Origin of the sequence: Haloarchaeobius lipolyticus, from assembly GCF_051208015.1 — an archaeon.
In the GTDB taxonomy this organism is placed as follows: Archaea; Halobacteriota; Halobacteria; order Halobacteriales; family Natrialbaceae; genus Haloarchaeobius.
Map to the genome: position 1 here is coordinate 386,496 of NZ_JBPKGF010000002.1, position 221,887 is coordinate 608,382.

220 protein-coding genes and 2 tRNA genes (1 of these 222 running past the window's edge) are annotated in these 221,887 nt (G+C 66.1%); 130 read left to right on the forward strand and 92 right to left on the reverse strand.

Translation table 11 applies throughout. From position 1 onward, the window contains the following. The first annotated feature begins 98 nt into the window (after positions 1 to 98). The 4 genes from ACSC1Y_RS05025 (at position 99) to ACSC1Y_RS05040 (ending at position 2,526) form a co-directional block, all read left to right on the forward strand. Positions 99 to 917: a protein phosphatase 2C domain-containing protein gene (locus ACSC1Y_RS05025; protein ID WP_435334643.1), complete on the forward strand. Its 819-nt coding sequence runs from the start codon at positions 99 to 101 to the stop codon at positions 915 to 917. A 107-nt stretch (positions 918 to 1,024) separates the two neighbouring features. Beyond that, entirely contained in the window at positions 1,025 to 1,693 is a 669-nt protein-coding gene (locus ACSC1Y_RS05030) for a DUF7504 family protein (protein ID WP_435333592.1), read from the forward strand. Positions 1,694 to 1,847: 154 nt separating this feature from the next. Continuing rightward, positions 1,848 to 2,162 carry an amphi-Trp domain-containing protein gene (locus tag ACSC1Y_RS05035; RefSeq protein WP_435333593.1) on the forward strand — a complete coding sequence of 105 codons (315 nt, stop codon included), beginning with the start codon at positions 1,848 to 1,850 and terminating at the stop codon, positions 2,160 to 2,162. Positions 2,163 to 2,223: 61 nt separating this feature from the next. Next, on the forward strand, positions 2,224 to 2,526 hold the full coding sequence (locus tag ACSC1Y_RS05040) for an amphi-Trp domain-containing protein (protein WP_435333594.1): 303 nt from the start codon (positions 2,224 to 2,226) through the stop codon (positions 2,524 to 2,526). A gap of 34 nt (positions 2,527 to 2,560) precedes the next feature. Here ACSC1Y_RS05040 and ACSC1Y_RS05045 read toward each other — a convergent pair whose 3' ends face one another. Continuing rightward, complete coding sequence (locus tag ACSC1Y_RS05045) at positions 2,561 to 4,216, reverse strand: ArnT family glycosyltransferase (protein ID WP_435333595.1); 1,656 nt, start codon at positions 4,214 to 4,216, stop codon at positions 2,561 to 2,563. A gap of 82 nt (positions 4,217 to 4,298) precedes the next feature. Further along, positions 4,299 to 5,729 carry an aryl-sulfate sulfotransferase gene (locus ACSC1Y_RS05050; protein ID WP_435333596.1) on the reverse strand — a complete coding sequence of 477 codons (1,431 nt, stop codon included), beginning with the start codon at positions 5,727 to 5,729 and terminating at the stop codon, positions 4,299 to 4,301. 161 nt (positions 5,730 to 5,890) lie between these two features. Between ACSC1Y_RS05050 and ACSC1Y_RS05055 the strand changes: the two genes are divergently transcribed. From ACSC1Y_RS05055 to ACSC1Y_RS05065, 3 genes are read left to right on the forward strand one after another with little or no spacing between them, the layout of a single operon-like run. Beyond that, positions 5,891 to 7,246: a hypothetical protein gene (locus tag ACSC1Y_RS05055; protein ID WP_435333597.1), complete on the forward strand. Its 1,356-nt coding sequence runs from the start codon at positions 5,891 to 5,893 to the stop codon at positions 7,244 to 7,246. A gap of 4 nt (positions 7,247 to 7,250) precedes the next feature. Beyond that, entirely contained in the window at positions 7,251 to 9,086 is a 1,836-nt protein-coding gene (locus ACSC1Y_RS05060; RefSeq protein WP_435333598.1) for an ABC transporter substrate-binding protein, read from the forward strand. Between the two features lie 58 nt (positions 9,087 to 9,144). Next, a complete protein-coding gene (locus tag ACSC1Y_RS05065) occupies positions 9,145 to 9,948 on the forward strand; it encodes a phosphatase PAP2 family protein (RefSeq protein ID WP_435333599.1) in 804 nt (267 codons plus the stop codon). A 272-nt stretch (positions 9,949 to 10,220) separates the two neighbouring features. Here the strand turns inward: ACSC1Y_RS05065 and ilvD are convergent, their stop codons facing one another. Then, positions 10,221 to 11,948 carry a dihydroxy-acid dehydratase gene (ilvD, locus tag ACSC1Y_RS05070; RefSeq protein ID WP_435333600.1) on the reverse strand — a complete coding sequence of 576 codons (1,728 nt, stop codon included), beginning with the start codon at positions 11,946 to 11,948 and terminating at the stop codon, positions 10,221 to 10,223. A 413-nt stretch (positions 11,949 to 12,361) separates the two neighbouring features. Between ilvD and ACSC1Y_RS05075 the strand changes: the two genes are divergently transcribed. From ACSC1Y_RS05075 to ACSC1Y_RS05125, 11 genes are all read left to right on the forward strand, one after another. Next, positions 12,362 to 14,533 carry a glycoside hydrolase family 15 protein gene (locus ACSC1Y_RS05075; protein WP_435333601.1) on the forward strand — a complete coding sequence of 724 codons (2,172 nt, stop codon included), beginning with the start codon at positions 12,362 to 12,364 and terminating at the stop codon, positions 14,531 to 14,533. A gap of 82 nt (positions 14,534 to 14,615) precedes the next feature. Continuing rightward, on the forward strand, positions 14,616 to 15,572 hold the full coding sequence (locus tag ACSC1Y_RS05080; protein ID WP_435333602.1) for a glycosyltransferase: 957 nt from the start codon (positions 14,616 to 14,618) through the stop codon (positions 15,570 to 15,572). 157 nt (positions 15,573 to 15,729) lie between these two features. Beyond that, a complete protein-coding gene (locus tag ACSC1Y_RS05085; protein ID WP_435333603.1) occupies positions 15,730 to 16,722 on the forward strand; it encodes a beta-ribofuranosylaminobenzene 5'-phosphate synthase family protein in 993 nt (330 codons plus the stop codon). Positions 16,723 to 16,930: 208 nt separating this feature from the next. Further along, positions 16,931 to 17,764 carry an RAD55 family ATPase gene (locus tag ACSC1Y_RS05090; RefSeq protein ID WP_435333604.1) on the forward strand — a complete coding sequence of 278 codons (834 nt, stop codon included), beginning with the start codon at positions 16,931 to 16,933 and terminating at the stop codon, positions 17,762 to 17,764. Positions 17,765 to 17,820: 56 nt separating this feature from the next. Further along, a complete protein-coding gene (locus ACSC1Y_RS05095) occupies positions 17,821 to 18,684 on the forward strand; it encodes a hypothetical protein (RefSeq protein ID WP_435333605.1) in 864 nt (287 codons plus the stop codon). Next, on the forward strand, positions 18,681 to 19,181 hold the full coding sequence (locus ACSC1Y_RS05100) for a DUF8135 domain-containing protein (RefSeq protein ID WP_435333606.1): 501 nt from the start codon (positions 18,681 to 18,683) through the stop codon (positions 19,179 to 19,181). The genes ACSC1Y_RS05095 and ACSC1Y_RS05100 overlap by 4 nt, the downstream gene beginning before the upstream one ends. Before the next feature lie 5 nt (positions 19,182 to 19,186). Continuing rightward, positions 19,187 to 19,510: a transcription factor S gene (locus ACSC1Y_RS05105; RefSeq protein WP_435333607.1), complete on the forward strand. Its 324-nt coding sequence runs from the start codon at positions 19,187 to 19,189 to the stop codon at positions 19,508 to 19,510. 105 nt (positions 19,511 to 19,615) lie between these two features. Next, the gene (locus ACSC1Y_RS05110; protein WP_435333608.1) at positions 19,616 to 19,954 is read left to right on the forward strand and encodes a hypothetical protein; all 339 of its coding nucleotides are present in this window, start codon (positions 19,616 to 19,618) and stop codon (positions 19,952 to 19,954) included. A 92-nt stretch (positions 19,955 to 20,046) separates the two neighbouring features. After that, positions 20,047 to 22,791, forward strand: coding sequence for a phosphoenolpyruvate carboxylase (ppc, locus tag ACSC1Y_RS05115; protein WP_435333609.1), 2,745 nt, complete (start codon positions 20,047 to 20,049; stop codon positions 22,789 to 22,791). Positions 22,792 to 22,971: 180 nt separating this feature from the next. Next, positions 22,972 to 25,317: a bacterio-opsin activator domain-containing protein gene (locus tag ACSC1Y_RS05120; RefSeq protein ID WP_435333610.1), complete on the forward strand. Its 2,346-nt coding sequence runs from the start codon at positions 22,972 to 22,974 to the stop codon at positions 25,315 to 25,317. 93 nt (positions 25,318 to 25,410) lie between these two features. Next, on the forward strand, positions 25,411 to 25,599 hold the full coding sequence (locus ACSC1Y_RS05125) for a DUF7576 family protein (protein WP_435333611.1): 189 nt from the start codon (positions 25,411 to 25,413) through the stop codon (positions 25,597 to 25,599). Positions 25,600 to 25,993: 394 nt separating this feature from the next. On the opposite strand, the gene ACSC1Y_RS05130 is transcribed toward ACSC1Y_RS05125, so the two are convergent. Together ACSC1Y_RS05130 and ACSC1Y_RS05135 are read right to left on the reverse strand one after the other, a co-directional pair. Further along, a complete protein-coding gene (locus ACSC1Y_RS05130; protein WP_435333612.1) occupies positions 25,994 to 27,661 on the reverse strand; it encodes a bacterio-opsin activator domain-containing protein in 1,668 nt (555 codons plus the stop codon). A gap of 392 nt (positions 27,662 to 28,053) precedes the next feature. Then, positions 28,054 to 28,659 (reverse strand): response regulator, encoded by a 606-nt coding sequence (locus tag ACSC1Y_RS05135; RefSeq protein WP_435333613.1) that lies wholly within the window; start codon positions 28,657 to 28,659, stop codon positions 28,054 to 28,056. Positions 28,660 to 28,779: 120 nt separating this feature from the next. Between ACSC1Y_RS05135 and ACSC1Y_RS05140 the strand changes: the two genes are divergently transcribed. Together ACSC1Y_RS05140 and ACSC1Y_RS05145 are read left to right on the forward strand one after the other, a co-directional pair. Continuing rightward, the gene (locus tag ACSC1Y_RS05140; protein ID WP_435333614.1) at positions 28,780 to 29,286 is read left to right on the forward strand and encodes a YkgJ family cysteine cluster protein; all 507 of its coding nucleotides are present in this window, start codon (positions 28,780 to 28,782) and stop codon (positions 29,284 to 29,286) included. A 72-nt stretch (positions 29,287 to 29,358) separates the two neighbouring features. After that, positions 29,359 to 29,667: a hypothetical protein gene (locus ACSC1Y_RS05145; protein ID WP_435333615.1), complete on the forward strand. Its 309-nt coding sequence runs from the start codon at positions 29,359 to 29,361 to the stop codon at positions 29,665 to 29,667. Positions 29,668 to 29,672: 5 nt separating this feature from the next. On the opposite strand, the gene ACSC1Y_RS05150 is transcribed toward ACSC1Y_RS05145, so the two are convergent. Together ACSC1Y_RS05150 and ACSC1Y_RS05155 are read right to left on the reverse strand one after the other, a co-directional pair. Further along, the gene (locus ACSC1Y_RS05150; RefSeq protein ID WP_435333616.1) at positions 29,673 to 30,566 is read right to left on the reverse strand and encodes a ZIP family metal transporter; all 894 of its coding nucleotides are present in this window, start codon (positions 30,564 to 30,566) and stop codon (positions 29,673 to 29,675) included. Positions 30,567 to 30,659: 93 nt separating this feature from the next. Continuing rightward, entirely contained in the window at positions 30,660 to 31,358 is a 699-nt protein-coding gene (locus ACSC1Y_RS05155; protein ID WP_435333617.1) for an SDR family NAD(P)-dependent oxidoreductase, read from the reverse strand. A 171-nt stretch (positions 31,359 to 31,529) separates the two neighbouring features. On the opposite strand from ACSC1Y_RS05155, the gene crtID reads away from it, so the two are divergent. From crtID to ACSC1Y_RS05175, 4 genes are all read left to right on the forward strand, one after another. After that, the gene (crtID, locus tag ACSC1Y_RS05160; RefSeq protein WP_435333618.1) at positions 31,530 to 33,017 is read left to right on the forward strand and encodes a bifunctional phytoene desaturase/3,4-desaturase; all 1,488 of its coding nucleotides are present in this window, start codon (positions 31,530 to 31,532) and stop codon (positions 33,015 to 33,017) included. Next, a complete protein-coding gene (locus ACSC1Y_RS05165) occupies positions 33,017 to 33,895 on the forward strand; it encodes a prenyltransferase (protein ID WP_435333619.1) in 879 nt (292 codons plus the stop codon). The genes crtID and ACSC1Y_RS05165 overlap by 1 nt, the downstream gene beginning before the upstream one ends. Continuing rightward, complete coding sequence (gene cruF / locus ACSC1Y_RS05170) at positions 33,888 to 34,775, forward strand: bisanhydrobacterioruberin hydratase (RefSeq protein ID WP_435333620.1); 888 nt, start codon at positions 33,888 to 33,890, stop codon at positions 34,773 to 34,775. Before ACSC1Y_RS05165 ends, cruF begins: the two co-directional genes overlap by 8 nt. Positions 34,776 to 34,884: 109 nt before the next feature. Further along, the gene (locus ACSC1Y_RS05175; RefSeq protein WP_435333621.1) at positions 34,885 to 35,232 is read left to right on the forward strand and encodes a DUF8070 family membrane protein; all 348 of its coding nucleotides are present in this window, start codon (positions 34,885 to 34,887) and stop codon (positions 35,230 to 35,232) included. A 207-nt stretch (positions 35,233 to 35,439) separates the two neighbouring features. On the opposite strand, the gene ACSC1Y_RS05180 is transcribed toward ACSC1Y_RS05175, so the two are convergent. Then, positions 35,440 to 35,961 (reverse strand): hypothetical protein, encoded by a 522-nt coding sequence (locus ACSC1Y_RS05180; RefSeq protein ID WP_435333622.1) that lies wholly within the window; start codon positions 35,959 to 35,961, stop codon positions 35,440 to 35,442. Between the two features lie 151 nt (positions 35,962 to 36,112). On the opposite strand from ACSC1Y_RS05180, the gene ACSC1Y_RS05185 reads away from it, so the two are divergent. Then, positions 36,113 to 36,343, forward strand: a complete 231-nt coding sequence (locus ACSC1Y_RS05185; protein ID WP_435333623.1) for an AbrB/MazE/SpoVT family DNA-binding domain-containing protein — start codon at positions 36,113 to 36,115, stop codon at positions 36,341 to 36,343. Beyond that, positions 36,344 to 36,718 (forward strand): PIN domain-containing protein, encoded by a 375-nt coding sequence (locus ACSC1Y_RS05190; RefSeq protein WP_435333624.1) that lies wholly within the window; start codon positions 36,344 to 36,346, stop codon positions 36,716 to 36,718. 95 nt (positions 36,719 to 36,813) lie between these two features. Here ACSC1Y_RS05190 and ACSC1Y_RS05195 read toward each other — a convergent pair whose 3' ends face one another. From ACSC1Y_RS05195 to ACSC1Y_RS05215, 5 genes are all read right to left on the reverse strand, one after another. After that, positions 36,814 to 37,215, reverse strand: coding sequence for a hypothetical protein (locus tag ACSC1Y_RS05195; protein WP_435333625.1), 402 nt, complete (start codon positions 37,213 to 37,215; stop codon positions 36,814 to 36,816). Between the two features lie 344 nt (positions 37,216 to 37,559). Next, positions 37,560 to 38,102, reverse strand: coding sequence for a DUF4188 domain-containing protein (locus ACSC1Y_RS05200; RefSeq protein WP_435333626.1), 543 nt, complete (start codon positions 38,100 to 38,102; stop codon positions 37,560 to 37,562). Then, positions 38,099 to 38,905 (reverse strand): SDR family NAD(P)-dependent oxidoreductase, encoded by an 807-nt coding sequence (locus ACSC1Y_RS05205; RefSeq protein WP_435333627.1) that lies wholly within the window; start codon positions 38,903 to 38,905, stop codon positions 38,099 to 38,101. The genes ACSC1Y_RS05200 and ACSC1Y_RS05205 overlap by 4 nt, the downstream gene beginning before the upstream one ends. Before the next feature lie 99 nt (positions 38,906 to 39,004). Next, complete coding sequence (locus ACSC1Y_RS05210; protein WP_435333628.1) at positions 39,005 to 39,970, reverse strand: phytoene/squalene synthase family protein; 966 nt, start codon at positions 39,968 to 39,970, stop codon at positions 39,005 to 39,007. Between the two features lie 130 nt (positions 39,971 to 40,100). Next, on the reverse strand, positions 40,101 to 41,435 hold the full coding sequence (locus tag ACSC1Y_RS05215) for a phosphoribosylamine--glycine ligase (RefSeq protein ID WP_435333629.1): 1,335 nt from the start codon (positions 41,433 to 41,435) through the stop codon (positions 40,101 to 40,103). 275 nt (positions 41,436 to 41,710) lie between these two features. On the opposite strand from ACSC1Y_RS05215, the gene ACSC1Y_RS05220 reads away from it, so the two are divergent. Both ACSC1Y_RS05220 and ACSC1Y_RS05225 read left to right on the forward strand, forming a co-directional pair. Next, positions 41,711 to 42,067, forward strand: a complete 357-nt coding sequence (locus ACSC1Y_RS05220; RefSeq protein ID WP_435333630.1) for a hypothetical protein — start codon at positions 41,711 to 41,713, stop codon at positions 42,065 to 42,067. Positions 42,068 to 42,343: 276 nt separating this feature from the next. Beyond that, positions 42,344 to 43,606 carry a carboxypeptidase-like regulatory domain-containing protein gene (locus ACSC1Y_RS05225; protein WP_435333631.1) on the forward strand — a complete coding sequence of 421 codons (1,263 nt, stop codon included), beginning with the start codon at positions 42,344 to 42,346 and terminating at the stop codon, positions 43,604 to 43,606. Positions 43,607 to 43,653: 47 nt separating this feature from the next. Here ACSC1Y_RS05225 and ACSC1Y_RS05230 read toward each other — a convergent pair whose 3' ends face one another. Further along, complete coding sequence (locus tag ACSC1Y_RS05230; protein ID WP_435333632.1) at positions 43,654 to 44,178, reverse strand: gamma carbonic anhydrase family protein; 525 nt, start codon at positions 44,176 to 44,178, stop codon at positions 43,654 to 43,656. 157 nt (positions 44,179 to 44,335) lie between these two features. Between ACSC1Y_RS05230 and ACSC1Y_RS05235 the strand changes: the two genes are divergently transcribed. From ACSC1Y_RS05235 to ACSC1Y_RS05250, 4 genes are all read left to right on the forward strand, one after another. After that, the gene (locus tag ACSC1Y_RS05235; protein ID WP_435333633.1) at positions 44,336 to 46,633 is read left to right on the forward strand and encodes a type II/IV secretion system ATPase subunit; all 2,298 of its coding nucleotides are present in this window, start codon (positions 44,336 to 44,338) and stop codon (positions 46,631 to 46,633) included. Next, a complete protein-coding gene (locus tag ACSC1Y_RS05240) occupies positions 46,630 to 48,729 on the forward strand; it encodes a type II secretion system F family protein (protein WP_435333634.1) in 2,100 nt (699 codons plus the stop codon). Before ACSC1Y_RS05235 ends, ACSC1Y_RS05240 begins: the two co-directional genes overlap by 4 nt. Positions 48,730 to 48,743: 14 nt before the next feature. Continuing rightward, positions 48,744 to 50,381, forward strand: a complete 1,638-nt coding sequence (locus tag ACSC1Y_RS05245; RefSeq protein WP_435333635.1) for an Ig-like domain-containing protein — start codon at positions 48,744 to 48,746, stop codon at positions 50,379 to 50,381. A 120-nt stretch (positions 50,382 to 50,501) separates the two neighbouring features. Continuing rightward, positions 50,502 to 51,698 carry a hypothetical protein gene (locus tag ACSC1Y_RS05250; RefSeq protein WP_435333636.1) on the forward strand — a complete coding sequence of 399 codons (1,197 nt, stop codon included), beginning with the start codon at positions 50,502 to 50,504 and terminating at the stop codon, positions 51,696 to 51,698. A 51-nt stretch (positions 51,699 to 51,749) separates the two neighbouring features. Here ACSC1Y_RS05250 and ACSC1Y_RS05255 read toward each other — a convergent pair whose 3' ends face one another. Further along, the gene (locus ACSC1Y_RS05255; protein WP_435333637.1) at positions 51,750 to 52,781 is read right to left on the reverse strand and encodes an NAD(P)/FAD-dependent oxidoreductase; all 1,032 of its coding nucleotides are present in this window, start codon (positions 52,779 to 52,781) and stop codon (positions 51,750 to 51,752) included. A 93-nt stretch (positions 52,782 to 52,874) separates the two neighbouring features. On the opposite strand from ACSC1Y_RS05255, the gene ACSC1Y_RS05260 reads away from it, so the two are divergent. After that, positions 52,875 to 53,324 (forward strand): dual specificity protein phosphatase family protein, encoded by a 450-nt coding sequence (locus ACSC1Y_RS05260; RefSeq protein WP_435333638.1) that lies wholly within the window; start codon positions 52,875 to 52,877, stop codon positions 53,322 to 53,324. 138 nt (positions 53,325 to 53,462) lie between these two features. Here the strand turns inward: ACSC1Y_RS05260 and ACSC1Y_RS05265 are convergent, their stop codons facing one another. Both ACSC1Y_RS05265 and ACSC1Y_RS05270 read right to left on the reverse strand, forming a co-directional pair. Continuing rightward, positions 53,463 to 54,659 (reverse strand): redox-regulated ATPase YchF, encoded by a 1,197-nt coding sequence (locus ACSC1Y_RS05265; RefSeq protein ID WP_435333639.1) that lies wholly within the window; start codon positions 54,657 to 54,659, stop codon positions 53,463 to 53,465. A 101-nt stretch (positions 54,660 to 54,760) separates the two neighbouring features. Next, positions 54,761 to 56,074, reverse strand: coding sequence for a cytochrome P450 (locus tag ACSC1Y_RS05270; protein WP_435333640.1), 1,314 nt, complete (start codon positions 56,072 to 56,074; stop codon positions 54,761 to 54,763). A gap of 151 nt (positions 56,075 to 56,225) precedes the next feature. Between ACSC1Y_RS05270 and hmgA the strand changes: the two genes are divergently transcribed. The 3 genes from hmgA (at position 56,226) to ACSC1Y_RS05285 (ending at position 58,231) form a co-directional block, all read left to right on the forward strand. Continuing rightward, positions 56,226 to 57,437 (forward strand): hydroxymethylglutaryl-CoA reductase (NADPH), encoded by a 1,212-nt coding sequence (hmgA, locus tag ACSC1Y_RS05275; protein WP_435333641.1) that lies wholly within the window; start codon positions 56,226 to 56,228, stop codon positions 57,435 to 57,437. Positions 57,438 to 57,501: 64 nt separating this feature from the next. After that, positions 57,502 to 57,843 carry a cupin domain-containing protein gene (locus ACSC1Y_RS05280; protein ID WP_435333642.1) on the forward strand — a complete coding sequence of 114 codons (342 nt, stop codon included), beginning with the start codon at positions 57,502 to 57,504 and terminating at the stop codon, positions 57,841 to 57,843. A gap of 49 nt (positions 57,844 to 57,892) precedes the next feature. Beyond that, positions 57,893 to 58,231, forward strand: coding sequence for a hypothetical protein (locus ACSC1Y_RS05285; protein WP_435333643.1), 339 nt, complete (start codon positions 57,893 to 57,895; stop codon positions 58,229 to 58,231). Positions 58,232 to 58,249: 18 nt separating this feature from the next. Here the strand turns inward: ACSC1Y_RS05285 and ACSC1Y_RS05290 are convergent, their stop codons facing one another. The 3 genes from ACSC1Y_RS05290 to icd form a co-directional block, all read right to left on the reverse strand. Further along, entirely contained in the window at positions 58,250 to 58,777 is a 528-nt protein-coding gene (locus tag ACSC1Y_RS05290; protein WP_435333644.1) for a DUF5817 family protein, read from the reverse strand. Positions 58,778 to 58,919: 142 nt separating this feature from the next. Further along, positions 58,920 to 59,204, reverse strand: a complete 285-nt coding sequence (locus ACSC1Y_RS05295) for a translation initiation factor (RefSeq protein WP_435333645.1) — start codon at positions 59,202 to 59,204, stop codon at positions 58,920 to 58,922. A gap of 181 nt (positions 59,205 to 59,385) precedes the next feature. Next, positions 59,386 to 60,648 (reverse strand): isocitrate dehydrogenase (NADP(+)), encoded by a 1,263-nt coding sequence (gene icd, locus ACSC1Y_RS05300; RefSeq protein WP_435333646.1) that lies wholly within the window; start codon positions 60,646 to 60,648, stop codon positions 59,386 to 59,388. A 147-nt stretch (positions 60,649 to 60,795) separates the two neighbouring features. Between icd and ACSC1Y_RS05305 the strand changes: the two genes are divergently transcribed. Beyond that, a complete protein-coding gene (locus ACSC1Y_RS05305) occupies positions 60,796 to 61,698 on the forward strand; it encodes an isoaspartyl peptidase/L-asparaginase (RefSeq protein WP_435333647.1) in 903 nt (300 codons plus the stop codon). A gap of 478 nt (positions 61,699 to 62,176) precedes the next feature. Here ACSC1Y_RS05305 and ACSC1Y_RS05310 read toward each other — a convergent pair whose 3' ends face one another. Then, entirely contained in the window at positions 62,177 to 62,887 is a 711-nt protein-coding gene (locus ACSC1Y_RS05310) for a metallophosphoesterase family protein (RefSeq protein WP_435333648.1), read from the reverse strand. A gap of 136 nt (positions 62,888 to 63,023) precedes the next feature. Between ACSC1Y_RS05310 and map the strand changes: the two genes are divergently transcribed. Then, complete coding sequence (map, locus tag ACSC1Y_RS05315) at positions 63,024 to 63,926, forward strand: type II methionyl aminopeptidase (protein WP_435333649.1); 903 nt, start codon at positions 63,024 to 63,026, stop codon at positions 63,924 to 63,926. A 152-nt stretch (positions 63,927 to 64,078) separates the two neighbouring features. On the opposite strand, the gene ACSC1Y_RS05320 is transcribed toward map, so the two are convergent. Then, positions 64,079 to 64,279 (reverse strand): DUF7835 family putative zinc beta-ribbon protein, encoded by a 201-nt coding sequence (locus ACSC1Y_RS05320; protein WP_435333650.1) that lies wholly within the window; start codon positions 64,277 to 64,279, stop codon positions 64,079 to 64,081. Positions 64,280 to 64,533: 254 nt separating this feature from the next. Here ACSC1Y_RS05320 and ACSC1Y_RS05325 point away from each other — a divergent pair, with 254 nt between their 5' ends. From ACSC1Y_RS05325 to ACSC1Y_RS05340, 4 genes are all read left to right on the forward strand, one after another. Continuing rightward, positions 64,534 to 65,070, forward strand: a complete 537-nt coding sequence (locus ACSC1Y_RS05325) for an HIT family protein (RefSeq protein ID WP_435333651.1) — start codon at positions 64,534 to 64,536, stop codon at positions 65,068 to 65,070. Between the two features lie 145 nt (positions 65,071 to 65,215). Continuing rightward, positions 65,216 to 66,022 carry a ZIP family metal transporter gene (locus ACSC1Y_RS05330; RefSeq protein ID WP_435333652.1) on the forward strand — a complete coding sequence of 269 codons (807 nt, stop codon included), beginning with the start codon at positions 65,216 to 65,218 and terminating at the stop codon, positions 66,020 to 66,022. A 59-nt stretch (positions 66,023 to 66,081) separates the two neighbouring features. After that, complete coding sequence (locus ACSC1Y_RS05335) at positions 66,082 to 67,005, forward strand: cation diffusion facilitator family transporter (protein WP_435333653.1); 924 nt, start codon at positions 66,082 to 66,084, stop codon at positions 67,003 to 67,005. A 206-nt stretch (positions 67,006 to 67,211) separates the two neighbouring features. Further along, positions 67,212 to 67,748 (forward strand): hypothetical protein, encoded by a 537-nt coding sequence (locus ACSC1Y_RS05340; RefSeq protein ID WP_435333654.1) that lies wholly within the window; start codon positions 67,212 to 67,214, stop codon positions 67,746 to 67,748. A gap of 63 nt (positions 67,749 to 67,811) precedes the next feature. On the opposite strand, the gene ACSC1Y_RS05345 is transcribed toward ACSC1Y_RS05340, so the two are convergent. Next, a complete protein-coding gene (locus ACSC1Y_RS05345; protein WP_435333655.1) occupies positions 67,812 to 69,068 on the reverse strand; it encodes a tRNA (N(6)-L-threonylcarbamoyladenosine(37)-C(2))-methylthiotransferase in 1,257 nt (418 codons plus the stop codon). A 274-nt stretch (positions 69,069 to 69,342) separates the two neighbouring features. Here ACSC1Y_RS05345 and ACSC1Y_RS05350 point away from each other — a divergent pair, with 274 nt between their 5' ends. Further along, on the forward strand, positions 69,343 to 71,259 hold the full coding sequence (locus ACSC1Y_RS05350) for a hypothetical protein (RefSeq protein ID WP_435333656.1): 1,917 nt from the start codon (positions 69,343 to 69,345) through the stop codon (positions 71,257 to 71,259). A 214-nt stretch (positions 71,260 to 71,473) separates the two neighbouring features. Continuing rightward, positions 71,474 to 73,393: a hypothetical protein gene (locus ACSC1Y_RS05355; RefSeq protein ID WP_435333657.1), complete on the forward strand. Its 1,920-nt coding sequence runs from the start codon at positions 71,474 to 71,476 to the stop codon at positions 73,391 to 73,393. Positions 73,394 to 73,547: 154 nt separating this feature from the next. Here the strand turns inward: ACSC1Y_RS05355 and deoC are convergent, their stop codons facing one another. Further along, positions 73,548 to 74,192 carry a deoxyribose-phosphate aldolase gene (gene deoC / locus ACSC1Y_RS05360; RefSeq protein WP_435333658.1) on the reverse strand — a complete coding sequence of 215 codons (645 nt, stop codon included), beginning with the start codon at positions 74,190 to 74,192 and terminating at the stop codon, positions 73,548 to 73,550. A gap of 141 nt (positions 74,193 to 74,333) precedes the next feature. Between deoC and ACSC1Y_RS05365 the strand changes: the two genes are divergently transcribed. The 8 genes from ACSC1Y_RS05365 to ACSC1Y_RS05400 all read left to right on the forward strand — a co-directional run bounded on the left by ACSC1Y_RS05365 (position 74,334) and on the right by ACSC1Y_RS05400 (position 83,808). Beyond that, positions 74,334 to 75,299 (forward strand): ribose 1,5-bisphosphate isomerase, encoded by a 966-nt coding sequence (locus tag ACSC1Y_RS05365; protein ID WP_435333659.1) that lies wholly within the window; start codon positions 74,334 to 74,336, stop codon positions 75,297 to 75,299. Positions 75,300 to 75,374: 75 nt separating this feature from the next. Then, a complete protein-coding gene (locus tag ACSC1Y_RS05370) occupies positions 75,375 to 76,274 on the forward strand; it encodes a DUF63 family protein (RefSeq protein ID WP_435333660.1) in 900 nt (299 codons plus the stop codon). Positions 76,275 to 76,277: 3 nt separating this feature from the next. Then, the gene (locus tag ACSC1Y_RS05375) at positions 76,278 to 77,156 is read left to right on the forward strand and encodes an ATP-dependent ribose-1-phosphate kinase (RefSeq protein WP_435333661.1); all 879 of its coding nucleotides are present in this window, start codon (positions 76,278 to 76,280) and stop codon (positions 77,154 to 77,156) included. 73 nt (positions 77,157 to 77,229) lie between these two features. Further along, positions 77,230 to 78,807, forward strand: a complete 1,578-nt coding sequence (locus ACSC1Y_RS05380) for an amidohydrolase (protein WP_435333662.1) — start codon at positions 77,230 to 77,232, stop codon at positions 78,805 to 78,807. Positions 78,808 to 79,014: 207 nt separating this feature from the next. Then, on the forward strand, positions 79,015 to 80,148 hold the full coding sequence (gene nadA / locus ACSC1Y_RS05385; RefSeq protein ID WP_435333663.1) for a quinolinate synthase NadA: 1,134 nt from the start codon (positions 79,015 to 79,017) through the stop codon (positions 80,146 to 80,148). A gap of 4 nt (positions 80,149 to 80,152) precedes the next feature. Then, positions 80,153 to 81,745, forward strand: coding sequence for an L-aspartate oxidase (locus tag ACSC1Y_RS05390; protein ID WP_435333664.1), 1,593 nt, complete (start codon positions 80,153 to 80,155; stop codon positions 81,743 to 81,745). After that, a complete protein-coding gene (nadC, locus tag ACSC1Y_RS05395) occupies positions 81,742 to 82,551 on the forward strand; it encodes a carboxylating nicotinate-nucleotide diphosphorylase (RefSeq protein ID WP_435333665.1) in 810 nt (269 codons plus the stop codon). Before ACSC1Y_RS05390 ends, nadC begins: the two co-directional genes overlap by 4 nt. A gap of 66 nt (positions 82,552 to 82,617) precedes the next feature. Then, positions 82,618 to 83,808, forward strand: coding sequence for an MFS transporter (locus ACSC1Y_RS05400; protein WP_435333666.1), 1,191 nt, complete (start codon positions 82,618 to 82,620; stop codon positions 83,806 to 83,808). 4 nt (positions 83,809 to 83,812) lie between these two features. Here ACSC1Y_RS05400 and gpmI read toward each other — a convergent pair whose 3' ends face one another. Together gpmI and ACSC1Y_RS05410 are read right to left on the reverse strand one after the other, a co-directional pair. After that, the gene (gene gpmI / locus ACSC1Y_RS05405; RefSeq protein ID WP_435333667.1) at positions 83,813 to 85,336 is read right to left on the reverse strand and encodes a 2,3-bisphosphoglycerate-independent phosphoglycerate mutase; all 1,524 of its coding nucleotides are present in this window, start codon (positions 85,334 to 85,336) and stop codon (positions 83,813 to 83,815) included. Between the two features lie 101 nt (positions 85,337 to 85,437). Then, positions 85,438 to 85,692, reverse strand: a complete 255-nt coding sequence (locus ACSC1Y_RS05410) for a hypothetical protein (RefSeq protein WP_435333668.1) — start codon at positions 85,690 to 85,692, stop codon at positions 85,438 to 85,440. A 103-nt stretch (positions 85,693 to 85,795) separates the two neighbouring features. Between ACSC1Y_RS05410 and ACSC1Y_RS05415 the strand changes: the two genes are divergently transcribed. Then, positions 85,796 to 87,052: a DNA double-strand break repair nuclease NurA gene (locus ACSC1Y_RS05415; protein WP_435333669.1), complete on the forward strand. Its 1,257-nt coding sequence runs from the start codon at positions 85,796 to 85,798 to the stop codon at positions 87,050 to 87,052. Positions 87,053 to 87,075: 23 nt separating this feature from the next. Here ACSC1Y_RS05415 and ACSC1Y_RS05420 read toward each other — a convergent pair whose 3' ends face one another. Next, a complete protein-coding gene (locus ACSC1Y_RS05420; RefSeq protein ID WP_435333670.1) occupies positions 87,076 to 87,411 on the reverse strand; it encodes a DUF7113 family protein in 336 nt (111 codons plus the stop codon). A gap of 204 nt (positions 87,412 to 87,615) precedes the next feature. On the opposite strand from ACSC1Y_RS05420, the gene ACSC1Y_RS05425 reads away from it, so the two are divergent. Both ACSC1Y_RS05425 and ACSC1Y_RS05430 read left to right on the forward strand, forming a co-directional pair. Then, positions 87,616 to 89,454: a helicase HerA domain-containing protein gene (locus tag ACSC1Y_RS05425; RefSeq protein WP_435333671.1), complete on the forward strand. Its 1,839-nt coding sequence runs from the start codon at positions 87,616 to 87,618 to the stop codon at positions 89,452 to 89,454. Between the two features lie 132 nt (positions 89,455 to 89,586). After that, entirely contained in the window at positions 89,587 to 90,018 is a 432-nt protein-coding gene (locus ACSC1Y_RS05430) for a universal stress protein (RefSeq protein ID WP_435333672.1), read from the forward strand. 115 nt (positions 90,019 to 90,133) lie between these two features. Here the strand turns inward: ACSC1Y_RS05430 and ACSC1Y_RS05435 are convergent, their stop codons facing one another. Genes ACSC1Y_RS05435 through ACSC1Y_RS05445 form a run of 3 tightly spaced genes read right to left on the reverse strand, consistent with a single transcriptional unit; the run spans position 90,134 to position 92,041 of the window. Then, on the reverse strand, positions 90,134 to 90,496 hold the full coding sequence (locus ACSC1Y_RS05435) for a hypothetical protein (RefSeq protein ID WP_435333673.1): 363 nt from the start codon (positions 90,494 to 90,496) through the stop codon (positions 90,134 to 90,136). Continuing rightward, positions 90,493 to 90,738, reverse strand: a complete 246-nt coding sequence (locus ACSC1Y_RS05440; RefSeq protein ID WP_435333674.1) for an amphi-Trp domain-containing protein — start codon at positions 90,736 to 90,738, stop codon at positions 90,493 to 90,495. The genes ACSC1Y_RS05435 and ACSC1Y_RS05440 overlap by 4 nt, the downstream gene beginning before the upstream one ends. A gap of 46 nt (positions 90,739 to 90,784) precedes the next feature. Then, a complete protein-coding gene (locus tag ACSC1Y_RS05445; protein WP_435333675.1) occupies positions 90,785 to 92,041 on the reverse strand; it encodes a KaiC domain-containing protein in 1,257 nt (418 codons plus the stop codon). 288 nt (positions 92,042 to 92,329) lie between these two features. On the opposite strand from ACSC1Y_RS05445, the gene ACSC1Y_RS05450 reads away from it, so the two are divergent. Both ACSC1Y_RS05450 and mptA read left to right on the forward strand, forming a co-directional pair. Further along, entirely contained in the window at positions 92,330 to 93,154 is an 825-nt protein-coding gene (locus ACSC1Y_RS05450) for an NAD(+)/NADH kinase (RefSeq protein WP_435333676.1), read from the forward strand. A 66-nt stretch (positions 93,155 to 93,220) separates the two neighbouring features. Next, positions 93,221 to 94,153, forward strand: a complete 933-nt coding sequence (gene mptA, locus ACSC1Y_RS05455) for a GTP cyclohydrolase MptA (protein WP_435333677.1) — start codon at positions 93,221 to 93,223, stop codon at positions 94,151 to 94,153. Positions 94,154 to 94,168: 15 nt separating this feature from the next. Here the strand turns inward: mptA and ACSC1Y_RS05460 are convergent, their stop codons facing one another. Both ACSC1Y_RS05460 and ACSC1Y_RS05465 read right to left on the reverse strand, forming a co-directional pair. Then, positions 94,169 to 94,972, reverse strand: a complete 804-nt coding sequence (locus ACSC1Y_RS05460; protein ID WP_435333678.1) for a TrmB family transcriptional regulator — start codon at positions 94,970 to 94,972, stop codon at positions 94,169 to 94,171. A 72-nt stretch (positions 94,973 to 95,044) separates the two neighbouring features. Beyond that, positions 95,045 to 96,697, reverse strand: coding sequence for a DUF255 domain-containing protein (locus ACSC1Y_RS05465; protein ID WP_435333679.1), 1,653 nt, complete (start codon positions 96,695 to 96,697; stop codon positions 95,045 to 95,047). Between the two features lie 79 nt (positions 96,698 to 96,776). On the opposite strand from ACSC1Y_RS05465, the gene ACSC1Y_RS05470 reads away from it, so the two are divergent. From ACSC1Y_RS05470 to ACSC1Y_RS05480, 3 genes are all read left to right on the forward strand, one after another. Further along, complete coding sequence (locus ACSC1Y_RS05470) at positions 96,777 to 97,334, forward strand: FxsA family protein (RefSeq protein WP_435333680.1); 558 nt, start codon at positions 96,777 to 96,779, stop codon at positions 97,332 to 97,334. Positions 97,335 to 97,409: 75 nt separating this feature from the next. Next, a tRNA-Ile gene (locus ACSC1Y_RS05475) sits at positions 97,410 to 97,483 on the forward strand. A 189-nt stretch (positions 97,484 to 97,672) separates the two neighbouring features. Further along, entirely contained in the window at positions 97,673 to 98,290 is a 618-nt protein-coding gene (locus ACSC1Y_RS05480; RefSeq protein WP_435333681.1) for a hypothetical protein, read from the forward strand. Positions 98,291 to 98,307: 17 nt separating this feature from the next. Here ACSC1Y_RS05480 and surE read toward each other — a convergent pair whose 3' ends face one another. Further along, positions 98,308 to 99,093: a 5'/3'-nucleotidase SurE gene (surE, locus tag ACSC1Y_RS05485; RefSeq protein ID WP_435333682.1), complete on the reverse strand. Its 786-nt coding sequence runs from the start codon at positions 99,091 to 99,093 to the stop codon at positions 98,308 to 98,310. Positions 99,094 to 99,471: 378 nt separating this feature from the next. On the opposite strand from surE, the gene ACSC1Y_RS05490 reads away from it, so the two are divergent. The 4 genes from ACSC1Y_RS05490 to ACSC1Y_RS05505 all read left to right on the forward strand — a co-directional run bounded on the left by ACSC1Y_RS05490 (position 99,472) and on the right by ACSC1Y_RS05505 (position 103,675). After that, positions 99,472 to 99,612: a hypothetical protein gene (locus ACSC1Y_RS05490; protein WP_435333683.1), complete on the forward strand. Its 141-nt coding sequence runs from the start codon at positions 99,472 to 99,474 to the stop codon at positions 99,610 to 99,612. A gap of 191 nt (positions 99,613 to 99,803) precedes the next feature. Next, a complete protein-coding gene (locus ACSC1Y_RS05495) occupies positions 99,804 to 102,962 on the forward strand; it encodes an FAD-binding and (Fe-S)-binding domain-containing protein (RefSeq protein WP_435333684.1) in 3,159 nt (1,052 codons plus the stop codon). A 178-nt stretch (positions 102,963 to 103,140) separates the two neighbouring features. Then, positions 103,141 to 103,368 (forward strand): DUF7996 family protein, encoded by a 228-nt coding sequence (locus tag ACSC1Y_RS05500; RefSeq protein WP_435333685.1) that lies wholly within the window; start codon positions 103,141 to 103,143, stop codon positions 103,366 to 103,368. 49 nt (positions 103,369 to 103,417) lie between these two features. After that, the gene (locus tag ACSC1Y_RS05505; RefSeq protein WP_435333686.1) at positions 103,418 to 103,675 is read left to right on the forward strand and encodes a DUF8006 family protein; all 258 of its coding nucleotides are present in this window, start codon (positions 103,418 to 103,420) and stop codon (positions 103,673 to 103,675) included. Between the two features lie 116 nt (positions 103,676 to 103,791). Here ACSC1Y_RS05505 and ahbB (ACSC1Y_RS05510) read toward each other — a convergent pair whose 3' ends face one another. The 3 genes from ahbB (ACSC1Y_RS05510) to ACSC1Y_RS05520 all read right to left on the reverse strand — a co-directional run bounded on the left by ahbB (ACSC1Y_RS05510) (position 103,792) and on the right by ACSC1Y_RS05520 (position 105,930). After that, positions 103,792 to 104,826, reverse strand: a complete 1,035-nt coding sequence (gene ahbB / locus ACSC1Y_RS05510) for a siroheme decarboxylase subunit beta (RefSeq protein WP_435333687.1) — start codon at positions 104,824 to 104,826, stop codon at positions 103,792 to 103,794. Positions 104,827 to 104,893: 67 nt separating this feature from the next. Next, positions 104,894 to 105,433 carry a DsrE family protein gene (locus ACSC1Y_RS05515; protein ID WP_435333688.1) on the reverse strand — a complete coding sequence of 180 codons (540 nt, stop codon included), beginning with the start codon at positions 105,431 to 105,433 and terminating at the stop codon, positions 104,894 to 104,896. A gap of 143 nt (positions 105,434 to 105,576) precedes the next feature. Next, positions 105,577 to 105,930: a hypothetical protein gene (locus ACSC1Y_RS05520; RefSeq protein ID WP_435333689.1), complete on the reverse strand. Its 354-nt coding sequence runs from the start codon at positions 105,928 to 105,930 to the stop codon at positions 105,577 to 105,579. A gap of 145 nt (positions 105,931 to 106,075) precedes the next feature. On the opposite strand from ACSC1Y_RS05520, the gene ACSC1Y_RS05525 reads away from it, so the two are divergent. Beyond that, complete coding sequence (locus ACSC1Y_RS05525; protein WP_435333690.1) at positions 106,076 to 107,140, forward strand: anthranilate phosphoribosyltransferase; 1,065 nt, start codon at positions 106,076 to 106,078, stop codon at positions 107,138 to 107,140. A gap of 196 nt (positions 107,141 to 107,336) precedes the next feature. Further along, complete coding sequence (locus tag ACSC1Y_RS05530) at positions 107,337 to 107,744, forward strand: cytidine/deoxycytidylate deaminase family protein (protein ID WP_435333691.1); 408 nt, start codon at positions 107,337 to 107,339, stop codon at positions 107,742 to 107,744. 36 nt (positions 107,745 to 107,780) lie between these two features. Here ACSC1Y_RS05530 and ACSC1Y_RS05535 read toward each other — a convergent pair whose 3' ends face one another. Then, a complete protein-coding gene (locus tag ACSC1Y_RS05535) occupies positions 107,781 to 108,764 on the reverse strand; it encodes a succinylglutamate desuccinylase/aspartoacylase family protein (RefSeq protein WP_435333692.1) in 984 nt (327 codons plus the stop codon). A 110-nt stretch (positions 108,765 to 108,874) separates the two neighbouring features. Between ACSC1Y_RS05535 and ACSC1Y_RS05540 the strand changes: the two genes are divergently transcribed. From ACSC1Y_RS05540 to ACSC1Y_RS05550, 3 genes are all read left to right on the forward strand, one after another. After that, positions 108,875 to 109,393, forward strand: coding sequence for a peptidylprolyl isomerase (locus tag ACSC1Y_RS05540; RefSeq protein WP_435333693.1), 519 nt, complete (start codon positions 108,875 to 108,877; stop codon positions 109,391 to 109,393). 155 nt (positions 109,394 to 109,548) lie between these two features. Then, positions 109,549 to 109,887 carry a ferredoxin gene (locus tag ACSC1Y_RS05545; protein WP_435333694.1) on the forward strand — a complete coding sequence of 113 codons (339 nt, stop codon included), beginning with the start codon at positions 109,549 to 109,551 and terminating at the stop codon, positions 109,885 to 109,887. A gap of 64 nt (positions 109,888 to 109,951) precedes the next feature. Continuing rightward, positions 109,952 to 110,962, forward strand: a complete 1,011-nt coding sequence (locus ACSC1Y_RS05550; protein ID WP_435333695.1) for a hypothetical protein — start codon at positions 109,952 to 109,954, stop codon at positions 110,960 to 110,962. A gap of 50 nt (positions 110,963 to 111,012) precedes the next feature. On the opposite strand, the gene ACSC1Y_RS05555 is transcribed toward ACSC1Y_RS05550, so the two are convergent. Further along, positions 111,013 to 111,492, reverse strand: coding sequence for a COG4315 family predicted lipoprotein (locus tag ACSC1Y_RS05555; protein ID WP_435333696.1), 480 nt, complete (start codon positions 111,490 to 111,492; stop codon positions 111,013 to 111,015). A gap of 161 nt (positions 111,493 to 111,653) precedes the next feature. Between ACSC1Y_RS05555 and ACSC1Y_RS05560 the strand changes: the two genes are divergently transcribed. Then, positions 111,654 to 111,738 (forward strand) — tRNA-Leu (locus ACSC1Y_RS05560). A gap of 415 nt (positions 111,739 to 112,153) precedes the next feature. On the opposite strand, the gene ACSC1Y_RS05565 is transcribed toward ACSC1Y_RS05560, so the two are convergent. The 3 genes from ACSC1Y_RS05565 to ACSC1Y_RS05575 form a co-directional block, all read right to left on the reverse strand. Beyond that, positions 112,154 to 112,786, reverse strand: a complete 633-nt coding sequence (locus ACSC1Y_RS05565) for a COG4315 family predicted lipoprotein (RefSeq protein ID WP_435333697.1) — start codon at positions 112,784 to 112,786, stop codon at positions 112,154 to 112,156. Positions 112,787 to 112,867: 81 nt separating this feature from the next. Continuing rightward, positions 112,868 to 113,170 carry a DUF8036 family membrane protein gene (locus ACSC1Y_RS05570; protein WP_435333698.1) on the reverse strand — a complete coding sequence of 101 codons (303 nt, stop codon included), beginning with the start codon at positions 113,168 to 113,170 and terminating at the stop codon, positions 112,868 to 112,870. Between the two features lie 61 nt (positions 113,171 to 113,231). Then, positions 113,232 to 113,519, reverse strand: coding sequence for a winged helix-turn-helix domain-containing protein (locus tag ACSC1Y_RS05575; protein ID WP_435333699.1), 288 nt, complete (start codon positions 113,517 to 113,519; stop codon positions 113,232 to 113,234). Positions 113,520 to 113,741: 222 nt separating this feature from the next. Between ACSC1Y_RS05575 and ACSC1Y_RS05580 the strand changes: the two genes are divergently transcribed. Together ACSC1Y_RS05580 and ACSC1Y_RS05585 are read left to right on the forward strand one after the other, a co-directional pair. Continuing rightward, a complete protein-coding gene (locus ACSC1Y_RS05580) occupies positions 113,742 to 114,125 on the forward strand; it encodes a DUF7522 family protein (RefSeq protein ID WP_435333700.1) in 384 nt (127 codons plus the stop codon). Between the two features lie 69 nt (positions 114,126 to 114,194). Continuing rightward, complete coding sequence (locus tag ACSC1Y_RS05585) at positions 114,195 to 114,698, forward strand: DUF5813 family protein (RefSeq protein WP_435333701.1); 504 nt, start codon at positions 114,195 to 114,197, stop codon at positions 114,696 to 114,698. Positions 114,699 to 114,769: 71 nt separating this feature from the next. Here ACSC1Y_RS05585 and ACSC1Y_RS05590 read toward each other — a convergent pair whose 3' ends face one another. Then, entirely contained in the window at positions 114,770 to 115,003 is a 234-nt protein-coding gene (locus tag ACSC1Y_RS05590; RefSeq protein WP_435333702.1) for an Lrp/AsnC family transcriptional regulator, read from the reverse strand. 1 nt (position 115,004) lies between these two features. After that, complete coding sequence (locus tag ACSC1Y_RS05595; protein ID WP_435333703.1) at positions 115,005 to 115,691, reverse strand: potassium channel family protein; 687 nt, start codon at positions 115,689 to 115,691, stop codon at positions 115,005 to 115,007. A gap of 99 nt (positions 115,692 to 115,790) precedes the next feature. Between ACSC1Y_RS05595 and ACSC1Y_RS05600 the strand changes: the two genes are divergently transcribed. Further along, positions 115,791 to 116,021, forward strand: a complete 231-nt coding sequence (locus ACSC1Y_RS05600; protein ID WP_435333704.1) for an Lrp/AsnC family transcriptional regulator — start codon at positions 115,791 to 115,793, stop codon at positions 116,019 to 116,021. A gap of 51 nt (positions 116,022 to 116,072) precedes the next feature. On the opposite strand, the gene ACSC1Y_RS05605 is transcribed toward ACSC1Y_RS05600, so the two are convergent. Beyond that, positions 116,073 to 117,122 (reverse strand): thiamine pyrophosphate-dependent dehydrogenase E1 component subunit alpha, encoded by a 1,050-nt coding sequence (locus ACSC1Y_RS05605; RefSeq protein ID WP_435333705.1) that lies wholly within the window; start codon positions 117,120 to 117,122, stop codon positions 116,073 to 116,075. Positions 117,123 to 117,194: 72 nt separating this feature from the next. On the opposite strand from ACSC1Y_RS05605, the gene ACSC1Y_RS05610 reads away from it, so the two are divergent. Then, complete coding sequence (locus ACSC1Y_RS05610) at positions 117,195 to 117,515, forward strand: DUF7991 family protein (protein WP_435333706.1); 321 nt, start codon at positions 117,195 to 117,197, stop codon at positions 117,513 to 117,515. Positions 117,516 to 117,517: 2 nt separating this feature from the next. Here ACSC1Y_RS05610 and tmk read toward each other — a convergent pair whose 3' ends face one another. Beyond that, entirely contained in the window at positions 117,518 to 118,105 is a 588-nt protein-coding gene (gene tmk / locus ACSC1Y_RS05615) for a dTMP kinase (RefSeq protein ID WP_435333707.1), read from the reverse strand. 115 nt (positions 118,106 to 118,220) lie between these two features. Between tmk and ACSC1Y_RS05620 the strand changes: the two genes are divergently transcribed. The 7 genes from ACSC1Y_RS05620 to ACSC1Y_RS05650 all read left to right on the forward strand — a co-directional run bounded on the left by ACSC1Y_RS05620 (position 118,221) and on the right by ACSC1Y_RS05650 (position 123,932). Beyond that, positions 118,221 to 119,144 (forward strand): complex I NDUFA9 subunit family protein, encoded by a 924-nt coding sequence (locus tag ACSC1Y_RS05620; RefSeq protein WP_435333708.1) that lies wholly within the window; start codon positions 118,221 to 118,223, stop codon positions 119,142 to 119,144. Positions 119,145 to 119,317: 173 nt separating this feature from the next. After that, complete coding sequence (locus ACSC1Y_RS05625; RefSeq protein WP_435333709.1) at positions 119,318 to 120,490, forward strand: tubulin/FtsZ family protein; 1,173 nt, start codon at positions 119,318 to 119,320, stop codon at positions 120,488 to 120,490. After that, positions 120,459 to 121,283, forward strand: a complete 825-nt coding sequence (locus tag ACSC1Y_RS05630) for a hypothetical protein (RefSeq protein ID WP_435333710.1) — start codon at positions 120,459 to 120,461, stop codon at positions 121,281 to 121,283. Before ACSC1Y_RS05625 ends, ACSC1Y_RS05630 begins: the two co-directional genes overlap by 32 nt. Positions 121,284 to 121,324: 41 nt before the next feature. Next, entirely contained in the window at positions 121,325 to 121,951 is a 627-nt protein-coding gene (gene cofC / locus ACSC1Y_RS05635) for a 2-phospho-L-lactate guanylyltransferase (protein WP_435333711.1), read from the forward strand. 144 nt (positions 121,952 to 122,095) lie between these two features. Continuing rightward, entirely contained in the window at positions 122,096 to 123,238 is a 1,143-nt protein-coding gene (cofG, locus tag ACSC1Y_RS05640; RefSeq protein WP_435333712.1) for a 7,8-didemethyl-8-hydroxy-5-deazariboflavin synthase subunit CofG, read from the forward strand. Positions 123,239 to 123,361: 123 nt separating this feature from the next. Beyond that, positions 123,362 to 123,616 carry a hypothetical protein gene (locus ACSC1Y_RS05645; RefSeq protein ID WP_435333713.1) on the forward strand — a complete coding sequence of 85 codons (255 nt, stop codon included), beginning with the start codon at positions 123,362 to 123,364 and terminating at the stop codon, positions 123,614 to 123,616. A 169-nt stretch (positions 123,617 to 123,785) separates the two neighbouring features. After that, positions 123,786 to 123,932: a DUF7557 family protein gene (locus ACSC1Y_RS05650; RefSeq protein WP_435333714.1), complete on the forward strand. Its 147-nt coding sequence runs from the start codon at positions 123,786 to 123,788 to the stop codon at positions 123,930 to 123,932. A 9-nt stretch (positions 123,933 to 123,941) separates the two neighbouring features. Here the strand turns inward: ACSC1Y_RS05650 and ACSC1Y_RS05655 are convergent, their stop codons facing one another. Beyond that, a complete protein-coding gene (locus ACSC1Y_RS05655) occupies positions 123,942 to 124,220 on the reverse strand; it encodes a hypothetical protein (protein ID WP_435333715.1) in 279 nt (92 codons plus the stop codon). 39 nt (positions 124,221 to 124,259) lie between these two features. Further along, entirely contained in the window at positions 124,260 to 125,663 is a 1,404-nt protein-coding gene (cofH, locus tag ACSC1Y_RS05660; RefSeq protein ID WP_435333716.1) for a 7,8-didemethyl-8-hydroxy-5-deazariboflavin synthase subunit CofH, read from the reverse strand. 130 nt (positions 125,664 to 125,793) lie between these two features. Here cofH and ACSC1Y_RS05665 point away from each other — a divergent pair, with 130 nt between their 5' ends. After that, positions 125,794 to 126,699 carry a mechanosensitive ion channel family protein gene (locus tag ACSC1Y_RS05665; protein ID WP_435333717.1) on the forward strand — a complete coding sequence of 302 codons (906 nt, stop codon included), beginning with the start codon at positions 125,794 to 125,796 and terminating at the stop codon, positions 126,697 to 126,699. A 21-nt stretch (positions 126,700 to 126,720) separates the two neighbouring features. On the opposite strand, the gene ACSC1Y_RS05670 is transcribed toward ACSC1Y_RS05665, so the two are convergent. Next, positions 126,721 to 128,232 (reverse strand): TerB family tellurite resistance protein, encoded by a 1,512-nt coding sequence (locus tag ACSC1Y_RS05670; protein WP_435333718.1) that lies wholly within the window; start codon positions 128,230 to 128,232, stop codon positions 126,721 to 126,723. A gap of 156 nt (positions 128,233 to 128,388) precedes the next feature. Here ACSC1Y_RS05670 and ACSC1Y_RS05675 point away from each other — a divergent pair, with 156 nt between their 5' ends. After that, positions 128,389 to 129,408 carry a phosphoribosylaminoimidazolesuccinocarboxamide synthase gene (locus tag ACSC1Y_RS05675; protein ID WP_435333719.1) on the forward strand — a complete coding sequence of 340 codons (1,020 nt, stop codon included), beginning with the start codon at positions 128,389 to 128,391 and terminating at the stop codon, positions 129,406 to 129,408. A 142-nt stretch (positions 129,409 to 129,550) separates the two neighbouring features. Further along, positions 129,551 to 130,282 (forward strand): guanosine phosphorylase, encoded by a 732-nt coding sequence (locus tag ACSC1Y_RS05680; RefSeq protein ID WP_435333720.1) that lies wholly within the window; start codon positions 129,551 to 129,553, stop codon positions 130,280 to 130,282. Positions 130,283 to 130,533: 251 nt separating this feature from the next. Here ACSC1Y_RS05680 and ACSC1Y_RS05685 read toward each other — a convergent pair whose 3' ends face one another. Continuing rightward, positions 130,534 to 131,271, reverse strand: a complete 738-nt coding sequence (locus ACSC1Y_RS05685; RefSeq protein WP_435333721.1) for a DUF547 domain-containing protein — start codon at positions 131,269 to 131,271, stop codon at positions 130,534 to 130,536. Positions 131,272 to 131,414: 143 nt separating this feature from the next. Here ACSC1Y_RS05685 and ACSC1Y_RS05690 point away from each other — a divergent pair, with 143 nt between their 5' ends. Further along, complete coding sequence (locus ACSC1Y_RS05690) at positions 131,415 to 132,917, forward strand: HPP family protein (protein WP_435333722.1); 1,503 nt, start codon at positions 131,415 to 131,417, stop codon at positions 132,915 to 132,917. Between the two features lie 52 nt (positions 132,918 to 132,969). Continuing rightward, the gene (locus tag ACSC1Y_RS05695; RefSeq protein WP_435333723.1) at positions 132,970 to 133,374 is read left to right on the forward strand and encodes a DUF7522 family protein; all 405 of its coding nucleotides are present in this window, start codon (positions 132,970 to 132,972) and stop codon (positions 133,372 to 133,374) included. 46 nt (positions 133,375 to 133,420) lie between these two features. Here the strand turns inward: ACSC1Y_RS05695 and ACSC1Y_RS05700 are convergent, their stop codons facing one another. Beyond that, a complete protein-coding gene (locus tag ACSC1Y_RS05700) occupies positions 133,421 to 134,614 on the reverse strand; it encodes an NAD-binding protein (RefSeq protein ID WP_435333724.1) in 1,194 nt (397 codons plus the stop codon). Between the two features lie 111 nt (positions 134,615 to 134,725). Here ACSC1Y_RS05700 and ACSC1Y_RS05705 point away from each other — a divergent pair, with 111 nt between their 5' ends. The 3 genes from ACSC1Y_RS05705 to ACSC1Y_RS05715 are packed head-to-tail and all read left to right on the forward strand — an operon-like array spanning position 134,726 to position 137,732. After that, entirely contained in the window at positions 134,726 to 136,147 is a 1,422-nt protein-coding gene (locus tag ACSC1Y_RS05705) for a potassium channel family protein (RefSeq protein ID WP_435333725.1), read from the forward strand. A 55-nt stretch (positions 136,148 to 136,202) separates the two neighbouring features. Then, a complete protein-coding gene (locus tag ACSC1Y_RS05710; protein WP_435333726.1) occupies positions 136,203 to 137,429 on the forward strand; it encodes a TrkA C-terminal domain-containing protein in 1,227 nt (408 codons plus the stop codon). A 21-nt stretch (positions 137,430 to 137,450) separates the two neighbouring features. After that, positions 137,451 to 137,732: a ubiquitin-like small modifier protein 1 gene (locus ACSC1Y_RS05715; protein WP_435333727.1), complete on the forward strand. Its 282-nt coding sequence runs from the start codon at positions 137,451 to 137,453 to the stop codon at positions 137,730 to 137,732. A 137-nt stretch (positions 137,733 to 137,869) separates the two neighbouring features. On the opposite strand, the gene ACSC1Y_RS05720 is transcribed toward ACSC1Y_RS05715, so the two are convergent. Both ACSC1Y_RS05720 and gatD read right to left on the reverse strand, forming a co-directional pair. Next, positions 137,870 to 138,826 carry a GNAT family N-acetyltransferase gene (locus ACSC1Y_RS05720; RefSeq protein WP_435333728.1) on the reverse strand — a complete coding sequence of 319 codons (957 nt, stop codon included), beginning with the start codon at positions 138,824 to 138,826 and terminating at the stop codon, positions 137,870 to 137,872. After that, a complete protein-coding gene (gene gatD, locus ACSC1Y_RS05725; protein ID WP_435333729.1) occupies positions 138,827 to 140,083 on the reverse strand; it encodes a Glu-tRNA(Gln) amidotransferase subunit GatD in 1,257 nt (418 codons plus the stop codon). A 493-nt stretch (positions 140,084 to 140,576) separates the two neighbouring features. Here gatD and ACSC1Y_RS05730 point away from each other — a divergent pair, with 493 nt between their 5' ends. Next, positions 140,577 to 141,206, forward strand: coding sequence for a DUF8526 domain-containing protein (locus ACSC1Y_RS05730; protein WP_435333730.1), 630 nt, complete (start codon positions 140,577 to 140,579; stop codon positions 141,204 to 141,206). Between the two features lie 27 nt (positions 141,207 to 141,233). On the opposite strand, the gene ACSC1Y_RS05735 is transcribed toward ACSC1Y_RS05730, so the two are convergent. Together ACSC1Y_RS05735 and ACSC1Y_RS05740 are read right to left on the reverse strand one after the other, a co-directional pair. Beyond that, positions 141,234 to 141,890, reverse strand: coding sequence for an ArsR family transcriptional regulator (locus ACSC1Y_RS05735; RefSeq protein ID WP_435333731.1), 657 nt, complete (start codon positions 141,888 to 141,890; stop codon positions 141,234 to 141,236). A gap of 42 nt (positions 141,891 to 141,932) precedes the next feature. Next, entirely contained in the window at positions 141,933 to 142,763 is an 831-nt protein-coding gene (locus ACSC1Y_RS05740; protein ID WP_435333732.1) for a hypothetical protein, read from the reverse strand. A gap of 215 nt (positions 142,764 to 142,978) precedes the next feature. Between ACSC1Y_RS05740 and ACSC1Y_RS05745 the strand changes: the two genes are divergently transcribed. From ACSC1Y_RS05745 to ACSC1Y_RS05760, 4 genes are all read left to right on the forward strand, one after another. Continuing rightward, positions 142,979 to 143,470, forward strand: coding sequence for a DUF5802 family protein (locus ACSC1Y_RS05745; protein WP_435333733.1), 492 nt, complete (start codon positions 142,979 to 142,981; stop codon positions 143,468 to 143,470). Positions 143,471 to 143,498: 28 nt separating this feature from the next. Next, complete coding sequence (locus ACSC1Y_RS05750; RefSeq protein ID WP_435333734.1) at positions 143,499 to 144,401, forward strand: Vms1/Ankzf1 family peptidyl-tRNA hydrolase; 903 nt, start codon at positions 143,499 to 143,501, stop codon at positions 144,399 to 144,401. 102 nt (positions 144,402 to 144,503) lie between these two features. After that, positions 144,504 to 145,517 (forward strand): N-acetyltransferase DgcN family protein, encoded by a 1,014-nt coding sequence (locus tag ACSC1Y_RS05755; protein WP_435333735.1) that lies wholly within the window; start codon positions 144,504 to 144,506, stop codon positions 145,515 to 145,517. Beyond that, a complete protein-coding gene (locus tag ACSC1Y_RS05760; protein ID WP_435333736.1) occupies positions 145,514 to 146,551 on the forward strand; it encodes a dipeptide epimerase in 1,038 nt (345 codons plus the stop codon). Before ACSC1Y_RS05755 ends, ACSC1Y_RS05760 begins: the two co-directional genes overlap by 4 nt. Positions 146,552 to 146,629: 78 nt before the next feature. Here the strand turns inward: ACSC1Y_RS05760 and ACSC1Y_RS05765 are convergent, their stop codons facing one another. The 5 genes from ACSC1Y_RS05765 to ACSC1Y_RS05785 form a co-directional block, all read right to left on the reverse strand. Then, a complete protein-coding gene (locus tag ACSC1Y_RS05765) occupies positions 146,630 to 148,279 on the reverse strand; it encodes a threonyl-tRNA synthetase editing domain-containing protein (protein WP_435333737.1) in 1,650 nt (549 codons plus the stop codon). Positions 148,280 to 148,407: 128 nt separating this feature from the next. Then, complete coding sequence (locus ACSC1Y_RS05770; RefSeq protein WP_435333738.1) at positions 148,408 to 149,460, reverse strand: DUF7972 family membrane protein; 1,053 nt, start codon at positions 149,458 to 149,460, stop codon at positions 148,408 to 148,410. Between the two features lie 39 nt (positions 149,461 to 149,499). After that, positions 149,500 to 150,951: a two-component system sensor histidine kinase NtrB gene (locus tag ACSC1Y_RS05775; RefSeq protein ID WP_435333739.1), complete on the reverse strand. Its 1,452-nt coding sequence runs from the start codon at positions 150,949 to 150,951 to the stop codon at positions 149,500 to 149,502. Continuing rightward, positions 150,951 to 152,417, reverse strand: a complete 1,467-nt coding sequence (locus ACSC1Y_RS05780; protein WP_435333740.1) for an ATPase domain-containing protein — start codon at positions 152,415 to 152,417, stop codon at positions 150,951 to 150,953. Before ACSC1Y_RS05780 ends, ACSC1Y_RS05775 begins: the two co-directional genes overlap by 1 nt. Positions 152,418 to 152,523: 106 nt before the next feature. After that, positions 152,524 to 153,387 carry a PspA/IM30 family protein gene (locus ACSC1Y_RS05785; protein ID WP_435333741.1) on the reverse strand — a complete coding sequence of 288 codons (864 nt, stop codon included), beginning with the start codon at positions 153,385 to 153,387 and terminating at the stop codon, positions 152,524 to 152,526. Positions 153,388 to 153,441: 54 nt separating this feature from the next. Here ACSC1Y_RS05785 and ACSC1Y_RS05790 point away from each other — a divergent pair, with 54 nt between their 5' ends. Together ACSC1Y_RS05790 and ACSC1Y_RS05795 are read left to right on the forward strand one after the other, a co-directional pair. Further along, the gene (locus ACSC1Y_RS05790; protein ID WP_435333742.1) at positions 153,442 to 154,059 is read left to right on the forward strand and encodes an alpha/beta hydrolase; all 618 of its coding nucleotides are present in this window, start codon (positions 153,442 to 153,444) and stop codon (positions 154,057 to 154,059) included. Between the two features lie 66 nt (positions 154,060 to 154,125). Beyond that, positions 154,126 to 155,061, forward strand: coding sequence for a hypothetical protein (locus ACSC1Y_RS05795; RefSeq protein WP_435333743.1), 936 nt, complete (start codon positions 154,126 to 154,128; stop codon positions 155,059 to 155,061). Here ACSC1Y_RS05795 and ACSC1Y_RS05800 read toward each other — a convergent pair. Together ACSC1Y_RS05800 and ACSC1Y_RS05805 are read right to left on the reverse strand one after the other, a co-directional pair. Next, a complete protein-coding gene (locus ACSC1Y_RS05800) occupies positions 155,019 to 155,807 on the reverse strand; it encodes a M14 family metallopeptidase (RefSeq protein WP_435333744.1) in 789 nt (262 codons plus the stop codon). The genes ACSC1Y_RS05795 and ACSC1Y_RS05800 overlap by 43 nt on opposite strands. 96 nt (positions 155,808 to 155,903) lie before the next feature. Next, entirely contained in the window at positions 155,904 to 156,785 is an 882-nt protein-coding gene (locus ACSC1Y_RS05805) for a M14 family metallopeptidase (RefSeq protein ID WP_435333745.1), read from the reverse strand. A 149-nt stretch (positions 156,786 to 156,934) separates the two neighbouring features. Between ACSC1Y_RS05805 and ACSC1Y_RS05810 the strand changes: the two genes are divergently transcribed. The 5 genes from ACSC1Y_RS05810 to ACSC1Y_RS05830 are packed head-to-tail and all read left to right on the forward strand — an operon-like array spanning position 156,935 to position 162,936. Continuing rightward, positions 156,935 to 158,563, forward strand: coding sequence for an ABC transporter substrate-binding protein (locus ACSC1Y_RS05810; protein ID WP_435333746.1), 1,629 nt, complete (start codon positions 156,935 to 156,937; stop codon positions 158,561 to 158,563). 15 nt (positions 158,564 to 158,578) lie between these two features. Further along, positions 158,579 to 159,577 carry an ABC transporter permease gene (locus ACSC1Y_RS05815; protein ID WP_435333747.1) on the forward strand — a complete coding sequence of 333 codons (999 nt, stop codon included), beginning with the start codon at positions 158,579 to 158,581 and terminating at the stop codon, positions 159,575 to 159,577. A gap of 50 nt (positions 159,578 to 159,627) precedes the next feature. Continuing rightward, positions 159,628 to 160,692: an ABC transporter permease gene (locus tag ACSC1Y_RS05820; RefSeq protein WP_435334644.1), complete on the forward strand. Its 1,065-nt coding sequence runs from the start codon at positions 159,628 to 159,630 to the stop codon at positions 160,690 to 160,692. After that, on the forward strand, positions 160,689 to 161,876 hold the full coding sequence (locus tag ACSC1Y_RS05825; protein ID WP_435333748.1) for an ABC transporter ATP-binding protein: 1,188 nt from the start codon (positions 160,689 to 160,691) through the stop codon (positions 161,874 to 161,876). The genes ACSC1Y_RS05820 and ACSC1Y_RS05825 overlap by 4 nt, the downstream gene beginning before the upstream one ends. Next, complete coding sequence (locus ACSC1Y_RS05830; RefSeq protein WP_435333749.1) at positions 161,869 to 162,936, forward strand: ABC transporter ATP-binding protein; 1,068 nt, start codon at positions 161,869 to 161,871, stop codon at positions 162,934 to 162,936. Before ACSC1Y_RS05825 ends, ACSC1Y_RS05830 begins: the two co-directional genes overlap by 8 nt. Positions 162,937 to 163,215: 279 nt before the next feature. Here ACSC1Y_RS05830 and ACSC1Y_RS05835 read toward each other — a convergent pair whose 3' ends face one another. From ACSC1Y_RS05835 to ACSC1Y_RS05845, 3 genes are read right to left on the reverse strand one after another with little or no spacing between them, the layout of a single operon-like run. Continuing rightward, positions 163,216 to 163,581: a hypothetical protein gene (locus tag ACSC1Y_RS05835; protein ID WP_435333750.1), complete on the reverse strand. Its 366-nt coding sequence runs from the start codon at positions 163,579 to 163,581 to the stop codon at positions 163,216 to 163,218. Positions 163,582 to 163,628: 47 nt separating this feature from the next. Next, on the reverse strand, positions 163,629 to 164,435 hold the full coding sequence (locus tag ACSC1Y_RS05840; RefSeq protein WP_435333751.1) for a hypothetical protein: 807 nt from the start codon (positions 164,433 to 164,435) through the stop codon (positions 163,629 to 163,631). A 10-nt stretch (positions 164,436 to 164,445) separates the two neighbouring features. Next, complete coding sequence (locus ACSC1Y_RS05845; protein WP_435333752.1) at positions 164,446 to 164,946, reverse strand: GNAT family N-acetyltransferase; 501 nt, start codon at positions 164,944 to 164,946, stop codon at positions 164,446 to 164,448. 484 nt (positions 164,947 to 165,430) lie between these two features. On the opposite strand from ACSC1Y_RS05845, the gene pyrG reads away from it, so the two are divergent. From pyrG to ACSC1Y_RS05880, 7 genes are all read left to right on the forward strand, one after another. After that, a complete protein-coding gene (pyrG, locus tag ACSC1Y_RS05850; protein ID WP_435333753.1) occupies positions 165,431 to 167,110 on the forward strand; it encodes a CTP synthase in 1,680 nt (559 codons plus the stop codon). Next, a complete protein-coding gene (gene guaA, locus ACSC1Y_RS05855; protein WP_435333754.1) occupies positions 167,110 to 168,027 on the forward strand; it encodes a glutamine-hydrolyzing GMP synthase in 918 nt (305 codons plus the stop codon). The genes pyrG and guaA overlap by 1 nt, the downstream gene beginning before the upstream one ends. 4 nt (positions 168,028 to 168,031) lie before the next feature. Continuing rightward, positions 168,032 to 168,358: a DUF7126 family protein gene (locus tag ACSC1Y_RS05860; protein ID WP_435333755.1), complete on the forward strand. Its 327-nt coding sequence runs from the start codon at positions 168,032 to 168,034 to the stop codon at positions 168,356 to 168,358. 116 nt (positions 168,359 to 168,474) lie between these two features. Next, positions 168,475 to 169,521, forward strand: coding sequence for a DUF4397 domain-containing protein (locus tag ACSC1Y_RS05865; RefSeq protein ID WP_435333756.1), 1,047 nt, complete (start codon positions 168,475 to 168,477; stop codon positions 169,519 to 169,521). Between the two features lie 103 nt (positions 169,522 to 169,624). Then, entirely contained in the window at positions 169,625 to 170,215 is a 591-nt protein-coding gene (locus ACSC1Y_RS05870) for a YdbT family protein (protein WP_435333757.1), read from the forward strand. A gap of 117 nt (positions 170,216 to 170,332) precedes the next feature. Beyond that, positions 170,333 to 171,340 (forward strand): DUF4397 domain-containing protein, encoded by a 1,008-nt coding sequence (locus ACSC1Y_RS05875; RefSeq protein WP_435333758.1) that lies wholly within the window; start codon positions 170,333 to 170,335, stop codon positions 171,338 to 171,340. Between the two features lie 578 nt (positions 171,341 to 171,918). Continuing rightward, entirely contained in the window at positions 171,919 to 172,236 is a 318-nt protein-coding gene (locus ACSC1Y_RS05880) for a cupin domain-containing protein (protein ID WP_435333759.1), read from the forward strand. Positions 172,237 to 172,320: 84 nt separating this feature from the next. Here the strand turns inward: ACSC1Y_RS05880 and ACSC1Y_RS05885 are convergent, their stop codons facing one another. Continuing rightward, positions 172,321 to 172,917 (reverse strand): MogA/MoaB family molybdenum cofactor biosynthesis protein, encoded by a 597-nt coding sequence (locus ACSC1Y_RS05885; protein WP_435333760.1) that lies wholly within the window; start codon positions 172,915 to 172,917, stop codon positions 172,321 to 172,323. Between the two features lie 114 nt (positions 172,918 to 173,031). On the opposite strand from ACSC1Y_RS05885, the gene ACSC1Y_RS05890 reads away from it, so the two are divergent. Both ACSC1Y_RS05890 and ACSC1Y_RS05895 read left to right on the forward strand, forming a co-directional pair. Next, positions 173,032 to 174,072: a zinc-binding dehydrogenase gene (locus ACSC1Y_RS05890; protein WP_435333761.1), complete on the forward strand. Its 1,041-nt coding sequence runs from the start codon at positions 173,032 to 173,034 to the stop codon at positions 174,070 to 174,072. Continuing rightward, positions 174,062 to 174,319, forward strand: a complete 258-nt coding sequence (locus ACSC1Y_RS05895) for a DUF7977 family protein (protein WP_435333762.1) — start codon at positions 174,062 to 174,064, stop codon at positions 174,317 to 174,319. Before ACSC1Y_RS05890 ends, ACSC1Y_RS05895 begins: the two co-directional genes overlap by 11 nt. Positions 174,320 to 174,341: 22 nt before the next feature. Here the strand turns inward: ACSC1Y_RS05895 and ACSC1Y_RS05900 are convergent, their stop codons facing one another. Both ACSC1Y_RS05900 and ACSC1Y_RS05905 read right to left on the reverse strand, forming a co-directional pair. Further along, positions 174,342 to 174,920, reverse strand: coding sequence for an NUDIX hydrolase (locus ACSC1Y_RS05900; protein ID WP_435333763.1), 579 nt, complete (start codon positions 174,918 to 174,920; stop codon positions 174,342 to 174,344). A gap of 44 nt (positions 174,921 to 174,964) precedes the next feature. Continuing rightward, positions 174,965 to 175,858, reverse strand: a complete 894-nt coding sequence (locus ACSC1Y_RS05905; RefSeq protein ID WP_435333764.1) for a diacylglycerol/lipid kinase family protein — start codon at positions 175,856 to 175,858, stop codon at positions 174,965 to 174,967. 51 nt (positions 175,859 to 175,909) lie between these two features. On the opposite strand from ACSC1Y_RS05905, the gene ACSC1Y_RS05910 reads away from it, so the two are divergent. After that, positions 175,910 to 176,581: a PHP domain-containing protein gene (locus ACSC1Y_RS05910; RefSeq protein WP_435333765.1), complete on the forward strand. Its 672-nt coding sequence runs from the start codon at positions 175,910 to 175,912 to the stop codon at positions 176,579 to 176,581. Between the two features lie 279 nt (positions 176,582 to 176,860). Here ACSC1Y_RS05910 and ACSC1Y_RS05915 read toward each other — a convergent pair whose 3' ends face one another. Both ACSC1Y_RS05915 and ACSC1Y_RS05920 read right to left on the reverse strand, forming a co-directional pair. Next, on the reverse strand, positions 176,861 to 177,127 hold the full coding sequence (locus ACSC1Y_RS05915) for a hypothetical protein (RefSeq protein ID WP_435333766.1): 267 nt from the start codon (positions 177,125 to 177,127) through the stop codon (positions 176,861 to 176,863). Positions 177,128 to 177,416: 289 nt separating this feature from the next. Further along, entirely contained in the window at positions 177,417 to 177,830 is a 414-nt protein-coding gene (locus tag ACSC1Y_RS05920; RefSeq protein WP_435333767.1) for an Lrp/AsnC family transcriptional regulator, read from the reverse strand. Positions 177,831 to 177,932: 102 nt separating this feature from the next. Here ACSC1Y_RS05920 and carA point away from each other — a divergent pair, with 102 nt between their 5' ends. Then, a complete protein-coding gene (carA, locus tag ACSC1Y_RS05925) occupies positions 177,933 to 179,012 on the forward strand; it encodes a glutamine-hydrolyzing carbamoyl-phosphate synthase small subunit (RefSeq protein ID WP_435333768.1) in 1,080 nt (359 codons plus the stop codon). A gap of 44 nt (positions 179,013 to 179,056) precedes the next feature. Here carA and ACSC1Y_RS05930 read toward each other — a convergent pair whose 3' ends face one another. The 9 genes from ACSC1Y_RS05930 to ACSC1Y_RS05970 form a co-directional block, all read right to left on the reverse strand. Further along, the gene (locus ACSC1Y_RS05930) at positions 179,057 to 179,806 is read right to left on the reverse strand and encodes an NAD(P)H-binding protein (protein ID WP_435333769.1); all 750 of its coding nucleotides are present in this window, start codon (positions 179,804 to 179,806) and stop codon (positions 179,057 to 179,059) included. A gap of 93 nt (positions 179,807 to 179,899) precedes the next feature. Beyond that, positions 179,900 to 180,142, reverse strand: coding sequence for a DUF8015 family protein (locus tag ACSC1Y_RS05935; protein ID WP_435333770.1), 243 nt, complete (start codon positions 180,140 to 180,142; stop codon positions 179,900 to 179,902). A gap of 62 nt (positions 180,143 to 180,204) precedes the next feature. Further along, the gene (locus ACSC1Y_RS05940) at positions 180,205 to 181,164 is read right to left on the reverse strand and encodes a PrsW family intramembrane metalloprotease (protein ID WP_435333771.1); all 960 of its coding nucleotides are present in this window, start codon (positions 181,162 to 181,164) and stop codon (positions 180,205 to 180,207) included. Positions 181,165 to 181,270: 106 nt separating this feature from the next. Then, complete coding sequence (gene carB, locus ACSC1Y_RS05945; protein ID WP_435333772.1) at positions 181,271 to 184,432, reverse strand: carbamoyl-phosphate synthase large subunit; 3,162 nt, start codon at positions 184,430 to 184,432, stop codon at positions 181,271 to 181,273. Between the two features lie 281 nt (positions 184,433 to 184,713). After that, positions 184,714 to 184,953, reverse strand: a complete 240-nt coding sequence (locus ACSC1Y_RS05950; RefSeq protein ID WP_435333773.1) for a hypothetical protein — start codon at positions 184,951 to 184,953, stop codon at positions 184,714 to 184,716. A gap of 71 nt (positions 184,954 to 185,024) precedes the next feature. Then, entirely contained in the window at positions 185,025 to 185,555 is a 531-nt protein-coding gene (locus tag ACSC1Y_RS05955; RefSeq protein WP_435333774.1) for a DUF5815 family protein, read from the reverse strand. A 72-nt stretch (positions 185,556 to 185,627) separates the two neighbouring features. Then, a complete protein-coding gene (locus ACSC1Y_RS05960) occupies positions 185,628 to 186,041 on the reverse strand; it encodes a DUF7124 domain-containing protein (protein ID WP_435333775.1) in 414 nt (137 codons plus the stop codon). 77 nt (positions 186,042 to 186,118) lie between these two features. After that, positions 186,119 to 186,349 carry a hypothetical protein gene (locus ACSC1Y_RS05965; RefSeq protein WP_435333776.1) on the reverse strand — a complete coding sequence of 77 codons (231 nt, stop codon included), beginning with the start codon at positions 186,347 to 186,349 and terminating at the stop codon, positions 186,119 to 186,121. 114 nt (positions 186,350 to 186,463) lie between these two features. Next, positions 186,464 to 187,711, reverse strand: coding sequence for an NAD(P)/FAD-dependent oxidoreductase (locus tag ACSC1Y_RS05970; RefSeq protein ID WP_435333777.1), 1,248 nt, complete (start codon positions 187,709 to 187,711; stop codon positions 186,464 to 186,466). 198 nt (positions 187,712 to 187,909) lie between these two features. On the opposite strand from ACSC1Y_RS05970, the gene ACSC1Y_RS05975 reads away from it, so the two are divergent. Beyond that, a complete protein-coding gene (locus ACSC1Y_RS05975; protein ID WP_435333778.1) occupies positions 187,910 to 188,488 on the forward strand; it encodes a DUF6149 family protein in 579 nt (192 codons plus the stop codon). A gap of 633 nt (positions 188,489 to 189,121) precedes the next feature. On the opposite strand, the gene ACSC1Y_RS05980 is transcribed toward ACSC1Y_RS05975, so the two are convergent. Next, entirely contained in the window at positions 189,122 to 190,447 is a 1,326-nt protein-coding gene (locus ACSC1Y_RS05980) for an NAD(P)/FAD-dependent oxidoreductase (protein ID WP_435333779.1), read from the reverse strand. A gap of 89 nt (positions 190,448 to 190,536) precedes the next feature. Between ACSC1Y_RS05980 and ACSC1Y_RS05985 the strand changes: the two genes are divergently transcribed. From ACSC1Y_RS05985 to ACSC1Y_RS06000, 4 genes are all read left to right on the forward strand, one after another. After that, positions 190,537 to 192,273 (forward strand): sensor histidine kinase, encoded by a 1,737-nt coding sequence (locus ACSC1Y_RS05985; protein ID WP_435333780.1) that lies wholly within the window; start codon positions 190,537 to 190,539, stop codon positions 192,271 to 192,273. A 31-nt stretch (positions 192,274 to 192,304) separates the two neighbouring features. Beyond that, positions 192,305 to 193,186, forward strand: coding sequence for a homoserine kinase (locus ACSC1Y_RS05990; protein WP_435333781.1), 882 nt, complete (start codon positions 192,305 to 192,307; stop codon positions 193,184 to 193,186). A 72-nt stretch (positions 193,187 to 193,258) separates the two neighbouring features. Further along, positions 193,259 to 193,600: a hypothetical protein gene (locus tag ACSC1Y_RS05995; RefSeq protein WP_435333782.1), complete on the forward strand. Its 342-nt coding sequence runs from the start codon at positions 193,259 to 193,261 to the stop codon at positions 193,598 to 193,600. Next, on the forward strand, positions 193,575 to 193,943 hold the full coding sequence (locus ACSC1Y_RS06000) for a hypothetical protein (protein ID WP_435333783.1): 369 nt from the start codon (positions 193,575 to 193,577) through the stop codon (positions 193,941 to 193,943). The genes ACSC1Y_RS05995 and ACSC1Y_RS06000 overlap by 26 nt, the downstream gene beginning before the upstream one ends. 355 nt (positions 193,944 to 194,298) lie before the next feature. Here the strand turns inward: ACSC1Y_RS06000 and pdxS are convergent, their stop codons facing one another. Beyond that, positions 194,299 to 195,207 carry a pyridoxal 5'-phosphate synthase lyase subunit PdxS gene (pdxS, locus tag ACSC1Y_RS06005; protein ID WP_435333784.1) on the reverse strand — a complete coding sequence of 303 codons (909 nt, stop codon included), beginning with the start codon at positions 195,205 to 195,207 and terminating at the stop codon, positions 194,299 to 194,301. A gap of 203 nt (positions 195,208 to 195,410) precedes the next feature. Between pdxS and ACSC1Y_RS06010 the strand changes: the two genes are divergently transcribed. Next, positions 195,411 to 196,136, forward strand: coding sequence for a DUF1405 domain-containing protein (locus ACSC1Y_RS06010; protein ID WP_435333785.1), 726 nt, complete (start codon positions 195,411 to 195,413; stop codon positions 196,134 to 196,136). A gap of 30 nt (positions 196,137 to 196,166) precedes the next feature. On the opposite strand, the gene ACSC1Y_RS06015 is transcribed toward ACSC1Y_RS06010, so the two are convergent. The 4 genes from ACSC1Y_RS06015 to ACSC1Y_RS06030 form a co-directional block, all read right to left on the reverse strand. After that, a complete protein-coding gene (locus ACSC1Y_RS06015; RefSeq protein WP_435333786.1) occupies positions 196,167 to 197,051 on the reverse strand; it encodes a mechanosensitive ion channel family protein in 885 nt (294 codons plus the stop codon). A gap of 89 nt (positions 197,052 to 197,140) precedes the next feature. Next, complete coding sequence (locus tag ACSC1Y_RS06020) at positions 197,141 to 199,759, reverse strand: valine--tRNA ligase (RefSeq protein ID WP_435333787.1); 2,619 nt, start codon at positions 199,757 to 199,759, stop codon at positions 197,141 to 197,143. Positions 199,760 to 200,171: 412 nt separating this feature from the next. Beyond that, on the reverse strand, positions 200,172 to 201,062 hold the full coding sequence (locus ACSC1Y_RS06025) for an HFX_2341 family transcriptional regulator (protein ID WP_435333788.1): 891 nt from the start codon (positions 201,060 to 201,062) through the stop codon (positions 200,172 to 200,174). A 55-nt stretch (positions 201,063 to 201,117) separates the two neighbouring features. Beyond that, positions 201,118 to 201,951 carry a CPBP family glutamic-type intramembrane protease gene (locus ACSC1Y_RS06030; protein WP_435333789.1) on the reverse strand — a complete coding sequence of 278 codons (834 nt, stop codon included), beginning with the start codon at positions 201,949 to 201,951 and terminating at the stop codon, positions 201,118 to 201,120. 352 nt (positions 201,952 to 202,303) lie between these two features. Between ACSC1Y_RS06030 and ACSC1Y_RS06035 the strand changes: the two genes are divergently transcribed. After that, positions 202,304 to 203,737, forward strand: coding sequence for an MFS transporter (locus tag ACSC1Y_RS06035; RefSeq protein WP_435333790.1), 1,434 nt, complete (start codon positions 202,304 to 202,306; stop codon positions 203,735 to 203,737). 76 nt (positions 203,738 to 203,813) lie between these two features. Here the strand turns inward: ACSC1Y_RS06035 and ACSC1Y_RS06040 are convergent, their stop codons facing one another. Further along, the gene (locus tag ACSC1Y_RS06040; protein WP_435333791.1) at positions 203,814 to 204,521 is read right to left on the reverse strand and encodes a DUF6517 family protein; all 708 of its coding nucleotides are present in this window, start codon (positions 204,519 to 204,521) and stop codon (positions 203,814 to 203,816) included. Positions 204,522 to 204,767: 246 nt separating this feature from the next. On the opposite strand from ACSC1Y_RS06040, the gene ACSC1Y_RS06045 reads away from it, so the two are divergent. Both ACSC1Y_RS06045 and dnaG read left to right on the forward strand, forming a co-directional pair. Next, positions 204,768 to 205,682, forward strand: a complete 915-nt coding sequence (locus ACSC1Y_RS06045; protein WP_435333792.1) for an ArsR/SmtB family transcription factor — start codon at positions 204,768 to 204,770, stop codon at positions 205,680 to 205,682. 148 nt (positions 205,683 to 205,830) lie between these two features. Beyond that, a complete protein-coding gene (gene dnaG / locus ACSC1Y_RS06050; RefSeq protein WP_435333793.1) occupies positions 205,831 to 207,339 on the forward strand; it encodes a DNA primase DnaG in 1,509 nt (502 codons plus the stop codon). Between the two features lie 24 nt (positions 207,340 to 207,363). Here the strand turns inward: dnaG and ACSC1Y_RS06055 are convergent, their stop codons facing one another. Together ACSC1Y_RS06055 and ACSC1Y_RS06060 are read right to left on the reverse strand one after the other, a co-directional pair. Next, on the reverse strand, positions 207,364 to 207,867 hold the full coding sequence (locus ACSC1Y_RS06055; RefSeq protein ID WP_435333794.1) for a GNAT family N-acetyltransferase: 504 nt from the start codon (positions 207,865 to 207,867) through the stop codon (positions 207,364 to 207,366). Beyond that, a complete protein-coding gene (locus tag ACSC1Y_RS06060; RefSeq protein ID WP_435333795.1) occupies positions 207,864 to 209,231 on the reverse strand; it encodes a DUF92 domain-containing protein in 1,368 nt (455 codons plus the stop codon). The genes ACSC1Y_RS06055 and ACSC1Y_RS06060 overlap by 4 nt, the downstream gene beginning before the upstream one ends. A 98-nt stretch (positions 209,232 to 209,329) precedes the next feature. Here ACSC1Y_RS06060 and ACSC1Y_RS06065 point away from each other — a divergent pair, with 98 nt between their 5' ends. After that, the gene (locus ACSC1Y_RS06065) at positions 209,330 to 209,938 is read left to right on the forward strand and encodes an undecaprenyl diphosphate synthase family protein (protein WP_435333796.1); all 609 of its coding nucleotides are present in this window, start codon (positions 209,330 to 209,332) and stop codon (positions 209,936 to 209,938) included. 246 nt (positions 209,939 to 210,184) lie between these two features. Here ACSC1Y_RS06065 and ACSC1Y_RS06070 read toward each other — a convergent pair whose 3' ends face one another. Continuing rightward, the gene (locus tag ACSC1Y_RS06070) at positions 210,185 to 210,802 is read right to left on the reverse strand and encodes a hypothetical protein (RefSeq protein WP_435333797.1); all 618 of its coding nucleotides are present in this window, start codon (positions 210,800 to 210,802) and stop codon (positions 210,185 to 210,187) included. Positions 210,803 to 210,939: 137 nt separating this feature from the next. Then, complete coding sequence (gene uppS / locus ACSC1Y_RS06075; RefSeq protein ID WP_435333798.1) at positions 210,940 to 211,863, reverse strand: polyprenyl diphosphate synthase; 924 nt, start codon at positions 211,861 to 211,863, stop codon at positions 210,940 to 210,942. 120 nt (positions 211,864 to 211,983) lie between these two features. On the opposite strand from uppS, the gene ACSC1Y_RS06080 reads away from it, so the two are divergent. The 5 genes from ACSC1Y_RS06080 (at position 211,984) to hemA (ending at position 216,099) form a co-directional block, all read left to right on the forward strand. Continuing rightward, positions 211,984 to 212,178 carry a cold-shock protein gene (locus ACSC1Y_RS06080; protein ID WP_435333799.1) on the forward strand — a complete coding sequence of 65 codons (195 nt, stop codon included), beginning with the start codon at positions 211,984 to 211,986 and terminating at the stop codon, positions 212,176 to 212,178. Between the two features lie 181 nt (positions 212,179 to 212,359). Continuing rightward, positions 212,360 to 212,764: a DUF5778 family protein gene (locus ACSC1Y_RS06085; RefSeq protein ID WP_435333800.1), complete on the forward strand. Its 405-nt coding sequence runs from the start codon at positions 212,360 to 212,362 to the stop codon at positions 212,762 to 212,764. A gap of 67 nt (positions 212,765 to 212,831) precedes the next feature. Then, entirely contained in the window at positions 212,832 to 214,001 is a 1,170-nt protein-coding gene (gene ahbB, locus ACSC1Y_RS06090; protein WP_435333801.1) for a siroheme decarboxylase subunit beta, read from the forward strand. A gap of 134 nt (positions 214,002 to 214,135) precedes the next feature. Further along, positions 214,136 to 214,783, forward strand: a complete 648-nt coding sequence (locus ACSC1Y_RS06095) for a precorrin-2 dehydrogenase/sirohydrochlorin ferrochelatase family protein (RefSeq protein WP_435333802.1) — start codon at positions 214,136 to 214,138, stop codon at positions 214,781 to 214,783. Then, a complete protein-coding gene (gene hemA, locus ACSC1Y_RS06100) occupies positions 214,783 to 216,099 on the forward strand; it encodes a glutamyl-tRNA reductase (protein ID WP_435333803.1) in 1,317 nt (438 codons plus the stop codon). Before ACSC1Y_RS06095 ends, hemA begins: the two co-directional genes overlap by 1 nt. On the opposite strand, the gene ACSC1Y_RS06105 is transcribed toward hemA, so the two are convergent. Continuing rightward, positions 216,083 to 217,576, reverse strand: coding sequence for a PQQ-dependent sugar dehydrogenase (locus tag ACSC1Y_RS06105; protein ID WP_435333804.1), 1,494 nt, complete (start codon positions 217,574 to 217,576; stop codon positions 216,083 to 216,085). The two genes, hemA and ACSC1Y_RS06105, sit on opposite strands and share 17 nt — an antisense overlap. Before the next feature lie 77 nt (positions 217,577 to 217,653). Continuing rightward, entirely contained in the window at positions 217,654 to 218,526 is an 873-nt protein-coding gene (locus ACSC1Y_RS06110) for a hypothetical protein (RefSeq protein ID WP_435333805.1), read from the reverse strand. A gap of 105 nt (positions 218,527 to 218,631) precedes the next feature. Between ACSC1Y_RS06110 and ACSC1Y_RS06115 the strand changes: the two genes are divergently transcribed. From ACSC1Y_RS06115 to ACSC1Y_RS06125, 3 genes are all read left to right on the forward strand, one after another. Beyond that, the gene (locus ACSC1Y_RS06115; RefSeq protein WP_435333806.1) at positions 218,632 to 218,907 is read left to right on the forward strand and encodes a 4a-hydroxytetrahydrobiopterin dehydratase; all 276 of its coding nucleotides are present in this window, start codon (positions 218,632 to 218,634) and stop codon (positions 218,905 to 218,907) included. Position 218,908: 1 nt separating this feature from the next. Beyond that, positions 218,909 to 219,280, forward strand: coding sequence for an LWR-salt protein (gene lwrS / locus ACSC1Y_RS06120; RefSeq protein WP_435333807.1), 372 nt, complete (start codon positions 218,909 to 218,911; stop codon positions 219,278 to 219,280). Positions 219,281 to 219,393: 113 nt separating this feature from the next. Further along, a complete protein-coding gene (locus ACSC1Y_RS06125; RefSeq protein WP_435333808.1) occupies positions 219,394 to 220,089 on the forward strand; it encodes an HAD family hydrolase in 696 nt (231 codons plus the stop codon). Between the two features lie 21 nt (positions 220,090 to 220,110). Here the strand turns inward: ACSC1Y_RS06125 and ACSC1Y_RS06130 are convergent, their stop codons facing one another. Continuing rightward, positions 220,111 to 221,887, reverse strand: the 3' portion of a protein-coding gene (locus ACSC1Y_RS06130) for a molybdopterin biosynthesis protein (RefSeq protein WP_435333809.1). It continues 125 nt past the right edge of the window; only the last 1,777 of its 1,902 coding nucleotides appear in the window; its start codon lies off the right edge, out of view; its stop codon occupies positions 220,111 to 220,113.

A 221,887-nucleotide genomic window follows, 5' to 3' on the forward strand; every position in this document is an offset into this window, starting at 1 on the left:
CGAGCGTGGCACTGGTACGAGCCGCGCATCCCATCACTTACTTGACCCCTGGACCCCACCGATTGGGACGAATGCGATTCGCTTCCGGAACCGCACACATGGATGCGGGTGTTGGTGTGAACGAAGACGTCGCCACGGTGACGAACGACGCCGCCTGGGTGCTCGACGGCGCGACCGGTCTCACGGACGACTCCCACACCCCGGGAGCGACCGACGCGACCTGGTACGTTCGACAGGTCGACAGCTATCTTCGACAGCACGTCACCGACGACGCACCGCTCACCGAGATTCTACGGGACTGCGTCTCCCACGTCGCGGACGAGTTCGACTCGCTCGTCGACGGCGAGGAGGTCGACCCGGCGAGCGAGCCCTCGGCGGCCATCGCAATCGCGCGCTGGACGCCCGACAAGGTGCAGTACGCCGTTCTGGGCGATGCGAGCGCCATCTTCCGCCGCGGACGTGACCTCGACATGGAGTTCGGCGGCGGGCCGCGTCACCTCGACGAGGCCGCGCTCATGGAACTGTCCCGACTGCAGGACGAGGAGGGGCTGACCCACGACGAGGCGTTCGACGCCATCCAGCCCCGGCTCCGGGCGATGCGGCGGTCGAAGAACACCCTCGACGGCTACTGGACGCTGAGCTTCGACCCGGACGCGGTCGACCACGCTCGGACAGGCGAACGGACCGCCCTCAGCGACGTGACCCTGCTCACCGACGGGGCCGAGCCGCTGGTCGAACCCTACCGCGTGTTCAAGACGTGGGCCGAGGCGTCCGCGTTCATCCTCGACCGTGGACCGGCCGCCGCACTGTACCGGCTTCGGCAGGTCGAGCGCGACGACCTCGCCTGTGAGCGGTACCCCCGATTCAAGCGTCACGACGACGCCGCCATCGCTGCGGTCCGCTTCGACCCCATCTGACCACATCCCGCGGATTCGTCCCGGGCTATCCTGGCCTACGGGCGGTCGACGACGGTCGATACGGCTAAGTGAGAGAACGCGGCTCTCTACGAACAGACCGGTCGACCGTGTCACGAACGTACCGACTCAGCGACGTCCTGTCCGAAGGGTTACTCGCGCGCAACCGTGACCTGCTGGTCGCCGGGCCGAGTCCGGAAACGGTTCGCACGATACCCGAGCGACTGCTCGGACTGGCAGCCGACGCCGGCGACGGGGCGGTCGTCGTGACGAACCGCGACGCCGCCGAGACGATGGCCGACCGACTCGTCGGCCAGGTTCCCGCGCTCGACCGCGAGCGAACCGGCATCGTCGACTGTACGCCCACACACGACGTGGGCCGGGCGACGCCGGACGATCTCCGGTGGAGCGTCCCGTCACCCACCGACCTGACCGGGGCGAACATGGCGGTCCACGACTGCATGGAGACGCTCTGGAGTCGAGGCGTCTCGGCGCGACACCTCATGTTCGACTCGCTCTCGACGCTGCTCGTCTCCGCCGACTCCGGGACCGTGACCCGTTACGCACACCAGCTCCTGCTCCTCGCGAGTTCCCACGATGGTGTGTCTCTGTTCCCCGTCTACACGAACATGACCGAGGGCACGGACTTCGAGCGACTCAAACACCTCTTCGACGGGCTGGTGCTCGTCCGTCGACGTGGCGGAGGGCGACAGATCCGCTGCGTCGGTATCGACGGCGCGCCCGCCGGCTGGCTCACGGTCGAAGCCGACGGCGGGTGATGGACGAGCCCGACGACCCGTTGCCGTCCGGACTCGACGACCCGTCGCCGTCCGAACACGGACACTGAAGGCCCGTTTCCGGAAGCGCGCACTCATCGACTCGGCGAGTTGAGACACGCGTTGGCTTATATTGCAATGAGGACTAGGTGATTACGTGGTTGAAATCGAGACCGAGGAACAGAAGACCCGGGCCGACATCTCGGCGTGCCTGCGGGTTCTCGCCGACCAGTTCGAGCGAGACGGTGCGGTCCGCCTCGTCCTCGGCGGCGAGACCGTCACCTTCGATCCCGCCGACACGCTGATCGTTCGGCTGGAGACCGAGTCGGACTGGTGCCCCAGCTCGGGTCGGACGTATCGCCGCGTTGGCTTCGACCTTGAGTGGGTCCAGCCGGCAGACGAACAGGGAATCAGCGTGTCGACCGGCACGCCACAGCCGTCCCTGCGATCCGACGAGTCGCCCCGGCAGTGACGGTCTGCCGAACGTGGAGCTGACATGACCATTTATCTGATTCAGAGACGACATCTTCTGCATGGGGGAGATAGCGATGCACGCGGAGCTGAGCCGGATGAACGTCTCCGACTTCTTCAGGGATCTCGCCGATAGACTGGAGCGAACGGGGCCGGTCGCGCTCGAACTCGACGGAGATCGCGCCGGCGCCGACCCGACCGGCGACATCCAGTTCTCGATAACCGGGAACGCCGACTGGGAGCCCGGGAGCGCCGCCGCGACCCACCGGCTCGTCTTCGAACTCGAGTGGGCGGTCCCGGCGACGACCGAGCAGGAGGCGGGGTTTCCGGAGCCAGCGCCGAAGCGGACGGTGGAGAAGGACTGAGTGCAGAGTCGGTGCGAAGGGCAGGTGGTGCTGCTTACCGGCGGACCCAGCCATCACCGCCGTCGCCACGGGCGCCATCGCCGCTCTCGTCGACCGAGACGACGATGACCTCCTCGTTCTCGTAGACGACGTGGTAGCGCTCGCTCTGGACGAGCGACGGGCGCATCTCGGCCGACTGTTCGTAGGACATCCCGCGGACCGTGAAGTGACCCTTCGGGACGTAGACGTAGTCTGGGTGGTAGTCGCCGGTCTCGAGGTACTCCGTGATACAGCGGGCGTCGGCACAGGTCGAGATGGACCGGTACCGGGTCAGCTGCTCCTCGTACTGCGCGGGCGTGGTCCACTCGACGCCCCACGGGCCGACGAGGATGGTCCGGTCGGTGTAGAGCGGGAACCACTCGGCAGCGTCGCCCAGCACCACGAAGTTCGCGCCGGGTTCGGTGTTGGCGGCCGCCCAGTCCATCGCCTGCACGTCGTGGCCGTCGACGAAGGCGGGCTGGGACGGGTCGCCGTGGTGCGAATCCGTCGCGCCGGCCGCGTAGGCCGATCCGAGACCGACCGCCGAGAGCGCGACGAGCGAGACGAGGACGAGCGAGAGCGTCGCCCGCCAGCCCGGCAGGACCTGCTCGTCGAGCCGTTCGGCGAGCTTCGGGGCGAGGTCGAAGACGAGCAGTGCGACGAGCATCCCGCCCGCGAGGAACTGGAAGCGGGTCTTACCGAGGACGTACGCCGACAGGACGAGCCAGACCGGCAGGAAGTACCGTCGCTCCCGGAGCGCGTAGATGGCGCCGGCGAAGGCGGCGACGAAGAACGGCGTGACCGCGTCCAGGTCGGTCAGCGGCTGGACGAACTCGTCGTAGAGCCGACCCGTCCCGCCACCGAGTCCGGAGTGGGTCCCGGCGGCGCCGAAGAACACGTCGAAGCCGTGCGTACTCGCGACGGTCAGCCACCACGGGGCGGTGACGACTACGCCCCCGACGGCGACGATGGCGCCGTGGAGCAGCCCGAGCTTCGTCCGGTCGAAGAAGGCGTACAGCAGCAGGTAGTTCATCCCGAAGCAGACCGCGTAGAGCGGGTGCGTGAGGATGGTGAGCGAGAACAGCCCGAGCGCGGGGCCGAGCCACCGGAGGTCGTCGTACTTGAACAGGCGGATACCGGCGTAGACGCCCGTGACGACGAAGAGGAACGCTGGGGCACGGTTGATGCCGCCCGCGGAGAGGTGCCACTGGAGCACCGGCGGGGCGACCGCGACGACGAGCGTCGCGAAGGCGGCACGGCGGGCGGTCAGCAGGAACTCGCGCGCGACGTAGAAGTACGGGACGAGCGTCGCGATGACGACGAGCCCCGGCAGTATCCGCGAGTAGAGCAACGCGTCGACTCCGGTGAGGTCCCGGACGACCGCCGTGACGTAGAACATCAGCGGCGGATAGGCCAGCGGGACGCCTCCCTCGGTGTACCCCGGAACCATCGCCGGCAGGCTGTAGCCGTGAGCGCTGATGGTGTCCGCGATCTCGATGTACAGTCCCGCGCCGAAGGCCGGGTAGGGGTGTGTGACGAGGTAGCTGGCGTAGACGAACAGCCCGGCCAGCAGCGGCAGTGCGAGCCAGACCCGCTCGTCGAGGGAGACGGTCGCGACTCTGGTTCCGATGCGGTTCGTGGTCGACGTGGTCTCGGGAGAGCGGTGTGCCATGCGTGTCGGGGGTCGGAGACGGTGTGGGTTCGAGGGGGTGTGGGTTCGAGGGGTGGTGCGGGTCGGGAGCGTATCGAGGCGGTCAGTTGCGGCGTAGTTCGATGGGGTTGTGCAGGGAGAGACGGTACGGTGCCCAGTACAGCTCGAGGGGTACCCAGACGAGGACGGTTACGATGGCGAGGAGGCTCGCCAGCATCTCTGCCGGCCCCATCCAGAGCGGTTTCACGTACATGAGCGCCTGGAACAGGGTCGACGGCATGACGTCCTTGACGGTGCTCCAGATGCCAGCGAAGATGCCGTCGCCGCCGGTGCCGGCGGTGTCGGCCTGTCCTCCGGCGACGTTCCCGGCACCGGCGGAGACGTTCCCGGACTCGTCGTCCTCGGTTCGGGACTCGCCATCGAGCGACTGCATGCTCTGGCCGCCGGTGCTCTCGTCACCGGTTCCGAGGCGCTCCGCCTCGTACGGGAACGCGATGTCGACGCTCCAGACGACGTTGCCGTTCTGGTCGACCTCGAAGACGCGGTTGCCGTTCGAGTCGGTGATGAGCGTGTGGCCGTTGGGCAGGCGGTCGCCGTCGCGCGGCCACTGGAGACGCGGGTCGGTGTAGCGCCAGGACTCGCTCCAGTTGCCGTCCTCCCCGCGCTGGTACTCGATGACGCGGTTGTTCTCGGAGTCGGCGACGATGACGGCCGGGCCGCCGTTCTTCGCCGGGATGTAGTCCGGGTTGTGCTGTTCGTAGATCGTGTCGTGGTCGCCGTCCTCGCCGAGGGTCATGTTCTCGACGAGGCCGGTTTCGCGGTCGAGGAAGACGACCTGGTCCTGGTTACGCAGGCTGGCCATCAGCGTCCCGTTCTCGAGGACCTCCACGTCGTTGACGTGGGTCCAGTCCTCGGGGTACGGCCCCCCGCCGGAGAGCGGGTAGTCGGTCTGGGCGTCCCACGACCACTCGACCAGCTCGGTAGAGGTGTTGACGACGAAGACGCGGTCCTTCGCGATGTCGGCGATGGCGTACTCCGTCTCGGAGATTCGGTCGCCGTCGTGCCAGCGGGTCGAGTGCTTGCCGGGGGTCACGCGCGAGTAGACGTCGGTGACCTCGCCGGTCGTCAGGTTGACGCGCTCGATTCCGTTCCGCGTACAGACGGTCTCGGCGTTACACTCCTCGGGCGAGAGGTGGTCGGCGTAGAGGTACTCGACCGTCGTGTCCTCGCCCTCGACGGGGTCGACGTCCCAGTAGCGCGTGTGCGAGTCGTTGTAGTACATGACGCTCCCGTTGGGAGCGAACGCCACGAGCTCGGCGCGAGCGCGAGGACCGTCGCTCGCGGAGCCGAGCCAGGTGTTCGAGTCGGTCGCGACGACGGTGATGTTGTCGCGCGGCTCGGCCGGGGTGATGTTCGCGTCGGCACTGGAGAGGTCAGTCGGCTGTTCGGCTGTCACCAGTCCGAATGCCACCGTCACGACCGAGAGCAGGAGCACTGCTCCGAACGCGAGGCGGTATGCTCGTCTCGACACCATTCGTCGGTCAGACGGTACTGGAGAGGTTTACTATGGAGGCGATAACGGTGGGAGAGACGAAACGGTCGCAACGTGGGGGACTCATTGGTGGATGTCTGAGCGGCACCCCCTAACACTTACCCCCTACATAATTAACCGGCCAGGGCCGAGTCCTACGGTAGATGACACGGGTGTCCCGCGTCTCGCGTGGTCAGCTCCTCCTCCTCCTCGTCCTGTTGTCGAGCGTGGTACTGTTCGGACTGGAAAGTGGCCCGCGAGACGGTGCATCCCCCGAGAGCAGGAAGTCCCCTGACGACGTCTCCCTCAAGACGGTCCACGACGGCGGGACGACCGCGCTGTGGCCCTACACGAGCCGGGCACAGCGGTTCGAGTCGCTGACGCTGCCGGTCAACGTGGTCGTCCGCGAAGATCCCGACCTCGTGCGCGCGATGTTGACCCGCGAACTGTCGGGGTCGGACGTCGACGAGCAGTCCGACGACGCGCTCCCCTCACTCGGTGAGGTCCCGTGGCGACCCACGCACGGGGCGACCCGCTACACCTACGTCCGCAACCTCGACGACGGCAGCGGTCAGTGGGCCGACGAGTACAGCCAGCTTCACGTCGGGACCTACCTCGGTACCCGCCAGCACGTCCGGTTGTACCGCGTCCCCGCGAAGGGAGGGACCGTGACCGCGATACAGGCCCACCGGGAGCACTGGGACTGGTTCCGACTGCGCCACACCGTCGGAAGCACCTCGGCCGGCCAGGTCTTCGTCGAACGCCAGTTCTACGGTGCCCGCCAGGTACAGAAGGTCACCCGCGAACGGTACGGCAACGGCGGAATCCTCGACGCCGACGGCTGGGTCACCGTGGTCAACATCTGGCAGGAACGGACGCCCCCGGCCGGTGTCGCCGATGACGGTTCGACCGGGCCCAGCTCGGTCGACCCACGCGAAGCCGGGAGCGGCGAGGCCGTCCCGCTCGGCTCGTTCGGTGTCGTGACCGGGACGGTCGCAGTCGTCGGGCTCGCAGCCAGCAACGTCGGGGACCTCCAGAAGGAAGCCTCAGACGCGCTCGAACGGTTGCGGGCCGACTGGAGCGTTACTCGCAACCACATCCTGCTGTTCGCGTCGCTGGCTGCACTTCCCCTGGTCGTCCGCGCTGGAGCGGTGGCCATCGAGGAGACGGGAATCATTACGAACCCGAAACATATCGCCGGCGTTTTCTATCCGCTTCTCGTACTTGGATTACCCCTATGCGCGTACCGCTTCGCCGCCGATCTCGGCTTCGCCGAGAGCGCCCTCATCGCCGTCCTGGGGTTCGGGACCGGTATCGTCGCCGACTACACGTATATCGGCATCGCGTTCGTCCCGCGCGAGATACTCGTCCAGCGGCTGGTACTCGCACTCACCCTCGGTATCGTCGCCGCCGCCGGCAGCGTCCGGCTGGAACGCCGGTGGCGCGAGAACGAACTGCTCGCCGCAGGCGCGGTCTGCTGGGCCGCCGCCGTGGTGTGGCCACTGTTAAGCCTCCTCTGAACCGATGCAGACCCCGCTCACCTCCCCTCCCACGACAGAATCGCCGGTAAGCAGACGACAGGTGCTCGCCGGACTCGCGGCCACCGGCAGCGCCGCCAGCGCGGGCTGTGCCAAACAGGCGCACGCCATCCTCAACCGCTCCGACCCGGCGCAGGTGTCGCTCACCATCAAGACCGTTCCCGCCGACGACGACCCCGCCGCGACCCGGACCGCGCGTTACCTCGCCAAACAGCTCGGGAAGGTCGGTGTCGACGCCAGCGTCGAGCTGATGCGCCGGGAGAACCTGCTCATCGACGTCCTGTTCAAGCACTCGTTCGACCTCTACGTCTGGCGGCTCCCGCCGATGACCGAGCCAGACGACCTCTGGTCGCTGCTCCACTCGAAGTTCGTCGTCGAGCCGGGATGGCAGAACCCGTTCGGTTACGCCGACCTGACCGTCGACGAGCTGCTGGAACGCCAGCGCCGCCGGAGCGGAGCCCGGCGGGCCGACGTCCTCTCGACGCTCCAGGAGCGGCTCGCCCAGACCCTGCCGTTCGTCACCATCGCGTTCCCGAACCAGGTCCGCGCGGTGCGCAACGACAGGGTCGCCTACGACGGCGAGGCGTCCTTCCACTCCACCGTCGGCTACACGAGCGTCGACGCCGTCGGTGACGCAGCCGAGGGAGGAACCGAACGGACGACGACCGAGCGGCAGCCCCGGACGCTCACGATGACGCTCGACGACCCCCGGCCGACCGAGAACCTCAACCCGCTGGCGACGGAGTACCGCGACGACTGGACCATCACCGGGCTGTTGTACGACTCCCTCGCCCGGTCGGTCGGCGGCGAGATGCAGCCGTGGTTGGCGAAGTCGGTCGAGTGGGAGCAGAACGACGCGTCGGGCTCACAGACGGTGACCGTCACGCTCCGCGACGGCTGTACGTGGCACGATGGCGAACCCGTCACGGCCGAGGACGTGGCGTTCACCTACGAGTTCCTGCAGGACACCTCGCTGGGCAAGATGGAGAGCCCGTTACCCGCCCCAGCGTTCCGGGGCCGGACGAGTCTCGTCCAGTCGGTCACCGACTTCGACGACGACACCGTCCAGCTCTCGTTCGTACCGAGCAGTCGGCCGGTCGCGTGGCGGTCGCTCACCGTCCCGGTCCTGCCGAAGCACGTCTGGGAGTCGACCAGCGAGCAGGCGAACGTCCCGGGCGTCCAGAACGGGCCGGTGACGGAGGCGCTCGTCCGCGAGAACATGAACCCGGTCGGGAGCGGCCCGCTCCAGTTCGACTCGCGAGCGGCGCGGAACTCCCTGACGCTCGGCCGGAACGACGACCACTTCCTCCACCGCGAGGGGCCGACCGGCCTCCCGGAGCCGGTCGACGGGTTCGACTTCGACCGGCTCCGCTTCCAGGTCGTCCCGTCGACCGCGGTCGCGCGGAAGCTCGTCCTCCGTGGCGACGCCGATGCGAACGCCAGTTCGCTTTCGCCGGCGGCGCTGGAGTCCGTCGGCGAGGCCCGCGACGTGAGCCTGCGCGTCACGGATGCGACTCGACCGTACCACGTCGGGTTCAACGTCCGGCAGGCACCGCTCAGCAACAGCCGCTTCCGACAGGCGGTCGCACGGCTCGTCGACCGGTCGTACATCGTCGACGAGTTCATGGCCGACTTCGCCCAGCCGAGCATCAGCCCGCTCCCGATGGACGAGTGGGTCCCGAACTCGCTCCAGTGGTCCGGCACCGACCCCACCTTCCCGTTCGCCGGCGAGGACGGCGAACTGGACGTCGACGGTGCGAGACAGGCGTTCATCGACGCCGGCTACCGCTACTCCAACGGAGGGAAGCTCGTCTCACGATGAGAGGACACGAAGACGCGCCAGACCGTCGTCCGCAGACCAGCCAGCAGGAGGTGCGCCGATGAGCCTGGTCGCCGTCACCGGGAGCGTCCTGCTCGGAACGCTCGTGCTGTACCTCCTCGCTGGAATCGTGGTGCTCGACCGGGCAGCGCTGGCCAGGGTCCGACACGGGATCCGCGGGAAACTGATAGCGCTGAAGCCGTACCTCGCCGTCCTCGTCGTCGTCATGCTGATAAACCGGGTCGCCCGCGAGGCCGGCCCGGACCTGTCGTGGGTCCTCGGCTGGAACATCACGGACGAGCTGTTCGCCATCGAGGGCCACCTCGTCGCCACGGTCCAGTCCGTCCAGACGCCGTGGCTGACGCAGTACTTCTCGTTCATCTACCTGCCGGGCTACGTCTTCCTGCTGACGTTCCCGTTCGTGCTGTACCTGGCCCACCGGGACGTCCGCCCGCTGAAGGAGACGGTGCTCTCGTACACGCTGAACTACTCCATCGGGCTGGTGTTCTACGTCCTGTTCATCTCCTACGGGCCGCGCAACCTGCTCCCCGACGCGGTCGAGCCGCTGCTGTACTCGACCTACCCGGACACGCAGCTGCTGACGGGCGAGGTTAACTCGAACTCGAACGTGTTCCCGTCGCTGCATTCCTCGATGTCGGTGACGGCGGCGACGCTGGCGTTCCGCAATCACGACGCCTACCCCCGGTGGACGCCCGTGGCCCTCTGGCTCGCGGTGAGCGTCTGCCTGGCGACGATGTACCTCGGCATCCACTGGGGGACGGACGTGGTTGCGGGCATCGTCCTGGGCGTCGGGAGTGTCTGGCTGGCGAAGCGGGGCGTCGACTGGGAAGAGGAGCGGCGCTAGGGTGCAGGAATATTCTACAGCGTTACAGAGCCGGTTCTGGTCCGTTTCGGCGAAACGGAAGTAATCACGGTCCAGACAGCGAATCACGATTGCGACGAGAACCGCCCCCGCAACGCATCCTTACCTTCCCCACCCGACTCGTCTCACTCGCTTCACTCGCTCGACTCGCCCCTCGCACGACGTCGACTCGCGGCCTCGCTGGCGCGAGGCACGCTCGAAAGCGCGCGCCAGACTGGCTGTGAAACCGCACGTCGAACAGAAAGGAGTCTGCCTCAGTCCCGCTTCACGGCCGGGTTCGTCACCGCGCCGTTCGCCGCCGAGCCGAAGTCGCGGCCGTACTTCGCGAGCACGCCGGAGGTGTAGTTCGGTTCGGGCTCCTCGCGGGCATCGAGTCGCTCCTCGATTTCGTCGTCGGAGAGGTCGACCGATAGCTCGCGGTTCGGGATGTCGACCGTGACGACGTCGCCGTCTTCGAGCGCGCCGATTGGGCCGCCGACGTAGGACTCGGGGGCGACGTGGCCGACCATCGGGCCGCGGGTCGCACCGGAGAACCGGCCGTCGGTCAGGAGGGCCACGTCGTCCTCGTGGCCCGCGCCGACCACTGCGGCCGTGACGCCGAGCATCTCGCGCATGCCGGGTCCGCCGCGTGGGCCCTCGTTCCGGATGGCGAGGACGTCGCCCGATTCGAGGTTGCCCTCCTGGACGTAGCGCATCGCGTCCTCCTCGCTCTCGAAGACGCGGACGGGGCCCTCGTGGTGGAAGTTGTCCTCGCCGGTGACCTTGAGGACCGCCCCGTCGGGTGCCAGGTTGCCCGTGAGGATCTTGATGGCGCCCTCCTCGTGGAGCGGTTCGTCGACGGAGTAGAGGAAGTCGACGTCGATGTCCTCGTCGGCGGGAATCTCGCCCTCCGATTCGAGGTGGGCGAGCTCCTCGGCCATGGTCCGGCCGGTGACGGTCTTCGCGTCGCCGTGGAGGTAGCCGCCCTCGAGCAGGCGGCGGAGGACGACCGGGACGCCGCCGACCTCGTGCAGGTCGTTCATGACCTTCGTGCCGCCGGGCTGAAGGTCGGCGATCTTCGGCGTCCGCTTGGAGATGGCGTCGAACTCCTCGATGGAGAGGTCGATGCCCGCCTCCGCGGCGAGGGCGAGCAGGTGCAGCACCGCGTTGGTCGAGCCGCCGATGGCGACCTGGAGTGCGATGGCGTTCTCGAAGCTCTCCTTCGAGAGGATTTCTGACGGACGGCGGTCTTCTTCGACCACGTCGAGGGCGAGCTCGCCAGCGCGTCGGGCGACCTCGTACCGTTCCTCGTCCTCGGCGGGCGGGCTGGCGCTCCCGAGCGGGGCCATGCCCAGCGCCTCGGAGATGGAGGCCATCGTGTTCGCCGTGAACATCCCGCCGCAGGAGCCGGCGCCGGGGCAGGCGTGGCGCTCCAGGTCGTCGAGTTCCTCCTCGGTCATCTCGCCGGAGGCGACCGCGCCGACGCCCTCGAAGACGTTCTGGACCGTCACCTCGCGGCCCTCGTGTTCGCCGGGCATGATGGAGCCGCCGTAGAGGAAGACGGAGGGGAGGTCGGTGCGGATGGAGGCCATCAGCATCCCGGGCAGGTTCTTGTCGCAGCCCGCGACGGTGACGAGGGCGTCGAGTCGCTCGCCGAAGGAGACGAGCTCGACGGAATCCGCGATGACCTCGCGCGAGATGAGGCTGGCGCGCATCCCCTCGGTCCCCATCGAGATGGCGTCGGAGATGGTGATGGTGCCGAACTCGATGGGCATCCCCTCCGCGTCCTCGACGCCCTCGATGGCGGCTCCGGCCACGTCGTCGAGGTGGACGTTGCAGGGCGTGACGTCCGCGGCGGGGTTCGCGACGCCGATCATCGGCGAAGACAGGTCGGCGTCGTCGTAGCCCATCGCGCGGAACATCGCCCGGTGCGGGGCTCGCTCCGGTCCCTCCGTCACCTCGCGGCTTCGGAGGTGCTCCGGTTTCTCGTGTCGGTCGCTCATGTGCGGGAGGTGGCCACGCGGCTTCTTAAGTCCCCCCGACGGGACAGATGTTGCTGGCGAACGTGGTGTGGGAAGTGCGCTCATGTGGGTTCGAAGCGAACGTGAGCGGGAACGGTCCAGCTTTCGTTCTGCGAACCAGGCAGTGAGACGAGCAGTTTTCGAATCACGATTCGATAGAAACAGCCCCGCCCACACCCTCCCCAGCCGATTCACAAGACTTCACTCCGTTCCGTCTTGCTCATCCCTCGCACGATGTCGAGCCGACCATCTCACCGAGTTCGATGGTCGGCTCAGCGTGCGCCATGCCGGGAGGATGGCCTCCTCGTGCGACTCCCCGCATCCCCGACCATTCACTCGTATAGGAGTTGCATTTATCATGATGTACCCGTTCATCGTGATTGTTGGCTATCACCATGGACAACGAGCACACGCGACGGACCTTCCTGAAGGCGAGTAGTGCAGCAGTGGCCAGTGCGGGTCTCCTCTCCAGCGTCTCGACACCGGTCGCAGCCGGGACCGACTTCGCGGACAGCGACAAGGACGCGGTGACGGGCGCACCGACCGGTGCAGGAGCAGTGGCGGCGTCGGTCAACCAGTATCCCTCGTACGGACAGGGCGGGAGCTACGGGACCCTCATCGAGGAGGTCGTCGCGAACCGTTTCGACATCGAGCAGATACGCGACGTCCACACGATGCTGTGGGACGCCGACCTCGGGGAGACGCTCGACGTCCGGAACGACGCGGCCGGCAGCGAGGTCTCCTACGAGTCGTCGCAGGTCCCGGAGCTCCACGTCCACAACTGGTTCCAGTTCTCCTCGGGCTACTGGGCCGACCTCTACCAGGACGTACTCGTCAGTCCCGACAGACCCGCACTCTGCATCCAGAACGAGGTGCAGTTCGACACCGCGAACGAGCACACCCTGTTCACGCTCGTCAATCCGAGCCTCGACGACAACGACAGCGCCGGGGCGGGCGACGACGCGTACATCAAATCCGCCAACGGCTACGAGTTCGTCGTGGCAACCGACGGGATGTGGTACCTCGCGTACGCGCAACATCGGCCCTCGACGGGCAAGAAGACGTTCGACGGGCACCGAATCGGCCTGGAGGGGACGACCTCCGGCGCGGACCGGAGCGCCTGGCAGGACATCTACGTCGAGAACGACGGCTACATCTCCGAGAACACGTCGAACAGCGGGAACGTCGACACCGGCGTCGGCCTCTACGTGGCGAACGACACCAAGGTGACGTGGGAGACCGTCGTCGGCTTCGGTACCAGCGAGTCCGAGGCCATCGCGAACGCGACGACCACGCTGGACAACGGCTACGCGACCGAGAAGAGCCGCTTCGACACCGAGTGGTCGAACTGGCACGCGGGCGTGGCCAGTGCGCCGACCGGCGACACGACCGCGGACGAGATGTACGAGCTCTCGCTGACGGCGATGAAGTCCACGCAGGACCCGGCCGGGCCGACCGTCGCCGGCCTGTTCGAACCCCACGACGACCAGTACACCTACGTCTGGCCGCGCGACCAGACCATCATGATCCAGTCGTGGCTCGCCGCCGGTGCCGACGCCGAGGCGACTGCCGCGCTGCAGTTCCTCGACGACGTCCAGATAAAGACGGATACCTACCACGACGACCCGACAGGCACGAGCATCAACCGGAAGGGAACCTGGTGGCAGAACTACTACATCGACGGTGCCGCGAACTGGGAGATGCTCCAGCTCGACCAGGTCGGCGGGCCCATCTATGCGCACTGGCTCTGCTGGCGGGAGATAGACGGCGGGTCGAGTACCTCGACGATTCTCGACGACCACTACGCCATGTCGAAGCTGGCGGCCGAGTTCTTGCTCGGCTTTGACAACGGCTACGGCTTCCCGAAGAAGCACAACGACCCGTGGGAGGAGAACTGGGGTCACACGACCGAGGGCGCAGCCTCGGCTATCGCCGGGCTCCGCTGCATGGCAGAGATGGCCGACTCGAAGGGAGACACCACGTTCGCCGGCGACTGCCGCTCGATGGCCGATACCTGGGCGAGCAACCTCGACACCTACTGCTACAAGACCGGCGCCTACCTCGGCGACCACTACGTCACCTGTGACAAGCCCGAGTGGGACTCCACGCCCGCGGGCGAGCCCGCGCCCGACCAGCGGCCCGATGCCGCCGCGTTCATGGCTCACTGGCCGTGGAACGTCAAGGCCGCAGACTCGCCGGAGATGGACTCGACCGTCTCCAAGGCCAGCGATTCCGAGTGGACCGCCGATAACACGCCGTGTCTCGACCGCTATCCCGGTGACGACTACACGCCGACCGACTCCCCGGAAGACGGCGGCTGGCCGCTCTGCGAGGCGTACGCCGACGTGGTCCGGTGGCAGAACGGCCTCGATGCGAACGCCGTGAGCGACTACGTCTTCACGCACGCGGAGAACTGGCGAACCGCCGGTGGCCTGCTTCCCGAGCGCGTCGACGGCAGCGGGAACGTGCGCTGGAACAGTCACCTCAACTGGTCGCAGGCGATGTTCGTCCTCCTCACCGAGAGCCACGCTCGCGGCGCACCGTTCGGCTACGCGCCCTCGTCCTGAACGTCGGGTCTCGCCCGTTCATCTCCAGGCCGTCCCCTCGGGATTCAAAAACTTCTTGCGCGCCGGGAGATGACTCCACTCCATGGACCCCGTCGTCGCCGTCGCTCACTACCCCGAAGGAGCCGGACACGCGACACGTATGCTCGCGGTGGCACAGGCCCTGGAAGCCGAGGGTGCGACCGTCCACCTCGCGGGTGGCGGCCCCGGCCAGAAGTTCGTCGAACTCCAGGGCTACGAGGAGTTCGTCCCCGCCGTGGTCGACTACATCGGGGACTATCAGGACGGTGGGAACCTGCTCCGCGTCATCACCCACAGCGTCCCGATGAGTGGCAAACGCGTGCTGGACTACGCGCTCTGGCTCCGCCGGCTCGAGCCAGACGCTATCGTCACCGACGACATGTTCGCCGCGATGGCTGCGGACCTGACGGACACCCCCCTCCACGTGCTCACGCACAACTCGCCGCACTTCTACGACGCCGTCGTCGAGGAGGTCTTCACCTGGCTGCTCACCCGCTTCCAGCTCCGGGCCGGCGAACAGTTCCTCTACCCGTCGGTCTGGCCCGCCTGCGACGACGACCCGGTCGGCGTCACCCACATCCCGCCGATCGCGCTGGAGGGAACCGGCGAGGTCGAGCCGGAGCCGATGGACGCGCTGCTCGTCCCGAGTCACTACTCCGACGGGTTCGAAGCCCTCGAGAACCGGCTCACCGACGACGGCCACGACGTGACGCTGGTCGGTGACGGCGACTGGGAGTCGGTCCCGTCGATGCTCCCCTTCCTCGAGGCGGCCGACGTGGTCGTCTGCTCCGGCTACTCGACCGTGATGGAAGCCGCCGTCGCCGGAACACCGTGCGTCATCTGGCCGTTCACCGACGAACAGCACGGCGTCTCCCGCGTCATCGAGAAGGCGGGCGTCGCCGGCTTCCAGGTCGAACACTCCATCCCCCACGTCGCTCGTGCGGTCCGGAACCCGCCCGAGGAGCCCGAGTTCGAGAACGGCGATACCGCCGCTGCGGAGTACATCCTCGAACATCTCTAAGGTCGGCACGGCCGGGCCGGCACAGCCGTTCCTGCCGACGTCAGGTGCTACAGCTGTCCCTGCCGACGCCCAGGGCCATCGCGCGGCTGCCCGTGCCGACACCGGATACCGTTGCCACCGCCGCAACCGTTTCCGACCGTCCCCCGTAGATGCGTCTATGGCAGTCGTCTCGACCGGTGCGCGTCTCCACGTCGGCTTTCAGAACCTCTCACTCGCGCACGACCGGCTCTACGGCGGTATCGGCGTCGGGCTCGCCGAGCCCCGCGTCCGCGTCGAGGCGACGCGTGCGGAGACGCTTCGCTGTCCGGACCCGGACGTCCGACCGTACGCGGAACGCGTTCTCGACGTGCTGGACCTACCTGGGGCCGACGTTCGCGTGCTCGACGACCTCCCCCGGCACGTCGGCCTCGGGAGTGGGACCCAGCTGGCGCTCGCGACGCTCGTCGCCGTCGCCCGAGCCTACGAGAAGCCGATAGACGTGCGGGCGCTCGCGCCGCAGCTCGGCCGTGGCGGCCGCTCCGGGGTCGGCGTCGCGACGTTCGAGTCCGGTGGCTTCGTCCTCGACGCCGGCCATCCGACGGAGCGGTTCACGACCGAGCCGCCGGCCGACGGCGAGTGGACGGTCCCGTCGGTCGCGGCACGGCACGACCTGCCCGACGACTGGCGTGTGGTGCTTGCGATTCCGGACGTCCCTGCGGGGCGAAGCGGCGACCGGGAGAACGAGAGCATGCGCTCAGTGGTCGAACGGGCCGAACCAGCGGTCGCCAACGAGATAGCTGGCGTCGTCACTCGCCGACTTCTGCCGGCAGCGGCGACCGGTGACCTCGACGCTTTCGGACGGGCGATCTCAGAGATAGAACTGCAGAACGGCTCCTGGTACGCCGACGAGCAGGGCGGAGTGTTCCGTCCACCGGTCGGGACCATCGTCGCGGAACTCGGAGCCGATTCGTCGGTCGCCGGTGCGGGCCAGTCGTCGTGGGGGCCGACGGTCTACGGGCTGACCGACGAGGCCCGAGCGGACGAAGCTCGCGACGCCGCCCGACGGGCGCTCGACGAGGCTGGCGTGCCGGGCGACGTGCGCGTCTGCTCGCTTGCGTCCGAGGGCGTTCGGGTCGAGGCGGCCACGCCGGCCGACGCCGAGCTTCGCTGACCGGACTGTCGTCGTTTCTTGCGATTTCTGGCGAACAGACGGCGAGTGTCGGCGTTCGCGCGAGGACTCGCCGTACGACCGCTGCCCCTCGCGCGACGAAGGTCACAGCACGCCGACCGTGGCCGCTCGCTACTATTTGAACCCTCGGCGTGTGAGACGGGGAACGGCCGCCGTAACCGTTACCACCACCCGCGACGACTGCCGGGGTATGGACCGGCTGCCGATGGGTGTGTCGCGACTCGATTCGATGATCGGCGGAGGCGCACCACCCGGGAGCGTGGTGTTGCTCGTCGGCGAGGTAGGGGCTGGCGCACGCGAATTCGTCTACACGAGCATCGCCATGAACGGCCTCGCGAAGACCAACCCCGAGCTGTTCGACCTCTACTACGGGAGTCTGCACAGCAAGGCCACCGTTCCCGAGGAGATACACTACATCTCGTTCACCACGGAACGCGAGGCGCTGGTCGAGGAGATGCGCTACTCGATGGACGACGAACTCGTCCGCGAGGGGACCGAGTCCGTCCAATTCGCGGACCTCTCCCAGCAGTACTTCCAGCTCTCGCAGGTGCCGAGAGAGTGGTACGCCGACCGGACGCGAGACATAACCTCGCTCGGTGACCGCGACCGACGAAGCACGCTCGACGCCCTCGGGGAGTACCTCAACGAGAACGCGACAGGGAGCCTCGTCGTCCTCGACTCGGTGACGGACCTGCTCAGCGCTGCCGAAGAGCAGATGGACTGGAGCCAGATAGCACTCCTGATGAAGGGCCTGAAGAAGGCGTCGTACCGCTGGGGCGGGCTCATCCTCCTGCTCGTGAACGAGGAAGCCCTGACCGAACAGCAGCTCGGGCGACTGCTCGACGGAGTCGACGGCTCGCTCTTCTTCGAGTGGGAGGTCGGTGGCTCCGAACGAGCACGCACACTCGTCGTCAAACAGTTCCGGGGCGTCCTCTCTCGGCTCGAAGACGAGAACATCGTCCAGTTCGAGACGGAACTGCACGACGGCGGGTTCGACATAAGTAACGTGCGGAAAATCCGGTGAGGAAGGAGTCTGTTCGGCGACAATCCTTAAGGGTGCACCACCCCAACTCCGGCTGAATGGCGAGCGAGGAGCAGGTGAACCTTTCGGTACGGCTCCCGCCTGAACTCGGTGAGTGGGTGCGTGAGCGTGCGGCCGAGCAGGGGACAGACCCGGACGAGCTAGTACAGCAACTGCTCTCCGCATACCGGACCGTCGCCGAGCTGTCGGCCGAGAACGACGGCGAGGTGGCTGCACTGTTCGAGTCCGAACACGACCCGCTCGACGACAGACTCGCCGCGCAGCGCGAGGAGTTCATGGAACTCGTCGAGGACGTTCGCGAGCGGGTCATCCAGGTGAAGGTCGAGACCGACGAGAAGGCACCGGCCGACCACAGCCACGACGAACTGGCAGACCGGGTCGAGGAGCTGTCAGCACTCGCTGACGACGTCGACGGATTGAGGGCAGACCTCGACACCGTCCAAGACGACCTCGCCGCCGGGTTCGAGAACTACGAGGACATCGTAACGTACCTCGTCGAGACAACCGACGACCTCGACGAGAAGGTGACCACGCTCGCTCGCGTCCTCGTGGACGTCCGCGGGAGCGTCGACCGGCTCGCGGCAGCCGAAGCGCGGCGAGCCGAAGCCGAGGCACTCCAGCTGGCAGCCAACCGTGCCGGGGTCGAACGCGCACGGTGCGACGAGTGCGAGACGCCCGTGACCGTCGCGCTCCTCTCGGAGCCGACCTGTCCGCACTGCGCAAGCACGTTCAGCGATGTGGTTCCAAAAAGCACGTTCGGACCGTTCGGCTCCCACCGGCTGTCGACCGGCGATCCGCCGGCGCTCCCCGAAGGGTCTGCGAAGCCGATGGAGGCTGACCTCGAAGCGGAGTTCCTGTCGGACGACAGTGGCGGCGGCGCTGACGGCGGTGACCGACGATGACCGACGACGAGCCGCTCTCGAACCTTCGAGACGACCTTCTCGGCGACGACGAGACGGAGAGCAGACCGTCGCTCGAGTCCCCCGGGGACGAGGAGGAGTCGGTACCGGAGCTCGAGGCACCGCCCGTCGGCGACTCGGATGAGAGCCGCGAGCGAGCCGGACCGCTCCGAGACCTCGCGTCGGACGTCGACGAACGTGACCGGGACGAGTCGTTCGACGGTCTGTTCGAATCGGTCGACGTCGGCGAGATCGATTCGGAGGTCCTGTGGGAACAGGTGACCGAGGAGCGTCCGGCAGACGGCGACGTCGCCGCCGAGCAGTTTCTGCGCACCATCAAGAAGCGGAAGTACTGCCAGGGCTGTGAGTACTTCTCGGCTCCACCGGTGGTTCGCTGCGGCCACGAAGGTACGAAGATTCGTCGGGCGGTCGACGTCGACCAGTTCGAAGTCTCTAACTGCCCGAAGGTGCTAGAGGACGAACGACTCGAGGACGTCTGAACACCATGCAATTCTGTGACGACTGCGGTTCGATGATGAAAGCACAGGACGACGACTGGGTCTGTGGCTCGTGCGGTGCGACCGAGGCGCGGAACCGCGACGACGAGGCCGACTTCGTGACCACGGAGGAACAGGCCGACAGCGAGGTCATCGAGACGGAGGAGAACGCCGAGTTCGAGGGGAAGCCGACCGCGACGGACGTAACCTGCGACGAGTGCGGCACCCAGAAGGCGTGGTACTACATCCAGCAGACGGCCTCCGCGGACGAGCCGCCGACGCGCTTCTTCAAGTGTACCGAGTGTGGGAAGAAGTGGCGCGGCTACAATTAGCCGCGGGGAAGTGGCGCGGCTACAATTAGCCGCGGGGAACCGATCGTACTGCTATACCCAACGAGTCCAACGTCTTTCAGTGTCCCCCCCGGAGTGAGAAGTGTAATGCCCGACTATACGTTGCACGTGCCGTCGATTCGGGGTGCCACGAAGGAATCCCCCGACATGCCGTACCAGTTCGAGGATTTCCCCATGGACGACATGGCCGACATCGACGACTACTTTCTGCTCTCGACCTCGGACATCCCGCCGGAGGACTTCGACGACCTGTATCTCCCGGTCTGTCACATCGACCAGCGACTCAGTCTGCCCCTGCTGAGACGCGCTCTCGACGAGATAGAGACGCTCGACAGCATCGACACGGAGACCAAGACCGAGGCGATCGATATGATTCACGACCTCGGCGAGTGCTTCCCGAACGACGGTCTCGACGGCGACTACTGAACGCGGCGGCCCCACTCCATTTACTACGAACCGAGTGGCAATTTTTCCCACGGTGCCCGGGTGTTATGAGTCACCACACCGAACGTGATGGCATGTCATTGCACGACAGGGACGTGCGACAGGACGTCCGGGAGCTAGGCGCACTCCTCGGCGACGTACTGGAATCGCAAGCCTCCAGCGCTGCCTTCGAGACGGTCGAGACGGTACGGACGGAGGCGATCGACTACCGACGCGGCGAACGAGAGTCTCGCGCATCGCTCGAACACGAACTCGACGTGCTGACTCCGGAGCTCCAGCGGGTCGTCGCGCGAGCCTTCACGACCTACTTCGAACTCATCAACCTCGCGGAGGAGCGCGAGCGCGTCAGGCAGGTCCGACGTGGCCAGCAGGCTGGCGACCTCGAAGACGGCATCGAGGGAGCCGTCGACGCGCTCGCCGAGGCCGACCCCGGAACCGTCCAGCAGGTTCTCGACGACGTGCTCGTCGAGCCGACGTTCACCGCCCATCCCACCGAGGCGCGTCGGAAGACGGTGAAGGCGAAGCTCCGGTCGGTCGCGGGCCACCTCGAGACGCTCGACGAACGCCGGCTCACCGACCGGGACGAGGAGCGGATCGAACGCGACCTCGCGGCAGAGGTAACGAGCCTGTGGCAGACGCCGCAGGTCCGCGAGCGTCGCCCGCATCCGACCGACGAGGCGCGCAACGTCCAGTGGTACCTGGAGAACACGCTGTTCGACGTGGTCGGCGAGGTGTACGACGACCTCGAAGACGCACTTGGCGACGAGTTCGACGACCTCGACGTGGCGAAGCTGTTCGAGTTCCGCTCGTGGGCGGGGAGCGACCGGGACGGGAATCCGTACGTCACACCCGAGGTCACGAGCGAGACGCTGGAACGCCAGCGCAGCGTCGTGCTCGAGCGCTACCGGGAGAGGTTGAAGTCCCTGTCCGGAATCGTCAGCCAGGACGGCGACCGCGTCGACGTCGGCGAGGAGTTCGAAGAATCGCTGGCGGCGGACAGAGAGCGACTTCCCGGCGTCGCAGCCGCGGCTCGAGAGCGCTATCCGGACGAACCCTACCGCCAGAAGCTGAAGCTGATGCGCGCGAAGCTCGACCGCGTGACGGACGTGCGTCCTGGTGGCTACGAGTCCGCCGACGACCTCGTGGCCGACCTGGACGTGCTGGCGGCGAGTCTGGCGGCGAACGACGGGGAAGCCGTGGTCGATTCCCAGCTCGACCCGGTTCGGCGGACGGTCGAGACGTTCGGCTTCTCGCTCGCCAGCCTCGACCTCCGGGACCACCAGGAGAATCACACGGCCGCCGTGGCGGAGGCGCTCGCAAGAAGCGGCGTCGACTACCGCGAGAAGTCCGAAGACGAACGCGTCGAACTCCTCACCGAGGCCATCCTGCAGGACGAGCCTATCGTCGACGTGGGAGACACCGACGGCCTGTCGGAGACGTCCGGTCGCGTCCTCACGCTGTTCGACAACCTCGCCGACTGGCAGGCCGAGTACGGCGCACAGGCGGTCGACACCTACGCAATCTCGATGACCGAGGAGCCGTCGCACGTGCTCGAGGTGCTCTTCCTCGCGGACCAGGCGGGCGTCGTCGAACTGCCCGAATACAGTGGACTCGACGTGGTACCGCTGCTGGAGACGGAGAGCGCCCTCTCCGGTGCGCGACGGATTCTGGGGACCCTGTTCGAGAACGAGGCGTACGCGGCCGCACTGGCGGCTCGCGGCGGCCGCCCCGGTGATGCGGGTGGCGAGAACCACGAGGCCGCGGGCGACGGCCTCCTCGGCACCCAGGAGATAATGCTCGGCTACTCCGACTCGAACAAGGAGAACGGCTTCCTCGCGGCCAACTGGTCGCTCTACGAGAACCAGCGAGCGCTCGCCGACGTCTGTTCCGACTACGGCGTCAAACTCCGGCTGTTCCACGGCCGTGGCGGCTCCATCTCTCGCGGTGGCGGCCCCATGAACGAAGCGCTGCTCGCCCTGCCGAACCAGTCCGTGACGGGTCAGGTGAAGTTCACCGAGCAGGGCGAGGCTATCGCCGAGAAGTACGCGAACCCCCGCGTCGCCAAGCGCAACATCGAGCAGATGCTGAACGCACAGCTTCGCGCCAGGAAGCAGGCCATCGAGACGCCAGAGGAGGCGGTGCCCGAGACGTGGCAGGCCGCCATGGAGACGATGGCCGACGCGGCCCGTGCCGAGTACCGCGACCTGCTCGAGAGCGACGGGTTCGTCCCCTACTTCGAGCAGGCGACGCCCATCACCGTCATCGAGGAGCTGAACCTCGGCTCGCGTCCCGCCTCTCGCTCCGGCGAACGAACCGTCGAGGATCTTCGGGCGATTCCGTGGGTGTTCTCGTGGACCCAGTCGCGCTGTATCCTCCCCGGCTGGTACGCACTGGCGACCGGGCTCGACGCGTACCTCGACGCGGGCGGCGATCTCGACACGCTGCGCGAGATGTACACCTCGTGGCCGTTCTTCCGGACGACGCTGGACAACGCTGCACTCGCGCTCGCCCGGACCGACCTCGACGTGACCGAGCACTACGCCGCCCTGGCCGACCCGGAGCTCCGTGAACGGTTCTTCCCGCGTATCGAGGCCGAGTACGACCGTGCAGTCGACCTCGTCACCAGCATCGCCGGTCGGGACGAGCTGTACGTCCGCGAGTGGTTCGGTCAGAGCCTCGACCGACGGAATCCCTACGTCGACCCGTTGAACCTGCTCCAGACGCGACTGCTGGACCAGACCCACCGGACGCCGGCCGAGGAACGGACGCTCCGGCTCACGGTGAAGGGTATCGCGGCAGGCATGAAGAACACCGGATGAACTCCGTCCGCCTCTGATGACCCAGGCGGTCGGGCGGTCACCCCCGAACAATGTGGGGCCAACAATAAATACCCCTCTCTGCTTACTCGCCGTAGAGAATTCACTCTCGCCACATGGGTACAATGGAGCGACGGCAGACTAACTGTGCAGAGAGAGGGACACGTCGGGGTGGGGACGCACATGGCTGATGCGTTCGTCGTACTGGCCGACCCGAAAGCGGACGAGTGGGCTGGCGACCTCGAACGAGCCGCCGGCATCCCAGTCCTGGCGGCGCAGACGGCCGAGGCCGCTCTCGACCGCGTCCACGAAGGTGGTGACGCCGTCGAGTGTATCGTGACGGCCGCGGTCCTCGAGGGCGAGCGCGACGGTGCGAGCCTCACAGCGACCCTCCACGACCGGGCACCAGAGGTCCCCGTCATCTTCTTCGGAGAGACCGAACCGGATGGCACGCTGCCCGCCCCGGTCAACGCAGTGCTCTCTGCACCGACGGCCCCGGCCAGACGCTCACTGGTGACCCTCCACGTCGAGCGGAAGGACGACCTCACCGAACGAAACGCAGAGCGGGTCGACCCGGTCTGTACCCTCGACGAACGGGGACGGTTCACCTACGTCAACGAACCGTTCGCCGAGAACTTCGGCTACGAGGCCGTCGAGCTGGAGGGAGCCGAGTGGGAGACGCTCGCCGACGACGACCGAGACTCCAAGGAGTTGCTGGCTCGAATCTCAGAGACGGGGCACGCGTGGCACGGTGAGGTGGCGACGCGCCGCCGAGACGGGACCCCCCTCAGGGCGGACGGGTCGCTCCGCCGGACGGCAGACGGTGGCGTCGTCGCGACCGTCCGCGAAGTGTCCCGCCGTCCCGCTGAAGCGAACGCGCTGCAGGCCCTCGGCGAGATAGCCGAATCGCTGGCGACGGTCGACCGGCCGAGTGAGGTCTGTCGGATCGTCGCCGACACGATCGCGACGCTGGACGGAGGGCCGAGCGTCGCCCTCTATCTGTACGACGATGAGACGCGCGCACTCACCCCGGTCGCGACCGGCGGTCAGCTGTTCGACGACCCGCCCTCGGTCCAGCTGGGGGACGAGAACCCGGTCACGGAGGCGTTCTTCTCGAACGAGGCGATACTCGACACCGAGGCGGTCGCGTCGCTGTGTACCGGGGACGCGACCGCCGGGAAGGCCGTCGCGATGGGCGACCGTGGCGTCTGTGTGGCCGCGGAGAACGGCTTCCACACGGAATCGTCACTCGAGCTGGCCGGACCGTTCGCGCGCACGGCCACCGCCGCGTTCGACCGTATCGAGGCAAGAGAGCAACTCGATGCCGCCGAGCAGCGTCTCGACACGCTGTCGGAGCGGGCGGACCATCTCTCGAACGTCACCACACTCCTCAGGGACGTAACCACGCGTATCGTCCGGTCTCGCACACGCGAAGAGCTCGAGCAACGGGTGTGCGAGGCACTCGTCTCGTTCGACGAGTTCGTGTTCGTCTGGGTCGGTGTCGCCGACCAGGCGGACGAGTTGACCGTTCGGACGTGGGCCGGTCCCGAAGAGGGCTATCTGGACTCGATGGGGTTCGACGATAACGAACCATCCGCTCGGACCGCGGCCAGCGGCGAACTGACGGTCGTCTCGGACGTCGGCGCGGACATCCAGGGGGCCGAATGGCGTCGAGCTGCGCTATCACGTGGACTCCACTCCGTCGCCAGCGTTCCGCTCACGTACCGCAACATCGACCACGGGATACTCACGCTGTACGCGGAGGTAGCCGACGCGTTCGACGGAGCGATGGAGCCGATACTCGTAGACCTCGGTGAGGCGATCGGCCACTCGCTCACCGCCCTCGAGACCCGCCGGGCTCTCCTGTCGGACCGCATCACCAGCCTCGAACTCGAGTTCGAACAGCCCGACACCGTCCTGTTCCAGCTCGCCGAGCAGAGCGGTGCTCGGCTCGTGTACGACGGCTTCGTCCCGACGGACGACGACGGGCTGTTCGTCTACTGTTCGGTCCCGACCGACCGGACAGACGCAGTCGAAGCGGCCGCAGCGTCGCTCGTCGGTATCGATGCGGTCGAAGCGGTCTCGGGCGACGACGAGACGGCACTCTACGAACTTCGCGTGAGTGGTCGGACCATCTCGATGGTCGTCGGGGACTTCGGCGTCGTCGTCCGGTCTGCCGACGCCGACCCGCCGACGCTCACGACGACCGTCGAGCTGCCACACGAATTCGACGTCCGGGAGTTCATGCAGTACGCGAGCGAGCACTTCACACCGCCCTCTCTACTCGCCCGGCGGACCGTCGATAGACCCACGCGCACGAAGCGCGAGTTCCGTGCCGCACTCGAAGAACAACTGACGGAAAAGCAGCTGCAGACGTTGTTGCAAGCGTACGAACGTGGCTACTTCGAGTGGCCGCGAGAGACCACCGGAAAGGAGATCGCCGAGTCGCTCGGCGTCACCCAGCCAACGGTCAATAGACACCTTCGCGCGAGCGAACGCAAGCTGTTCGAGATGCTGTTCGGAAATTGATAATTTATATGTATAGACTGTCTGTCGGCGCAGGCGTTACACAGATAGGTGCAAACCTTAGACGGGTGGAGGTGCTACGAGCAGGTGTGAACAATGGACCCTGCAGACACCAACAACGTTCCAACCGAGACGGAACCCGTAGCAGACGCGAGCTGTGAGGTGTGCGGGGACCCGGTCGAGACGACCGAGTGGCACCCAGCAGCCACGCAGACCGGCGAGGAAGGCAGCATCGAAATCCTCTCGTTCTGCAGCGAGGACTGCCGGGACGAGTGGGAAGACTGAGTCGGTCGGTCACGGGTCACCCGGGCGAGGAGGTAGACGGGCGAAACCGGCGTACAGCATCACCGAGCGCGAGCGGCGGAGGTTCCCCCCTTACTCCGCCGTGACACGGCGATTCTCGGTCCGAATTTCGGCGAGTGGATGCTGGCGCCGACCGGTCGGTGAGTGACGGCCACGGCTCGAATGCAGTGCAAGAGTGACGACCGTCTTCGGAGACAGCCGTCGAACAGGCGGGAACTGAACCGCCAAGAGAGATGGCTCGGGCATCCTTCCAGTGCGAAGGACGCCGTCGGCAGGTGGTGGATGTGGTGGGGTGCCTAAGGTCGGGAAACTCCCGACATCGGAGCCTACACGTGTACAGCACAAGGTGATGTCGCCTACGAGGTTAGGACGCGGACTACTCCACGTCCCGTACGTACTCGGTCCGCGTCTCGAACAGGTCCGTGAGTAGTTTGAGCTGGGCCGCTCGTAGATGCTCGTGGAAGGTCGGCGACGAGATGTTCAGCGTGGCCGCGATCTCCTCGGCGTCGTTGCGACGAGGCCACTCGAAGTACCCGGCGTGCATCGCCGTCTCGATGACCTCACGCTGTCGTTCGGTCAGCTTCTGTTCCAGGGTGGAGCGGAACTCCACGATACGGCGTTCCGGACGTTCGTGCTCGCGCTTCGCGAGCAGCTGTACGGAGTCGAAGCGAGCGTCGACGACATCGACGACCGTCCGGATCGAACTGGACCGTGGGAGCTCCACCTGTACGTAGCAGGCGTCCCCCTCGAAGGACAGCTCTCTGACCGTTCCACCGTGTTCAGCGATCATCGTGGATACCGGCGGGTCTGCGATGGTCGTCGCGACCGTGTACTCGTCGTCGTTCTGGTCGATGATGGCGATGGTTTCGACCCAGTCGACGTCCTCGATGGCCGCCTCGAACGCGGCCGGGTCCGAGAGATCCTGCACCGACGCGTAGTAGGTGAACGTGTGGTCGTCGACGGCGGTCGCACCCTCGATGGTCATCGAGACGCCAGTCTGGTCGATGGCCTGGAAGAACTGGTTCGACGGGTCTTTGATCTTGAGTTTGAGCTCAATCGCCTGGTCGGCGATGAGGGCCGCACGTCGTTCCGTCGAACTGTACGCGAGCCCGAGTACCGAACCCAGCTGCGAGAGTGAGTCCACGACCTCGTCGGTGAACACGTTCGGCTCGGGGGCGTAGACGTTGACGACGGCGTAGGTCGTCCCCTTGAACGTCGCCGGGACGGATGCGGACGATCGGAAGCCGGCCGCGAGTGCTCGTTCTCGCCACGGTTCGAACTCAGGTGCGTCGCGGATGTCGTCGACCACCTGAACCGACCCCTTCCGTACCGCGTTCCCGCCGGGGCCGGAACCGTAATCATCGGTGCCCGTGGACACCGATATCTGCTCCGCGTAGTCGGTATTACCAGCGGTGGCAGTGGGGTCGAGCTCGCCCGTCGACGCACGATGGCGGCCGAGCCAGACGTACGAGAAGAGTGGAGATTCCTGCAATCCGTCACAGACGAGTTGCTCTATCTCCTGTTTGCTCGCCGCGGCGGCCAGCGCCTCGTTGATTCCGTGGACGACCGAGTTGAGCTGAGTGAGATGTGCCAGGCGGTCTCGCTGCCGTTCGGCCGCCGGCCGAGCACCGGCATCGACGAGGAACACCGAACAGCCACTCTCTCCAGGGACCACCCGGGATGCGTACCGACGCTCGGAGCGGCCCAGGTAGAGGACGAACGATTCAGGGGACCCCCTGTCGACCGCTCGCTCGGCCCACTCTCGAACGGTCGACCCGGGACGGGGCGAGAGGACCGTTTCCACGTCCTCTCCTCGAGCCTCCTCGAGGGTCGTCTCGAACAGTGACGCAGCCCGTTCGTCGAGGTAGTCGACACGGCAGTCCTCGTCGACGGCGACGAAGGCCTCGGCTGACGACGTCTGGTCGTCGGTTGCCGTCCGAACGACCTCCGCGAGGTTGACTGGCTGGCCCGGAGCGAGTCGGTGGACGGCCGCATCGGGGAACGGCTCCGGTCCCCCGCTGTCGTCGTCCCGCCGCAGGAACACGAACGGGATGTCAGCGTGTTCGCTGCGGAGTGAACGTAACCGTCTGGTATTGTCGTTGGGTTCGAATGCCTCGCCAGCGACGACGCAATCGAAGCCACCAGCGTCCAGTCGGTCGCCGAGTGAGGTGACCGACTGCGCCGTAGAAACGGAGACGGACCACCCCTCGCCACCAGCTGCTGGTGGCTGCCGTTCTCTCCCTGTGGAGAGATAGAGAACCCTGTAGTCGGCGACCATAGTCTTGGGCAATATCCATTCTCTAGCACGTTAAATGCATCGTACCCGACCCGTCCCAAACCGGAGGTTTACTCACCTGAGTCTGGTGGTTTCGTCGGATAAACGGTACCGTTTCTAAGACAGTTTGATATAAGTGTCCGGGAGATCCCGGACCAAGATTAATACATGCCCTCGGATGCGAGAGAGAGACCGTCGAACGTTTCGAGCTCGTGTAACTCGTCAGCGCGCATCTCGATGGTCTCGCGGTAATCTGCGACTCGGTCGCGGAGTTCGACCAGCTCCGCTGGCGGTGGTGACGAACTCGACTCGCGCGCAGCTTCCAGCACCGCGAGCGTCGAGCACATCGAGTAGTACTCCTGTACCTGCTCGTCGAATTCGCGGAGTGCGAGCAGGTCGTCGACGGTGTTCTGGACCGCTCCCCGGTCGACCGGCTTGACGAGGTAGTCGTCGAAGGACATCTCCACCACGCTCATCTCGGGTTCGACGGCAGTCACCATCGCGACGCGGGCAGTCGGGTCGCGGTCACGAAGCCGCCTGAGGACCTCGTCGCCCGACATAGAGGGCATCCGCCGGTCCAGCAACACGACGTCGACGTCGGGTCCGTAGTGCTCGAGAGCCGCAGATCCGCCGTTCGCGATGCGTACCTCGTACTCTTCGCAGAGCCAGAGCTTGTACGTCTCTGCGAGGTCGCGGTCGTCGTCGACGGCGAGGACGGTCGGTCGGTCATCGCTGCCGACCGTCGATGGGGAGTCCGTTTCGAGCATAGATCACGTTGGCCAGTAGTTGATGACAGTTATATACAGACCCTCGAATTACCCTCGCCTAAGCTTCTAGGCCACACCAGACCGCCGCGCCTATCAGCCTCCAGCCCGGAGGTCGTTCCGATGAGCGACGGTCTTCGCGTCGAGGTCCATCCCGGCCGAGAGGCCGTCGTCGACTTCGACCCGGACCTGACGTTCGAGTGTATCGACGATTGTACGTGGTGTTGTACCCACGGTGTCCTGCTGTACGAACCGGACTTCTTCGAGCTCGCGGAACGGGCGAACCTCAACGAATCGACTACCGAGTTCCGCGGTCACGACTTCGTCCGGACAGAGGAGAAAGACCGCGACGAACACGTCGACGAGGACGGCCGTGCTTGCTACTTCCTCCGAGAGGACGGGCTTTGCTCGCTCCACCTCGAACACGACTGGAAGCCCGCACGCTGTTCCGTCTTCCCCCTCGCGGTGACGGTCGAAGACGGAGACATCCACGTCGACATCCGCGACACCGCCCACGAGCACTGCGAGGGGCTCGACGTCTCGGAACGGAAGGTCGTCGACAACCTCGACGCGTTCCTCCCCGAGGTGTTGTGGGAGATAGAGGACCCGACGAGCGACGTGGAGCTGTAGCCAAACTGGGCTAGGTCGGCCATTCTCCCGGCCAGGAACAGAACCCCAAGATGGCGACCGACCATGACTCGAATGCCACCTACGAACGCCAGCTTCAGCGACGAGTCGGACTGGCCGACCGGTGACAACCCGCGGGATGACGTCGAACACGTCGGCGTCCTCAACAAGGGGATGAACGTGTTCTACCAGCCGAACTCGTCGATGTTCTTCACCACGGAGGTCGACGAAGAGCGCGAGGAACACACGTTCGTCGAAGGGACGGACCGCGAGCTACGTCCAGGGGAGACGCTCGGAGAAGCCATCGAGTCCGTCGGCGAGAAGACCGGCTGGGAATCGCTGTCCGAGTGGGCGGAGAACCACCTCGAGTCGGACGAGAGCTGACAGGCTCAGCCGACGAGCAGCCACGCCACGAAGACGACGCCACCGCCCAGGAAGGTGCTGCCGACCGCGTGGTAGCGGAGGCGGTCGAGCAGGTGGTGCGCGTTGTCCGAGACCTGGGCGACCTCGTAGACTTCCCCCCCGAGTTCACACTTCGGCAGGAAGTCCATCGCAACGTGGAGGAAGACGCCCGCCGCGAAGCCGAAGACGGCCGCCGTGAGGAGCGGGTCGCCGGAGAGGTCGAGGAAGCTCGCCGGGATGGCCGTCAGACCGACGCCCGCCGCCGGCAACAGGAGGACAGAAGCGTCCTTCCCGTTCGCGGCGAGGCGTCGAGCCGCCGCATAGCCCGCGGGACCTTTGTGCGAGACGATCGCGAGTCCGAGGCCGATTCCCAGCGGCGGCATCGTCCCGTAGACGATACCGATGATGGCCCCTGCGGCGAGCGCGTGCGCCGTGAGTTCGACGGCCGTGTGGTCGAAGCCGACGTCGATGTGGGCGAACCGGTGGCCGATGGTGTGCGAGCCGAAGCCGACCAGCAGGCCCGCCGCGACGCCCACGCCGGCGTACTTCATCCCGACGCCTGGGTTCGCTGCCTGCTGTGCGAGGCCGAACGCCTGCGGCAGCAGGAACATCGCCGCACTCACGACCATCGCACCCGAGGCGAGGCCGTAGCCCCAGACCAGCGCCTTCGCGTGCTGGTCACGGGCGCGGACGCCCAGCGGGATGGCGACCGCCATGACTGTGAACGCGACCCACGCGATACCGACCGGTTTCAGCGCGTCCGTGGATTCGGCCGAGACGAACGCCCCGACCGAGAGCGCGACGAGGAGCGCGGTGGCTCCGAGACCGACGGAGGAGACACCCCCGCCCAGCTTGTTAGAAACGTACTCTGTGGTACCCATCTTGTTAGTAACTACAATAACGACCTTAATAACTGGTTCGGTCGGTGGTCACGGCCGGGCGAGTCCCCCCTCAGCCCGGCGAGGTTTACCCTCTCAGCGCGTCGAAGCCTTCCACTCACGCAGGCCCACGACCCGTCCGTCGAGGTCGCCAGCGGGACAGTCCGTCGCGGCCCAGACGAACATCGGAGCCACGTCCGCCGGGTCACGGCCACCCTCGCCGGAGAGGTCGGTGGCGACCTTCCCGGGATCGACCAGCCCGACGGTGAACTCGCTGTCGACGGCGAATCCACGGACGATAGCCTCCGCAGCGGCCTTGGAGACGGCGTACGAACCGAGTCCGGGTTTCGCCTCGCGGGCGACCGCTCCCGTCGGCACCAGCACGCGAGCACCCTCGTTCAGGTGCGGTAGCGCTTCGCGGACCGTCGAGAACACGCCGCGGGCGTTCGTCCGCAGGTGGTCGTCGAACGCCGAGTACGACTCCTCCGTGAGCGGCGTCTCGCCCGGGAGTCCGTGGTAGACCCCAGCGCAGGCGACCACGTAGTCGATGCCGCCGTTCTGGCCACCCCTGGATGCCGTCTCGAACAGACGCTCGACGTCGAACTCGTCGCGCACGTCGGCCCGGACGGCGGTCGCGTGACCACCCTCGTCCTCGATGGCGGCGACGACGGCCGCCACGTCCGCCTCCTCCCGGGCGGTACAGACGACGTGTGACCCGCGTCTGGCGAACTCGCGTGCAACTGCTTCGCCGATTCCGCGACTCGCACCGGTGACGACCGCTGTCGTTCCGTTCATGGCTACGTATTGGCACCGCAACCGCAGGAACGCATCGGTCCAGACGGTTCCATCGAATCCGGCGACACACCCGGTCTGAGGGTCGAGAGGCCGCCCTCCAGTGATGCACCGTCGCACGCGCCGAACCAGATGCCCGGCGTCTTTATCCGGTTCTCGTCACAAGGATGTGGTATGAACTCCCTCTCCGGCCAGTCGGTGCTCGTCGTCGGCTCCGGCTTCGGCGGCCTCTCGACGGCCTGCTATCTCGCGGACGCGGGTGCCGAGGTGACGGTCATCGAGAAGAACGAACAGCTCGGCGGTCGTGCCTCGGTCCTCGAACGCGACGGCTTCCGCTTCGACATGGGTCCCTCCTGGTACCTGATGCCCGACGTGTTCGAGCGCTTCTTCGGCCACTTCGACCGAACGCCGACGGACTACTACGGGCTCGAGAAGCTCGACCCACACTACCGCATCTTCTTCAAAGACGGTGACCAGGTCGACGTGACCGGGGACCTGGAACGGACGAAGCAGGTGTTCGAGTCCTACGAGGAGGGGGCGGGCGACGCGCTCGAAGACTACCTCGAGAAGTCGAAGCTGAACTACGAGGTCGGCATGGAGCACTTCGTCTACGAGGACCGCGCCTCGGTCCGGGACTTCGTCGACCTGGACGTCGCGAAGCAGGCGCGCGGGCTCGCACTGCTCGGGTCGATGCAAGACCACGTCGAGAAGTACTTCGACCATCCGAAGCTCCAGCAGGTGATGCAGTACACGCTGGTCTTCCTCGGCGGCTCGCCGAACAACACGCCGGCGCTGTACAACCTGATGAGCCACGTCGACTTCAACCTCGGCGTCTGGTACCCCGAGAACGGCCTCGGCGGCGTGGTCGACGGCATCGTCGAGATGGCCCAGGAACTCGGCGTCGAGTTCGTCACCGACCAGCCCGTGACGGCCATCAAGGGTCGCGCCGGCGGCTTCCTCGTCGAGACGGCGACGGGCGCGAAGTACACGCCCGACCTCGTCGTCAGCGACGCCGACTACGCCCACACCGAGCAGGAACTGCTCGACGAGCCGAAGCGCCAGTACGACGCGGAGTACTGGGAGTCGCGCACCTACGCCCCCTCGGCCTTCCTCATGTACATGGGCGTCGAGGGCGACGTAGACGAACTCGCCCACCACACGCTCGTACTGCCGACCGAGTGGAACGAACACTTCGGCCAGATATTCGATGACCCGCAGTGGCCGACGAACCCGGCGTACTACCTCTGCGTGCCCTCGAAGACCGACGACTCGGTCGCGCCCGAGGGCCACAGCAACCTGTTCGCGCTGGTCCCCATCGCCCCCGGCCTGGACGACGACGACGAGACCCGGGAGTGGTACCGCGACCTCATCCTCGACGACGTCGCAGAACATACCGGCGTCGACCTCCGGGACCGCATCGTCCTCGAGGAGACGTTCTCCGTCTCGGAGTTCGCGGACCGGTACAACTCGATGCGGGGAACCGCGCTCGGGATGGCCCACACGCTCCGTCAGACCGCCCTGTTCCGCCCCCCACACCGCTCGAAGAAGGTCGAGGGGCTGTACTTCACCGGCTCGTACACCACGCCCGGCATCGGCGTCCCGATGTGCCTCATCAGCGGGGACATCACGGCCGACTGCGTGCTGTCGGATTTCGGTGAGTGATGACGGACGTGGCGAGTCGGCTCGGAACCGTCCTTCCCTCCGCTGAGACGCTCCCGGGCTACCTGCTCCGCCTCTCGCGACCCCGGTTCTGGTTCTACCTCGCCGGGCCGGTCGTCGTGGGCGTGAGCTACGCCGCCGCCACGCCAGCGGAGCTGTTCTCGCCGGTCGCCATCGTTCTGTTCCTGTACTTCACGCTCCCGGCGAACGTCTTCCTCTACGGCGTCAACGACGTGTTCGACCGCGACGTGGACGCCGCGAACCCGAAGAAAGAGGAGAAGGAGGTCCGGTACCGCGGCAGCAGAGCGGTCGACGCGGCCATCCTCTGCTCGGGACTCGTCGGCCTCCCGCTGTTCCTCGTGCTTCCCGCTCCTGGACAGGTCGCACTCGCCACGTACTACCTGCTCGCGGTCGAGTACAGTGCGCCCCCACTCCGGTTCAAGACGACCCCGTTCCTCGACTCGCTCTCGAACGGGCTGTACGTCCTGCCGGGCGTCGTCGCCTACGCCGCCCTCGCCGGCGAGTACCCGCCCGCGCTCGCCGTCCTCGGCGGCTGGCTCTGGACGATGGCGATGCACACGTTCTCCGCCATCCCGGACATCGAACCGGACCAGGCGGCAGGCATCGAGACGACCGCCACGCTGCTCGGCGAGTCCCGGACCTACGCCTACTGCGGGCTGGTCTGGCTCGCCGCGGCGGTCGCCTTCGCTCTCGTCGACCTCCGACTCGGCCTCCTGCTCGGCGTCTACCCGGTCTTCCTCGCGGGCGTCGCCCTGTCCGACGTGGCGGTCGACCGCGCCTACTGGTGGTTCCCGGTCGTCAACACGCTCGTCGGCATGCTCCTCACGATGGGCGGGCTGTGGGTGATGTTGTATGGCTGAGCTACAGGAGTCGACGACGTCGTTCGACAGGGCCGAGCTCGAGTCCCGCCTCGACGCCCTCGTCCGCGAGCACCGCTTCACCATCGCGGTCGTCTTCCCCATCGTCGGCGCGATAACGCTCGTCGCGAGCACGGAAGGGCTCCTGCCCGAACCGCTCGCCTACAACGCGTTCTTCATCCTGTTCGGCGTCCTCGTGATGCGCCTCCCACTCGTGGCGGGCGTGCTCCCCCTCGTCGGGAAACGGGCCGCCGCCAGTCTCGGCCTGCTCACGCTCTACGCCTACGGTATCGAGCTCGTCGGGGTTCGAACCGGCTGGCCCTACGGCGAGTTCCACTACGAGATATCGCTCGGGCCGATGCTGTTCGGCGAGGTGCCCCTCGGCCTCCCGGTGTTCTTCTTCCCGCTCGTCCTGAACGCCTACCTGCTCGTCCTGCTGCTACTCGGTGACGGGGCTGCGAACCGACTGGTTCGCATACTGGCGACCGTCGGCGTCGTCCTCCTGACCGACCTCGTCCTCGACCCAGGGGCCGTCGCTGTCAACTTCTGGGAGTACGCCGCCCACCCGGACGGCGTCGGCGGCTACTACGGCGTCCCGTGGTCGAACTACCTCGGCTGGATGCTGTCTGCGACCGTCGCCGTCGTCGCCTTCGACGTCGCCTTCTCGCGGGCCGACCTGCTCGCCCGACTGGAGTCGTGTGACTTCATGCTCGACGACCTGGTGAGCTTCGTCGTGTTGTGGGGCGGCATCAACGCAGTCTACGGGAACTGGATCCCGGCGGTGCTGGCGGTCGGGCTCGGCGTGGGTCTGCTGAAGACGGACAGGTTCGACTTCGAGGTGGGTGACAGTGCGGTGGTTCGGGCGGTCAGGCGAGGGTTGTGAGGCGGGCGATTCTGTCGGTCTCGGCCCAGTGAAACTGCCGGTGGACCCGGTTCGAGAGCTCCCGACGAATGAACAGAACAATTACAAGTAGAGACCGAGAACCGCAGCTATGGATACCCGAGCTCTCGCGCAAGGAGTCGCGATCTATACGGTAGTCGCTGGAGCCATCACGGTCGGTGCCGTCTACTTCCTGACCCACTCGGGACTCTACACCGTCGCGTTGACCGGTATCGGTGTGGTGTTGGCAGTGTTCGGCGGCGCATCGGGCGGGACGGTGGTCGCCGGCGGCCTTGGAGGCACGGAAGAAGCAGGAAGTAGCGAAATGATGAGCAAGGACATGAAAGTCGGGCCGACGACGGGGAAGTTCGACAACGGGGTCCTGATGATCCTCTACGGGTTCGGACTGATACTGTGGTCGGTCGTCGTCCTCACCTTCTTCAGCTCGGGATTGCAGTAAGCCTCCTGCGCTACTCGACGGCTGGTTCTTCGCTGGGAGTCCGGAACGGTCGGTGACTATCTCGGGAACACGTTCTGTGGGGCTGGCAATCCAGATTTGTCGACGACCGACGAGGCGCAGATGGTAGACTCAGAGGGTGTATTCATCACGCCAACACGGCAATTTTCGTCCCTCTCACCTTTAGAATGGGTCGATTGGCCTCGGTTCTCAGAGGGGGAAACCGGGTTTGCACCCGTGTACCCCGGGCGTCCAGTCATCATCTCCCCCGGCCTTGGTCACGATCTTGTACCCGGTGATGGCGCCACCGCAACTGAGCGACTTGATCGCGCGATATTGCTCTTCGGGTTCGTCGTAGACGAGGACCACAATTGCCTGGTTTGGAGCAACCTTGTCGATGCTGAGAGTCGTGTTCTCACCCGGCTCGAGGGTATATTGGCCGATAACACGTGCAGAATTGGGGAATTTTATGTTGACGAATTTATTGTTGCTCGTGGTGATAATTGTAGAAGAACCTGGACGGACTGTACTGTTGAACTTGTCCCCGTCTTCACGAGTGACAGTCAGGTTCGTCGCTACATCGACTACGGCTACTTCGAATGTTTCGGTAATTGTAGCGTTGTTGACTAGCTTGACAGGTGCAGGTTCCTCTTGATTGGGTGGGTCTCCCAGCGGATAGCTGCTACACCCAGCCAGCACCACCAGGCAAAGAACGCCAGCCACGACCATCATTCTTCGAGGCACACCTCACCGACATCCACACACACCTTAATTATCCTGTCGATAACTCAACTGAAACCACCAAACGCGACAAACTCATCTGGGTGGGTAGATGGCCAGATTTTGGGGAATGTTCTTGTATCTACCCACCATAGGTGAGAGTATGTCTGAGGCAACGCTGGACGGACGTGGTCGTCTCACGCTCCCCAAAGAGATCAGAGAACGATATGGTGAACACTACCATATTGTCCAACTTCATGACGGTATCAAGTTGGTTCCAATCGAGGACGATCCGCTCGATGCCCTCCGTTCTGAGTTCGCGGACGTCGAGAAGACAGCCGAAGAACTCCGCCAGCAAGCGCGTGACGCAGCGCTAGACGAGGCTGGCCGCTAAATGTACGCAGAAACGGACTTCCTTCTGGCACTCATCAAGGACGAAGACTGGCTCGGTGACGCCGCAGAGGCAGTCTACCGAGACCATCAGGACGAACTGTGGACGTCCCAGTTCACACTCATCGAACTTCTCATGGTGGCGTACCGTGAAGACCGAGATACTGAACGAGTTATCACAAATGCGGCCGCTCTGTTGGAAGTGCGTGGTGACGTGGATACGGTCGTCGCAGCTGCGACTTACGTCGAAGACCACGGATTCACACCCTTCGATGCGCTCCATCTCGTCGAATCCGATGGTGACACCATCGTCTCGAGTGATGAGATGTACGAATCGTTTGCTCCACGACTCGACCTGAAGGCACTTCAAGACGAGTGACAGCGGTTCACCGGAGGTGCCACATACGTGCTTTCGGCTTCACGGTATGACTACTGTACTAATTGTTGTTAGATGACGGCTGCTGAGCTTAGAGGTTAAATCCACCAACTGGTTCCACACTCATGGGCCCCTGTGGTCCAGTCATCTGAGCCTCCCGATTGGGAGGTTGCCCGCACGCCACGGATGGGGCCTTCACAACTGACGGTGTGAATCGCCCGGTAGGACTGCTCTGGGTTATCGTAGATGAGGATGACGATTGCTTCGTTGGGACCGACCCCCTCTACGGAGACGGTTTCCTCCTCGCCCGATTCAAGCGTGTAGTTTCCATGGTGGTGAGCCGAATCCGGAAACTCAACTTTGATGTTCTTATTCTCAGTTGATGTCTTCGTTGTAGAGGAACCTGGGGGGATTCGAAGTTCGTATGTCTGTCCCTCTCTTCGTGTAACAGTCAAATTCGCGCCCACGTCAACGACTGCGATGGTGAACGTCTCGGTCATCGTCGCGTTGTTCACGAGCTTCACCGGTGCGGGTCTTCTTGCGGTGCAGGGGGCCCAGCGGGCCAGCACTACAGCCAGCGAGGACCACGAGAATCCCGAGAGCCAGCAGGCAGTCCCTCACTGTCTCGTCCATCTCTACTGTCTATGTCTGAGTGGTCCCGCTTAGTTACCCATTCGCAAACATCGTTTCAAACCGACTCACTGTCGGGCACGCGGTGACAGATTCGCCCCCTCTATTCAGCATGGTGCTGAGAAAACCACACGAGACTGTCAGGAACATCGGCGGTTCACTCCACTCCAGGTCTCTCAGCCCAGACTCACCGACGAACCGCATCTGCCCGTATTCACCACGGACACTCTCCGTATCCGGCCTCGTCGACGGGTCCATCGGCGCTTCCCGACCCCGGAACCGCACCAGCCAGAAACGGAACACCGTCCCGCTGTCCACGAGCCCGTGGAACCAGCGTCGCGTACTTCCCGATACCGATGGGCCGGACGTTCCGGAAGAACGTCTCGTAGTTCCCCTCCTCGACGACGTACAGTTCGGCCCAGAAGCCGACGCCACCGTCGTCGTTGACTGTCTCGTCGTACCACTTCCACGCCGGAACGTGCCGACCGTCGGGGTCGTTGGCGAACCGCTTCAGGTCCTCCAGCGAGCGCCAGTACTGGATGGCGGCGCCGGTTCGCGGCCCCATGAACGCGGGCTGGTACCCGAGGAAGCCGCTGTCCGGGTCGGCTTCCAGCTCGTCGAACATCCTGGCGAGCTTGCGCCCGGCCAGCAGCCACTGGGGGATGGCCCGGAGCTTGTTGAGTCGCATCCCGTTGATGTAGACCACGAATCCGCCGTCCACGTCCGCGACCAGCCGGTCTGTGTCCTGCAGGCTCATCGGTTCGCCTGTACCCCGGCGCTCGCCTCCCGCTCCTCGACGAACCGCCGCGTGCCCCGCCTGACGATGGACGGGAACCGCTGCGCCACGGCCAGCCCGATTCTGGTGACCCAGTCGGCCATGATGACCGGCTTCGTCGACTCGATCTTGTCCGCCAGTTTCCGCCCCACCTCGGCAGGGTCGGCCATCTGGGAGTCCGGGTAGCCCAGCTCGAGCGCCGAGCGCGTCGCCGCCAGCCGGGGGTGCATCACCGTCACCGCGACGTTCGAGTCCTGCAACTCGAGTCGCAGCGAGCGGGTGAACGCCTCGATGGCACCCTTCGAGGCACCGTAGCCCGTGAGACCCGGGTTGCCGACCAGGCCGACGCCGGAGCTCACGTTGTGGATGATGCCCTCGTTCCGGGCCAGCATGTGCGGCAGGACGGCGTGGACGGTTCGGAGGTAGCCGAAGACGTTCACCTCGAAGGTATCTCTCACGTCCGCGACGGTCTGATCCTCGAAGAACCCGAAGTTGAGTATCGCCGCGTTGTTGACGAGGATATCTATCCGGCCCCACTCGTCGACGACGGCGTCGATGGCCGTCTGTACGTCGGTGTCGACCGTCACGTCGCACTCGTAGAACCGCAGGCTGTCGGGGTGGCTGTCCTGCAGCGTGCGGAGGTTCGTCACGTCCACGTCCAGTCCGGCGACGCGGTAGCCGTCGTCGAGGAGGGCGCGCACCATGTGGTGGCCGATTCCCTCGTTCGCGCCGGTGACGACGACGACCTTCCCCTCGAGGATTTTCCCGTTCTCTGAGTTGTTCATGATGGAGACTATACGCGTCGCTAGAGCATCACTATCGTGATGGTTCTCACCGCGAGAGAAGCGCCCCGACAGCTGTCGGACGGTGAAAGAGAGAGTCGATTACCGCGTCGGCCACCAGCGCGCCCACCCCGCCTTCTGCTCGTGCGTCCCGGCGTCCTCGCTCACCGGTATCGCACTCACGCGGTGGAAGACCGTCTCCGGGTCCTTGTTCCACAGCCAGTGCCAGCGGGTCTTGGCGACGAGGGAGAGCTTGCGCGCCAGCGAGAGGTCGGGCTCGAAGGTGATGGTGTCGTAGTCGACCGCGCGTATCGTCCGGTGGTGCTCCGCGTAGAGGACCGCGGCGAGGAGGACCGCGAACTGGCAGTCCTCGGGGAGGTACCGGATGCCGGCGACGCCCTCGCGGTAGAGGTCCTCGGCGCGGCGCAGTTCCGCCTCGACCGCGGCTCTGGCTCCGTCGCTTGCCTTCAGCGCGAGTACCTCGTCGGTCGAGACGCCGTGCCGGGCGAGCGTCTCCACGGGGAGGTAGACCCGGTCGCGGTCTACCACGTCCTCGCGCACGTCGCGCAGGAAGTTGGTCAGCTGGAACGCCTCTCCCAGCTTGATGGCGTGTGGGAGCGCCTGCGCGTATTCGTCCTCGTCGAGGTCCATGATGTCGGTCATCATGACGCCGACGGCGGCGGCAGAGCCGCGCATGTACGCCTCGAGGTCGGCGTACGTCTCGTACCGGTCGGTGTGGATGTCGCTCGCCATCGCGTCGACGAACTCGTTCACCCACTCGTCGTCGATGCCGTGTGTCTCGCGCAGTTCGGCGAACGCCGAAAGCACGGGGTCGTCGGTCGGCTGGTCACCGAACACCTGTGCCCGCAGCTCCTCGAGCCGGGCTGCCTGTTCGTCGGGCGTGTCACCGTCGGGGTCGTCGACGACCTCGTCGGCGATGCGGAAGAAGCCGTAGAGGACGTACGTCGGGTGACGGATACGTTTCGGGAGCAGCTGTGTCGCGATGTGGAACGTCTTTCCAGTCTTGCGCTGGATGGTCTTCCCCGTGTGTACCTGTGTATCGTTCATTGTGGCAGAGTGGATTGTAGAATCCCACGGACCGCGTCCGTTCGTGGTAAGCCATACGACATGTAGGTAAATAGCCTGCGTGCACAACAGGTAAGGTATCCTCGCGCCGGCGGCGGGTGTTCGAGTCCGGTCACCGAAGGTATCCCCACGACTGGAGCTTGTCGCCCTCGGTCACCCACCGGTCGCCGATGTCGTCGCGATAGTACATGTTCGGGAGAATGATGTTCTCGATGCGGCGGTACGCCTGCGCCTGCGCCTCTCGCATCGACATTCCCCGACCGGTCACCACGAGCGGGATACCGGAGTTACCGGCGACCCGCCACTGTCCATCCGCCGGTGTCACGCCCTCGGCGGATCCGTCGGGGCCGACCCGACGGGCGTCTTCGATGTGGACACCAGCCGGCCGCTCGCCCTCGAACGACTCGCGGAAGACGATGGCGGCGTTCCGGGAGTTCTCGACGAAGGTCGCGTCGTCGTTGAAGGGGAACGGCGGCAGACAGATCCGGACGCCAACCTGAAAGCCGCGGTGGACCCGAAGGTCCGGGTCGTTCCCGTGGGCGATGTCGTAGAAGAGGTCGGCGATGGGTGTCTTCATCCCCTCCTCCTGGATGAAGATGCCGGGGTAGCCGAAGCGGGGGGTGAACTCGAGCGGGTAGATGCCTCGTCCGTTGACGATGCAGTTGAGGTCGATGTAGCCGACGTACCCCTCCTCTGCGAGCGTCTCTTCCATGGGCGCAAGCGTCTCCTCGAACAGCATCGTCGGTTCCGTCCAGAACATCGAGGTGCCCATCTCACCCGTCGGCGGCCCGACGTTGCCCGGGAACAGCTTCTTGTGCTCGAAGTTCACGTTGACCGGCTCGACGAAGGCGTTCCCGTCGAAGAACGCGCCGATGGCGACCTCGACCCCGTCGGCCCGGCGCTGAAGCTCGAACGCCTTCATCCGGTGCCCCCACGCCTTCTCGTACGCCTGGAGCACGTCGATCACGTCGCCGCCGTCGTCGTCCTCGCCGACGTAGACGAGCCGCTTGACGTTCTGCACCTCCCCCGAGGGCTTGATGACGTAGCGGGCCGGGTTCTCCCGGACGAACTCCACCGCTTCGCCGAAGTCGGTGAACTGCCGTCGAGGGAGGATGTTCACCCCGTGGCGTTCGAGCTCCTTCTGCCCGAATCCCTTGTCCTCCTCCAGCCGGTCGGTGTACTCGGTGCCACCGACGACCGCGACGCCTTCCTCCCGGAGCCGTTCGGCGTGGGTCCCGTGGCCGAACACGTCGTCGAAGACGACCACGTCCGCCCAGGCCACCTCGGACTCCCAGTCGTCCGTCTTCTCGACGAACCCGTCGGCGATGTCCCGTTCGGCCTCGTTCTCGATGTAGTACCGGACGTCGTGCCCCTGTTGGCGGACTCGCCACGCCACGTCACCGACGAGTCCGTCGATGGAGACGAAGAGGAAGTTGTGTCGGTCCATAGTGGTGAGTCGCGCGTGGAGAAGTGGTAAGTGTTTGGGAGGTGATGAGACAGCTCGCGTTCACGCGGCGGCCGAACGCACAGTGATCGGACACTGGTAGCGGCGCGTCGGACCGTACCGACACTTCCTCAGCAGCGGTTGTGCGGCCCGTGTCTGTCACCCGAGAACTCGTCAGCAGGAGCCACACGCATGTTCAGTTCCAGCAGACGGATCGGGGCAACCCTTCGTCTGTTGGGTCTCGTTTTTCCGGTACCGATACTGTATCACTAGCCGTCATGAAGTACCTGCTGGCGACGGACTGCCCACGGACGACCGAATCGGCCTGCGACTACCTCAACACGCGCCTCGATACGGGCGATACGGTCCACGTTCTCGGCCTCGCGGAGGGTCACCGGTCGGAGTCCACGACCACCGCCGCCGCACACCTCCCCGACGGAGTGACGGTCACGACGACGACCTGGGACGGCGACTCCATCGACGATCTCGTCGACGCCGCGTCGACCGTCTCGCCCGACGAGTTCGTCATCTGCACCGGGAGCAGAGACGTGGCTGCCGACGGCGGTCTCGACGCCCACGTCGGGTCGCTCCTCCAGCGCACCGACTGTCCCGTTCGCGTCGCGACAGGGCACTGAACCGGTCCCCACTCGCCGCGAGCAGCTACCGCGAGAGCACCCATCCCCCGCTGACATCCGGCTTCGACGGCCAGGTCGTACCCGCGACAGCCCATCCGGAGCCACGACGGCACCGGCCTCACGCGGCCTCGACGATATCGGCCCTCCCAACACGCCCGTTCTGGCCGGCACGACGCTCGCTGGGACTCGGTCACTCGTTCTCCGCACCGTCGATACGTACCTGAAGAGCGACAGAACCAGAGAAAGTTAAGTGAGTAGATGCGCGACACAGATTCGATGCGACTGACAATCTTCGCGGTGGGCCTCGTCGTGCTGTTGGCACCGGTCGCCGGGACCACCGCTGCGGCAGGTGGGGCTGCTGAAGACGTGACCCTCAGGGTGACGGTCGTCGATGCGACCGGTACTGGGCTGGGTGACGCCGAGGTGACGGTGACGTACGACGACGAATCGCAGACGCGGGAGACCTTCTCGAACGGAGAGACGCTGTTCGACGTACCGAAGGGGGCGACGGTGCAGATAGCCGTCTCTCACCCCACGCTCGTCAAGAACCGGCCGAAGACCATCGAGAGCGTCGACTCGAGCACCGACACGACCATCACGATGTACGAGCCGGCGACAGGGACCATCACCGTCGAGGATGCCGACGGCCCGGTCGCGAACGCCAACGTCAACATCTGGAAGGACGGGACGGGACTCCCGGCGGCCGGTGGGAAGACCGGGAGCGACGGGACGTTCACCGCGGAGAACGTCGAGACCGGGAGCTACCTCGTTGTCGTCGAGAAGCCAGGCTACTTCAAAGAGCGCAAGACCATCTCGGTCTCGGGCGAGACGAGCGAGACGATGACCCTCGAACAGGGCCGGGTGACCGCGACGTTCACCGTCGTCGACCCGCACTTCGAGGAGCCCAGACAGCTCCAGGCACTCATCGAACTCGCCGACGACTCGGGGACCGCCGGCTCGGTTCGGACGGACAGGTCGGGAGCCAGCGGCCTCACGGTCGACGTCAACACGAAGTACACCGTCACGGTCAGCAAGGACGGCTACGAGACGAAGGAGCTGACCATGTCGGTGAAGGAGGACGACCTCTCGCGTACGTTCGAGATACTCCGAACGCCGACGCTCACCGTCGAAGCGGCCAACGAGAAGGTCGTCGTCGGGGAGACCGTCGGCGTCACCGTCACCGACGAGTACGGTGAGGTCGTCGAGGGTGCGGAGATACAGGTCGACGGCTCCGGGGTCGCCACGACCGACGAGAGCGGTGAGGCGACGGTCGAAATCCAGACCGCCGGCGACGTTGAGATAGTCGCCGCCAACGGGTCCGTCGTCTCCGAGGCGATAACCGTCCAGGGCGTCGACCCATCCACCGACACGCCCGAACAGACCAGCGCGCAGTCGACCGAGGACCCGTCCGAGACGGCCGGGTCGACCACGGCAGCTGGTGAGGCAGGGGACGAAAGTGGGTCGACCCCCGGGTTCGGCCTCGGCGGCGCACTGCTCGCACTCGTGGCGGTCGCCCTCGTCGCGACTCGTCGTAGCTGAAGAAGGGGTTCTCTCGTCCACGCTCCTCTTCTCTACTCTACTCCCCCCTACTCTCGCCCGAACAGCTCACCGTGTCTCGACGCGAGGTCCGTGTACGCGCCCGACGAGTAGGCGTCGGCAATCTCCTCGGGGTCGATAGCCGTCTCCGAGAGCGGGATGACCTCGGCAGGCACACCCCGGACGAACGATTCGTCTGGGATGGTGTAGCCGTCCGGGACGACCGTCCCGGCCGCGACGATGCAGCGTTCTCCCACCGTGACGTCGGAGTTCAATACGGCGTTGATGCCGACGAGCGAGCCCGTACCGACGTCGGCGTCGTTCAGCACGGCCCCGTGGCCGACCATCACCCGCTCACCGACCCGAGAATCGTGAAAGACGGCGGTGTCACCGACGTGCGACTCGGCACCGACGCGGACCGGGCCGACGTCACCCCGGAGGACGACTCCCGGCCAGACGCTGGCGTCTTCCTCGACCGTGACGTCCCCGACGAGTGTCGCGTCGCGAGCGACGTAAGCGTCCTCGTGGATGTCGGGTGCGGTTCCCTCGAACTCGTACTGTCGGCGGTCTCCCATGCCTGGCAACGATACGCGCCAGTGACAAAACAGTTCGCCCGGAGCCACATGCAACGGTTTCACCCCGATTCTCCCGATTTCTGGCGGTACATCCGTCGAAAACTCGTATCCTAGCAAACATTTACTATGCGAGCCGGCGTATCGTATCAGCGTATTAATGAGTCACGATGAACCCACCCGAGAGTTGCACGACCCCTCGCCGGGACGGGACAGTTCCACGCCCGCGCCAAAGACGACGCCCGATACGACGGACGGGAAAGCGGGACCGGCGGACGAGTCGAACACCACGTTCGGCACCGAGAAACGCGTCGCTACCGTAGGTCGCCGGGAGGTCACCCTCGAGACCATTCGCGCAGAGGCACTCGGCCGAACCTTCCCCGGTGGGCGTGATGGCGAAGACGGGGAGAACGCGCTCGACGTCTTCCGCGTCGATGGACTAGGGCGAACCTACTCAGGTTCCGACGCGGAGGAGACCGGACTCGACCGCTACGCTGGACCAGCGGGCGGAATCGTCGACGAAGCGGACCTGGTACCCGCCACACCTCCCGCGTTCGACGTCGGCGCGTTCTGCGTCGAGTCGCTCGCCAACACGTTCGGCGGTGGCATCCGCCCGTTCGACGAGGAGACCGGGCTCGTGCCGGTCACCCCTCGAGCGTTCGACGCTGCCGCATTCCGGACGAAAGCACTGGGACACACCTTCACCCGGGCCACCGCCCAGCCCGCAGAGACCGACGCGCCGCCCGTCGAACCCACCGAAACCACGCCGCCCACCGTCGACCCGGCGGACCTCGTACTCTGGGCCGAACAGCGGAGCGGCCTCTCGAAGGAGGAGATAATCGAGGTCATCCTCACCGACGTCAAGCAGTACTACGCCGGCGTCACGCTCGACACGGCGTTCGCCGACCGACCGTCAGACGAGTTCATCGACAATCGCTGGTTCGACTTCTCGTACCTCGACGACCTGCTCGAGGTCGAGCGCTACTGGGTGAACCGCCCGTACGCCTACGCCTCGGTGCTGTTCAGTCCCGACCGGAAGGAGTTCCAGTACGAGGTGACCGAGGTCTCACTCGACGGGTTCGAACGCTACGTCCGCGAGGACCTCACGCGCATCCTGCGCAACAGCCTGATGTACCACGACGTGGGCGAGGGCAAAGAGCGCGAGACCATCTTCGAGGAGAAGGCCAAGGAGATAATCGCCGAACACGCCGCCACGGTCGAGAACGGCAGCATCTACAAGCTGCTGTACTACCTGCTCCGTGACTTCCTCGACTTCGGGAAGCTCGACCCCATGATGCGCGACCAGCGCCTGGAGGACATCTCGTGTGACGGCGTCGACGTCCCGGTGTTCGTCTACCACGACACCTACCGCGACCTCCGGTCGAACGTCGTGTTCGACCGCGACCGCCTCAGCTCGTTCACCGTCCGGCTCGCACAGCGGGCCGGGAAACACATCTCCGTCTCCGACCCGCTCGTCGACGCGAGCCTCCCGGACGGCTCGCGCATCCAGCTGACGCTCGGCTCGGACATCGCGACCCGCGGCTCGAACTTCACCATCCGCAAGTTCGCCGATGTACCGTACACGCCGGTCGACCTCATCAAGTGGAACACCTTCGGCATCGAGCAGATGGCGTACTTCTGGCTCGCCATCGAGAACAACAAGTCGCTCGTCTTCGCGGGCGGCACCGGCTCCGGCAAGACGACGTCGATGAACGCCATCGGCTTCTTTATCCCGCCGAACTCGAAGGTCGTCTCCATCGAGGACACCCGGGAGATAACGCTCCCGCACGACAACTGGATCCAGTCCGTCTCGCGGCCCGCCGTCACCGAGGGTGGCCGCGGCGAGGTGTCGATGTACGAGCTGTTGCAGGCCAGCCTGCGCCAGCGCCCTGAGTACCTGCTGGTCGGCGAGATACGGACCGAACAGCGCGTCGGGCTGACATTCTTCAACGCCATCGCGACGGGCCACACCTCCTACACGACCATCCACGCCGACTCCGTCGAGGGCGCGCTCTCCCGGCTCGAGAACGCACCGCTCTCGATACCGGTCCAGATGGTACAGGACCTCGACGTCATCGCCATCCAGCGGCAGATATTCGCAGACGACACCCGCGTCCGGCGCAACCAGGTCGTCGCCGAAATACTGCCCGGTGACGACCCGACCACGGTCGAGACGCGCGAGGTGTTCCGCTGGAACCCCCGAACCGACACGTACGAACTCGTCGGCGAATCGCACCTGCTGGCGGAGATAGCCGACGAGCGCGGCTGGACGACGGCGGAGCTCGAGGCGGAGCTGAACGTCCGCATCGAGGTCCTCCGGCACCTGGTCCAGAACGACGTCACCGACTACGACGACGTCACCCACACGATCCACACGTTCCAGCGCGACCGCGACGCCGTCCTCGACGCCATCCGTGAGGACGACCTGAGCGAGCGGGTCCTGGCGAGGGCGCAATGAGTCTCGGGGGGAAGGGGAAACGGGAGGGAATCCTCCTCAACGACGGCGGCATCGAGACGCCATTGAGCGAGGGGCAAACGCCGCTGCCCGACTACGAGGTCAGTCAGTACTTCCCGCGCTCGCGGGAGATGACGCCCGACGAACGGCGCGAGCTTCGCGACCAGTACGGGGTCCTGCGGACGTACTTCAAATCACGTCCAGGGGAGTACCGCGACATGCAGCGGTGGCTCAACCAGGCTCGTATCGGGACGACCTACGACGTCTACCTCACCCGGAGTGCCATCCTCGCGATGGCCGGTGGCGCCGTCGGCGCGCTCGTCGGTCTCGTACTCACGCTCTGGCTGGCGAACGCCGGCCTGCTGGCGACCGTTTCGTCGCCCGTCGGTGCCCCCGGCGGACTCGGGACGGTTCTCGCGGCGAACCGGACCGTCATCGTCGCGGGAGGGTCGATGCTCGGCCTCGGCACGACCAGCGGAGCGGCCATCTGGCTCTTCCGCTACCACTACCCGCGAAACGTCGTCTCGAACCGGAAACGCGCCATCAACGTCGTCTTGCCCCACGCCATCACGTACATGTACGCGATGAGCTACGGCGGGATGAACCTCGTCGAGGTGTTCAAGGCGCTCGCCGCGTCCGAGGACACGTACGGAGACGTGGCGGCCGAGTTCGACATGATCGTCCGCGACATGGAGCTGTTCGGGAACGACCTGTTCACCGCCATCCGGAACGCCCGCAACCTCACGCCGAGCGACAACCTCGAACAGTTCCTCGACGACCTCGTGAGCATGCTCGACTCCGGCGGGGACGTCACCAGCTTCTTCGAGGACCAGGCGTCACACTACGCCGCGACCGCGAAGGAGGAGCAAGAGGAGTTCCTCGAGACGCTCTCGGTCCTGTCCGAGATCTTCATCGTGGCCTTCGTCGCCGCACCACTGTTCGTCATCGTGACGCTGATGGTCATCAGCTTCCTCGGCGGATCGACGCTGAGCCAGATGGCGGTACTCATCTACGTGGGCCTGCCGCTCGGGATGGTCGGTTTCCTCCTGCTCATCGACGTGCTGTCGGCGCCGTTCGTCCAGCACGGCGGGCTCGAGCTCGACGAGGAAGAACTCCTCGCGGTCGCGACCGACGACGTCACGGCCGACGAACGGTACACGGCGTACCGGAAGGACCTCCGGAAGGAGCGCGTCGTCGAGTTCCTCACCGACCCGCTGGCGTCGGTCAAGGCAAATCCGTACGTCTCCCTCGTGTTCACCGTCCCGGCGGCACTCGTACTGGTCGGTGCACTCGTCGCACGGGGCTGGGCCACGGCATCCATCGACGCGTTCACGACCGAACCGGTCACCACGACCGTCGCGCTCGTCGTCTTGCCGCTCCTGGTGGTAACCGTCCCGCTGTCGGTGTTCCACGAGCGGAAACGCCGCCGGGAGAAGGTGCTCGGGGCGCGGTTCCCCGACATGCTGAACGTCCTGTCCAGTGCGAACTACATGGGAATCCCGTTCATCGACGCGCTCGACATGGTCGCGCGCTGGTCGAAGGGTGCACTCGCCGACGAGCTCCGCGTCGTCCGCAACGACATCCGCTGGAACCACAACCTGACCGGCTCGCTCGTCCGGCTGGGCAACCGCCTCAAGGTGCCACACCTGACCCGGACCATCAAGCTCATCGCCGAGGGAGGTCGCTCCAGCGGCGACATGTCGAAGATACTCGCCATCGCGGCAGAGGACACCCGCAACCGCCACCGAATCGACGAGGCTCGACGCCGCGCGATGTCGTCGTACATCGCCATCGTCGTCATCGGCTTCCTCGTCTACCTGATGGTCATCGTGCTCATCGGGGCGAGCTACCTCGGTCCGATCGCCGAGACCGCGGGGACGACCGAGACCGCCGCCGAGGTGGCAACTGCACCCGGAATCACGTCGCTGAGCAGCGTGCCCATCGACACCTACCAGGCGCTGTTCTTCCACTCCGTCATCATCATGGCGCTCGGAAGCGGCCTGCTCGCGGGGAAGCTCTCGGACAACGACGCCCTCTCGGGGTTGAAGTACAGCATCGGCCTGGTCGTCCTGTCGCTTGCGACGTTCGTCCTGGTCTGAAGGGAGGACAATCAATGCACACACACATCAATCGGTTCGGTGAATCGAAGGGGGAGCGAGCGGTCTCGCCGGTACTCGGCGGTATCCTCGTCTTCGGGCTCGCGATGTCGCTGATCGTGCTCATTCAAGTGAGCATGGTGCCGGCGCTGAACGGGCAGATAGAGTTCGACCACAACCAGCGACTCCAGGAGGACGTGAAGTCCTTCCAGAGCGCCAGCTACCGGGTGGCCGCGAACGGTGCACCCGAGTCAGTCGACGTCGAAGCCGGCGTCGACTACCCGGACCGGGCGTTCCTCGTCAATCCGGCCGCGAGAAACGGCCGTATCTACACGGAGTCCGGGACGGTAACCATCGACGGGGCGGTCGCCGTCCACGGCGACGTCGCCGACTACTGGGACGGAAGCCCGAGAACCATCGACACGAACGCGGTCGTCTTCCGGCCGGACTACGACCAGTACAGGAACGCCCCGACCACCCGATACGAGGGGACCGTCGTCGCCAACGACTTCGGCGAGACCGTCCTCGTCGTCGACGGTGGAAAACTGGTCGATGGAACTCGTATCACGCTGGTCACCCTCGACGGAACCATCGACGAACAGACCGTCCGGTCCACGGTGTTGACGCTCCAGCCCATCAGCACGGGGAGCGGAACGGTCCAGATACGGAACGACACCGCAGACGTCACCATCACCGTGCCGAGTTCGCTCTCGGCCGAACAGTGGAAGACGGACGTGCTGGCAGGCCAGACCCACGTCGTCGACGTGACCGAGGGTGCGACGGCCGGTACCGTCGCCATCGTCCTCGAAAAGGGCGTGACCTACGAGCTACGAATGGCCCGGCTCGGCGTCGGGACGGGCTACGAGACGTCGACCGCCGCGGCGTACCTCGCCATCGCGAAGACGACCGAGGAGACGCTCCGTCCCGGTGAGACCACCACCATCACGGTCGAAGCACGCGACGCGTACAACAACCCGGTGTCGGGTGTCACGGTGAACGCATCCCAGACGGGAAGCGTGGCGTTCGTGAGCGCGAGCAGCGCCGAGACCGATGATTCCGGGCGGGCGTCGTTCACGTTCAGGGCACTCGGTGCCGACGACGACGTGACCACCACGTTCAGCTACGGGACCACTCCGACCGCAGCACAGACCGTCACGCGAGCCCTCGAGGTCGTCTCACCGGAGGTGCCGTCGCCCGACTTCAGTATCGGGGGTCTCATCAACCCGGATGCGACCGATGGAAGCTTCAAGTTCGTCGAATCCGTCCTGAGTGCCGACAACGAGAGCGTCGTGATGCACTTCGAGAACGACGGCGGCGAACGTGTCCTTACGGACGTGCGCGTCAACCTGTACTGGATGGGGAAGCCAGGGAACAACGCGAACAGGCCGACAACGGCGACGTTGTACGAGGGAACCACCCTCGCGGCATCGAACGAAATCGTGACGGCCGACGTCGGTGGAAAGTTCAGCGCGATAGCCGCCGGGAGGCAATCGACCTTCGCCGACGGCGAGACGCCCGTCCTCTCGATACAGTTCGAGACGAGTGACGGTAGTCCGTACACCTCGTCGGGCGCCTCGGATGATTTCTTCATCCTCTCGCTGACGTTCCACGACGGGACCACTGCCGTCTACTTCGTGCCGTCCTACGCGAAGTAGCCCCAGCGCACTCACCTCGGAGGGTTCTCCCTCGAGCGACCCCGCCTACAGCACCGACGATTTTATTCTTCGAACCTCCCACGCAGAAAGTGCTATCCCCTTTCACGTCGTTACATCCACATGTATTCTGGTCCGGGAGACCGGGGGGTCTCGCGAGTCGCAGTCGTCGTCGTGACGTCGATACTCGTTCTCTCTCTGGTGACGGTGTCCCTGTTGAGCAGTGCCGAAGCGGCGAACGCACAGGCAGAACGTGACCACACGACACTCGTTGAGACGGAGCTCTCTGCACTACACGGCAGCGCGCTCCGAGTCGCCGGCAGTGGCGCTCCCGAGACCGCGAGCGTCACCCTCGGCGCACGGTACCCGTCGTACCTGTTCTCTCGGCCCGCACCGGCGACCGGTTCGCTCACCACCCGTGCTCTGGGAATCGAGATCGCGAACGTCGAGGCGGTCGACCCCGACGCCGCTGAGTACCTGAAGAGCGTCGGCGGGTCGCTGTCGGTCGACTCCAGCGCGCTCGTCTACGAGCCCCACTTCTCGAAGGACGACGGTGCGACGACCACCGCCTACGAATCTGGTGTCGTCTACAGCAAGACCCCCAGTGGGGAGTTCACCCTCGTCTCGGACGGTGGATTCATCGACGGGAACCGAATCACCCTCGTGGCCGTCGACGCCGACCTCGCGACGGAGGGTGCCGACCCGACGCAGCTATCGGTCCGACCGGTCAGTGCTCCCTCGCGCGCACTCACGGTCATCAACACGGTCGACGAGTCCATCGTAATCCGTGTGAAGACCACCCTCGCCGAGGAGCAGTGGGACCATATCCTGGCCGACCAGCTCGCGTCGAACGGCGGGTTCGTGACCGACTACAGCTACGAACCGGGTGAGTCGACGAACACTCTCACCGTCACGCTCCGGCAGGGCGAGTTCTACAGCCTGCGACTCGCCATGGTCGGCGTCGGCCAGCATACTCCCATCGAGACCGCAACACCGGCATACATCGTCAAGCAGTCCGGCGGTGACCGGTGGATACCTGCCGGCTCGAAGGAACGCCTCGTCGTGCAGGTTCGCGACCGATTCAACAACCCCGTCGAGGGCGTCATCGTGAAGGCGACCTACCCGACCGGCGAGCTGACGCCGAACAACTGGCCGACCGACGAGGACGGGCTCGTGGAGTTCGAGTACAGCCCCGGCGACATCGACCAGTCCGTCGAGGTGTCGGTCTGGTTCGGAGACGACCCGGACGACCCGGTCTCCTCGACGACGTTCACGCTCGTCGTCGGCGGTGAACAGCGGGAGGCCAGCACGACGGCGTAACTGCCGAGCACGACGGTTCAACTGCCGAGCACGACGGCGCAATCGCTGTTTTCACCCCTGCACGATTCGCTCGCCGACCGACCGTCCGTTGTCGAACGCGAGGTGGACGCGACCCTCGCCGACGACCCAGTCTCCCGCAACGTAGAGGCCCGAGTCCTCGCAACAGCGTGCGGCGTCCCCGTCGACGGCCGTGTCGGGTAGCGCGTACCGCCAACCCTGCGAATCGACCCAGTCCGGCTCGCGAAGTCGGTAGTCGTCCAGCAGGTCGGCGACGAGGCCGGCGGCCGCTCCAGCTGCGGTCTCCGCCGGCTCGTCGTAGTGGTCGACCGACCACCCGGGACTCATCTGCGCGACGAGGAGAGCCTCCTCGTCTGGGACGTGCCCGGGCTTGCACTCCTCCCGCGAGAGCCACCCGACCGGGTGTTCGCGGTCCGGGTTGACGAGCGCGTACCACGGTCTGTCGAGCTCGAACGGATAGTGAAGCACGAGCGTGCGGATGGTGCGGTACGGGACGGCCTCCGTCGCCGCCTGCAGCCGCTCGCGGCGCTCGTCGTCCCAGTCCGTCGCCGCCAGGAGTTCGGCAGTCTGCGGTGCTGGAGGCGTGAGGACGAGCGCGTCGAACGGGGCGTAGCTGTCCCCGTCCGTGTCCGTGAGGTGCCAGCCATCGCCTTCGCGGGCGATGGACCGGATTCGAGTCTCAGTCTCGACGGTGGCACCGCTCCGAGCCACGACGCGCTTCGCGAACTGCGTGATCCCAGCCGTGTAAGTCCACTTCGGTGAATCGTCGCCGCGACCTTGCGTGATGGTTCCGTCGGCGTCGTGGGTCCAGACCGGTTGCTCGATATCGACGAGGCCGTCGGTCCCGAGCTCGTCGAGGAGCTGGCCGACCCAGGCGTCGTGTCCCGGTTTGAGGTAGTTCGCGCCGTGGTCGTACCGACAGCCGTGCTTGCGGCGGGTCGCGGCGCGACCGGAGATGCCTCGGGCCTTGTCGAGCAGAGTGACGGTGCAGTCCTGCTCCCGGAGGGCGTCGGCAACACCTGCCCCGGCAACGCCGGCCCCGACGACTGCGACGGTTCGTGTCATCGCCCGAGAATTGGCGTCGGTTCCCTATAGGACCGTCCCCGAACCACGACGTATCCGTACCGTTTATCCACACGAGTCGAGACCGCTTCAGTCGTGCAATCGGACCAGACCGTCTACGTCCGGCCGCTCGGCTACGTCGAAGACTCGCCCGTCGCTCGGCGAGTCGGTGACCGGGAGGTGTTCATCGGGAACGTCCACGCCCCGACCAGTGGGCGCGAGTTCGAGACCGTCGTCTCCCTGACCGACGCACAGCCGACGACGACCGACCATCATCCCCTCGTCGACGGTCCAGAAGCCGACTTCTCGACGTTCGCGGCTGCGGTCGACGCGACACGGGCGAGAATGCGAGCCGACGGCTCCGTACTGGTCCACTGCAGAGCGGGCGTCTCGCGGAGCAGTGCCGTGCTGGCGGCGGCGCTCGCGACAGAGCAAGAAACATCGTTCGTCGACGAACTCCACCGGGTCCAGCAGGCGCGTCCGACGGCGGTTCCGCACCCGGCGCTACACGAACTGGGCGTCGTGTACGTCGCCGCACACGGGTGAGGAAGATGGCGAACAGGCGACACGGCGCCCAGCTACACGAGACGCCGTGTCGCACACCCGCGGCACGTCCCGTGTCGGTCGTCAGGACATGGGGAGTCTGGCCGCGGTTTCGTATTTGAATGGTCGGTCTGTCCGTCCTCAGCTCGTCGTGACGAGTTCGACGACCTCGCGGTGCTCAAGTTCGGTGTCGCTACCCATCTGTCGCTTGGTTCGGCAGTTGAGCCCGTGGAGGAGACCGTCGCCGATGTCGGAGTGGAGGTGGTAGGCGAAGTCGGAGGTGGTCGAGCCCTCGGGCAGGAGGAAGCAGTCGCGCATGACGCGGCCCTGCTCGTCACCCATCGCCTCGGCACCGCCGGGGAAGACGGCGATTACGCCCAGTTCTTCGAACAGCGCGGCTTCGAGGGCCTGCTGGACGCCCGTGCCGCCGAAGTCGGTCACGAACTCACGGATCTGTTCGAGCCCCTGTTCCTGCTCCTCGGAGACGTCGGCGAGGATGTCGAAGTCCTCGTCGCCCGCGCTGTAGTCGACGATGTCCTGCTCGGCCGCGTTCTTCAGCGCCTTCTCGGCGTGGGCGCTGGCGGCGACGAAGGTGAGGTGGTCGTACTCGGGGTCTGCGGTTATCTCGTCCCAGTTCTCCTGGGCGGCGGGCGTGTCCATCTTGTTCGCCGCGATGACCATCGGCTTGGTGTACTTTCGGATCTCGCGGGCGAGGTCCTCGCGGTCCTGTTCGTCCCAATCCTCCGGCTCGAAGCCGAGGTCGAGGCGGAGGACGAGCTTCTTGATCTCGTCCTTGTTGATGCCGAAGGCGGACATCTGCTCGGCGAGTTCGACCTCGATTGCGAGTTCGTCCTGGCCCTGGTAGCGGTTCTGGAACTTCTCGATGCCCTTCTGGAGGATGCCGACGTACCACTGGTCGAGTTCGTTCTCGAGGAAGTCGATGTCCTCGCGGGGGTCGTGGCCCTCGGTCGGCTCGCCCTCGATGTCGGTCTTGCCGGAGAAGTCGACGACGTGCACGAGGACGTCCGCCTCGTTCAGGTCGGTCAGGAACTGGTTGCCGAGGCCACGTCCCTCGTGTGCGCCGGGGACGAGGCCGGCCACGTCGACGAGTTTCGTCGGGACGTAGCGGGTGCCGTGCTCACAGTAGCCGGTGTCGGGCGTGCAGGTCTCGTCGAACTCGGGTGCCGCACACTCGACGCGGACGTACGCCTCACCGATGGAGGGGTCGATGGTCGTGAACGGGTACGCGCCCTCCGGCACGTCGTTCATCGTCGCCGCGTTGAAGAATGTGGACTTGCCCACCGACGGCTTGCCCACGAGACCGATCTTGTAGCTCATTGGAACCGACAAGCGGTTCGGGCGGCTTAAGGCTTGAAATCCGCATCTGCAGTGGGTTGTGATGGCATACCGGATGGGTTCGTGGGCGTCGTCGGTGCCACTCAGACGACCGGTCGCCGCGGCCCCGCTTCGCGTGCGACGAACCGTATCGGGAACGACTCGACCCCGTAGAGGAACGCGCTCGGAACCGGCGAGAGTTCGGTCGAATCGGTGGCCACCTCGATCTCGCCGACGCGAGAGAGCAGCGTCGACAGTGCGATACGCGTCTCGAGTCTGGCGAGCGGCGCGCCGAGACAGTAGTGGACACCCCGGCCGAAACCGAGATGCGGGTTCGGGGTCCGGTCGACGACGAACGTCTCTGCCCGGGGGAACGCGTCGGGGTCGCGGTTCGCAGAGCCGATCCACGGGACGACCACGTCACCGTGGGAGATCGGCTGGTCGCCGAGCACTACGTCCCTGGTGGCAACGCGGCTCAGCGCCTGCACGGGCCCGCGGTATCGGAGCACCTCTTCGACGGCCTTGGTGAGAAGACCCGGGTCCCGGTCCAGCCGCTCGAGTGCGGACGGGTTCTCGGTGAGACACCACATCGCGTTCGTGACGAGGTTGGTCGTCGTGATGTTGCCCGCGACGAGCAACAGGATACAGAAACCGAGCAGTTCGGGACGGGTCAGGGGTCGGTGGTCGACCGTCGCATGGACGATCTTCGAGACGAGGTCGTCCTGCGGGTCGGCCCGCCGTAGCTCGATGAGCTCGTCGAAGTACTCCTTCAGCTCGTCGAGCGTCTGTTCTCTCCGCTTCGCCGTCTCGCGGGCGGCTTCTTCGGTCCGCTCGGTCGGTGAGGCGACGAGGTCGTCCGACCAGCGCTTGAACGTCGCCCGGTCCTCGCTCGGCACACCGAGCAGCTCCGCGATGACGACGACCGGGAGGGGGTAGGCCAGGTCAGCGACGACGTCCATCTCGCCGCTGTCGGCGACGGCGTCGACGTAGTCGTTCGCCAGCTGCTCGATTCGTGGCGCGAGTTCGGCGACCGCCCGCGGGCGGAAGAAGTCCTCGACGACGCCGCGCAGGTGGTCGTGCTTCGGTGGGTCGTTGTTGAGCATCGTGTCGAGCTCGAACGATTCGACGGCGTCGCGGAACACCTCGTTGCTGGCGTTCCTCGGGTCGGAAGAGAAGGTCGCGTCGTCGGCGAGAACCGTTCTGACGTCCTCGTAGCGGAACACGTCCCAGCAGTCGCGCTCGTCGTCGCGATGGACGGGGTCGGTCTCGCGCATCTCGGCGTACCAGTCGAACGGGTCCAGCCACGATTCGGGCGTCGAGAGCGCCTGCGGGACGCTCAGGACGCTAGACGTAGATTCCGTAGGGCCGCCCTCCGTCGGCGGCCGTTCTGGCGGCGTGTGGACGTCTCTGTCGGTCATGCCATCAGTAGGTGGTGGTGGCCCAAGTTGCCGCGCTTACCGTGCGGTAACTCCGGTCACTCACCGCCAGGTGGGACGGTCTCAGTCACTGGACCCACCGCGCCCGGCTGAAAGGGCAACCGGTATGAACCGCCGGCGAGGACCCCCTGCTATGACTGACGCAGCGACGCTGGCGGACCGCGTCCTGGAGGGAGACCTCCGGCTGCACGAACTCGAACAGCACGCAGACCACGACGTGGCCGCCGAGGCCCGCCGGCTGGTCGTCGAGGCCGAGACCGGTGTGGACCTCGAGACGGTCGGTGACTACGCCTTCGACGCCGCCGAGGCAGAGTCGGCCATCGAGAACATGGTCGGTGCGGCCCAGCTACCGATGGGTGTCGCCGGTCCCGTCACGGTCAACGGCGGGGCTGCCGACGGCGAGTACTACCTGCCGCTGGCGACCACGGAGGGCGCGCTACTGGCGAGCGTCAACCGCGGACTCTCCGTCATCGAATCGGCGGGTGGGGCCGACGCCCGGGTCACCAAATCTGGGATGACCCGTGCACCGGTCTTCCGCGTCTCCGGAATCGTCGAGGCCGCCGAGGTCGTCGAGTGGGTGCGCGAGAACACCGACCAGCTCCGCGAAGCCGCCGAATCGACCACGAGCCACGGCGAACTGCTCGACGTGACGCCGTACGTCGTCGGCGACTCCGTCTATCTCCGCTTCCGTTACGACACGAAGGACGCGATGGGGATGAACATGGCCACCATCGCGACCGGAGAAGCGTGTGACGTGGTCGAGGCCGAGACGCCGGCCTCGCTCGTCGCCCTCTCGGGCAACCTCTGCTCGGACAAGAAGCCGGCCGCCATCAACGCCGTGGAAGGCCGAGGACGCTCCGTGACCGCGGACGTGTTCATCCCGACCGACGTTGTCGAAGAGCGACTCCACACCACGCCGGAAGCCATCGCCGAGGCGAACACCCGGAAGAACCTCGTCGGCAGCGCGAAAGCCGGCGCGCTCGGCTTCAACGCCCACGCTGCCAACACCGTCGCGGCCGCATTCCTCGCGACGGGACAGGACGCCGCACAGGTCGTCGAGGGAAGTAACGCCATCACCACCGCCGAGGAGCGCGACGGCGGCCTCTACTTCTCCATCTCGCTCGCCTCGCTCGAACTCGGCACCGTCGGCGGCGGCACGAAGCTTCCGACCCAGTCCGAGGCACTGGACGTGCTCGGGCTCCGCGGCGGCGGCGACCCGGCCGGCTCGAACGCCGACGCCCTCGCGGAGGTCATCGCGACCGGTGCACTGGCTGGCGAGCTCTCGCTGCTGGCCGCGCTCGCCTCGCGCCACCTCTCGTCAGCGCACGAGGAGCTGGGCCGATAACGGCGGCCGTCTTTCTCCGGCGGCAGCGGAACCGCTTTCACCCTGCCCCGAGTGACCACGCCACATGGAAATCGTTCCGACAGACGCGGTCGATTCGGTCGAGGCAGTCGAGGGCGTCCACCTCTCCCAGCTGGCCGGCGGCGACCGGATGACCGTCCAGCACTTCGTCATCGAACCAGGTGCGACGGTCCCCGAGCACAGTCACCACCACGAGCAGGCGGGGTTCGTCTACGAGGGGACGCTCACCTTCCTCGTCGGCGACGAGGAGCTCCCCGTCGCCGCCGGGGACTCGTACTCGCTTCCCGGCGACGAGCCTCACGCCGCAGAGAACCGTGGAGACGTCCCTGTCCGGGGAATCGACGTGTTCAGTCCGCCGCGGGAGAACCCAGACTGGCTGGACCGGTAGTCGGCGGGCACGGAGAAAGCTTATTGCAATCTGTCAATAACCGTCGGTCATGTCCCTCAAAGCGCTGGCCCCGTACGTCGCCAAGTTCTCGCTCGTGGGCGGCCTCGTGCTGACGGTCCTCGTACTCGGCGTCGGTTCCGTCGCGGGCGTCCCGCTTCCACTGGTCGCCCTGGCCCTCTGCGTGGGCTCCCTCATGGTCGGCCCGGCGATGTTCGCGACCACCGATTCGGGCCTCGACTCGGCCGAGGCGGGCGTTGCCGGTGGATTCGACGTGACGAACCCGTCTGCCTACCGTGCCAGCGATATGCTACCCGGCCGCATCGAGTCCGGGTTCGTCTTCATCGGTGCCATCGGCTGGGCGGCCATCGCGTACGTGCTGGTCGCATGAACGCCACCGTAGAGCCGGTCAGACCAGCCGGTAGCGGCCCCTGCTCTCGCTGACCTCGCCCCGTCGCACCAACTTCTCCAGCGCCTTCTGCACGTAGCTCTCCGGCACTCCGTGTTCGGCGGCGAAGGCGACGACCTCGTCCTCCGTCGGGCGGTCCAGTTCCCGAAGGGCGGCCTCGACGGTCTCCTTCCGGTTCATCGAACCCGCAGAACGTGACTGCGATGCCCGCTCACCCGCGTCGTTCACCTCGTCCACGTCGAGCCCGGACGCTTCGAGGAACTCCTGGTCGTCGACGACGCCGTCTGCGACCGCGTCCTCCAGTTCCGCGAAGGAGTCCACCTTCGCGAACGCCTCGCCGTGGCCCTGCCGGTTCGCCAGCATCGACGCCCGGACCTCCCGTGCGTGGTCGATGTTCTCCGTCTCGACGAACGACCGGACCTTCTCTATCTTCCGGCGGTGGCCACAGCGGCCGCACTGGGTCGAATCCGGTCGTCCCTCGATGATTCGCAACGAGCCACACTCGCGACAGCCCACCACGCGGTACATACCGGGACGTGGGGCGGGTCGGGTTTTGAACCTTCGCCATGGCAGGGAACGTGCGGGTTGGCTGGGAGGCACGGGCCGGTCGGCAACTCGGAGACGGACCGCCGGCTCGAACGTGGTGGAAACAGCACCGTTCAGAAGAGCGTTAGATAGCGTATCCTTCGCTCCTGAGGAGCGCGACGACGCGTTCGGTCTGGTCACCCTGTATCTCGATGGTCTCGTCGTCGACGGTTCCACCTGCGCCGACCGCTCGCTTCAACTTCGACGCGAGCGCTCGCAGGTCCGTTCCCTCCGGGAAGCCGTCGATGACGGTCATCGGCTTGCCGTAGCGGCGGCGTTCCACGCGCACGGAGAGTTCGGTCTCGGCGCGGTCGAGGTCGCCGATGAGGTCGAGGTCGTCGAACTGACTTGGGTGATTCTCTGGTACCACGCAGAGGATAGGGCCTCAGACGATATATGGGTTGTCTGGGTACGTAGGGCGCGAAAGAAATGGAATCGAGACCGTTCGTCTGACAGCAGGTGTGCCGAGCGAAGCTCGGCGGACTCACGACTCGCTTACGCGAGGTCGTGGATGTTCTGGCGGCTACGCCGCCAGAGTTCGCAGAGCTGGCTTAGGCCAGTTCTTCGATATTCTCGACGACCTTCTCCGCGAACTCGCTCGTCGCGAGCTTGTTGCCGCCCTCGATCTGGCGCTCGAGGTCGTACGTGACGTCGCCCTCGGAGATGGTCTTCTCGACGGCGTCACGGACGAGCTTGCCGGCGTCCTTCCAGCCCATGTACTCGAGCATGAGACGGCCGGAGAGAATCATCGCGGTCGGGTTGACCTTGTCCTGGCCGGCGTACTTCGGGGCGGAGCCGTGGACCGGCTCTGCGAGGCAGCGGTGCTCGCCGAAGTTCGCGCCGGGCGCGATGCCGAGGCCACCGATCTGGGCGCCTGCGGCGTCGGACATGTAGTCGCCGTTGAGGTTCATCGTCGCGATGACGTCGTAGTCCGAGGTCCGGGTCAGGAGCTGCTGGAGCATGTTGTCTGCGATGCGGTCCTTGACCACGAGCGAGCCGTCGGGCTGCTCGCCGTCGTACTCGTCCCAGAGCTGCTCCTCGGTGATGACGTCCTCGCCGTACTCCTCCTCTGCGACCTCGTAGCCCCAGTCACGGAAGGCACCCTCGGTGAACTTCATGATGTTGCCCTTGTGGACGAGGGTGACGGAGGGACGGTCGTTCTCGATGGCGTAGTCGATGGCCTCGCGGACGAGGCGCTTCGTCCCGAACTCGGTGATCGGCTTGATGCCGATGCCGATGGGGCCGTCGTGCATGGTCTCGTCGTAGCCCATCTCGTCCTCGACGAACTCCTTGACCTGCTGGACCTCGTCGGTACCGGCTTCCCACTCGATGCCGGCGTAGACGTCCTCCGTGTTCTCACGGAAGGTGACCATGTCCATCTCCTCGGGGTTCTTGACCGGCGACGGGACGCCGTCGAGGTGGTAGGTCGGGCGGACGTTCGCGTAGAGGTCGAGCTTCTGGCGGAGCGCGACGTTCAGGCTACGGAAGCCGGCGCCGACGGGGGTCGTGAGCGGGCCCTTGATGGCGACGTTGAACTCTTTGATGGCCTCGACGGTGTCGTCGGGCAGGTTCTCGTCGTACTTGTCGCGGGCGGCGGCGCCTGCGTAGACGCGCATCCACGAGATGGAGCGACCGGTTGCCTCGGCGGCTGCCTCGAGGACCTTCTGCGCGGCCGGTCCGACGTCGGTTCCGATTCCGTCCCCGTGGATGATGGGGATGATGGGATCGTCGGGGACGACGAGTTCGCCGTCGTCGTCGACCGTAATCTGCTCCCCTGTCTCGGGAACGTCTACCTTGTCGTAATCGTAGCTCATGTCGTCTAGTCCGTCGGAAGTTGCGCCTAAAAGGGATTCCATTTCGAGCGCAGATATTGCCAACCGGATGCAAGGACATCGGACGGTCCTGGCGGGCAGTATTCGGTTCCGCGGGGATTCAAGCAGTTCCACGCACCACTGGACCGTATGCACGTCATCGTCCACGGCGGCGCAGGTGCCGACCCCGACGAGCCCGAGAAACGGCAGGCGGTCCTCGACGACGCCGCGACCGCTGGCTCCGACGCCGAGACGCCGCTCGACGCTGTCGAGCGGGCCATCCACGTGCTCGAGTCCTCCCCCCGGTTCAACGCCGGCGTGGGCGGCGCCATCCAGTCCGACGGCGTCGTCCGGACCGACGCGGGCGTGATGACCAGCGACCGCGAGGCCGGGGCGGCCTGTACCATGCCGGGTGTCGAACACGCCGTCAGCGTCGCCCGTGTCGTCATGGAGGAGACACCGCACGTCTGCGTCTCCGGCGAACACGCCGTCTCACTCGCGGAGGAGTTCGAGGTCGAGACCGGCGTCGACCTGCTCACCGAGCGCACCCGGGAACGATGGGCGGAGGAGGACGTCCCCGATGGCGGTCCCCGGGAGCACCTCGCGTACATCAGAGAGCGGTTCGGCCAGACCGACCCGGACGGGAACGTGGAAGAAGACGGTGGCGTCGATGACGAACATGATCACGACACGGTCGGTGCAGTCGCCTACGACGGCGAGACCTTCGCCGCGGCGACCTCGACCGGCGGGCGCTGGCTCGCGCTCGCGGGCCGCGTGGGGGACGTCCCCCAGGTCGGCAACGGCTTCTACTGTGCACCTGCTGGCGGGGCGTCCGCGACCGGTGCCGGCGAGGACATCGCCCGCGTGACGCTCTCGCGCCGGGCGGTTCGCCACCTCGAGTCGGGCTACTCGGCACAACAGGCCGCCGACCTCGCCATCGACGAGTTCGGTGAACTCACCGGCTCGAGCGCGGGTGTCATCGTCCTCGACCGCGAGGCTGGGGTCGGCCAGGCGTTCAACTCGGATGCGATGCAGACGGCCGTCTCTCGCTGAATCGACCTCTTCGACCCGACCGGCGCCCGCCGGAAATCCCCAGATACACCCCGGCTCACGCGCAGGCCGAAGGGTTCGACGGTTGCCGATGGCGATGGTCTTCGAGTCAGGTGGCAGCGGTCGTCAGCGTGGGGGTGCGCCGGGCGGGTTCAGACATCGCGCGGATTTTCACCGTCAGTGGTCCATGTGCACATAGAGCATGGATTTCGACATCTGTCGAGAGAGACATTTATTGTCGTCGAAATAGTGATTACTCCTATGCTCGAACAGGTTCAGTACGGAACAGCACAGGAGTGTCCAGAGTGTGGTGACGAAACGGTGAACGTCCAGGGAGTCGACGCCTGTCCGTCGTGCTCGTGGGTACAGCGAACACGCTAGACGGGTAGTGAACGACAGCGTACAGAGTGAACGACAGCGTACAGAGTGAACGACAGCGTACAGTGCAGAAAGCGACGAAATCGTCGATACGTGGGTCGGGTCAGTCGGCCGGCTGTTTTCGCGGCGGTGTGACTATCTTCGACTGCTTTCTGTCCTGTCCGTCGCGGTCGAGCGGGACCGTGACGAACTCGTCCGCGTTGCAGTCGTAGGCCGTGAGTTCGCCGCCGTAGACGCAGCCCGTGTCGAGGCCGACAACGTGGTGGCGGTAGACGGGCTCTGCGAGGACGGTGTGGCCGAAGAAGACCCGGTCCGGCCCGTCGTACTCCTCGAACCAGAAGGGCCGGTCGTAGCTCCCGCCGGGGGCGAGCGACCGGGTGTTCTGCAGGTCGTCGACGCTGTGCTCCGAGAGCGGTTTCCGGGGGTCGACGCCGCCGTGGACGACCAGTGCGCCCTCCCAGGAGATGGCGACCGGCAGCGATTCGATGTAGACCATGTCCTCGTCCGAGAGCGCTGGAAGCTCCTTTTTCCCCCGGACGAGTTTCTCTTCGTTGTTGCCGCGCACCGAGAGCATGTTCGGCGCCTCGCGGACCCGTTCGACGACTCCGGCGCTGTCCGGGCCCTTGCGGACCAGGTCGCCGACGAAGACCACGAGCTCGTCGTCGCTGGGCTCGACCCGGTCCAGCAGGCGGTCGAGTGCGTCACGACAGCCGTGGACGTCCCCGACGACGTAGATGTTGTCCCAGGCATCGACGTCGACCGTCTGGTGCCACGCGCCGTCGGTATCGTCGAAGGAAGGTTCTGGAGCAGTCATCGTGTGGTTCTTACACGGGGGTGGGCGTGAAAGCCATAAAGGGTTTCTAGGACTCCTATATAGCTCTGCGTTTGGACGCTGCTAGCACGGGCGGCGAGACGCAACCTCTTTCTCGCGGACGCATCAATCTCGAGGCATGAGTGAGAACGCGGTCGACCTCGACGCCGAGAAGTACGAGAAGCACCGGGAAGCTGGTCGCATCCTCGCGGAGGTACGCGACGAGGCGGCAGAGATGGTCGACGTGGGTGTGAAACACCTGGAGGTCGCAGAGTGGGCCGAGGACAAGATACGCGAACTCGGCGCACAGCCGGCGTTCCCGGTCAACATCTCCGTCAATGAGGAGGCGGCGCACGCGACCCCGAGCATCGACGACGACTCGACGTTCGGCGAGGACATGGTCAACCTCGACATCGGCGTCAGCGTCGACGGCTGGCTGGCCGACACCGCGGTCACCGTCGACCTCTCGGGCAATCCGGAGCTCAAAGAGGCGAGCGAGGAAGCCCTCGATGCGGCGCTCGAACTCGTCGAGCCCGGCGTCGACAGCGGCGTCATCGGCGCCGAGATAGAGGACGTCATCAAGGCGTACGGCTACAACCCGGTCGTCAACCTGTCCGGCCATGGGCTCGGACACTGGGAACAACACACCGAACCCAACATCCCGAACCGTGCGGTCTCACAGGGTACGACACTCGAAGTCGGCCAGGTCATCGCTATCGAGCCGTTCGCCACCGACGGCTCTGGCAAGGTCTCCGAAGGTGCCGACGAGCAGATCTTCGCGCTCGAACACGAGGGCTCGGTCCGGGACCGCAGTGCTCGAAAGGCGCTCGAACAGATCACCGAGGAGTTCCGCACGCTCCCCTTCGCGACTCGCTGGCTCGACGTTCCCCGCCCCGAGATGGCACTGCGCCGGCTCAAGATGAACAACATCGTCCACGGGTACCCGGTCCTCAAAGAGGACGACGGCAAACTCGTCAGTCAGAAAGAGCACACAATCATCGTGACCGAAGACGGCTGTGAGGTCACGACGCGCTCTCGGTGAGCAGCTTTCCCGAAAAGGCACCCGTCCCCGAACCCCTGTTCGTCGGTCGATGCATCCGAACGTGTGACACCCTGCCACAACTCCGACCGCCAGCGGTGACAGCACCTGGCACCACGCCGCGCCGGTTTCCCGCCGACCACCAGTCGCGGGAGTTACGCGTTGTTCATACGCGTGCTGGTTCGACCACCACACGTCTGACACTCGGTCACCCGGTACGGTTCGCGTGAGAACTGCGCGTTCTCCGCCTTCGTACTCTCGGTCACCAGTTGCACGGACACCCTGTGCAGCGTGTCAGTTCCACAACTATCGCAACGCTCGGTTCGCCCCATCAGTGAGTCGTCAGTCGTCGCCATCCAATACCGTCGAAGCAGGGTATCATCATAAAAAGAAACGACTGTTTATTCGGTTGAAAGCACCGAACCTTGCAGCCAGTGGATATTTATGTGGGAAACCGAGAATCTAGCGGTTTCGAAACGTCTTACCCGCGAATGACCGGGGCTTGTAACCGCGAAACCCCCGCTTGAATGGGGGATAGCACCGCCATCTAGCGGCGCAACTGTCTGTCGTCGAACGGGAGTTTGAAATCGGTGGCGAGTGGACCACGGACATGGACCAGTTGTTCGCACCCTGGCGTATCCAGTGGGTGGAGAAGGACGACGGTGACGGGATAGATGGTTGTCCGTTCTGCGTGCTTCCCGAGCGCCACGCAGACCGGGAGAACCGCATCGTCGCCAGGTCGGACCACGCGTTCGTCCTGCTGAACAACTACCCGTACAATCCGGGACACGCGATGGTCATCCCGTACGCCCACACCGGTGAGTACGGCGACCTCGACGAGGAGGCCCTGCTCGACCACGCCCGGCTGAAGCAGCGAACCCTCGATGCACTCGCGGAATCGATGGGCCCAGACGCCTTCAACGTCGGCTTGAACCTCGGCGGCGGTTCTTCAGGCGGGTCTATCGACGACCATCTCCACACGCACGTCGTCCCACGTTGGAACGGTGACACGAACTTCATGCCCGTCGTCGCCGACACGAAGGTCATCGTCGAGGGACTGGAAGACAGCTACGACCGTATCCACGAGGCGTTCGCGGCCCAGGACGGGGCGACGGTGCCTGGAGAGGAGAGTGCAGTTCGGTTCTGAACCGGTCGTGGCGCACGGTCTCGGCCCCGCGAGCGACTCCCCGTCTCGCGCGAGCGTCTGACGTAACTAATTTTTAGGCTTCCCAAAGAATTGTTGGGCAGACGACAACCGTTATGTGTGCAGGGATGCTAGCCGACGTATAGCGATGGTTCTCCTCGAGAACGTGGTACTGGTCTTCGTCGCGGGGCTGCTGACCGCGTTCGCGACCGGCCTGGGAGCACTGCCGTTCTTCTTGTTCGACGACATCAGCGACCGGGTAAACGTCGTTCTCTGGGGACTCGCAAGCGGAATAATGGTCTCTGCATCGGTGTTCGGTCTCCTGTTCGAGGGGGCCGCGAACGGCGAGCTCCTCGGCGTCGCCGGCGGCATCGTCGCGGGCGTCGTCCTCGTCGTCGTCGCCCACGAGATCATCGAGGAGTACGAGCCTGACCCGGGCGACTACGCCGAGGCAGACTTCAGAAAGCTCGTCCTCATCCTGGGCATCCTCACCGTCCACTCGTTCCCGGAGGGGGTCGCCGTCGGCGTCTCGTTCGCCGAGTTGAACCTCTCGGGCCTCGAGGCGAGCGTCGACCTACTCGGGTTCGCGATTCCGGTACTCGCCGTCTTCATGACCGTCGCCATCGCCATCCACAACGTCCCCGAAGGTGTCGCAATCTCCATTCCGCTCCGGTCGATGGGCGTCAGCGAGCCGAAGATGGTCTGGTGGGCGGTCTTCTCCAGTCTACCACAGCCCGTCGGGGCGGTCGTCGCCTTCGTCTTCGTCCGCATCGCTCGCGAGTTCCTCCCGTTCGGGTTCGGGTTCGCCGCGGGCGCGATGATCTACCTCGTCCTCACGGAGTTCATCCCGGAGGCGCGTGAACTCGGAGAGCAAGTGCCCGGCGGCGGCACGCGTGAACTCGTCTCCGGGCTCGCCATCGGATTCGCGGTGATGGTCCCGCTCGCGTTCATCTAAACGGTGGGGCGAACACGTCGACAGGCCCTTTTACCCCCCGTGCGTAGCCGAAATCCACCATGAGTAGAGGCAACGCCGTCAGACGGGTCGGGGCAGTCGTCGTGGTGGTCAACGTCCTCCTCGTCGCGGCGAAGGCGACCGTCTACTGGCAGACCGGGAGCCTGGCCGTCGGTTCGGAGGCCGTCAACAGCCTCTCCGACTCGGCCTACAGCCTCGTCGTCCTCGCCGGCCTCTACCTCACCACGCAGCCGCCCGACTTCGAACATCCCCACGGCCACGAGCGCATCGAGCCGTTCGTCTCGCTGTTCGTCGCCGCCGGTATCTTCGCCGCGGGGGGATTCGTCTTCTGGCAGGCGGGGACGACACTGCTCGCCGGCGACGTGGCGACTCACTACTCGACGAGCGCTGTCGCAGTCCTCGTGTTCTCGGGCGTGCTCAAGTACGTCCTCTACAGGTACTGTCTTCGAGCGGGCGAGAACGTCCACTCGCCGGCGCTGGTCGCGACAGCCGTCGACAATCGGAACGACGTGCTCACCGCGGGCGCCGCGCTCGTCGGAGTTCTCGGTGCTGGGGCTGGTTTCCCCGTCCTCGACCCGCTCGCGGCCATCGTCGTCTCGCTCGCCATCGTCTGGACCGGCGTCGAGATCGTCCGCGACAACGTCAACTATCTCGTCGGTGCCGCGCCGCCCGACGATCTGCGAGCCGAGATAGTGAAGCGTGCACTCGCCCACCCCGACGTCAGGGGCGTCCACGACGTGGTCGCCCACTACGTCGGCCCCGAGATAGACGTCTCGCTCCACATCGAGGTCGAAGGCGAGTTAACGCTGTTCGAGGCGCACGACATCGAGTCGGCCGTGGTCCAGTCGATACAGGCCATCGAGCAGGTCGACGACGTGTTCGTCCACCTCGATCCGAAGGAGCTGGGGGAGTGGAAGGAGGACGGAGGAACCGACGAGCTGTTCGGGTCGCTGGACAACGAGTGAACGGGTTCCGAGGTCGTCACCGTCTCATCACGGTTGCGCGTCGGCCACGCTCGTACGCGAATCGAATCCATCTCACGTCGAGAACAGGACAGAGTCCGCGATTCTTCGTTACGGAAGGTTACTTCGTCGTACGTCGGTAGCCTGGCCACAGCGCGACTACTTACCGGGAAGTGACGTACAGATATGTGGGAAGAAGGGGACGAGTAATGATGATTAGAAATACGACCCGTAGGAGACTTCTTCGAACACTCGCCGTCGGAGCGGTCAGCTCGAATGCAGTTTTCGTCGCGGCGGGGCGGACGGGAGAACCCGACGTCGCGGCACAGTACCGCAGACGGCGTCGACGGACGAGAGGCCGATACTTCAGCCACGGCAGGTACCGTGAGTGCTTCAGAGACCGCTGGGGGAACCTCTGGTGCAAGGTAGAGGAGTACGACGACGACTGGGACGACGATTACGGCGGTGGCGGACTGCGGTCCGACATCGACCAGGACACCTTGCCGGACTACAGAGACCAGTGCCCTGCCGAATACGGACCCAGGGACAACAACGGGTGCCCGCGGATCACGTACGGTGATTCGGACGGCGACACGGTGCCCGACACGGAGGACAGATGCCGGTACGTGCCGGGTCACCCGGCGAAGGGAGGATGCCCGGTCAGACTGGCTCCCGGCGGCGGCGAGTACTACAGCTCACCGAGTCGGTCGAACACCCGGAGCAGTCGCCGCGTTGGACGGTTCTGACGACCGAACCGGTCATTTTTCGTGGACGAGTTGCAGGCGTGAACCTGCGGTGAAGCCCGGGAGTTATAGCGGTTCCCCGAACGCGTAGACGGTGTTGTGGCCCGTGACTTCGACGTCGACGAAGTCGCCGGGTTCGATGCCACGCTCCTCGGCGTTCTGGACGATTATCTGCCGGTAGGCCGAGTCGCGGCACTTGACGGAGTTCGCGGTTCCTTCCTGAACGACGAGAACGTCCTCTTTCGTCTCGCCGACCATCGCCTCGTAGGCCTCGCCGACTATCTCCATCTTCAGCTCGGACATCTCCTTCGACCGTTCCTTCTTCAGGGTGCCGCCGAGGCCCTTCATCTCGGCCGCGTCGGTTCCGGGCCGCTTGGAGAAGCGGGTGACGTTGATCTTCTCGGGTCGCGTCTCGCGCATGAGCGCGAGGCTCTGCTGGTGATCCTCGTCGGTCTCGGTCGGGAAGCCGACGATGAAGTCGGTCGAGAGGGTCCAGTAGTCGAGCGCCTCGTCGAACGTCTCGACGACCTCGAGGTACTCGGAGACCTGATGCTGGCGACGCATGTCCCCCAGCACGTCGTTGCTGCCGGACTGGACCGGCGCGTGGAGGAAGTCGTACAGTTCGTCGTGTTCGGCGAAGACGGCCGCGAGTTCGTCGCGGATGCCGTGAACGCCCTTCGGATTCGCCATCCCGACCCGCACCCGGAAGTCGCCGTCTATCTCGGTACAGATGCGGTCGAGCAGCGTGTGGAGCTTCCGTTCGCCCTGCTCCCAGCCGTAGACGCCGGTGTCCTGGCCGGTGATGCGTATCTCCTTCGCGCCCGCGTGGACGAGGGCGCGGGCCTTCTCGACGTTCTCCTCGACCGGTGGACTGTCTATCTTCCCGGTCGCCTTCTTCGTGATGCAGTACGAGCAGTCGCTCATGCAGCCCCGGGCGATGGGAAGGATGCCCACGATACCGTCGAGGACGGGTTCGACGCCCGGTCCGGGCGTGGGACATTCGCCGTTCGTGACCGCCTGCGGCACGTCGTCCCAGTGGAGAATCTGTGCGTCGATGTCCTCTTCGACGAACTCCTCGCCCTGTGCGAGCGCCATGCAACCGGTGACGATGAGGTCGGCCGTCTCGGCTTCGAGTTCCTTGGCCCGGCGGAGCATGTTGCGCTCCGTCTTCTCGACCACGGTGCAGGAGTTCATGATGGCGACGTCCGCCTCGTCCGGCCCGTCCACGCGGTAGTGACCGGCGTCGCGGAGCGCGGACTCGATCTGTCGGCTCTCCCCGCGGTTTGAGGTACAGCCGTACGTTTCGATGTGGTACCGGGCCATGCTATGGGCCTGTACCGGGTCGGCGGGCAAAAGGGCCACGAAACCGAGTCGGACTGATTCATCACTCGATGGGTGCGTCACGGCCGACCCGATTCGGCCCTGTAACGTTCCAGTAATTTTCCTGTCTGTTTGGACTACTGCTGGCGGAGTGGAACCGTCGATTCTCGACCCGAAACCGCCTCCTATCGCAGTTTCTTCGGAATGGCCGAACGGGACCAGCGAATATCAGACAAGCCGAGACAATTATAGTACCGGAACCGAAAGAGTCTGCCGAATGCTCACGAGATTGAAGACTGCGTTCGTCTTCGCCGTCGTCCTCATGCTCATCGGGAGCACGGTGGGACCGGTGGCGACTGCGGGGGCGACTGGTGGTTCCGGTGGGGTGGACGTCCAGCAGGACGATTCCATCGAGGCCGCCGACGAGATATACGTGAAGGACAACGGCGACGCGATACTGGTGTACGAGTCCACCGGCGCTTCGCAGACCACGAGCGCGAACTACGGCCTCGACGTGTCGGAAGGCCTCCTCCACGTGTTCGTGCAGGACAACTCCTCACCAGGTACGGATGTCACCGGCAACGCGTCGTTCGTCATGGGACCGGAGTCGCTCTCCGGCGACGGCCAGTTCCAGATGCCGACGCCCGACTCGGTGACGGACCTCACGGCCGACGCGACGCTGAAACAGACCCGGAAGGACGCCTCTGCGTCCGCGTCCATCGACGCGACGTTCGACACCCGGTCGAGCGGGTACGGACAGACCGCCGCGATGTACTCCTCGGTTACGACGCAGGGCTCGCTCTCCGCCTCCGCGTCGACCTTCACGACCGACGGGACCGTCGAAGTCGAATTCGAAGAGCGACCGCCGTCACTCGCGAAGCAGCACCACGAGTTCACGCTCGAGGAGACCGACGCCGGCTACTCGTTCTCCGCCGCACAGGACTACGAGGTCAGCCAGTACGTCCGGCAGAACTACGAGACCCGTGACGCCGCGAAGCGGACGCTCGACGCGCAGTTCGGCTCCATCGCCCGCCAGCTCCAGGGCGACGCGACCGTCACCATCGACTCGTACAGCTTCGACGCCGCGTCCGGCCGACTGGATATCGCCTACTCGGTCCAGTTCACCGGCGTCGACGAGGCGCTCTCCCAGCAACTCGCACAGTCGCTGGTCAGCTCGCCGCAGGTGTCCCTCTCGGCGGACGAAGCGGACGAGATCGCCCGACGAATCCAGAAGCTCGAGGTGACGAAGGTCTCCGGGACCGTCGACGTCACCGACACGAGCGCGAAGGCGTCGTGGGACGTCCGATTCGACGAGTACGACGAGGTCGCGAACGCGATGCTCGACGTTGCAGCGGCGACCGAGATGCAGGATCCGCAGGCTATCGAGGACGCCCGGAAGGGACTCGAGGCACAGCAGGCCGCCGACCTGACCCAGACGGTGACGTGGGACGGCTCGCTCACGTCGCCGAGCGAGACGTCGGCCCGTATCCAGTTCGACGCGAACTACGAGACGAAGAACTGGGGTGCGTTCGTCTCCGAGCTCGAGTCCCGCGGCGTGAAGAACGTCGGCGAGACGACCGCCGAGTTCCACGCCCGGACCGAAGACGGCGAACTGAAGACCGAGTTCTCCGCCGAGGTCTCCCAGAAGGACCTCGTCGAGCAGGGCGTCGACGGCGTCCTGGACACGGTCCAGGGTCGCTCGACCGACTCTCAGGCGGCCAAGGCTCTGCGCGCGTTCCAACGCTCGGAGTTCGAGCGGGCGCGGATGGACGTCTCCGTCGAGGAGAACAGCGTCACCTTCGAGGCAGGGGCCTCGTTCGACAACATCTCCGCGTTCGAGACCGTCATGCAGGACGAGTTCGGCGACATGAACGCCGTCAGCGCCTACGGCGAGATGGAAGACGGCTCGGGTAAGACCTACGTCCGCCTGAAGGGCGCGACCGGTGAGAACCCGACCGAATCGGAGGTCCGCGCGCTCGCGGGCGTCGACGCGGAGACGACGATACACATGCCCGGCGACTGGGACCCCGAGAAGCAGTCCTTCCCCGAGATGGACACCGAGTACGTCAAGAACTATCTCGAGGTCGACGACTCGAGCGGCGGACTGCTCGGCGGGATGCCCGGCTTCGGCGTCGGCGCCGCCCTGCTCGGCCTCCTCGGCACGAGTCTCGTCGCGATGCGGCTTCGCGACTGAGCGACCGATTTCGACCCGTTCATTTTCGACCCCGGAATCGTGTCTGAAAATCGAGATAGTACAGCGTCCAGATGAGACTAACCAGGGACTGAATCGTTCACAGGTGGCTCCTGTCGTTCTATTTCGTGCCGCACCGTTCCCGCGTCTGGAGAGTCCTAACAAGTGTCAGATTACCCGAGAGTGTTAATCTCTCACACGGCTAATGGACCCCGTGATGCCGATACAGATACAGACTGCGACCGTCCTCGCCGTCGTCGCCATGCTCGTCCTGAGCGCAGGCGTGACGGGCGCGGCGGTCGGGGGGACGCTCGCGGACGTCGACGACACGCCCGCGACGGCAGCCGATGAGATCTTCGTCTACGAGAACGGTGACGCAGTTCTCGTCTACCGGACGGCCGACCCGTCAGCGTCGCAGACCACGACGGGGACGTTCGGACTCGACGTGACGAAGGGACTGGTCCACGTCTTCGTGACCGACCAGGTGGAGACGGGGGTGACCGGGGACGCGACGCTCCTGGTGAAGCCCGCCGAGATCTCCGGTGACGGGACGTTCTCGATGACGGTGCCCGAGAAGATGGAGACGATCAACGTCGACCTTTCGCTCGTCACCTCGAAGACCGAGGCCAGTGGGTCCCTGACCCTCGACGCCACGTTCGCGAACGACGTCGATAGCGAGACGGCAGACACCAGCGACCTGACGAAGTCCCTCACCACCGAGGGCATCGTGACGGTCGGCCCGTCGTTCAAGAGTAGCGGCCATGCCACCGTCGAGAAGTCGACGGCGCCAGCCGACGCGACGCTCACCTACGCCGCTATCACGCTGACTGAGACCGAGTCTGGCTTCGACATGACCGGGACGCACAGCTACACGCTGAGCGAGCTATCAGCCGACGACTGGGAGACCGAAGCGGCCGCTCAGCAGTCCCTCGAAGAGATGTTCGGGGCGATAGCCAGCGAGCTCGACGGGACCGCCACGGTGACCATCGACTCCTACGAGTTCGACCCCGAGACGAGGGCGCTCGACGTCTCCTACACCGTCGCGTTCTCCGACGTGAAGCCCGCCCTCGCGAAGAACATCGCATCGATGATCGCCGCCGACCGCGGGCTCGAACTCACCGAAGAGCAGCTCGACGAGGTCGCCGCACACCTCGAGGCTGTCGAAGTGAAGACCCTGTCGTTCACCTACGACTCGCTCGGTGCAGAGACCATCACCTCGTGGGACGTAGAGCTCGACGAGTTCCACCACGTCATGGAGGCTGACCTCGCGTTGCACACGTTCGCGGGAACTGCCGACGAAGAGACGCTCACGTTAGCCAGACAGAAGCTCGACGCGATGATCGCCTCCGAGGTCTCGTTCACGCTCACGTGGGGTGCGCTCGCCAGCGGCATGGACACCGAGACGTCCACGATACAGCTCCAGTCGAGCTACGAAACCGAGAACTGGGAGCGGTACACCTCCGAACTCGAATCGCGGGGCATCGAGACGCCCGAATCGACGGTCAACGTGAAGGCGACGACCGACGACGATGGCATCATCTCGATGACCTTCACCGTGACGATGAAGCAGTCCGACCTGGTGAACACGCTCGTCAAGGGCGTCGTCCTGGGCGGCCAGCACACCGCGGACGAGGAGACCGCGGCGATGCTCGACGCCTTCGAACAGGCTGAGCTGGAGCGTGCCAAGATTGACGTCTCCATCGTCGACGGGACGATAACCTTCGAAGCGGCGGCGTCCTTCGAGGACCTCTCCGCGTTCGACGACCTGCTCTCCGAGAAGTTCGGTGGGCTCACGGTCGACGGCATCTCGTCCGAGATGTCCGAGGGAGCGGGCGTCTCCTACGTCCGGGTGACGGGTGCGACCGTCGAGAATCCAACCATCGAAGACGTCCGGGCACTCAGTGACGTCGACGAGAACACCGTCATCCACATGCCCGGCAGCTGGGACGCCGAATCGACCACCTTCCCCGAGATGGACGAGGAGAAGGTGAACGCGTTCCTCGACGAGGAGGCGGAGAGCGACGCCGAATCCGAGCCCATGCCGGTGAACCTTCCCGGCGGTGATGCGGTCTTCGCTGGCCTCGCAGCCGCCATGCTGGTCGGGGTCGGTATCGTCGCACGGAAGCGCCACCTCTGACCAGAACGGAGCGGGTCCGACCGCTCACCAGCCGTCATCTTTTGTCGGTCGCCGACGCTAGAGCACCGCGACCACGTCGTCGTCTGACCTGCGAACACGACGCCCCCAACGCCGCGAACACGACGCCCCCTGTGCACAGAACAGGCCTCGGAGGTTACGCCTCGTTGTCCACGTAGTCCTCGACGATGGCGACGCCACTCGACGCGCCGATACGGACAGCGCCCGCATCGAACATCGCCTTCGCGTCGGCCCACGAGCTGACGCCACCGCTGGCCTTGACGGGCAGGTACTCGCTCATCAGTTCGACGTCCGAGACGACAGCCCCGCCGTCGGCGAAGCCCGTCGAGGTCTTGACCATCTCCGCGTCGGCCTCCTTCGCAGCCTCGCACGCGGCGTGTTTCTCCTCGTCGGTGAGCAGGGCCGTCTCGATGATGACCTTCACAGGGATGGGCACCGCGGCGACGAGTTCGGCGAGTTCGTCACGGACGGCCTCGGTCTCGCCGGCCTTCAGTCGACCGACGTTGATGACGACGTCCAGCTCGTCCGCGCCGTCGTTCCAGGCCTCGACACCCTCGCGACGCTTTATCTCCGGGGTGTGCTGGCCGTGTGGGAAGCCGACGACCGTCGCGAGCGTCACGTCCGGTGCGTACTCGGCGGCTTCTTCGACGTAGCACGGCGGGATGCAGGCGTTCATACCGTACTCCGCGGCGTCGTCGAGGACAGACGTCACGTCGTCGAGGGTCGTCTCCGGGCCGAGGACCGTGTGGTCGATGCTGGCTGCGAGGTCTTCTCGGTTCATGGCCCGGCATTGTGGGGGGACGGTAAAAACCGCCGTGTTCTGTTCCGGACCACGAGACGGCTACCCGCCGAACACGACAGCTTCCCCGACGTATCAGCTCACGCCGGGTCCTTTTTCTCCTCTCCGGCGAGAGGTACGGCTATGAACAGATCCGACGTCCACCCCGACGTGGTGGCGACGGCCGAGGCCATCGCGACCATGGATATCCGCGGGGCAGCGACCATCGCCGACGCCGCGGCCGGGGCGCTGGCGACACAGGCCCGAGAGAGCGACGCCGACTCCGCGGACGAGCTGCGGTCGGAGTTACAGAAGGCCGCCCGGGTCCTCTACGAGACCCGACCGACCGCGGTCAGCCTCCCGAACGCCCTCCGGTTCGTGATGGCCGACGTCTCCGGTGACGACGTCGACACCCTCCGCGAGTCGACCGTCGCCAGCGCAGAGTCCTTCCAGCGCGACCTCGACCAGGCGCAGGAACGGCTCGGCGAGGTCGGTGCGAACCGCCTTCGAGACGGCGACACCGTCATGACCCACTGTCACTCGACGGACGCACTCTCCTGTGTCAGGGCGGCGCTTGACCAGGGCAAACACATCGAGGCCATCGTCAAGGAGACCCGGCCCCGAAACCAGGGACACATCACGGCCGAACAGCTCCGCGAATGGGACGTCCCCGTGACACTCATCGTCGACAGTGCGGCCCGGCGTTACCTGAACGACGTCGACCACGTGCTCGTGGGTGCGGACTCCATCGCAGCCGACGGTAGCGTCATCAACAAGATCGGTACCGCAGGGCTGGCGGTCGATGCCAGAGACCGTGGGACGCCGGTCATGGTCGCCGCCCAGACCATCAAGCTCCATCCGGACACGTTGACCGGCCACACCGTCGAGATAGAGATGCGCGACGAGAGCGAGGTCATCTCCGCCGACGAGCGCGAGGCCATCCAGGGCGACCCGGCTGGCTTCACCGTCGAGAACCCCGCGTTCGACGTCACCCCGGCACGGTACATCGACGCCATCGTCACCGAACGCGGCCAGTTCCCGGCGGAATCGGTCGTCGTGTTGATGCGCGAACTGTTCGGGAGCGAGACCTCTCGCCCCTGGGAATCGTAGCGCGCGTCGCTCTCCGAGCAGACGACGTCCCGGCTACCGGAAGCTTCTTTCTACTGCCCATCACGATATGCGACCATGGTGCTGCTCGCAGGTGCCGGATTCACTCCGTTCGGTGCCGAACTCCCCTCACTCGTCTATCTGGTTCCACTACTGCTCTCGCTCCTCGGGGTGGCAGCGTTACTCTGGGCGATACACCCGCCAGTCACCGACTGGACGCCGGTCGCGTTCGGCCCGTGGATGATGACCGGTGCAGTCCTCCACGTCCTCTACCAGCAGGGCGCCTTCCCGGAAGCGATAGCGCCGCTGTTCGGGACCATCACGGTGTACATGACGACGGCGACGTTCGCCGGACTGGTCTGGATCGTCATGACCTTCGTCGCGGCTGTTCAGCAGAACTTCAACGCCGACCGAGGTGTGGGTACCGTCGGAACCGGGTTCGCGGTGATGTTCGTCATCTTCGCAGTCCTCCTCTCCATCGACGCTGGTGACTTCACCCCGTTCTGGTCGGTCATCGGGACGGTCATCGCCGGCATCGTCGCCGCACTCGCCTGGCTCGCCCTCAGTCTTCGCTACACGGAGGTCGCCGCCCACGTCGGCAAGACCGGCGCGTTCGTCGTCTTCGCCCACACGCTGGACGGCATCACGACTGCGATCGGCTACGACATCCTCGGCGCGGGCGAACGCGTCGCACTGTCCAAGTACGTCCTGGACCTCGGTGCACGGCTCCCGACCGAACCGTACATCGGCGCCGGCTGGCTGTTCGTCCTCCTCAAGGTCGGCCTCGCGGTCGTCATCGTCATCGCGTTCAAGGAGTACGTCGACGAGCATCCGCGGCAGGCCCGTCTGTTGCTCACGCTCGTCGCCGCCGTCGGCTTCGGCCCCGGCGTCCACAACCTCGTCCTCTTCGCAGTCTCCGGGACGCCCCAGCCCGATGCGATCTCCTTCGGCGTGACCGCCCTCGCGGGGGTGCTCTGAACGGTGCGGGTCCTCACCGCCGGCCACGTCAACTGGGACGTGACGCTGCGGGTCGACCGCCTGCCGGAACCCGACGGTGAATCACGCATCCACTCCCAGCGCTCTTCGGGTGGCGGTAGTGCGGCCAACGTCGCCGTCGCCATCGCCAGGCTCGGCGTCGATTCGGGGCTGCTCGGGAGCGTCGGCGACGACCAGAACGGGCTGCTCACCCGCCGTGAACTCGAAGCGTCGGACGTGGACACGACGGGCCTCGAGGTCGTCTCGAACGCCGAGACGACGGTCAAGTACCTGCTCGTCGACGAAGCGGGGGAGGTCGCGGTCCTCGGGAACGACGGCGCGAACGAGGCCGTCACCCCGACGGACGTCGACCCCGAGTACGTCCGGTCGGCAGACCACGTCCACCTGACGAGTCAGCGGCCGGAGACCGCGGCCCGTATCGCGGAGATAGCCGCAGAAGCGGGTATCAGGGTCAGTTTCGACCCCGGCCGCCGGCTCGCGGACCGGGACTTCTCCGCGGCACTCGCCGCCGCTGATATCGTCTTCCTCAACGACAGGGAGGCCCGGTCGGTACTCGAGGACGAGTACGAATCTTCGACTTTCGCCGACCGCGTCCTCGTCATCAAACGCGGGAGCAACGGAGCGGTCGTCCACACACCCAGCGCCACCTACGAACACCCCGGTTTCGGGGTCGACCCGGTCGACACCACCGGTGCGGGCGACGCCTTCGCCGCAGGGTTCGTCTCCGCCGTCCTCGATTCGGAGGATTTCGAACGAGCACTCGAACGTGGGAACGCCTGCGGTGCAATCACCGCCGCCGAAGAGGGTGCGCGCGCGGCGCCGACGATGGCCGAGCTCCAGTCGTTCCTCGACTCGCAGTTCTAGGCGAATCGCCGTTCTCTCGTACAAATCGTCCCGCATCCAAACGTTTACCCACCAGCGAATCGCGTGTCGAGGTATGACGGCACCGGCGGACCTCGTGTTGACCAACGCACGGGTCCACACGCTTACCGAGCCGGACGAGAGTCACGAGGCGGTCGCGATTCGCGACGGCGACATCGTCCGCGTCGACTGCGAGTACGAGGTCGAGTTCCTCGTCGGCGTCGAGACAACTGTCATCGACTGCGAGGACCGCGTCGTGCTTCCGGGCTTCGTGGACGCACACACCCACATGCAACAGCTCGGCCAGTACCAGCTTCACGCCGACCTGAGCGGGGCCACCTCGCCGGACCACGCGGTCGACATCCTCGCGGACGACGGCCACCCCGACCGGGAGTGGCTCCTCGGCTTCGGCTGGGACGAATCCGGCTGGGACGACGACCGCTACCTGACCCGCGAAGACCTCGACGAGGTCAGCGAGGACCGCCCCGTAGCGGCCATCCGGGTCGACATGCACACGGCCGCGCTCAACTCCGCGGCGCTCGACCTCCTCCGGGACGAGCTCGCCGCCCACGACGAGGACGTACAGACCGAAGGCGGCGAACCGACCGGCGTCGTGGTCGAAGACGCGCTCGACCCCATCTGGACCGCCACGGAGCCGGACCCCGCCGAGACGCGCGAACTCCTCGACGCAGCACAGCAGTACGCGGTCGAACGCGGCGTCACGGGCGTCCACGACATGGTCCGGCAGAGTCACGCCCCGCGAGTGTACCGCGACATGGAGCTCGACGGCGACCTCGACATCCGCGTGCGCATCAACTACTGGAGCGACCACCTCGACGCGGTCAGCGAGGCCGGCCTCCGGACGAACCACGGCAGCGACAGGGTCGAGATGGGCGCCATCAAGACGTTCACCGACGGGAGCTTCGGCGGTCGGACCGCGAAGCTCTCCGAGCCGTACGTCGACGCCGAGTCGGCAGGCGACGCAGACACAGGCGAAGACGAGCCGGGAGACGGAACCGGTACCTGGGTCGTCGACCCCGACGAACTCCACGCGCTCTCGCAGGAGGTCGACGACCTCGGCCTCCAGCTCACCGTCCACGCCATCGGTGACGAGGCCATCGGCGCCACACTCGACGCCTTCGAGGCGACCGAGAACCCGGGCGCGGCCCGCCACCGCGTCGAGCACGTCGAGCTCGTCACCGACGAGCACATCGAGCGCTTCGCCGAGACGGGCATCGTCGCCTCCTGCCAGCCGAACTTCCTGCAGTGGGCGCAGGAGGACGGACTGTACGACCGACGCCTCGGGCGCGAGCGCCGCACGCAGACGAACCGGTTCCGCGACCTGCTGGATGCTGGGGTGAACCTCGCGTTCTCCAGCGACGTGATGCCGATGGACCCCCTCCTCGGCGTCCACCACGCGGTGAACGCTCCCGCCGAGAGCCAGCGTCTGACCGTCACCGAGGCACTCCGCGCGTACACGCTCGGGGGCGCGTACGCCGGCTTCGACGAGGACCGCCTCGGAACGCTCGAGGAGGGCAAGCAGGCGGATATCGTCGTACTCGACGAATCGCCGTGGGAGCACGAGGATTCGATTCGTGACGTCGACGTGGCGATGACGGTCGTCGGCGGGGACGTGGTCTTCGACGGTCGGTAGTCGGTCGGACGTTCTTCTCCAGTGAACAGAGGAACAGTGACGAACAGAGTCGAGTATCGAATCATTTCCTCTGTGCTGAGTAGATTCCGGAGTGACAGCGTCGAACGCTGCAGTATTACCGGATAGTATTCCGCCAGACTACAGTATTGGAGAGAAAATTTCTTCAACTAGCCCTTCGGAGAGGCAGATAACCACGGGTAGACCATCGTGCCAACCATGGAAACGGCGGACTTCGAGACGGAGCTGAGCCTGTTCAAGTACGATACGCTGGAACAGCTCCCCGCGGAGTACCGCGACTTGACGGAAGACGAACGGACGGAGCGAATCGAGGCCGCGAAGGCCGCCCTCGGCGACGACCTCGTCGTCCTTGGTCACAACTACCAGCGCCGGGAGATAATCGAGCACGCGGACTTCATCGGCGACTCCTACCAGCTGAGCGTCGAGGCGGCGAACGCCGACGCGCGATTCGTCGTCTTCGGCGGCGTGACGTTCATGGCCGAGTCGGCGGACATCATCACCGACGACGACCAGACCGTCATCCTCCCGTCGATGGAGGCCTCCTGTCCGATGGCGGGGATGGCCGAGGCGCTGCAGGTCGACGCGGCGTGGGCGGAGATCACGGCCGCCGCACCCGACGCCGACATCATCCCGATAACCTACATGAACAGCTACGCCGACCTGAAGGCGTTCTGCGCCCAGCAGGGCGGGCTGGTCTGCACCTCCTCGAACGCGCACCGGGCCTTCGAGTGGGCGTTCGAGCGCGGCGACAAGGTGCTGTTCCTCCCCGACAAGCACCTCGGCGAGAACACGGCGTACGAACTGGGGATGGAGGACCGAATCGCGAAGTGGGACCCGTGGGACCCCGAGGGCAAGGACGCCGAGGAGGTCGCTGCGGCGGACATCATCCTCTGGGACGGCTACTGCCAGGTCCACGAGCGCTTCACCGTCGAGCACGTCGACCAGGTTCGCGCCGAGCATCCCGACGCGAAGGTCATCGTCCACCCCGAGTGCCGCCGCGAGGTCGTCGAGGCCGCCGACGTGTCCGGGAGCACGGCGACCATCACCCAGACCATCGCGGACGCAGAGCCGGGCGAGACGTGGGCCATCGGCACCGAGATACACCTCACGAGACACCTCCGGCGCTGGCATCCCGAGGTCGAGGTGCTCCCTCTCTGTGGCGACGCCTGCATGGACTGCAACGCGATGCGTCAGATCGACCCGAACTACCTGACGTGGGTGCTCGAGGAACTCGTCGCCGGGCGCGAGCGCAACGTCATCGAGGTCGCTCCGGAGGAGAAGGAACTGGCGAAGGTCGCCCTGGAGCGGATGCTGGAGGTGTAGCGAGATGTCACGTAACTCGACCGCGAGCGACGACGAGGCGAAAGCAGCGAGAGAGACCGACGTCCTCGTCGTCGGCTCCGGCATCGCCGGCTGTGCGGCCGCTCTCGGTGCGGCCCGCGAGGGTTCGAACGTCCTGCTCGTGACGAAAGCCTGCCGCCCCGAGGACGCGACCTCCGACTGGGCGCAGGGCGGTATTTCGACGACCGGAACCGACCCGGAACAGTTCAAACGAGACATCGTCGCGGCCAGTTCGAACACCGCAGACGAAGCAGCAGTGGACGTGCTCGTGGAGGATGCCGACGAGGCGGTTCGAGACGTGCTCGTCGACACCCTCGGCGTCGAGTTCGACTGCGACGCTGACTCGGGGGAGTTCGACTACACCCGCGAGGCCGCCCACGCCGAGCCCCGTATCCTCCACGTCGACGCGGCCACCGGCCAGCACGTGCTTCGGCCCTTCCTGCGCTCCCTCGACGACCACCCGAACGTGAGGATTCTCGAAGATACTGCCGCACTCGAACTCGTCACGCACGAGGGCCGGGTCCACGGCGCACTCCTCGACACCGAGCCGACCGGCGAACCCGTCTTCGCCGGCGCGACCGTCCTCGCCACCGGCGGCATCGGCGACCTGTTCGGACGGAGTACGAACCCCCGCGGCTCGACCGGCGACGGTATCGCGATGGCCGCGCTGGCGGGCGCGGACGTCGCGGACATGGAGTTCGTCCAGTTCCACCCGACCGCCTTCGCCGGCGGCGATTCGGACCCGACGGAGGAACCGTTCCTCCTCTCCGAGGCCGTCCGGGGCGAAGGTGGCCATCTCCGGAACGGCGACGGCGACCGGTTCATGCCCGACTACCACCCGGACGCGGAACTCGCCCCGCGCGACGTGGTCGCCCGCGCCGTCGCGGACGAGCGCGATGCGACCGGCGAGGTCACGCTCGACGTCTCGCCCCTCGACGAACCGTTCGACGAGGCGTTCCCGACGCTCGCCGCGAAGTGCGACGACCGCGCCGTCGACTGGACGTCGGGAATTCCGGTCGCGCCGTGCGAGCACTTCCTCTGCGGCGGCATCGACGTCGACCACGAGGGCCGGACCTCGCTCGACCGGCTCTACGCCGTCGGCGAGTGCGCCCGGACCGGCGTCCACGGCGCGAACCGGCTCGCCAGCACGAGCCTGCTCGAAGGGCTGGTGTGGGGGCTTCGCGCCGGCGAGGATGCCGCCACTTCCGGCCACGCTCCCGAACCGTACGAGCCACCGGAACTGCTCGACAGCGACCCCGCGTTGCCCCCCAGATTCGCCGCCGAGAAGTTCCACCGACTGCGCCGCGTGATGGACGAATCGCTCGGTCTCCGGCGAGAGCGCGGCGAGGTCGCCCGCGCACAGGCCGTCGTCCGGCGGCTCAAGGGCGAGGTCGACGCCTACACCCGGACCCGCACGTCTCGGGAGCTGTACGAACTCAGGAACGCCTGCGTCACGGCGCTGCTCGTCGCCCGGGCGGCCGGCGAGAACGACGAGAGCGTCGGCTGTCACTTCCTCGTGGACGATAGGGGAGACGCCGAGGCGGCCCCCGCCGACGCCCCCGCCCCTCGCTCGCCATGATTCACGACTCCCAGCTCGAACACTGGTTCCGCGAGGACGTCGGCCACCACGACGTGACGAACCAGGTGCCGGGCGAGACGACGGGCCGGCTGGTCGCGAAGGAGTCCGGCGTGGCAGCCGGGCTCGACGCCGCGGCTCGCGTCTTCGACTACGTCGGGGTCGAGGTGACCGAGGCGGTCGACGCCGGGAGCCGGATCGACGCGGGCGACGTAGTCCTGCGGGTTACCGGCCCCGCCCGCGACATCCTTCGCGCGGAACGTATCGCCGTCAACGTCGTGGGTCACGCGTCCGGCATCGCCACTCACACTCGTGCGGCGGTCGACGCCGCCCGCGAGGTCAGCGACGACGTGCGAATCGCCGCCACCCGGAAGACGACACCTGGGCTCCGCGGCATCGAGAAACGGGCCGTCGTCGCCGGCGGCGGCGACACCCACCGACTCGACCTGTCGCACATGGTCATGGTGAAGGACAACCACGTCGCCGAGATGGGGCTCGAGAGAGCAGTCGCGCACTTCCGCGAGCGCGTCTCGTTCGCGACGAAGATAGAAGTCGAGGTGGAAGCGGCGGTTGATGCCCCACTGGCGGCCGAGGCTGGCGCGGACGTCGTCCTGCTCGACAACATGACCCCGGAGGAGACCGCCGAGGCGGTGGACCTGCTACCCGACGGCGTGCTGGCCGAGGCGTCGGGCGGCATCACGCTGGAGACCGTTCCCGCCTATGCCGCGACTGGCGTCGACGTCGTCTCGATGGGCAGTCTGACGCACTCTGCGGCCAGCCTGGACTACTCGTTCCGGACCGGGGAGTGAGCGTTCGGGCCCGACTGAAACGAGTTTCAGCGAACCTCTTTGTTACCCGCGCGAGACGCGTTCACCGTGTCCCGCTCGCTGCCCGCCTCCCCCGTCCTCAAATACTACGTCTACATGGCGACGGCCTCGGTCGGCCTCGCGACCCCAGTCTGGGTCCTGTTCCTCCGCGACGCTGGTCTCTCGTTCACGGAGATCATGGTCCTCGACGCCATCTGGTGGGTCGGCATCACGCTCGGAGAGGTTCCGACAGGCTACGTCGCCGACCGAGTCGGCTGGAAGCGCAGCCTCGTCGTGGGCAATCTGCTCCGGGCAGTCTCGGTCGTCGCGATGGGTGCCGCGGGGACGTTCTGGGCACTCGCGGGTATCTACCTGCTCTGGGCGCTCGGGTCGACGCTACAATCCGGCAGTACGGACGCCTGGCTGTACGAGACGCTGACTCAGCGGGACGACGGCGACGCCTTCACGGGCGTCCGGGGACGCGGACAGTCGGTGACCCTCGTCGTCGGGGCGGCCGGGATGGTCGCCGGGGGCTACCTCGGCGCGGAGAACCTCCGCTGGCCGTTCTACGCGACGGGCGTCATCTGGGCCATCGGCGTCCTCGTGCTCGTGACGTTCCCTCGGGTCGACATCGACGCTGACGACCGTCTCTCGCCGTCGCGAGCGCTATCTGTCCTCCGTGAGCGACTCCTTTCGGCCGACCTCCGGGCCTTCGTCCTCTGGGTCGCGTTCGTGCTGGCCATCGCGAGCGCCACTGCGAGACTGACACAGCCCGTCGCGGTCGACCTCGGCGTCCCCGAGGCGTGGCTCGGCTGGCTGTACGGCGGGTTCACCCTGCTGGCCGCTGGGCTCAGCTACCGGGCGGAGTGGCTCGGGGACCGATTCGGTATCGTCGTCTGGGTGACGCTCGCACCCGCCGTGCTCGGCCTCGCACTCGCCCTGGTGCTGGTCGCGCCGATGGCTGCACTTCCCGCGTTCGTGCTCGTACGGGCCGTCAACGCGCCGACCGATACCCTCGCGAACCAGTTCGTGAACGACCGTGTCGAGACGGCGGGCCGGGCGACCGTCCTCTCCGGCGTCTCGATGGTGAACGCGGTCGTCGCCATCCCGTTCGGAGTCGTCATCGGCAGGGTCGCAGACGTGTCGCCGTACCTGGCACTGGGCGGGGCGGGAGTCGTGGTGACCGTCCTCGCCGCCAGTGTCGCCACGGCGGTGTCACTGGGACCGGAGTCCAGACGAACGGGAGAGAACGTGGACTGACCGGTCAGCCGTCAAGCAACAGACTCTCGCCGGTCATCACGACCGGCTTCTCGATTCCCACGAGCGACAGGAGCGTCGGCGCGATGTCGCAGAGTGACCCGCCCGCTCTGATGCGCTTCCCGCCGGAATCGCCCTCCGGCGTGAGGTAGATGAAGGGAACGTCGTTGTACGTGTGGGCCGTGTGCGGGTCGTCCGGCGTCCCCATGTCATCCGCGTTTCCGTGGTCGGCCGTGACGAGCAGGTGGCCGCCGGCGGCACGGACCGCGTTCTCCAGCCGGCCGAGCTGGGTGTCGACGGTCTCGACGGCCTCGACTGCCGCCCGGTAGTCACCCGTGTGGCCGACCATGTCTGGGTTAGCGTAGTTCAGGACCAGCACGTCCGGGTCCTCCTTCTCGATGTACCGGATAGCGGTGTCGGTCACGCTCACCGCGCTCATCTCGGGCTTCTCGTCGTAGGTCGGGACGTCCGGGCTCTCGATTATCTCGCGGTGTTCGCCCTCGAACTCGACCTCGCGGCCGCCGTTGAGGAAGTAGGTGACGTGCGGATACTTCTCGGACTCGGCCATCCGCAGCTGGGTCTTGCCCGCCCGCGAGATGACCTCACCGAGGGTGTCCTCGGGCTGCTCCGGCGCGAACGCGACCGGCAGGTCGAACGTCGCGTCGTACTCCGTCATCGTGACGAGCAGCGTCTCCGGCGGCTCGGGCCAGTCGTCGAGCTGGTCGATGCTGGCGAGCATCCGCACGAGCTGGCGGGCGCGGTCTGAGCGGAAGTTGAAGAAGACCACCGCATCGCCGTCTTCCAGGCCGGCGTGGTCGTCGACCGTCGTCGCCTCGACGAACTCGTCGGTGTCGCCGCGCGCGTAGCTCTCGGTGACGGCCTCGACCGCCGAGTCGGCGTGGTGAGGGGCCTCGCGTTGGACGATGGCGTCGTAGGCCTGCCGGGTGCGGTCCCAGTTCTGGTCGCGGTCCATCGCGTAGTACCGGCCGCAGACGGTCGCGACGTGCCCGGTCCCGTACTGCTGGACGTGTGCATCGAGGTCGGCGAGGTAGCCCTCGCCCGCCTTCGGTGGCGTGTCGCGGCCGTCCGTGAAGGCGTGGGTGACCGCGGGAACCTCGCGTTCGGCGGCGAGTTCGATGAGTGCGTGCAGGTGCTTCTGCGAGGAGTGGACGCCGCCGTCGCTCACGAGTCCCATCAGGTGGACTCGCCCGTCGTGCTCATCGGCGTAGTCGAACGCCGACAGGAGCGCCTCGTTGTCGAAGAACGAGCCGTCGGCGACGGAGTCCTCGATTCGCGTGTACTCCTGTTTGACAACGCGCCCCGCGCCGATGTTGAGGTGGCCGACCTCGGAGTTGCCCATCTGGCCGTCGGGGAGGCCGACGCGCCGACCGGAGACCTCGAGCCGACCGGTCGCGCCGGTGCGAGAGAGCCGGTCGAAGACGGGTGTGTGCGCCGCTTTCACTGCGTCCCGGTGGTCGCCGGGGTCGTCGTTGATGCCCCAGCCGTCGAGGATGACGAGAGCCGCGTGCATGTCTGGCAAGTCGGGAGAGGGCGCAAAGAAAGGTTCGTTCGGGGCGAGCCGTCACGGTGGTGCGACGGCCCTGCGCCGATGATGGGAGAGCGTTGCGTCAGCTACTCCGCCTCGAACGCTGTGTCGCACGAGCCACAGACAGAAACCGTGCCGGGACGTGTGCGCTGGGCCGCGACGGCGCCGCAGTCGTCACAGATCATGAACAGTCGTTTCTCCGGAGGGACACCCGCTTCGAACGACATCTGTACCCAGGCGTCCTGGTTCTCCGGGTCGAAGATTCGCACCCCGTCGTCGGTGCGCGTCCAGTCGTAGGTCGGCTCGTCCTGCTCCGAACTCGAGGCGGCGGTTTCCCGCATCGGTTCGTGTTTCGTCCTCCTAACGTATAAATTTCTTTAAAAATCTTGTTTCGGAACCGAGTTAACCGTCGGCTTTTTCGGCCCCCGCGCTGAGGGTCGGGATATGACGCTCGACCCGGTGCACTTCGAGGGCATCGCGGAGTTGGCCCAGCGCATCCAGTACGACGTGGGCGAGGACGACCACCGGGACTTCGCCAGAACGGTGTGGGACGAGTTCCTGGACCCGCTGGTCGACGACGGGAGACGGATACTGGCGCCGCTGGACGGGCAGGTCCGCCACTCCGTCGCCATCGAGGACGTGGCACTGGCCGAAGTTCCCTACGAGACGGTCCACGGCCTGGACTCCGGGACCATCAACCCGACCACGTTCACCAACGGACTCGTCCTCGATATCGCCCAGGCGGCCATGTCTGCGACCCCCTCGGACCTCGACCTGCACCGGGCTCGAACCTTCGTCATGACCGTCCACACCAACGACGCCACGGTGAGCGTCGACGAGGCCGAGTGGACGATGGCCGACGAGGGATTCATCCGGTCGCAGATCCGCGAGGCACCGCACGTCAACCGGTTCGTCGAGGGAGTCGTCCACGCGCTGGCGCTCTACCTCGCCGAGTCGAAACACGCACTCACGCAGGCGGAGGTCGTCGACGACCTGCTGGTGCTCGACGGCCCGCTCTACCCGAAGGGGCTGTTCAAGTGGGCCGACCGGCACCCCGAACTGGCGGCGCTGCTCGAGGACGAAGAGCAGGTGAAAGAGGTCGTCGAGAACTACGTCGAACTCGTCGAAACGTTCGTGGCCCGGGACGTGCCGCTGGTCGGCTTCGTCAAGAACCCGGCGACGAAGGCGCTGACGCGGGCCATCCGGAAGAAGGGCGGGCACGCACCCTGGGTCGACGACTCCGCGTTCTTCGCCCGCATCCTCGAACGCGGCGCGTTCGACCACGATACGGAGCGCTGGGAGCGCGACACCTCGGTCCTCACCTGCACGAACTGGTTCGTCTCTCGCGGGGGTGCTGACTTCCCGCTCTCGGCCGACGGTGACGCACTCGGGGTCGAGCGCCGGCTCGACCCGCAGGCCTACGAGGTGACGTTCTGCGCCATCTACGACCCACGCGACGACCTGGTGTACCGGCTGGAGGCACCCTACGCGGTGACGAAGGACCCCGAGACCCGGGAGGAGCTGCGGCTGTTCGCCCTGCAGGAGGTCGCCGCCGAAGGTGGCCCGCCGCGAGCCGTGGCGAAGGCCGACGAGCTGGCTCGCATCAGCCGCGAGGAGAAGCGAGCGCTGGGCGAGACGCTAGAAGAGACGTTCGACGCCCGGCAGACGCGCGATTACGACGATAAACGCTGGAATCAGTGACGGCTGGAGCCAGAAAGTCGAGGTCAGACCGTTTCGGCCTTCTGTACCGATATCTCGACCGTATCGGGGTCGACGCCGATTCGAGCGAACTGTGTCCGGATGTGCTCTTTGGCCGCCTCGATGGTCTGCTCTTTCGTGTCGAACCCGCGGGGCATCGGCGTCTCGAACGCGACGTGGATCTCCTCGCCGTCGACCACCTGGACCGAACCGCCGCTCTCGACCGCGTAGAACTCGTCGCACACCCACACGTACGGCGCTTCCTCGTCCGGTGCGCCCTGGAACTGCGGTGCCTCCTCACCTCGTTCGTAGATGGTCCCGGTCAGGTCGGTCCCCGCAGCACTGCCGCGCACTAGCAACATACCGAGAACTAGGCGGTCTACGTGCATAAGACCGCGGCAGTGAGACGAATCCACAGCACGGCTGGGAGTAGACTGCCCTGCCGTACGGATATCGGTTTTCGGAACCTGGCGCAGGTACTCGCTTCCACAGAACGGTGAGGAGGTCGTCGATCCGCTCGTGGTCGAGGGGAAACCGGTTTTACGCACCGCCGCAATGCCGTCTGTATGACCGACCTGGGCGACTTCGGGGAGTTCGACGTGGAAGACGATTCGACGGCCGGCGACGACCACGATGATGGCGATGGACGTGTTGATGGACTCACCAACACCGATTCCACGCCCAGCGACGAGTCCGAGGACGTCGGCTTCGAGTCGCTCGACGTCAGCCCTCGCGGCCGCGACCGCGGCATCGGCACCATCGCCGTCTCCGAAGGGCTGCGCATCGCCGAGCGCGAGGAGGACACGAAGCTGCGGGCGTACGTGACGACCGGGAACCGGCCCAACGTCCGCATCGGCTCGTACCTGCTCGCCCCCTACCCCGACGGCGAGAAGCTGTTCGCCCGCATCACCGGGCTGGAGTACGCCCAGGCGTTCCACGCCGACGACGCGACCGAGATCCACGCCAGGCGAGCGATGCGTCGGGACGGCATCGACGAAGCCGACTACAAGTTCATGGCGACGCTGGAGCCGATGGCGGTGCTGTTCCAAGATGCGGACGAACTCAAACGGCGCATGGTCGACCGCGTCCCCAAACCCGAGACGGTCGTCCGGGAGGCGACCGACACGACCGAGATAAAGACCGGGCTGAAGATGCCCGAAGACGGCGTCTTCCTCGGGCACCTCTCCGTCGGCGGCGAGAAGGTCAGGACGAACGCGGAGCCCCCGACCATCGACTATCGGCTCAAGGACGATTACGACGCGGGCGACCCGCTCGTGTTCCGACACACGCTCGTCGCCGGCGGAACCGGCTCGGGGAAGACCCACGGCGCGAAGAACATCCTCCGGCAGTACCTCGCCGCGGACCGAACCTACCCGATGGATGGCGGACGCGACGTCAAACCCGCGATGGTCGTCTTCGACCCGCAGGACGAGTACGCACAGCTGCACGACGACAACCCCGACATGACCGACTCGTTCGCCCGGACGCTCGACCGGGAGGGAATCGCCCACGGCGGAATCGCAGACACGACGGCCTTCATCCCGAAGGTCGGTCAGGCGGGGTACGCCGCCGACCACCACCAGGCCGAACAGGTCGAGTTCACCATCCCGTTCTCGATGGTCCGTTCGCGGCCGTGGCTCGTGGCGAGCGGTGGGTTGAACGACAACCAGTATCCGGCGCTCAAACAGCTTCTCCGTCGGTTCTTCCGTCAGCACGGGAACGGTGGAACCTACGACCAGTTCCGGACCTTCCTCGACGACCCGGCCCTCAAGGAGGAACTCCACGAATCTGGGCGCGTCCACGAGGCCACCTTCGACGCCGTGAAGCGGCGGACCTACGGGTTCGGCGACGTCTTCGACCAGAGCGCGAAGCCGATTACGGACATCGTCCACGACTTCGTCCGCCCGGGTGGCGTCTCCGTCGTCCCGACCTACCACGTCAACGACTCGCGGCAGACGACGACTGTCGTCCTCGCCCTGTCGAGCCTCCTCGTGGACGAGAAGCTCTCAAACGACCCCACCCACGACCGGATCAAAGAGACGCCCGTCATCCTGGCGATGGACGAGGCGCACAACTTCCTCACCGACGCGGACACCGTCCAGGCCCGGAAGGTCATCAGCAAGTTCACCGAGGCGGCGAAGCAAGGCCGCAAGGAACGCCTCGGCCTGTTCCTCATCACGCAGGACCCACAGGACATCGCCGACCCGGTGTTCAAGCAGGTCAACACCACCGTCGTCCTCAATCTCGGCGACGAAGACGCCATCAAGAGCGTCAACATCCCCGCGACACTGGAGAGTAAGGTCCCGTACATGGAGAAGGGCCAGATGGTCGTCTACTCGCCGGACAACTCGGAGCCCGTCGAGTGCATCGGCCTCTCGACGTGTGTGACAAACCACGGGCGCTGAAGGACTTACGGGCGCTGAAGGACTTACGGGCGCTGAAGGACTGGCGGAGAACCGGGCGGCGCAGGGTCGGCGGTCGGTTCACGATGGTTCGAGGGGTTCGATTTAACCAGCACCGTGTGCTACAATATACCAATGGCCGAGCACGTCCTCGTCGCCTACGACGATTCCCCACAGTCCACGACCGCACTCGACCTGGCCCTCACGGAGTTCGACGACGCGGGACGGATGACGATACTAACCATCATCGACCCGGCAGAGGCCGGCTACCGGCGAGGGTTCTCGATGCCGAACTTCCCCGAGGAGTGGTACGAGAACGCGAAATCGGAAGCGGCAGAGCGACTCGCTGACGCGAAGCGCGTCGCAGACGCTGCCGGGAGGGATATCGAGACCCAGACCGTGGTCGGCCGGCCCGCTCGGCTCATAGTCGAGTACGCCGACGAGCACGATTGCGACCACATCGTGATGGGAAGCCACGGTCGGTCGGGTGTCTCGCGAATCCTCCTCGGAAGCGTCGCCGAGACGGTCATCCGTCAGGCTGACTGTCCGGTCACGGTCGTCCGCTGACCCGACTCCCGAACCTCGCTGGGTCGGCCTCCTGGAACGCTGCCCGGCGGCTCCTCGACGGTACCGTCTCTTTCTCCGGCGTCCAGTCGATTCGTCACCGCCCGTATCCCCGACGTCAGATACCGGGGATGCCGAGCACGTCCGGAGTGACGACGCCGAGGACCGACAGTGCCCAGATGATGCCGACGGCGACGAGCCAGGCCGCGATGCCGATGCCGGCCGCCGAACCCCAGCCGCCGGGGTATCGCCAGTTGATGACGCCGACCCAGGCGACGAGCGTGAGCACGATGCCCAGGAGCGGTATCCAGCCGACGAAGAAACTCACGATGGCCCAGGCGATGGCACCGATGAGCGCGGTGATCGCAGCGTTCGGGAACCCGCTGTCGCGGTCGACGACGAGGCGAACGCCCGCCAGGATACCGATAGTCCCGACGAGCCAGCTCACGAGGAAGACGACGAGCGAATCGGCGAGGCTCATCGCGTCCCCTTCCACGAGAGTTCGAGGTCGATCGACTCCTTGTTCCCGCGAAGCAGGGACGACCGCTCCACTACGGTAACCTCGTACCCGACCTCGGCGGGCGGAGTGACCGTGACGCTCTTGTTTCCGACTGGGATGGTGACCGACTCGCTCTCCTCTTCGAATCGGTCCGCCAGTTCTCGAAGGTGCGATGCCAGCTCGCTTCGTGTCAGCGTCTCACTGGACGTGGTCTTGTCCGCCATACCCGACCGTACTCACTCTAGCCTGGTAGTTTCCCACCCCAGACAGTTAGAAGATGTTCGCCTGTCGGTGGACAGAGATGCCGGTATCGGTTATCTCGTAGGGCTTCGTCTCGCGGGAGTGATTCGCGTCCCGTATCTTCTGTATCTCGATGGCGAGACGCGTCTCCCGGAAGTCCGACGGTCGGACGTACTGGAGGATGAACACGGCGTCGGTCAGGTACTCGACGATACCGTGTCTCGACGCGTATGGCGAGTCCTCGCTCGCCTCGGAGGTCATCATCGTGGTGATTCCCGACTCCTTGAGGCTCTGTGTGAAGTCGAAGATCTCGTTCCGACGAGTGGCTCGCTCGTCGTACATCATCTCGAGCAACGAGACGGAGTCCAGCACGAGCCGACTCGCACCGAACTGTTCGATGAGCCGCGGCAACTCGGAGCGGATGGAAGCGAGACTGTTCGCCATCTCCACGGGGTCGAGGTCGACGACCGCGAGCAAGTCCTCTTCGAGGTACTCGTCGAAGGGCATCCCCTTCTCCGTCGCGGAGTCGATTACGCGCTCGTGGCTCTCCTCGAGCGTGATGTAGATACCGCGCTCGCCGTTTCGCATCCCGTGGTTCAGGAACTGCATCCCGAACGTGGTCTTGCCGGTCCCGGCCGAACCGATGGCGACCATCAGTGAGCGTTCGGGGACGCCACCCAGTATCATCTGGTCGAGACCCGTGATTCCGAGGTCGATTCGCGGCAGGTCCGATTCGAACTCGTCGTCGTCGAAGCCGCCACCTCCGAAGCCGCCACCCCCGAAGCCACCACCGGCATCGAAGCCGCCCCCGAAGTCGATGTCTCCGCCGCCCATCCCGAAGTCGTCGACGTCATCCCCGAGCGAGCTGCCCATCGAGAAGTCGGTCCCATCGTCGTCCCCGTCGAGGTCCGGGAGCTCGACGTCCTCCATCGCGGCGCTGAAGTCACCATCGAACAGCGACCCGGACCCGTCGTTGGCACCGCCAGCGCGTCCCGCTGAACCCGCATCGCCGGGCTGCCCGGTATCGCCAGCTGGGGCAGAGTCGGCGGCCAGCCCGGTACCGTTGGTTGTGGAATCAGCAGAAGACTCAGCATCGCTCGAAGTCGTGGTCGCGCCTGGGTCGAGCCCTCCGGTGGCCGTCGAATCCGAACGGGTCGCTTCGTGAGAATCCGACTCGGTCGCGTCGCTCCCGCCATCGGCTCCATCGGGTTCAGTATCTCCGTCGTCCGACGACTCTCGCTTCTGTCGGTCACGAATCGCGCGTTCGAACCAGTCGTCTTCACTCATGATTGCCTCCATAGGCGAGACGCCCGGATGTCGAGCGCCGCTCACGTTCCGCCGCGAGGGCCACCCGCCTCCCGTCGCGAAGGAGACCACCGTCTGGTCGACGGGCTGTGATTGCTCCGGTCTGGCACGGTTCGACAGTGAGCATCTGCGTAAGTGAGCCACAGGTGCAGTCGCTCGGTGACCGATGGCTCGTCTGACACAAGCAATGCCCCCCGCCTAAATTAACCTTGTTGCTGTGGCCCGACGGTGTCGGTGGGATTTTTGGTTCCGTGGCGGGAAGCCGAGGACATGCAGGTGGGACTGGTCGCCCAGAAGGACAACGCCCGCGCGGAACATCTCGCCGAGCAGCTGCGCGAGATGCTGGGCGAACGTAACGTGACGGTACTGGTCGACGAGGCGACCGCCAGCGCACTGGGTGTGGCTGGGGTCCCGCCATCCGCGATGCGCGACTGCGACCTCGTCGTCAGCATCGGCGGAGACGGCACGTTCCTCTACACCGCTCGAGGGGCAGGAACTGCACCGATCATGGGCGTCAATCTCGGCGAAGTCGGCTTCCTCAATGCGGTCTCGCCAGACGAGGCGGTCGACGTCGTCGAATCGGAGATAGACCACATCGAACAGGCCGGACGGCCGCGGATTCGAGAGATGATGCGGCTCCAGGCCAGCGGAGACGACTGGACGCTCGACCCCGCAGTGAACGAGATAGTCGTCCACAGCCCCCAGCGCGGGCACGGCAACGGCGCGTCCTTCGAGGTTCGCGTCGACGGCCAACTGTACACCGGAAGCCGAGCCGACGGCGTCCTCGTCGCGACGCCAGCCGGCTCGACCGCCTACAACCTGAGCGAGGGCGGGCCGCTCATCCGACCCGAGGTCGACGGCCTCGTCGTCACCGAGATGTGCGCCTCGGACCCGATGCCCTCGCTCGTCACCGCGGCCGAGAGCACCGTCGAGGTTCGCATCGACGACGCCGACCACGGCTTCGTCATCAGCGACGGGCGGGCGCAACGGCGCATCGAGCCGCCGGCGACCATCCGCGTCGAGAACGCAGAGACGCCCGTCCGGATGGCCGGCCCGCCGGGCGAGTTCTTCAAAGCGCTCAACAAGCTCGACTGACGGGGGGACGGGCAATCGACCCGACTTTCGAAAGCCCTAATCGACTCCTCACCTACCCTTCGGCTAATGAGCGACAAGCTACCGGACGTGCAAGCGTCCAGCCCCGACGTGACCGTCGGGCTGAGTCAGGTGGGGGTCACGGGCGTCGAGAAACTCGTGAAGCTCCACCGCGACGATAAGCGACCCATCGTCCTGATGGCCGACTTCGAAGTGTTCGTCGACCTGCCCTCCTGGCGCAAGGGAGCGGACATGTCTCGGAACATGGAAGTCATCGACGAGACGCTCGAGGCCGCCACCCGCGAGGAGGTCAGCCGAGTCGAGGACGTCTGTGGCGACGCTGCAGAGCGACTCCTCGAAAAGCACGACTACACCAGCAAGGCCGAGGTCCGGATGGAAGCCGAACTCGTGATGCGAGAGCAGACGCCCGCCTCCGACCTCGAGACCCAGAGCACCATCGACATCATCGCCAGCGCGACCGCGACGGACGAGGGAACCCGCGAGGAGATCGGTGCCCACGTCGTCGGGATGACGGTCTGCCCCTGCTCGCAGGGCATGTCCGCCGCCCGCGCCCGCCGCGTACTGGACGACCTCGGCGTCGAAGAGGGAGTCAGAGAGGAGTTCCTCGACCGCGTCCCCCAGCCTGGCCACAGCCAGCGCGGCCACGCCACCATCACCATCGAGGCGGACGGAGAACCGGACGTCGACCTGATGGACATCGTCGAGATCGCACGCGATTCGATGTCCGCGCGCATCTACAACCTCGCCAAGCGGCCCGACGAGGACCACATGACCTACGAGGCCCACGCCGACGCGAAGTTCGTCGAGGACTGCGTCCGGGCGATGGCCGAGGGCGTCGTCGACACGTTCCCCGACCTCCCGGACGACGCGGTCGTGCACATGAAACAGTCGAACGACGAGTCCATCCACCAGCACAACGCCCACGCCGAGCGACTGGTGGAGATGGCACAGCTGCGGAAGGAACTGAACGGGGAGCAGTAGAGACGACAGCCTTTCTCAGAAACTCAGCGGCTCCGCACCGTCCCACGTCGGCTTGAACTCGTCGTAGACGTTCGTCGCGAACTCGGGGTCTTTCAGGTCTATCATCGCGAAGGTCTCGCCCGAGCCGAGCGGATTCGGTACCTGGATGACGCACTCGACGTCGTCGATGAGATTGAACGTCCCGGTGACGTTCTCGCTCGTCCGGACCTTGAAGTCCGGGTCACCCGAGAGTCGCTCGCGGTAGCGGCGGCCGACCTCTTCGGAGAACGATTCGACCATCTCGCGGGTGAGCAGGACGTCGATCTCGACGCCGCGTTCGAGCGCCTCCTCCAGGTGTTCGACTATCTCTTCGCCGACCTCGCTCACGTCGAATTGCGGCGACTGCGTCGAGGCGACCATGATGATGTGGCGGTCGGCGGCGGTGAGCCGTTCCAGCAGGAGGTCGGTCGTCTCCTCCTGGCCGACGGCGGCAGTCCAGAACTGTTCTTCGACGGGCTCGGCGGCGTCGAGCTCCTCCGAGAGCTCGTCGACGATGGACTGGTACTGGTCGGCCTTCTCCTCCAGTTCGCGCCGCTTGTCCTCGAGCAGCCGGTCGAGCGCGGTCGCGGGCTCGACCGCGACGTACTTCTTCGGACGGCTCGCCGTCTGGCTACGGACGAGGTTGTACTGTTCGATGCTGTTGAGGACGTCGTAGATGCGGCCCATCGGGACGTCGCTCGCGCGAGACAACTCTTTCGCGGTTGTGGGACCCGTATTGAGCAGTGCTCGGTACGCTCTCGCTTCGTACTCCGACAACCCGAGGTCCCTGAGGCTCGCCATAATAAACCGAAGGGGAGTGGACAACCATAAACACTGCGGTAGTTTGTACCAGCCGCACGCCGGCGGCCGCGCTCAGTCCATCGCCGCGGACACACGCTCGGCGAGCTCCTGCGGGGAGGACGCCGGGTCGCTGACCGTGTCTCCGCGGACGACCACGGCGGTTTCCTCGGGACAGCGCTCGGCGTCGGGGAGGACGACCTTCTCGTGGTCGGCCATCCGGAGCGCCGCGCGGTGGAGGTCGCTTCCCGGGTCGTCCGCGACGGCGAGCACGAGAGGGTCGTTCAGCACGCGAGAGACGGCCGACCCGTAGGCGGCGACCCGGACGCCGAAGCGGTCCGCGGCGCCGGCGAAGGCGGCCAGGGTCTCTCGCGCGACGTCGCCGTACTCGTCGTCCCCGGTCGCGAGCGAGAGGTCGATGAGTGCATCCGCGAGCTCGACGTTCCCGTCGAGCGGTCGAAGCGGCTGGTCGACGAGTCCGGCACCGGCGAGCGGGCCGTCGACGAGGGAGTCGCCGGCGCGGAGTGTCTCGATGGCGTGGTCGGCCACCGCGCGAGCGGTCTCGAGAGTGTCCGCACCCAGCATCTGGTGGGCCGTCGTGAGGGCGCTGACGACGCGCGCGTGGTCGACGAGCAGACCAGTTTCGGGCGTTGCCTCCTCAGCTGCATCCGGCGCCGTGAAGTGGGTGACGACACCGTCGTCGACCAGTTCAGTCGTCACGTAATCGAGTGCGCGCTCGGCGAACTGCCGGGCGCGTTCCTCGTCGGTGTAGGCGTAGTACGTGAGGAGCGCGTCGATGGCGAGCGCGTTCCAGTCGGCGAAGACCGTCTCGTCGACCGGCGGGGCCTCGGCGTCCTCGCGGTCGCTCGCGTCCAGCGTGTAGTAACTGCTCCCCTCGCCAGCGGCCTGGCTGCCGGCGAACGCCTCGCCGGTCCAGAGCGTCGTCGTGAGGAAATCGACGCCGCGTTCGGCGGGCGTGCGGAACTCCTCCTTCCCGGAGGCGAGGTACGCGTTCGAGAAGGCCCGGACCAGCGCCGCGTTCACGTCGAGCACCTTCTCGTGGTGGGTGTCGCTCCAGTCGGGGTTCGTCGCGAACCGGAAGAAGCCGCCGTCGTAGTCGTCGAGCAGGTTCGCGCTGATGGCGTTGAGTGTCCGGAACGCCTGCTCGCGCTCGCGCTTGAGCGCGAACTCGACAGTTCTGGGGAGCGGGAACTTCTCCGCCTCGCCCCAGCCACCGTGGCGCTCGTCGTAGCTGGCGAGCAGCTGGGCGACGAAGCCCGTCTCGATGTCCTCCGTCAGCTCCCCTGCTGGCGGTTCCGTTCCCTGCACGGCTCGCGGAATCCTGCCCGCGGCGGTGCCCTTCGCGTCCCACATCTCGCGCACGGAGTCGATAACCTGGCGCATACCGGCCTCGCCGAGGTAGCCCGCGCCGGTGAGGACCTCCCCTTCGGGTGTGAGGAAGACCGTCGACGGGAACCCACCCATGTTGTACCGGTCTCGGACGCGGGGATGCCGGTCCACGTCGACCCTGACGGGCACGAACCCGTCGTTGACGTTCGCCGCTATCCGCGGTTCGTCGTAGGTCTCGCGGTCCATCTCGTGGCAGTGCGAACACCACGTCGCCGAGAGCGAGAGGAGGACCGGCTTGCCCGCCCGACTGGCGACGTCGAACGCCTCCTGGCCCCACTCGCGCCACTCGACACGTGTCTTCGCGGCTGACTCGTCCATGTTCGGACCTTCGGCCCCGGCGGCGTAAGGGTTGCGCGATGGAAAAAGGGCTTTCAGTACTGGGTGGATACACCCACCCATGCGAACGCTCCGGTACATCGGGCTGTTGCTCGTCATTCCGACGCTCGATGCCGCCTTGCTGCTGGCGATGACCCTGTGGCTCCCGGAACTGACGGTCATCATCGCCGCGGCGCTCGTCGTCGTGACCGCGCTCGTGGGGATGTTGCTCGTCCGCGCCGAGGGTCGGCGCACCATCCGAAAGATACAGCGCCAGCTCGCGAAGGGAGAGGTACCGACGAACGAACTCCTCGACGGCGGCCTGCTCATCGCGGCCGGGGCGTTCTTCCTGACGCCCGGTTTCGTGACGGACTTCGTCGCCCTGATGCTGACGATACCCGTCACCCGCGTCCCCATCCGGCTCGTCATCAAGAAGTACGTCGTCACGCCGTACCTCGACAAGCAGACCGGCGGGCTCGCCTCCGGGAAGGTCTGGACGTTCGGCTTCCCGGACTCCGATGCGGAAGGCGCAGGCGGCCCGATGGGTGGTCAGATGGGCGGTTCCTCGACCGACGGTGGTGAGGACACGTACGATCTCGGGGAGGATTCGTACCGTATCGACTTCGACGACGAGGAGTGAGAACCCCTGTCGAAGGGCTGCAAGAAAGAAACCCTTATACTTCCCTCCCCACAACTCGGAAATGCGAACGACGGCGGGCCGATAGCTCAATCAGGTTGAGCGCCACTCTGATAAGGTGGAGGCTCTCGGTTCAAATCCGAGTCGGCCCATTTTCTCTACGAAACTGCGAACGTAGTGAGTACTGAAGTTCACAATCCGAGTCGGCCCCTTCAGTTAGAAGCCGAGTCGATTCCTCCACGGCCACGACCCGAGCCACCCCTTCCGTCACCGGACCTTCCACCATCCCACACAGTCACGCTCGGTAGAACTATGTGACTGCTGATGCAACACCTGCGCCAATGGACGACGGCCTGCGCGTGCCCACGGGCGTGGACGACCGGTCACAGGTCTCCATCGGCGTGGTCATCATGTTCGTCGCGATGGTCGCGGTGGCCGCCATCGCCTCCGGAACCCTGCTCGGCGGGGCGAACCAGCTCCGGCAGACCGCGCAGACCGAGACCGAGGGCGCGTTCGAGCACATCTCCGGCGGCGTGCTCGTGACGAACGAGGTCGGCCGCGTGAACGCCTCCGACGGGAGCGTCGCGTACGCCCGGCTGACGGTCCGACTCGGCGCCGGGATGAACCGCACCAACCTCTCGAACGCGACCATCCAGTACGAGGACGACGAGGTCAACCGGACGTTGAACTGGTCCGCAGCGGGTGCAGACGCGACGGCGTTCACGACGCAGGCACCCATCGACCACGACGGGTCCGCACCGATTCTGAACAGCGAGACGGACACGCTCCACCTCGTCATCGCCGTCTCCGAGATCCGCGAGGGAGCGGACTCCGGCGCAATCGGCCTCGGGAGCGGCGACCACGCAGAGGTGACCATCACCACGGAACGCGGTATCCAGACGAAAGCGATACTGTCGGCACCGGTCGCGCTGACCGAGGGGAAGTGGGTGCCGCTGTAGCTGCCGACTCTGCCTCGCTATTCGTCGCGGTCCTCGCTGGAGAACAGTTCGCTCAGCCGCTCGTGCGAGACGGTGTTGGCACCGGCCTGGAGCGGGGAGACGCTGACGACGCAGTCGGCGCACGCACCGAGGTCAGTCTCCGGATCGGGTTCGGCCTCTCGGTCGGGCCGGACCGGGTCGTAGAACCGGTTGTCGAACGTGAGTTCGCCGTCGGCGGTATCGACGACCCGCCGGTCGAACCCTCCCGCCGGTCGGGTGAGTCGCCACTCGTCGTCGACCGGCGGCACCGTCGGGACGGTGACGTTGAAGTACCAGTCGTTATCCAGCCAGGACGCACGGTAGAGTCGGTCGACGAGCCCGCGGCTCACGCGGCCGGCCTGTTCGAAGTCTTCCGGAGAGAACTCGAGGAGTCCGCCCTCGACCGGGTCGTACGCGGAGATGGCGATTCCCGGGATGCCGAAGAACGCGGCTTCCATGGCGGCGCTGACGGTTCCCGACTGGCCAAGTTTGTGCGCGCCCAGGTTCGGGCCGGGATTGCAGCCGGCGACGACGAAGTCGGGAGTCGTGTCACACCGGTGGAGCCCGACCGCGACGCAATCGACCGGCGTCCCGTCGACTGCGGTCCCGCGGGGGTGGTCCGAGAGGGTCACGGTGTAGGATTTGCGTCGACCGACGCCGCTCTGGTCGGTGGCCGGGGCGACGACGGTAACGTCGGCGACCTGCTGGAGCGCATCGTGGAGGGCGGCGAGGCCGTCGGCGTCGATGCCGTCGTCATTCGTGAGCAACACGTGCGGTCGCGTCATGGCTCGTGAGTCACGGCTCGAACGGAACAACTGTATCGGTCTCTCCCGCTCGGCGCCCACCCCTCGTCGTGTCGCTCACCCCGTCGCAGTCACCACTCCGTACTGTCGACGCTGAATCCGCCGCACTCGGGACAGACGTGATGTTGCATCTCGAAGCCTGTCTCACAGGAGCGACAGACGTAAGATTCCCCTCCCTTCCCGGTTCGCCGAAGTCCCGTAACCGCACGTAAACCCTGGCGAACCCTGTCGAACGGGCTCATACAGACTGCCGGACGGCAGGGCCCGATATAATATTTCTGCCCGATTCGGCGTGAAAATCACTTTCACTTTCACCCCGCTTGGGTCGGCCTTTTGTACCCATCCATCGAACCTCACCCCATGGACCAGGACGCCCAGAACGCCCTGGAAGCCGCACAGCTCGCGGTCGCGAGCGACGACTACCACGCACTCGAGCGCGCCGGGCTCGCCCTGGTCGGCCTCGCGCGTCGCGGCAAGGCCGACAGTCACCGAGCCGAGTGACGCGGCTGGAAGGAGTCAGGTGATACATCCCCGGGCGGTCAGCTCACCGCAGGACGTGAGAGTCACCTCACAGCAGTCGACGGCCACGCCGACGACGTGGCTACCGCGAGGTATTCGGGGAGGCGGCTCCTCGTCGCCAACGCGCTGTCTCCTGCTCACGTTTTATCGTCGTCGCGTTCGCAGAACCGGGCATGGCGACAGAAGGGCCGGCCGCGGCGGACGGTCGGGCGAACTACGACTACCGGAACGAGGACGTCGAACGGCCCGAGCTACTAGAGGCACTCGACGCGCGGGTCGAGGGAGACGTCAGATTCGACAGTTACTCCCGCCAGCTCTACGCGACGGACGCGAGCATCTACGAGCAGACCCCTATCGGGGTCGTCTTTCCCCGGTCGACCGCGGACGTCGCTTCCGTGGTCGAGTACTGCGCCGCCGAGGACCTGCCCGTGCTCCCCCGCGGCGGTGGAACCTCGCTCGCGGGACAGACGGTGAACGAGGCCGTCGTCCTCGACTTCACACGGTACATGGACGACGTACTTTCGGTTGACCCGGAGAGCCGATGCGCCCGGGCACAGCCCGGCGTCCGCCTCGGCGACCTGAACACGCTGGCCGGCGAGCACGGACTGAAGTTCGCCCCCGACCCCGCGTGGGGCGACAAGAGTGCGCTCGGCGGCGCCATCGGGAACAACTCTACCGGGTCGCACTCGCTGAAGTACGGAAAGACCGACGCCTACGTCGAGTCTGTCGAGGTGGTCCTGGCGGACGGGACGGTGACGACGTTCGAGACCGTGACGCTGGCCGAGGTCGCGAGACGGGCCGACCCCGACGGCGACCTCGAAGCGCAGATTTACGCGGCCGTCGAGCGGGTCGTCGACGAGGAAGCGGCCGAGATTCGGGAACGCTATCCCGACCTGAAGCGCAACGTCTCGGGCTACAACCTCGACTGGCTGGTCGAGGACGCTCTCGGGTCAGAGCGTGACGTCGGCGAACCGGACGCCGAAGGGGGGACCGTCAACCTCGCGAAGCTGGTCTGTGGCAGCGAAGGGACCCTCGCCATCGTCACCGAGGCCGAGGTCGCCCTCGAACCGGTTCCCGAGACGAAGTCCCTCGCGATGCTCTGCTACACGGACCTCGTCACCGCGATGGAGGACGTCGCCGCCATCCTCGAACACGACCCGGCGGCGGTCGAACTGGTCGACGAGGTACTGCTCGACCTCGCGCGAGACACCGCCGAGTTCGCCGAGGTCGCGGGTCGGCTCCCCGACGGGACGAACGCGACCTTGCTGGTCGAGTTCTACGCCGCCGACGACGCGTCCGGTGAAGCTCGTGTCGACGAGTTGCTGGACGACAGGCTGCCATCGACTGGAGACGGACGAGAGCCGGCGGCCGGCGACGAGGACGGTTCGGAGGAATCCGGCGACGGAGACGGCTCCGCGACCGACGCCAGCGAACCGGCGCGCGCGTTCGCCGCCCTCGAGGCGCACGACGAGGCCGAGCGGGCGAAGATCTGGAAGCTCCGGAAGTCCGGGCTCCCGATACTGCTCTCGCGCACGAGCGACGCGAAACACGTCTCGTTCATCGAGGACACCGCCATCCCGCCCGAGAACCTGCCGGAGTTCGTCGTCGGCTTCCGGGAGATCCTCGACGACCACGGCACGTTCGCCTCGTTCTACGCCCACGCCGGACCCGGCGTCCTGCACGTTCGCCCGCTCGTGAACACGAAGACGGTAGAGGGCGTCGAGACGCTGTTCGGTATCGCCGACGCGGTGACCGACCTCGTCGTGGAGCTCGGCGGGTCGGTCTCCGGCGAACACGGCGATGGGCGAGCGAGGAGCCAGTGGAACCGGAAGCTGTACGGCGACCACCTCTGGACGGTCTTCCGCGAGCTGAAGACCGCGTTCGACCCGAACTGGCTCCTCAATCCGGGGCAGGTCTGTGGCTACGCACCCGACGAGGAACGGCCACCCAGCGTGCCGGAGCGGGCGACCGTCGTCGACATGACCGAGAACCTGCGGAGCGGCCCGGACTACGAGTTCGAGGCCGGCTTCGAGCCCGCCCTCCGGTGGGAGAACGAGAACGGGATGCAGGGCATGGTCGAACTCTGTCACGGCTGCGGCGGCTGTCGCGGCCCGCAGGAGACGACCGGCGGCGTGATGTGTCCGACCTACCGCGCGAGCGAGGAGGAGGTGACGTCGACGCGGGGACGGGCGAACATGCTCCGGCAGGCGATGAGCGGGGACCTGCCCGAGGACGAGCCGTTCTCCGACGAGTTCGTCCACGAGGTCATGGACCTCTGCATCGGCTGTAAGGGCTGTGCGCATGACTGTCCGAGCGAGGTCGACATGGCGAAGCTGAAGACTGAGGTCACCCACGAGTACCACCAGCGCGAGGGGGCGAGCCTTCGCGACAGGCTGTTCGCCAACATCCACACCCTGTCGGCGGTCGGAAGCGCTCTGGCACCGGTCGCGAACCGGCTCTCGCCGGTCGGGCCTGCCCGCAAGCTCGGCGAGCGACTCGTCGGAATCGCCGCCGACAGGACCCTGCCGACCTTCCACGCGGAGACCTTCTCCGACTGGTTCGAGGCGCGAGGTGGCTCCCGGGTCGCACCGGCGGCGGCAAGCCGGCGGGTCTTGCTGTTCCCCGACACGCACACCGAGTTCAACGACCCGGACTCGGGCAAGGCCGCTGTCAGGGTCCTCGAGGCCGCGGGCATCCACGTCGAGGTGCCTGCGAACGTGACCGACACCGGCCGACCGGCCCTGTCGAAGGGGTTCGTCGAGCAGGCGCGCGAGCAGGCCAGAACGAACGTCGCCGCGCTCGCGCCTCGCGTCCGTGACGGCTGGGACGTGGTCGTCGTCGAGCCGTCGAACGCGGTCATGCTCCAGTCCGACTACCTCGACCTGCTCTCGGGTGCGTCGGTCGAACAGCTCACGGCGAACACGTACGGGGTCTGTGAGTACATCGACGCGTTCCAGCTCGATACCGAACTCACGTTCGACGCGCCCGACGAGACGCTGACCTACCACGGCCACTGCCACCAGAAGGCGACGAAGAAGGACCACCACGCCGTCGGCGTCCTCCGCCGGGCCGGCTACGAAGTCGACCCGCTCGACTCGACCTGCTGTGGCATGGCCGGAAGCTTCGGCTACGAGGCCGAACATCAGGGGATGTCCGCGGCCATCGCGAACATCCTGTTCGAACAGGTCGACGAGAGCTCCGGTGGCAGGGTCGTCGCGCCCGGCGCATCGTGTCGGACCCAGTTCGGTGACCGGGACGTGCTGGACGAGGAAGCCGAAGGGAGCGAGGAGCCACCGACGCCGATAGAGATGGTATCGAAAGCGCTCGTTTGAGCACCCTGGACCGTGTGAGACACGATTGTAAGGCATGGTATTTATGGACAATCATGATAGTAAATGACATGGACGCACGAACACGCTCCATGGTTCGTATGCACCGTGCGTCCAACCCCTTGTGCCTCGGCGCGAGGCGAACCGTGACTTTGACGCTCGCGCAGTCGTAGGTCTTCGTATGCCAGAGCACACGACGTCTGATTCCAGCGTCGCGACGCCGACGGCTATCGTGGTCGGCCTGACCATCGCCATGGGCGTCATCCTCCCGGGAATCGCGAAGTACGCACTGACACAGGCAGGCTACAGCACCCTCGGGACGGTCGTCTGGGTGATGGGCTTCGGCGGCGTCGCCCTGGCGTTCTGGTTCCGGTGGATCCGTCCGCTCGACCTCACCGGGCCCAAGTGAACACCTTTCGTTAGCGTTAAGACCGCTTCGTAAGGAGTATCGAACAAGGATGACCGCGCTCCCCTTGCAGTTGATAGACAACTTCTTGCTCAGTTACAACGTCGGGCACGCGCTCCTCGCCCTGCTGGCTGTCTCGATCCTCGGGGCGCTCCCGCTCAAGTCGACGAAACTCATCGGTCTCAACCTCGTCCTGTTCGGGGCCCTGTTCGTGCTGACCCCGGCGTCGCTGGCACCGCTCCCGTTCACCTTCCTCGGCGTCGCGCTGCTCGTCGTCGGTCCGATGGTGTTCGTCTCGGGCAAGCGCTGAGCCGCGGACCGCGTCGAACGTCGGTCGAATTCTCTCTCTTCCACGTCGGATACCCCGAGCGGTCGCTCTCGCAATCCGGGCCGACGTGACGAAGATTCAGCGACCGGTAGCCGTCCTTACGAGAGCAGGTCGTCGTACTGCGCGCCCGTCTGTTTCAGCGTCTCGGTCGAGTAGAGTCGTTCGTGGTCGAACGGAAGGTACTCCGTCGCGAGTTCGTCCACCTTCTCGTCGACGGCCGACGCCTCGCGCCCGTGTATCATCGTGAACAGGTTGTACGGCCAGTCCTGCCCGGGACGGCGCGGGCGGTGGTAGCAGAGCGTGACGTACGGCAGTTCGCCCACGGCGAGTCCGCGCTCGTCGAGCTCCTCGTCCGGGACGTCCCAGACGACCATGCAGTTGTTCGAGAAGCCCGTGACGACGTGATTGACGACGCAGCCGATGCGCTTGATGCAACCACCCTCGCGGAGTCGTTCGATAGCCGCCAGCACCTCGTCGGTCTCGACCCGGAGGTCGGCCGCCAGGTCGGCGTAGGGCGTCTTCGAGAGCGGGAAACCGGACTGGATGGCGAGCAGCAGCTCGGCTTCCACTTCGGTGAGGTCGCCCGTAGCCGACTCGGAGATGCGTGTCGCGGAGACCTCGGTCGACTCCAGTGACTCCCGGGCGAACCTGTCCGTGTTCACCACCGGGAACTCCAGGTCGATGTAGTAGTCCGTCAGCATCGGGAGGTTCAGCACCTCGCAGCCGGTTCGCGTCTCGATTTCGGCCAGGATTTCGTCTCGCTTCGCCTGCGAGCCTGCCGTCACCACGAACCACATATTCCACTCGTGTTGCCGACGGTAGTTGTGGTTGACCTGCCGGTAGCCGTTGATGACCGCGGCGATCTCCTCGAATCGGTCCTCGGGTGCCTGAACGGCTGCCAGCGTCGACGAGCCGATGACCGGGGGATTGAGGACCGCACCGACGCGTCGGAACACACCCTTGTCGCGGAGTCGACGCACGCGGTCGAACGCCTCGTCTTCGGTGACGCCCAGTTCTTCGCCGATGGCGCGGTACGGCCGCGCCTCGACTGGGAACCCCGACTGGAAGCCGTCGACGAGGTGTGCGTCTACGTCGTCGAGGTCGGCTCGCCAGTCGCCGGACGGTGTACTCATTGGCGGCTCTAGGGAGAAGCAGTAGGTACGTGTTTCGAAGCCGGGTCGGGAGCGTGTGCCGAGGTTCCTACGGGGTCTCGATGTACGCGTATCCGTCTCTTGCCTGCAGTTTCGTGAGTTCACCGACACCCGCGGGGACTGTTTCGACGCCGTCGATGAGGGCGTCCTCGGAGACCTGCAGTGCCTCCATCGAGTTCTCGCAAGCGCGGAAGGAGACGCCCTTCGAGATGAGCTCTTTCACTTTCTCCGTCTGCTCGGAGTGTTCCTTGCTCAGCAGGAAGATACCCCGTCCGTTGGCGACGAGGACGACGTTCTCGACCTCCGTCGACTCGTCGGCGAGCAGGTTTGCGACGTTCGCGACGGCGTGGTTCTGTTCCTCTGGCGGCTTGGCGAAGTGGAAGACGGTGCTCATGGTTTTCTCTTCGGGTTCGCTGGTGGTCTCTTCTGTCGTCTCGGTGTCTGTCGCTGCCTCGGTGCCAGTGGCCTGGTCGGTCGCCGACGTGTTCGTCGACTCGCTGGACGAGTCGCCGGTACAGCCCGCGAGGGCGACGGCCGAGCCGGCGCCGAGGAGTTCGAGGAAGCGACGACGTGTTCGGTTCGAACCCATTCACGAGTACGTCGGGTCCCCATATTCCTTGCTACGCGGGCGCTAAAGCCAGGACTAGGCGGTCGATAAGTGACGAATCGGCGCGGAAGAGTCGATTGGGGTGCGTCTCTGCTGCCGGTCAGCTGGTGCGTCTCCGGTTCCGGTCAGCTGGACCGCTCGTCCTCTTCGGACTGGACGTCGATGCGGAGCGGTTCGGAGTCGGAATCGCCCCGGTCGTCGCCGCCGAGGAACTTCGAGCGGAGGTCGTCCGCGACGGACTGCACCTGGTCGCGGAGCGTGCTGACCTCGTTCTCGAACTCCTCGACTGACCGTTCGACGTAGTGGACGCGCTGGACGGGGATACGCCGGACCAGGTCCGCACCCTCGTCCTCACCGGTCTTGACGATCCAGTGGTCCTGGAAGTAGGCGACGTGTTCGTTCTTGACCGTCTTTTCGACGGTACCGTCGTCGGGGTCGTCGTAGACGATGACCGCCTCGCCGAGGTCTCTGTCGACCATACCTGCCCCTACGGAGTCGACACTGGTAGGGTCTTGGGTCGCGGTCGCTGCGGCCGGATGCGAAACCATCGGTCGGTCCGCGTTCGAGACCGCGACTCGGCCGCGTACCGGGCGACTTTTGGACCGACCCTCCCAAGCCACCCCCATGACCACGGAATCCGACGAGTACGGCGACTGGCCGCTGAAGCGGCTGATGACAGAGGTCTGTGGCTCGGGACCGAAGTCGGCGGACGACATGACTCGCGAGCAGGCTCGCGAGGCGTTCCAGCGCATCCTCGGTGGGGAGCCCGACCATACGACGCTCGGGGCGTTCTGGCTGGCGAACCGCTGGAAGCGAAACAACCCCGAGGAGCTGGCCGCCTACACCGACGTGATGCGCGAGGAGTCCGTCGTCACGGCAGAGCCCGACTCCGACCCGGTCGACTGCGGCGCGAACTACGACGGGAAGGGTCGGACCGCCATCTTCGGCGTCGCGGCCGGCATCGTCGCTGCCGCAGCAGGGACACCCGTCGTCGCCCACTCCGGTGACCGGGTGCCGACCCAGAAGCACGACGCCTACAAGCACGTTCTCGACGAACTCGGCGTCCGGACCGAGCTCGAACCGCAGGAGTCCGCGGACATGGTAGACGAGACCGGCTTCGGCTTCTACTACCAGCCCAACTTCAACCCCGGTATCCACGCGCTCTGGGAGCGCCGCGACCAGATGGGCGTCCGCACCTTCGTCAACACCATCGAGACGCTCGCGAACCCGGCCAACGCGGACGTCCACCTCGGCTCGTTCTACCACCTCGCCTTCGCGAAGAAGGTCTGTGACACCTTCGCCGCCAGCGAGGCGATGGACGTCGGCAAGGTCGTCATGTTCCAGGGGATGGAGGGCTACGACGATATCCGCCCCGGCTACACGAAGGTGGCCGAATACGCCGGCGACGAACTCGACGACTACGAGATAGAGACGGCCGAGTTCGGCATGGACTTCGAGGGCGAGGACCTCTCGGTCGACGACGTGGCGGCCGACTCCGCCCGTATCACCGAGGAAGTGCTCGCCGGCGAGCGCGACGACCAGTTCGCGGACGCGGTCGCTCTCAACGCGGCGTTCCGGATGTACGCCCGTGACGACGTCGAGAGCCTCGACGAGGGACTCGAGACGGCCCGCGAGGTCATCACGTCGGGCGACGCCGAGGCCGTCCTCGACGACCTCCGGGACTTCTGAGCGCGACCGTTCTTCCCGATTTTCGGTTTCTGGACGACGTTCCACCGGGTCGCCGGCCACCTGTGGCTAGCACGACCCGGTCCGTCCATCGGGCCGACCCGTTCCTCGGCCCGGTGAGAGGTATCCAGTTGCGAGAAAGCGGATACGACGGACCGCTGACGGGGGGATTTTAGTCCCCCTCCAGCGAATCGGGGGCATGGATACTCGCTCACTGTACGCTGCGGATTACGAACTCATCCGAGAGGCCGAAGCCTGTCTCGAGGAACGATTCCATCCACAACGACACGACGTCGCCTCCGCTCTTCGCACGGAGTCCGGCGAGATATACACTGCAGTGAACGTCAACTCGCGAATCGGAAACGCAAGCATCCACGCAGAGGCCGTCACCATCGCGAACGCGATACACGACGGGTACACACGCTTCGACCTCTCCGCCGCCGTCCGGTATCCGGGAGACGACCCATCGAACGAGCCGATGGTGACGAGCGCCTGTGGCGCCTGCCGTGAACTGCTCTACGATTACGACGTCGAACTCGACATCGTCTGCCGAGACGGCGACGACGTCAAGAAGGCCTCCGTCGCGGACCTGCTCCCGGGTCGCTGAGAACTCACTTTCCGCTCCGCGGACGGCAGTACCGACTCACTCGAGTGGAACCGCCACGCTCGCCAGCCGGTCTCCACCGGTCACGGTCGCCTCCTTCGTGATGGCGTAGAGGATTCCATCCCGGTCGACCTCCGCTCGCTGGAGCACCTCGTACGTCGTCGGGTCGTAGACCGTTCCGAGCGGGTCTCCCGCACGCACCTCCCGGCCGAGCGTGAGCGACGGTTCGGGACGAAACATGCCCGAATCCGCCGCAGAGATCCGTCCCAGGTGGTTCCGTGCCATCCGTTGCTCTCCCGGGGGGATGACCTGTCCGGGAACAACCTCGAGATGACGGAGAACGTTGAGGACGCCCCGCACACCAGTCGTCACCGCGTCCTCGACTATCTGCTTGTTGTGCGCGAGTTCGGGCGTGATGGCGGGGATGTCCTCGGCCGCGGCCGCGACCCGGAGCTTCCCGTCGAACTGCCGCCGGTGCCACGCATCGGGTGCGTCGTCACCGGCCTGTTCGGCGAGCAAGAGCGACGTCCCGAACGCCTCTGCGAGTTCTCTGGCGGTCTCGTCGCCCTCTCTGAACACGGTGTGCGTGAGCATCTCGGGGCTGCCGGTGTGGAGGTCGACGATGACGTCTGCCTCGTTCGCGTACTCCCAGAGCGCCGCCGCCATCCGCTGATGGAGCGTCCCACCGGAGTCCCCGGGCCAGACCCGGTTCATGTTCGGGTTGACCGAGTCGAGCACCTCGGGCATCGTGTAGGAGACGCGGTCGAACGTGAGCGGGTTCGCCACCGGAACGACGACGACCTCCCCGGCGAGTCGCGTCGTCGGTAGTTCGTCGTGGAGCCGCCGGCACACCTCGGTCCCGTTTATCTCGCGCCCGTGCTGGGCGGCCTGTACGTAGACTGTCGGGCCGTCGTCGGGTCCCTGGTACCGGTGGACCGTGGTGGCGACCTCGACGCCGGAGGGGAGGCGGGCGAGCGTGACGCGGTCTCGCCGGTGCCGTGCCGAGCGGGTCATTCGGCTCATGTCTTCGCTTCGATGGGTCTTGAATCCACGGGGGTGTCCGTCTCCCGACGCCGACGTTCCAGAGTGCGCAATCCACAACGTTTTCCCTCCCGCCGTCCGTCGGTGGGCGTATGAGCGACCTGACTGCGACGATCCACACGAATCGCGGCGACATCGAGGTCGAGCTGTACGACGAGCGCGCCCCGCGCACAGTCGAGAACTTCGTCGGTCTCGCGACAGGCGAGAAGGCCTGGAGCGACCCGGAGACGGGCGAGACAATCGAGGGCGAACCGCTGTACGAGGACGTCATCTTCCACCGGGTCATCGAGGGCTTCATGATCCAGGGTGGCGACCCGACCGGCACCGGCCGCGGCGGCCCCGGCTACCAGTTCGACGACGAGTTCCACGAGGACCTGAGCCACGACGGCCCCGGCGTCCTCTCGATGGCGAACGCCGGCCCGAACACGAACGGCAGCCAGTTCTTCATCACGCTCGACGCCACGCCGCACCTAGACGGCAAGCACTCCGTCTTCGGCAAGGTCATCGACGGGATGGACGTCGTCGAGGAGATCGGTAGCCTGCCGACCGACGCCCGCGACAAGCCGACGAAGGACGTCGTCATCGAGTCCATCGACGTTCACGAGAACTGAGCGGCCTCACAGCTCCAGTATTTTCGTTCAGTATCGTAGACGAACAGTCACGACGACAGTCTGGACTGCCTTCTCGCGACGACGCCTGGGATTCCTTCGTCGGATAGCGACCCCAACCGTCAGACGAAAGGTGGTCGGGTCCCGACGCACTGCACATGAGCGACGACGATGCCCACGTCCCCAGCGAGATAGGCGAGGCGAACGCCCCGCCGGTGGAGGAGAAGCCGTACAAGATAATCTTCGAGGCGAACAAATGCTTCGGCGCGGGCAAGTGCGCCGAGGTCTCCTCGAACTGGGAGATGGACATCACGACCGCCCTCGCCCGGCCGAAGGAGTACTTCTTCGACGAGGACGAGCTGGAACACAACCTCAAGGCGGCAGCGGCATGTCCAGCGAAGAAGGGAACCGGAATCATTCACGTCGTCGACCGCCGCACGGACGAGGAGATAGCCCCGAACCCCCACGGTGACGGGACGCTGAGCGTGGACTGGTAGCGACACGAGGATTTTCTTGTTGCTATCGTGAACTTCTTGTCGCTGGTTGTGAGATTCAACCTCGATGAGACGTCGCACGTTTATCTCCGGGTTGTCGATGCTGTCTGCCACCGGGTGTCTCCGACTGCAGGAGGGGAAACAGGCTAGTTCACCAGTCGAAGGTGACGACACGACCCAGGACGCGTCTGACGAATCGACGGATGACAAGCCCACCGACGAACCGACAGCCAGCGAACCGACTGACGAGACGACGACGGGAGGGAACGAGGAGACGGAGGTGGATACAGGGGACGTGCCGATGGACGTCCGCTTCGAACGTGGCGCCGTGGACCGCGACGACGACGGTGTTCACGCCGACCGGGGCGTCATCGCGACCATCACCGACTACGCGGACGCAACGTCGGTCAGGGTGCGGTATCGGGTTCCCGAACAGGGTTTCACCATCTACGAGAGTCCCTGGTTCGACGTCTCCGACGTGAAGCAGTCGGGACCGCTCGGACCCACTCAGCTCGACCCCGACCGAGGACCCGACGAGTTGCACGCCAGTGACGCCGCATCGGACGAGGGGAAAGAGTACAGCGTCTTCGAGGACGAGGCGGTCGACATCTCGTTCAGGCGAGACGGAGAGGTCGTCGGGACCATCACGCACGTGGTCGGGAGCGGCGGTAGCGAATCGACGGAGTCGACTACCGCCACAGACCAGCGCGGTGCGCCGGTCTCCGTCGACTTCAGGCGAGGGCCGGTGGACCGCGACGACGACGGTGTTCACGCCGATCGAGGCGTCATCGCGACGATCACCGACTACGACACCGCGACGTCGGTCAGGGTGCGGTATCGGGTTCCCGAACAGGGCTTCACCATCTACGAGAGTCCATGGTTCGACGTCACCGACGTGAAACAGGCTGGACCGCTCGGACCCACACAGCTCGACCCCGAGAGAGGTGCCGACGAACTGCAGGCGAGCGACGCAGAGACCGACGAAGGAAAAGAGTACAGCGTCTTCCAGGACGAGGCTGTCGACGTCTCGTTCAGACGTGAGGGCGAGACGTTTGCGACGGTCACCCACGTCGTCTGACCGTCTTCCACCGTATCTAGAGCGGGAGTTGGGCCCTCGATTCGCCCCTCTCAGGTGCGAATCGGTCTACCACAGCGGCAGAGGACCCACCAGGCGTCGTTCACGCCCTGGCCCTTCGCGTCGCCAGGCGACGAATCACCGGCGTAGCGGTAGAGCGGCCAGCCACCGGCGATGACCTGTGTCGTGCCGTCCGGTCGCTCAAGCGTCGAGACGCTGGCAGTGACCGCGGAACTGGTGAGCACGTCACCATCGACGGTCAGGGGTGGCCAGGCATCTGCACATCCTCCAGTGCAGGCGCTCTCACCGCTTCCCTGGGTGTCGCCCTCGAACATGTAGAGTGTCATCCCGTCGCCGTCGACGAGTACCTCCCCGTAGGGCTGGATGGTCGCGGTCTGGAGCGTCGTTGCCCCGGTCGCCACCGGGGGTTTGAGTGTTGGCGCGGCCATCGCCACGGGAGCGACGCCGGTGAACCCGGCGAGCCCGAGCGAGGTGCCGCTTGCGAGCAGTACGGACCGACGTGTGTACTCCATGAGCGACAGTAGGCTGTCGGCGGCGAAATCGGTTCTTGCGGGTGTCGCCGACAGTCGTCTCGAACCGGACATCCGGCCGAACGGAACGTGCTGTCGTCTCCCCTGGCCGACGCGACATAAGCGAAACCGATTTTATACCCGGTCGACAATCGACAGCCAGCGCGAGGGTGGCTGAGCTTGGCCAAAAGCGGCGGACTTAAGATCCGCTTCCGTAGGGATTCGCGGGTTCAAATCCTGCCCCTCGCATATCGTCTCGAACGCCAGTGAGAGACGTGTATGCGAGAAAGGGAGTTGAACCGGGGAGCGGAGTACGCGATGGCGAACGGAGCGACCGGGGTTCAAATCCTGCCCCGTCATTTCTCTGCCAGAACGCCCCAACAGACCCACACACCGCAATTTCCGACGACGAACGCCAGTGAGCGCCGCGATGCGGTCAGAATAGGTGCGAAACAGGGAGCGCAGTGAGCGAGAGCGAACGGAGCGACCGTGGTTCGAATCTTGCCCCGTCGCTTCTACGCCAGACGTCTCTCACGGGACCTCTCCACCAGAACCCTCCAGGAGACACTCGTACCGTCGCTATCGACGACTCAGAACGCCAGCGAGAGACCTGTCCGACCCGCACGTCCAGACCGAACCGACGCGCCCGGGACAGCGACCGAGCTCAGTAGTACGAGTCCGTCGTCGTCGTTTCGTCACTACTGTTTCCGCCGCTGCTCCCGTCGTTCGTCGTCGTCGACGTCCCCGTACCGGTGTCCTTCACGGGCGTACCGTCTGGTCGGAGCACCCACCAGACGTCGTTGACGCCCTGGCCTTTCACGTCCCCGGGACCGCTGTCCGAGGCGAAGTAGTAGAGCGGCCAGCCGTCGGCGGCGACCTGCAGCGTGTCGTCGCCGCGGTTGAACGTCGAAAGTGGTGCGGAGACGCCGTCGCCGCCGGTCGCTGCGCCGTCGACGGTGAGAGGCGGCCAGGCGTCGAGACAGCCACCGGTACAGGTGCTCTCACCGGAGCCCTTCGTATCGTTATCGAACATGTAGAGGGTCATGCCCTCGCCGTCGACGAGGATCTCCCCGAGGTCGGGGTGCTCGCGGACGTCGACGGTGATGCTCTCGCCGGACTCGGTCGTCGTCTCCGTCTCGGTGGTGCCGGCCGTCGTGGTGTCCGTCCCGCCGGTTCCGGTGTCGGTGTCGGTTCCGGTATCGGTCGGCTCGCTGTCGTCGCCGAGACAGCCCGCGAGCGTTCCGAGTGCGAGCGTGGAGGATGCGCCTGCGAGGACCGACCGTCGAGTTGGTGCCATACTGGAACCACGTAGTCCACCGGAAAAGGTGTTTTCCGAACTACATCCAAAATTGGTCCGAAATCGATAGTGTGCGGCCCGCTACTGGAGTGTCAACCGCGCGAGGAATGCGAGCGCGACGAGTTCGAGGCCACAGAGCAGCGTCACGCCGAGCTGGACGTCGGTCCCCGCTCTCTCGAACCAGCCGATGAAGGCGGGATGAAGCAGGTAGAAGTAGAGCCAGAGCAGGTTCTCGACGAGGAGGAACCCGGCGAAGACGAGCAGGCCGAGCGTGTGTTTCGCCCCGTGTCGTCGGTAGTTACCCAGCCAGACCCAGCCGAGCGCGAGCAGGACGACGGCGTTCACGCCCGCCGCGAGGCGCGCGGCCTCCAGCCACAGGGTCATCGTTCCACCCTTCCATCGCAGCCGGTATAGCTACTGTCCAAATTTCGTCCAATATCGTGTGTCATGACTCCTCCTCGTCGACGACCGCCAGTATCTCCTCGACTACGTCCCAGTTGGACCTGACGTCGTCGCTCAGCAGATAGACCGCACCGTAAGCGTCGTCGGTTCGGGTGAGGATGGAGTTCTCGACGAGTATCTCGGTGTGGTGGCGAATCGTCGTGTAGTCGAGGTCGAGCGCGGTCGCCAGCTCGTTCGCGTTTCGTGGCCGGGCCTCTATCGCCCGGAGGATGCGCACCCGTGTCGTGGCTCCTCTCGAACTCGCCAGCAGGTGCCAGAGCACGCCCTCCATCCGTCAGTTGGTACCCCGAGTGGGGAGAAAAACTACACGGTAGCATGAACGTCGTCGTCGAGTTTCGAACCCGTCTTCGACTGTCTCCAGGAAGGCGACGACGCGCAACGGACCGGAACCGTTCTTCGGCGTGAGTGACCGCTGGGCGTGCCTCGCCGGAGGTCGCACCAGACCATCACGAACTATCCACGTCCTTTTCACCTCGGGCGGTGCAGTAGAGCCATGGCTCGGTTGTTGACCGAACGCGACGAGGACAGACTGGTGACGGCGTGTCGGACGACGGTTGGTGACAGCCTCCGTTCCGTGACCTACTTCACACGCGACGACTTCGAGCAGCTGTACCTCCGCAGCGACCTCGAACGCGACGCTGACCTGTCGACGTTCGTCGGCCACGAGTGGCGTGAGTTCAAGACGACGCAGGCTGCGTACGAGACCTCGGAACTCGGCGAGTACGACTACACCATCCGGAAGTTCGAGAACGGCTTCCTCGTCCGGGTGACCACCGAACACGGCGGCGTGTTCGTGACGACCGACGGGCTGACGCTTTCGAACTTCGACGAACTGGCGATGGCCGCCCGTGGCGTCCTCGCAGCCCGCGAGCGGTAGTCGCGTCGACCGTTTCACCGCCACGTCCGAGCGCAACGCCCTTGGCCGTCGCCTCCCTAGCCGACTCCCATGCGCGAGATGCCACCGGCGGTCCGGACGGCGTTCGAGAGACACGACGCCTTCTCCGCCGTCGATTCGGGGTTCGAACTCGAGACGACAGTATTCGACGCGGTCGCGTCCGCCTCAGAGGCAGAGGGGGAACGCGACGGCCAGTTCCACGTCGAGGTTCGCGTCCCGACGCTCGATGCGGCCGTCGCCGACGAGACGGTCCACGAGGTCGTCGAAGACGGCTGGTTCGAGACGCTGGAGCTACGGCTGGAGGACGCGTTCGACGTCGCCACGACGACGAGCCACGAGCCACCAATCGTGACTCGCGACGGCGAGGAGGTCGTCGTCGAGCTGGACTACGTCGCCTGGACTGCCCGGGACGGCGTGGCCGATGCCAAAGCCGTCGCCGAGTTCGTCGAGGGGACCTACGCACAGGGTATCATCCCGGGCTACGAGTACCGGGGGCCGGCCGCACGGCTGCTGCAGGACGCGATGCAACACGGTGAGCAGGCTGCTGACGAGTGAGCAGACAGCAGGCTACTGACGAGAACTAACAGCCTGAGAACGGAGAGTTCGAGCGCTGGCGAGCGACCGCGCTAGTCCATCGCGATGTACGTCTGGGTGTCCTCGACACCCCGGATGCTCTGGATCTTCGTCGCCGCTATCTCTTTGACCTGTCCCGGTGTGTCGACCTGTACCGAGGCGATGATGTCGACGTCGCCTGCGACGATGTAGGCAGACCTCACGCCCTCGATGTCCTCGACGCTGTCTCTGAGCCTGTCCGCCTCGCCGGTATTCGCCTTGATCATTATGTACGCTGTGACTGGCATATCAGACACCTCCAGTGGGTACCGCACGCGTGGCATCGCCGACGATGAGCTGACGCACGTCGCCGAGGACGCCGAAGTCCGCGAGGACGACGACACGGTCGCCCGATTCGAGCGATTCGTCCGGGTTGGGGATCCCCATCGACCGGCCCTCCTTGCCGAACGCGATCATCATCGCATCCTTCGGCAGTTCGACCTCTGCGATGGAGTAGCCCGCCATAGGTGAGTCGTCCGCGACCGTCAGTTCGACGAGCTGCAGGTTCTGTGCGATGTCCGCGATCGCGCGGATGTCGCCGCCGAGGAGGGCGTTCTTCGCGCCGATGGCGCCGAGGCGTTCGGGGTAGATGACCTCGTCGACGGCGTCGGCGTACTTCCGGTAAATCTCCTCGCGGTAGTCCTCGTCGATGCGCATGATGGTCCGCGCACCGTGGTGGTCCGCGATCATGCAGGCCGCGAAGTTCGTGTTGAGGTCACCGGTCAGCGCGGCGATGGCGTCCGCGTCTGCGACCCCTGCTTCTTCCAACGTCTCCTCGTGAGACCCGTCCCCCTGCACGACCGTGAACTCCTGGTCGCGCGCTCGCTTGACCTTCCGCTCGTCGGTCTCGACGAGCGTCACCTCGTGACCCTCCTCCCGGAGAACACGGGCCGTACGGAGACCGACTCGACCAGCGCCAATGATAACGAACCGCATATCACTCCATACGCTCACCCCCCTTGAATAACTTGCCCCAGATACGTTCCCCGACGCCGGGCAAAGGTTTTTCCCGTGTCAGAGAGTACCACATATCGAATGGTTCACGCGTTCATCATGGTGAAGACAGCAGCTGGGAAGTCCGAAGAACTCCTCGAGGCCATCCGGAGTTTCGAGCCCGTGACCGAGGCGCACATCGTCGCCGGCAACTGGGACATCATCACGGAGGTCGACGCCGAGGAGGTCTACGACGTGATGCACACGGTCGCGAGCGAGGTACAGGGGTTGGAGGGCGTCGCGGACACGAAGACGTACATCGCGCTGCACTGAGTCCTCGCTCGGGGAGCGGATGGGCCGACAGACGAAAGAAGGGGTGCTGGTTCAGTGCTCCAGTTCCTGGACGTCGTGGTCCTCGAGGAACCCCTCGAGCCACCCGTGCTGGTCGCGCAGCTTCTTGGGCATCTCGGCGTAGACGGAGTCGAAGACCTCGACCGGGTCCGCCGGCTCCTTCGCCTCCGCGCGTTCGACGGCCTCCGACAGCTCTTCGTCGGCCTCCTCGTAGATGGTCTCGACGTACTCGTCGGTGATGACGCCCTGCTCGCGGAGGTACTCCTCGTAGCGCTCCAGCGGGTCGGCGGTCCGCCACTCCGGCAAGTCGTCGTCCTCGTCGCCGCGGTACCGGGACGGGTCGTCGCTCGTGGTGTGGGCACCCTGTCGGTAGGTCAGACTCTCGACGAGCACCGGCTCGCCGTCACGGGCGCTCTCGAGCGCGCTCTGGACGAACTCGCGGACCGCCAGCGGGTCGTTCCCGTCGACCTGGCCGCCCATCATACCGTACGCCTCCGCCTTGGCGGCGATTGAGTCCGCCGCGGTCTGCTTGCGTCGGGGCAGCGAGATGGCCCAGTTGTTGTTCTCGCAGAAGAAGACGACCGGCGCGTCGAACACGCCCGCGAAGTTGAGCCCCTCGTGGAAGTCGCCCTCCGAGGTCGCGCCGTCGCCGAAGTAACAGAGTGCAGCGCAGTCGTCGTCCTCGTAGTTTATCGCCATCCCCGCGCCGGCGGCGTGGGGAATCTGCGTCGCGATGGGGACCGCCTGCGGGAAGACCGGAACCTCGTGGCCGGAGTCGTACTCCGCACGGCCGCGGCGGAACAGCAGGATGTCGCTCATCGGCACGTCGCGCGCGATCTGCATCCCGTTCGAGCGGTACGTCGGGAACAGCCAGTCCGTGTCGGCCATCGCGTGCGCCGCGCCGACCTGTGACGCTTCCTGACCCTTGTACGGCGGGTAGCCGCTCATCCACCCGCGGCGCTGGAGTGACAGTGCGCGCTCGTCGAACCGGCGAGCTCGGACCATGTCGCGGTAGAGGGCGCGGGCCTCGTCGGCACTGAAGGGGGTGTCCGAGAGGTCGCGCTCTCCGATGACTCGGTGCATGGATGTGTCGATTAGGGCATTCTTCAAAGCCGTTCCGATACGGCAAAGGGTGTCCATCACCTAGGAGCGCGCATGGTAGACCTGGTGGGCATCGTCGGCCTGCTCGTCCTCGTCGCGGTCAACACCGCCATCGCCGCGGTATCGACGCGGTTCTTCAGAGAGCGGATGAACACCGACTGGGGCTCGGTGCTGTACACCGTCCTCATCGTCCCGTTCCTGCTGCTGGCGACGACGCTCGTCATCTCCGGGGGCCTCCAGCTCGGCGCGAACCTCGGCTCGAAGAACCTCGCCCTGCTCGTGAGCATCGCCCTCCCGCTCGTCCTCGGCGTGACCGTCGACTACTTCTGGATGCCGGCGCCGGACGAGATAGAGTTGCCCGATACGATGCGGTGAACCTACTCCTCCTCCAGAATCGCTTCGAAGACCTCCTCCACCCGGTCGAGCACCTCCTCCGGCGACTGGCTCGCGTCGACGCGGACGAACCGCTCCGGCTGCCACTCGATGAGCTGTTCGTAGTTCTGCTTGACCTGCGTCAGGTACTTCGACTGCTCGAACTTGTTGGTCGCGCCGGAGCGCTGCATCGCGGTGTGCGGGTCGATGTCGAGGAAGATAGTCACGTCGGGTTCGACCGTGAACGGCTGGTGGACGCCGCGGATGTACTCCATCGGGCGCTTGATGCGGCCGTCGAGGGTCGCACCCTGATACGCGTAGCGAGAGTCCGAGTAGCGGTCGGAGACGACGAGGTCGCCGTCGCGGAGGGCCGGCTTGATCACGCGTTCGAGGTGGTCGGCGTGGTCGGCCGTGTAGAGGAACAGTTCCGCGAGCGAATCGGCGTCGTCGTCCTCGATGGAGCGGTTGACGGCGTCGCCGTACCACGAGTTCGTCGGTTCGCGCGTGAACGTGGCGTCGGGGTAGGTGTCGTGGAGTGCCTCCCAGACCGTCGTCTTGCCGCTCCCGTCGAGCCCCTCCAGTGTGACGAGCATACTCGCGCTTTTCCCGGAGGGGGTTTCTGTCTGTCGGAGCGTGGGCGGGGTCGCCGGCTCGGTGAGAATCCCGTTCGGGGATGCCTTTATCGCATTTCCGAACCTTCTGTCACGTATGAAGGTACTCGTCACCGGCGGCACGGGATTCGTCGGACAGCGACTGTGTGAGGAGCTCGTGGACCGGGGTCACGAAGTGACGGCGCTGGCGCGGCACCCGGACGACGCCGACCTGCCGAACACCGTGAACACGGTGATGGGCGACGTAAGCGCCTACGAGTCCATCGCGGACGCCTTCGAGGGGCAGGACGCCGTGGTCAACCTCGTCGCGCTCTCGCCGCTGTTCCAGCCACCGGGGAACACGAGCCACGATACGGTCCACCGGAAGGGAACCGAGAACGTAGTTCGGGCGTGTGAGGAACACGGCGTCGGCAAGCTGGTACAGATGTCGGCCCTCGGTGCCGACCCGAACGGAAACACCGCGTACATCCGCGCCAAGGGGCAGGCCGAGGAGGCGGTGAAGGCCTCCAGCCTCGACTGGGTCATCTTCCGCCCGTCGGTCGTCTTCGGCGACGGCGGTGAGTTCGTCTCGTTCACGAAGAAGCTCACGACGCCAGTCGTCACGGGACTCCCGGGCGGCGGCAAGACGCGCTTCCAGCCCATCTGGGTCGGCGACCTCGTCCCGATGCTTGCGGACGCGGTCGAGTCGGACGAACACGTCGGTCAGACCTACGAGCTCGGCGGACCGGAGGTACTGACCCTCGCGGACGTGACGAAACTCGCGTACGCGGCCGAGGGCAAGTCCATCACCATCGTCCCCATCCCGATGGCGCTCGCCACCATCGGCCTGACGCTCGCGGGCCCCATCCCGTTCTTCCCGATGGGCCCCGACCAGGCCCGCTCGCTGAAGATGGACAACACCGTAATCGACAACGACGTGACCGCGTTCGGCGTCGAGCAGACGGAGCTACGGACCCTGGCGGACTACCTCGGCGTGGCACACGAGCAGCCGACCGCCGAGCCTGGTACCGCGACTGCTTAAATAACCTTCAAAATGTCACGGAAAGATTGTTATTCGGCTGTACCCGTTTTCAGGTGATAGCGAGGACCTCGACAGCCTTGGTACCCCGTTCTGACACGTGACGGGAATCAACACCATCCAAAGGCTTATAACGTTCTTTGCTTTCTACTCGAACCAACGGAGACCCCCTTTCCATGAAACTGGCGATGATAGGCTTCGGTCAGGCGGGCGGGAAAATCGTGGACAAGTTCGTCGAGTACGACGAACGCACCCGGAGTGGAATCGTCCGGGCCGCGATCGCTGTCAACACGGCGAAAGCCGACCTGATGGGGCTTGACAACATCGAACAGGAGAATCGCGTACTCATCGGACAGTCCCGCGTCAAGGGACACGGGGTGGGTGCAGACAACGAGCTCGGCGCGGAAGTCGCCGAGGAGGACATCGACGAGGTGCAAGGTGCCATCGACTCGATTCCGACGCACGAGGTCGACGCCTTCCTGGTGGTGGCGGGGATGGGCGGCGGGACCGGCAGCGGTGGGGCCCCGGTCCTCGCCAAGCACCTCAAGCGCATCTACACCATCCCCGTCTACGGGCTGGGCATCCTGCCCGGCTCGGACGAGGGTGGCATCTACACGCTCAACGCGGCGCGGTCGTTCCAGACCTTCGTCCGCGAAGTTGACAACCTCATGGTCTTCGACAACGACTCGTGGCGACAGGCGGGCGAGTCCGTCGAAGGTGGGTACGAGGAGATAAACAACGAGATCGTCCGTCGCTTCGGCGTGCTGTTCGGTGCGGGTGAGATCGGTGCCGGCGACGAGGTCGCAGAGAGCGTCGTCGACTCCTCCGAGATCATCAACACGCTGGCTGGCGGTGGCGTCTCCACCGTCGGCTACGCGACCGAGGACGTCGAGCCGTCGAACGATGGCGGCCTCCTCTCGCGCTTCACCGGCGGCAACGACGAGCCCGTCGACACCGCACACACCACGAACCGAATCACGTCGCTGGTCCGCAAGGCGGCGCTCGGTCGGCTCACACTGCCATGCGAGATAGAGGGCGCAGAGCGTGCCCTGCTCGTCATGGCGGGTCCGCGCGAACACCTCAACCGCAAAGGCATAGAGCGCGGGCGGAAGTGGCTCGAGGAGCAGACCGGCTCGATGGAGGTCCGTGGCGGCGACTACCCCATCAACGAACCGCAGGTCGCGTCCTGCATCCTCCTGTCCGGCGTGAACAACGTCCCGCGGATCAAGGAGCTACAGCAGATCGCGATCGAAGCACAGGACAACATCGACTCCATCCGGCAGGAGAGCGAAGAGAACCTCCAGAACCTTGTGGAAGATGACGAGGATGAACTCGACCCACTCTTCTAGGTGGGCCATCCTCGCGGTCGTCGCCCTCCTCGCCGTCGCGGCGGTGGGCACAGCGACGGCTGTCTCGGTCACCGACGAAGACGTCCCCGAAGAGAAGCGAGTCGGCGAACAGTACACCGCGACCATCACGCTCGGCGAGCTGTACAAGAACCCGAGCTACACGAACTGGACCCTGCGCGGTGAGACCGAGCTGCAGGACGTGACGTGGACCATCACGACCGAAGACACCGACACCGGCAAGCAGATAGACCAGTCGTCGTTCGACGGGCAGACGTTCAACTACTCGAAGATCGACGCCGAGAAGACCGACACCAACCAGGTGACGGTGAAGGTCACCGGGACGGTCCCCGAGGTCGCGAACTACACGTACAGTGACAAGGAGACGTTCGTCGTCGCGTCGCTGACGCAGGTTCGTGAGGGCGGGGCCACGAACGCCATCGGTACCAAGACCGCCCACCACTTCACGTCCGAGAGCAAGAGCGCCCGCGAGGCGCTCGACTCGGCGAAGTCGGACATCGAATCCGCCAAGTCGTCCGGTGCGAGCGTCTCGACGGCCCAGCAGTCGTTCGAGTCCGCCGTCTCCGCGTACGAGAACGGGAACTTCGAGAACGCCGAGACTCTCGCGAACCGCGCGAGCGACGAGGCAGGCTCCGCCGCCTCGGCAAAGCAGTCCGCCGAGAGCCGTAACCAGCTCATCATGTACGGCGCTGCCGGACTCGCCGTCGTCCTCGTGCTCGGGGGCGGCATCTACTGGTACAGACAACAGCAGGACGACTACAGCCGTCTCGGCTGAACACCGCGGTTCATTTATCAGCGCGGTCACTCCGATTTTTCATGCGAGTCGTCGTCCCGTATGCACCGGACCAGCCGAAGTCCCGACTCTCGCCGGTACTCGGACCTGATGAACGGGTCGCGTTCGCGCGGACGTTGCGCGACGACGTCCTCGACGCGCTCCAGGCGGCGGGTCACGACCCGGAACTGCTCGCGACGAGATCCGTCGACTGCGACGTGCCGGTGACCGTCGACGACCGCTCGCTCTCGGTCGCGGTCAACGGCGTGCTCGCCGACTCGGTCACGACCGACCAGCCACTCGCGGTCGTGATGGCGGACCTCGCACTCGCGACGCCCGAAGCGCTCTCCCGACTGTTCGGGGCGACGGGCGGCGTCGTCGTCGCACCCGGCCTCGGCGGCGGGACGAACGCCCTCGTCGTCCGGGAGCCCGACTTCCGCGTCGACTACCACGGCGCGTCGTTTCTGGACCACCGTGACGCGGCCGAAGCCCTCGGCGTCGACTGCACGGTCGTCGACTCTCACCGGCTGGCGGTCGACGTCGACGAACCGAGCGACCTCGTCGAGGTACTCGTCCACAGCGACGGTCGGACCGCGGACTGGCTCCGCGAACACGGGTTTCGACTCGACCGTGGAAACGGGCGGGTGAACGTCCGTCGACTCGACGGCTGACATCGCACGAACCCCTTTTAGTACCCCTGGAGTAGGTGTAGGTACACGAGGCCTCGTGTGCTTGCAGAATCCACCACCTTCTGGCTTTTTCGTGGTGGTGTTCGGTCAGACACGTTTTTGTCGGTCGCCCCGCGACCACCAGTCGTGATACCCGGCGCCGACGAGTACGACGTGACGCTCGAGTTCGACGACGACGAGGTCGCCGACTTGCTGTCGGTGACGCCGGCGGACGTCGAGCCGGCGTCCGAACTCACCTTCGCGCGGAACGTCTTCCTGCCGCTGACGACGGCCTGTCGGTACACCTGCACCTACTGTACGTTCTTCGACCCGCCGGGGCAGGCGACCCTGATGGACGACGACGACGTGAACGCGACGCTCGATACCGGTGCCGAGGCTGGCTGTACCGAGGCGCTGTTCACCTTCGGCGACGACCCCGACGACCGGTACGACGAGATACACGACCAGCTCGACGCGTGGGGCTACGACTCAATCCACGACTACCTCCGCGCGGTCTGTGCACACACGCTCGACCGGGGGCTCCTGCCGCACTCGAATCCCGGCGACCAGACCCGCGAGCAGATGGCGCTCGTCGCACCCTACAACGCCAGCATGGGCGTGATGCTGGAGACGACCGCCGACGTCGACGCGCACGCCGGCCGGCGGGTGAAATCGCCCGGACGGCGGCTCAACACCATCCGCAACGCGGGCGAGTTGCAGGTGCCGTTCACGACGGGCATCCTGGTCGGCATCGGCGAGAGGTGGCGCGACCGCGCCGAGAGCCTGCTCGCCATCCGCGACCTCCACGAACGGTACGGGCACGTCCAGGAGGTCATCGTCCAGAACGTCGTCCCGAACGAGCGCTCCCGGTTCGAACGGCCCGACGTGGAGACGATGCGACGGGTCGTCGCGATGGCACGGCACGCACTCCCCGACGAGGTCTCCGTACAGGTGCCGCCGAACCTCTCGCCGACGCGCGAACTGCTCGACTGCGGCGTGGACGACCTGGGTGGCGTCTCACCGGTGACGGACGACTACATCAACCCGGAGTACGAGTGGCCCGCCCTGCGCGAACTCCGCGACATCGCGGACGAGGCGGGCGTCCCACTGCGGGAGCGACTCCCGGTGTACGAACGGTTCCTGCCGGAGGAACTGCGGAGCGACGGGTTCGACGGCGAACCGGCACCCGGCGACGGCTGGCTCTCGGAGCCCATCGTCGATGCGCTACTGGGAGACACGCCAGCGGGACGGCGCTATCGTCGCGTCATCGACGGCGAGACGAGCGTCTGACCGCCGTCGACGCGCTCCGTTTCCGGAGTCGAGGACGCATTCACTGAGCTTGTCCAGCCCTGTCGAGCGATACCGGCCTCACCCAGTTCGATTCATGTCGGATTCACTCGTCTCTGTAGGTGGATGGGAGACAGCAGACACACTCCGAGTGAGAAGGCCATCCTGAGCGCCCTCGACGCCGTGCCGGCGATGCACGTCTCGGAGCTCGCGAGTGCGCTCGGTTGCGAGTCAGGGCGAGTCGAGAGCCACTGTTACCGGCTACAGGGAGAGCAGAAGGTCCGTCACCGGGACGGCGGCTACTACAGTATCACCGCGACCGGTGAACAGCGCCTCCGCGTTCTCCTCAGGTCGGTCCATACGCCGCCACAGCCGTCCTGAGTGCGTCCGTGAGCACTTGTCGAGGGCGCGCCTCGGTGGCATCTTCTCGCGAAGTTCGGACACCGGCGGTGCGCCCGACACCTCGTGCGAGTACGGCCCCCGCAGGGGAGTGGTGGCTTGCGAACACGTGACATAGATTCTTCCGTGACCGAAGCGTATTCGACACCGTATGTCCCACACCGTCGAACTCGACGGCGAACTGTACGCCCGGCTCAAGACGCACCTCGAAGAGGACGAGACGATTCCGGAACTCATCGAGGAGCTGGTGAACATCTACGAGAGCACACGGTTCGTACAGGAGGGCTACTCGGAATAAGCTCGGCGCTCAACAGGGCCGGACGACCCAGTGACCGACGCTTTCGCGTATCAGGAGGGAACGCTCGCGCATCCGCACGACGTAGCCGGTCGGGTTCTGCTGTATCTCGTGCTCGGCGCGAACGCTCCCGAGGTCGCCGATGAGCTGTGCGGATGGCGGTTTCTGGGCAGCCCCACAGTCGTAGATCGTGAGGAGCCCCGAGCCGCCCTCGCGTTCGTAGACGACGATATGGGCGTGCTGCGGGAGCAGCCACTGGTCGTCTTCCTCGGCTGGTGCGAGGGTGTTCATACGTGCCCTACGGGGAGCCACGGTAAAACGGTGTATCTCTCAATCGTCGGCGCTGGCCACGTCGCCCGCCGTCTCGGGTACCTCCTCGGGTGCCAGCAGCGGGGTCCCGTCGGCCTTCGGCCCGAGCATCGGCCCGAACGGCCCGTCGCCCTCGATGACGCGACGCTGCTCGTAGTCGGTCGACCGTTCGACCGGGACCCGGCCGATGGCCCGAATCATCTCGACGTACCGGTCGAACGTCCGGAACTCTCCGTACTGGCCGCCGGCGCGCTTCGTGATCTCCTCGGAGAGGATAGTGCCCATGAAGTCGTCCGCGCCGCAGTTGAGCATCTTCATGCCGTGCTCGTCGCCGTACTTGACCCACGACGACTGGACGTGCTCGACGTTGTCGAGGAACAGTCGCCCGACGGCGATCATCAGTTCGTCCTCGGCACGGCTCGCACCCTCGGTGACGACGCCGTGTTCGTACAGCGGCGTGTTCTCGTGGACGAACGAGAGCGGGACGAACTCCGTGATGGCGCCGTCGACACGCTCCTGGAGGTCACGCAGTTCTTTCAGGTGCATGACGCGGTGGGCCGCGTTGTCGACGTGGCCGTACATGATGGTCGCGGTGAGCCCGAGGCCGACGTTCGCGGCGGCCTCCATCGCCTCGAGCCAGTCGTCGGTCCCAATCTTGCCCGGACAGATGACGTCCCGGACCTCGTCGACGAGGATCTCGGCGGCGGTCCCGGGGACCGAATCCAGCCCCGCGTCCTTTAGCCGCCGGTAGACCTCCTCGTAGCTCCAGTCCGTTCCACGCCGGGCGTGGTAGGCCTCCTCCGGCGTCATCGAGTGGAGGTGAACGTCGTCGACGGACATCGCAGCCATCTGCTCGACGTAGGTGCCGGGGTCGGTCGTGTAGCGCTCCGGCGGCTTGTAGTTCGTCTCCTTCCAGTCGGAGTCCCGGAGTATCTCGTGGTGTTCGTCGTCGAGGGCGAACGCCGGATGGAGCCCGGAGACCGACGTAATCTCGTAGACCCCGCGCTCGACCGCGTCACGGACGATTCGACGCGACTCCTTGGGCGTCTTCGTGAACCCCGCGTGGTCGCCCTCGTACCCCTCCTCGAACGTGTGGGCGGTGTCCTTGAAGTTGCAGAACAGGCAGCCGGTGTTGCAGGCGGTCGTGACGTTGTTGTTGAGGTTCGCGACGAAGGTCACCTCGTCGCCGACGACGTCCTGCCGACGTTCGTCGGCCGCCTGGAGGACCTTCTCCTTACGGACCGGGTCGATGCCGTCGACGTCGGTCCCCGTCGTGATGAGTTCGATACCGTCTGCGACCGTGAGGCGAGTGCCGTCACGAGCCTTCGCGAGTGCGTTCTCGAACGACTGGTCCGTCTCGGGGACGTGTGCGAAGTCGAACCCGTCCGACGGCAGGTCGGCCGCGGTGGGGTCGAGTTGGGTCATTATCCACAACGGTTCGTGTCGAGGGGTAAAAACGTCGCGGCATAGCCGGCGAATCCCGAACGCTCACCCCTCACTCCAACAGGTTTGGGCCCGCTTCGAAGTGTCTCTGGACCAAGGAAAGGATAGCGAGATGCTAACACAGACAGAGGTTCCGACGGACTGGAACGAGATCATGAGTCAGTACGGGGAGATCGTGGGGGCAGTCGCGGCGTTCATCGCCGCGTTCGTCGTCGTCTATCTCGTCGGCCGAATCGTCGCGGTCCCACTCATCAAGAAGGGAATCCTCGAACGGGGGCTGGACGAGACCATCGCCAGCGTCGCCGAGGACGTCACCCACGCGGTGCTGTTCTTCGCCGCCGTCGCAATCGCCTTCACCGTCGCCGGCTTCGGGAGCTTCCTCGCCGCCTTCGCGACGCTGGGCGGTGCGATGGCGCTCGCGCTCGGCTTCGCCGCACAGGACCTGCTCGGGAACTTCGTCGCCGGACTGTTCATCCTGAAGGACAAGCCGTTCAAGGTGGGTGACTGGATCGAGTGGAACGACAAGCAGGGTATCGTCGAGGACATCGACCTGCGCGTCTCTCGCGTCCGGACCTTCGACAACGAACGCATCACGGTGCCGAACTCGGAGCTGGCCGACAACGCGGTCACGAACCCGGTCGCGTACGACAAGCTGCGCCAGAAGTTCGTCTTCGGAATCGGCTACGAGGACGACATCGAGCACGCGAAGGACGTCATCCTCGACGAGGCCGCGAAGAACGACGACATCATGGACGACCCCGGGACGTCCATCCGCGTCACGGAACTGGCCGACTCATACGTCGGCCTCCAGACCCGGTTCTGGATCGCGAATCCGAGTCGCGCCGACTTCATGAAGGTCCGCTCGGACCTCGTGGAAGCGGTCAAGAACCGTCTGGACGCCGAAGCCATCGAGATGCCGTACCCGTACCGCGAACTGGAAGGTGGCATCTCCATCGAGAACGCCGCGGAGCTGATGGACGTCCAGCGGGGGCAGAGCCAGGCCGCCTCCGGCGACTGACCGGGGCGGACGGGTTCCAGCTCAGACCGCCCGTTTGTTCGAATCGTCGCCCGCCGACACCGACGCGCCGAGAACCTCGTCGACACGTTCGGGGTCGAGCCCGAGTCCGTTCGCGATTCGGCCGAGGAGCACTCGTTCGTCGTCGCTGACGACACCGTCGGCGGCCGCGACGCGAGCTGCGTAGACGAGCGCGAGCGTCTTGCCCTCGAGCGTCAGCATGTCCGAAAGCCCGGCCGCGACCTTGTCTGCGTTCGTGACCTCACCGGCGTACCGGTCGAGACGCGACTCGACCGACTCGGGGGACCGTCCCTCGAACAGTTCCAGCGCCGCGTCGCGCATCGCCACGGCTTCGGCCCGGTCGAGCGACCCGTCTGCGAGGGCGACTGACATGCCGAGGCGCAGGATTCCTCGGAACATCAGTTCGTTCCCCGGCTCGCTCGAGGGGTCGTACGCATCGGACTCGGTGAGCCACTCGTAGTCGATACCCGCGCCGTCGAGCGACCGGGCGAGTTTCTCGCTCGGTCCCGTGTTGTACAGCCCTCGCCCGACGTCGTAGGCGATGGCGAACGGGTTGACGAGCGCCGTGATGCTCCACCAGCCGAGCACCGCGTTCTTGCCCGCCATTCGGAACAACTTGCTCCGGTTGCACTGGTGGCAGCCGACGAACGACCGCGTCTTCCAGCGGTAGATGACGAGCAGTCCGAGCAGCCCGACGCCCGTGGCGCGCTCCTCGATGGGGCGCTCGCCGCAGTGCGGGCAGGCCACGTCGACCGCGACCGCGCCGGCCGGAATCTCGGCCGTGGTGGCGTCGTCGACGGCGGCACCGTCGGCCGGCCCGACCATGCCGACGAGCGACGCGTCGCAGTCGCTGCAGTATGCGGCGGTCGGGTCGACGTCCGTCCCGCAGTTGGGACAGAGCGCGTCGTTCACACCACCCTCCGGCACGAGGTCGAACCAGCGTCGGAAGAACAACGGGAACAGCGGCGGCACCTCGTCGCCGAGCTCGGCGACCCACGGCTGGGCGATGAGCCCGAGGAACGTTGCGAAACCGATGGTCACGCCCGCACCCGCCGGGGTGTTCCAGAGGGCGACCGTCTCCACCCCGGCGACGGTCGGCAGGAACGCGGCGAAGACCGCTCCGGCGGCGGTGGTCCCGAGTGGAACGCCCGCCCGCGGGAACCTCCACGCGAGACCGGCGAGTGCGCCACCCACAACGACGCCGGCACCGACCGCCACCGGGGAGCCGAGGGATGCACCGGCCACCGCCGTTCCGACGACGAGTCCACCTGCCCCCGCGGCGACCGACCAGCCGAGTCGGGGACGAGTCGTTCCTACCGCAACTCCCGCGGCCGCACCGACGGCCGCACCCACGAGGGAGAGGAGTCCGAGCGGGAGTGTGAGTGCGAGACCTGCGGTCGCCGCCGCGAAGCCCGCGCCGACCCTGGCGTCCCGCATCGTCAGCCAGTAGCCACCGCACGCGAAGACGTACCCGAGCACTCCACCGAACCCGAGTGCAGCCCCGATGGTGCTCACCGTCGCACCTCGCTTCTGGAAAGTGTCATGTCCAGATTCTGTGTCGATACCGTGATAGAAAAGTGGTCCGGCCGTTCCCTCTTCGACGGACACCGGTACTTATGTATTCCCGCTGGTCGCCAGCTTTCGTATGGACCCTCGAAGGAGGCGTTTCGCGTGACATCGGTCAAGGAGTTCCGCATCGAGGAGGCGGCGACGCCGGACGAACTCGGGCGCGGCTCGTTCGTCTTCACCGACGACTACTCCGTGTTCGACTGGGGGAAGATGCCGGACCAGATAGCGAAGAAGGGCGCGTCGCTCTGCTCGATGGGCGCGTTCAACTTCGAGCTGCTCGAGTCCCAAGGTGTCCCGACCCATTACCGGGGCGTCGTGGACGACGGCGAAGTCGTCCCGCTCCGCGAGGCCTCGAGCCCGCCGTGGCAGATGGCCATCGAACTCACCCAGGTTCCCGACCTCCCGCACGAGGGCCGGAACTACGACTACGGCGCATACCACGCCGCCGCCGGCGACAACTACCTCGTGCCGCTCGAGATCGTCTTCCGGAACCGCGTTCCCGTCGGCTCCAGCCTCCGCCGCCGCACGAAGCCGGCGGACCACGGACTCGAGCTCGAAGAGTGGCCAGACGAGGCGGTCGACCTCGACGAGCCAATCGTCGAGTTCACCACCAAGTACGAGGAAGGCGACCGCCACCTCACCCGCGAGGAGGCCGACACCATCGCCGGGAAGGCGAGCATCGGCGAGCTCGAACGCGTCGCCCGCGAGGTCAACCGTATCGTCACCGAGCAGGCCGAAGCCGGTGGGCTCTCCCACGAAGACGGCAAGATAGAGTGTCTCTACTACGACGGCGAGATCCGCGTCGCCGACGTGGTCGGAACCTTCGACGAGAACCGCTTCAGCTTCGAGGGCACCCAGCTCTCGAAGGAGGTCATCCGCCAGTACCACAAGCGGACCCAGCCCGAGTGGGTCGAGGCGGTCCGCCAGGCCAAAGAGCAGGCAAAGCGTGAGAACGTCGCCGACTGGAAGTCCCTCTGCGAGCGCGAGCCGGACCCCCTCGACGACGACGTACTCGCCGTCGCCAGCGACATGTACACCGCCGGCGCGAACGCCTACACCGGACTCGAACTGTTCGACGCGCCGCCCATCGACGTTGCAGTCGGTGCGGTGCAACGGCTGTAGCTCGGCGACTCGCATTCCGTCCGGTAACTCGCTCCCCATCGGGCGACTCGCCTCCCCATCGGGCGACTCGCTTCGCCAGGTCGTCGCCCAGGGACGGCCGGTAAACGGTCCTTTTTTGCCTCGCTTGCGCGAAGCGCTCGATATGACCCAACCGCACCTGCTCGTCGACGAGGGAGACGTACACGACATCGCACTCATCCCCGGCGACCCGGGCCGCGTGGACCGCATCGCCGGCCACTGCGACGACAGCGAGGTCGTCGCGGAGAACCGCGAGTACAAGGTCGCCAACGCCACCTACGAGGGCGTCGACCTGACCATCTGCTCGACAGGTATCGGCTGTCCCTCCGCCGCCATCGCCGTCGAGGAGCTCTCTCGAGTCGGCGTCGAGACGTTCATCCGCGTCGGAACGACCGGCGCGCTCCAGGAGTACGTCGACATCGGCGACATGGTCGTCGCGACCGGCGCCGCGAAGAACGAAGGGACATCGAAGCGCTACGAGGACGTCGAGTACCCGGCCGTCCCGGACTACGACGTCATGACCTCGCTCGTCGACGCCGCCGAGGCCAACGACGAGGACATCCACGTCGGTCCCATCGCATCCGACGACGCGTACTACGCCGAGACCGACGAGTACGTCGAGAGCTGGGAGGAAGCGGGCATCCTGAGCGTCGAGATGGAGGCCGCGACGGTCTTCACGCTCGCACGCCGGAAGGGCCTCGCCGCGGGCGCCATCTGCACCGTCGACGGGAACCTCGTACTCGGCACCCAGAAGGGTACCGACACCGAGGACGACGAGCTGCCCGAGAAGGCGAAGAACAACGTCGGCCGCGCCATCGACATCTCGCTGGAAGCGGTCCGGCAGCTGAAGGAGTAAGCGACGTCTGCGTCGAGTTCTGTCCTTTTCGCCGTCGGTTGTCCCCAAGCAACCGCTCTGGCACGTAATGACGACTGTCCCCAAGCAACCGCTCTGGCGCGTGCTGACGAGTGTGCCTGAACGAGAGTGAAGACCGCGAGTCGGTTCCGCGTGAGGGGCGAGCGCTGGACCGAAGTGGAGCGAAGGGAAGGGCGCAGTCGGCTGGGGAGGGCTACTCCGTCACTCGTGACCGATTGCTCGTCCGAGACTCGTCACACTCGTTCCTCGTCGTACGCTCCCAGATTCATCGACCAGTCGTACTCGGTGTACGCGAGTTTCGGCGTCGTCCCCTCGGGGACCACGCCGTACTCCCGGAGGAACCGGACGATACCCGCCTTCCCGCCGAAGTCCCCACGGTACCACGAGAACAGCTTCGACACCCGAACGACGGTCTCGTCGGCGTCGTACTCGCACTCGCTCTCGAGGAATGACGCCGTGGCCCGGTCCAGCTCTTCGTCCAGGTTCGCCGCGGAGTACGCCGCGATAGGCGGACACGAGGCAGCTCCGCAGTTGAGTGCGAAGTGGACGCGAGGGTCGGCCTCGCGGACGCGGTGCTCGCGCTCGAACGAACTCGTCAGCAGCCTTGGGAGGTAGCCGAACCCGAGAATGCTCTTCGACCGACGGAGGAGACCGTGTTCGACGTCGTCGAGGCTCAGCTCTGTCCCGGCGACCGTGACGAGGTCGAGCGAGAACAGCTTCGGGAAGGGGAGGAACCGACCGTTCTCCCAGCGAGCGGGGTCTTCTTCGAGGCGGTACTGCACGAAGGCGTTGTAGACGTTGACCCAGAACGCGACCGTCTCGTCGTCGCTCGACAGCGTCTCGAGGTCGCGCGTGTCGAGGGCAGCGAGTTCGCGGCGGCGGGAATCCACCGCAGCCTCGTCCCCCGACTTCACCGCCAGCAGGAAGTCGCGGGCGAGGCCGAGGAGGGAGCCGGACGTGGCTGGTGTCATCGTCCAACGGTTCGACGCGAGGTCCTTAAACCGCAGGCTACCGGCCGGTAACCGTGAATCCCCAACAACCCAACCCTAAACCCCCACCCACCGACCGTGACCCGAACGAACGGCTTTACTTCGTGGCGGGGGTAGCCAGGGCCATGCTGGACGAGCTACGGTCACGGTATCACGCCCTCGTCGGGCGGTTACGCCGTGCCGAGCGTCGAGAGGTTCGGGACTTCCTGCGGTGGGTCGAGGACACGGACAACCTCGTCCACCTCTCCTCGCTGGTGCTCGTCCCACTCCTCATCGCGATGGTGACCGCCATCGCGAACTCCGAGGAGCTGCTCCCGTTCGTGCTGTTCCCGCCGCTTGCCTCCGGGACGTACTCGCTGTTCGCCGACCCTGAGGGCAAGTACGCCTCGCCGATGACGTTCGTCGGCGGGCTGACCACCGGCGCACTCTGCGGCTCCGTCGCCATCTGGGTCGCACTGCAGACCTCGCTCCGGGACCCGCTCGGGACGACGGCGATGGTCGTCTCGCCGGTGACCGCCGGACTGGCGGTCTTCCTCACCGCGGCTGCGACATGGGCGTTCCACCTCGAACAGCCGTCTGCGTTCTCGACCGCCCTGCTGGCACTCATCGCACCGGCCATCAGCGGTACCACGAGCCTCGTGACCTACTTCCTGCAGTACACTGGCTCGGTGTTCGTCGCGAGTACCATCGTCGCATCTGCCTTCCACGTCTGGAAGACGAACTTCTACCGCCGCCGGGCCCGGTTCCTCTACCAGACGACGAAGGGCGACGACCACGTGCTGGTCCCCGTACGTGGCGAACACGTCGAGGCGACGGCGATGTTCGCCGCGCGCATCGCCAGCGCCCACGACGCCGGAAAGGTCGTCCTGCTCGATGCGGTCAGCAACGAGGAGATATCCGCCGCCGAGAAGGCCATCGTCGGTTCGGAGACGGACGCCACCCAGGGTGACGCGTCCGAGGGAGAAGCCGTCGACACCACCGCGGAAGCCGAAGAGCAGGTTGCCGGACAGGCGGCCATGCGTCTCGAACGGCTCGCGGGCCGCATCCGGACGAAGCTCGGCGTCCCCTGCGAGGTGGTCGTCGCCACGGAGTCCGCCAACCCGTCGAGCGACGTGCTCCAGACCGCGAAGGAGGTCAACTGCGACCTCATCGTCACGCCCTACGAGGAACGCCACGGTAGCCTCTCTCCGTTCGTCAAACAGCTGTTCGACGACCCACTCGACGTCATCGCCTTCCGCTCGCACACGGGCAAAACACGGTGGAAGCGTGCCCTCATCGCCGTCGCCCGGGCGGGCGAGAACGCGCACGCGATGCTCGACTTCGCCCAGCGGGTGACCGGCCGGGCGGGCGAACTGAGCGTCTGCACCTGCATCGACGCCGAGTCTCGCCGCCGGGCAGCCGAGCAGATGCTCCACAACATCGTCGAACCCTTCGACGGGACGTTCGAGACGCGTGTCTCCTGTACGCCGATAACGCGGTTCTTGACGGCGAATGGGCCCCACCACGACCTCGTCGTCGTCGGTGCGAGTACCGACCGGACCGCCGCCTCCCGGTTCATCGCGCCGCCGACCTTCGAGAAGATACGCGACGTGGACACGGACGTAGCCATCGTACATCGCGGGTCGTAGTCGCTCGGGTGGAAGATGAGTTAATGTCGTTTCAGCGCCTATACTGTCTCCTATGACGTCGATTGCACCACCACGAGAGGAACAGCTCGTCGCAGCCTGCCGAACGGGGTTCGGCGACGTGCTTCGGTCTGTCGTCCTCTTCACTCGTGACGACTGGACCCCGCTTTACACACGCGCGGACCTGCAGCGGGGCGACGGTTCCATGCAGCCGCTCCAGGCCGCCATCGTCGACAACGAGCGACTCGGCTTCGACTCACAGGAGACCTACAGCTCCCTGGCCGCGAAGGACGAGATCGCCGCGGCGTTCGGGACGTACTACCTCACTATCAGGGCGTTCGAACACGGCTACCTGGGCCGGGTCATCGTCGGTGACACCGGCGTCATCGTCACCACGGACGAGATGGACATCGACGCGTTCGAGGACGTGGCCGTGTCGCTCCGGAAGTTGCTCGAGTAGACGCGGCCTTCTCTCGGGTAGGGACGACCGTTTCCGGACACGCCCGTCACTCGTCCGACTCCTTGTCCTCTAAGAGCTTGTCCGCGATCTGCTCCGTGTTCTTTCCGCTGAGTGCGGACTCGACGAGCAGGTGCCCGCCGATACTGGCGGGAGAGATGACGGTGTCTGCGCCGGCCCTGCGGAGCTTGTCGGCGTTCTCCGTCTCGGTCGCGGCGGCGACGATGCGGATGTCGGGCCTGAGTTCACGCGCCGTCAGGACCGCGAGAGCGTCCTCCGCATCGTTGTTCGTCGCGGCGACGACCGCCGTCGCGTCCGGCAACTGGGCCCGAAGCAACGGTTCTTCGTCGCTCGGGTCGGCCGTGATGACGTTCATCCCGCGGTCCGAGAGCTCGCTCGCCCGTGCCGGGTCGGGCGTGATGACGACGAACGGGACGTCCCCGTCGGTAAGTTCGGTCAGTATCGGTTCCGTCAGGTCACCGTAGCCGAGAACGATGACGTGGTTCTCCAGAAGTTCGAGCTGTGATTCTGTCATTCTACCAAGTGCTTTTGCGAACCGGGCTTCGATGAGCGGGGTGAACAGCGACGCGAGTGCGACAGCGAAGCTGGCGGTGCCGAGGACGACCACACTGATGGCGAACAGCTGGCCAGAGATTGACTCCGGTCCCGGGGTGACGTCGCCGTAGCCGACGGTACTCGCCGTGACGATGGTGAAGTAGAACGCATCGAGCATCGCATCAGAGCCGCCCACAGAACTGATGGAGGGGAACTCGTCGCGGAGGGTATACGCACCGAACGTCCCGTACAGCTGGACGCCGATGAGAGAGAGGCCGGCCGCCTTCTGCGTCGCCGAAAGCGAGACGGCCCGGTCGAATCGCCGGCGGTGCAAGAGCAGGACCGGAATCGACAGCACCGACAGCACGACGAGCGGGTACGAGTAGCTACTCCCCTGCACGAGCCCCTGTGCGGCCGTGACCGGGAAGAGCACGAGCGCCGAGTAGAGCGCGAAGCGGAGCCCCCGTCGCAGGCCGTAGGCACTCACGAGCATGACGAACCCGGTGAGCGTGCCCGTGAACCCGGCCGTCTTCTGGACCGAGTCCGGGAGGTAGCCACTCAACAGCCCCGCGGTCACCTCTGCGGGGGCGATCATGGCCGTGAGTCCGGTGACGACCGAGAGGATGGCGACCGCCGTCGTGAGGACGAACGGGGCGCGGACGCCGGTCAGTCGATTCGACGACTCCATGTCCACTCCTCAGTCGGGACGTTGTATAAAGCCCGGCGACACGACCGCCGTCTCTGCCTCTGGGTAGACGTTGTCGGTACAAGTATAATGGACGCGTCCGATTGCATCTCCATGACGTCACTGCCAGTCGAAGTTCTCTTCGGCATCTATCTCGGTCTCCTCGCGGGTATCGTTCCGGCACTCGTCTCCGGGGCGCTGGGGTTCATCTTCAAGTACTTCACGGGGGTGACCCTCCCCGGGCTCGGTGTCGTCGTCCTCGCGACAGCGGTCGCAGGTGTCAACGGTGGGCTGATGGGACTGCTGGAAGAGAGCATCAAGACCTCGCCGCGGTTGCTCGTGGCGACCATCGTCGTGATGATGCTCGCACTCTGGGCGCACAGTCAGGGCGACAAGCTGGGTGCGAACATGCCCCGTCGGTTCTCCCTCTCGGCGCTCAGGAAACGGACACTGTCCACCGAGGTGGTCGACTTCGTCGGCGGCGTCGGGAAGGTCACGCTCCGGGCGACCGGCCCGATCCGCGACATGGAGGGCTATCCGCCGCTGTCGTCGGACCTCCGCACCGAACTCGCGACCGGCTCGTGGCAGCTCCCCGCGGACCTGCCGCTGTCGGAACTGGAGACTCGCCTCGCCGAGCGGCTCAAGACGGAGTACGACCTCGCAGACGCCTCGGTCTCGCTCGACTCGCAAGGGCGAGCGAGTATCACGGCTGCCCCACCGTCGAGCGGCCTCTCACGCCGGATTCCGCCCGGTGAGCGCGCCGTCTCGGTCCAGGCGCTCGTTCCGACCGGCTGTACCCGGGGCGACGAACTGCTCATCCGGAGCAAGCACGTCCTCGAGTCGCCGGAGACGACGGACGGTCCGGGGAACGACCCCACCGACACCGAGTCCGCCGGTACTGGACACGCAGGTGAAACGACGGTGTCCGAGTCGAACGGTGGAACGGTCGGAGGCGATGCTGGGACTCCGCCAGACCCAGTAGCAGAACCGGAACCCGTGACCGAGGAACGGCTCGTCAGAGGCCGGCTCCTCAGTGCCGATTCCGGCGACGGCTCGAAGGACAAGAAGAAGGCGGCGAAGGTGGAGACGGACGGCGGTGAAGACGACGTCCAGCCCGCGACGCCGTCTGCCCCGACGACGGCGGGCGGCGACGGCCGTGTTACCGTGGCACTTCCCCGTTCGGCAGCGACGGACCTGCTCGACGTGGACCGGGCTCGAATCGCCGTCGAGTCTCGCGGCACCCGCCGCGAGTTCGAACTCGTGTCGCTCCTGCGGCGCTCCGGCAAACGCTTCCAGAAGGTGACGGTCCGAGCCGACGGTCCCCTCGACGGGGTCACCCTCGGTGAGGCGAGCGTCAGGGACACGTACGACGTGGCCATCCTCGCGATTCGTCACCCCGTCTCCGAATCCGACGGGGAGGCGCGCCGTCGCTGGGCGTTCTCCCCGAGCGGGACGACCCAGTTGCACGCCGGCGACGAGCTGTTCGCCGTCGGGAGACGCCCTGCACTTTCGAGTTTCGTGGGGGTGGTCGCGTGAGCGAGCATTGCGAGCGAGCGCGAATACACCGAACTGCGGGTTCGGGGGTGGTCGCGTGAGTTCACTCCTCGTCACGGACCTCGTCGCACAGGTCGCCCAGCCGTCCATCGGGCTCTCACCGAGCCAGTTCGCGGTCGCCGCCAGTCGGATAATCGGGCTCGCCGCGCTCTCGGCGGCGGTCGCGGCTGGCGTCGCCGTGGTCTACCGCTGGTACACTCGACAGAAGGTCCCGGAGGGAGTGGCGATACTCGTCGGTCTCGCCGTGGTCGCGCTCGTCCTCAACACGGAACAGACGCTCTCGCACGCGATAGCAGATGGGTCCGACGAAACTGTCGCTATCGACGTCGTGCCGGCCGTCATCACGCTCGCCTCGTTCGGACTCAGCGCGATCGGGGCCGGTCTCGGGCGTCGGTTCGGGGACAGCTTCGCGGCCAACGCGTTCGCTGTCACCGGCGCGGCGAAGCTCGACCGTGAGGTCTCACAGCTGGTCAGGGCGGTCGGCCGGGTCGTCACCGTCACGCTCCCGGAGGAGATAGAGGACATCGACGGCTACGACCCCGTCGACCAGGAGACCAAAGACGACCTCGAGGGGACGACCCTCGTCTTCCCGCGGCGGATCACGGTCGCCGAACTGCGTGACCGTCTCGTCGCCCGGCTCAAAGACGACTACGGGGTCGGGCACGTCGACGTCGAACTCGACGAGGACGGAACCTGTGGCTACCTCGCGCTGGGGTCACGTGCGGCCGGACTGGGCCCGACGCTCGCGCCCGGGACCGTCGCAGTGGCCATCCAGGCCGACCCCGCACACGCCGCCAGTCCCGGCGACGTCGTACAGGTCTGGGAACGAACCGACGACGGCCTGACTCGCCGTGCGACCGGCGAACTCCGCGCCACGAAGGACGACGTCGTCACCCTCGCCGTCGACGAGACCGATGCGGCGACGCTCTCGGACGAGACCCGGTACCGGCTCGTCACGCTTCCGACCGAGTCGAACGCGGACCGCGAGTTCGCGTCGCTCCTGCGGGCCGCCGACGAGACGATGGGCGCGGTCGCCATCGAGGCTGCGTCGCCGCTGGTCGGCATCTCGGTCGGGGCCCTCGACGTGACTGTCGCCGCGATTCGCAGCCCCGACGGCTCCGTGACGGCGATACCACCCCGGGCGACGACGCTCGAGGCGGGGTCGACCGTCTACGTGGTCGCCAGACCCGACGAACTCCGGACGTTCGAAGCAGCCGCGCATCCGGACGGCGACCGGGCGAGGACAGCGGAAACCCTTTCCTGACGGCGTTCGCGCTTTCAGTATATGCACTGGAAGCTGTTCGCTGACCTCGCCGAGATCGCGGGCGAGAAGGAGGTCGACATAACGGTCGAGTCCGACGAACCGACCGTCGGCGACGCCCTCGACGCCCTGTTCGAGACGCACCCGGCCCTCAGAGACCGCGTCCTGGACGACGCGGGCGAGCTCGAACCGCAGATAAACGTGCTCCTCGACGGCGAGAACGTGCTGGTCGACGGCGCCGGCCTCGACGAGCCAGTCAGCGAGGGGAGCGAACTGGCGCTGTTCCCGCCGGTGAGCGGTGGGTGAACGCAGAGTCTTTCGACGATTGCTGGAAGCGATCGCGCCCTCCAGAACGGCACTACCGTCTCACGACCGCTCGAGAGGAGTTCATTCTCGGGCAGAAGAAGTACCGCTCTCCGTCTGAATCGGCTTGAGTCGGCTGGCTACGACGACCCGAATCGCCCGCGGTAGTCCGCCGTCAGGTCCGCCGCCATCACGAAGTCCGGCTCGTCCGAGATCTCGGTTCTGAGTGCGGAGACGTCGGAGACGAACTCGACGGTCTCCGGGACGAGCACGCGGGTCCGTTCCGCACCGAGTTCGGCCGCGTCACGGCGGATGGCCGCGACGAGTTCTCGGAGCGCATCCAGGTCGCCGGGTTCCCACGCCGCGACGCCGTACTCCGCCCAGTGGACGAGTTCGTCGTCCTCGTTCGGCCGCTCGTAGTCGCGGACGCGGTAGGTGACGCCGCGGAGACCCTCGTCGCTCGTCACGGTCGCCAGCATCGTGTTCTCGCTGGTCCTCGCGAACTTTTCCTTCGTCAGTTCGACGACGGCCCACGACTCGTCCATCGCGAGGCCGAGGCCGACGAGGTGGTCACGGGCTGGCGAGTCGGTCCAGTAAGACCACGCCTGAGCCGGGTCGTCTGTCGTGTCGAGAGCGTCGGACCCGGACGCATCCGCGTTCGGCTTGGGATGCATCCATCGGAACTCCGTGGCGGGACCGAAGCCCACGCCGCGCGAGTGGCCCAGTCCGGCGACGTTCCACGAGAACACCATGTTCCGCGCGACGGTGGCGCCCCGTTCGCGTGCCCAGTCCCACATCTCGTGGGTGAGTTCGAGGCCGATGCCGGTTCCCCGGTACGCGGGGTCCGTTCGCATCCCCTGGCACCAGGCTTCGTGCCCGGACAGCAGGACGGTCTGGGCGATGGAGACGACACGACCGTCGACCTCGGCGACGCAGGTGTACTGGCGGTCGTACTCGTCCTCGTCCTCCAGCCAGTCGTGGTAGATGCGCGGGATGTAGTCGCTCCCGCCGCGGTCGGCCCACGTGTTCTCAGTGAAGCCGACCACGTCGTCGTGGTCGTCATGGGTCGCCCGCCGGTACGTCAGGTCTTCGTCCATCTACGCGTTCCAGGGACGGGACTGCTCGGTTATCTCGCCCGCGAGCGGCTCGCGCATCGCCCGGGCGACCTCGCTCTCGTCACGGTTCGCGAGCACCCACATCAGCTTGACCTTGGCCGTCGCGGGGAGCATATCCTCGCCCTCGACGACGCCCGCATCGAGCAGGTCGCGGCCGGTGTCGTAGACGCGGTCGCAGACGCGGCCGGAGAGACACTGGCTGGTCATGACGACCGTGGTTCCGTCGTCAACGAGTTCCTCGATCTTCGGGATGAAGTCCGTGTGGACGTGGCCGAGGCCCGTTCCCTCGATGACGACGCCGGATTTGCCCTCGCAGAGGTCGAGGAAGCCGGGGTCCATCCCGGGCGTGAACTTCACGAGCTCGACGTCCTCGTCGAGCTCCGCGTGCAGGTCGAGTTCCGTCTCGCCGCGTGCGGCGACCTGCCCGTCGAACGAGACCGTCTCGGTGTCGTAATCGACGGTACCGATGGGTTCGGCACCGATGGTCTGGAAGGCGTCACGGCGCGAGGTGTGGTTCTTGCGGACGCGGGTGCCCCGGTGGAGGGCACAGACGTCGTCGCTCTCGGTCGCGTGCATGCAGACCATGACCTCGGCGGCGTCGGCCTTCGCGGCCTCGACGGCGCAGACCGCGTTCATCACGTTGTCCGAGGAGGGGCGGTCCGCGGACCGCTGGCTGCCCGTGAAGACGATGGGGACGGGCGTGTCGAGCATGAACGAGAGCGCCGACGCGGAGTACTGCATCGTGTCGGTGCCGTGCATGACGACCACACCGTCTGCCCCGTTCTCTATCTCCTCGTGGACGGCCTCGGCGAGGTCCTGCCAGATGGGGACCTCCATGTTCTCGGAGAGGATGTTCGCGACGACGCGCCCACGGTAGTTCGCCCGACCCGCGAGGTCCGGGACGGCCCGGAGGACGTCCTCGGCGTCGAACTGCGCCGTGACGGCACCGGTCCGGTAGTCGACCGTCGAGGCGATGGTCCCACCGGTCGAGATGAGCGCGATGGTCGGGAGGTCCGGGTCGAACTCGACCTCGCTTGTGTCGCCGCCTTCCTTCTGGGCGTCGGCGATCTGGTAGACGTCCGATTCGAGCACCTCGACCTCGCTCTCCTCGCGGTCCAGCCCGACGTTGTAGCCGCCGTCAAGCTTGACCACCAGCTGTGCCGCCGTCGACGAGGGCAGGAGGACGCCCTCGTACTCGCTCTCGGCCCGCGTGACGCGGACGCGGTCGCCTGGGTTCATGCGAGGCGCTTCGCTACGGCCGGACGTAAAGGCATCCTTCTCGGTGACGGGCGTGTGCGGAGTGGTCGACTGGTACGACTGAAACCACGTGGCGTGCGCTGAACTCCGCACCGAACCCGATGAGGTGGCGAGTTCGAAGTCGCGCGAGGGATGAGCACTGGACTGGAGAAGCGGAACGGAGGGAAGCGCGGAACCGGCTGGGGAGGGAAGCGCGGAACCGGCTGGGAAGGGAAGCGAGGCAGTGACGCCGCCTCGAGACGAACGGGCCAGAGTGGCCCGTGAGCAGTGGTGCGGCACGGGAGCTGTGGCGCGGCCCGTGAGCAGTGGTGCGGCACGGGAGCTGTGGCGGTTCCGTTCTATCGTGACTCGCAGAGTGCTTCTCGGAGAAACTCGCTCCGACGAGTACCGAGGAGACGCGAGACGGCGACGGGATTCTCAACCGCTCGTTCCACCCACGAAAAGGCTCTTGTCAGCTCCGACAGTACCCTCTCCCATGACCGACCGGTCCGGGGAGAAGGAGGTCGAACGCCCTCCAGAGAAGTCGACCGAGGACCTCCTCGCGGAGACAGACCGGCTGCTGGCGGAACTCGATGGAAGCGACGACGGGAACTCGGAGAGTAAGCGGTCGGAGTCGGAACGGTCGAAGTCGAGGGAGTCCCCCGACGGCGAGTTCGGGATGGAGTTCGACCCCGGCCAGGAGTCGAAGACACGAGGAGATGGTCCGACCACCGACAGCGAGGGCTGGCGGCGCATCTTCAACCCGAAGTCGTTCGTGCTCGCCGCGGTCCTGCTCGCAGCCGGCTACCTCGTCGGCGCGATGGCCCCGCTCGGCGGCCTCGGCTCGTGGCTCGGGATACTCGTGGCGGCGTTCTCCTACGGGCTCGGGACCTCGAAGGGCCGTTACCCGGAGACTGCACTGGCGGGGGCGGGCATCGGCCTCGTGACGGCGCTGTTCAACCGGACCGCGATGCTGTTCCTCGCGAACGGACAGGGGGAACTGGTGCTCGGTCTCGGCGCGTTCCTGGGGCTGCTCGCAGGGCTCGTCGGCTACTACTTCGGGAGCGACCTCAGGAAGGGATTGACGTCGGGTCCGGACGACTTCGAAGACGACCTGTCGTGGTGACTGCGTGGACTGCGCGGGCGCTTCCCGTCACTCCGCCAGCGTCCAGCCGTCCGTCGTGTACCTGACCAGCCCGTTCTCCTGCAGGTCGGCCAGCACCTCCTCGACCATCGCCGGCGGCGCGTCGACCGAGTTCGCGATCTCGATGACCGAGTGTGAGTCGGAGCGAACGGCGAGCAGGATGTCGGCGTAGAGCCGCGAGTCCGCCCCAGCGCCGACCGACTCCGTGATTCGGTCGAGGACGTCCGTCATGCGGCCTTGGACCCAGCGCTGGGCCATCGAGAGCTCGTTCTCCAGCTCTTCGAGCCGCGAGAGGTCGGCGATGAGGTCGCGCGGTTCGTGGTTCTCCTCGGTGTACTGCACGTCGAGTTTGAGGTGGCGACACGTCGTCATGTCGAGGCTCTTCGAGGCCGGATAGGCACTCTTGGTGGCGAAGCCGTACGGCGAGACGTTCACCTCGAGGCGGAGGTTCCGCGCGATGTGGAAGTACTTGCGGCGCTGGTCGTCGGTGTGGCTCTCGATGAGGCCGGCGCTCTCGAGCTTGCGAAGGTGCTCGATGACGGCCTTCGGGCTCACACCGAGGTACTCGCTTATCTCGGTCACGTAGCACGGTTTGCGTGCCAGGAGACGGAGTATCCGTCTACGGTTCTCGTTCCCGAGGAGGTCTAGCAACGCCGCGGAGTCCATCTATCCTCACCTTGGCGAGGGGCGCGTAAAAGAATGACTGTGCTACCGTCGGACGGCGGCGAGGTCCACGTCGAACGCGGCGCCAGTCGCGAGCAGGTCGTCGGTTCCGGTGTCGGTACCCGCCAGGGTGTCACCGGTCTCGTTCGTCAGGTCGAGTACCGTCTTCGAGGAGTTGTTACCGGGCCTGTCCGTTGGCGGACCGTTCTTGCCGTTGTCGGACGAGCCGCCGTCCTTCCCGCCACCCTTTCCGGGCTTGTCCTCCGACTGGCCTTTGCCCGGGAGGTCAACGGGTCGGCCCTTGCCGGCGAGTTCCTGTGCCATCGCAGCGACCTCGGGTCCGGCGAGTTCGCTCGCGTTCGACCGGATCTCGTCGATCGCCGCCGTATCGACGCCGGCCTCCGTCGCCCTCGCTTCGGTCTGGTCGAGCGCGCTCTCGAGGGCGACGAGTCGGCTCGCGAGCGAGGCGAGCTGGGCGCGGTACGCGACCGGATTCATCACGTCCTTGTTCGCCTCGAGACGCTCTTTCTTGGCCCGCAGCGACTCGACGCGCTTCGCGAGGGACTTCGTGCGCCCCTCGACGAGCGCGGCCTTCGACTCCGTATCTGCACCCTTCCAGGAGGCGTTCCACATTCCGGTATCGACCGTCGCGTTCGCGTCCGCCGCGGTCGATTGCATGAACGTAGACATCGCAGCCCCCATCGACCCGTTCTCCGACCCGTTGGTAGACTCGTTGGTCGACTCGTTGTCGGGTAGTTCCGTCTCCCCTTCCAGCTGCTCCGAGACCGCTCCACCGGTGTCGACACCCGTCGCCGCGACCGAGAGTGCCCCCGTGAGGAGCATCGTAGCGAGCACGATGGCGAATATGCTCCGCATCGATATCTCCTACGAACAGCACGGGTAAAAAGAGGGTTCACCGTTCGTACCGTTCACGGGGGCGCCGGCGACCGTTCATCGCCCGGTCCGGACTGTTCAGAATCGTTTCGCCCGACGCCTGCGGGCGATTCTACGCGAGGAGTCGAGATGCGAGTCGACAAGTAATTAGCCCAGAACCCTTTTGCCTGTCAATGCCTCACACAGAATGTACAGCAATGTTCGAGGAGTTCTCGCGTGGCTACTACTTCGGACGGATGTACGTCGTTCCGTACGACGGCGACCGTCCAGTCATGCAACGCGACCAGCACGCCAGCGTCCGCCGGCACGTCTACGCCGAGGACGCAGAGGAACCGACCGCAGCGAGTGGACAGGACCCGCTCGTCATGAAACTGGACACGAGTCACATCGCCGTCCACGGCGAGGCCGCCGTGCCCGCCGACACACTCGCGGTACCGTCCTCGCTCCTCGACCGACTCGACGTCGATGGCGCCCGAGAACCGACCGAGGTCTTCCTGGCGAAGGCCGACCGGGCCGAACAGCTCATGCGGTTCACCGGCTACGGCGACCCGGACCCGTTCGGGGGACGGAACGAGTCGTTCGGCGACCGGGGCGGTTCGTTCAGCAGAGGCCGCGACTCGTTCCGTGACGACGGAGGCCCGTACCGTGACAACCGCGACCACTTCGGCGGGGGAAGCGTCGGAACGTAGAAGTACGCGGCTCTCGGTTTTCGAGGCGATGCTCGACGAGTTACTCGGGCGCGCGGAGCTGAAAGAGCGAATCGACGAGCTCGAGGAGGAGAAGCACCACCTGGAGCGCCAGCTCGAGGCCGAACAGGAACGGCGCGCCGACGCGGCGAGCGCGCGCCAGTCGGCAGAAGAGCGCGTCAACCGACTGGAGGACCGCATCGCGCAGCTGGAAGGCGAACTCGACCGGGTTGGCGGCGAGGAGGTAGACCTCGACTTCGCCGCCCGAGAGGATCTGCGGGGTGATAGGCTCTCGGCGGTGCTGTCACGGCTCGAGAGCCTCGAAACCGGCGCGGAAGGGGCGCTCTCCGCGATGGTTACCGACGAGGTTCCGGACGCGGTATCCGACGCACTCGGCGACCGTGCGGCGCTGGTCGAACGCGCCGCGCCCTGCCTGGTCTACACCGACGACGCCGGTCTGGTCCGGGCCGTCCTAGAGCCGCCCGTGGCTCCAGCCGCCTTCTGCGAGTGGAGCGACGGCTTCCGCGTCGACCGGTCCTGGTTCGAGCCCACCGGCGCGTTCACCCTGGCTCTCGTGCGCGCGGACCTGTTCGCGATGGGGACGTACGACGGCCGTGAGCAGGTCGACTTCACCGGCTTCGAGAGCGACGTCAAGGGAAAGCACTCGAAAGGTGGGTTCTCGCAGGCGCGCTTCGAGCGGATTCGCGACGGCCAGATCGCAGACCACCTCGACGACTGTCGCGAGGCCATCGAGGACCGGCGGGCCGACGACGGACAGGAGGACCGCCGCCTGTTCGTCGTCGGTGACCGCCGGCTCATCCGCGAGTTCGACGAGGTGACCGCGACCGCCGCCGTCGACGCCACCGGTTCACCCCGTGACGCGCTCGACGACGCCTTCCACGAGTTCTTCACGACGACGCTGTCGCTCCTCTGATACGCCGTATCCGGCGGCACCCGTCGCCCGACCTGTCGATAGACGGTGACTAATTCGGCCGAAGCGGCCAGTCTTAACTACCCCTGCGAAGAACGCACTCGCATGCGTACCGCGATCCTCGCCCACGAGAAGTTCCCGGACCGGGCCAAGACCGCCCTCGGACTGCTCCGCTACTCCGACGACGAAGTCGTCGCCGTGCTCGACCGCGATTCTGCCGGCACTCGCGTCCACGACCACGTCCCGGACGTACAGGACGCTCCCATCGTCGAATCGATGGACGAAGTGCCGGAGTGCGACGCCCTCGTCATCGGCATCGCTCCCATCGGCGGCGGCTTCGACGAGACCTGGCGCGACGACGTGCGAACGGCGCTCGAACGCGGCTGTGACGTCATCTCCGGCCTGCACTACTTCCTCGAGAGCGACGAGGAGTTCGTCCGTCTGGCCGAGGAGAACGACTGCGAGCTCTGGGACGTCCGCAAACCCCACGACGACCTCACGGTCGCACAGGGCGTCGCCGGCCAGGTCGACGCCGAGGTCATCCTCACTGTGGGCTCCGACTGCTCGGTCGGCAAGATGACGACGACGATGGAGCTCTGCGAGGCCGCCCGCGAGGCCGGCCACGACGCCGCGGTCATCCCGACGGGCCAGACAGGCATCATGATCGAGGGCTGGGGTAACCCCATCGACCGCGTCGTGAGCGACTTCACCGCGGGTGCGGTCGAGGAGATGATACTCGAGATCGGCGACGACCACGACTACCTGTTCGTCGAGGGGCAGGGCTCCATCGTCCACCCGGCCTACTCCGCCGTCACCTGCGGCATCCTCCACGGCGCACAGCCCGACAAGCTCGTCCTCTGTCACGTCGCCGGCCGCGAGGAAGTCCACGGTTACGAGGACTACCCGCTCCAGCCCCTGCCGACCTACGTCGACCTGTACGAGTCGCTCGCCGCCCCGGTTCACGAGGCCGAGGTCGTCGCTGGTGCCCTCAACACGATGCACGTCGACGACGACGCGACTGCCCGAGAGGCAGTCGAGGACTACGCCGAGGAGCTCGGCGTCCCCGCCGCCGACGTGGTCCGATTCGACCCCGAAGAGGTGCTGGAGGCGCTCCTATGAGTCTCGAGCTGTCCGTCGAGCGCGTCGCGATGGAGCTCGCGGAGACGTTCACCATCTCCCGCGGCTCGCAGGACGTCGCCGAGAACGTCGTCGTCCGGCTCTCGGACGGGGAGCACGAAGGCGTCGGTGCGGCCGCACCGTCCGAGCACTACGGCGAGACTGCAGCGACGGTCGAGGCCGCCCTCTCGGAGCTTCGTCACCGTATAGAGGCCGTCGAGGACCCGTTCCGGGTAGACGCCATCGAAGCCGACCTGCAGGCCACCCTCCAGCGGAATCCGGCCGCCCGGGTGGCGCTCTCCATCGCCCTGCACGACCTCGTCGGCAAGCGGCTCGACCTCCCGCTGTGGCGGTACTGGGGCCTCGACCCCGACGCCGCGCCCGATACCTCCTACACGGTCGGTATCGCCGACCCGGAGACGATGGGAGAAAAGGCGGCACGTGCCGCAGACGCAGGGTACGATATCCTGAAAGTGAAGGTCGGCACCGACGACGACCGCGCCCGCATCGACGCCGTCGCGTCGGCCGCCCCCGACGCCACCATCCGTGTCGACGCGAACGAGGGCTGGACGCCCAAGCAGGCCGTCGAGAACGCCCGGTGGCTGGCCGAGTACGGCGTCGAGTTCGTCGAACAGCCGGTCCCCGCCGAGGACCCCGAAGGGCTGCGCTACGTCTACGAACACTCGACGCTCCCCATCGCGGTCGACGAGTCCTGCGTCGAACTGGACGACATCCAGCGCGTCGCCGACCGGAGCGACGTGGTCGTGCTGAAGCTGATGAAGTGCGGCGGACTGACCGAGGCGCGTCGGATGATCGCCGCGGCCCGTGCACACGGACTCGAGGTAATGCTCGGCTGCATGATAGAGACCGACGCCGCCATCTCCGCCGGCGCACAGCTCGCGCCGCTCTGTGACTACGTCGACCTCGACGGCTCGCTGCTCCTGGACGAGGGGGCCGACCCCTTCGATGGCCCGGTCCGCGACGGTGGCAGTATCGAACTCGACGACGCACCCGGAATCGGCGTCACAGAGAACTGACTGGCGGCGTCACTGAAAACGTACTGGCGCCATCGACGAGGACTGACCGCCGACACGCCCTCTTCTCCCGCGAAGACGTCAGCCGTCCCCGAACACCGGCCACACCGATAGTCGACGAGGCAGGTAGCGTCGAACGCTCGGCCGCCCGCTGCACTCCCGTTCCACGACGGATTCGAGTTCTCCGGGCGAGAGGAGCCGCTCTCGCCCGTCCGAACGGCTCGTAACCTTCAGACGCTCGGCGTCTGCCTCCCGGTCACCGACGACGGCGGTGTACGGCACGAGCCCGTCGGCCGCCGCCGAGAGCCGCGTTCCGACCGGTTCGTCGGTCCGGTCGTCGACGTCCGCCCGCAGCCCGGCAGACTCGAATCGTGACGCCAGCGTCTCCGCCTTATCGACGTGCCGGTCGCCGATGGGGACCAGCCGGACCTGCGTCGGCGCGAGCCAGGTCGGAAGCGAGCGGCGAGAATCGGCCTGGGCCCGCGCGAGCGCGGCCACGACACAGTGGTCGAGGTCACCGACGGGGGCACAGCTGACGGTGACGGGCTCACTGGCGGTGTCGACAGCGGCGGCTTCGACGTCATCCACGTCGGGCAGTTCGAGCCGCGCGAGTTCGACCGGGCGGCTAGCACCATCGTCGACGACCAGGTCGAGCCCGACGCCCTTCTCCCGCGCCGAGTCCGGCTGGGCCCCGACGAGAAGTGGCTGGTCGATGGTCGCGGCGAGCCCAGACAGCCAGTCGGCCTCCGCGTCGAACCGGGACGCAGAGAGCGTGACGACGGGAAGCGGGTCGAAGTCGAGGTCGCGAAGGAGCGACGCCGCGAGTGCCGACAGGTCGACGAACTCGTCACGGGCAGCCGCCCGGTTCGGACAGCGGGCGTGGATGGTCGGCGTCCCGGTTCCCGTCTCGAACAGGCGGGCCGTCCGAGCGTCGTCTCCTCCGCCAGCGTACCCGACGGTGTCGGCCGGCGAGCGACCCCCGTCGTCGGCTTCGACGGGAACCGCACCGGCGTCGAGTACCCGTTCTTCGAGGAACCGACGGAGCGTCTCTCGAACCAGTCTCCCCGCGGGTAGGAAAGAAATGCCGACGTCGTCGCCGCGACCGTCTCCAGCGACGAATTGAACGGATTCTCGCATCCCACCGGACTCTCGAACCGTGGACCAGAGCGCGCCCGTCTCGCTGTACTCCCCGGCGGTGACGGCGCGAACGAGATCGTCTCGTTGGTCCTCGACCCATTCTTCGCCCATGACTGACCGCTGGCCGGCTTCCGTCACGCGGAACCAGTCGGTCTCGTCGCTGCGGTCGGCTCGTCGCTCGTGAGAGACGGACAGTACCCGTTCGGCGAACGGGTGTCCCTTGCACCGGAGGTCGAACGACGTGTTCCAGCCGAGTGGGGCCCGGAGGACGGTGAGCTCGTCATCGAGCGCCGAGTGGAGTCCGTCCAGTAGCTCGCGGGCGACGGCCGTGTCGGTCCGGTCGTCGCGGAGGTCACCGAACGGATAGAGGACGACCGGGTCAGCGTTGAGGCGTCCCGCTAGCTCGCGCAGTTCGGCGGCCCCGTTCGCGACGAGCCGGTCCACGTCCCGCCCATCGCCGGGTTCGAACGTGACGAACGCGGCCACGCAGCCGTCGGCCGAACCCTCGGTAGGGCGGTCCTCCTCGGCGTCGGGGGCGATGGCTTCGCTCGCCTCGAACCCGAAGTGCTCGGCGTGGGAACACAGCAGTCGCATGGATAGCGCTCACCCCCGGACGGCAAAAACGCTACCGCAGTCGGGCTCGCGGTCGATTGCGGTCGATTGCAGTCGCCCTATCTCGATTCGCTGCCGCCGTCCCGTCTCGGACCGTCGGCGCGGTTCTATCAGTCCCAGTCGACCTCGTCGGTCCGGTCCGTCTCGCGCAGGATGAGCGGTCCGATGGAGAGGGTTCGTTTCGTCACCGTCGCGATTCTGAGCACGTAGGAGAGCATCAGGGCGAACGGGACGACCGCGATGGTCGTCGTCACCGCGAGCAGGAGGAGGAGCTTGTCGATGCCCAGAATCGTCCCCGCGAACGCCGGCGCGTCCGCGTCGAAGAAGACCAGCATGGCACTCGTGACGACCAGTGCTGGGACGGCGGCGTACGACATCGCGCGCGAGAGGTCGACGAGCTCCCACTGGAAGTACAGCGTCTTGATGTGCTCGCGGGCGGGGCCGAACAGCTCCAGCGCCTCCACGAGGTCCTCGAACGCCTCCTCGGCCTCCTCCGTGAGTGAATCTTGGTGGTCGTGTTTCACGCGCCTGACGGCGTATATCTTCCAGGAGTAGTTGTAGTCGAGCGCGGCGAACAGCACGTCGAACGCCCCGAAATTCGCACCGTCGAGGCTCTCTTCGACGCCGTTCGCGTTCTCGACGAGCCCGTCGACGACCTGTTCGACCTGCTCGCGGAGGTCGTCGTTATCGGCGTCCGATACCGCCTCCTTGACCGCGTTCGCTCTCGCCCGCGAGACGGCGACGAGCGACCGAAGAAACGCCGACGGCTCGGCCGGGGCGACCGGCGCGTCGATGGTGTCGGCGACGTCACCACGGAACTCCATCGCGCCCTGCATCCGCTCGCGCTGGTCACCGACCGCGCCGAGTTCCTGCGATAGCACGAGCTGGTTCAGCGTAAGCACCAGCGTCACGCCGGTGATGATGGCCGTGACGAACGCCTGGAACAACGTCTCGATCGGGTCACCGTCCGAGAGCAACGAGTGGACGTCCGACGGATGGGCGACGCCGATGAAGACGAGGGCGACGAAGACGAACAGGCCGATACCCGCCGCGACGAGCAGCCGGTTCGCGTCCATCAAGATGCGGAGTTTCAACGAGCTGACGTTCGCTCGTTGGCGCATCGTGTCGCGCGGCTGGCTGTCGCTATCGCCGTCGTCTGACATTGTGGATGTTTCCTCTCGCGACATCGAAAAGGGTACGGCCTATTCGTTCTCCCGAGAGGAACCGGCGTCCCGGCCGAAGTCGACGCCACGGATCTCGAACCGGGCCCCGCCGGTCCGGCCGTCGGCAACGGTTATCTCCCAGCCGTGTGCCTCTGCGATGGATTCGACGATGGTTAGCCCGAATCCGGTTCCGTCCTTGTTGGTGGAGTAGCCGTACTCGAAGACACGCCCTCTGTCCTTCAGAGGGATTCCCAGACCATCGTCCTCGACGAAGAAACCCGGCTCGTCGTCGAGCAGCCCGATATGGACGGTTACGGCGTCGCTTCCGTGCTCTATCGAGTTCCGGAACAGGTTGGCCAACAGGTCGTGCAGTCGCCACTCGTCCGCGAGGATGTGCTGTTCCCTCGGGAACTCCATGTTCAGGGTCGCCCCCTGATGGTCGATGACCGACCACGCCGACGAGACGACGGACGGGAAAGAGACAGACTCGAGCTCTTCGACAACCTCTCCCTTACGCGCCAGAGTGAGCATGTCGTCGATGAGGTTCGACATCCGCCCCAGCGCTTGCTCGGTCTTCTCGAGGTACCTGTCGTCTCCCGTTTCACGTCCGAGTTCGAGGTTGAGACCGGCGACGGTGAGCGGGTTCCGCAGGTCGTGGCTGACGATGCTCGCGAACTGCTCGAGCCGCTCGTTCTGCCGGGCGAGTTCCCGTCTCAGCGCACGGTCCGTCACGTCACGCCCGACGCCGACGAGACCGCGCGTTTCGCCGTCGGCCCCTGGGAGCCGTGCGGCCGTGAGCTCGTAGGGTATCTCGTCTCCGTCTCGCGTCACGAGTGTCGACTCGACCTGCGTCGTCTCACCAGTCGAGACCACCTGCTGGAACAGCCGCCTGACGGCCCGCCGACTCGATTCGCCGACGAACTCGTCGAGTGACTTCCCCGCGAGCTCTGCGTCGGAGTGGCCGGTGACGGCCGTCATCTCCTCGTTCCACCGGGTGAGCCTGAGCGAATCGTCGAATACGTAGAAGATGTCCGGTAGTGCACGGAGCGCACTCTCCGTGAACGCTCTCTCCTGACGAATCTCGTGCTCTCTGCGCTCTTGCAGCTCGAGTGATTGCCAGCGGGCGGTCAGCAAGGTGTTGACACGTGCACCCAGTTCCGCCTGGCTCGTCGGGATGACGACGCGGTCGTCTATCAGTTGCCAGATATCGTCCTTGACGTGCATCCGCTCGCGTTCCCGGTGGACCAGCAGGTACGGCAGGAACAGCGGCTCCGCCTCCTTCTTGACTCGCTCGAGGGCGGCCCGGTGATTGCTGAACGTCGCGAGGTCGAAGATGCACAGGTCGAACTCGGTCGGGAGTTCGTCCTCACCCGGTGACTTCACTGCGAACTCCTTCGAGAGCCACTCCGTGAGCAGTTCCCGGTTCCGCTTGTGCACGAGCAGTAGCACGACGGTGTCCTGGAACTTCTGCTTCGGGATGGCGCTCGGCATCAGTCGTCCAGGTCCTCCAGTCTAGGAACCACCTCGAACCACTCTGGCGTCCCCGTCAGTATTCCGTGGAGTCCCTCCAGCGATTCGCCGACGCTGATTCCCGTCTCCGCGATGGTGAACTCGCGCATCTCGGAGTCGAATGGGCCTGCGCGCTTCTTCAACACGCCGATTGCCCGGTGGATGCGTGCACCGAGCTCGAAGTAACAGAGGAAGATGATGTTGTCGGCCAGGTAGCTCGCCCGACGGCTCGTCGGCCGGAAGTGGCGTAACGTCGTCTCCATCTCGGTCGTGAGCAGGGTCGTGACACCGACGTTCCGGAGGTAGCCGACCAGCGCGTGGAGCCGGGAGATGAGGTCGACGTCCTCGCCGGTGATGGAGGCGAGGTAGCCGTCGATGCCGTCGATCATGACGTGTTGAGTGTCGTTCTCCTCCACCTCCCGCCGGACCTGACGTGAGAACTGCTCGGCCGAGTGCTCGTACGCCTCCACCTTGATGATCTGGACCATCTCCTTCGCAGCCAGCTCTCGAATCGGTAGTCCGATGGATTCGGCGCGGAGCACGAAGGTGTTCTCCGACTCCTCGAACAGGTAGATGACGCCCCGCTCACCTCGCTTCGCAGCGGTCATGATGAACTGCATCCCGACTGTCGTCTTCCCGACGCCCGTCGGACCGCTGAGGAGCGTCGTCGTCCCGCGTTCGATGCCACCGTGGAGCAGTTCGTCGAGACCGTCGGTGTCGAACGGGAGCGTCACAGCTTCGAACTCGAGATGGAACCGACCGGGCTTGAGCAGCGAGAAGACCTGCATCCCGTGCTCCCCGATTTCGACGGTCTGGGGGCCGTGTTCGAAGTCCGTCCCTCGCATCTTCGTCACTTCGATGTGGTGGAGGACGTCGCCGTAGTAGAGATGGATGTTGCCGTCGCTGATGAACTGCAGGTCGTCGTCCGGGAAGTGTCGCGTCGACTGCGAGGTGAACAGCGTCGTACAGCCCCGTTCTTTCAGGTACTGGAGGAACGAGAGCACCTCCTCTCTGAACTGGTACTCGTCCGGAGAGAGGTACCGGAACTGAGTCAGGGGGTCGACGAACACCCGTGATGGATTGTGCTCCTCGACGGCCTCCGAGATGACCTCGGTGAACTCCCCGCGCTCCACCTCGGGACTGGTGAAGATGTCGTACATCTTGTTCTCGATGAAGAAGTCGGACGCCGGGCTCAGGTCGAGAATCGGTACCTTGGCGATGTCGAGGCCCATCTCTGCCGCGTCCGACCTGATGTCGGCCTCAGGTGCGCCGAGGTTGATGAACAGCACCGACTCACCTCTCTCGGCGCCCTCGACGAGAAAATGTAAGCCGACGAGTGTCTTCCCGACCCCCGGTTTCCCCCGAACCAGATAGCACCGGTTCTTTATGTACCCTCCATGGAGGACCTCGTCGAGCCCATCGATTCCCGAGGCGACCCGTTCAGACATGATGAGGACAGTAAGATGCCGACGGGGATGATTGTTTCTAGAATGTTACCAAGAGGACGATGGTGAGACCGACCGGGGGACAGGCCGTCGCCGAAGAGACCGTTCGCTACTTCTCGGCGTCCGTCTCTTCGTCTTCGTCCGCCGTCTCCGTCTCTCCAGCGTTCCCCCCGGCCGTGGCCTCCGCCGCTTCGACCTCCTGCTCGAGTTCTTCGAGGTCAGTTCTCACGTCGTCGTCGCTCAGCTCCTCGGCGTCTTCGGTCTCGCTGGGCGACCCTTTGCCCATCTCGGCTTTCAGCGTCTCGAGTTCTGCGTCGACCTCGCTGGAGGAGTCCAGTGCCTCGAGCTCGCGGTCGATGGCGTCCTTGTCGGAGAGCGCATCGTCGAACGCCCCCTTGTCGTACAGTTCGTCCATCGCGGCTGCACGGGCTTCCATGTCCTGGGTGCGCTCTTCGGCGCGCTCGATGGCCAGCCCGACGTCTTCCATCTCCTCGCCGACGCCCGTCATCGCCTCTGAGACTCGGTTGCTGGCCTCTGCCGCCTCGTAGCGAGCCTTCATCGACTCCTTCTTCGTGCGGAACTCCTCGATGCGGCTCTGGAGGGTCTCCTTCTTCTCGACGAGCTGGTCCTGCGTGTTCTGGAGCTGGTCGATCTGCGCCCCCAGTTCCTCTATCTGGGTCATCTTCGTCTTCTTCTTCTCGAGCGCCTTCCGTGCGAGGTCCTCGCGGTCCTGCCGCACCGCCTCACGTGCCTGACGGTTGTGCTTCTCGACGTCCTCCTCGAGCCTGCGTTTTTGCATCTCCAGTCGCTTCTTCTGCGTCGTCAGGTCCGCGATGCCGCGTTTGACCTGCTGGAGCTGGTCCCGCATCTGCTCGTAGGAATAATCGAGCGTCTCCGTCGGGTCCTCCGCCCGGTTGAGGATGGCGTTGATCTTCGACTTGATCACGTACGAGGCCCGCGACAGTATTCCCATACCCGTTTATTTCATCCCACGAACTTAAAAACGTCACTGTGGAAATGTATCGATATGCACGAAGAAGTTCTACTCCCCGGTGCACGGGACGTCCGCGGCGTCTGTGACCGGGCCGACGAGGAGACTCGCGCCGACGCCTGCGTCGTCGCCTGTCACCCGCACCCACAGCATGGCGGGAACAAGAGCGACCGCCGACTGGTCTCCCTCGGTGCGGCGCTGACCGAGCGGGGAGTCGACTGTCTCCGGTTCGACTACGGAGAGTGGGACGAGGGCTACGGCGAACTGGAAGACGCCCGGAACGCGGTCAGGTGGGCCGCCGAGCGCTACGACCGCGTCGGCCTGTTCGGCTACAGCTTCGGCGGCTGCATCGCCCTGCTGACGGCGGCGACCGTCGACGAGAACATCGCCGCGGTCTCCGTCCTGGCACCGGCGCCGAGACTCGCGGCCGACCTGGACGCGGTCGCAGCCCTCGACGAGATTCGCTGTCCGGTTCAGGTCTGTTACGGCGAGCGCGACGACCTGGTCGACTGGCGACCGGTCGTCGACGCGGCCGGCGAGCGCGGCTTCGAGACGCACGCGTTCGGCGCGGACCACCACTTCGTCGGTCAGCAGGAGAAGATCGCGGCCGTGGTAAGTGGATACCTCGTTCCCGTCCTGGGCGACTCGGCCTGAGGAAGACGCTGCCGCTCGCGTCTTCCACCCAAAGAGCCTACTGGACAGCCCGCGTACGCCCGCCAGATGTTTCGACCGGCCGTCGTCTGCTGTCTCGTCGTTTGCGTGACGACCGCCGGGTGCGGCTCGCTCGTCGCGGAGGAAACGGCGACCAGGGAACCGTTCTCGGTACCGGAGACGACGGAGCCACTCACCGACGGTCAGCTCGTTCCGGGACTGTGGCTCTCCGGGGCACTCGACGCAGCCGAACTCGCCGACAGCCATCGGGCGGTCGTCGGCGCAGACTCCCGAACCGTGCGACGCGTCCAGACGGTCAGTGACCCGAACGGGACACGCGTTGGTCGGGTGACCACGACTCTCCGCGTCGGGGAGAACGGGACGGCACTGTACACCGTCGTGACGACCGGAGACACGCACCCTGCGCTCGGGCTCGACACCGACGACCGGACCGTGTGGACGAACGGGTCCGTCACCCTGGTCAGGGCGCCCGATGGAACCGTGTTCTTCCACGAAGTGCGCAGGGACCTGCCGGGGGACGAGACGGGTGCTCGGTTCGTCGGGCAGTACCTCGCCCGGGCGACGGACGTGACCGTCGAGACTCGGTACTGGAACGGGGACTCGTACTACGGCGTGAACGCATCGTTACTACCCACTGAGACTACGGTACTACCCACAGAGACTACCCCAGGAGACGAATCGACGGGCGGGAAACTGGAGGCTGCGGTGGTCACCGAGGGCGCAGTCGCACGACTCACCGTCAGGGAATCGGTCACCGTCGAGGGAGAACCCGTCGCCCGCGTGACGCACCAGCTGGTCGGAGCCGTCGGAGGGACCCGAGTGGAGCGGCCGGACTGGGTGGTGGCTGCGCTGGACGAAAGGACCGACGGAACGGGTCCGTCGAACGTCTCACGAGGTCGTCGATGGCGGACGTCGGACCGACCGTCTGACGGTGTGAGAACTCAGCTGTCGGCCGTCAGTTCGCCGACCCGGTCGGCCGAGTAACCGAAGACGTGCGGGTAGCCATCCGTGGAGAGAAGCACGGGATAGAAGTCGTCCGTCGCGACCTGTTCCTGACCGTCGGCGGCCGCGAAGGTCGTTCCCGATTCGACACGCTCGAAGTTCTCGACGAAGACCTCGTACTCGTCCGCCTCGACCTTCGGAATCTGTTCACGGATCCGGAAGTGCGGAATGGCTCGCGCCGGCGCGTCGCCGGGTAGCGCGCCCGTCGCGGTGAGGAACGCCCGCGCCAACCGGTCTGCGTTCTCCGCGGCCCGTTCGGTCCCCTGCAGGCCGGCTTCGACCTCGATGACGTCGATGGCCGTGATGAGGCGACCGTCGACCGCCGGTCCGGTCTCGACGACCGAGGCGACCGGCAGCCGCGGGATGACGTCGCGGACGTACGGGGTCATCTCGTCGAAAACGGCGAAGGGTTCGGCGTGCGACCGCGTCGAGTGGATAGAGAACGTGAGACAGTTCTTGACCTCCTCGTAGAGCTCCGCCGCGAGTCGCCCCTCGTGCGTCTCGGCGTTCGGGTCACCGGGGAACGTCCGATTCATGTCCTCGTCGAGATAGCGAACGCCCGCCTCCAGCGCCTCCTCGTTGGCGATGACGAGCTTGACCGGCTTGTGAACCGGGGGCCGTTCTTCGATGAGTCGTTCGACTGCACGCACGCCACACGGCTCGTCTCCGTGGATGGCCGCGACGACTGCCAGGTTCGGCTCACCCTCGCCCAACTGTTCTACTCGCATCGACAGTAACCAGCCGGCACGGAGACAAAAACGGTACGATTCTCGACGCCGAACGGTCGCCTCACCGTCGCTCGGTCCGGTTTCCGGGAACGTAACTCATTCACTTATATCGTCTGCGTCGCCATCGCCAGCCGCGTCTGCGTCGTCACCATCGCCAGCCGCGTCTGCGTCGCCACTCCGGCCCCCTTCGTCGACGATCGCGTCCGGAATCGTCGACAGCGGTCCGAGCTTGCTCGCGCCGAATCCGACCATGTCGTCGTAGCCGTCCGTGGACATCAGGACCGGGTAGAAGTCGGTCTCGGCGCGGAGCTCGTGCTCGTCCCGTCGGGCGAACGCCGCCCCTCGTTCGACGAGTCGGAAGTTCTCTCCGAGGAACTCGTACTCACTGCCGTCGACCACCTCGTTCACCTCGAACACGGTCGGGTCCGAATCGACCCGTCGCCGGTCGACGGCACCCATCGCCGCGAGAACGTTCCAGACGAGTTGCTCGGCGGCGTCGGCTGCCGCGTCGGTTCCCTTGATACCGCACTCGACGGCCACTCCTTCGACGTGGCCGACCAGCCCACCCGGAACGTAGCTGATGTCGACCGCGTGGTCGACCCCACACGCGGCGAGGATTCGGCGGCTCGACTGACCGAGCTGCTGGTATAGCGCGAACGGTTCGGGCGTCGAGAGCGTCGAGTGCAGGTCGAGGACCGGGATATCTTCGAGTTCCTCGAGGAGTTCTGCAGCCAGCCGCCCCTCGTGGGTCGCCGCGTTCGGGTCCCCCGGGAACGCACGGTTGAGGTCCTCGTCGAGGTATCTGACGCCCCGCTCGACCGCCTCCTCGTTCGCGAGGACGGTGAGGAACGGCCGCCTGACGTCCGGGTCTGCCTCCCTGACGCGCTGTATCGCTCGTTCTCCGCAGACCTCGTCGCCGTGGACACAGGCGACGACCGCGACGACAGGCGTTCCCGACCCGAACTGGTGTACCTCCATCGAGAGGGACCTGCGGTTCGAACGACTTATCCGTTCCCACTCGACGTGGCGAAACACTTGAAAATAACGGGGAGAGAGTGTCAACAACCCGTATATGTCCAGAAAGGAATCCTGACCTTTATTAGCGTCTGCCGAAATGTAAACGGGTGATGAGAGATACCACGTCTCGAAGGCGGTTCCTGAAGCGTGCAGGAGCGAGTGCAGTGGCAGTATCACTCGCAGGGTGTACGACCGGTGGGGATTCGGAGAACACGACGACCGGCAGTGGTGACGGCGGGGACGGCAACACCACGACCGACGGCGGCGACGGTGGGGACGGCGGCGGCGAAGCCAAGGGCAAGTTCGAGGTAAGCATCACGCAGGGCAACATGCCCTCCGGCCTCGACCCCCACGACCACCGTGAGACCCCGACGGACGTCGTCATGCTCCACGTCTACGAGGGGCTGCTCACCCGCGACGCCAACGGCAAAATGAAGAAGGCGCTGGCGTCGGGCTACAAGCGCGTCGAGGGCGAGGCTGCCGTCGAGTTCGAGATCCGCTCGGACGTCTCGTTCCACAACGGCGACACGCTCAAAGCCGAGGACGCGGCCTACAGCATCAACCGTATCGTCAAGGAGGACGTCGGCTTCGCCAGTCCCCAGAGCGACCAGCTGGCGGGCGTCACCGGTGCGACGGCCGGCGACGGGAAGGTCACGGTCCAGACCGACGGCGTCAACCCCATCGTCTTCTCCGAATTCGCGACCTACTGCGACATCGTCCAGAAGTCGTGGATCGAGGGCCTGGAGCAGGCAGAGATATCGCAGGACATGAACGGGACCGGCCCGTTCAAGCTCGACTCCTACACCGAGGACGAGCAGGTCGTCCTGGTCCGCAACGAGGACTACTGGCAGGAGGTCGCCGACGTGTCGAAGGTCACCTTCACGGCCGCGAGCGAGTCGAGCACGCGCGTCAACCAGCTCGTCGCAGGCGAGACCGACGTCGTCGTCAACGTCCCGCCGCAGGACGTCCAGCGCGTCAACAACAACGACGGCACGTCGGTCAAGGCCGCGCCGAGTACGCGTATCATCTACAACGCGCTCCGGTACGACGTCGAGCCGTTCTCGTCCACGAAGTTCCGCCAGGCACTCAACTACGCCATCGACCTCGAATCCATCGTCAAGAACGTCCTCGGTGGCTTCGGCGCACAGACCGGACAGCCGACGCTCGAGAACTTCGTCGGACACAACCCCGACGTGGAACCGTATCCGTACGACAAGGCGAAGGCCGAGTCGCTGGTCGAGGCGAGCGGCCACGCCGGCGCGGAGATAGAACTCCACACGCCGTCGGGTCGGTACCTCAAGGACCTCGAAATCGCTCAGGCTGTCGCCGGCTACGTCGACGAACTGTCGAACGTCTCCGCGACGGTCAAACAGCGCGACTTCGGGTCGCTCGTCGACGAGCTGCTGACCGGCAACATCGAGGACAAGCCGAAGTGGTACCTCATCGGCTGGGGTGAGGCCACGTTCGAGGGCGCACTGGTCATGAAGGCGCTACTCGCCTCCGACGGCGCGCTCACCACCTGGAGCAACGAGGAGTTCGACTCGCTGCTCGAGAAGGCCGCCAACCAGACCGGTGACGCACGCGAGAAGACCCTGCAGGAGGCGAACGCACTCGCACACGAGGAGTGTCCCTGGATCTACCTCAACCGCCAGTTCAGCGTCTACGGCGTCAGCGACCGCATCGCGTGGGAACCCCGCTCCGACGAGCGCATCGACGCCTACGCGATGAGCAAGAAGTAACACGGCCCACACCACATGTCCCTCGCCCGTTTTCTGATCAAACGAGTATTGCAGGGGTTACTGGTAGTCTGGGGTGTCATCACGGTCGTCTTCGGCCTGCGTGTCATCGCCCCCGGAAACCCCGCGAACGTGCTGTTGCCCCCGGACGTCGCCCCTGAAACCCGCCGGAAGGTCATCGAGGAGATGGGGCTGAACGACCCGCTCCCTGTTCAGTACATGGAGCTGTTGCTCGACGTCCCGACGGGCGACTTCGGGACGTCGCTGACGAACAACACGCCCGTGCTCACCCGCGTCGCGCGGACGCTGCCGGCGACGCTCGAACTCGCCGTCGCGGCGACCATCGTCGCTGTCGTCATCGCCATCCCGCTCGGCGTCATCAGCGCGACCCGCCGCCACGAGCCACCGGACTATCTGGCGACCGTCTTCTCACTCGGCGGCATCTCGACGCCGAACTTCTGGCTCGGTGTGATGCTCGTCGTCGTGTTCGCGGTCCAGTTCGGCTGGTTCCAGACGAGTGGCCGGGAGATCGGCTTCCCGACCGTGGTGTCTCTCCTGTTCTCGGGAGACCCCGGTGCAGCGTGGACTGGGTTCGTCCGGTGGCTGAGCTACATCACGCTCCCTGCAATCACGCTCGGGACGTACTTCACGGCACTCATCACGCGACTGACGCGGAGTGGGATGCTCGAGGAACTCGGTCAATCCTACGTCCGCGCCTCGCGGGCGAAGGGGCTCCCGGAGACGCTCGTGCGCTACAAGCACGTCCTTCGGAACACCCTCATCCCCATCATCACGGTCCTCGGATTACAGCTCGGGTCGCTCATCGGCGGCGCGGTCATCACGGAGTCCGTCTTCGCGTGGCCAGGGCTCGGGACCGTACTCATCAAGAGTATCAACGCACGTGACTGGCCGATGGTCCAGGGCTCGCTGATCATCATCGCGATCGGCTTCGTCCTCGTGAACATCGCCGTCGACGCACTGTACGCGTACATCAATCCACGGGTGGGCTTCGACTGATGACAGGAGACGACGAACGCGGCTGGCCGGCGAAGGCGGTCTCGGCACTCCTGCCCTCGCCCCGGACGCGCAAGAACCTGAAACGCGAGCTGAACCGGAACGCGCTCGCGAAACTCGGTATCGCAATCGTGGTGCTCGTGGTGCTCGTAGCGGTGTTCGCACCGTTCCTCGCACCGTACAACCCACAGAAACAGAACCTCGAGGAGGCGCGGAGTCCGCCGCTCGGCTTCTCCTCGGAGACGACGAAGGAGGTGACGGTGAAGGAGAACGGCAGCGTCGTCATCGAGAACGGCGTGATACAGACGGAGAACAAGACCGTCTACGAGAACGCCACGCTGGCGCATCCGCTCGGAACCGACGGCAACGGTCGCGACATCCTGTCGCGCATCATCTACGGCTCTCGCGTGTCGTTGCTCGTCGGCATCTCCGGCACCGTCCTCGCGGCGCTGCTCGGCGTGACCGTCGGCCTGACCGCGGGCTACTTCCGCGGCCGGGTCGACGACGCCCTGATGCGGGGCGCTGACGTGATGCTGGCGTTCCCGTCCCTCGTGCTGGCCATCGCGCTGGTCGGCGTCTGGGGACAAGCGGAGGTGCCGGTTCCAGACCCATTCGTCGAGCTCGGAATCGCCGGCGTGTTCCGCGACGCGCTCGGCATGGCCGGGCCGATGCCCGACCAGACGGTGATTCCCGGCACGGTCATCGTCGTCGTCGCCCTCGTCAACTGGGTGTGGTTCGCTCGCGTCTCGCGTGGCGAGGCACTCAGTCTGCGCGAGGAGTCGTACGTCAAGGCGGCGCGGTCGATGGGCGCGAGCGACGCGACCATCCTCCTGCGCCACATCCTGCCGAACGCCATCACCCCCATCCTGGTGCTCGCGACCATCCAGGTTGCGGCCATCATCCTGCTGGAGAGCGCACTGTCGTTCCTCGGCTTCTCCGCGGCGAACGTGTCGTGGGGCTTCGACATCGCGCTCGGCCGGCAGTACCAGACATCGGCGTGGTGGATCGCCGCCATGCCCGGCCTGGCGATCGTCTTCACGGTCATCGGGCTGAACCTCGTCGGTGACTGGCTCAGGGACGCCCTCGACCCCGGTATCGAGGGGGAGGGTGGCGTATGAGCCGCGACCTGCTCCGCGTCGAGGACCTCTCGACGCGGTTCTTCACCGAGGAGGGTCAGGTCAACGCCTGTGAATCCGTCTCGTTCACCCTGGAGGAGAACGAGATACTCGGCATCGTCGGCGAATCCGGCTCCGGCAAGTCCGTGACCGCACTGTCGGTCATCGACCTCGTCGACTCACCCGGTCGCGTCACCGGCGGTCAGGTCTGGCTCCGCAAGCCCGACCTGGCGGACGAGTTCCGCGAGAAGGAGCCGGCCGCGGTCGACGGCGAGTTCGTCGACCTCCGCCAGCTCCCGAAGGGCGTCCGTCGGTCGCTCCGCGGTCCGACGTTCAGCACCATCTTCCAGGACCCGATGAGCAGCTTCAACCCCTCGATAACCGTCGGCGAGCAGATAGCCGAAGCCGTCGAGGTCCAGCGCCGGGCCGACTCCAACCCGCGGAGCACCCGCTCGCGGTCGCAGGGCTACGGCATGGGGAAGCTCCTCACCGACACGCTCCTGCCGAGTCGCTCCTACACGAGCGATGCGAGTCACGAGCGCGCCATCGAACTGCTCGACCAGGTCGGCATCCCCGACCCGGCCGAGCGCGCCGAACAGCACCCGCACGAGTTCTCGGGCGGGATGCTCCAGCGTGCGATGGTCGCCCAGGCGCTCGCCGGCGAGCCCGATGTGCTCATCGCGGACGAGCCGACGACGGCGCTCGACGTGACCATCCAGGCGCAGATTCTGGACCTGCTGCGCGACATCCAGCAGGAACGCGGCATGAGCATCGTCATGATCACGCACGACCTCGGCGTCGTCGCCCGGATGTGTGACCACGTCGTGGTCATGTACGCGGGCGAGGTCGTCGAGCGCGGCTCGCTCGAGGCCGTCTTCGACAGCCCGACGCACCCCTACACGCAGGGGCTGCTCGGCTCGCTGCCGGACCTCGACGAGCCCGACTCGCGGCTCGACCCCATCCCGGGGAACGTCCCGAGCCTGCTCGACAGCGAGATGGGCGAGCGCTGTTACTTCGCCGACCGCTGTCCGAAGGCGATGGAGTCGTGTCTCTCCCATCCGGAGCACCGCGCCGTCGACGACACCAGCGACGACCAGCACACAGTCCGGTGCGTGCTCGCAGACCGGGAGTACGACGAGAGCGAGGCCCTGCCCGAGGGCTACTTCGACGGTGATTCCGATGAGTGACCCACTGCTGCGCGTGACCGACCTGGAGAAGTACTACTACGAGAACGACACCCTCATCGACCGGCTGCTCGGCAACGACGTACAGAGCGTCAAGGCGGTCGACGGCGTCTCCTTCGACGTCGAAGAGGGCGAGACGCTCGGCCTCGTCGGCGAGTCCGGCTGTGGCAAGTCCACCACGAGCGAGACGGTCCTCCGGCTCCGCGAGGCGACCGGCGGCACCGTCGAGTTCGACGGGAAGAACGTCTTCGAGATGGACGACGCGGAGCTGAAGCAGTTCCGCCGGAACGCCCAGATCGTCTTCCAGGACCCGTTCTCCAGTCTCGACCCGCGGATGACCATCGGCGAGATAATCACCGAGAGCCTGCGCATCCACGGCCTCGCAGACCGCGAGGAGCGCCGCGAACGCGCCGCCGACCTGCTCGAACGCGTCGGTCTCTCGGCCAATCACGTCGACCGCTACCCGCACGAGTTCTCCGGCGGCCAGCGCCAGCGCATCGGCATCGCCCGCGCCATCGCGCTCGACCCCGAGTTCATCGTGCTCGACGAACCCGTCTCGGCGCTCGACGTGAGCGTCCAGGCGCAGGTGCTCAACCTCCTGCAGGACCTGCAGGACGAGTTCGGCCTGACCTACCTGTTCGTCGCCCACGACCTCTCCGTGGTTCGGCACATCTCCGACCGCGTGGCCGTGATGTACCTCGGCGAGATCGTCGAGACCGGCCCCGTCGACGAGATATTCGAGGACCCACAGCACCCCTACACGGAGGCGCTGCTGGAGTCGGTCCCGCGACCGAGCGTCGAGGAGTACGGCCGCCGCGGCGACGTGCTCGAGGGCGACGTGCCCTCGCCGCGTAACCCGCCGAGCGGCTGCCGGTTCCACACCCGGTGTCCGTACGCGACCGAGGCGTGCAAGGCCCAGACGCCGCCAGCCTACGAGACCGGCGAGAAGCACGCGGCGACCTGCTTCCGGCTCGACCCGGACCACGAGTACTGGGACAGCGAGACGCTCGCGCACGCCGAGGAGGAAGCGCTCGAGCAGTCGGCCGTCAGCGGCGACGACTAGTCGGAGTTCAGGGTTTCCGGCACGATTTTTTCGATTTTTGTGTCGAGGAGGAGCAGGTGCAATTGTGGCGCGATAGTTCGAGCAACTCCTTGGCGCGCGCTTTCGAGCGTGTCAGGTGCCACCCTGACCGCGAGATGTAGCCGCGCGAGGGGCGAGCACCGCAGCGGAGCGAGGAGCGCAGTCGGCTGGGGAGGGTGAGGTTCTGTCTCTCGTTTCCATCGTGATTCGTGAACTGCCCGTAGATTACTCGAATCACACAGTTCCGAAACCACTGTTCCCTCAGTCCGGGTAGGCGATTCCCAGTTCTATCACTCGTCCCTCGTATCGAACGTACCAGCGGCCCTCGTGCCTCGGGACATCAGCGAGTGCGTCGAGAACGGTCTGACGCTGGGCCGGGGTCAGCGATGTCCGAGAGCGGTTCGTCGTCGCCGCCTCTTCGAGGACGGTCGCCAGTGGTTCGGTGTCGGTCAGTCCGGCAGCCTCTGCGTCGACGACGGTCGCGTTCGTCGGCGGCTCCGGTTCGACGTCTGCCATCAGGATTCCGCGGTCGTCCGTGCCCGGTTCAGTGGTTCCACCACCGAGACAGCCTGCTGTGAGGAGGACCAGTCCGACGAAGAGGAACCGCGACGCGAGAGACCAGTTCATGAACACGTCGATTCGGTGACTGTACGAGTGCTTTGTGCTGGGTGCAGTCAGAGGCAGTCCCGGAGATCCGGGTGCTCAGCCAGTGAATCGACCTCCACGGCCCCCTCCGAAACGACCGTTGCTCGCGTCCGCTGCCACTGCTCGTGCCGACAGAGGACGTAGACCGGAATCTCCTCGACACCGAGTATCGACGCGACGATGAGCCGCCCGTATCCCTCGTTCCATAGCAGTTCGCCGTGGCGGCCGATACCGAGGAGTGGTTCGAGGCTGTGGACGTACTCGCCCCAGGTCTGGGGGTCGCGATTCGTCAAGTGGTTCGGGCGGTAGCCGTCCTCCCGCATCGACTCGTACAACTGCTCGTGGCTCTCACGTCTGTCCGCCCAGAACGACTCGAAGTCGTCGAAGCCCCGAGGGACCGGGCCGTCGCCGTATCTGGCCCGCAGGTCCTCGTAGTAGACCGTCTCCTCCCACTCGCGGCCGTCAACGAATCGCTGGACGAGTCCACGATAGCGGGCGAGTTTTCGAATTTCGCCGCGGTGTTTCGGCTGGTCCCAGTCGCCGCCGGCGACGCGACCGAGGCCCCACGGGAGTTCGACCGCCGTGGTGTACTGCGTGACCTCGGTCGGGTCGACCCAGATGACGTCCCACGGGTCGGTGACTGCGTCGTATCGGAGTCGATTTCGCAGGTGATGGAGGCGGGTGAACAGCCGGAACTGCTCGGCGAGGGGAATCGGCTGATTCTGGAGAAGATACGCGCGGGCTCGGCGGGCGAGTTCGGGAGGGAACGAACCGAAGAGCGCGGATAGGCCGCCTTGCTGGAGAAGCGGTGGCGAGAGTGTGTCACGCGGCGACATCGAGGGCCCGTTACACCCCCTTTCGATACTCGTATCGTTCGACACCGAACTGCTCGTCTTCGTGAGTCGCAAATCGCTCGAATCCCTCGCCTTCGTAGAATCTGACCCCGACCTCGTTATCACCGAGTACCGAGACTCGCAGTTCGTCGGTACCTTCCGGTAGATTCGCTTCGACGTGAGCGAGTAGCTGGTGTCCGATGCCGTCTCCCCAGTAGTCAGGGTGGAGGTAGATTCGGTAGAGGTGATGGGTTGCGTCTTCCTCGTGGTCCGGCATCGCCTCGACGAATCCGACGACCTCGTCGGCCACCACCACGACCGAGAACAGCCGCTCTTCGGGGTGAATATCCTGCGTGACGAGCTGGTCGGGGTCGTACCAGTTCTGAACGATATTGTCAGTGCTCTCAGGACCAAGAATGGAGTCGTAGACCGCGTGGCAGGCGGCGTCGGCGACGCGCTGGATGGCCGGTGTGTCAGATTCGGTCGCTTCGCGGATAGTCACCGAGTCGGTCATCGTCCGTGCTTTTCGTGGCTCCCAGAAGAAGGGAGGGGATCGTATGTGAGAGTGTTACACAGCACTTCGTCGGACGGGCTGTTGGTTAGTTCGACGAGCGGACCACGACTCACGACGGAAACGAGAACCGCCCCGCACAGCAGCCTCTCCCTCCCCAGCCGACTCGCTCGACTCCACTCCGTTCCGTCTCACTCGCCCCTCGCGCGCTTTCGACGCCCGACCCTCACTGGCTCACGGCTCATTCTCGCGGGCAGTAGCCCGCTCGAATGGTTCGCGGAACTCCGTTCCGCGCTCTCGCCGTTCGCTCCGAGGCGGCTTCGCCGCCTCGCAATCGTTCGGGCCGGCCGTCAGCGCGCGCCGCGATGGCAGTTTCGACAGCAGGGGACGCCACAAAACGCAGTCCCCTCACTCCACTGAAAGACACGCCCTCACACGTCCAGATTGCCTCCGAAACCGTTTTCACTCACTCTCGCGCACACTCGGTATGCCGACCGATTCCGAAACGGGGTACGACCCTACACTCGGGAACAAATTCATCTTCGTGACGGGTGGCGTGATGTCTGGACTGGGGAAAGGCATCACCGCCGCGAGCACGGGCAGACTCCTCAAGAACGCCGGGTTCGACGTGACCGCCGTCAAGGTCGACCCGTACCTCAACGTCGACGCGGGGACCATGAACCCGTTCCAGCACGGTGAGGTCTACGTCCTCAAGGACGGTGGCGAGGTCGACCTCGACCTGGGGAACTACGAGCGGTTCCTCGACATCGACATGACCTCGGACCACAACGTCACCACGGGGAAGGCGTACAAGCACGTCATCGAGAAGGAGCGTGCTGGCGACTACCTCGGGAAGACGGTTCAGGTCATCCCGCACATCACCGACGACATCAAGCGACGCATCCGCGAGGCGGCGGCTGGCACCGACGTCTGTATCGTCGAGATCGGTGGGACCGTCGGCGACATCGAGGGGATGCCGTACCTCGAGGCGCTTCGCCAGTTCGCCCACGAGGAGTCGGAGGACGACCTGCTGTTCGTCCACGTGACGCTCGTCCCCTACTCGAAGAACGGCGAGCAGAAGACGAAGCCGACCCAGCACTCGGTCAAGGAGCTGCGGAGCATCGGGCTCCAGCCCGACGTGCTCGTGGGTCGCTGCGAGACGAAGCTCGACCCCGAGACGAAGGAGAAGATCGCGCTGTTCTGTGACGTCCCGACGAAGGCCGTCTTCTCGAACTCCGACGTCGAGGACATCTACCACGTGCCGCTGATGGTCGAGGAGGAGGGCCTCGACGAGTACGTGATGGACCAGCTCGGACTGTTCTCCCGGGCGCTGCCGAAGCGCGAGCGTGACAACACCTGGCGGAACATCGTCACCCGGGACCGCGAGGGCGAGGTCGACATCGCACTGGTCGGGAAGTACGACCTCGAGGACGCCTACATGTCGGTCCACGAGTCGCTGAAGCACGCGGGTCTCGACCAGCGCGTCGACGTCAACGTCGTCTGGGTCGACGCGGACGAACTCGCGGCCGACGGCGAGGACAGCGAGCACTTCGAGCGGCTTCGGAGTTGTGACGGCGTCGTCGTCCCCGGCGGCTTCGGCTCCCGTGGGACCGAGGGCAAGATCGCGGCCATCCAGTACGCCCGCGAGAACGACGTCCCGTTCCTCGGCCTCTGTCTGGGCTTCCAGATGGCGGTCGTTGAGTACGCGCGGAACGTCCTCGGCTTCGAGGGCGCGAACTCCGCCGAGATGGACGAGGAGACGCCGCATCCGGTCATCGACATCCTGCCCGAGCAGTACGAGGTGCAGGACATGGGCGGCACGATGCGCCTCGGCGCCCACGACACGGATATCGAGCCGGGCACGCTCGCCGAATCGGTCTACGGCGACACCACCTGCACGGAGCGACACCGGCACCGCTACGAGGTCAACCCCCAGTACTTCGACGACTTCGAAGAATCGGAGATGGTGTTCTCCGGCACGGCGGGCAACCGGATGGAGATTCTGGAACTGGAGGGCCACCCGTACTTCTTCGGAACGCAGTTCCACCCAGAGTTCCGTAGCCGGCCGGGACGTGCATCGCCGCCGTTCGTCGGCCTGGTCGCGGCCGTCCTCGGCCGTGAGGTCGGTGCAGAGGCAGAAGAGGAGGAGGAGGAGGTCGAAGCATAATGGTAGACACAGACGAGTTCATTCCGGAAGCAGTCGCAGAGATTCGAGAAGAAATCGGCGATTCGAAGGCCATCATCGCCCTCTCGGGCGGTGTCGACTCCTCGGTCGCGGCCGCGCTGGCTTACGAGGCCATCGGCGACAACCTCGTGCCCATCTACGTGGACACGGGGCTGATGCGCAAGGGCGAGACCGAGCAGATCCGCGAGACATTCGACTACATGCACTCGCTCGACATCGTCGAGGCGCAGGACCGCTTCCTCGACGCGCTCTCGGGCGTCACCGACCCCGAGGAGAAGCGCGAGATAATCGGCGAGCAGTTCATCCGTGAGTTCGAGCGCGAGGCGAAGGCGGTCGACGCGGACTACCTCGTGCAGGGGACCATCTACCCCGACCGCATCGAGTCGGAAGGCGGCATCAAGTCCCACCACAACGTCGGCGGTCTGCCGGACGTGATGGACTTCGACGGCATCGTCGAGCCGGTCCGCGACCTGTACAAGGACGAGGTCCGCGAGGTCGCCCGCGCGATGGACTTAGAGGAGATCGTCGCCGAACGGATGCCGTTCCCCGGCCCCGGCCTCGCCGTCCGCATCATCGGCGAGATAACCGAGGAGAAGCTCGCGGTCGCCCGCGAGTCGAACCACATCGTCGAGGAGGAACTGGAGGAGTACGAGCCCTGGCAGGCGCTCGCCGCCGTCATCGGCAAGGCGACGGGCGTTAAGGGCGACAACCGCGTCCACGGCTGGGTCGTCTCCGTCCGCTCCGTGGAGTCGCGCGACGGCATGACCGCCCGCGCCCAGAACATCGACTGGGAGACGCTCCAGCGCATCCAGTCGCGCATCACGGGCACGAACGAGAACGTCGCCCGCGTGGTCTACGACGTAACTCACAAACCGCCGGCGACCATCGAGTACGAGTGAGACGATGACGAAGGCAATCTTCGCCGGCACGGACGAACACGAACTCGTCGCCGCGCTCGAGGCCGAAGGCATCGAGGTGATAGTGATAGAAGACGTCGCGAACCGCCCCGAGCTCGAGGACGCTGGCATCCACGAGGCCGACCTGTTCGTCCTCACCGACGTCCGACAGGCGACGGCGATTCCGGTCGCGAAGGACCTCAACGAGGACGTCCGTGTGGTCGTCTACACCGATGACTCGCTGCCGGACTTCGTCAGCGGTCAGGAGGTCCTCTCGGTCGACCCCGCGCTGCTCGACGCGGAGACGGTCGCCGAAGAACTGGCACGGAACTGAGGAACAGAACTAGAATCGGTCGGTCGGCAGACCACTCACGGCAGCAGATATTTATTCCGTAACTTGGGTTCTCTGAAGAAATTCCTATCCCGTTAGGTGCCGTCTCTACAGCAGTCATGGCGACACGAAGAGACGTTGTGAAGACGGTCGGTATCGTCGGGACGACCGCGGCCTTCGGCGGGTTCAAAGCGGCCGCTCTCGGCGACGAGGGCGTTTCGCAAGCCGAACACGGCCCGGATGTCCGCCAGGCGGACATCGCGAGCGTCAGGTTCGTCCACGCGGTTCCCGACGCGCCACCCGTCGACCTTCTCGTGAACGACTTCGAGGTCCTCGACGAGTTCGCGTATCGGCAGGTCAGCCCCTACGCCGGCCTCCGGCGCGGAATCTACGACTTCGAGACGCGGGTCGACACCGGCGACAGCATCGTTCCGGGGCCGGACACCTTCCGGAACCTGGATAGCGGCGACTACACCGTGGTCGCTGCCGGCTCGCTCCATCGAGGACCCAGGCCGGACCTACTCGTCTTCGAGGACGACAACTCCCCGGTCGCGCACGACCGGGCCAGATTTCGGCTGATACACGTCTCGCCGGACGCTGATGACCTGAACGTCCGTGTCGAGGGCGCGGGCCGACTCGCTCGCCGGCTCGACTTCGAGGACGCGACCGACTACGTCACCGTGCCGGCAGGTACCGTCGACCTCACCCTGACCCTCACGGGTCGGCGGGGGCGAGGGAGACGGCACAACCGCCGTCACACGGTCACGTTGGCGCTCGCCGGCGGTGCGACGTACACGATCTTCGCCGTCGGCTTCCTCACCGATACGGAGGGTGAATTGACCGTCGGTGGCGAGCAGGGGTTCGCCCTGCTCCCGGTCGTCGACGATATCACCGTCCGCCGGCGTCCGTTCCTCCGGGACGTCTATCCGCGTCGCCGCGGACGGGGCCCGAGACGTGGTCGTCGCGGTCGCTGGGATAACGGCAACCCGTGGGGGCGCGACGATGGCCCGTGGAGCGGCTGGGGCGGCGGCCGTGATGGTGTTGGACCGTGGGGCGGCGGCCGTGATGGTGTCGGACCGTGGGGCGGCGGCCGTGATGGTGTCGGACCGTGGGGCGGCGGCCGAGGTGGTGTCGGACCGTGGGGTCCCTCCGGTGACGGCGAGTAGGTGAGAACGGTCCTCTCCTCAGTCGTCCGGAGCGTCTAACGAGACTTCAGTGGCGGTCGAACCGGCCACAATTCCTTTTCTTACGGCGTTCTATCGGAGGACCGTGTCGACTAACGAGCCGATAGCAACGTTCCGCCCCAATCCGCACGCGACCCTCGCCTTCCCGGGAGCGTACCTCCTCGCCGTCTTGCTCGGCGGTGCGTTCGCTATCGCGTCGAACTCTATCCTCTCGGTCAGCGGCGCACTCCTCGTCGGTGGCGTCGTCTCCGCGGGCGTGATGGTGTCCGTCGTCGGACGGGGATATCTCGAAGCGAGGAGAACGCGGCTCGTCGTCTATCCGGACCGAATCGAGCGCGAACGCGGCAACCGACTCGTACAGACAGTCCGGCTCGACGCCATCGAACTCGTTGCGGTCGAACGGGGGCGAATCGCACGCTGGTTCGACGTCGCGACGTTCGTCTGTTTCCGCCCGGTCGATGGCGACGCACGGTTCTGGTTCGTTAGTGAGCCGTCACGGTTCGAGACGACCGTTGAACGCTGCCTCCGGGAAACAGTTGCAGACCGTACGCGCGACCACGACGCTCTTGCCGAGGTAGGTATCGATTCCGAAGAACTTCCAGACGGGGAGTACTTCATCGCCGCCGAGGACATCACGGGCTACACGGATAGCGGATTCTCGGCCGGGAGAACGTGACTGAGTGTGAGGTGTTCGAGTATCCGCAGGAACGGGCGCTTACCTTTGCGGTTCACCGACCTCACTACAGACGCAATGGTAGCGACCAGACGTACCGTTCTTCGGTCGGTCGGTATCGTGGGGGGAACATTCGCGCTCGGGGGGCTCGGAAGCGCCAACGTACTGGCGCATTATCACGAGGCCAAGGGCAAGGACGAGGACGGTATGGGTGAGACCACGCCAACCATGGCGTCGGTCCGCGTCATCCACGCCTCACCCGACGCGCCCAACGTCGACGTCTACGTCGACGGCGAGAAGGTACTCTCGGACGTGCCGTTCTCGACGGTCAGCGAGTACCTCGATCTCGAACCCGGGAAACATCAGCTGAAAATCACCGCCGCCGGGGACGTGCAAGCGACCGTCTTCGACGCCGAGACGGATATCCCGGAGGGTTCACACACGGTCATCGCGACCGGTGAGCTGAACGATGGGACGTTCAAGCCGATACTGCTCACGGACCCGACCGAGATGGAACTCCAGAACGCCGCCGACCAGGACGCAGCACTCGTCCGGGTCGCCCACGCGTCCCCGGACGCGCCCGCGGTGCAGGTCATCGTCGGCCCCGACAGTGAGGACGCGTCCGACGAGGACGTCGCCGTCATCGAGAGCATCTCGTTCGGTGAATCGAGCGACTACATGACCGTGCCTGCAGGGGCGACCCTCGCTGAGGTCTACCCCGCCGAGGATGTCGAGGCGGAGGCCCTGAAGGAACTCAAACTGGACCTGGAGGCGGGGTCTGCCCACACCGTCCTCGCGATCGGCTATCTCTCCCCGGAGGAGGACCAGCCGAGTATCGAGTTCCTGACCACGGAGGACGGCATCGCTCACTCGGGCGAGGAGGACGAACCCCTCGATGAGGACGAACTCGAGGATGGACCCGTCGACGAGGAGGAGATGGAAGACGGCCCGTTCGACGAAGGGGAGTTCGAAGACGACCCGTTCGACGAGGGTGAGTTCGAGGACGAACCCATCGACGAAGAGGAGCTCGAGGACGAACCCGTCGACGAGGAAGAGCAGGACCAGGGTCCGAAGAGCGGAATCAACTGGTTCAAGTCGATGGGCACGGACACCTGTCCAACCGCCTGACCGGAGCAGAACCGCACGCGTTGACTGACCGTCGCTGAACCGGACCGCACAGACCGGGGGGTGGCCGTACAGACATGGATACACCCCCACCACCGTCTGCCGGGCAGCAGACGTTCTGTTTCTCGACCGTTTCACGCCGTTTCACAGCCGATTTCAGAACTCCCGTCATTCACCGGTTTCGAGCGTGGGGCACAGTTTATGCACCCTCACAACGGTTTCTAACCGTTTAAACCGTGAATTCGGCTGCACGGTCACCCCGGTTCAAGTAGGTATGGCCCCCAGGGTGAAACGGAGGTCACGCTGACACCTCTAATCGAGGCACCCCACCAGACCGAATCCGAAGTGGCCTCCGCCGACACCACCACCACCGTCGGTCGTCACCGACTTCCCCCCACAGTTCGGTTGTCGACATCCCACCCCACCACCCCAAACTGGCTGCCCGCGGTTGGTCCCCGGGCACCACCACCACCACCACCACCACAACGCCCTCCTTTTCCCACCCCCTCACAGCGTCGCTCCGTCCGCCAGTTCACCACGTCCACCACCATCACTAAGCCGAGAGGCGACCAGTCGAAGACATGGGACTCGATAGGTACCCCGAACTCGACCCCGACCCGGGAGCGGTCCTCGACGCCGAAGTCGTCGTCGCTGACGACGTCCTCGTGAAGGCGTTCGCGCTCGGCCCCGGAGCCGAACTGACTCCCCACGAACACCCCGACTCTTCGAACGTGTTCCACGTCGTCGAGGGGACGGTCACGGTCGTCCAGGACGACGAAGAGGCGTCGGTCTCCGCGCCCGGCGTGGTCTTTCACGACCGTGGCGTCGTCCACGGCGCACGCAACGAGAGCGACGAAACGGCCGTGCTGACCGCGACGCTCGCACCGTTCCCCGGCTGACTCTCCGGCGGAAGAGACCGTTCGACGGCGGCGGGACGTCCGGCGAGACCGGCCGATTCTACGACGCCCGAAGAACCGCGTTCTTCACTCCTCGTCTTCGTCGTCGCGACGTGCCAGCCCCACGAGATGCGGCGCCTCGGGCAGGATTATCTCCTTCATTCCCAGCTCGACTGCTGGGCGACTCCCCGGCAGGCAGAACACCAGACAGCCCTGCGAGACGCCCGCACTCGCCCGGGTCGCGACGACCGTCGATCCGATGTCGTCGTAGGAGAGCCGGCGGAACAGCTCGCCGAAGCCCGGGAGCCGTTTGTCGAACAGCGGGTCGATGGCCTCGACGGTCACGTCGTCCGGGGTGACGCCAGTTCCGCCGGTCGTGACGACGAGGTCGACGTCCTTGCGGCCGATGAGCCGGGAGACCGTTCCCTGGACGCCGTCGAACTCGTCTCTGACGAGTTCCCTTACCGCGACGGTGTGACCAGCGTTCTCGACGGCGGATTCGATGACGTCACCCGACGGGTCGTCGTCTATCGACCGCGAGGACGAGACGGTCACGACCGCGAACGAGAGTTCCGTGATGTCGTTTCCGTGGTGGTCGTGCCCGTGACCGCCGTCGTCGCCGTGATGCTCGTGCCGGTGTTCGCCCGAATCGTCGTGACCGTGACTATCGCCGCCATCGTTCATGGCTGCCGGTTCACCCGGAGGACACTAAACCGCGATGTTTCGTCATTCGTCGAACTATAGGCAGACGTTCGACGAATACACAGCGTTTTCACATCCCCCTGTGACGACCTCACTATGCAAGCCGTTCAGTTCAACGAGCATGGCGACGCGGACGTCATCGAATACGGGGACTTCCCGGACCCAGAGATCGACGCCGGCGAGGTTCTCGTCGACGTGAAAGCGGGCGCGCTCAATCACCTCGATATCTGGACCCGCCGGGGGCTCCCGGGACTCCACCTCGAGATGCCACACATTCCGGGGAGCGACATGGCCGGCGAGGTCCTCGAGGTCGGCGCGGAAGTGACGCGGTTCGAACCGGGCGACCGGGTCGCACTACTCGCAGGAGCCAGCTGTGGCAAGTGCGAGTTCTGTCGCACCGGCGACGCCGCCCTCTGTGTGAACTATCACGTCATCGGCGAGCACGTCCGTGGTGTTCACGCGGAACAGGCCGCGGTTCCCGAGGAGAATCTCACGCTGGTTCCCGACCACGTCGACTGGGAGACCGCAGCCGCCGCCCCGCTCGTCTTCCAGACCGCCTGGCGGATGCTCATCGAACGCGGCGACCTCACCGCGGGGGAGTCCGTCCTCGTCCTCGGCGCGTCCGGCGGGGTCGGCCACGCCGCCGTCCAGGTCGCGGACTACGCCGGTGCCGAGGTCTACGCGACCGCGTCCACCGAGGAGAAGCTCCGACACGCGGAGGAGTGCGGCGCCGACCACGTCATCGACTACGAGTCGGAGGACTTCGCGAGCGAGATCCGCGAGCTGACGGGCAAGCGCGGGGTCGACATGGTCGTCGACCACGTCGGCGCTGCGACCTGGCACGATTCGCTGAAGTCGCTCGCACGCGGCGGCCGCGTCGTCACCTGCGGGGCGACCACGGGCGGCCGACCCGAGACCGACATCAACCGCATCTTCTGGAACCAGCTCTCGGTCATCGGCTCGACGATGGCGACCCACGGCTCCGCCGAGACGGCCCTCGAACTCGTCTGGGACGGGACGTTCGAGCCGCGCATCAGGGAGACGCTCCCGATGAGCGAGACCGCCCGCGCACACGAGCTGCTCGAGAACCGTGAGGGCTTTGGGAAGGTGGTTGTAATCCCAGATAGTGAGCTCTGAGGAAGACGACGGCTACGTACACAGACCGGACGACGCGAGCGGGGTCCATCCCGCCAGCGTCGAACGCGACTTCGGCTGGCGCGGCTGGGTGGTCGTCGGCGTCCTAATCTTCTGCCTGCTCGTCGTCCCGATCATCGTCCTCGTCCAGCCGCCGTTCCTCCCGTACTGGGTCGCCTTGCTCGCGTTCCCGATGCTACCGGCGCTGGTGCTCGGTGCGGTTGCAGTCTGGGCGACGACGCGGCCCTGAAAAAGCTCGTTCTCGCGTTTCCCTACTCGAAGTCCCGGCGCATCGCGATCTCGAACCAGGGGCAGAGACGCAGCTGTCGGTAGTACTCCGGGTGGTCGTGCAGGCGCTCGTACGGGACCCACATCAGACCCTCGACCTCCTCCGGGTCGGGGTCGAGGTCGGTGTTCGTCAGGGTCAGCTTGAGGACCGCACAGACCTCGTGCTCGACGCCCGCGTTCTCGAAGTAGCGCTTGTACTCGAAGCGGTCGGTCAGGCGGAGATTGTCGTACTGGTCGGGCGTGATGCCGAGTTCCTCCTCCAGCCGTTCGCGGGTCGCGGCCTCCTGGGACTGTCCCTCGACCGGGTGCGAGGCGACGGTACCGTCCCACCAGGTACCCCAGAGTCGCTTGTCGGCCGCGCGCTGGGCGAGGAGGATGTTGTCGTCTTCGTCGAAGACGAGCGAGGTGAACGCCCGGTGGCGGATTCCCTCGCCCGTGTGGGCGTCGAGTCGGTTGACGAGGCCCTGTTCGTTGTCGTCGGCGTCGACGGCGATGACGTCCTGTGCCGCGTTCTTGTGCGGCAGGTCCTCGCCGACCTGTTCGCTGGAGTTCGGCGTGCTCATGCTCGTACCATCGGCGACCCCCTAAAAAGGGGTGTCGACTTCTCTCAGGGGACGGGGCGATACCGCTCGCCGACGCAGAACCGCATGCAGCGCGGACGAGAGCGGACCGTCAGTTCGTCGGTGGCGATGCGTTCGCCGTCGAGGCTGAACTGGGCGGCCGTGCCACCGTTTACGGTGAGGTGCAGGTGTGGCGCGAGGATACGCGTCAGGTGGTCGGCGTCGCGCCGGAGGAACCGCCTGACCGCCTCGTCGGACGCGAGCGAGAGCCCGGGCCGGTCCTCGATGAGCACCACGTTCAGCATACCGTCCTCCATGTTCGCCTGCAGGCCGGGTTCGCCGACGAACCGTCGACCGTTCCCGACGAGGATGCCGATGGCGTCGCCGGTCCACACATCCTCGCCGTCCTCGTCGCGGACCTCGACGTCCAGCCCCTGGAAGGTCCGGTACTCGTTGAGCGTGGCGATGACGTAGGCGAGCACGCCCCACTTGCGTTTCATCTCCGGGGTCGTCGCCACGCTCGCCTCCGCGGTCAGTCCCCCGACGCAGGAGTTGACGAATGTGTGGCCGTTCGCGTCGCCGAGGTCGAGGTGCCGGCGGCGGCCCGACTCGAGGACCTTGAACGAGTGCTCGATTCCCCTGATTCCGATTCGGTCGGCGAAGTTGTTGCCCGTCCCGGCGGGGACGACGCCGAGGGTCGTCCGCCCCAGCGTGCCCGCGTCGTCGACCGCCGAGACGACCTCGTTGAGGGTGCCGTCGCCGCCGGCGGCGACGACCATCGAGGCCCCGTCAACGGCCGCCTCGTGCGCGAGGTCGTAGGTGCCGCCGGGGCCGGTCGACTCCCGGACAGCGAAATCGTGTGCTTCCGCGAGCTTCCGTGTCAGGTCCGTACGCTTGCCGCCGCCGCTTTTCGGGTTGAGGACCAGAACGCGCTCTGTCATACTCCCATCTCACAGGGCAACGACAAAGACGTTCGTCCACGTTCTCCAAGTGTGTTCACGCTCGACCTGCACACGCACACGCGGTTCTTCCACGGCCAACAGCGGCTTGGCCACGCGTTCGACCCGGTCGGCGTCCGCCTGCTGGCCCAGGTCGCGCGCCACCGCGGGCTCGACGCGCTCGCGCTCACGAACCACGACTACTACACCCCGTTCTCAAACCACGACCCCGTCCTCCTGCCGGGCATCGAGATATCGACGACGGCCGGTCACGTCCTCGTCATCGGCGAGGACCCACCCCGGGAGACGGTTCCCGGGGAGCTCACGCCCGTGAAGGCGGTCGAGATAGCCCACGAGCGCGACTGCGTGGCCGTGATGGCCCACCCGTTCCGCAACGGGAGCATCCGCCACTCGAACGCCGACTTCGACGCCGTCGAGGTGAACGGGAAACACCCCGAGAACCGCGGCCGTATCGAGCGCCTCGCCCGCGAGCGCTCCATCCCCGTCGTCGGCGGGAGCGACGCCCACTTCCCGTTCGAGGTCGGGCGCGCCTACACCGTGGTCGACGCCGAGGAACGGACCGCCCAGGCGGTCGTGGAGGCGATTCGGGACGGTCGAGTACGGCCCGAGACCGAGGTCGGCCCGATGCACCGCGCCCTCGGTCGGCTGTACACGCTCATCCACGACTGGAAGGGCCAGCTCGAGCCGCCGACGAGAGAGCGGTGACGGTATCGACGACAGCCGTGGAGACGTAACTCGGATACCGAGAGACGTCGCACTCACTCGGCTATCGAGCGCGTCAGAAAGCGGTCGAGGACGGTGGACGCGATGGGATGTTGGTGGGATGCCTGTGCCGGTCGGCCGAAGCCGACGCGGCTACCAGCTGCAACTGCACTGCGGTCGCGCCCCGTCCATCGCCGCCGCCAGATGTGACACTGCAGGCCGGGTCTCCCCGGTCTCGGTTCCCCAGATGGCCACCCAACCCTCTCCTTCAGTGGTCTCGGTTCACGCGTGCGGGTCGCTGGTCTGTTGCAGGAGGATCTTCAGACCCTCGTACAGACCGAGTACCGCCGCCCCCGTGAAGAAGCCGACCAGCGCCGTGATGAGTCGAACGTCCTGTGGGATGCCGAACGCCGTCGGCCACAGCGTGATCCAGAAGGTGAACAACAGCACCAGCTGGGCCAACATCATCATCACGAAGGCGGCACCGGTGTTGGTGGTCGCCTCCAGGGTGGCGTGGTCGTCTCCGAATCGTTTGTTCGGGGTGGCCATGTGAACCAGCCAGCAGTTTCTTCGGCCACAAGATATATCTAATTGTTGTGTACCAACTAGTTCTCGTTTCGTATAAAGTTCTGCTCACCGAGTAATCGACCGAACCGCACGACTGCGACCTGTCCTAACGGGTGATTAGCCTCAGCGCGCCGGTGAGTTCGACATGAACGGTGTCGCCACGTGAGTTGTCCGAACGTCGGAGTTGTCTCCGGCGGCCATCAGTAGTCGCGTCCAGAGTCGGTTCCTCACCCAGAGATAGTATCACGCGTGCGAAGACAGCGGACGGCCACTACCCGAGCCGCTCGTCCAGAATCAGCCGCGTCTTCGTCGAGACGACCTCCTCCAGCTCGCGCGCTTGCGTGATGAGTTTGTTGACGCCGCCGGTGTCTGCACAGTCGACGATGAGCACGATGTCCTCCTCGCCGGAGACCTGCCAGACGAAGTCGACCTCCTCCCACTCGGCCATCCGGTCGGATATCTGGGTCGTGTCGACGTCGACGGCGACGCCGACCTCGATCATCGCCTTCACGTTACCCGTCCGGGTCGCGACGGTGAACCGCTCGATGACGTCGTCGCGGGTCATCCGCTCGACGCGGTTGCGGACGGTGCCCTCGCTGGTCCCGACGCGTTCTGCGATTTCTGTGTAGGGTGTCCGTGCGTCTCGTCGGAGGATGTTCAGTATCTGCCGGTCGAGTTCGTCCATGTGAGATGCGATAGTACAGGCCCGCAAAACTTGACCGTTACGAAATTCGTAATCAGATTTCGAAAGTAAGACTTATTTGGCTCCGACGATACGTATCTCGTAATGACGGACGCCTACGTCGCACTGGAGGGTGGCCACGTCGTCGAGGCCCGTGGTCGCTCACCAGGCACAGCCCGTGGCGAACTGGTTTTCACGACAGCGTACACAGGATACGAGGAGAGTCTCACCGACCCCTCGTACGAAGAACAGATACTCACCTTCGCGTATCCCCTCATCGGCAACTACGGTGTCCGACCCGAACGCTTCGAGTCCGACCGCGTCCACCCCCGGGCGGTCGTCGCTCGGGAGCTGACCGACGACGTCGCGGACTGGCTGACCGCCGAGGGCGTCCCCGCCGTGGACCACCTCGACACCCGCGACCTCGTCATCGACATCCGCGAGAGCGGTGCGATGAAGTGCGGCATCGCCGTCGGCGACGACGTGACGCCGCAGGACGCGCTCGACGAACTCGAGAAGTGCAAGACGATGAGCGAGCACGCCGACATCGGCGCGCAGGTCTCGGTCGACACGCCCGTCGTCCACAACCAGACCGGCGACGGCCCGACCGTCGCGCTCGTCGACTGTGGCGCGAAGCGCTCCATCATCGACTCGCTCGTCGACCGTGACGCGACGGTCCACGTCGTCCCGTACGACACGACCCCCGACGAGATAACGGCCATCAACCCGGACATCCTGTTCATCTCGAACGGACCGGGCGACCCCGCGAACTTCGAAGCCGCCGTCTCGCTCGTCGACGAGTTCGTCGGCGAGCTCCCCATCGCGGGCATCTGCCTCGGTCAGCAGATCGTCGCCCGCGCGCTGGGCGGCACCACCGAGAAGATGGACTTCGGCCACCGCGGCGTCAACCAGCCCGTCATCGACACCCGCTCCAACAAGGTCGTCATGACGACGCAGAACCACGGCTACACCGTGGTCGACCCCGGCCCGAACCTCACGGTCACCCAGCGCAACGTCAACGACGACACGCCGGAGGGCCTCGACAACGACGAGCTGAACATCATCACGCGCCAGTACCACCCCGAGGCGAACCCCGGCCCGAACGACACGCTCGCGTTCTTCGACGACGTGCTCAGCATGGTCGACGCGACCGACGGCCGGACGCTGGCCGTTGCTGACGACTGACGAAGACGGATTACGATTCTCGAAGCCGGCCCTCCTCCGACCCGCTACTCCTGCGACGACGGTATCGTATAGTCGGACCGCCTCGCGACCAGTCCGGACTCCGGGCCGCGCCAGTCGACCTCGACCACTCCCTGCGCGCCGTCGGTCACGCAGCGTGGTGAGACGACCTCGAACGTCCTGTTCCGAGCTTCCGGCGTCGTCAGTGCCGCGACCAGGAGCCAGGCGACGTCGCTCCGGCGGACGCTCCCGGAGACGGTGTCGCCGCCTTCGGCGACGACGATGTCGTGAGTCGCGTCGCCACCGTCCGCGCGGCCCCGCCGGATGATGGTGTAGCCCAGCCCCGACGACCGGACGTGGTCTTCGGTCTGGGCGCGGGCGACCAGCCGACGATGGTAGAGGAGGCGGAGCGGGAGGACCATCCCGGGTCGGGAGTCGTCGACGCCGATGATGGACTCGAGGACGATGTAGGAGACGCCCGCCCGGACCGCAGCGTCTACGAGGGTCCGGACACCCGAGCCGACGTCGAGTCGGCCCCAGAAGAGCGAGTGCCAGTTCGGTTCGACAGCGCAGATGACCGCGTCCACGTTGGCGACGGCTCGAGCGGCATCCGACTCGTCGTGAAGGTCACCGACGACGACCTCGTCCGCGCCCGCGGACAGGAGGCTCGACTCGGCCCGTTCGTCGCCGGTGAACGCCCGGACGGCGTAGTCCGTCGGCTCGAGATAGCGCAGGAGGGCGGTCCCAGTCTCACCAGATGCCCCCGCAACGAGCAATCGATAGGTGTCGTGGGTCACGATACCACGTTTCTACCTGCGGCAGGTTAACCGTTCCGTGCAGTTGACTGGAACCCACTCTGTACCGAATGGAGACACGTTCGCCAGCCGCGCTCAGCCGTTCGCACGACCCTCCCCACGACCGGGCGGATTGACGAACAGGGCGTCGGCGAGGGCGACCAGACAGCAGCCACCGCCGACCGTGACGGCCCGGTGGACCGGAATCGAGAACGCGACGGCAGCGACGGCAGCCGTGACGAAGGCGAGCGGGATGAACAGGAGGACGAGGTCGTAGCGGGAGAACGGTCGGCCTGTCGACGATGCATCGAGCGCTGAGCTACTGTCACCCCTTCGCATGAAATCACCGGCGAGACTGTACGACGCTACTCCTCAAAAATATAGCTGGTTCGCCTCGGCCGTCAGGCGTCGACCCGAGCGTACGCCGAGCGGTAGCGCGAGACCTTCCGGTAGAGGAAGTAGCCGATCGCCCCGTCGAAGGCGAGGACGAACGCCAGGAAGGCGCCGGTCGCGACGAGTCCGTCGAACACGCCGAACGGCAGAGTACTGACCAGGGAGTTGTACGTTGCGTGGATAGCCGCTGCGAGCAGCAGGCCCTTCACGACTATCGGTCCCCAGTCGTCGGGGTTGAACTTCGCCAGCCCGAGGTAGTAGCCGGCGACGGCGGAGTACAGCACGTGCCCGGGGCCGACGAAGGCTCGCTGGGTCGCCATGCCGATGGCGTCCGTGGTCGGGACGCTCGCCTGGATGGTCCCCGCATCGATGAGCACCTTCGAGATGTACAGAGCGTTCTCGATGGTGGCGAAGCCGAGACCGGCGACGGCGCCGTAGACCGCCCCGTCGACCACCGCGTCGAAGTCGTCCGTCCGGTAGGCGAACAGCCTGACCGAGAGCCACTTGACGAACTCCTCGACGGGGCCGACGACGAGGAAGAAGAACACGACCATCCCGACGAACGGGAGCGCGGTCACGAGCGGCTGGAGCACGCTGTTCACCGTCGCGGCGAAGCTGGCGAACAGCACGGCCAGCAGGAACGTCACCGACAGCGCGAGCACCGGCTCGCGCATCGTCGGGTCGCCGTACCAGATGATTCCCGCGAGTCCGAACGCGGGGATGACCGACGCCAGCGTGAGCACGCCGAGCCCCGGCCGGCTCGCCAGGGCGTACAGGACGAGCCCCATCTGCCCGAGGAACAGCACGAGTGCGAGCAGGATGACCAGCCAGCGAGAGGTGGTCTGGAGCCCGCTGTGGACCGACTCGGCGACCGAGTCGAAGCGTGTCCGTGTCTCCCAGGACGTGACGTCGTACTTGTCGCCCAGTTCGCGTTTCACCGGGTCCTCCGTCTGTTCTGACTCCCCCATTCGTACGCCATGCTTGACGCTCCATGCGGGTAGGAACAGGGCCAAGACAGTTACCCTCGAAGAGGAACGGAGTCAGCGATGCAGAGCCGAAACCGGACGAGTGCGTCTACTTGCCCCAGTCGGCCGTCCGGCGCGGACGGTCGGAGACCGCCATGACCTCGAGGTCGCCGTCCTTCGCGGCGAGCCCTTCGAGGTAGGCGTTCGCACTCGCCTCCGTCGTCAGGTAGCAGACGTCCTCCTCGACGGCGGTCTTGAGCGTCTCGAGGTCGTCGCTGACGACGAACTGGACCTTACCCTCGCGGATTGCCTGCGGGGTGTCGTCGAACGTCTGGACGTCGAAGTACTCCTCGAAGCCGTCGACCGGCAGGTCGACCACGGCGGTCCCCTCCGAGACGGCGTTCATCGAGGCCTGCTGGGACTTCCAGTAGGCCATCCCGAAGCCGCTCGCGGTACCCATGACCTCACCGGTGGACTTCATCTCCGGGCCGAGGCGCGGGTCCGAGTTCGGCAGGCGGTCGAACGGGAGGACGACCTCCTTGATGCTCGTGTGCTCGGGGATCTGCTCCTCGGCGTCGAGTTCGGCGAGCGTCTTGCCCGTCATCACCTTCGCGGCGAGCTTGGCAATCGGGACGCCCGTCGCCTTCGAGACGTACGGGACCGTGCGGGAGGAACGCGGGTTCGCCTCGAGGACGAACACCTCGCCGTCGCGCACGGCGAGCTGGACGTTCATCAGCCCGACCGTGTCGAGCGCGCGGGCGATGTCCTCCGTGACCTCGCGGACGCGGGCGAGCGTCTCCTCGTCGAGCGAGCGCGGCGGAATCATGCAGGCCGAGTCGCCGGAGTGGACGCCTGCGGTCTCGACGTGCTCCATGATACCGCCGATGAGGACCTCCTCCCCGTCGGAGACGGCGTCGACGTCGAGCTCGACCGCGCTCTCGAGGAAGTCGTCGATGAGGATGGGCTTGTTCGGGCTGACCCGGACCGCCTCCTCCATGTAGGTCTTCAGCTCTTCGTCGTCGTAGACCACGTCCATCGCGCGGCCACCGAGGACGTAGCTCGGACGGACCAGGACGGGGTAGCCGATGTCGTTCGCGAGTTCGAGCGCCTCCGCTTCGCTCGTCGCGGCGCCACCCTCGGGCTGGGCGATTCCCAGGTCGTCCATCAGGCGGTTGAACCGGTCGCGGTCCTCCGCGAGGTCCATCGCCTCGACGCTGGTACCCATGATTTTGCAGTCGAGTCCGCGCCGTTCGAGCTCCTTCTCGAGCGGTTCGCCGATGTCGACGGAGGTCTGGCCACCGAACTGGACCATCACGCCGTCTGCCCCGATGGCCTCGATGACGTCTGCGACTTCCTCGGCGTTGATTGGCTCGAAGAACAGGCCGTCGGAGGTGTCGTAGTCCGTCGAGACCGTCTCCGGGTTGTTGTTCACGACGTGGGCGTCGATGCCGAGTTCGCGGAGTGCGCGTATTGCGTGGACCGAACAGTAGTCGAACTCGACCCCCTGGCCGATGCGAATGGGGCCGCCGCCGACCACGACGACGCTCTCGACGTCGGTGTCGATCTTGAGCTCGCCACCGGCCGCCTCGCCCTCGTACGGACCGCTCTCCCACTCGGGCTTGCGCGCAGAGTAGTAGTACGGCGTCTGGGCGGCGAACTCGCCGGCGCAGGTGTCGACCTGCTTGTACGTCCGGCCGGGGACGGACTGCTCGACCTCGTCGACCGTCGCGCCCGTCGCCTCGGCGATGGACGCGTTGGTGTGACCTGCGATGGCCGCTGCGGTGAAGTCGCCGTCGGCCGCGGCAGCGAACGAGTCTGCGATGTTCTTGTAGCGCTCGACGTACCACTCCTTGATGCCGGTCATCTCACAGACCTGCTCGACGGAGTAACCGCGGTTGAACGCCTCGAACATGGCGTACGGGCGGTCCGGAGTCGGCCGGACGAGGTAGTCCTGTTCCAGCTCCTCGTCCGGTACCTCGTCCCAGTCGACGTCTGGGTCGTACTCGCTCGAGCGGAGCGCCTTCAGCAGGCTCTCCTGGAACGTTCGTCCGATGGCCATCGCTTCCCCGGTGGACTTCATCGCGGTGCTGAGCGTGAAGTCCGTCTCCGGGAACTTGTCCTTGGGCCAGCGCGGAACCTTCGTGACCACGTAGTCGATGGCGGGCTCGAACGCGGCCGTGGTCTGGCCGGTGATCTCGTTCGTTATCTCGTGGAGGCGCTTGCCGAGTGCGACCTTCGCGGTCACACGGGCGATCGGGTAGCCCGTCGCCTTCGATGCGAGCGCCGACGAACGCGAGACGCGCGGGTTGACCTCGACGACGCGGTACTCGCCGCCGGGCGTGCCGTCGTCGCGCCACGCGTGCTGGATGTTACAGCCGCCCTCGATGCCGAGTTCGCGGATGACCTTCAGCGCCGAGTCGCGCATCGCCTGGTGTCCCTCGTCTGGGATGACCTGGCTGGGCGTGACGACCGTGGATTCGCCGGTGTGGATACCCATGGGGTCGAGGTTCTCCATGTTACAGATGATGATACACGAGTCGTCGGCGTCGCGCATCACCTCGTACTCGAGTTCGACCCAGCCCGCGATGGACTCGGTGATGAGAACCTCGTTGTTGCGCGAGAGGCGCAGGCCCTTGCGCACGCGGCGTTTCAGCTCGTCCATGTCTTCGACGACGCCGGAGCCGCTCCCGCCGAGGGTGTACGTGGTGCGCGAGATGACGGGGAGGCCGCCGACCTCCTCGACCGCCGCCTCGACGCGGTCCGCGATGGCTTCCTCGCTCAGTTCGGAGACCTTCTCGCCCTCTTCGAGGGTGATGGTCGTCGACTTCGGCACGGGCTCGCCGATCTTCTCCATCCGCTGGCGGAAGAGGTCGCGGTCTTCCGTCGCGTAGATCGTGTCGAGCGGCGTCCCGAGGATATCGACATCGTACTCCTCGAGAACGCCCTCCTCGGAGAGCTCTGCGGTGACGTTCAGCCCGGTCTGGCCGCCGAGGCCAGCGATAACGCCGTCGGGGCGCTCCTTCTCGATGATCTCGGTGATGGCCTCCGTCGTGATGGGTTCGATGTAGACGCGGTCGGCCATGTCCGGGTCGGTCATGATCGTCGCCGGGTTCGAGTTCACGAGGACGACTCGTGCGCCCTCCTCCTGGAGTGCGCGACAGGCCTGCGCGCCGGAGTAGTCGAACTCCGCTGCCTGGCCGATCTGGATGGGTCCGCTCCCGATGAGGAGGATGGTGCGTCCGTCGCCGTGGTCGGTTGTCCCGCCGGTCATGTGTCTCTGTTCAGGTGCAGTTCGTACATCGTAATAAGAGCCACGATACTCTACGAGAAACGTAACGGTATTTCGAAATTCGAACCACGTGCGAACGCGGCTGCACCGTCCGGTCTCACGGAGAACTCGAGCCAGAACGGACAACAGTACCCAAAATCCACGAAACAGGTCGGTGAGTTCCGGCGGTCACGACGTCGGCAGGACGTGAAAGCCGACGCTGGGGCATCGATGAAGAGGCAGGATATCGCCCGGCACCCCCGACCAGAGCGCTGGCGCCCGTCTCAGTTGAGTGCGTCGGACGTCTCTCGAATCCGATACTGGTACGGCTGGTCGCGGATGACCTCGACGACGCCGCGTTCCGCGTACCGACCGAGGATGGTCGCGACGCGGTGGGCACTCCCCAGGTCCTCGTCGTGCTCGTCGAGTACGTCGACGATCTCCCGCGCAGAGAGCGGCTCCTCTGCGTCCGCCTCCGCGAGGACGGCTACGATTCGCTCGAACTCGCTCTGGCGGTCGTGCATGTACGCGGAAACAGAACGTCCAGTACAATAAAATGATGCCAGGAAACAGAAGGGCCGCCGTGTGACGCCGCTCAGAGGGCGCGGTCGTGTTCGCTGGTGAAATCGCGCTGCTCGCGGTACTGTTCGACGAACTCGCTCACGTCGAACTCCAGCATCTGTCGCTCGAACTCCGAGACGGAGGAGTCGTCCTCGGCGTGACTGATGGCGTGTTCCATCAGTTCGACGACCAGTTCGACGATTATCTCGTGGAGGCGTCGGTCGTCGAACTCGGTCAGCCAGACCATCGAACAGCCGATGGTCCCGTCGTCGGAGACGTCCGCGCTCGCCACCTTCTGCGGGAACTCCTCCATCACCATCCCCATGAGGTGGGGCGTCCCGAACTCGTCGAACTCGTCCGCCGGCTCGACGGTCTCCTGGAGAACGGCGACGAGCGATTCCGGGAAGAATCGAGACGGCGGGTGGACGTCCATCACGACGGCGTAGTGCTCGCCGTCCTCGACGTACTCCCGCATCCCGAGGTCGATCCGTCCGACGTCGACGGTGGGCCCGTCAGGGAGCGAGAGCTCGGTTCCCGACCCGCCCGGTACGCGTGGCTCGGTCATGTCACGTGGTGGGGCTCCGAACCTGAAAAGTGGCGCGCTCTGGCGTCGGTCCTGAAACGGTGTCCGGTCTGTTCAGGGCCAGTCGTCGCGGACCGGTGCTTCCTCCGCGTCGGTCTCGTCCTCGTCGGCCAGCTCCCAGCCGGCGGCTTCGGCCGCGTCCTCGACGGGGAGGTACTCCCAGCCGACCGATTCGGCGAGGTCGGCGTCGGCCTGGGTCGTCGAGACGAAGACGTGTCGGTCCGTGTCGAACTGCTCACCGACGCTCTCCAGACTCTCCTCCTTCCCGCGAGGGCCCGAGAAGAAGTCCTGTCGGATGCGGTTCTTGCGCGTGAAGTTGGTGACGACGTAGGTCGGCTCGTCGGAGACGACGCCGACGTACTTGCTCCACTGCCGTGCGTCGTCGAACACCGCCTCCGGGTTGGCCAGCGACTTGAGCGCGGACAGCTCGAAGGCCAACGTCATCGTTCCGCTGTTCCCGCCGTTCATGTCTGTAACGTCGCTTCGGTGCGCGGAAAACGGTATCGGAACGGAGCCGACGGCCTCTCGGGTAGGGGTCGCTGGACTCAGCGAATCTGGACCTGCAGGTAGTCAGTGAACACGATTATCTCCCCGTTCTTCAGGTCGGGTGCTGGCCGCTCTCGGAGCGTGCGCGGGCCGTCCTCGGTGACGAGCTTGACGACCTGGGCGAACGCTTCGTCCGAGAGCTGGTCGGCGTGGCGAACCGTCGCACCTGCCGGGACCGAGTCCACGGTCGTGAGACGGAGGCTACCCGCTATGGTGTCACTAACTGCCATGGGTCGTGGTACAGTATGACACACTTCGGCTTAAAGCTTCGGCTGATGTTCCGAAATCACCTGAACGTAACTGGGACGAGCGAAGGTGAGACCGCGAAAATACTGCTCGTTAGACTACTGTTCCTGTGCGGGCGCGTCGAGCATCTCCACGTCGAAGTCCTCCTCGAGCAGGACCTCCTTCTGTCCGGTGAGGTCGCGCTCATCGCGGATGATGCGCTTGAACGTCGACTGGAGCTTCAGGTCGCCGATGAGGACGCCGCCGATGAGCTTGCCGTTCTTGAACGTGAGGCGGCGCCACTCGGTGTCCGAGTACTTGCGTTCTGCGTCGTCGTCGCCCAGGGTTGGGTGGCCGAACGAGACGAACGGTAGGCCATCGAAGTGCGAGATGGAGTAGGAGGAGACGTGGCGGAACTCCTCGTTCTCGTCGTTCGCCATGTTCTTCGCGGCGATGGCGCCCTGCTTCTTCGCGGAGTCCCACGAGCCGTTCTGGGCGTGCTCTTCGAGGATGACGTCGTAGAACTTCGTGATGTCGCCGGCGGAGTAGACGTCCTCGACGTTGGTCTGCATGTACTCGTCGACGACGATGCCGTTGTCCGTCTCGATGCCGGAGCCGCGGAGGAACTCGGTGTTGAAGTTCAGGCCGATGGCGACGCCGACGAAGTCTCCCTCGTACTCCTCGCCGTTGGGGTCGACCGCGCCGTTCACGATGCCGTCGTCGTCCACCGTAAAGTGGTCGACGCCGGACTGGAAGACGGGTTCGACGCCCATCTCGCGAAGCGCCTCGTGGATGATTTCGCCGCCGTCCTCGCTGAGCGCGTAGCGCCACCAGCAGTCACCGCGCATGAGGTACTTCGCGTCGATGCCGCGTGCCCCACAGACCGCGGCGAAGTCGATACCGAGGAGGCCGGCACCGACGACGATACCCTTCGAGGAGTCTTCGGCGTGCTCCGCGATTTCGCGAGCATCCTGGAAGGTCCAGAAGTGGTTGACGCCCTCCGCGTCGGAGTTGTCGACGGGGAGCTGCGTCGGGGTGCCACCCGTGGCGACGAGCAGCTTGTCGTACTCGTATTCGTCGCCCTGGTGGGTCTCGATGACGTGTGCGTCCGTGTCGACGGTCGTGACGTGGGTGTTCAGTTCGAGGTCGATGTCACGCTCGGCGTACCAGTCCTCGTCGTGGAGGAACAGGGGGTCCTCCATCGGGATCTTCCCCTTCGCGTACTCTTTGATGAGAATTCGGTTGTACAGCGGTTCGCCCTCGTCCGTCAGGACGGTGATGTCGGCGTCCGGCGACTCCTCGCGGAGTGTTTTGGCAGCCGAGCCACCGGCGATACCATCGCCGATGATGACGTACGACTCGCTCATACGGCATGGCTTCGACGCGGGGGTTAAAGTGGATTGCCATTCAGTCGTTTTCAGCGACGTGACCGCTGTCAGGCGCCAGAGATTCACACGCATTCTCGGTCAGCAGTCGTGTCCACTCCGCCCGGACGCACGGTGAGCGTTCCATCCGCTTCCGGGGGCGGGACGTTCTTGGCGCTCCACTTCCAAGCCTCGCCCACGATGAAGATACGCCAGAACGTCAAACACTTCGCCTACAAGACCGCGCTGACGGCACCGCTCCTCGGCGACGTCGCGACCGAGAAGCTGGTCGACCTGCACACCCGCATCTTCCTCGAGAAGGCCGACGAGTCACACCGCGAGGAGCGGCGCGAACACCTCGACGACTTCTTCGCGGCGACCATCGACACCTATCTCGCCGCCCTCGACCACTACCCCGAAGCCGAGGCCAGAGAGATAACTCACGTCCAGGGCAATTTCGACTTCTACAACCACGGCTGGACGGAGATGATGGAGTTCCCCGCCGACGAACTCGAGACGCACTACGACCGCTACGAGTCGTTCTTCCGCGCCCACGGCATCACCATCGACGACCCGCTCGGCGACTTCCGCCCCGCCGGCGGCATCGCCGAGGCACCGTCGACGCCGGAGAAGCTGGAGGACCCGGAGCACCCGCACGCGGAAGGTGGATTCGCCGACGACGTCTACGTCGAGACGGCAGACGGCGAGGTCGTCGTCGGTGGACGGGACGAGCCCGAGGACATCGACCCCGGCAAAGAGCTCGGCCTGGAGGACGAGTGAAGCGTCTCGGAATCGCGCGACCTTGCACGAATCAGACCTGACAGCGGAGTCAGATTCAGGCCCGGCTTGGCCGCGGACGGCCACTTGAACCCGTTAACGGACCAATACACGGCACTGCGACGGTACTCGTTTCAGAATCATGTGCCATGTTACCGTACAAAATGGTTATCTCCGTACCCGGCCTACAGTAGGTTGCCCACCGGGAATCACGGGGGCACACCGGACGCTTCACGCCCTGATTGAACCGGTCTTGAACCGGATCAGACGGACGGAAGTAGGGGACAACACCAAAGAATCCGTAACAGGATTGCGAGGTCACGACTCCGAAGGAAGACCGTACCGGACCAGTGTTCGGCCACCATGGTGGTCGAAGGCGAAGGCCAAGTATCGGAGTACCTGTAAAGGGACTTCGGGAATATCTCGACATGCGGGCGAGAATCCCGCCACAGTCGACTTCGGTCGACCGAGTCGGTGCAAGTCCGACGAAAGTCAGGCATGGCCGTGCGGTCCGGGGAAAACGTTTCCCGTCCGGGTCCAAGCCGCGATTTCCGGTTTCTGCAGTTTTCACACCGACGAGCGAGGGCTGCGGCTCACCGATTTTCAGACGACAGAATCACCCCGCCGACGCCGACCTCACTCCGCTCGAGCGCGTTCTTCGATTCGCTCTGCACACTCGTAGCCTGCCACGATCGCGCCGTTGAGCGACCGTTCCGGGTACTGTGCACGCGAAGCCATCCCCGCGTAGTAGACGCCGGTGCCGACGTCGTCGGCGAGGTCGTACGGGATGACCAGGTCGAGATAGCCGCGCTCGTAGACCGGGGCCGTTCGCGGGTTGCGCGCCGTCTCGACCCAGTTGACCGTCTCGGGGTCGAAGTGGGGGAACAGGTCCTGGATACCGTCCTGCCACAGCTGTTCGACCTCCTCGTCGCTCATCTGCCAGAGGTCCTCACTCGGGTCCTGGACGTAGCTGGCGGTGTAGTAGAGGTGTTCGCCGCCGTAGCGGGACTCGTCGATGAAGTTCGTGTGCTCGATGAGCACGCCGAAGGGCGCCTCGTCCTTGATGTTGAGCCAGTAGGTGTCCGTGATGGACTCCTCCATGCTCCAGACCGAACAGACGGTGCCCTGGAAGTCGATGTCGCACTCGTAGCCCGTGAGGTCTTCGAGCACGTTCGGCATCGCCGCGACGATGACCGAGTCGACGTCGTGGGTCTCGAAGCCGTCGTCGGTCACGACCGTCAGCGAGGAGACCTCGCCGCCGGCCATGCCGATGTCGGTCACGCGCGCGCCCGTGGTGACGTTCTCCCGTCCGACCTGGTCGACGAGCGCGTCGATGAGCACGGCGAACGAGCCGTCGAAGTATCCCAGCTGTTCGCCCTTCAGCAGGTCCCGCTCGCCGCGGAATTTGATGCGACCGAGCAGCCACGCCGCGGAGACGTCCTCCTTCCGGCTGCCGAACTTCGCGTCGAGTAAGGGCTCGAAGAAGCTCTCGTAGACGCTCTCGGTCGTGTGCTCGACGACGAAGTCCTTGATGGGAATGTGCTCGAAGTCCTCCAGTCGCTCGTACGTGTCGAACGAGGGGATGCCGCCACGGAGGTCGACCTCCATCGTGAGCATGCCCAGGCGGAACTTGTCGTAGAACGAGAGGTGCGGGTAGGCGGCGATCTCCCACGCTTTGTCCATCGGATGGACGACGCCATCGACGTAGTAGGCGTCGGACTTGTAGGGCCACTCGAGCCGGTCGCCGACGCCGAGCTCTTCGGCGAGTTCGACGATGGTCTCTTCGGACTTCGAGAGGTGGTGGTAGAACTTCTCTATCGGGTCGCCCGCGGTCTCGTACACTGCGGCGAGCCCACCGAGGTCGTCACTGGCTTCGTAGACGTGGACGTCGATTCCCTGCTGCTGGAGGCGATGGGCGGCTGCAAGTCCGGCGGCTCCACCGCCGACGATACCGACTGTCATTACACTCGACTCGGGGACGGCCATCGATGTGTCTTTTGGATGCTGGCCGGCAACGTTAATGGTGGCCCAACTAAACGGATTCTGAGCACATGGGACTGCAGTGGACGCCGCTCACCATCCCGCTCGTTCTCGGTGCGGGCGTACAGGCAGTCGTCGCCGGCTACCTCGTCGCCCGCCGAGAGGCGTTCGACCGCATTCCGGGTGCGAGAGCCGCGGTCGCGCTCCTCTTCGCGGTCTGTCTGTTGATGCTCGCGTACGCCGCCGAACTCTCTGTCGGAGGCGACGACCCAACCCGTGTCCTGAACGCGAAGCTGTTCTGGAACATGGTCCACTACATCGGGATGGCCGCCGTGCCCGGGCTGTGGTTCCTCTACGTCGTCCAGTTCACCCGGTACGACGACGTTCCTCGGGTCGCGTGGGTCCCGATCGCGGCGGGCGGAGTCCTCACGCCGGTGACCGTCTTCACGAATCACTGGCACGGGATGTTCTGGACGGAGATATCTCTCGCCAACCGGACCACCCGGCAGTTCCTCGTAAACGAGCACGGCGTCGCATTCTTCGTCTTCACCGCCTACGCCTACGTCCTGGTCATCGCCGCGACGGCACTGCTCATACGCGAGTACGTCGACTCGAGCGGCCTCTACAGACGACAGCTCCTCGGCCTCCTCGTGGGGTCGCTGGCTCCACTCGTCGCGAGCGCGATCTACCTGCTCGGGCCCGAGTCCGTCCAGGTGTACAACCTGACCGCGTTCGCCTTCGCCATCACGGCCGCCGCAGTCGGCTGGTCGGTCAGCCGGAACCGCCTGTTCCAGCTCACCCCGGTCGCCAGGCGGACCGCATTCGAGCAGATGGCCGACCCCGCGGTCGTGCTCGACCGCCACAAACGGGTACTCGACACGAACCCACCCGCGACCGTCCTGTTCGAGTCCGACCCGGTCGGCGCGTCAGTCGACTCTGTCGCGACGGTCCCGTTCGACGGTGACGACGAGACGATCACCGTCGAAGCCGGCGGTGAGACCCTGCACTACGAACGCACTCGGACCGAGCTCGTCGACCGGGGCGAGTCCATCGGCTGGCTGGTCCTCTTCCGAGACGTCACCGACCGCGTCCGGCGAGAGCGAGAGCTCAGGCGACAGAACGAACGGCTCGACCAGTTCGCGAGCGTCGTGAGTCACGACCTTCGAAACCCCCTCGGAATCGCAGAGGGCTACCTCGACCTCTACCGGGAGACCGGCGACGAGTCGCACTTCGGCCGTATCGACCGGGCCCACGACCGTATGGGCGAGATCGTCGACGACCTCCTCACACTCGCTCGCGACGGCGGGTCGGTCGGGGAGACCGAGCCCATCGACCTCGCAACGGTAGCAGAGCACGCGTGGGAGAGCGTCGACAGTGAGGGCTCTCGGCTCGCCGTCGAACGCACCGCGACCATCGAGGCGGACAGGGGCCGTCTGCTACGGCTGTTCGAGAACCTGTTCCGGAACTCGGTCGAGCACGGTGTACGGCCCTCGTCGACCACTGCTCGCACCGCCCAGTCAGCGACCGTCGTCGAGGAGGACCCTCTCACCGTCACGGTCGGCTCACTCCCGACCGGTGAGGGCTTCTACGTCGAAGATGATGGTGTCGGTCTCCCCGGCTCGCTCAGGGAACAGGTGTTCGAATCCGGCGTGACCGGGAGCGAGGACGGCACGGGCCTCGGACTGGCCATCGTCGCGTCCATCGCGGATGCACACGACTGGACCGTCCGTGTCGCGGAGAGCCGGTCGGGCGGGGCCCGGTTCGAAGTCCGGACCGACGCGGCGCTCGACGTGCCCTCCGTCCGCTAGTTTTTTGGACGGACTTCGCCAAGTCGGGGGCATGCTCACCGTCCGTGCACCGGCGACCAGCGCGAATCTCGGTAGTGGATTCGACGTGTTCGGGCTGGCCCTCGGCGCTCCCGCCGACGTGGTCCGTGTCGAACGCGCCGAAGAGACCACCATCGAGATGTCCGGTGCCGGTAGCCAGTACATCCCCGAGGACCCCACACAGAACACCGCCGGGGTCGTCGCGGCCGAACTCGACGCGCCGGCGCGAATCTGTATCGACAAGGGCGTGCGGCCAGCCTCGGGACTCGGCTCCTCTGCTGCCAGCGCCGCCGCTGCTGCGGTCGCACTGAACGAACTGTACGACCGCGGGCACAGCCGGGAGGAGCTCGTCCACATCGCCGCGGAGGGCGAGGCCGTCGTCTCCGGCGCGGCCCACGCCGACAACGTCGCACCCTCCATCCTCGGCGGGTTCACCATCGCGCGCGACGACGGTGTGACTCAGATAGACGCGTCGCTCCCCCTCGTGGCGTGCCTCCCGGACCTCGTCGTCTCGACGCGGGACGCACGACGGGTCGTCCCGGAGACGGTCTCGATGGACGACGTGGTCGACACCGTCGGGAGTGCAGCGACGCTCACCGCCGGGATGTGTCGGGACGACCCGGCGCTCGTCGGGCGCGGTCTGGAGGAGGCCGTCGTCACGCCCGCGCGAGCGAAACTCATCACTGGCTACGAAGCCGCGACGACCGCCGCGCGGGAAGCTGGAGCGACCGGTGCGACGGTCAGCGGGGCCGGTCCGGGCGTGCTCGCCGTCTGCCGTTCTCCCGACGACAGGCGGCAAGTCGCGAGCGCGATGCTCGCGGCGTTCGACGACCACGGCGTCGATGCACGCGCGTACCAGACGGTCGTCGGCGAGGGTGCCCGAATCTACCGGTGATCTCGAGAGACCCGGAGAGCCACCTCTCTCGGCGGGATGGACTTAAGTCCCCTCGTCGAGTTATGGCATACCATGGCTGCCAGTCGCCCACCGTTCCACGTCCCGCAGGACGGCCATCCACTCGTCCAGCTCGGACAGCTCGTAGAGCTCGCCGGAGCGGTGCTCGCACTCCTCGCAGGCGTCGTCGCGATGGCGAGCGGTGCGTGGGTGGTCTCGGGAGCGCCGGGACCTGGCGCGGGTTTCGAATCGCTCGTGCGCGCAGCGACGGCACCGGCTACGACGCTCGCCGGCGCGACGCTCCTCTTCCACTGGGCGGCGGTCGGTCTCGCCGTCGGCTGCTGGTTCCTCGGCCTCGGTTTTATCGTGACGGGCTACCTCGACACCGGTGATGGACCCGGAGTCACGCACCGCTGAGGACGCCGTCCTGGCCGGTGTCACCCTGGCGATTCTCGTCGCGATCGGCTTCGCCGTCGACGTCGACGTCTGGACGCCGCTCTTGCTCGCGGCGGTCGTCGGTGCGATGCTCCTCGAACTGCTCCTCTCGGTGCGTGCCGAGACGGTGCAGACGCTCTGGAACCGGCCGAGAGTCAGACCAGCGGCGGTCGGAGTGACGGTGGTCGTGGCACTCGTCGGTGCATTCGTCTCCCCGGCGTTCGTCTTCTCCGTGCTCTGGGGGGGTCTCGTCGGGTACCTCCTGCTGGCCGTGCTCGTCGTCGGTGGCTACCTCCCGCCGACGAGCGAGTGGTTCGGACGGTGAATCCGCCCTGAGTGGCGTAGGGAGGGGTGCCATCGAGACAGGTGTGAGGCCACTGTGGAAGAAGCGTGGCAACTACCGCAGAAGCGTGGCAACTGCTGCAGATGTGTAACCAGAGACAGGATGGCGAACAGGCGATACGCCGCAGTTCCGGAACCCACCAGTATCGGAGCTGGACATGGAGCCGCGCGAGCTCGACGGCGCGGTGGGTCGGTCTTCCGCCGGGGACGCATCGCACACCCGCTACCCCCCGGCGGTCACAGGTCAGGTCACACCGATGGTGGCCGCGTACTGGTATTTGAAGCTACGGCTGGTCGAGAGGACGGTGCGGTGCGGACGAAACGTAGAAGGCCCGAATTCAGACGCCGCGGCCCTGCATCTTCTCCTCCTCGGGCAGGTCGACGTTCGCGTCGCCCTTCATGCCCTTGCCGATGTTGGAGGCGATCTCTGCGAGCTTCTCGGCGTCGTCCCAGTTGTTGACCGCCTGGACGATGGCCTTGCCCATCTTCTCGGGGTCCTCGGCGCCGAAGATTCCGGAGCCGACGAAGATACCGTCGCACTCGTGGTGCATCATCAGTGCGGCGTCGGCGGGCGTCGCGATACCGCCGGCGGCGAAGTTGACGACCGGGAGACGGCCCATCTCGGCCGTCTCGTGGACGAGCTCTGCGGGCGCCTCGTTCTCGCGGGCCCACTTCTCTCGCTCCTCGAAGTTCATGCCCTCGAGCTTTCGGATGGCGCCCTTGATGGTGCGCTGGTGGTGGACGGCCTGGTTGACGTCGCCGGTGCCGGCCTCGCCCTTGGTCCGAATCATCGCGGCGCCCTCGTCGATGCGACGGAGTGCCTCCCCGAGGTTACGTGCGCCACAGACGAACGGCGAGGTGAACTCGCGCTTGTCGATGTGGTACGCGTCGTCGGCCGGGGTGAGGACCTCCGACTCGTCGATCATGTCGACGCCGATGGCCTCCAGAATCTCGGCTTCCTTGCGGTGGCCGATGCGGGACTTGCCCATCACCGGGATGGAGACGGCGTCGATGATCTCCTTCACGTCGGCCGGGTCGGCCATCCGGGCAACGCCGCCGCGCTTTCGGATGTCCGCCGGGACGGCTTCGAGCGCCATCACGGCGACTGCACCCGCCTCCTCGGCTATCTTCGCCTGCTCCGCGTCGACGACGTCCATGATGACGCCACCTTTCTGCATCCGCGCGAACCCGCGCTTTACGAGTTCGGTCCCACGCTTGAGTTCCTCGAGGTCTGTCTCGGTCGGCATACTGCTCGCTTGGAACCACCTCCACTTAATCAGGTCGGTAGACGACCGACCGCTTCTCCTCCTCGCAGTCGGCCGATTATCGACGCCGTGGCTGGCGTCGTCTCAGTCGCCGAGCGGGACGTGGATGCGACGGGGTGCACTGGTCTCTCCTCCCGTCCGTCGAACCGCCACCGCTTTGGAACCCCCCGCCAATCTGATGGACGATGCGTGGGTTCAGCGACCCGTTGCCGGACCGTGATTCGCTCCCGTGGTACGTCGCGCCGGTCCCGAAAGCCGTCGAGGACCTCGGCCTGCGACTGGTGTGGCTGGTGGTCCTCACCAACGTCGCGGGCACCGCCTTCGGCTTCTACTACTACGGTATCGACCCGACCGCGAGCGGCTTCGTCGCCGAGCGCAGCCAGTTCGCCATCGAACCACTCGTGATGTGGCCGTTCGTCCCGGACAGCCCCGTCGCGACGCTGTTCATCGCGCTCGCCTTCGGCGCGTGGGCGCTCGGACGACAGAACGACTACCTCTCGGCGCTGGCGTTCTTCGGCTGTCTCAAACTCGGCGCGTGGACCCCGTACGTCCTGCTCGCGTTCAAGGGCGACTTCTCCTACCTCCACTGGTCGATGTACAACTTCCTGTTCTGGAGCCACCTCGCGATGGTGCTGGAGGGGTTCGTCCTCCACCGAATCACGGACTTCCCGGTCAAGGCAGTCGCCGTGGCCCTGTTCTGGTACGGTCTCAACGACCTCGTGGACTACTTCGTCCCCATCGTGGGCACACCCCACCACACGCTGATTCCGGCGGAGGAGATACTGACGACCGGGGTCGTCCACACGCCGGGGCCACACCGCGTGGCGGCCGCCGGAGCCATCGCGCTGACGCTGCTGGCGACGTTCCTCTCGCTGTCGACGCGGGTGAAGAAGTTGGAAGCGCGGCGCTGAGGGGTGCGCCACCGATCGGCAGAGCCGCTCCTACCGTCCGACTCCCCGTACCTCCGCCGCCTGCGACTCGACCGTCAGCTGCCCGAACAGCTCGCGCTTCGCCGACGGGCTGAGCGTGATGCCCCCCTCGTCGAACCGGCGCTTGAGCCGTCTGGCGAAGTTCGACCGTATCGAGAGGATGTTCCGTCTGGTACCCGCAGCGAGCCAGTACTGGACCATCAGCTCGACGGCGTCGTCACCGAACCCCACGAGGTACGCCACGGGAGCCGGGTCGAGCAGGACCGCCCGGTCCGCGCTCGCAGCCTCTCGCAGGTGGCGCATCGCCTCGTCGAGGTCGTCGTCGTAGCTGACCTGGATGCGCTCGGTGATGCGGAACTGTTCGCGGCCGTAGGGCCGAACGATGGCGTTCGTCGTCAACTCGGTGTTCGGCACCGTGATGACCTCGTTCCTGATCGTGCGGATCCGGGTCGTCCGGAGCGTGATGGATTCGACGACGCCCTCGTGACCGTCCCACGAGATCCAGTCGCCGACGTTGAAGTACGGGTCCGCCACGAGGAACAGCCCGCTGATGACGGCGCCGACGACCTGCTGGCCCGCCACACCGATGGCGAGCGTCACCGCCGCCACGACGATGGCCGAACTCGTCAACCAGCCCCCGAAGCCCGCAGCGGCGAGTGCCGTGACGAATGCGACGACGAGAACGACGACCCAGACGTACCGGCCGACCGTCTCGTGGAGCGTCGGGTTGTTCCGGTTCCGCGCGTTGACGATACGCGAGACGCTCGGAAGGACGACGTATTTGCCGACCAGGTAGATGGCGAGAAATCCGAGCGCGAACTTGAGGACAGGCAGGAGTAACGCATAGTACTCCGCTGGAATGGCAGGGACCGTCTGCGCCGATATGAGCGAACACATGTCTTTCGTAGGCGACCGACGGAGAAAAGGGAACGTCGAGAACCGACAGCAGAGCGGGGAGACAGACCCCAAATTGGGGAGAAGAAGCCTCAGGAGACGATGAGCAGCGCGTCGCCCGCCTCCAGCATCTCGCCCTCGCCGGAGTAGGTGCGTTCTTCGCGAACCTCGAACTCGTCTGCGGCGAGCTCCTCGCCGGCGACGTGGAGCTCGTCGTCGACCAGTTCGTACTCGCCGGCGGCGATGGCCTGGTCGAACTCGCCGACCTTGCCGCCGTACTTCGGTCCGAGGACCGAGTACTCGAGGCTGATGTCGGCTATTTCGGTGGTTATCTCGGGCGCTTCGTCGAGCAGCTCCATCGTGTCGACGTGCATGACACCCGCGATGGCGTCCGCGAAGCCGGCGATGTCACCGTAGACCCTGACGCGGTCGAGTTCCGCGTTGAGGGGCAGCTGGTTCTCGGACTTGTAGCGCCGGAGCGCTCCGATGACGGCCATCGCGTTCTCGCCGGCCGCGAGGTCGGCCTCGAAGCCCTGCGGTTCGGGCCAGTTCTGCCGGTGCAGACTTTCGCCGTCGCCGTACATATCCTGGTACAGCTCCTCCGTGATGTGGGGCATCAGCGGCGCGAACAGGTGCAGGAACGTCTCGTGCGCGTGCTGGAGTGCGAACGCCGTGGACTGGCTACCCTCCTCGTCGAGTCGCTGTTTCGCGATCTCGAGGTAGTCGTCACAGAAGGTATTCCAGAAGAACGTCCGGAGCGTGTCACGGGCCTTCGCGAACTCGTACTCCTCGAAGTGCGTGGTGATGGTCTCGACGGTATCGTCCAGTTCCGCGAGTATCCACTCGTCGAGGTCGTCCAGCTCGTCGGGCTGGTCGACGCTATCCGGCGCGAGGTGCTCGATGAGCTTCGACGCGTTCCAGAGCTTGCGCAGGAGCTTCTCGCCCGCGACGATGTCCTTCTCCTTGAACGGGAAGTCGTCGCCGACGGCCGTGCTCGCGGCCCAGTAGCGGATGGCGTCGATGGGGAACTCGTCGACGACGCGCTGGGGGTCGACGACGTTGCCCTTCGACTTCGACATCTTCTGGCGGTTCTCGTCGAGGACGTGGCCGTTGATGAGGACCGAATCGAACGGGACCTCGCCGGTGTGCTCGTAGCACTTGACGACCGTGTGGAACAGCCAGAACGAGATGATGTCGTGGCCCTGCGGCCGGAGGTCGGCAGGGTAGAGCTCGGGGTCCTCGAAGGTGAACTCCTCGCGCTCGGCGTCCCAGTCCCAGCCCGCGTTGACCAGCGGGGTCAGGCTGGAGGTCGCCCACGTGTCGAGGACGTCGTCCTCGGGCTCGAACTCGACGTGGCCACACTCGGGACAGGCGTCGACCGGCGGGTCGTCCGAGAGCGGGTCGACCGGCAGCGACTCACGGTCGGCGAGGACCTCGTGGCCGCAGTCGTCACAGTACCAGACCGGGAACGGGATGCCCGAGTCGCGCTGGCGGGAGATGAGCCAGTCCCACTCGAGGCCCTCTATCCAGTGCTGGTAGCGCGTCCACATCTTCTCCGGGTACCAGTCCATCTCGCGGCCCGCGGCGAGGTACTCGTCCTTGTGGTCGAGTATCTCGATGTACCACTGCTTGGAGACGCGGAACTCGACGTCGGTCTCACACCGCTCGTGGACCTGCACCGTGTGGGTCAGTTCCTCGCGGCCCTCCAGGTGGCCGAGCTCGTCGAGGTCCTCGACGATGGCCTCGCGGGCCTCGTGCGTGCTCATGCCCTCGTAGTCGCCCGCGAGGTCGGTCATCGTCGCGGACTCGTCGATGGCGACGCGGAGCGGCAGGTCGTGCGCCTGGTACCACTCGATGTCCTTCTGGTCGCCGAAGGTACAGCACATGACGACGCCGGTCCCCTTCTCGAGGTCGACGCGGTCGTCCTCGATGATGGGAACCTCGTGGCCGAAGATGGGCACTTTCGCCGTCTTCCCGACGAGCTCCTGGTTCTTTTCGTCGTCCGGGTGAACGAAGACGCTGACGCACGCCGGCAGCAGTTCGGGGCGCGTCGTCCCGATGACGAAGCTCTCGCGGCCCGACTCGGTCGGCTCGGCGAGGTCGAAGCGGACGTCGTTGAAGTGCGTGTGGCGTTCAGCGTCCTCCTGTTCGACCTGCGAGATGGCGGTCTCACACTCAGGACACCAGATGGCCGGTGCCTTCTTTCTGTACTCGCGACCCTGCTCGTACAGGTCGACGAACGAGAGCTGCGAGACGCGCTGGACCTCCGGGCTGATGGTCTTGTACGTCCGGTTCCAGTCGATGCTCATCCCGAGGTCCTGCATCTTCTCGGTGAACTCGGCCTCGTACTGCGCACAGACCTCGCGGCACTTCTCCTGGAACTCGCGGCGGGTGTAGTCCTGGTGGCGGATACCCAGGTCCGACTCGGTCAGTCGCTCCGAGGCGATACCGTTGTCGTCGTACCCGAACGGGAACATGACGTCGCCGTCGGCCATCCGCTTGTACCGGGCCGCGAAGTCCTGCAGCGTGTGTCCGTACAGGTGGCCCATGTGCAGGCTTCCGGACACAGTCGGCGGTGGCGTGTCTATGGCGTAGACCGTGTTCGGGTCCACCTCCTCTTCGTCCGGGTCGTAGGCGTAGGTCTCCTCGTCGACCCAGTGCGTCTGCCACTTCTCCTCTGTCGTCTGGGGGTCGTAGTCTCCCTCTGGCATAGATTACTCGTTGTGCGTGGAATCGTCCATTCGGCGTTTAATACAATCGATGCAGTCTCGGCGTGTCGGGCCGGCGGCTACGCGGCTACCGGGTTCCGAGAGAACTGTCGGGCACCGCTGGCTGGCTTTACGGACGTACTACGGCGACAGCAGGGTGCTCCATGGGGAAACGTGGTTCGTGTGGGAGTAAAAGGGCTGCGGTAGACCGAGTGACGTTCTCGTTTCTTGCGGTTCTCACTCCCGTCTCGACAGTCTTCGCTTCGCTACCCCGCGCGCCGCTCCTTCACGGGTCGCTACGCTCCCCGTTCAGGTAATAGAGGGTCTTCGCTTCGCTACCCCGCGCGCCGCTCCTTCACGGGTCGCTACGCTCCCCGTTCAGGTAATAGAGGGTCTTCGCTTCGCTCAGACCCTCTCACTCCCCATTCGAGTGCGCCCGCACCCACAGCTCTCCGATTCTCGACAGCCGCGTCCGGTAGGACTTCCCGTGCTCCTCCTGCTCGATGTAGCCCTTCCCGCCGGGGCCGAGCCGGTCGACGTTGTAGATGACCTTCGAGCGGAACGAGTCCGTGTACTCCTCGTTCAGCTCCGTCGCCAGCGCCTCGGCCAGTTCCGAGACCGACTCGAAGACGCCCTCCTCGCCGAGCTTGTACAGGATGAGCTCCTCGAACGGTTTGACGTTCGAGAACGAGGCGACCGGGAGCTCGACGATGTGGCCGCCGCCGATCTCCTTCGCGCCGATTGTCGTTCCGCGCTCGTCGAACTCAGAGAGCAGGTCGGTGGCGGTGTCGAGCCGTTCGCGAACGCGGTCGTCGTCGACGCCGTCGTCGAGCAGCTCAGAGAGGAGGTCGCGCTGCTGGCGGAGCTCCTCCGCGAGTTCCGTCTCGAGGTACTTCTCCGGGGCGGTGTAGTAGGTGTGAATCTTGTCGCGGTCCTCCTGTCGCTCGACCATCAGCGAGTGGGCGGCCGTCGCGAAGGCGAACGAGACGGTCCGGGGCATCGCCGCGATGTTCACCCAGACCTCGTTCCCGGCGTCGAGTTCGTCGTTGATGAGGTCGTACGCCTGCTCGAAGGCGGCGTCGTAGTCGTAGACGTCCGCGATGACGAGCCGTTCCGTCTCGGCCCCGAGCAGGTTCTGGAAGTCCTTCTCCAGTTTCTTCGAGAGGTTCTGCGAGTACTCGACGTTCGCCTCGCTCCCGACAGCTCCTTCCAGGAGGACGACCCGGTCCACGTCGAACTGGTCGCGGACGAGCGGAGCGATGAGCCGGTCGTAGTCGAACCCGACGGGAACGACGTGTGTCTGCATACGTTGAAGAGCAGGCCACCGGCTAATAAAGACCAACAGACTCGCGGTCAGCCGTTCAGACCGCGGCCAACAGCACCGGTGCGACCAGTGCCACGTGGGCAGCCGCATGGGCGAGCATCGCGGCTTCGAGGCTGTACCGCCAGTAGACCCACCCGAACACGATGCCGCCGACGGCGTTGAGGACGACAGTCCGGGCGACGATTCCCACCGTGAGCGGGGTCTGGAGCGCGACAGCCGGGAGGTGGCCGATACCGAAGACGACGGCTGCGACCACGATACTCGCCACGACGGCCGTCGAAGACGGACGGTTCGGACGGCCCGAAACCCGCCACAGCACCCAGACGAGCAGCGTCATGAACCCCCACCGCAGGAGTACCTCTTCGGTGATGCCGCCGTAGAGGAACCGTATCGGGAGCGTCGCCAGTACCTCCGTCACGCTGACCGGTTCCGTCGGGACGAGTGCCCTGTCGACGTCCGTCAGCGCACCGAATACGAGGTCGAACACGACGATGAGCACGCCGACTCCGAAACCAGCTGGAACCGCGACACGGCCCTCGGAACGGAGGTTCCGTAGAATCGATTCGAGGGAGTCGCCGCTCGCAGTGTAGGACCGGAAGCCGACCGCCGGTGCCAGACGCCCCCCGACCGCCGACGCGACCAGAACCAGCACCGCCGGTTGGAGCAGGGAGGCGACGAGGAGTACCGACCGGGGAACGTCGGGGACGCTGGGGAGCGTCCCTGGAACCAGCGCCGCAGTGACGACCAGGCCGACGACGCCGACCATCCCGACCAGGAAGACGCGCACGACTCGAGCGAGATACGACCGTCCATCCCGGCTCTCCGTCGCGCTTCGTGCCGCGGACGATTCGACCCCGTCGAAGTCGGTCATCGTCCCACCCTCGGTGGACTGACGGGGGTGAAAGCACCCGGGTCGGTGGTGGCGACGGCCTCTCCTGCTCGCGGCGAACGCGTGGAGTGTCGTGTGTCGAGAACCATCACGTAGAAAGAACACCGAACTAGGATTAGTCGTTTGGAGTGTATTCACTCCACCGACGCCTGAACGAAAGGGACTGCTCACGTACCCAGGGTCGGCGGGCACGACCGAGGCCGGTTCCGCTACACCCTTCGAACGACATTCATCTGGACGTCTGTTGGATAGAAGACTCTCTGTCTTCGATAGAGGTTGTCGGCAGGGCAAATCCTTTCGATTTAAGTCGGTAGCCCTACACTCTGGGTCGTACGTGAGTGACAAACACATGGCAGACCAGACCGTCTCCATCTCGCAGGTACTCGACCGCATCCCGGTCGGCGCGTTCCACCGCCGACTGCTCGCCATCTGTGGCAGCGCCTGGGCCTTCGACGGGATGGAGGTCATCATCATCAGCTTCACCCTCCCCATCCTCGTCGGGGCGTGGGGGCTGTCCGGGCTCTCAGCCGGGCTGCTCGGCGCCGCGAGCCTCATGGGGATGATCGTCGGGAACTGGGGCTGGGGCTGGTACGCCGACCAGTACGGCCGAATCGGCGCCTTCCAGTGGACCGTGCTGACGTACTCCGTCTTCGCCGGACTGACCGCCCTCGCGGTCGGCTTCTACTCCGGGTTCGCACTGCGATTCCTGACCGGAATCGGCCTCGGTGGCGCCCTCGCGGTCGACACTTCCTACCTCTCCGAACACCTCCCGACCGACCGTCGAGGTCGGTACCTCGTCTACCTCGACGCCTTCTGGCCCATCGGGAACCTGCTGGCTGTCCTGCTGGCGTGGCTGTTCCTCTCCGTCCTGACCACCGACGGGACCATCGGCGTGCCCGTCTTCGGCGAGGTCGCCGGCTGGCGACTCCTGTTCGTCGCCTCGGCGTTCCCGGCCCTGCTCGTCTTCGTCATCCGGTCGCAGCTCCGTGAGACGCCGTACTTCCTCGCCCGAAGTGGCGACATCGACGGCGCGAACGAACGCATCCGCGCCATCGCCGAGGAGAACGGGAGCGAGTACACGCCCATCGAGGCCGACGCGGTCGAGGAGCGGCCGCCTGCGTCGTTCTCTCGCCTGTTCGAGGCGGACATCCGCCGCCAGACGTTGATGATCGCGACCGCCTGGTTCGCCATCAACTTCGGCTACTACGGCGTCTTCATCTGGCTGCCGAAGACGGTCGGAGCCGCCGGCGTCGTCGAAGCCATCACCATCGGCGGCGTCACCCTTGCGGGCATCTACGTCTACTTCGTGCTCATCGCGCTCGTCCAGATCCCGGGCTACCTGAGCGCGGCCTACCTCGTCGAGGTCGTCGGCAGACGGGCGACGCTCGGGACCTACCTCGTGCTCTCGGGTGTGTTCACGTTCGTCTTCGCCGCGGCGATGCCGGACGTCGACCTGTTCGGCCTCGGAATATCGGGCTTCTGGCCCTTCTTCGGCGGCCTGCTCGCGTCGAGCTTCTTTACGCTGGGCGCCTGGGGTGCGATATACGCCTACACACCAGAGCTGTTCCCGACGGAGGCTCGAGCGACCGGCGCCGGATTCGCCGGCGGCGTCGGAAAGATAGCTGCCGTCATCGGACCCATCCTGGCAGGAGTCCTGGTCGAGACCGGCTATCTGGTCGCACTCGCCCCGCTCGCGGTCGCCTTCGTCGTCGGTGGGCTCGTCGTCCTCGCCTTCGGGGCCGAGACGATGGGCGAACCCCTGTTCTGATCCGGCGACGGGCCGGACAGTCCGGACCACCGCGCTATCTCCAGGCTGCGAGCCAGAGAAGACGCACGGAAGACGTTCAGCTGACCTGCCGCATCGCCTCGAACACACGCTCTCTGTCTCGCTCCTCGTTCGGGTCCACGCGAACCTCTGTCGCGAGCGTCGCCGCCGGAGCCTGCCGCTGGACCGCTTCGTCGACCTCTTCCACGGGGTACATCCCCCCGGCCATCGCGTAGGCCCCGTCCGTCGGCCAGAGTGCCATCCACAGTTCGGACTCGAGCGCGAGTTCGTCCACCTGCTCGTCGGCAGCCTGCGCAGGGTTCTCGACGTGCGTCAGGTGCTCGAATTCCGCCGGGTTCTCGACGACCTCGCTGGAGAGCGGAAAGGCAGCCTCGTAGCCGAACACGGTCGCCGTTTCCGTCCCTGGCCGGTCGAACTCGCGCGACTCGACCAGCGAGAGGTCGGTCAGGCCGTCCTCTGCGAGACTCTCCTCGAACTCACGCTTCGCGTGCGACCGGGCGACGCCGAACACCGACGCGGGGTCGACGCCGAACGTCGACAGCGACGGCCGGAACTCGAGGTTCGTCGCGAAGAAGGAACGGCCGCCGACTTCGACGGCAGGAGCGGCTATCTCCTCGAACGCGGCCGCAGACGCCGTGTCCTCGTAGATAGCGTTGTGCGCTCTGATGGAGAAGAACGGAAGCGTGAGGGCTCGCTCCACACCCGTCTCGACCAGTTCCCAGCCGTACTCGGTACAGAGTTCGTCGGGGAGCCGGAGCGTGGACATCGGTCCTGACTACTCGTCGAAGCGACTTCGAGATGGCGGTGCCGGAACTGACTGAGACGACGGTTTCACCCTCGGCCGAGAACCCCAGAGAGACGTTTCACCTTCCGGTTCAGCGAGATGGCGGTGACGTTCGGCCCGCCTAGTAGACCCGAGCAAATCGGTAGAGAGCACCGCTCTGTAGAAGGTTAAAACGGATTTTCAGCTTGCGAAACCAGTATAGGTACCCGCACAGAATGACGAACTACGATGTCACGGCTCCTCCCGTTCCGTGCGGACGACAGCCCCTCGCCCGGCGAACAGACACCCCGGGTCGTCGATCTGGAAGGCGACGACGCCGACAAGGTGTTCAGCGCCCTCTCGTCCGACACCGCTCGACAGATATACACCTGCCTGAACGAGGAGCCACGAACACCCTCCGACGTCGCCGAGGCGATCGATTCCTCCATCCAGAACGTCCGCTACCACCTGGAGAAACTTGAGGACGCGGGCCTCATCGAGGTCGTCGACGTCTGGTACTCCTCGCGCGGCAACGAGATGAACGTCTACGCTCCCGCATCGGGACCGCTCATCGTCTCCGGCGACGAACAGCAGTCCTCGCGCATCCGCGGTGCTCTCTCGCGGCTCGTCGGCGGTATCGGCGCGCTAGCCGCCGGCAGTCTGTTCGTCCAGTACGCGTTACCACGGCTGCTCGGTGGACCGACCGCGGTCAGCTCCGGCGGCGACCCTGGCGGCGAAGGCGGCAGCGGCGACGGTGGCAGCGGCGGCGGTGACGTCGGCATCTCCGCGCAGGACAACGGTGCGTCCGGTCGTGCCACGACCACCCAGGCGACCGGAACCGACGGCGGTGGCACCGTCGTCGAACAGGGTACTACTCAGCCGGCCACCACGGGGACGTCGGACGCGGTCGCCACCTCGACGCGGACCGAGGCGGCCACCCAGACGGCGACCGCACCGCCGACCGAGGCCGCGACGAAGGCAGCGGAGGCGACCCAGACGGCGGTTACGGACGGCGGTCAGACGACCACGCACGCCGCCGACACAGTGGCAAGCGGGGCAGACGCCGCGTTCGCGTCGATTCCACCCGGTGCGCTGTTCTTCGCCGGTGGCCTCTGCGTGCTGGTGGTCGTCGTCGGAATCTGGTACTACCGCGGCGAGCTCTGACCTTCGGTACTGGGCACTTCCTGCGATACCATCCGGTCCCTCCGACGATAACAACAGGTATCCGCAACGAACGCGTAGTCAGTAATGCGGTCCATGAGCACATTCATGGCTTCATCCACATTCGCCCCCGCCACGGGGCAGATCATCAATGGACGATACATCCAAATACCTGATTCACGCGACGATATCGGCAGACGGGGTGGTCGAACGCAGTGACGTCGTCGGTGCGATCTTCGGCCAGACAGAGGGATTGCTGGGCGACGAGCTCGACCTCCGCGACCTCCAGCAGTCCTCGAAAGTCGGCCGTATCGACGTCGAAGTGCAGTCCGAGAGCGGCCGCTCTCACGGCGAGGTCACCATCGCGACCAGCCTCGACAAGGTGGCGACCGCCACCCTCGGTGCCGCACTCGAGACGATAACGCGGGTCGGCCCCTGTACGGCCCGACTGGAGGTCACCAACATCGAGGACGTCCGCGCCGCGAAGCGCCGCGAGGTCGTCGACCGGGCCAAGGAGCTGCTGGCGACCTCGTTCGACGACTCCATCATGTCCTCGGAGGAGATCCTGCGCGAGGTGCGCGAGCACGTCCGCGTCGAGGACATCACGGAGTACGAGGGGCTGCCGGCGGGTCCGCACGTCGTCGAGTCCGACGCCGTCGTCATCGTCGAGGGACGGGCCGACGTGCTCCAGCTGCTCAAGTACGGTATCAAGAACGCCATCGCCGTCGAGGGGACGAACGTCCCACAGGCCGTGGTCGACCTCACGCAGGAGAAGACCGTGACGGCGTTCCTCGACGGCGACCGCGGCGGCGACCTCATCCTCAAGGAGCTGTCGCAGGTCGCTGAGGTCGATTACGTGGCGTTCGCGCCGTCGGGCAAGTCCGTCGAGGACCTGCTCCACGCGGAGGTGTTCGAAGCGCTTCGCGAGAAGGTCCCCTTCGAGGTCGTCGCCGAATCGAACGCACCGCACGAGTCCATCGCCGCGACCGATGGAAGTGCGGTGCCGGCACCCGAAGGCGCAGGCGGTGTCTCGGGGGCGGATACGACCGATGAACCAGCGACGACGCAGTCGCCGGTAACCTCTGCCGAGACAGAGGCAGCCTCCGCCGTCGAGACTCCCGACAGGGACACGGACTCCACCGCCGGTTCGTCCGCCGGTTCGACTGCTGACGAGGGCACCGATTCGACTGCTGAGGAGGCCACCGGTTCGACTGTCGAGGCGACCGCAGATTCCACGGCCGACGCGACCACGGAATCCGCATCCGAGACGGGTGACCACGCGGTCGCGCAGGTCGTCGAATCGGAACCGGCGCAGCCCGGAGAGACCGACACCGAGACGGCCGAATCCGACCGTCCCGTCGACACGCTTCGCGGCCACGTCGCCGCCGTCGTCGGCGAGGAGACCGGCGACGTCCGACTGCTCGACGAGGAGTTCGACGTCATCGCAGAGGGCGGCGTCGACGAGGCGTTCGACCTCGTCCGGGAGACGGAGACGGTCCCGTACGCCGTCGTCATCGACGGCGAACTCTCCCAGCGGGTGCTCGACGTCTCGGCCCAGCGCGGCGTCGACCACGTCGTCGCACGGTCGTTCGGCGAGTTCGTCAAGCGGCCGACGAGCGTCCGCATCCGGACGGCGTCCCAGCTGCTCGACGTGGAGTAGCGAGCGGGACAGCCTTTTCTCTACTCAGAGCGGGCGGCGAAGACGGTACGCGTCGCCCCCACCCTCGTAAAAGCCGGGGAGCGTCGCGTCTCGTTCGAATCCCAGCGACTCGTAGAGCCGCTGTGCGGCCTCGTTCTCGGTCGCGACGGTGAGCGTCACTGCCGGACAGCCCTCGCGACGGAGCCGCGCCAACACCGACGCGAGCAACAGCCGTCCGCGACCCTCTCGGCGGTGGTCCGGTTCGACGACGAGTTCGGTCACCGTCGCCGGCTCTCCAGGGAAGGCGTGGACGTAGCCGACCGGAATCGACGTGCTGGCCGCGGTCGGCACCCGGGCGTCCGGTTCCGTGGTCGGCCTCTCCTGTGCACCCGACTCCGCCGTCGAACTCGCCAGTTCAGCCGGCTCCGTCGTCGAGACGAGAGTCACGCCGTGCGGCAGGGCGTCGAACAGGTCGGTCGCGGGCTCGGTGAGGCAATGCTGGAGCGCACGGATGGTCGGGAGGTCGGCAGCCGTCGCCTCGCGAATCACGGGAGGGTCACGCCGCCGGCGGCGACGAACAGTACGACGGCGACGAGCGCTCCAGAGAGCGTCGCGAGGAAGTTGACGCCCTGGTTGCCCAGGTACCGTCCTTCCAGCGTCGCACCGAGCAGGCTGTCGACGGTCATTCCGGCGAAGCCGGCAGCGAGGACGATGCTCGCTCCGACCGTCGTCACGGTGGCCGTGGCGCCGGTGGCCGCGAACGCGGCGTAGGCGACCGCCGCGACGAGTCCTGCGCCCACGATACCCGCGAGTTCACCCTGCCACGTGACGGCACCGTCGGTGCCCGGGTCGACACGCTGGAGCGTCGTCACGAGTCGCGGCTCGTCGTAGACGCAGCCGATCTCGCTCGAGAGCGTGTCGCTGAGCGCCGTCGCCAGGGAACCGACGAACGCGAAGAGGAACAGGGGCTGGGCGACCGGGAGCAGGTCGACGCCAGCGGCGGCATAGCCAAGCACGGCGAACAGCGCGACGGCGGCGTTCCCGAGGACGTTCCCGGTGCCACGGGCGCCGTCGTTCTCCTCGGCGACGCCGCGGTCGGCCTTGACGTCGTACTTGAACTTGGTCGCGAGTGCGCCGACGCCGAAGAAGGTGATGAGCACTGCGAACCAGGCGATACCGCCGAGGACGATGGTCAGAACCGAGAGCAGGATACCGGTGAGCATGCCCTCGACCGAGGCGGTCTGGAGGGCGTACGAGATGTACCCGAGTGCGAGTGTGACGAGGATGGCGGCCGCGACGTCCTGCTGGTGGACCTGTGGGGCGAGCTCCGAGAGGAGCCAGCTCACGAGGCCGACCGAGAACAGCACGAGCGAGTCGTCGCGTTCGTAGAGCGCGGCTCGAAGCAACGCTCCGAGGAAGGCACCGCTCGCGGCGAGGAAAGCGAGCTTCGCGAGCAGCACAGGTTCGTCCATCAGCACCTTCGTCGCGGCCTGGCCGGCGATACCGGCGAGCACACCGCCGACGACGAACCCGGTGCTGACGGCGAACGGTTCGGGCCGGTATCGCTTGACGAGTTCCGCAGTGAGGTTGCCGTAGACGAGCAACAGGACGGTTCCCACGAAGATGGAGACGGGGAGTTCGGCCGTCTCGCCGGTCGTCAGACTGGACGCGACGGTGAGGAGACCGAGACCGGCCGTCGCGAGGATGAACCCGATGAGACCGTAGAGGCGGTTCTCCTCGCGGTCGCCCGGACGAGCGAACAGCTCGAACACCGGCCCGTCGGTCACGTAGGCCGCGCCAGCCAGCGCTGCCAGTACCAACGGCGCGGCAGCGGCCGGGCCGAACGCGGGCACCACCAGTACGAGCGTCCCAACGGCCGCGAAGGCACCTGCTCGTCGGACTGCGGTAGTCACGCGACTGCCCCTTTTCTCGGCGGTTACTTACCGTTTCCGAACCGGAAGGTCCGCCGCGAGACGATAGGTTCAGGGGCCGCGGCGGGCAACCGACTGGCGTGGGACTGTACGACCGCTACCTCGCCACACGCATCCGGATGGACGATACGTCCCTGCCCGCCCACGTCGCGCTCGTCATCACGGAGCGGGACCTGCTGGAGCAGGGCGCCTACGACACGCTCTCTCGGTTCTTCACCTGGGCGTTCGAGTTCGGTGCCGAACACGTCACCGTCTACGTGAGCGTCCTCGATGCGGCAGCGGCAGCGACGCTCGCCCGGCAGTTCGACGACCTCGAGGCCCCCTACTCCATCGCGGTCCGTGAGCCGGGCGACGCCGAGCGGGCGGACTCCCCCATCCAGGTCAGCATCGGTCTCGGCGGGAAACACGAGTTCACCGCCGCGGTTCGCGGCGTGGCCGAGGAGGTGGCCGCCGGCGAGCTCTCCCCCGACGATATCGACGAGGCGAACGTCGAGGAGCGACTCGTGTTCCCCGCGGAGCCGGACCTCGTCATCAAGACCGGTGCCGAGCGGCTCTCGGACTTCATGATCTGGCAGTCGGTCTACTCGGAACTGTACTTCACCGACGTCAACTGGCGCGACTTCCGCCGCCGGGACTTCCTGCGGGCCGTCCGTGAGTACCAGAACAGGAACAGGCGGTTCGGTCGATAGAGGCCTTCTCCGTGGGTAATTCGAGGGGCGAACAGCGAAGGCCGCAGGGAACGGGCGCGGAAGGCCGTAAGGGACGGACGAGGATGCCGTAAGGGACAGACGAGGATGCCGTGAGGGACAGACGAGGATGCCGTGAGGGACAGACGAGGATGCCGTAAGGGACAGACGAGGATGCCGTGAGGGTCGGACGGCGAGAACGTCCACTCAGCTGGCGAGAACGTCCACTCGGCTGGTGGAAACGTCTGCTCAGCTGGCGACCCGGTAGCCCGCACTGGTGAGTGCGTCGGCCACGCGTTCGTCCAGCCGGGTCCGGAGCTCGGGAGACAGGTTCTCGACGGCGAGGTCGTGTCGCCACAGCTCGACGTCCGTGCTGTTCGACGGTTCGATGAAGTGGTAACGAAGACCGTACCGTTCGCCGTTGTCACCGTACGCGAGGACCATCACGTAGGGCTCGCCGACGAACGTGTGTTCGCTGTGTTCGACCTCCTCGAGCCCCCAGTGGCCGAACTGGTGAACGGTCACGCGCTCGAAGTCTTCGAGGGTGGTCGCGATGCTCTGGACCACGAGCTTTCGCTCGAACTCGTCTCTGGGCCACTCGCGGACCTCGGTCTCGCCGTCGTCGTCTCGCTCGGCGACGACGCGGTCCGGCGTCACCTCCGTCACGGTCCACTTCTTGATGAGGGGTGACTCGACGTCTCGGTCGGCGTCTTTCACGATGTCGCCGACGGCCACACGATAGAAGACGGGGCGCGTCGGCCGCCACTCGAGATGGACTTCGTCCGGCTCTTGCCAGACCCGTGTCTCTTGCCCCTGGATGGTTCGTACCTCCACTGGAGCGTCTCCGTCGGATATAGGGGATGCCATATGCCATCAGAGGGCATGAGATGGGTTAACGCTCTCGTACTCCTGCTGAGGATAACGAGTCGTTCGGTATTTCGTGCCGACAGACGGTGGAAGAACGGATTCCAGCCGTCATCGGCGCGAAGAGGGCACCAGAACGCTCAATCAGCTAGCTTCGGCTCCTCGGCGACCCGATTCGCCTCGTCCCGCTCCTCACCCGACAGGGAATCACGGAAGCGGTCGACGACGGACCGGGCTTCCTCGAGCTCGGCCGTTCCAAACGCCCTGACGAGTGCGAGCGCCCGCCGGGCCCTGGTCCGCCGCCACGACTGCTCGCGGTTCTCGTAGGTCCGAATCGCTCTGAGGAAGTCGACCTTCGAGAACTCGGGCCAGTACGGCGCACAGAAGAAGACAGCCGCCTCGTTTCCGTTCGCGTGCCACGGCAGGAAGTTCGAGGTCCGTTCGTCGCCGCCGGTCCGGATGATGAGGTCGACGTCACGGACCGGCTGGCCGTAGAGCCGTTCCTCGATGGTCGAGACGTCGATGTCCTCGGGCGTGATGTCGCCCGCGTCGACCGCCTCGGCGACCGTCCTCGCGGCGGCCAACAGTTCGTTTCGCCCGCCGTACGCCAGTGCGATGTTGAGGACGAACTCGTCGTACGACTCGGTCCGTGACTCGGCGTAGTCGACGGCCGCCCGGACGCGCTCGGGCAGTCGGTCGATGTCGCCGAGTGCCCGGATGCTGACCTCGTTCTCGTGGACCCGCTCGTTGTCGGCGAACTCGCGGAGTTTGGTCGCGAGCAGGTCGAACAGCGGTTCGAGCTCTTCTCGCGGACGGTCGAAGTTCTCGGTGGAGAACGCATAGAGCGTCAGCTCCTCGATTCCGAGTTCCTGACACCAGGTGAGGACCTGTTCGGTGGTTTCGGCCCCGGCACGGTGGCCGTCGGGAGCGTCGCTCCCCTGCTTCCGGGCGTACCGGCGGTTGCCGTCCTGTATGACGGCGACGTGGGTCGGCGAGCCCGAGATCTCGCGACGGAGCAGCCGCTCGTACCCCTGCTGCCACTGTCTGCGGAGCCACGAACGCATCTGTTCGAGGTAACAGCCGACGCGATAATGGGTCTTTTGTTGTCGTATCTCCGTTTCGACCGCCCATGTGTAGTGTTCACACGTACCTTTTTAACAGATGGCTCCCTGCTAATACGTGCAATGGCGAAAGGTAAGGTCGATTTCTTCAAGGAATCGGGTGGCTACGGTTTCATCGCGACGGAGGATTCGGACGAGGACGTGTTCTTCCACATGGAAGACGTCGGCGGCCCCGACCTCGAGGAGGGCCAGGAGGTGGAGTTCGACATCGAGGATACCGACGAAGGACCACGCGCGACGAACCTCAAGCGGCTCTAGGCGAGCCATATCACGACGGAAGCAACGCCGGGGCGGGGCGGTGGCGGCGTCGGAACGACGGCGGCTGACGTCCGACCCGTGAACCAGACTACGGTACTTTCTAGACGAAGTCCACTCGAAGCGTCACGACCGGTCGGCACGGACCGTGAGTGCTTTGAGTCATCACGGTAGAGAGTGGTCTATGGCCGACGCGATCGACGACGACCTGAGGCGGCGTACGGAAGCCCTCCTCGAGCCCGGCGAGGTCCAGTTGAACGGTGCCATCGTGCATACAGAGTACTCCGGTCAGGAGGACGTCCAGATGATGCAGGCGACGCTCGACGTCGGCGACGTCATCGCGGAGCAGGCCGGACACGAACCGACCGACGTCTACGTCTACTCCGGTAACGACGACCCCAACTTCTCCTCGAACCAGCACCAGGGACTCACGCTGGACGGGGAGGAGTTCGTCTGGGAATGCCAGCAACTCCTCCGCAACGGTTCGTTCGACATCGTCATCTACTACGAGGCGAGCGCCGACCACGAGGCCATCCTCGCCGGAATCGAGGACCTGGGCTACGACGTGACCGGCGTCGAAGGCCGGTAACCGCACGGATTCTCACCGCTCGGCGCAGGCCGAGTCTCTTATCACGTCCCGCCCCCGAGCCCCGGGCATGACACGGGCGGTCGACTACGACATGGACAGCACAGACCGGGCCATCGTCAACGCCTTCCAGGGGGGATTCCCGGTCGTGCGCCGGCCGTTCGACTGCGCCGCGTCGGCGCTCCGCGACCGCGGCGTCGACGTAGACGAGACGGCGCTCGTCGAGCGGGTCCGACGACTGGACGAGGAGGGGGTCCTGACGCGATTCGGACCACTCGTCAACGCACAGGAGATCGGCGGGACGGCGACCCTCGTCGCCATGCACGCCCCGGCTGCGCGCTTCGACGAGATAGCCGAGCAGGTCAACTCCCACCGCGAAGTCGCACACAACTACGAGCGCGAGCATCCGCACCTCAACATGTGGTTCGTCGTGAGCGTCGCCGACGCCGACCGCGTCGACGAGGTGCTCGCCGAGATAGAGGAAGAGACCGGCCAGCAGACGTACAACCTGCCGAAACAGCAGGAGTTCCGCGTCGAGGCCAAGTTCTACGTCGACGCTCCCATCGACGGTGGCGAGGTCGACCTCACCGGTCTCGGCCCGAACGAGGACCCATCGGGCCGGACCCACCTCACCCCCCAGGAGCGCGACCTCGTGCTCGAGATTCAGGACGGGTTCCCCATCACGGCGACACCGTACGCCGACGTGGCAGAGGCCATCGGTGCCGACGTGGACTGGGTCTGTTCGACCATCCGCCGGTTCGAGGTCGAGGGGAAGATACGCCGTATCGGGGTCATCCCCAACCACTACGCGCTGGGCTACACCGAGAACGGGATGACCGTCTGGAACGTTCCGGACGAACTCGTCGACGAGGTCGGCCCGGAGATCGCGAGCCTGGAGTTCGTCACCCACTGCTACCAGCGTCCGCGCCACGACGGCGTCTGGCCGTACAACTTCTTCGCGATGACCCACGGCCGGACCGAGGAGGAGAGCCAGGACCGAATCGAACAGGTGCGCGAGAAGATGGGCGAGTTCTGGGACGTGGGTGACGACGACTGGGACTCGCTGTTCTCGACGCGCATCCTGAAGAAGACGGGCATCCGGATGGCCGAACGAGCCGAGGCGAACACGGAAGCGGACGAGGCGGACGGCGACTCTGCCTCCGAGAGCGATGAGGAGACCGAGACCGACGACGAACCTGTCTCCGACGAGAGCGCCGCGACCCCGACCGACGCCGAGTGACGACAACTCGGACCGACGCCGAGTGCCTGCGACACAGCGCACGCGTCGAGACGGTCCCTGCCGGAGACTTTTTCCCGGACCATCCCGTCCGACCGGCAACCAGTGTTCCCCCACCGGAACGAGGAACTGACGCCATGATTCCACTCCTCCACGACTTCGACGGCGAGACGGTCCTGATCGTCGGCGGCGGCCGCGTCGGCGCACGGAAAGCCCGCCGCTTCGTCCGCGAGGCTCGCGTCGTCGTCGTGAGCCCCGAGTTCGCGGACGCGGACTTCGGCGGGGCGGAGAGGGTACGCGCGACCATCGGCAGGGACGACGTCGACGAGTGGTTCGACCGACTCGACCCGGCGCTCGTCGTCGCTGCGACGAACGACGCGGGCCTCAACGCCGCCATCGAGGCCGCGGCTCGCGACCGGTGCGTGCTCGTCAACCGGACCGACACCCACGGTGGCCGCGACCGGGGAAGCGTCGTCGTGCCGGCGACGGTCCGCGACGACCCAGTCGTCGTCTCCATCTCGACCGGCGGTGCCTCCCCCGCGCTGTCGAAGCACCTGCGCGAACGACTGGAGGACGAACTGGCCGGGGCAGGGGCGATGGCGGAGCTGACCGGCTACCTCCGTGAGGAGCTGCAGTCGCGAGACGTGTCGCCGGCAGAGCGGCGCGACCTCGTCCGCGAGGTGGTTCGGTCGGATGACGTTTGGACAGTTTTACGTACAGGTAACACTAATCCCCGCCAGATAGCGCGAGAGCTGCTTCGCTCGCGTACACCACACGACGAATGATGGTAGGGAAAGGCGTCATCTCCGGCGTTCGGGTCACGCACGACACGGCCAGTGTCGACGACATCGCGGCCGTGAGCGACGACTCCCAGCGAGCCGTCGTCGCCGACCTGTGCGCCCGCCCCGGCGTCCGCGAGGCGTTCTGCCTCCAGACCTGCAACCGGGCCGAAGCGTACGTCGTGACCGCGGACGAAGCGACCGGGCGAGCCGCCCTCTCGGAGTACGCCGCGACCGTCGACGACGACGTCGTCGTCGAGACGGGCCACGAAGAGAGCCTCCGTCACCTCCTCCGGGTCGCGGCCGGCCTCGAGTCGCTCGTCCTCGGCGAGGACCAGATACTCGGTCAGGTCCGAACCGCCTACGAGGATTCGCGTGCCGAGGACGCTATCGGCCGGACGCTCGACGACGCCATCCTGAAGGCGATTCACGTCGGCGAACGGGTCCGGACCGAGACTGACATCAACGAGGGCGTCGTCTCGCTCGGCTCAGCGGCCGCCGAACTCATCGCACACGAACGCGACCTCACCGACTCGACCGCACTCGTCGTCGGTGCGGGCGAGATGGGGACGCTCTCCGCACGAGCGCTCGCCGACCGCGACGTTGCCGGACTCGTCATCGCCAACCGGACCCTTCCGCACGCCGAACATCTCGCCGACGAGGTGTCGGTCGATGCGGAGGCCGTCTCGCTCGCCGCCCTCTCGACCGTGGTCGAACGGGTAGACGTGGTCGTCACCGCGACCGGGAGCGACGACACGGTCCTCGAACGATCGGACCTCGACGACGGTCGCGACCGCATCGTCATCGATCTGGCACAGCCACGTGACGTTCCTGCCGCGGTCAGGTCACTCGACACCATCACCGTCTACGACCTCGACACGCTCGAGGACGTGACCGCGGAGACGCGCGAGCAGCGGAAGGAGGCCGCCGCCGAGGTCGAGATCCTCATCGAGGAGGAGTTCGACAACCTGCTCGACCAGTACAAGCGAAAGCGGGCGGACGAGGTCATCGCCTCGATGTACGAGTCGGCGGACCGCGTCAAATCGCGCGAACTGGAGACCGCACTCGCGAAGCTCGACCTCGACGAGGACGAGCGCGAGGTCGTCGAATCGATGGCGGACGCCCTCGTCGGCCAGCTGCTCGCGGCACCGACGAAGAGTCTGCGAGACGCCGCCGCGGAGGACGACTGGACGACCATCAACACCGCACTGGAGCTGTTCGACCCCGAGTTCGGCCCCGACGACGTGCCGCCGTTCGCGGCGCTCGCCGAGGACGAAGTGCCCCCGGACGTCTCGGTCGGAGCCCTCAGCGACGACGACTGATTCTGGAGCGGCCGTAGCTACCGAGACCGAGCCCCACCAGCGCAGCCAGCAGTCCGAACCCCGGCGAGCCGCCGGTGTCCGGTCGGGTGGTCCCGGTCGCTTCGTCTTCGGTTCCCGAGTCCGTCCCTCCCGCCCCCGTCTCTTCCGAGTCCCCGCCCGTACTCGCCAGCCGGTACACCGCCCCGGTGGACCCCGACAACGTCGCGCTCTGCGTGAGCCCGACGTAGAGTTCGCCGGCGTGGTCGCGGCCGAACGAGAGCAACAGACCGGGGAGCGTGGTTCCGCCGTCCGCGAGTTCGATGCTCGACATCGGCCACCGACCCTCGTCCCGTGGGTCGGCGACGTAGAGCCGCCCGCCCGAGCCGGCACGCCAGTCACCGAAGACGTAGCGGCCCTGGAGCGACGGGATGCCCTCGCCGTCGTAGACGTAGCCGCCGACCACGGCGATGCCGAGCTCCTCGCCGTCCCGTTCGTGCGGATACTCGACGACGGGGTCGACCAGCGGCGAACCGGACGGCGTCTCGGTCGGGCAGTCGTCCGCTCCGAAACAGTGCGCGCCTTCGCGTACGTTCCAGCCGTAGTTACCGCCCTTCCGGACGAGGCTCACCTCCTCGTACCGGTTCTGGCCGACGTCGGCGACGAGCAGGTCGTCGCCGTGGAAGGACATCCGCCAGGGGTTCCGGAAGCCCCAGGCGAACTGTTCGTCCAGGCCCTCGCGGCCGACGAGCGGGTTGTCGTCGGGGACGGCGTACGGCTTCCCGTCGGCGCTTCGGTCGACGTCGATTCGGAGGATGCTCCCCAGGAGGTTCTCGGTCACGTCCTGTCCGTTCCCGCCGGGAACGGCCTCGTACCAGTCGTCGACGTGACCGGTCCCGCGGTCGTTCGCCCCGCCACCGTCGCCGGTCGCCACGTACAGGAAGCCGTCCGGGCCGAACTGGAGTGCGCCGGCGTTGTGGTTCGACTGGGGCTGTGGAATCTCCAGTATCGTCCGCTCCGTCTCGGGTGAAACCGGGGCGTCGGCCTCCGGGTCGGTGGTGAACTCTGCGAGGACGAAGGTGTGGGAGTAGTTCGACGGCGTTCCGTCCCGTCTGGGCGCGGAGTACCGGACGTACAGCCGGCCGTTGTCCGCGTACCCGGGGTGGAAGGCGAGTCCGAGCAAGCCGCGCTCCTCGTAGCCCGACAGAGAGACCAGCCGGTCGCGGACGTCGAGGAACGGACGGGTCTCGTCGCCGTCGACCACCGCGACGGTTCCGGTCTGGTCGACCACGTAGGGGCGGTCGTCGCCCGGCGCGAACTCGACGCCGAGGGGCGCGGTGAAGCCGTCCGCGACGGGCTCGAGAGTGACGGTCGCACCGGTCCGGAGCCGAGACGCTTCGCCGAGACGGGACGACGCACCGACACAGCCCGCGGCCATGCCGATTCCCGCGGCACCCGCGATGCCCGAGAGGAACCGCCGGCGGCTCTGGTGAGGTCGCATCGGGTGAACGTAGGGAGCCGACCGCCATAGGTCGTTCCCGGCCGTTTCATGGCGGTTCCCTACAGCAGGTCCCTTCCCTACAGCAGCTCCCGCTCGACGAACCGCGTCGCCGCGCGGAGGGTCGCCTCGCTCAGGGTCCAGGTGTGTACCCACCGCCGCGGCCGGAAGTCGAGCCCGTCGTGTCGCCAGAACGAACCGTGGTCGTAGCAGCCGGAGCCGTGCCAGCGCGTCTCTCCGCCGACCAGGGACGTGTCCGCGTACGCGGTCGCGAGCGGAGTGACGAGTGCCGTCCCGGGTTCGAGCATCGCCACCGTCCCGAGGTCGTGCTCGCACCGCGACCCGTTGACGGCCGCGGCGTCGTCTCCGGTCAGAACCGTGTGGAGCCACTCGTGCACTGCGATGTTGTCCGTGACGTGGTCGCCGTCCCACGTCCGGGTCGCCCCGACGTTCGCGAGGGTGATGGCGCCACCGGCTGCCACGTCGCCGTTCGCGCCGCCGTAGCCGAGTCCCCGGTTGTACGGCTCGTTCGCCAGGTAGAGGTGGCAGGCGCCGTCGACGTAGGCGTCGCGCTCGCGGAGCCAGGTCTCCACTGCGGGGAACAGGGCGTCGAACGACCCGGTCGGGACTGCCTCTGGCGGGATGGGCTCGCCCGTCTCGACGACCGGGTGGACCGCAGCGTCGAGTTCGCGGCTGGCGCGGACGGCGACCTGCTCGACACCTGTCCGGACCGCCTGCCGGACCCGCTGGATGCGTAGCGACCAGCCCAGCCGAGCGTCGGGGTGAACGCGAACCTGGAGCGAGACGGAACCGCGTCCCGAAGCCTCTCGTCGGTCCTGGAAATCCCGACGTCTTGGCGAGCCCGGCCGCTCCGGAGCATCCCACCGTCCCGTGACTCCGAGCGAACCGCCACCGACCGCCGCGAGGAACCCGCGTCGCGAGTAGGGAGACACGTCCCCCGTTTCCCCCGACTGGGCAAAGACGGTTCCGGCGACCAGCAGAACCCGCCGACTGGACGGCCCCCAACGATTATCTGCTCCCCCCGCATCTGTGACGGCATGGCCGACGTGCTGTCAGCCGAAGAGATTCAGGCGCAGATTCCAGACGGGTGGACGCTCGAAGAGGGTGAGATCGTCCGCACGTTCGAGTTCGACGACTACATGAAGGGAGTGAACTTCGCCCAGCTCACCGGGGAGATAGCAGAGGCGCAGAACCACCACCCGACGATGACAATCGGGTACAAGGAGGTCGAGGTGCGCTTCACCACCCACTCCGAGGGTGGTATCACAGAGAAGGACATCTCGATGGCCGAGTTCCTCAACAAGGAAGTCTGAGATGGACGCGGCGTACGTCTTCGCGGTCCGGTTCCGGCTCGACCCGGCCGACGAGGACCTCTCGCTCTCTCCGAGCGTGTTCGAGACGAAACTGTCCCGTCGGGCCGACGACCCCGGCACCGACGGGTGGCTGTTCTTCCGCGACAACCTCTGGCGTGGCGAGTGTAACGACCCGAAACATCTCCGCGAACTCGCGGAAGACGCACTCGGCGTCCCGGTCCTCTCGGTCGAGTTCCGGGGACTTCGAACGGACGAGGCGTACCTGCAGGCGCTGAAAGCAGAGATCCAGGACGACCTCGACCTGTTCAAAGCCGACACCGTCTCCGAGGTGCTCTCGAAGTACCTCGGGAGTTCCATCCAGGTGGAGAAGTAGCGAGCCAGGATAGTTTGGTGTGAACACCTACCAAACGTATCACTACATATATCGGGGCCCGACCTACGTAGCCGAAACCTATTATATACGTTCCCGCTTACCGTAGAATCCCTATGCCACTGGCGGAGTACGATTACTGGCTTCTCGACCTCGATGGAACGCTGGTAGACGTCGACTGGTCCTACACTCGCGACGTGTTCACCCGAGTCGGCGACATCCTGGGTCGGGAGTTCACAGACCGCGAGGCCTACCTCCTCTGGCACGGTCTCACGGGTAATCGCGACCGCCAGCTCGAAGCGTGGAACATCGACCCCGCCGAGTTCTGGCCCGCCTTCCACGAGATAGAGGACCCGCAGACCCGGGCCGAAGAGACGTACCTCCACGACGACGCCGCATTCGTCGCCGAGCTCGACTGCCCCGTCGGTCTCGTCACGCACTGCCAGCAGTTCCTCGCGGACCCGGTCATCGACCACCTCGACATCCGCGACTGGTTCGACACCATCGTCTGCTGTACGGACGAGACCGGCTGGAAACCCGACCCCGGACCGGTCTACCGCGCCCTGGCCGACCTCGATATCGAGCCGCCGCAGGTCGCCGCCGACGGTGGTCGCCCACGCCGCGGCGGCCGCGGCGTCCTCGCCGGCGACGGCTCCAACGACGTCGGTGCGGCCTGGAACGCCGGGCTGGACGCCATCCACGTCGAGCGACACGGCTACGAGAAACGAGGCCACTGCGTGATGGGCGACCATCGAATCAGTTCGTTTGACGAGCTTCGCTTCGACTTCGGTCGTCGGTCCGCGAGCGACTGAGACCGACGCCACGATACGCTCTTACTCGACACTGTAGCCCGACAGTTCGTCGAGCTCGCGGTCCACGTCGTCCAGCACTGCCTCGAACGCGCACATTCCCGATTTCTCCACTCGCTCCGGGTTCGCGAGCACCTGCACCGTCTCGTGGCCGAGCGAGACGAAGTCAATGCCCAGCAGGTCGGCGGTCGTCCGCAGTCCGAGGCCGGCATCCGCTCGACCGGCGAGCACCTTCCGCGCGGGACTCTCGTGCGCCCGGAGGCCGACCTCGAAACCCTCGATGGCCGAGACGACGTCGTGTCGGTCCTCGCCGCGTTCCGCGGCCAGTTCCGCGACGGCGTTCCCGAGGCTGGTCCGGAGCCCGGAGTCGGTCGTCCGGTTGACGAACCGGAGGTCGCGGTCCGCGAGGTCCGCGAGCCCGTCGACGTCCTCGGGGTTACCGTCCGGGACGACGAGCCCCCACTCGCGCGTCCAGGAGGCGACGGGCTGGGCGTCCGTCTCCCGGTCCTGCGGACCCGCGACGACCGCGAAGTCGGGGACGCCAGAGCGCATCCGGCGAAGGCCCTGTCGGCTGCCGACCGAGAGGTACCTGGGCCCCTGGACCCGGTCGAGCAGCCGTGAGAGCAACGGGTCGTCCTCACCGACCCCGAAGACGGTCGGCGGGCGGACGTCGGGCGAGAACAGCTGGACGCTCACCGACTCGCCCTCGTCGATGTACTCCGTATCCGCGGCGACCTCGACCACGCCGTCCGCTTCGACGAGGCTGGTGGTCGCACCGGAGCCCTTGTCGACCGGGTAGACGAGTAGGTCGCCCCCACCGTCCTCCACGAGTCCGACCGGCATCAGCCGCATCCGGCCCTCGCTGTACCGTTCGCGACGAGCGAGCCGCCCCTCGACGGTGGCGGTCCGGGGTTCGGGGAGACCAGCCGCCCGGCGGATGGCCGGGGCGACGAACGTCCGGAAGATGGTGAGTGCGGAGACGGGATAGCCCGGCAGGCCGACGTAGGCGGAGTCGCCGAGTTCGCCGACGAGCATCGGCTTTCCGGGCTTGACGGCGACGCCGTGGAGGAGGAGGTCGCCGCGCTCTTCGATGACCTCGTAGATGACGTCGACCGCGCTCGCGCTCGTACTCCCGGACGAGAGCACGAGGTCGCACTCCTCGGCCGCCTCGACGAGGATGCGAGCCATCTCCTCGTAGTCGTCGCCCACGTGCGGGTACAGTTTCGGGACGCCGCCTGCATCCTCGACCCCGGTCGCGACCGTGTAGCTGTTCACGTCGTATATCTGGCCGCGTTCCGAGTGGAGGTCGCCGCCGGGGCGGACGAGCTCGTCGCCGGTCGAGACGATGCCGACGGTCGGTCTTCCGCGAACGGGCACCTCGTCGACGCCGAGCGCCGAGAGGAGACCGACCTCGCGAGGCGTGAGTCGCGTTCCGGGGCCGAGTGCGCGCTCGCCGGCGGCCACGTCGGACCCCGCGAACATCACGTTATCGCCGGGAGCGACCGCCCTCCTGATGGCGACCTTCGGCGTGACCGCACCGTCCGCCTCGTCGACCTCGTCGGTCTCTTCCACCATCACCATCGCGTCGGCACCGTCCGGCATGACGGCCCCGGTCGATATCTCGACGCACTCGCCGACGCCGACTTTCACGTCGGGCTCCTCGCCGGCGTGGACCTCGCCCGCGAGGTCGAGTATCGCCGGGTCGGCCTCGTCCGCGCCGAAGGTGTCCTTCGCGCGGACCGCGTAGCCGTCGAGGGTGGCCCGGTCGAAGCCGGGGACGTCGATGGTCGCGTCTATCCGC

Bases quoted from the DNA above. Each gene is read 5' to 3' on its own strand.
- ACSC1Y_RS05025 (WP_435334643.1), top strand. From the start codon at position 99: ATGGATGCGGGTGTTGGTGTGAACGAAGACGTCGCCACGGTGACGAAC.
- ACSC1Y_RS05040 (WP_435333594.1), top strand. From the start codon at position 2,224: ATGGGGGAGATAGCGATGCACGCGGAGCTGAGCCGGATGAACGTCTCC.
- ACSC1Y_RS05045 (WP_435333595.1), bottom strand. From the start codon at position 4,216: ATGGCACACCGCTCTCCCGAGACCACGTCGACCACGAACCGCATCGGA.
- ACSC1Y_RS05050 (WP_435333596.1), bottom strand. From the start codon at position 5,729: ATGGTGTCGAGACGAGCATACCGCCTCGCGTTCGGAGCAGTGCTCCTG.
- ACSC1Y_RS05055 (WP_435333597.1), top strand. From the start codon at position 5,891: ATGACACGGGTGTCCCGCGTCTCGCGTGGTCAGCTCCTCCTCCTCCTC.
- ACSC1Y_RS05060 (WP_435333598.1), top strand. From the start codon at position 7,251: ATGCAGACCCCGCTCACCTCCCCTCCCACGACAGAATCGCCGGTAAGC.
- ACSC1Y_RS05065 (WP_435333599.1), top strand. From the start codon at position 9,145: ATGAGCCTGGTCGCCGTCACCGGGAGCGTCCTGCTCGGAACGCTCGTG.
- ilvD (WP_435333600.1), bottom strand. From the start codon at position 11,948: ATGAGCGACCGACACGAGAAACCGGAGCACCTCCGAAGCCGCGAGGTG.
- ACSC1Y_RS05075 (WP_435333601.1), top strand. From the start codon at position 12,362: ATGGACAACGAGCACACGCGACGGACCTTCCTGAAGGCGAGTAGTGCA.
- ACSC1Y_RS05080 (WP_435333602.1), top strand. From the start codon at position 14,616: ATGGACCCCGTCGTCGCCGTCGCTCACTACCCCGAAGGAGCCGGACAC.
- ACSC1Y_RS05085 (WP_435333603.1), top strand. From the start codon at position 15,730: ATGGCAGTCGTCTCGACCGGTGCGCGTCTCCACGTCGGCTTTCAGAAC.
- ACSC1Y_RS05090 (WP_435333604.1), top strand. From the start codon at position 16,931: ATGGACCGGCTGCCGATGGGTGTGTCGCGACTCGATTCGATGATCGGC.
- ACSC1Y_RS05095 (WP_435333605.1), top strand. From the start codon at position 17,821: ATGGCGAGCGAGGAGCAGGTGAACCTTTCGGTACGGCTCCCGCCTGAA.
- ACSC1Y_RS05100 (WP_435333606.1), top strand. From the start codon at position 18,681: ATGACCGACGACGAGCCGCTCTCGAACCTTCGAGACGACCTTCTCGGC.
- ACSC1Y_RS05105 (WP_435333607.1), top strand. From the start codon at position 19,187: ATGCAATTCTGTGACGACTGCGGTTCGATGATGAAAGCACAGGACGAC.
- ACSC1Y_RS05110 (WP_435333608.1), top strand. From the start codon at position 19,616: ATGCCCGACTATACGTTGCACGTGCCGTCGATTCGGGGTGCCACGAAG.
- ppc (WP_435333609.1), top strand. From the start codon at position 20,047: ATGTCATTGCACGACAGGGACGTGCGACAGGACGTCCGGGAGCTAGGC.
- ACSC1Y_RS05120 (WP_435333610.1), top strand. From the start codon at position 22,972: ATGGCTGATGCGTTCGTCGTACTGGCCGACCCGAAAGCGGACGAGTGG.
- ACSC1Y_RS05125 (WP_435333611.1), top strand. From the start codon at position 25,411: ATGGACCCTGCAGACACCAACAACGTTCCAACCGAGACGGAACCCGTA.
- ACSC1Y_RS05135 (WP_435333613.1), bottom strand. From the start codon at position 28,659: ATGCTCGAAACGGACTCCCCATCGACGGTCGGCAGCGATGACCGACCG.
- ACSC1Y_RS05140 (WP_435333614.1), top strand. From the start codon at position 28,780: ATGAGCGACGGTCTTCGCGTCGAGGTCCATCCCGGCCGAGAGGCCGTC.
- ACSC1Y_RS05145 (WP_435333615.1), top strand. From the start codon at position 29,359: ATGCCACCTACGAACGCCAGCTTCAGCGACGAGTCGGACTGGCCGACC.
- ACSC1Y_RS05150 (WP_435333616.1), bottom strand. From the start codon at position 30,566: ATGGGTACCACAGAGTACGTTTCTAACAAGCTGGGCGGGGGTGTCTCC.
- ACSC1Y_RS05155 (WP_435333617.1), bottom strand. From the start codon at position 31,358: ATGAACGGAACGACAGCGGTCGTCACCGGTGCGAGTCGCGGAATCGGC.
- crtID (WP_435333618.1), top strand. From the start codon at position 31,530: ATGAACTCCCTCTCCGGCCAGTCGGTGCTCGTCGTCGGCTCCGGCTTC.
- ACSC1Y_RS05165 (WP_435333619.1), top strand. From the start codon at position 33,017: ATGACGGACGTGGCGAGTCGGCTCGGAACCGTCCTTCCCTCCGCTGAG.
- cruF (WP_435333620.1), top strand. From the start codon at position 33,888: ATGGCTGAGCTACAGGAGTCGACGACGTCGTTCGACAGGGCCGAGCTC.
- ACSC1Y_RS05175 (WP_435333621.1), top strand. From the start codon at position 34,885: ATGGATACCCGAGCTCTCGCGCAAGGAGTCGCGATCTATACGGTAGTC.
- ACSC1Y_RS05180 (WP_435333622.1), bottom strand. From the start codon at position 35,961: ATGATGGTCGTGGCTGGCGTTCTTTGCCTGGTGGTGCTGGCTGGGTGT.
- ACSC1Y_RS05185 (WP_435333623.1), top strand. From the start codon at position 36,113: ATGTCTGAGGCAACGCTGGACGGACGTGGTCGTCTCACGCTCCCCAAA.
- ACSC1Y_RS05190 (WP_435333624.1), top strand. From the start codon at position 36,344: ATGTACGCAGAAACGGACTTCCTTCTGGCACTCATCAAGGACGAAGAC.
- ACSC1Y_RS05195 (WP_435333625.1), bottom strand. From the start codon at position 37,215: ATGACCGAGACGTTCACCATCGCAGTCGTTGACGTGGGCGCGAATTTG.
- ACSC1Y_RS05200 (WP_435333626.1), bottom strand. From the start codon at position 38,102: ATGAGCCTGCAGGACACAGACCGGCTGGTCGCGGACGTGGACGGCGGA.
- ACSC1Y_RS05205 (WP_435333627.1), bottom strand. From the start codon at position 38,905: ATGAACAACTCAGAGAACGGGAAAATCCTCGAGGGGAAGGTCGTCGTC.
- ACSC1Y_RS05210 (WP_435333628.1), bottom strand. From the start codon at position 39,970: ATGAACGATACACAGGTACACACGGGGAAGACCATCCAGCGCAAGACT.
- ACSC1Y_RS05215 (WP_435333629.1), bottom strand. From the start codon at position 41,435: ATGGACCGACACAACTTCCTCTTCGTCTCCATCGACGGACTCGTCGGT.
- ACSC1Y_RS05220 (WP_435333630.1), top strand. From the start codon at position 41,711: ATGAAGTACCTGCTGGCGACGGACTGCCCACGGACGACCGAATCGGCC.
- ACSC1Y_RS05225 (WP_435333631.1), top strand. From the start codon at position 42,344: ATGCGACTGACAATCTTCGCGGTGGGCCTCGTCGTGCTGTTGGCACCG.
- ACSC1Y_RS05230 (WP_435333632.1), bottom strand. From the start codon at position 44,178: ATGGGAGACCGCCGACAGTACGAGTTCGAGGGAACCGCACCCGACATC.
- ACSC1Y_RS05235 (WP_435333633.1), top strand. From the start codon at position 44,336: ATGAGTCACGATGAACCCACCCGAGAGTTGCACGACCCCTCGCCGGGA.
- ACSC1Y_RS05240 (WP_435333634.1), top strand. From the start codon at position 46,630: ATGAGTCTCGGGGGGAAGGGGAAACGGGAGGGAATCCTCCTCAACGAC.
- ACSC1Y_RS05245 (WP_435333635.1), top strand. From the start codon at position 48,744: ATGCACACACACATCAATCGGTTCGGTGAATCGAAGGGGGAGCGAGCG.
- ACSC1Y_RS05250 (WP_435333636.1), top strand. From the start codon at position 50,502: ATGTATTCTGGTCCGGGAGACCGGGGGGTCTCGCGAGTCGCAGTCGTC.
- ACSC1Y_RS05255 (WP_435333637.1), bottom strand. From the start codon at position 52,781: ATGACACGAACCGTCGCAGTCGTCGGGGCCGGCGTTGCCGGGGCAGGT.
- ACSC1Y_RS05265 (WP_435333639.1), bottom strand. From the start codon at position 54,659: ATGAGCTACAAGATCGGTCTCGTGGGCAAGCCGTCGGTGGGCAAGTCC.
- ACSC1Y_RS05270 (WP_435333640.1), bottom strand. From the start codon at position 56,074: ATGACCGACAGAGACGTCCACACGCCGCCAGAACGGCCGCCGACGGAG.
- hmgA (WP_435333641.1), top strand. From the start codon at position 56,226: ATGACTGACGCAGCGACGCTGGCGGACCGCGTCCTGGAGGGAGACCTC.
- ACSC1Y_RS05280 (WP_435333642.1), top strand. From the start codon at position 57,502: ATGGAAATCGTTCCGACAGACGCGGTCGATTCGGTCGAGGCAGTCGAG.
- ACSC1Y_RS05285 (WP_435333643.1), top strand. From the start codon at position 57,893: ATGTCCCTCAAAGCGCTGGCCCCGTACGTCGCCAAGTTCTCGCTCGTG.
- ACSC1Y_RS05290 (WP_435333644.1), bottom strand. From the start codon at position 58,777: ATGTACCGCGTGGTGGGCTGTCGCGAGTGTGGCTCGTTGCGAATCATC.
- icd (WP_435333646.1), bottom strand. From the start codon at position 60,648: ATGAGCTACGATTACGACAAGGTAGACGTTCCCGAGACAGGGGAGCAG.
- ACSC1Y_RS05305 (WP_435333647.1), top strand. From the start codon at position 60,796: ATGCACGTCATCGTCCACGGCGGCGCAGGTGCCGACCCCGACGAGCCC.
- ACSC1Y_RS05310 (WP_435333648.1), bottom strand. From the start codon at position 62,887: ATGACTGCTCCAGAACCTTCCTTCGACGATACCGACGGCGCGTGGCAC.
- map (WP_435333649.1), top strand. From the start codon at position 63,024: ATGAGTGAGAACGCGGTCGACCTCGACGCCGAGAAGTACGAGAAGCAC.
- ACSC1Y_RS05320 (WP_435333650.1), bottom strand. From the start codon at position 64,279: ATGGCGACGACTGACGACTCACTGATGGGGCGAACCGAGCGTTGCGAT.
- ACSC1Y_RS05325 (WP_435333651.1), top strand. From the start codon at position 64,534: ATGGACCAGTTGTTCGCACCCTGGCGTATCCAGTGGGTGGAGAAGGAC.
- ACSC1Y_RS05330 (WP_435333652.1), top strand. From the start codon at position 65,216: ATGGTTCTCCTCGAGAACGTGGTACTGGTCTTCGTCGCGGGGCTGCTG.
- ACSC1Y_RS05335 (WP_435333653.1), top strand. From the start codon at position 66,082: ATGAGTAGAGGCAACGCCGTCAGACGGGTCGGGGCAGTCGTCGTGGTG.
- ACSC1Y_RS05340 (WP_435333654.1), top strand. From the start codon at position 67,212: ATGATGATTAGAAATACGACCCGTAGGAGACTTCTTCGAACACTCGCC.
- ACSC1Y_RS05345 (WP_435333655.1), bottom strand. From the start codon at position 69,068: ATGGCCCGGTACCACATCGAAACGTACGGCTGTACCTCAAACCGCGGG.
- ACSC1Y_RS05350 (WP_435333656.1), top strand. From the start codon at position 69,343: ATGCTCACGAGATTGAAGACTGCGTTCGTCTTCGCCGTCGTCCTCATG.
- ACSC1Y_RS05355 (WP_435333657.1), top strand. From the start codon at position 71,474: ATGCCGATACAGATACAGACTGCGACCGTCCTCGCCGTCGTCGCCATG.
- deoC (WP_435333658.1), bottom strand. From the start codon at position 74,192: ATGAACCGAGAAGACCTCGCAGCCAGCATCGACCACACGGTCCTCGGC.
- ACSC1Y_RS05365 (WP_435333659.1), top strand. From the start codon at position 74,334: ATGAACAGATCCGACGTCCACCCCGACGTGGTGGCGACGGCCGAGGCC.
- ACSC1Y_RS05370 (WP_435333660.1), top strand. From the start codon at position 75,375: ATGGTGCTGCTCGCAGGTGCCGGATTCACTCCGTTCGGTGCCGAACTC.
- ACSC1Y_RS05380 (WP_435333662.1), top strand. From the start codon at position 77,230: ATGACGGCACCGGCGGACCTCGTGTTGACCAACGCACGGGTCCACACG.
- ACSC1Y_RS05390 (WP_435333664.1), top strand. From the start codon at position 80,153: ATGTCACGTAACTCGACCGCGAGCGACGACGAGGCGAAAGCAGCGAGA.
- nadC (WP_435333665.1), top strand. From the start codon at position 81,742: ATGATTCACGACTCCCAGCTCGAACACTGGTTCCGCGAGGACGTCGGC.
- gpmI (WP_435333667.1), bottom strand. From the start codon at position 85,336: ATGCACGCGGCTCTCGTCATCCTCGACGGCTGGGGCATCAACGACGAC.
- ACSC1Y_RS05410 (WP_435333668.1), bottom strand. From the start codon at position 85,692: ATGCGGGAAACCGCCGCCTCGAGTTCGGAGCAGGACGAGCCGACCTAC.
- ACSC1Y_RS05415 (WP_435333669.1), top strand. From the start codon at position 85,796: ATGACGCTCGACCCGGTGCACTTCGAGGGCATCGCGGAGTTGGCCCAG.
- ACSC1Y_RS05420 (WP_435333670.1), bottom strand. From the start codon at position 87,411: ATGTTGCTAGTGCGCGGCAGTGCTGCGGGGACCGACCTGACCGGGACC.
- ACSC1Y_RS05425 (WP_435333671.1), top strand. From the start codon at position 87,616: ATGACCGACCTGGGCGACTTCGGGGAGTTCGACGTGGAAGACGATTCG.
- ACSC1Y_RS05430 (WP_435333672.1), top strand. From the start codon at position 89,587: ATGGCCGAGCACGTCCTCGTCGCCTACGACGATTCCCCACAGTCCACG.
- ACSC1Y_RS05435 (WP_435333673.1), bottom strand. From the start codon at position 90,496: ATGAGCCTCGCCGATTCGCTCGTCGTCTTCCTCGTGAGCTGGCTCGTC.
- ACSC1Y_RS05440 (WP_435333674.1), bottom strand. From the start codon at position 90,738: ATGGCGGACAAGACCACGTCCAGTGAGACGCTGACACGAAGCGAGCTG.
- ACSC1Y_RS05445 (WP_435333675.1), bottom strand. From the start codon at position 92,041: ATGAGTGAAGACGACTGGTTCGAACGCGCGATTCGTGACCGACAGAAG.
- ACSC1Y_RS05450 (WP_435333676.1), top strand. From the start codon at position 92,330: ATGCAGGTGGGACTGGTCGCCCAGAAGGACAACGCCCGCGCGGAACAT.
- mptA (WP_435333677.1), top strand. From the start codon at position 93,221: ATGAGCGACAAGCTACCGGACGTGCAAGCGTCCAGCCCCGACGTGACC.
- ACSC1Y_RS05460 (WP_435333678.1), bottom strand. From the start codon at position 94,972: ATGGCGAGCCTCAGGGACCTCGGGTTGTCGGAGTACGAAGCGAGAGCG.
- ACSC1Y_RS05465 (WP_435333679.1), bottom strand. From the start codon at position 96,697: ATGGACGAGTCAGCCGCGAAGACACGTGTCGAGTGGCGCGAGTGGGGC.
- ACSC1Y_RS05470 (WP_435333680.1), top strand. From the start codon at position 96,777: ATGCGAACGCTCCGGTACATCGGGCTGTTGCTCGTCATTCCGACGCTC.
- ACSC1Y_RS05480 (WP_435333681.1), top strand. From the start codon at position 97,673: ATGGACGACGGCCTGCGCGTGCCCACGGGCGTGGACGACCGGTCACAG.
- surE (WP_435333682.1), bottom strand. From the start codon at position 99,093: ATGACGCGACCGCACGTGTTGCTCACGAATGACGACGGCATCGACGCC.
- ACSC1Y_RS05490 (WP_435333683.1), top strand. From the start codon at position 99,472: ATGGACCAGGACGCCCAGAACGCCCTGGAAGCCGCACAGCTCGCGGTC.
- ACSC1Y_RS05495 (WP_435333684.1), top strand. From the start codon at position 99,804: ATGGCGACAGAAGGGCCGGCCGCGGCGGACGGTCGGGCGAACTACGAC.
- ACSC1Y_RS05500 (WP_435333685.1), top strand. From the start codon at position 103,141: ATGCCAGAGCACACGACGTCTGATTCCAGCGTCGCGACGCCGACGGCT.
- ACSC1Y_RS05505 (WP_435333686.1), top strand. From the start codon at position 103,418: ATGACCGCGCTCCCCTTGCAGTTGATAGACAACTTCTTGCTCAGTTAC.
- ahbB (WP_435333687.1), bottom strand. From the start codon at position 104,826: ATGAGTACACCGTCCGGCGACTGGCGAGCCGACCTCGACGACGTAGAC.
- ACSC1Y_RS05515 (WP_435333688.1), bottom strand. From the start codon at position 105,433: ATGGGTTCGAACCGAACACGTCGTCGCTTCCTCGAACTCCTCGGCGCC.
- ACSC1Y_RS05520 (WP_435333689.1), bottom strand. From the start codon at position 105,930: ATGGTCGACAGAGACCTCGGCGAGGCGGTCATCGTCTACGACGACCCC.
- ACSC1Y_RS05525 (WP_435333690.1), top strand. From the start codon at position 106,076: ATGACCACGGAATCCGACGAGTACGGCGACTGGCCGCTGAAGCGGCTG.
- ACSC1Y_RS05530 (WP_435333691.1), top strand. From the start codon at position 107,337: ATGGATACTCGCTCACTGTACGCTGCGGATTACGAACTCATCCGAGAG.
- ACSC1Y_RS05535 (WP_435333692.1), bottom strand. From the start codon at position 108,764: ATGAGCCGAATGACCCGCTCGGCACGGCACCGGCGAGACCGCGTCACG.
- ACSC1Y_RS05540 (WP_435333693.1), top strand. From the start codon at position 108,875: ATGAGCGACCTGACTGCGACGATCCACACGAATCGCGGCGACATCGAG.
- ACSC1Y_RS05545 (WP_435333694.1), top strand. From the start codon at position 109,549: ATGAGCGACGACGATGCCCACGTCCCCAGCGAGATAGGCGAGGCGAAC.
- ACSC1Y_RS05550 (WP_435333695.1), top strand. From the start codon at position 109,952: ATGAGACGTCGCACGTTTATCTCCGGGTTGTCGATGCTGTCTGCCACC.
- ACSC1Y_RS05555 (WP_435333696.1), bottom strand. From the start codon at position 111,492: ATGGAGTACACACGTCGGTCCGTACTGCTCGCAAGCGGCACCTCGCTC.
- ACSC1Y_RS05565 (WP_435333697.1), bottom strand. From the start codon at position 112,786: ATGGCACCAACTCGACGGTCGGTCCTCGCAGGCGCATCCTCCACGCTC.
- ACSC1Y_RS05570 (WP_435333698.1), bottom strand. From the start codon at position 113,170: ATGACCCTGTGGCTGGAGGCCGCGCGCCTCGCGGCGGGCGTGAACGCC.
- ACSC1Y_RS05575 (WP_435333699.1), bottom strand. From the start codon at position 113,519: ATGGAGGGCGTGCTCTGGCACCTGCTGGCGAGTTCGAGAGGAGCCACG.
- ACSC1Y_RS05580 (WP_435333700.1), top strand. From the start codon at position 113,742: ATGGCTCGGTTGTTGACCGAACGCGACGAGGACAGACTGGTGACGGCG.
- ACSC1Y_RS05585 (WP_435333701.1), top strand. From the start codon at position 114,195: ATGCGCGAGATGCCACCGGCGGTCCGGACGGCGTTCGAGAGACACGAC.
- ACSC1Y_RS05590 (WP_435333702.1), bottom strand. From the start codon at position 115,003: ATGCCAGTCACAGCGTACATAATGATCAAGGCGAATACCGGCGAGGCG.
- ACSC1Y_RS05595 (WP_435333703.1), bottom strand. From the start codon at position 115,691: ATGCGGTTCGTTATCATTGGCGCTGGTCGAGTCGGTCTCCGTACGGCC.
- ACSC1Y_RS05600 (WP_435333704.1), top strand. From the start codon at position 115,791: ATGGTTCACGCGTTCATCATGGTGAAGACAGCAGCTGGGAAGTCCGAA.
- ACSC1Y_RS05605 (WP_435333705.1), bottom strand. From the start codon at position 117,122: ATGCACCGAGTCATCGGAGAGCGCGACCTCTCGGACACCCCCTTCAGT.
- ACSC1Y_RS05610 (WP_435333706.1), top strand. From the start codon at position 117,195: ATGGTAGACCTGGTGGGCATCGTCGGCCTGCTCGTCCTCGTCGCGGTC.
- tmk (WP_435333707.1), bottom strand. From the start codon at position 118,105: ATGCTCGTCACACTGGAGGGGCTCGACGGGAGCGGCAAGACGACGGTC.
- ACSC1Y_RS05620 (WP_435333708.1), top strand. From the start codon at position 118,221: ATGAAGGTACTCGTCACCGGCGGCACGGGATTCGTCGGACAGCGACTG.
- ACSC1Y_RS05625 (WP_435333709.1), top strand. From the start codon at position 119,318: ATGAAACTGGCGATGATAGGCTTCGGTCAGGCGGGCGGGAAAATCGTG.
- ACSC1Y_RS05630 (WP_435333710.1), top strand. From the start codon at position 120,459: ATGACGAGGATGAACTCGACCCACTCTTCTAGGTGGGCCATCCTCGCG.
- cofC (WP_435333711.1), top strand. From the start codon at position 121,325: ATGCGAGTCGTCGTCCCGTATGCACCGGACCAGCCGAAGTCCCGACTC.
- ACSC1Y_RS05645 (WP_435333713.1), top strand. From the start codon at position 123,362: ATGGGAGACAGCAGACACACTCCGAGTGAGAAGGCCATCCTGAGCGCC.
- ACSC1Y_RS05650 (WP_435333714.1), top strand. From the start codon at position 123,786: ATGTCCCACACCGTCGAACTCGACGGCGAACTGTACGCCCGGCTCAAG.
- ACSC1Y_RS05655 (WP_435333715.1), bottom strand. From the start codon at position 124,220: ATGAACACCCTCGCACCAGCCGAGGAAGACGACCAGTGGCTGCTCCCG.
- cofH (WP_435333716.1), bottom strand. From the start codon at position 125,663: ATGACCCAACTCGACCCCACCGCGGCCGACCTGCCGTCGGACGGGTTC.
- ACSC1Y_RS05665 (WP_435333717.1), top strand. From the start codon at position 125,794: ATGCTAACACAGACAGAGGTTCCGACGGACTGGAACGAGATCATGAGT.
- ACSC1Y_RS05680 (WP_435333720.1), top strand. From the start codon at position 129,551: ATGACCCAACCGCACCTGCTCGTCGACGAGGGAGACGTACACGACATC.
- ACSC1Y_RS05685 (WP_435333721.1), bottom strand. From the start codon at position 131,271: ATGACACCAGCCACGTCCGGCTCCCTCCTCGGCCTCGCCCGCGACTTC.
- ACSC1Y_RS05690 (WP_435333722.1), top strand. From the start codon at position 131,415: ATGCTGGACGAGCTACGGTCACGGTATCACGCCCTCGTCGGGCGGTTA.
- ACSC1Y_RS05695 (WP_435333723.1), top strand. From the start codon at position 132,970: ATGACGTCGATTGCACCACCACGAGAGGAACAGCTCGTCGCAGCCTGC.
- ACSC1Y_RS05700 (WP_435333724.1), bottom strand. From the start codon at position 134,614: ATGGAGTCGTCGAATCGACTGACCGGCGTCCGCGCCCCGTTCGTCCTC.
- ACSC1Y_RS05705 (WP_435333725.1), top strand. From the start codon at position 134,726: ATGACGTCACTGCCAGTCGAAGTTCTCTTCGGCATCTATCTCGGTCTC.
- ACSC1Y_RS05715 (WP_435333727.1), top strand. From the start codon at position 137,451: ATGCACTGGAAGCTGTTCGCTGACCTCGCCGAGATCGCGGGCGAGAAG.
- ACSC1Y_RS05720 (WP_435333728.1), bottom strand. From the start codon at position 138,826: ATGGACGAAGACCTGACGTACCGGCGGGCGACCCATGACGACCACGAC.
- gatD (WP_435333729.1), bottom strand. From the start codon at position 140,083: ATGAACCCAGGCGACCGCGTCCGCGTCACGCGGGCCGAGAGCGAGTAC.
- ACSC1Y_RS05730 (WP_435333730.1), top strand. From the start codon at position 140,577: ATGACCGACCGGTCCGGGGAGAAGGAGGTCGAACGCCCTCCAGAGAAG.
- ACSC1Y_RS05735 (WP_435333731.1), bottom strand. From the start codon at position 141,890: ATGGACTCCGCGGCGTTGCTAGACCTCCTCGGGAACGAGAACCGTAGA.
- ACSC1Y_RS05740 (WP_435333732.1), bottom strand. From the start codon at position 142,763: ATGCGGAGCATATTCGCCATCGTGCTCGCTACGATGCTCCTCACGGGG.
- ACSC1Y_RS05745 (WP_435333733.1), top strand. From the start codon at position 142,979: ATGTTCGAGGAGTTCTCGCGTGGCTACTACTTCGGACGGATGTACGTC.
- ACSC1Y_RS05750 (WP_435333734.1), top strand. From the start codon at position 143,499: ATGCTCGACGAGTTACTCGGGCGCGCGGAGCTGAAAGAGCGAATCGAC.
- ACSC1Y_RS05755 (WP_435333735.1), top strand. From the start codon at position 144,504: ATGCGTACCGCGATCCTCGCCCACGAGAAGTTCCCGGACCGGGCCAAG.
- ACSC1Y_RS05760 (WP_435333736.1), top strand. From the start codon at position 145,514: ATGAGTCTCGAGCTGTCCGTCGAGCGCGTCGCGATGGAGCTCGCGGAG.
- ACSC1Y_RS05765 (WP_435333737.1), bottom strand. From the start codon at position 148,279: ATGCGACTGCTGTGTTCCCACGCCGAGCACTTCGGGTTCGAGGCGAGC.
- ACSC1Y_RS05770 (WP_435333738.1), bottom strand. From the start codon at position 149,460: ATGTCAGACGACGGCGATAGCGACAGCCAGCCGCGCGACACGATGCGC.
- ACSC1Y_RS05775 (WP_435333739.1), bottom strand. From the start codon at position 150,951: ATGCCGAGCGCCATCCCGAAGCAGAAGTTCCAGGACACCGTCGTGCTA.
- ACSC1Y_RS05780 (WP_435333740.1), bottom strand. From the start codon at position 152,417: ATGTCTGAACGGGTCGCCTCGGGAATCGATGGGCTCGACGAGGTCCTC.
- ACSC1Y_RS05785 (WP_435333741.1), bottom strand. From the start codon at position 153,387: ATGGGAATACTGTCGCGGGCCTCGTACGTGATCAAGTCGAAGATCAAC.
- ACSC1Y_RS05790 (WP_435333742.1), top strand. From the start codon at position 153,442: ATGCACGAAGAAGTTCTACTCCCCGGTGCACGGGACGTCCGCGGCGTC.
- ACSC1Y_RS05795 (WP_435333743.1), top strand. From the start codon at position 154,126: ATGTTTCGACCGGCCGTCGTCTGCTGTCTCGTCGTTTGCGTGACGACC.
- ACSC1Y_RS05800 (WP_435333744.1), bottom strand. From the start codon at position 155,807: ATGCGAGTAGAACAGTTGGGCGAGGGTGAGCCGAACCTGGCAGTCGTC.
- ACSC1Y_RS05805 (WP_435333745.1), bottom strand. From the start codon at position 156,785: ATGGAGGTACACCAGTTCGGGTCGGGAACGCCTGTCGTCGCGGTCGTC.
- ACSC1Y_RS05810 (WP_435333746.1), top strand. From the start codon at position 156,935: ATGAGAGATACCACGTCTCGAAGGCGGTTCCTGAAGCGTGCAGGAGCG.
- ACSC1Y_RS05815 (WP_435333747.1), top strand. From the start codon at position 158,579: ATGTCCCTCGCCCGTTTTCTGATCAAACGAGTATTGCAGGGGTTACTG.
- ACSC1Y_RS05825 (WP_435333748.1), top strand. From the start codon at position 160,689: ATGAGCCGCGACCTGCTCCGCGTCGAGGACCTCTCGACGCGGTTCTTC.
- ACSC1Y_RS05830 (WP_435333749.1), top strand. From the start codon at position 161,869: ATGAGTGACCCACTGCTGCGCGTGACCGACCTGGAGAAGTACTACTAC.
- ACSC1Y_RS05835 (WP_435333750.1), bottom strand. From the start codon at position 163,581: ATGAACTGGTCTCTCGCGTCGCGGTTCCTCTTCGTCGGACTGGTCCTC.
- ACSC1Y_RS05840 (WP_435333751.1), bottom strand. From the start codon at position 164,435: ATGTCGCCGCGTGACACACTCTCGCCACCGCTTCTCCAGCAAGGCGGC.
- ACSC1Y_RS05845 (WP_435333752.1), bottom strand. From the start codon at position 164,946: ATGACCGACTCGGTGACTATCCGCGAAGCGACCGAATCTGACACACCG.
- pyrG (WP_435333753.1), top strand. From the start codon at position 165,431: ATGCCGACCGATTCCGAAACGGGGTACGACCCTACACTCGGGAACAAA.
- guaA (WP_435333754.1), top strand. From the start codon at position 167,110: ATGGTAGACACAGACGAGTTCATTCCGGAAGCAGTCGCAGAGATTCGA.
- ACSC1Y_RS05860 (WP_435333755.1), top strand. From the start codon at position 168,032: ATGACGAAGGCAATCTTCGCCGGCACGGACGAACACGAACTCGTCGCC.
- ACSC1Y_RS05865 (WP_435333756.1), top strand. From the start codon at position 168,475: ATGGCGACACGAAGAGACGTTGTGAAGACGGTCGGTATCGTCGGGACG.
- ACSC1Y_RS05880 (WP_435333759.1), top strand. From the start codon at position 171,919: ATGGGACTCGATAGGTACCCCGAACTCGACCCCGACCCGGGAGCGGTC.
- ACSC1Y_RS05885 (WP_435333760.1), bottom strand. From the start codon at position 172,917: ATGAACGATGGCGGCGATAGTCACGGTCACGACGATTCGGGCGAACAC.
- ACSC1Y_RS05890 (WP_435333761.1), top strand. From the start codon at position 173,032: ATGCAAGCCGTTCAGTTCAACGAGCATGGCGACGCGGACGTCATCGAA.
- ACSC1Y_RS05900 (WP_435333763.1), bottom strand. From the start codon at position 174,920: ATGAGCACGCCGAACTCCAGCGAACAGGTCGGCGAGGACCTGCCGCAC.
- ACSC1Y_RS05905 (WP_435333764.1), bottom strand. From the start codon at position 175,858: ATGACAGAGCGCGTTCTGGTCCTCAACCCGAAAAGCGGCGGCGGCAAG.
- ACSC1Y_RS05915 (WP_435333766.1), bottom strand. From the start codon at position 177,127: ATGGCCACCCCGAACAAACGATTCGGAGACGACCACGCCACCCTGGAG.
- ACSC1Y_RS05920 (WP_435333767.1), bottom strand. From the start codon at position 177,830: ATGGACGAACTCGACCGGCAGATACTGAACATCCTCCGACGAGACGCA.
- carA (WP_435333768.1), top strand. From the start codon at position 177,933: ATGACGGACGCCTACGTCGCACTGGAGGGTGGCCACGTCGTCGAGGCC.
- ACSC1Y_RS05935 (WP_435333770.1), bottom strand. From the start codon at position 180,142: ATGCGAAGGGGTGACAGTAGCTCAGCGCTCGATGCATCGTCGACAGGC.
- ACSC1Y_RS05940 (WP_435333771.1), bottom strand. From the start codon at position 181,164: ATGGGGGAGTCAGAACAGACGGAGGACCCGGTGAAACGCGAACTGGGC.
- carB (WP_435333772.1), bottom strand. From the start codon at position 184,432: ATGACCGGCGGGACAACCGACCACGGCGACGGACGCACCATCCTCCTC.
- ACSC1Y_RS05950 (WP_435333773.1), bottom strand. From the start codon at position 184,953: ATGCACGACCGCCAGAGCGAGTTCGAGCGAATCGTAGCCGTCCTCGCG.
- ACSC1Y_RS05955 (WP_435333774.1), bottom strand. From the start codon at position 185,555: ATGACCGAGCCACGCGTACCGGGCGGGTCGGGAACCGAGCTCTCGCTC.
- ACSC1Y_RS05960 (WP_435333775.1), bottom strand. From the start codon at position 186,041: ATGAACGGCGGGAACAGCGGAACGATGACGTTGGCCTTCGAGCTGTCC.
- ACSC1Y_RS05965 (WP_435333776.1), bottom strand. From the start codon at position 186,349: ATGGCAGTTAGTGACACCATAGCGGGTAGCCTCCGTCTCACGACCGTG.
- ACSC1Y_RS05970 (WP_435333777.1), bottom strand. From the start codon at position 187,711: ATGAGCGAGTCGTACGTCATCATCGGCGATGGTATCGCCGGTGGCTCG.
- ACSC1Y_RS05975 (WP_435333778.1), top strand. From the start codon at position 187,910: ATGAAGATACGCCAGAACGTCAAACACTTCGCCTACAAGACCGCGCTG.
- ACSC1Y_RS05980 (WP_435333779.1), bottom strand. From the start codon at position 190,447: ATGACAGTCGGTATCGTCGGCGGTGGAGCCGCCGGACTTGCAGCCGCC.
- ACSC1Y_RS05985 (WP_435333780.1), top strand. From the start codon at position 190,537: ATGGGACTGCAGTGGACGCCGCTCACCATCCCGCTCGTTCTCGGTGCG.
- ACSC1Y_RS05990 (WP_435333781.1), top strand. From the start codon at position 192,305: ATGCTCACCGTCCGTGCACCGGCGACCAGCGCGAATCTCGGTAGTGGA.
- ACSC1Y_RS05995 (WP_435333782.1), top strand. From the start codon at position 193,259: ATGGCTGCCAGTCGCCCACCGTTCCACGTCCCGCAGGACGGCCATCCA.
- ACSC1Y_RS06000 (WP_435333783.1), top strand. From the start codon at position 193,575: ATGGACCCGGAGTCACGCACCGCTGAGGACGCCGTCCTGGCCGGTGTC.
- pdxS (WP_435333784.1), bottom strand. From the start codon at position 195,207: ATGCCGACCGAGACAGACCTCGAGGAACTCAAGCGTGGGACCGAACTC.
- ACSC1Y_RS06010 (WP_435333785.1), top strand. From the start codon at position 195,411: ATGCGTGGGTTCAGCGACCCGTTGCCGGACCGTGATTCGCTCCCGTGG.
- ACSC1Y_RS06015 (WP_435333786.1), bottom strand. From the start codon at position 197,051: ATGTGTTCGCTCATATCGGCGCAGACGGTCCCTGCCATTCCAGCGGAG.
- ACSC1Y_RS06020 (WP_435333787.1), bottom strand. From the start codon at position 199,759: ATGCCAGAGGGAGACTACGACCCCCAGACGACAGAGGAGAAGTGGCAG.
- ACSC1Y_RS06025 (WP_435333788.1), bottom strand. From the start codon at position 201,062: ATGCAGACACACGTCGTTCCCGTCGGGTTCGACTACGACCGGCTCATC.
- ACSC1Y_RS06030 (WP_435333789.1), bottom strand. From the start codon at position 201,951: ATGACCGACTTCGACGGGGTCGAATCGTCCGCGGCACGAAGCGCGACG.
- ACSC1Y_RS06040 (WP_435333791.1), bottom strand. From the start codon at position 204,521: ATGTCCACGCTCCGGCTCCCCGACGAACTCTGTACCGAGTACGGCTGG.
- ACSC1Y_RS06045 (WP_435333792.1), top strand. From the start codon at position 204,768: ATGTCACGGCTCCTCCCGTTCCGTGCGGACGACAGCCCCTCGCCCGGC.
- dnaG (WP_435333793.1), top strand. From the start codon at position 205,831: ATGGACGATACATCCAAATACCTGATTCACGCGACGATATCGGCAGAC.
- ACSC1Y_RS06070 (WP_435333797.1), bottom strand. From the start codon at position 210,802: ATGGCATCCCCTATATCCGACGGAGACGCTCCAGTGGAGGTACGAACC.
- uppS (WP_435333798.1), bottom strand. From the start codon at position 211,863: ATGCGTTCGTGGCTCCGCAGACAGTGGCAGCAGGGGTACGAGCGGCTG.
- ACSC1Y_RS06080 (WP_435333799.1), top strand. From the start codon at position 211,984: ATGGCGAAAGGTAAGGTCGATTTCTTCAAGGAATCGGGTGGCTACGGT.
- ACSC1Y_RS06085 (WP_435333800.1), top strand. From the start codon at position 212,360: ATGGCCGACGCGATCGACGACGACCTGAGGCGGCGTACGGAAGCCCTC.
- ahbB (WP_435333801.1), top strand. From the start codon at position 212,832: ATGACACGGGCGGTCGACTACGACATGGACAGCACAGACCGGGCCATC.
- ACSC1Y_RS06095 (WP_435333802.1), top strand. From the start codon at position 214,136: ATGATTCCACTCCTCCACGACTTCGACGGCGAGACGGTCCTGATCGTC.
- hemA (WP_435333803.1), top strand. From the start codon at position 214,783: ATGGTAGGGAAAGGCGTCATCTCCGGCGTTCGGGTCACGCACGACACG.
- ACSC1Y_RS06105 (WP_435333804.1), bottom strand. From the start codon at position 217,576: ATGCGACCTCACCAGAGCCGCCGGCGGTTCCTCTCGGGCATCGCGGGT.
- ACSC1Y_RS06115 (WP_435333806.1), top strand. From the start codon at position 218,632: ATGGCCGACGTGCTGTCAGCCGAAGAGATTCAGGCGCAGATTCCAGAC.
- lwrS (WP_435333807.1), top strand. From the start codon at position 218,909: ATGGACGCGGCGTACGTCTTCGCGGTCCGGTTCCGGCTCGACCCGGCC.
- ACSC1Y_RS06125 (WP_435333808.1), top strand. From the start codon at position 219,394: ATGCCACTGGCGGAGTACGATTACTGGCTTCTCGACCTCGATGGAACG.